Source organism: Rossellomorea sp. DA94 (genome assembly GCF_029834455.1).
GTDB classification, from domain to species: Bacteria; Bacillota; Bacilli; order Bacillales; family Bacillaceae_B; genus Rossellomorea; species Rossellomorea vietnamensis.
The window spans coordinates 510,686-741,371 of the sequence record NZ_CP122397.1 but is presented as its reverse complement, the minus strand read 5'-3'; the positions used below and the strand labels follow the sequence as shown (position 1 = coordinate 741,371).

Below are 230,686 nucleotides of genomic sequence, written 5' to 3'. Positions count from 1 at the left end.
GTTTCAGCATGGCCTGGATGCTTCCTTCGATGACCTCCAACTGCTCTCCGGCAATCAAGGCTTCAAAGAGATCCTCTTTATTTTCAAAGTATTGATACAATCCTCCTCTGCTTACACCGGCCCGCTCCATGACATGCTTCATGGTCGTGTTTTCATAGCCGTGCTCGCAGAAGACTTCCCGTGCGGCTTTCAATAAGTTAGAGCGGCGTTGCTCCTTGTGCTCCTGACTGACTTTCGGTGACATCCGTCTCCTCCTCTACTTTATGCTTTACTGCAATGGATACGAAGAATAATACGATCAATAATGAACCGGTGATGATGAAAGACGGGATGATCCCGATCACGGTGGCAAGTGCTCCCCCTGCGAGCGGTCCGATGATCGTGGCCGTCGTCGTCGTGCTGTTGACGACTCCGAATACCCTGCCCGTCATATGAACCGGTGTCTTCTCCTGGGTCGCTGCCTGGAACGGGATGAAGACGAGGCCGGCAGATGCCCCTGCCATCAAGCCCAACGCGGGAACCCACAGCATTGACAGGCTGAGGTCATAATGCGTCAGGACCCCCATCAGACCAAACCCCAACCCGATTCCGAATACCCCAACACACATATAGACGAAGGCGTTATAATCGGTCTTTTTCGACAGATAAATCCCTGTGATCAGCATTCCGACACCTGCACTTGCTACGAGATATCCCAAGAGATTCGGTGAAACATCCGTCAATTGACGAAGCAGGACAATGAATTGAGAGTCCGATAATTGAAGGATCAGTAAGCTGATCCCGAGCAAAAACAATCCATATAATAAGAAACGGCTTTTCTTAATGAATGAGAATCCGACTTTGATTTCCTCTTTGAAGGAAGGTCCGTCCCTCTTCTCCTCTTCCACTTTCACTTCTTTCACGGCTTTTGGCAAAAGGAAGATGAAGATCGCCGACAGGAAGAAGGTGGCGGAGTCCAGATAGAAGACGTTGTATGTTCCGATCAAGGACACCAGGATCCCGCTCACGAGGGGTCCGATGACCTTTGTGCCCGAATCGATGGTGGACGAAAGCGACATGGCCCCCTTGATGTTCTCATCTGCCACAAGCTCCTTCAACTTTCCATTCTTTGCCGGAATGAACACTGAGGAGAAGATCCCCGTCAGGAACAAACAGCCGTACACCATCCACACATTCGTGGCAAGCGTCAGGAGCAGAATCAGCACACCCCTCACCACATCGGAAAACACCATCAGCGTCTTCCTCTCCATCCGATCTGCAATCGTTCCCGTGATCGGTCCGAATAAAGCCATCGGCAGCGCCAGGCTCAAGATGATCAACGACATCTGCATCGGTGTTGCTTCCCATTTTAACCCAACCAGCGTAATGATCGCCACAATACTTAACCAATCACCCAAACCCGAAATCGCCTGCGCCGTCATCAACGTGATGAACCCCTTATTTTTCCGCAAAGAAGATCCCATTTCCCATCGCCCCTTTATTAAAAATGACATTAGTGTCGTTTTCTTAATCTTAGTATATCGACACGAGTGTCATTTTGCAACTGACTTTTTAATTTTTTTTCAAAAATACGCAAATAAGAAGCTCATGGTTCCCATGAACTTCTTTCTACCTCTTCTTGTTCATATGTTTTTTCCCTTCCTACATATTCGACCTTACTCCAACAACACTGCATAATAATACCCTGCATCCTGAAGAGCAGCCCGCATATCCATATAATTCATCAGTGCAAAAAATAGCCCAAGACCACCCATACAGGCAATGAGGATCGAAGCTAACCTAGGAACATGTTTTGTTTTTTTATAAACAATCATTGTCGTGATGCAGACAATGACAACATATACAGCCGATATGATCATGGTGAATCGGTGACCTGACGCTTCATTTACCGCTTTACGAAAACTCTCCAGTGACTCTTCGTTTTCACTATTTTCCTGGAACGTCTTCTTACGTTTCTCATGCCCGATTTCCCAAGTTAGCGTACGACCTTCCATGCTCATTTGATAATGGAAACCGCCCACACTTCCTTCTTGTATCACCTCGGATGTTTCGGCATTGATCTGTAGTGGAAAAAGTAAGAGCAAGAATAGTAATATCATTGCTTTTTTGAACATAAAATCCCCCTCTTCTAAAACAGAATCTTTTCCCTTGACAAAAAAACGCATTTATATAATAATGAATATCGAATTAGAATTATTACAATCTGTTAATGATTCTCAATCACAACCACTACTAGGAGGAATTTACACTATGTCATTAATCGGTTCACAAGTCGTACCATTTAAAGCAGAAGCATTCAAAGACGGTGAGTTCATCACTGTTACAGACGAAAGCCTGAAAGGTCAATGGAGCATTTTCTGCTTCTACCCTGCGGACTTCACATTTGTATGCCCGACAGAGCTTGAAGACCTTCAGAATAACTATGAAACTCTTAAAGAGCTTGGCGTAGAAGTGTACTCAGTTTCTACGGACACTCACTTTACACATAAAGGCTGGCACGACAGCTCTGAAAAAATCGGTAAAATCAAATACGCAATGATCGGTGACCCGTCACAACGTATCACTCGCGGCTTCGATGTATTGAATGAAGAAGATGGTCTTGCTGACCGCGGAACATTCATCATCGACCCGGATGGCGTCATCCAAGCAGTTGAAATCAACGCTGGCGGAATCGGCCGTGACGCAGATATCTTAGTTAGCAAAATCAAGGCTGCACAATATGTGCGCAACAACCCAGGCGAAGTTTGCCCGGCTAAATGGCAGGAAGGTTCTGAAACACTTAAGCCAAGCCTTGACCTAGTTGGTAAATTATAAGGAGTGCTAAACATGCTCGAAGCAGATATTAAAGCACAATTAGAACAGTACCTGCAGATGATGGAAGGTGACATCGTCCTGAAAGTCAGTGCAGGTGACGATGACACGTCGAAGGAGATGCTCGCTCTTGTAGAGGAGCTCTCTTCCATGTCATCCCGCATCTCAGTGGAAAAAGCAGAACTGACAAGAACACCAAGCTTCAGCGTGAATCGTCCTGGTGAGGAGACCGGTATTACTTTTGCCGGGATCCCTCTTGGACATGAATTCACTTCCCTGGTTCTTGCCCTCCTTCAAGTGAGCGGCAGAGCGCCAAAAGTGGATCAAAGCGTCATTGACCAGATCAAGAGCGTCAAAGGTGAACACCACTTCGAGACGTATGTCAGCCTAAGCTGTCACAACTGTCCTGATGTGGTGCAGGCACTGAACATCATGAGTGTCCTGAATCCGAACATCACGCACACGATGATCGATGGAGCTGCGTTTAAGGAAGAAGTGGAACGCAAGAACGTTATGGCTGTTCCAGCAGTATACTTAAATGCTGAATTCTTCAACGGCGGACGTACAACGTTAGAAGAAATTCTTTCTAAAATCGTGGAAGGTCCCGGTGCGGATGAGCTATCGGATAAAGATCCGTATGACGTCCTTGTCGTCGGTGGCGGACCTGCGGGATCCAGTGCGGCGATTTATGCGGCACGTAAAGGAATCCGTACAGGAATCGTTGCTGAACGCTTCGGCGGTCAGGTCCTTGACACGATGAGCATCGAGAACTTTATCAGCGTGAAGCAGACAGAAGGTCCGAAACTTGTGGCAAGTCTTGAAGAGCACGTGAAGGATTATGGCATCGATGTCATGAATCTTCAGCGCGCAAAACGCCTCGAGAAGAAAGATCTTGTGGAGCTTGAGCTTGAAAACGGCGCAGTCCTAAAGAGTAAGAGCCTGATCATCTCGACAGGTGCACGCTGGCGCAACATCGGCGTTCCTGGTGAAGAGAAGTTCAAGAACAAGGGAGTGGCATACTGCCCTCACTGTGACGGTCCACTCTTTGAAGGGAAAGATGTCGCTGTCATCGGCGGAGGAAACTCCGGTATCGAAGCAGCCATCGACCTTGCAGGAATCGTCAAGCATGTCACGGTCCTTGAGTTCAACGCTGAACTGAAAGCCGACGACGTGCTGCAAAAACGTCTTTACAGCCTGCCGAACGTGACAGTCATCACAAACGCTCAAACCCAGGAAATCACGGGTACAGATAAAGTGAACGGTATCACTTACAAGGACCGTGAAACTCTTGAAGAGAAGCACGTCGAACTGCAAGGTGTATTCGTCCAAATCGGTCTTGTACCAAACACAGACTGGCTTGGCGACCTTGTAGACCGTACGAAATTCGGTGAAATCATCGTAGACAAACACGGTGCCACCAACGTCCCTGGTGTATTCGCTGCAGGAGACTGTACAGACAGTGCATATAACCAAATCATCATCTCCATGGGATCAGGAGCAACCGCCGCACTTGGCGCGTTTGACTATATGATCCGGAACTAAAGAGAGATTGAGAGGTTCGTCCCTTTTTGAGGGACGGACCTCTTTTTGCCTTGAGTGGAGATTCTTTTGGACGGGTTTGGAGGTCCGTCCCTCTCCTAGGACCCTCCCCCGAAGTCCATGACGATGCCGGCTTTGTCGTCGCTTTTCTTGAATCTTGGGTAGGTGATGCATTCGGGGTCTGATTCTTCGAGGTCGATCAGGTCGGCAGCATATTTCTCGATTCCTTTTTCAAGGATACTGCACGCTGTGAATTCCCAATACGGTTCCCCCTCTGGGATTGATTCCGCCGGAAGGAATAATCCATCGGTCAAGAGGATCAGGTGGCTCAGCCCGACCTTGTTGATTTTCCCGTATTCAAAATACTTGACCGCTTCCGGTTCCCCATTCAGGACACCATATCCCCCTTCCGCATTGCTCAGCTGTCGGTTCGCAATCAGCTGCTCCTTCACATGGGGCATAATTTCATCCTTCTTTCTGAATCCTCTCCTGATGCATTCCCTCCACATTTCAATCGCCGTCTCTTCCAGATGCTCTACCTGCAGCCTCGTCAAGGGACGGACCTCCCCACTTTCATAGACGGCGAGGATCATGCAATCCCCGGTCTGGATGAACTCAATCCCGCTATCCCCAACGCGGACTGTTGCAAGGGCCGTACCCCACAGATGTTCCTTCCGATTGCCGTCAATTTGATAGTCTGTCATTTTCATATGTAAACGTTCATTGGTTCTGGTCAGTGCTTCATAGAGTGACTGATCCCCCGACTCTATGGATTCAAGCGCATCCTTCACCGTCTGGGAGGCGATGTAGCCTCCTGTCAGATGTTCTTTTGAGGTGAAGGGGACCAGGGATGATACCCCGTCCGCGACACCGAATAGGGACTGTCCCTCATTGAAGATCAACGCATCTTCGTTTAGAGGTCCGTCCCCCTTAATGGTGATGTGGTGTAGTTTCATGTGAACACTTCCTTACTAGAAATATACTTTTATGTGAAAAGGGCTCCCAGGAGTCACTTATCAGCGAAATTTTCAATATATCAGCGAAAAATTGATTTTATCAGCGGAATTCCGAATATATCAGCGAATCTAGGAATATATCAGCGATTCCTATATCCGAATCACTTCGGGACCACATCCCTATACAAAAAGCGGTCCCGGCCCGTCACCATGTCCGGCGTCACTCTCTCCTTCCCGAGCTCGTACCGGATCGGAAACTCAAAGTTCGTACCGTCAAACACAAATGTATGGAACTCTCCATTTTCCCCGCACACATCACAGTTCTCAGGATAGTCTCTTAGAAAATCCGCGTCGTATACTCTTCCGGCAAACGACCGATCCAGCTGTTCCATATCGATACAGGTGAGCACCGTCTTAAATCCACGCTCGATAAATTCACGACCCAGTTCCCCTACGTCCCGACCCCACAATGGAAAAACCGGCGTAATACCTGTCCCTTCAAGCATCTTCTCCCGATATGCCCGTACATCCGCAAGATGGATATCTCCGAAGACCATATGCGTGACCCCGTCCTCCAGCATCCCGGAAACGGCTTTCCCCATCCGATCCTGATACACTTCATTCGGACAATCCTGAGGGATCCACACCTCTCTCAGTGGAATTCCAAGAGACTTCGATTGCCGCTTCAACATCTCGTATCGCACACCATGGATCGACACCCTGTCGAACCCTTCCGTCAGCGTCACGAGGAGCGAATCCACCTCGTACTCAGGATTTTGCTGTATGTTATATAATGCCAGAGTGGAATCCTTTCCACCGCTGAATGCTATGACTGTTTTCATGTTGACCTCCCTGTTTTCATGTTGACCTCCCTGTTTTCCAATGAGTTTTTTCACTATTCATTATTCCAAACCTGGACGGGGAACTCAAATTTCTTGGCATGAAAAAAAGAGGCTGTGAAGCCCCTTTTAGTTGATGATTTTATTATTAATATAAATCTCCCCTACTCCTTCCTATACTTATCCTTCACCACACCAGAACCGAATCCCCCTCCAAGCATAAGAATCAGTGGACCGAAATTCCACAAAAATGAACCGCCATATAAAGTCGCAGCCATCGGGGTGAAATGATTCACCCCCAGGACGATCAATTTGATGACAAGTAATATGAAACCTATTAAAAACAACACATCGAACATAAATTTAACCCTCGGATAAGCGAGTTGTTTACTGTCTTGAATGACCTTCTCCTTCAACTCTTCATCACTCCTCAATAGTTCATCAATTGTCACTCCGAACAAGTCGCTCAATCGGATAATGATTTCGATACTCGGATAATTCTGACCGTTCTCCCATTTCGAAACCGATTGTCTGCTGACAAACAATTGCTCTGCCAATTCACCCTGGGACCACCCTTTATTTGTTCTCTCCCTCTTTAACTTCTCACCGAAAACCATTCCATCAGTCACCTTTCGCTGTTGATAGTTTCATTGTTGCCCATCATCTTTCAAACGTAAAGAACGGAATCGTTGCACACACCCGCAACCCCACGTTGACATGGGGAAATCCCAGTTATATCAATGATTTCGATATCATTTTTCACAGGGAAAAAGTGGCCCAGATCATCTTCATTGATGCCGGAAATCAAATTCTTCACCAGGAACATTCAGCGTTACTCCATTGATCACGACCGTATCCTTATCAGTCCACGAAATCTCGGCCGTCTCTTCCCGATAGTTCCAATAAATATTTTTCGTCTTGTTCTCTTTTTCGTTATCAACCAATTCTCCTCTAACCCCATAGGAAGTCGTTGCTCCCCCATTCGTGACATATGCCCGCAGCGTGTATTTCCCATCAGGAGATGCTTCTTCTGTCAGAAACTCACCTTCCGGCAGCCTGTTCATATCATAAAATGCCCAATAGACTGCATAAATCCCAAATCCGATCACACAAACAGCAAAGAGACCCAAAACAGTAAAGACTACTTTCTTTTCAGTTTCAACACCGCGATTTGAACCCATCTTATGTACTCCTTATAAACGATTATTCTTTCATTTATCCATTTCTCTCAGCAAAAATGCCGCCTTCAGTAAAAAAACATTGAGGGACGGACCTCAAATCTCCCCATTCCCCAACTCTCAGAGACCGCTTTTGAGGTCCGTCCCTCTAATAGAAACCCCCGTCTCAATATAACTCCTCACCAGCTTCCAACCTTCTTCTCGTTTCTTAAAAGTGTTGAAGAACATGTTTCCGGTTTCCATTGGTTTTCCGTCCAGTACGATGGTGGCGTAGAGAATGACCATCGTTTCATCCTCTTTCATTGGAATGACCGACACTTCGCGGATGTCCCATTCTGCCTGGTGTCCTTTTACGTAGGCAAATCCCTGCCTCCATCCTTCTACCGATTCCTCATATCCAAATGCCTCGATGTCTCCATCCCTGACTTCCCTCGCTTGATAGTCTACAGAAATGAATGTTTCCAATTCTATGAGCGATGAATTCTCCCATGCTCGTAAAAATGCGTCAAGAGCTGCTCTAAATGATTGATTGTCCATTGTAACCTCCTAAACTTTGTCTCTACCAATTATTTCAAATTGCAGTCATAATCTCAATCCCCTTAAAAAAGAAGCCCGACTCATTGGTCACGCTCCCCATACTCTTCATAATATTTTTCTATTTCCCATCCCTGTGCTGAGTATCGTTCATTTCCGTTTAGATGGAAGTCTTCCCCGCATGAAGAATTCGTCACTTGGAATTCATCGTACGTCATCTCACCCCCGTCGGATTGAGTCACCCTGCCGCCTCCGCTAAGATAAATGCACTCATCCTCTATCAGAACCCGGTTCCCTTCTTCATCCACATAGAAATATTGATTTTCACTCACATGATGTACTTGATCTTTTGTCGAAGTCCGATAGACTCCGTATCGTTCAATATCCGTCCTCATAAGGGTAGGCAAACTTTCAATCCCGACTGGAACGATGGAAAACCCATCCTCTTTTTCAAGTGCCGGCTGATCCACAACACCATAGAAAACAACGATTGTCCCCTCATGTCCTTCTGGGATGAGGTACTGAGACTTGATCCCTTCTTCCTTCTCCTTACCAGGTATCCAATTTTCAACCACAATCACGGCAGATAAAACAAAAACAACGCTTCCTAATTTCATGTAAAACCTCTTGTTATCCGGATCAATATTAGACCCTTGCTTCCTTTTCAACCGTTCATCAATGAAAAAAAAGATAACGGCACAAATGACCGCAAACCAGGCAAACCCGTTGATCACAAAGTATGTAAGACCGCCAAATAAAGCATGGATAAATCCTGCGGTCATCAATCGCCCTTTCCCCATCTTTTTCGTCAACCAATCAGACAGCAGGGACACAGGAATTCCATACGCAACGTTTCCGGCCAAAGCATAGATCAGAACAATCGGAAAAATCCAGAGCCCTCCGTCCATTATGCTTATGACCATCATGAACGTTGAAAGGATCAGGCTCGTATAAAGTGCCGCTTTGATTTTATTCACGGGGTAACCCTCCACAAAGATATTGTGAACTATTTCACAATAAAACTTTACCATTTAATTTGATTTCTCTCATTCGCCAACTACAGTAGCTTTTTATTCCATTTCACCATCAACAACAGTACGCATCCATGCACTAGAGAAACCAGTACAAGCGTCACGTAGGGAGACAATCCATCCCAGGTTTGTCAGAGACTGTGATGATTTGAAAGCCAATCACGACCATAAAGATGACCTGATAGAGGGCACTAGGATACATTCCACCTTTTAAAAAAACTCCTTTAAGGCGCCAGACCCTGATGAAAAGACCGTTTACAATTAAGGATAAGAAACCGGCCATTAGGAAGGTTTCCCACGAAATTGTATTACTCAAGATGTTAGTAAAATTGAATATACAAAGGCACATAAGCAGTGCACCCACCAAAGAATAAAGAACCTTCTTCAATTCGACTCACCTACTTCACACTATTTATATAGTGTAATTTTACACCGAAAGAAGAATTATTCCAATATTTTCTTAAAATGAAGCTTCAATATGTTCTTAGCTGTTTAATCTACTTCTAAAAGGGAAACACACTACTACAACCAACTAAAGGAGGAATTCATTATCGCACACGATCCAAAACAAGCAGCGGCAAATATGAATGAAGACAAAAAGGAAGACATTCTGCAGCATTTCGACTCGTTCAAGGACTATTTGGGAGATCAGGTTCATAAAGGAGAAAAACTCGGACTGAGTGAAGAGGCTCTTTCAAAAGGGGCTAAACGCGTGGCCGACTATTTGGCGGAGCATGAGGAACCGCGTAATCGGGAACAGAAGGTACTGAATGAGATGTGGCATGTAGCCAATAAGGAAGAGCGTGAGCATATGGCTCATGTGTTAGTAAAACTTGCGGATCAAACCAATTAATGAACACAGTTCCTAGCCCCCAATAGAGTGATCTTTGGGGGCTTTCCCTATGATTCATTCTGTTCTTGTAAGGTCATGCCGATTTGCGCCAGGGCTTCTTTAACGGTAGCCACCGTTGGAATCGCGGATAAATCGATCCCCACCTCGATCGCTTCAACGGCTAATTCGGGTCTTATTCCTGATATGATGGAATGCACACCGAGCAGGGATAATACGTTCGTAATCTTGAAAAGATAGTCGATGACCATGCGATCAAGCGTATAAACACCGGAAAAATCAATGATTAAGCGATTGACGTTTTGGTCCCTTACTTTCCCCGGAATTAAATCGAGGAGCGTCATCGCTTTCACTTGATTTATCTTCCCTCTTAGCGGAAGAACCGCCACATCATCGATCAACGGTACGATGGTCGCTGACAATTCATTGATTTCTTCATTCATGTCATGTTGATTCTTTTCTGTTTCTTTCCGACTCGTGATATCCCAGACGTATGTTTGGATCGCCTTCGTATCCCCGAATTTCACAGGGTGGCAATACAATTCCACCTCCACTCTCGTCCCGTCCATCCGGAAGACGGTCTCTTCAATGACATCCGCCGGCTTTCCATACGCAGATTGAATTCGCCGACTGATGGCAGCCTTTGAGCTTTCCTGGAAAATATCGAGGGGGCTCGCACCGATCATGCTCTCTTTGTTGCTCCTGAAGAACTCTTCCGCTGCATGATTTATGTACAGGACCTTATAGTCCGTATGAATGATGAGTGGATCCCGTGAATATTCCATGACTTCTTTATAATCTACTTCTGCAATTGAAACATTCACTTTATCACTCCTTTTCCTTCTACGATACAGATTGTTTTACTAGATAGCAAGGATGATGGTATTCCCTTCCAATCCCCCGATTAAAAAAAGCCAACACTAACGTTAGCTTCCCTACCCATTATGGACACGATTCAATCATCCGATTGGATCGCCTTTTCTGAAAATGTACTCCACCACTCCTCTGATCAAATAGGAAAGAACAAAATAAATCACAAATGACCACCACATCTTCCAGTGATAGGTCTTGTAAATTTGTAACCATTCAAATACCGTTTCTCCAATAAACGATGCTCCTCCCGAAAGAATGAGGGTGGCATAAAAGAACGGCTTCCCTTTAGGAAAATATCTATATACCAGCATGAAAGTGACTGGGATCAAGGCATAGTCGAATAAGTATGCTTTCGGCAGAATCGGAATCAGTTGTCCAGGGTATCCCCACATCCCAAGGTCAAATCCATATCCGTCTAAATTGGCGGCAACGATGATCCATACAAGTCCCAGGAATAGCAGTTTTGGCTTATTCGTTTCGTTTCTCGTTAAATAGACAAACACTACCCAGGTCAGGATGAAAAGAGTGAGGATGAACCACCAGCGAGGAGTTAGAAAACAATACTCGAGCCAATAATTAATATTCTCCCGGGTCACTGCCAGAGACTTTTCCCTTATCTGATCATATCGTTCTTGCATACACTATCCCCTTTTTAAAAAACGCCCTCATAGATGATCGAAGAGGACTCTGAATGCAGGTTATATTTTGACCATAGTGTTTGCCAACCAAGAGATATTATTCTTCGTGATGGTACAAATACCCTAATCTCCACTATTTTCTAAATTTTTCGTTTAATTGATGGAAATTAGAGGTAGGGTATGTATGGAAAGGCTTACCGTCCTATCTTCAGGGACGATACAGGAGAAATAAAGAAAGGGGGATTCCATGAAACGTCTTCGTTTCGCTATATTGCCGGCCGTAGTTTTCCTCACAGGCTGCAGCTCTTTTAAAGTCCTCGATCCGAAAGGAACCGTGGCCGAACTTCAATTGAACTTATTCCAAATTTCCATTGCCATCATGCTGCTGGTCTTTTTTGTCGTGTTTTCCATGTTCGTATACTTCACATGGAAGTATCGGGAAACGCCGGAGCGCCGACATGTCACACCGTCATACGTCAAAGGGAATAAGAAGCTTGAGGTGACATGGACCGTCATTCCTATTCTCTTATTGGTGATCCTCGCCGTCCCTACCGTTAAGGGAACGTTTTCCCTCGCCGAATCAGCTGAAAACAGTGATAACCCACTGAAGATTGAGGTCACGGGACACCAATATTGGTGGGAGGTCCACTACCCCGATCAGGGCATTACCCTGACGAACGAAGCATACATACCAGTGGATCGGCCTGTCGTAATCCAGTTAAATTCCGGCGATGTCATTCACTCCTTCTGGATGCCAAGGCTTGGCGGAAAAAAAGATCTCATACCAGGAAAGACGAATACACTGACGTTGAATGCCTCTAAGGAAGGCGTCTACAAAGGGCAATGTGCCGAGTTATGCGGGGCTTCCCATTCCTATATGAGATTCCAGGTCCAAGCAGTCGGAGAAAGGGAGTTCGCTCAATGGATCGACCAGGAACAGAAGAAAAAAGCACCAGATGCGGTGTCCACGGCATCTGAAAAAGGAGAGAAACTGTTTATCTCCAAGTGCTTGACCTGTCATGCCGTATCACCTTCAGAAAGAAGCAAAGGACCGAATCTTTCCGGAATGGCCGGTAAAGAGCGGATCGGGAATGTTCTACCCAACACAGACGAAAATAGGAAGAAATGGATCAGGGACCCGTCCTCATTCAAACCGGACGTCAACATGCCTCCATTTCCTGACCTCACAGAAGAAGACCTGAACGCCTTAAGCACGTATCTTTCCCAATTAGAATAGGAGGTGGAGAATATGGATATCAAGTACACCCTTTTCGGACGGGAATTCGTATTCCCCTCTGATATCGTTGCAGCAGACATCTCGATCATCCTCATGGCCGCGGCTGCCCTGTTCTTGTTGAGCCGTTATAAAAAGTGGAAGTGGGCCTGGGAATGGGCAACCTCCACTCACCATTATAAAGTCGGCATCTTATATCTTGCGGCAGGAGGAGCCTTCTTCCTTCGCGGTGGTCTCGATGCTTTGATCATAAGGCTTCAGCTCGCACTTCCTGAGAATCAATTCTGGGTCTTCCAGGGAGAAAAGTATAACCAAATGATGACCACACACGGAACGACGATGATCTTCTTCGTCGCCATGCCGTTATTGATCGGGCTGATGAATGTCGCCGTCCCCCTTCAAATCGGAGCCAGGGACTTGGCGTTCCCCCACCTCAACTTGTTGAGCTTTTGGCTGTTTCTGGTCGGAGGGGCATTGGTAAATATCAGCTTCGTTCTCGGTGGATCGCCTTCTGCAGGCTGGACGGGCTTTGCCCCCTTAAGCCTCGATGTGTATACCCCGGGACCCGGACTTGATTATTACGCCATTGGGATCCAGATCGCCGGAGCCGGGACGATCATGTCCGCCATTAACTTTTTGGTGACGATCATTCGCAAACGGGCTCCAGGGCTCACTTTTATGAGAATGCCACTATTTACGTGGTCTTCCTTTGTGACATCGATCCTGATTTTATTTGCCTTTCCCGCTTTGACCGTCGCCCTGTTACTACTGACGATGGACCGGGTGTATGGGACGGCTTTTCTCACAGGGACAGAAGGAAACCCCATCATATGGCAGCACTTATTCTGGATCTTCGGTCACCCGGAAGTTTACATTTTGATTTTGCCGGCGTTTGGCATCTTTTCCGATGTGATCACCACCTTCTCAAGACGTAATCTGTTTGCCTATCCAGCCATGGTGTTTGCCCTTGTCCTGATAGGTTTTCTCGGATTCATGGTATGGATCCATCACATGTTCACCGTGGGGCTCGGACCGATCTCCAATGCCATATTCGCACTGTCCACCATGTCCATTGCAGTTCCGACAGGCATTAAGATTTTCAACTGGCTCTTCACACTCAGAGGAGGGGTCATCAGGTTTAAGACCGCCATGTTGTTTTCACTGGCATTCATCCCCACCTTCCTCATCGGTGGGGCCACCGGTGTCATGCTTTCAGCAGCACCTGCCGATTATCAGTATCACGACAGTTATTTCGTCGTCGGTCACTTTCACTATGTGATCGTCGGAGGTACGGTTCTCGGGATCTTTGCAGGAGTCTATTACTGGTGGCCGAAAATGTTCGGCTTCCTACTCAATGAGGCTTTGGGAAAATGGCATTTCTGGCTGTTCACCATCGGCTTTCATGTTACCTTCTTCCCGATGCATCTCATGGGGTTGAACGGAATGCCCCGCCGCGTGTTTACGTATTTAAAAAGCGACGGATTAGGGACACTGAATCTCATCAGCACAATCGGAGCCTTCCTCATGGCGCTGGCCGTGATGATCTTTCTTTGGAATATTTTCTGGAGTTACCGGAATGAAAAGCGGGACCTAACCGGTGACCCGTGGGAGGGACGGACCCTTGAATGGTCGATTCCATCACCACCCCCCCTGGGCAATTTCATCAAGCGTCCACTCGTCACCACCATTGATCAGCTCTGGTATGAAAAGCAGGAAGGGAATGGAACCATTCGTACGGTAGCGGAAGAAGACGTCATTTTCGTATCGAATCCTACGGCACAACCACTGATGCTCGCAGGAGCCCTCTTTGTCTCTTCCTTTGGCTTCATCTTTGGTTTCCCACCCCTGCAATGGTTCGGTTTTATCAGTGTAATCGGAATGCTGACGCTACGATCCTTCACTGCCGGTCGCACATGGACCCCTTATACGCCTGATGAACTGCGGGCGGAAAGGAGGAAAAGGTCATAATGAATCAACATGCATTTGAAATCGAACAAGAGCAGGACAAGAAGCTTGCCATGTGGTTCTTTATTGCTGCGGAGGTCGTCATCTTCGCCTCCCTGTTCGGGGTGTATTTAACCCTTAGATCCCATCTATCCGATGGTCCATCCAGTGAAGAAATGCTGGAATTGAAGAGTGTCGTGATTTCGACGGTCCTTCTCCTCTCAAGCAGCTTCACGATTTTTGCCTGTGTCAGGTGGAGTGAAAAGGGAGAAACCAGGAAGACTTCCCTTCTATTACTCTTGACTCTTCTACTTGGCGGCATCTTTTTAGTAATGGAATCAAGGGAGTTCATCCACTACTACGAAAAAGGATTTGAACTGGACACAAGTCCATTTCTATCCTCCTTCTACCTATTGGTCGGGACCCATGGAATGCATGTCCTGGCAGGGGTTATCTGGATGGGGATCCTGCTCATACACTTTGGGGTGAAAGGGGTTTGCCGGGAAACCTCAACGAGACTTTCAGTGTTTTCCCTTTACTGGCACTTCGTCGATCTCGTATGGGTCTTGATCTTCACCCTCGTCTATCTGTTTGGAAAGGTGGGATAAGAGTGAAAAAAGCTGCGTTCATCTTCCTTTATGTCATCGTGATCGGTTCAGCCATCGGGGGGGACGCACTCGTTGAATACGGCAAGGAACAATTTGATCGTTCAACGCTTCTCCTCCTACTCCTAACCCTTGCCTTTTTATCTATCAGCCTGCAGATGACGATATTGATGAAAACGAAAGCACCCCTGACAAAGTGGAAGTGGCTCTCTTTATCGAGCGGCCTGCTTGTCGGCGGGCTGACTTTTCTATATTTATTTCTTTTAAAATAAAAAAGTGAGGGGGCAGGTGTGCTCCCTTTTTTCATTTCATCCACATTCATTCCAGCTAGTTTAACATGTATGTAAAACATGACTTTTCTCCCTTCCCCCCCACTTTATATCATGTTAAAATAATCCAAAATCAGACAAATATTCTTCCCTTTATTGAAAGGAGATGTAGATAATGTCAGAAAATAATGAGCTGTACTCTATTTTACGGACACTTGAAACCTATTCCCAATGTGACATCACCCATTCATTTTCTGAACATGATACTGACCTCTTGAAGGTTTCTTATTCCCATGAATCCAAAGTCTTTGTCGTCACACAACATGACTCCGTAGAAACCTACCAGGATCTATCGTCCGCTTTAGCCAAGTTAGAATCATTACTAGACGATTTAAAATGCTCCTCTCTGTAAAAAATAAAACTCAAAAAAAGACCCGTCGTCACTATTGATCGACAGGTCTTCTTTCATTTCCGGAACTTATCCGGTGCTAGTTTTTGCTGTTTGAATTGTTTGAGCGGCTGGAGTTGCTTGAATTACTTGAGTTGCTTGAGTTGCTTGAGTTACTGGACTGACTTCCGCCCTTCGCTCCGATTTCCTGATAAAACTTCTTATCGTGATTCTCCGACGTGGTTTCTCCGCCTTTTTCACCAATCTCCTGGTAGAATTCCTTGTCATGATTCTTCGCTGTTTGTTCCCCGCCTTTACGGCCGGCTTCTTCGTAGCTCATTTTGCTGTTGTTGTTACCATTATTGTTATTGTTATTGTTTGACATAATAAAATCCTCCTTAAAGTTAGTAAACATTCATATTTCACAAAATCATCAAGGACTCAGATTCTAGTTATTGTTGCTGTTTGAATTATTTGAGCTGTTTGAGCTGTTTGAATTACCCGAGTTGCTGTTGCTTGAATTGCTGGACTGACTTCCGCCTTTTGCTCCGATTTCCTGATAAAATTTCTTATCATGATTATCTGAAGTGGCTTCTCCACCTTTTTCACCAATCTCCTGGTAGAATTCCTTGTCATGGTTCTTCGCTGTCTGTTCCCCGCCTTTACGGCCGGCTTCTTCATAGCTCATTTTACTGTTGTTGTTACTGTTTGACATAAATAAAATCCTCCTTATGTTTGGTTAAATGGTGTTGTACGATTGTACATTGGTTATATACCTCGTGAAACGAAAGATAAACAGATTTGGGGGTTTTTAACATTTATGTAATTTAATTTATACCGGTGGAAATCCGGGAGACGTGATGTCTCCCAATAGAAGTGCCGCGTGAAGAGGTGTATCATGAAGATAAAATGATTACATAAAGGAGTCTTGCGAAATGGAATACATCATGCGGGGAACCCAGGCGTTCAAGAATGCAAACCTGGCTTTGTTTGCAGGAGGCTTCAGTACGTTCGCGATTCTGTGGGGGACGCAGCCCCTGCTTCCGGAAATCGCCCGTGAGTTCAATGTCTCTCCGGCCACATCGAGTCTCACCCAATCGTCCACCACCATCGCCCTGGCGATCAGCCTGCTGATTGCAGGATCGTTATCGGATGTGTACGGCCGGAAATCCGTGATGACCTTCTCGTTACTGGCTTCTTCCATCCTTGCCATCTGTACGGGATTTACCTCAGGCTTCCATATGCTTGTCGCTGGCCGGATCCTGCAGGGAATCACCCTTGCAGGTCTACCCGCCGTCGCCATGGCTTATCTGGGTGAAGAAATCGAAGGGAAGAGCCTGGGAATGGCCATGGGATTGTATATCAGCGGAAACTCCATCGGAGGCATGTCTGGCCGGATCATCAGCGGCGTCCTGACCGATTATTTCAGCTGGCATATTGCACTGATGGGAATCGGGGTCATCAGTCTGCTTTCAAGCATCATCTTCATGACCTTGCTTCCAAAGTCTGCCCATTTTGAGCCCCAGAGCTTTAAGCTCACGTCCCTGGCAGGTTCCTTGTTAAGCCAATTCAAGGTCCCGGGACTCACATACCTTTTCACCATCGGATTTCTCTTGATGGGCGGCTTCGTTTCCCTTTACAATTACATCGGATTCGAGCTGATCGCACCACCCTACTCACTCAGCCAGACCGTTGTCGGCTTCATCTTCATCGTCTACATTGTCGGCACCTTCAGCTCCACGTGGATGGGAATGCTCGCCGATCAATATGGAAAAAGAAAAATCCTGCCCTTGTCGCTTATCATCATGTTATCAGGCGTCGTGACAACTCTTCATCCAAATTTATTGGTGAAAATCATCGGAATCGCCGTCTTTACATACGGATTCTTCGCCGGTCACTCCATCGCCAGCAGCTGGGTCGGACGCCTCGCCGTCCACGATAAAGCCCAGGCTTCTGCCCTCTATCTGTCCGCCTATTATGCCGGCTCAAGCGTGGGCGGTACCGTGAGCGGAAGCTTCTATCACCAGTGGAACTGGCCGGGTGTGGTGTGGATGATCGTCACCCTTTCGGTTATATCGATTGGGATATCGATGCGATTGGGAAAAAGGGAAAATGTGCGATCCACATAAAAAAGAGGACGCTTCGTGAAGTCCTCTTCCACCCGTCCTTAAACTAGCCAATAAGAGATAAACGGTTTTGATTAGGTTCGAGCTCGGAAAAAGATCATCCATCCCTACTCAATGTACACCGTTTCATACGTCATCCCTAAAGATTGATACTCTATTTGCACCTGCCTGACTTTCTCATCATGAAACACGTTCACGGCATAGATCCTGTCTTCCTTTGTGGCTGTTCCGTCGTCCAAGCGATCCATTTGTTCTGCATTTGTGGGACCCGCCTTAATCCTTACGTCCCCCATATTTTCAAAGCTGATTTCTTCAGGCAGCTCATCACGGGGTCCATCGGTAATGGCATACCCTCTCAGCAGGTTGCTCACCTGCATCTTCACTTCATCTGGCGCTTCATCACCATTGACCGTGACCCCGGTCACTTTCGCATCTTTCCATCCATGATTGGTCACTTCCACGAGTACGGACGTCCCTGCCGCATTTTGAGCAACGACCCCAACTTCCATGGGAGGATGCACCCTAAGCCACATATAGCCTCCTCCAACAGCAGCCACCATCACAGATAATACAATTAACCACCAGCGATTCTTCATTCCTCTATCTCCTTAGTCTGCTCTTCATTTTCTGCCTTGTGCTTTCGGAATTCCAACGCTATCAACACGATTCCCGTCCCCCCTGAAATCACCGCCAACACCAATGGAAATGCCCCTACCTCAAGCAACGCGGTTCCGAATACACCATACTGAAAGTTCCATCCGAGTCCGTCAACTCTCATCAGCAAATCGGAATAAACGGCAGCAGCTATAAGTGTCGACCCATAAAGAATCGCACTGACCATCAAACAGGTTAACCCAATCCACAATCGTTTCATTACACACACCCTATCTTCCAAAGAACGCAGGTAGTCCAACCCCGAGATCGAATAAAGCACTTGTCACAAGAAGGATGAGCACCGGAATCACACACAGGATGAGAATCATTGTCCAGTTAGTATTGGAATATTCCTCTCTCTTATTCTTTCGGTATATTTCTTGAATCCGTTTCTGTTTTTCATTTGTAGGTTCGGCCATATTCTCCATCCCCCGTATATACATTTGTTTCCATATCCCTAAATCTATTCGCCACTAAAGTATCGTAATCCTCTTCAAGAAAAATAAAAAAACGACCCCAATCGGATCGTTCATCTACCTTCTCTTTCCAGAAAGCAAATACAACAACGGTCCAAACGAACCAATGGCAAGTGTCAGAACCGCCCAGGGCCAAAACAGTCGGTCACTGCTTTTTGCATCATGCCACATCCATACCATCACAAGGAACAAAGCAATGAATAAATCAAAAAACACCTGCATGGTAGCCGTATTGCGAAATGCTTCCGTAAAGATTCCGATCAGCCCATGATGAAAAACCGAGACCCCTGTCAAAATGGAAAACAGGATCAATACCCCCACTAGTAGCGGCGCAGGAAGATTCATACCCTTTTCTTTTGCCAACATAAACACCCTCTCTCCAAAATGTAGCACTCATTACATTTAAAGTGTAGCACTCATTACATTTTAAATCAATCCTTTCTTTTAGATGGAAAAGTAGCTTATACTACACACAAAGAGGTGAGACACTTCCCATGGAAAAAGGAGAAAAGAAGAAACGAGAAATTATAGCGAAAACCGCTGACTATATCCTGGCGAATGGCCTCCAGTCTGCCAGCTTACGAAACCTTGCGAAGGCAGCCAACACAAGTGACAGGATGCTCCTTCACTATTTCACTAATAAAGAAGAGCTATTTACCGTGGTCCTGTCATCCATTTCCCAACAGCTGATCAGCCTGCTTCAACATGCTGATATAAAAAAGCAGCCTTTTCATACCCTGGTCCCGTTTTTATATCATATGATGCAGGATCCAGAGGTCCGCCCCTACATAAAGCTATGGCTTGAACTGATCACCATGGCGTCAGATGAGCACGACTCCCTGAAGGTCGTAGCGAGAGACATTTGTGATCATTTCTATTCGTTTTATCAGGAGATCCTTCTGGTTGAAGAAGGGGAGGATGTGGAACAGATGGCCGCCCTTGCCCTTGTGACTGTCGAGGGGATTGCCCTTCTTGATGCCCTTGGTGATGATTCACGCATCGGCCTTGCCTTAAAAGCCATTGAAAAAAGAAGCAACCAGTAGAGACTGATTGCTTCTTTTCCTTTACTCATATACCACATTACGCCTTCCATTCGTACTGAATATCCGGCAGGTTTTCCTCATTTTCGTGACCTCTTCCGATCACCACAAACCCGTTCTTTTCATAAAACCTACGGGCATTCTCATTCACTTCAAAGGTATACAGGATCAAGCACCCGCTTGACTTCGCCTTTGCTTTATCCAGAAACACTTGACCGATCCCGAGTCCTTGATAATCAACGTGAATGTAAAGCTGACTGATTTCCGTTTCATTATAGGCGGCCATTCCGGCTACTTTTCCATTTATGAGTGCCAGATCAACTTGGTATTGACGAGTCAGGATGCTGGTTAAAAAATAGAGGTGATTTTCCACACTATGTTTTTCCTTTTGCCCAATGGCCCGCTCCTTACTTTCCCGCCACATGTCCACGGTTTCCTTGGCATACTTCGGGTCAAAGGGAATGATCTCTGATCTCATCCATGTTCCTCCTCAAGAATCTTTCGTGTACTGAAAGGCAAGCGTTGACAGAATGAACGACAAGGCAAGCAGTAGTGGCGCAACAATCAAAATGCCAAATAAATCGGTCCTGTAATTCCACGGCACGAATGCCTCCCATAAAATAGCCGTCCCTTTCCATAACACGACAAAAATGAACAACGTGAAGACCAGATAAATGAGCCTTTCCACCAATCGTTTCATCATGGTCCACCCCAACATTATTTTTTCTCTTTTTCAAAATCGTAAGAATCAAAAAGGAAATCAAGATAAAAAAACGATCCCCACACCATTCAGAATGTCGTAGATGTCATTTACAAGATAGGTCATGCAATTCGATTCCCTCAAGTTTCTTTTTACTAATTATTTCAAATTATAGAATTTTTCACAAGATGAAAAAGAGAGCTTACCCCCACATTGGGTAAGCTCTCTCCATTATTCTTCCGGAATGATGTGCATCTTCTCCAGCACCTCTACCGTCAGATTCTTCGCTTCTGTCCCGCTTCCATCCAAGTTGACGGCGAATACCCACTCTCCCTTATCGGTTTCCACATACCCCGTGTACCAGCCGAGTCCGAAATCCGACAGCCGGGTCCCGGTTTTGCCGTGGATGATATAGTCGTCCTGCTCGTCATTGATCATGATCCGCTTCACGGTTCTCATCTGCTGTTTGTCATAAGGCAGGCTTTCTTCCACCATACCTTCGAAAAAATCGGTCTGCTCCCGGGCCGATATTTTCAGACTGCTGTCGAGCCAAAAAGAATCGATGCCACCAGATATATCTTCGTTCCCATAATCCATCTTTTCAAGGTTTTCCTGCATCCTCTTTTCCCCGATATCACGGGCCATGGCCTGATAATACCAGATGACGGAGTATCTCATGCCGGAAGCGAGGGTATGATCCCGATTCCAGTCCGGGAACTCCCTCACTGTTCCGTCCCAGCGTTTCACTTCATATTCATCCCTGACGGCACCCGTCGACAATCCAATCAGGGCGTGGGGCACTTTATACGTTGATTCAGGGGTATATCTCCTCTCGCTTCTCTCCTTGTTGTAAACGAATTCCTTGTCTGTCTTCAGGTTGCGGATGACGATGGTCGCGTCTTTTCCATTCAACATGTCAACGATTTCCGATTGAACATTTGTCTTGGCGTCGGCATACGTTCCTCCCATGACGATCAGGACCATACTCATGACTAGTGTAGCGATTCGCTTCATTACATTCCACTCCTTATGGTTTACTAGAAAGACAGGCCTATCATTCTTGATCTTTAGTATACTGACAGAAACAGCAGGGTCCAACGCCGTTTTTCATAGACTGTACCCCTACAGATGGGAGGAAACAGAAGTGCCCCATGCCAAATTCGAAGAAATCATCCATTACATTGAAATGCTTGCCGAGTCCGGCCGCCTCAAGCCCGGGACCCGCCTGCCGTCGATCAGATCCCTTGCAGGCGAGTTCTCATGCAGCTTGAATACTGTCATCAAAGCCTACAAAGAACTAGAGTTCAGCCATAAAATTTATGCCGTGAGTAAAAGCGGCTATTACCTGGTTGAAGATTATCCTTATAAAAAACAGACCGGTTCAACAGTACCCGTCTATGACTTCCTATCCGCCGGTCCCGACAAACATGCCATGCCCTATCTCGATTACAAGCACTGCATGAACCAGGCCATCGACCGGTACAAAGAAGACATGTTCACTTATTCCGACCTTCTCGGACTACCCTCACTGCGTGAAGAACTCGCCCGGCATCTCCGGGATCTACAGGTGTTTACCGATCCTTCACGCATTGCCGTCACAACGGGATCCCAGCAGGCCCTCCATCTCTTGATCCGCCTCCCGTTCCCCAACGGCAAGCGGACCATCCTGACCGAGCAGCCCGCACATCCTAGTTTCATAGAGTCTGTGAAGGACCAGCCCTGTATGGGGATTGACATCGGGAGGGACGGACCTGACCTGGAACAGCTCGAGACCATTTTTCAAAACGAAGAGATTAAATTCTTTTATCTTGTCTCGAGATTTCATAATCCCACCGGACATAGTTACACGAACGAAGAAAGAAGGAAGATCGTTGAGCTCGCCGAACGCTATGATGTGTATATCGTGGAGGACGATTATATGGGTGATCTTGATCCCGATTTGAAGCAGGATCCCATGTTTGCCTATCAACCGAATGGAAAGGTCATCTATACAAAAAGCTTCTCTAAAACCCTATTGCCGGGTCTGCGTCTCGGCCTCGTCGTCCTTCCCACTGAGTTGATCGAAGGATTCACACGTGCCAAGTTTGCCGCTGACGTCCATACACCGGTCATCACCCAGGGGGCTCTGGAAATCTATTTGAAAAACGGAATGTTCGGGGCCCATATTGAGAAGGTCCGGAACCTGTACCGGAAAAAGGGAGAGGTGCTTTGCGGGGCGTATCGTGCTTTCATGCCGGAGGGTACGTCCTATACATGCCCTGCATCTGGCTTTTACTCTACGGTCAGGGTGCCTTCTTCATTGAAAGCGAGTGATTTCATCCAGCGGTTAAAGGATAAAAACGTGCTGATGCAAAGCACGGAATCCATGTACCTGGAGGAATTCATGAGATATGATGAGCTCCGGCTCAGTGTGTCCCATGTATGGGATCAAATGATTAGAGAAGGCGTTGCACTCATGGCAGAAACCATTCAGGAAATGATGATTGAGCGAAAAAAAGGGGTGATGTGGAGATAGTCCGTTAATCCCGCAAATTTACGATCAAAAAAGCCGGAAGACTCCCCTCTTCCGGCTTCACTCTCCATTATTTTATGATCGTGGATCCCTGCAGCAGTTCCGGTTTCGCGCCAAGGATCAATAAGAATAATTTCGAGTCGCTGATTTGTCTGTGCTTTTTCATGATGTCTTTCAGCTGAACGATATTCGGGTGTGCCTTCAGTTTCTGTACCTCGTCCTGATAGAGTGAAAGGATCGAATCCCGGACAAACTGTGGTTCATAATCCGGCAACTCTTTGTCACGGAGTAGGGACCCCATGTAGCCGTACTTCAGCTGCAGCTGTCGCGTCAGGCTGGTGACGTGGACGAGCTGCTCATTCAGTTCAGGGTAATCCTGTTTCAAGGCTTCTACATCTTTTTTTGCTTCGTGGAGTTCGTTCATTCCTGCTACCATCATGCTCATGATGCCTCCCCTCCCATATTCCAAGGTTTTTCGAGTCCGATGATGTCATTCAGGATCTTACTCTGCTTGCGGCGGACCCTTCTTCTTTCCGCACGCTCTTTTCCTGATTCGAATAAGAATCTCTCTTCTTCTGTTTCCGGTACGATTTCCGGTACCTTGACGGGATTTTTATTTTCATCAAGTGCGACAAAGGTTAGGAAAGCCGTCGCTGCCATTCGTCTTTCTCCTGTAATCATATCTTCGGCAATCACTTTGCAGAAGATTTCCATCGATTTATTCCCCACATAGGAGACGAAAGATTCAACGCAAACGGAATCACTTTGATGGATCGGATACAGGAAGTCGATGGAATCCGTTGACGCCGTGACACATTCCTTCACCCGGGCGTGACGTCTGGCGGATAGCGTCGCATTATTATCAAGCTTCTTCATCAAAACCCCACCGAACAGGGTATTGTAGTTGTTTAAATCATTGATCATAACCTGGTCCGTGCTGACGACCAGACTCTCTTTCGGATGCTTCTTGTTTGGCATGAAGAACAAGTCCCTTCTGTTTGTGTACTGGTATTTCAAACGTTTGATACACAAAGTGTACGCCCCGAAACAGGATAAGTGAAATGAATGTTCCTCATCATCACCATAGATACTGTCTATGCAACGGCTTACAATTGAATGGTATCAATACCCATTTTTCCTAAATCGGGGCAAAAAAAAGAGCATTCCTCAGTCGGAAATGCTCCCCATTAATCGTTCCTGGGTAAAGGTGAGCCACTCTTTCGTGGCATACGATAAGTATTGATTTTTCCTCCAAATGATAGCGAGGTCCCACTCGATGACGGGCTTCACGACCCGAATCGCAACCAGGTCCTCCTTCAACTGTTCATACACGCTATAAGGCAGGATCGAAATCCCAAGTTTAGCTTCAATCATCTTCCCGATAAAATCCCACTGAGAGCTTTCTGATACCACTTTCGGAAGAAACCCGGCTTCTTTACACGCCTCACGGATCCGGTCATTCAACGCGAAGTCCTTGTTAAAAAGAATGAGCTGTTCATCCTCGAGCTCCATTAACTTCACTTGCTTTCTGCCCGCCAACCGGTGCGTCTTCGGAACCACGATCCTCAATTCTTCCCTCATAAAGGAAAAATGATGAAAATCCTCTTCTGCTGCGGGAAGCACTCCGACACCGACATCCAGCTGATCGGCAAGGATATCCTCTTCAATCCGCTTCGTCCCGTTCTCGATCAGCTGGAACGTGATGCCTGGATAGAGCGCATGGAACTCACCCAGGACCTTGATGAATTGACCCGCATCCATGATCGGCGGCAAACCGATGCGGATATGTCCCCGCTGCAAACCGATCAGATCATCAAGTTCATGCTGAACATTCTCGAACGCCTTATCGATCGTCTGAGCCTGCGTCAAAATCGCCCGTCCCGCATCCGTCAGGACAAGCTGCTTCCGGGAACGGTCAAACAGCTCCACTCCGAGCTCATCCTCCAGGTTCCGGATCATCTTACTGATCGTAGGCTGGGTCACAAACAAATGATCCGCCGCACGGGTGAAACTTTTGAATTTCGTTACTTCTATAAAATATTTTAAGTGTCTGATATCCACTTGAGCACCTTCTTTTACAATGTACATTCCCTTATAATAATAACAAACTCATTTTAAAAGTTAAGGACGGGGAATGGATTGAGAACCAAACCAAAGTATCAAACGTGGATTCGAATGAATAAACTTCTTATTTTCCTGGGGATCTCCCTTCTTTTTCTGATGATCGCATTCTTCCCCATCCACATTTTTCTGCGCGCCCTATCAGGAATGCTGGCGGTACCGTTTCTTTATATCGTCTTTATCCTCTCTTACTCTATCTATCAATTCTCAGGATTCGGCGGAAATTACCAGTCGAAGATTCATGATGTGATTGTCTCAAAAGTGGATCATGATAGTGGAAAAATTCTTGATATCGGTACAGGGAGCGGCTCTCTGATCATCAAGCTCGCAAAAGTGTTTCCAGGCTCCTCGTTGACCGGCATCGACTACTGGGGAGAGAACTGGGAATATTCCAAAGCTCAATGCGAAGAAAACGCTAAAATCGAAAGGGTTGCAGATCGAATTCAGTTTTTGAAAGCAAGTGCCTCGAAACTTCCGTTCAGGGATGCGGAATTCGATGTCGTTGTCAGCTGCCTCACGTTTCATGAAGTGAAGGATTGCCATAATAAAACGGACGTTATGAGAGAAGCTTTGAGAGTGTTAAAGCCCAGTGGTACCTTTGTCTTCATGGACCTTTTCCTGGATGAGTCTGCGTTTGGTGAGCGGGCAGTGTTGGTAGCTGACCTTACTGATACAGTTGAACTGAAACAGGAGAAACTAACCGATGTTTTGGACTTACCCAAACTTCTGCTGAACAAAAAAGTACTGGGGAATGCAATGGTGTTCCATGGAAAGAAGACGAAATAAATAAGCTTCGAGGCATTTTTTAAACTGTTCTGGGTTGAGATGATATTGGGTGTAAAAAGGAGAACTCGCGTTAGTACATTTGCGAGTTTCTCTCATACTTGTGATACGTTTCATCGTAATCTAACAAATAGAAAAATGAGCCAAAGTAAATTAAGCGGAGTTTTTCCGTCTATTTATCGGCCCTGCTTGATCTCACGTACTCTTAGATGTCGGTAGTCTCGCAAACCTGCACATCGTCTATGTATAACCGCCATCTCCCCTCACCTCTCCTATTTAAACCCCAAACCCTTCTCCCCAAGCGCCTTCCGAAGCTTCGGTATCGACGACGGTCCCATCCCATGAAAAGCAAGAACCTCCTTCTCACTGAATCCAGCCAGTTCTTCAAGCGTCGTAATCCCGTTATTCTCCAACGCTCTTCTCGCAGGGCTTGAGAGCACAGATAGAAATCCTGTGTCAGGTTTCCGTTCTTTTTCACATACTGGACAGGTCGGACAATCACTCTTTTTCACATAGGTATGTCCGTTGTCACATACCTTCATGTTTTCCTTGGAAGTCATGCTGCAACTCCTTTCTTCTCTCGCATTAGTGTCAACGCATTTATTAGAATCGTGACGATGATCAGCATGGCAGAAGCGAACGCCATGGCTCCCGATGTATCCATGATTGCCGGCCAGTCCCCGATTTTGACCAGATGATGGTGATAGAAAATCTGGAAGGAAAGGGACAGGGCACACGCTCCCATGCTCATGACGGCAAGGGTCAGTTGATTTTTTCTATATGTCACGAACGGAAGTGTCCACGCCAGAAGCCCAAGCACCAGGCTGCCGACATTCAGCCAAACGATCATACCATTTCCCCCTTTTTTACCTTGTTCCTTGTTCTCCATATCCAAGAAGTTAATGAGAGAACCACCCCAATACACGTTGCAATCAGATGATACACAAGAAGATCTCCCGTCTTCATATAAACAATCGCAAGCGTCCCACCAAAAATAATCATGATGGAAACCGAGAATCGTATCAGATAGGCATTCATATTCATACCATTCCTCCTCCCCTTCATTATTCCAAAATATGTTATCCTATTCAATCCTTTCCTCATGGTAAAATAGAAAATATAACCAAAGGAGTCTGGTAATGTGAAATACATCATGATCGGGACGGCTTGTCTGATGGTCATCGGGATCATCGCAGGCACGTACTTTTTTGAAAAAGAGCCTAATGTAAGTCAACCGGAGACGCCGGAAATACGTGATCCCGGTCCCCCTCCACTTCAATCGGTGGATGAAACGGCACCTGTAGGGTATTCGCTCCAACAGGATCAGCTGCAGATCACCTACAACCATGGAGAGAAGTGGATTCAAGTACCTGTAGAAAAGGAGAATTTATTCCAAGGGGAGTATGCCGGGAGTGAGGATGAGCTGATACCGGATAGCTATATCCTGACAGAAGATCTTGCTGCCTTCTTATATGCACGTGATTATTCCGTCGATAAAAGCGTCCAATTGCTTTTTTCAAAGGACAAAGGAAAGACATGGGAAGATGCCAAGGTCACACCCGCTTCTCCGCCCATCCGTTTCAGGAAGGTCGGCTTCCTCAATGAATCCTGCGGCTATGTGATTCTTTCTGCCGACCGGACGATGTCACAGGAAATGATCACGGTCTACTTATCGAAAGACGGCGGGAAGACGTGGAAAGAGATGCCGCGTCCTGACATCACCCGGCTCATCTATGACGGGGGCTTTGTCGACGAAGACACCGGTTTCCTTTCATTCGGCATCCTTAACCCGGAAGAACCGGACCTGCATGTCACACAGGACGGGGGGAAATCGTGGAGCAAGGCAACGATTGAGATCCCGGATCAGTATAAAAGGATCTTTGTCATAGCGGAAATACCTTTCAAAGAAGAAAATCACCTGGCCGTCTACGTCAATCAAGGTCCGAACGGTGACTATGAAGGCGGAAAAGTAAAAGGGAAATTCATCTCAGATGATCAGGGGCGGACCTGGGCATTCCAGGAGGAGGTCCAGCCAGATGAAGACTAAGAAAATAACCGGACGTATACTTTTTATCTTATCTATCGCACTATTCATTTTTCAGATGGGATACCTCTTCCTCCACGCATCATATGAATTGGAATATGTCGATAACCGTTTATTCTATGCCTTCAATATACTGATTGTGGCGGGCATGGTCGTTTCTATCTTCCTCCTCTTTACCATTCCAAAAACGTGGAAGATCGTCTCATACGTGACAGCAGGTATTCTTATCCTCCTTCAAGGGGGACTCATCCTGAACCAAAGTCAGCAAACAAAGCAGATTGTAAGCTTTTCACCAGATATGAAAAATCAGTTCGTTTTAAAAGAAGACAGAAATACGGGGGAAGCCGTCTATTACAGAACCTATTACCGGATCTTTGCCCGTCCTAAAGAAGTCCTTCCCTACAAAACACAAGGGGAATTCAAGTTGAAATGGCTTGAAAATGACATTGCGGCGTTGACCTATAAGGCCTCTGATAACAGCATTCACCAGTACATCGGCACATACGGTGCAAGAGATTCGGGCATTTCCTATACCTATGTCGGTCCGACGATTCAAGGTCAGTGGGATGGAAACGGTGCAAGGGTCGACAGCAGACCAGAAGGAATCTCCGTCAACTACAACGGGAAATCCGGTCAGTATAGCTGGGACGAAGTTGTCCAATTTGGCACCATCGCCATCGTCCTCATGAATGATGGGGAAGCGGAATGGACGATCGGATTGAATGACAATTTTCAAAGTCACTCCAATGATCCGAAGCCTCCTTCAGGGGAGATTACGTTATACCCTGCGAGTAAGGGAAAAGTTGAACCCGTTAGCCTTACAATTGTGGAATAGAAAAAATCCGGGATGATAACTAGTCCCGGATTTTTTTGAAACTTGAATGTTGGTTCTCTGAGATTATTTTTCGGGAATCCCGATTATATTCCCTCATCTTCTTGTTCCATTCTTAAAAATCATTCAACCGATTTACCTTCTTAATAGCGCATTTCTCATGGCTTTCTCACAACCGCCGCCCAATCAATCAACAAATCCGCAATAACCTTCACAAGCATCCCCACCACGAATAGAGCCAGATAGGATTTTAAATAATTCCAGTCATTTAGAACATAGAAATGAAAATGAACGAAAAGCGGTACTCCTACAAAGGCAATAATGGCCATAATAATGGCATTTGCAATCAAATAAGGTTTCCATCCACTATATTTCTGGTACAGCAGTGTATGAATCACAGGAATGGTCAGGAAATCGACTGCATTCATGACCCTGAACGCCGTGATGAATTGGTGAGGATAGCTCCACCAATGATAGTAATAGCCAAGTTCATTGATGAACCCCACCAGGCTGAAACTTATAAGGAAAGCTACAATGATGTCTAAGGGACGCTTACGATCAATCAGCTTGATCAATAGAATAAGAAAGAGAATGTTTAAGATGACAATGACCCACCAGTGGATACTGAACAGGTCCTCACTCAGCCAATACTTGGTTTCCAATTTACTTGCTTCGTGATTGAGCCGTTGAATTTCTTCAAACATAAAAAAACACCTCCTTAAAGGAAGTATTTCCATGTTTAAGTCATTCATTCGAAAGAAAAATGACCCTCTGTCATCAAGAGGGTCTCATTCCCAAAGCTTATTCTACTCCCACTTTTTCAGAAGGAGTCGATTCCTTATCCTCTATATTCACCGTTGTGATGTAATACACGTCCCCTTTTTCAGATTCTTGGTCAAAGAAGCTCTTCCGTTCGTGGGCAGAAATGCTTGCGATATGCTTAAATCCTTTCGCATCCGCCGCCTTTTTATACACTCTATATCCCATAACGGTAACACTCTGTACCGAATGCCATGAAACCGACCCTGTATCCACCTGAACGGCTGTTGGAGGTTCAGGTGCCTTCACTACGTTGACGTTCGTTTCAGAGATGAGTTCCGTATACACGACCAGCCGATCCGGGTAGAGATGCTTGTCATGATTGAATGTTCCTGTGCACGTAATGACATTCAGATTGCGTTTATCCGATGATCCAAAGATCTTCTCAATCGGCGCTTCATCACTCGGATAGCTTTCCTTTGCCTTCACTTCAAAGGTTCGTTTCATCCCCTTTTCATCGGTGACGATGACCTTTTCCCCTATTTCGATGTTCTTGAGATAAAAAAAGATGGCCGGTCCTCTTTTACTGTCGACATGACCTGCAAGAACGGCATTTCCCTTGGCTCCGACCTTTACACCGCGATCGTACCAGCCGACGACATCCGTTTCTTCGGGCACTTCCATTTCCCCGTTCTCAAGAAGTCCGACGGGAATGACGTTCGTATCGATGTCCATGCTCGGGATCTGGACACGGGAAGGCGTAATTCCTTCTTCTTGAACCTTTACCTGCTCTTCAAGCTCTGTTTGCTTCTTCTTTAAAGAGTCAAGAAGAACAAATTCTTCTTCCTTATGGGCGGTACCCACCCCGCTTTTGGCTTTTTCTTTTTTCACTGTCGGTTTCTCCACTGATTGAGCGGTGCCGGTTTCTTTCTCGGGCCCATTTTTGGCAATGGCCTGAAAGCTGACGGCCCCAATCATCAGGACTGCGATCAGGATAATAAGCATTCGTTTCTTCATCGTGTTCCCTCCACTTAAGAGAAGAGAGAAGAGCAGAATCCCGCTCTTCTCATGGCTCTATGATTATTGTTGTTCCGCAAACTTCTTCTTGATGATGATTCCGCCTGCCATCATCGCTACTGCTACAAATGTGATCCAGGCAGCCATTGGCATTCCTTCTTCAGCTGCTCCACCCATTCCGGTGTTTGGCATTTGTTCAGGCATGTCACTTGAGGCAAACTTCTCAGGATTTTGCTTCACAATCGCATCTCCAAGTGCTTTCCCTACACCGAACATGAACGCATATCCTTCACGGAATGTATCGGTGCTTGCTTTGTAGTCTTCTGCTACATAGGAGTCGAACGTTTTCACGACTTGATCTTCATGTGTTTTCAGAGAAGAGATGGCCGCGTCTTTCGGAAGATTTCCTTCTGTTGCCGTTGCAAGGAATGTACCGAATTCTTCTGTGAACATACCCAGGCTGTCTTTCGCTGCCTTTACGCCTTCATCATCACCAGCTAATGTTGCGCTCACAAGGTCTGCCTGTGCATTGATGTGTTCACTTGTCCATAATTTCTTGAATTGTGCCGCACCTTCTTCACCATAAATGGATCCGATCGCTTTCGTCCAAGCTTCTGTGTTCATGTCTTCTGCCCAAGTCGCTGTATCATAATCAGGCGCTTCGTTGACACCCTTTTGCATACTCATCGCTGCCAGCGCAAAGTGTTCTGCAGCCAGATTATTGAGTGTAGAGCGTAATTCCGCTGCCGGTGCATCGACTTTCGTGTTATTGAATTTATCCGGCATCTGCGTCACGATCGCTCCGGATAATGCTTTCGAGATATCGAACATTCTGTCGTACCCTTCTTTGAAGTTCGTTTGATATCCTTTGTAATCTTCATCTACATAACTGTCAAACGCTTCGATGACATCCATTTCATGTGCTGCTAATACTTCTTTCGCTGCTGCTTCCGGAAGATTCCCTTCTGTTGCTGTTGCCAGAAAGGCCGAGAATTCATTGACGAAATCTTTCACTTCGGCTTCTGCCGCTTTTCTCATTTCTGCATCGTCTGATTTGGCTGCTTCCACGAAATCCGGTGAGTAGTCATTATGACCGGCGAAGATTTCTTCAAATTTCTGAGCGCCTTCTTTTCCGTAAATCGATTCGATGGCCGGGGTCATGTCCAGTGCATTTTGATCCAGTGCCGCATAAGCCTCTTTCTCATCCGGTGCATCTTTGTAATCCTTCACCATGGCGTTGACCGCTAATACATAGTGTTCAGATAGTAATTGATCCAGTGTGGAACGAAGGTCGGAAGCCGGCGTCACCGCAGTCGGTGTTTCTGCCGCAAAACTTGCCGTTGGAGCTAGTAGAGATAATCCTAACATCGGTGCTGCGATTTTCTTAAGTAATTTTGTTTTTTTCATTATTTGTAATCTCCTTTTTCGTTTTGTTTTTTGTATTCTGGTAAGATAACGCAGGAGATTTTGATATGGATCACTTTTGTTCAGTTTTTTTTTAAAAAAGTTAATCGGTTTCACTCTGTCTCGGATTTGTTCTATGCCGAAATGCAGAAAGACAGTACACTTTATTCGAAACGATATGATGATATAGTTCATTGATGGAGAATTAAAAAAGACTGCCCCATCGGCAGTCTTACATTATGTATAGTGTTTTCTATCTTTTTTCTTCACTCTAAAACTGGTGGAGTCTATGAGAAGAAGCACTGCCCCCACCCCATAAAGAAAAAAAGAAACTTTCCTCCCCTCCATCCAGCTCTGAGAAGTATGGATGAAAAAGAGAAGGACATTAAAAAGCCAAACACGCGTGGTACCGGAGTTATTTTCTTCCCTTTCATCCTCTTTCCATCCTCCAGATCCTCACCACTTGGTGCACCGTGAATGAACATAGCAAAGTGGCGATGATCAAGAATGATAAAGGATTGTTTAAAAACTCATGATTTCGACTTACTATAAATACGGCAATCACCCAATACATAACGATTGCCATGACTCTATTCACCTTCTCAGATTTAAACACAAATTCTCAACCCCTTTAGTGATTCCCCTTTTTCCTAAGAGAAAGCACCAATGCCACTACAAATAGAATCGCAGAAACCAGTAAAGTCATGACTGAACCGACGGGTGTCAAAAAACCAATAATGAGTAGAGTAATAGCCACAATTAACAAACCAATAATCATCCGTATCCCCTACCGTGAACCCAGATACCATTCCCCAAACTTCTTCATCCCCGAATCCTCTTTTACCCGGTTATATTCCATAAAATCACCTTCATCAAACTCAGCCATCGTTTTTTGAAAATGGCGCGGGATGAAGATATACCAAAGGTCAGACCAGCTGTTCACATTCTCGCTTCCCCGTATTTTTTCTGCGATGACGCCGGGAGATTTGCTCTCAAAGAATTTCATTTCCTCTCCATCATAGTAAGCCAGGCATGATCTAAATTCACATGTTCTATTCTTCTCATCACGCATCAGCTTTAAAATCCCCTCGATGCCGATTGTGTCCAACATATGATTCACATATGCCCTCGGGAAACCATTCAATGCCGAGATGAAAAAACCTGAATCCAGCGCAATGCATGGCTTGTTCACGATAGAGTATGCCTGCAACACTTTTTGTTTTGCGATTTCCTTGATATCATCACTTCTCGGTTCACTTAATTCCGCCTCGATCGGTAACACCTCTATGTTCGTTAACTCCTTTTGGGCAGAAGCGATTTTCCCTTTGTTGGTGGTGACGAAGATGATTTCTTTCATGGTTTTCTCTTTCGTTTCTATCACTGTGCTTCCTCCCGATCCTGAATGCTTTCATCCAGATGTGAATCACTGACTTTTTTCAATTGAAGCTGATGATACCCTAAGACAATAGCCAACACGCCCATCACAAATAAGATGCTTCCTCCCACCAAATAGGTATTGATATACCCTTTTACAATGACGTTGTAATATTCTGGACCGCCAATTCTATTATGGAACATCTGTGACTCGGCAGTGGCAGTTCCAAAATAAACATTAAAGAAAAACATGATAAACCCCGCTATTGTTGACAAAATACCCAGGATGATGACAAGAGACAAGTTATCCTTTGACATGGGCGTTTCCCCTTTCGTAAACCGCTAATGGTCAATCTGCACCTGCACCTCCACCACCGCCGCCGTCAAATCCTCCGCCTCCTCCGGAAAATCCGCCATCAGAGGAACCGGAAGACATGCTCGGAGGGGGACCGCTCCACTTCCATGAATTCGTCAAAAACTCATGAGGGTCCTGTCCCGTTAGAATAAGGGCTGTAAGGGGGGCTGCTGAAAACAATGCACTTTCTTCCATGCCTTCACTCGATATCCTCTTCAGTTTCCTCTTTCGTTCAAACAGGAGTGTCCGGATCATCCACACATCCATTTCCTCGCTCGTCCCCTTAGGGTACCCTTCTCTTTTCACCTGTTTCCGGAATCGGCGGATGCCCGCTTTTACATCAAGTGCCGCTCCCGACAACGTATGGCGAGGAACGAAGAATAAGAGAAATAAGGTTATTAAAAGGCACAAAAACAGGAGGAAGAAGGAGGTTTCGTCCTTGAGTTGAGCAATCGCAAAAAATGAAATTACACCAAAAACAAGTGCCGGCCACTTCTTTTCATTCTTCCACCATAGGAATACAAGGGACCCACAACCAATGATTCCATAAAACCACATGGCAAACATCGATTTCATGTCAAAGTGATAGGCACATAAAGTTCCAAGCACAATGGAAAGTGGTGCAAGCTTCGTAACGAAGTGGAACCAGCGATCATGGAGGAGTCCCGCTTCCTTGGCTTCTTTCAACACTTCGGCAAACCATTCTCTTTCCTGCTCTTTTAGCGTCTTGACCTTTGTATGATACTTTTTCACATGGCGGCTGAGATCTTTCTCACTCTTTGTGGCACCAGCAAGATCGGTCATGGCAAAGGATGCGGAACCATTCTTTCCTCTTCTTTTAAAAATCCATGATACCAGCTTTTCTTCCATCGCTGATAATTGACCTTCAGAGGTCAAGGTAAAGAACAAGGTTTCATCCGGTGATCGGGCATCGCTGAGAAAACGGGTCGTCGTTTTCTGTCTACGGACCGTTGCCTTCCCTCTTTCCACCAGGGAGTACAGCCCTGCCATCAAGGCTCCGTGGGTGAACTTCCCCCGCCTGTGGACCATATATAAAAGAAGGGGATCCGACTCCAGTACATCCCTCGTTCTCCCATTTCCTCTTATTCGGCCAATCATGAATCCAAGCATCATGATGAATAAAGCTCCACCAAGAATGACTGCGAGCCCACCCAACACTTCATTGTATGTTTTCATTTGAGCTTCCCTGTGAGCTGCAAGGGCCACACGGTCTTCTTCTTCCTGAATGGCCGCTTCCAACGATTTTGGAGCAGCGGTCTTTTCCTGCTCACTCATGACTGAAGACGGGAAGATCACACGGGTTTCCGTTAAGGAATACATATCGGAAACAGGCGTTGTAAAGCGCACCACCTCTGGCCCTTCTTCTTCCACCTTCCCCTTTGGACCGTGAAAGAAAGCATGATACTCCGCAGGATCGAGTTTTTCAGGAAAAACGAAATCAATCGTCACATTATGTAAATCAATATCATGATTAGTATCTGTTCCGAAAAAAGGAACCGTTACATCGCTGTATGAATCATACGATTTCACGGCATCCTTCAGTTCATACGCAAATAAAAAGGTCTTTGTAGCGTCCTCCACGGGGAATGATGAACGATACGTACCATCCTCCCGCTTCACATCAAGCTGACGCAGATCCCCATCCTCGATGAAGCCAAGCTCCGCCTCATCATTAATCAGTTCAGAGGCTTTAAACCACTGCACTCCTTCATGATTATCTTCATGGATGGCCCTTCTGATACTTTTGTACTTTCCATCAAACGTGTACGTGAATAATTCATTCACCAGCAGATTCCCATTCGGCTGGATCCACGCACGGATCTGTACTTCATCGATGCTATAGGACTTTGCATAAGCCGTCTGTCCAAAGGAGAAAAGCAGGATAAGTAGGATGGCTAATTTCTTGAACATATGCTTTACTCCTCCTTATTATAAGATCAGGACTTATGATAAAAAGAACGATCTCACTTCATTCCAATTCTCCACGCGTACGTATCCCGACTCATACCGGTTATGAGGAGCTGAAAACAATATCCCCTCTCCCATAAAGTCTTTAAAATGCCTTAGGCTGTCGTCTATTAAGTAGTCAGCATGAATGATGCTTTTGTTGCCGCAGAAGACAAATTGTAAATCTGATAGAAACGGGAAATGTTCTTTTAACCATTCGTATTTTGCCGTAAAAGAAGCAGGATGTTCCATTGCAGCAGTCGTGATGTAAATTTCATAGGATTCACTCAGCTCTTTGATCACTTCCTGACTCCCTTCCATCACTTCCAAATCCCTGAAGAAATCGGGATCATCTATATACGAAAGGATGTCATCAGCATCATGGGGACGGATTTTCCAAAGTCTTGTCCCCAGTAAGTCCTCTGGAGTCAAAATCTCGTTATATTTCTCATTAAATATTTTCAGGTGCTTTTTATGTAAATCAGCGATTACCTCATCCATATCAATGGCTATCCTTTTCACGCGCCCCCTCCCCTCATGAGAAGATACTCTTCACGCAGAAGTCCATACACCGCACAGTCCTTATACTGATCTTTCGCATTGCGGATCATATGCCGGATGACGCCTTCACGCTTCATCCCGGCTTTTTCCATGATCCTGCCTGAAGCCGGGTTATCCGTATTATGGGCTGCAGATAATTTGTGTACGTTCATGTGGATGAAGGCAAACTCCACAACGGCTTTCAACGCCTCGGTCCCATACCCCTTATTCCACCAATCATATCCAATGGAATAACTGACTTCACAATTTCCTGTAGATGAATCAAAATCATATAAATCAATCTCTCCGATCAGGCCACCGCCATCCTTGAGTTCGATTCCCCAGTGACAAAACTCTTTTGAAACGTACCCATCCACAGTCTTCTTCATCCGCTTATGTGTTTCAGCAATGGTCTTGTGCGCAGGACTGACACGATGATCGGAAATCCGTTCATCAGATAGCCAGTGATCAAAGGCTCTTTGCGTATCGTACATGCACAACTTTCTAAGATTCAGTCGATCTGTTCTTAAAACAGGGGTACCCTTATAGGAAATCATGCCGTCACTCCGCTCTAAAAATAAGTCACCATCATTACCACAAAACTAACAACCGTAAACAGAAGGACACCATAAAATACGGAGCCTACATTAGATTTCAATTCATTATCCTTCTGAATCTTCCACCCTGCCTGACTTGCTCCGAGGGTAGCGTTTTTGGATAACGCACCGCCACTGCTATTAAAAAAGAAAAGGCCCACTGTTAATCCAAGGCCGATGAAAAAGCTCCATTCCCCGAAAGAAAATGAGAACAGGAGACTCCCGATCCAAATGGCAATGGCAAGGATCACTGCCGTCACTAAAGATGTTCTTGTGAAGAATTTTTTCATTTTGATTCCCCCTCTTATTATTTATACTTACGTTCGGGGATTGTAAAAAGTTTCAAATTCCAATCAAAACGAGGTCACTGACGAGTGGATTATGTAACTTCCCAGTACTCTTCACGATTCAAATTCTCCACACACCACCGATAATGACCATCCTCACACGTCGGAGAATAAAGATTCGCTGTCATCAAACTATAGATTAGTACATAGAAATATAAATCTTTCCTTACCCCTTCTCCCAAGGTGGAAACAATGATGTCCAAGTACCTCTCCGGTAGACTTGCATTCAGCTGATTATACATATCCAGGCACACCCATCCGATCGCCACATCAAACAGATAATCCCCATACATGGTCAGCATTCCAAAATCAATCAGCCCCGTTACCTCATTTTTTTCATTGATTAAGATATTCCCAGGGTAGAAGTCTCCATGGATGATGGAATAGCCCCCTTCATATCCAGGTGCCAGTCTTTCCATTATTAGAGTTAACTTTGCTCCATAATCCCGGACATCCTTCTCAAAATAAGGTTTCAACTCAGTCTGCTTAACCTTTATCGTTTCACTTAATAGATCATACCAATTGTCCATTCTCCCTAATGATATGCGGTGATCATGAAATAGTTGGAATCCTTCCATCGTTGAGCTTCCTTTAAAGGAGTGCAGTTCCAGATTTGCCTGAAGATATGTTTTCATCATGTTTGTCTGCTCGTCACGGGTCATCCCTGCAAGCTTGCTTTGCAAATCGCTCCCCTGCATCCTCTTTTCAATCGTCACTAACGTCCCATTCTCTACTAAGATATCGTGAATATAGGGAAGCTCATAGCTCAAGTGATCCTCCTTTAGTCCAGCATAGAATTTCCTTAATCTCTCTTGTCTTGGTGCATCAGACAAATCATTATATACTTTCAACACTCTCTCATCATCTAAGGCATATACTTCGGCTTCCATACCAGAACCCAGAAAATCAGCATCAGATGTACGGAACCTGTCCAGGAGATTCGATTTCTTGGTGTCTTTATTCATTTTTGTCACCTCTCTAGTATGAACAATTTTGAAGGAAGCTCGGTAAGCTCCTCTATTGTCCATTCATTAATATCATTCATATACCACTTAATCAGGTGATAGCCTAATGAATATCCACCCCAAAAAGGGAGTTGCATCTCTTTGTTCCCGAACATATAGGAATCTGTTTTCTCCCCTCTATCATGAATGTGATGCCTGAAAGTAATGTTCCACAATTTCTGAGCTTCCTTTTCTGAGAGCACACTTTTATAAGGACCCAGGAAAGCATCACCCAATTCAATTCTTACAAAATGCTCTGCCAATCCTTCTAGAACCAATCGGTCAAGCAGCGTCTCATTTCCTTCGGTCATATTGAGTTTACTCATTCTCCAGTGATGATGGTACTCGTGATAAATCACCGACTTCAATGTTTCTCTCACATCTTCATCGGCTTACACGATAAAGCACATATGACCGTCCCATTCGGTAAAGGCAGAAATCCCGCCAAGCTTTTCTTTCACAAACTCATCATGCTGATCTAAAATAAACAACTCAAATTGGATTGGTTTACCTGAAGGATATTTTGCTTGTAATCTTGTCAATTCGGTTTGAATATAAGACTCATAATCACATAGACTTATTCTATCTAATTGTTGCTGTAAAGAATCTACATCTGAATGAAGATCAAACATTCCGAAAAATAATCTGGTATCAAGATCCTCTTTTTGAAGCTGGAACGTTTCCATGAATAACTTTTCTCTATCTCTTGTCACATCTACATTTATTTGGTCAAGGAACCGTTGCATTTGGGTCAACCTTGATATTTTTCCAACTGAACTCACTTCAAGTTCCCCTTACTCTAGGTAATATCTAACGTGGCCTAAAACTCCACAAAAAACGGATGCTGCTCCTCATCCAAACAGTACTCGATCCGCTCTCTAAAATTCGAATGCGTCACCATTTTGAGCGCCTCGTCAATCGGAAAAAATGCTACCTCCAGACTCTCAGAAGAAGTAGTCGGCACTCCTCCAACAGGCTTAGCAAGAAATAAGGTATTACAGATGGACCGTTTCACATTCTGAAATACCCCGCAAAAAGCCAACACCTCAATATCAATGCCCGTTTCCTCTTTCGTCTCCCTGATCGCCGCATCCTTTAACGACTCTCCTTCTTCCACCTGACCGCCAGGCATTTCCCAACCACGCCTTGGTCCCTTTATTAATAGAATTTCCCGGTTTTCATTCAGAACGATTGTAGCCGCTGAAACAATATGTTTCGGCGGTATGTATGTTTGTTGTGTCATCATGCTTCCCCCTTATTTTAAAAGGAGCCTACCTTCTGCGATAAACCCCCGATACTTAAAACCCTTTGTTTTATATAGCCTGATCTCTTTCAGCAGTCGTGAAAAATGCCCCTTTCACATAAATCGTATAGATCAAGACAATCACCGAAAAAACAACATTCCCTATAAAAGGTTGCTGAGGCTGGTTCGTTGCAATAACCGAACTGACCACACCAAACAGCACTGAATACGAGAGGAACAGCCAAAATCCCCATCTTTTCAACCTCATGTATCCATACACCATCAACAGAGAAAACAGTGCTAACACTATTCTCATCATCCGTTCAGGCAGGATCGATACACCAAATCGTTCCGAAATGCTGATGGCGTCAGCATCGACCTGATAAAAAATGGCGGTGAATAGTAACACCAATGCTCCAAACACATAGAAATATCCAATTAGGGATACACCCATAGGTCTCTTCAACTCTTCCACCACCCCATCGCTTAATCGTATATCTCACTAATACCAATTATGTCAAAATAAACCAGTAGACTCAATTATTATTTCATTATTAAAGAATTCTTCTCCACCCAATACCCCTCATCCGAATTCCTCACCACCACATCAAAAAGCTGACTCTTCGGATGCATAAAGACTTCATATTGAACCCTCCGCTCGTCATGGGTTTTCCTTAGATAGTCCACTTCCATCCCTCTCTCGTTTATGTCGCGGATGCCCCTTCTCCTGAGTTCTGTCTCTCCATCTGTGTAAAAGTAAATGGTCAAATCATATAAATCAGGTTTACTGAACGCGACGGACATCCCTTCTACAATCGTCAGGTTGTTTTGGGAAGAGATGAGACGACTCGGTTCATAGGGTACGTCCAACGTGTAAAAATCCATTCCCTCTCTTACCATCCTGATGTCCCGGTCAAGGGCGAATACATGATGGGCGTCCGGATGACATGCGGTCATTTTGGACTGATGCTTTTCATTTTCGTATTCATATTCTATAAAGGAATGCTTTCTGACAGCCGAACTCACGATATAAGGGTCCGTGTTGATATAATTGACGCCATCCCCAAGCAGCGAAAACAGTTTCCTCGCAAACGTCGTTTTACCAGAAGCTCCGTGACCTGAAATGCCAATGACCATTTTCCCTTCCTGCTTCGTCAATCGATCGGCTATGGTATGTAAGATTTTATCCATGGTTTTACTCCTTCTCTCAACTATTAGTCTTCTCCGCTGACATCGATTTCTGTACCGTCTTCATCCACACCGCCTGGATGCCTCATTTCATAAATCTGCCCACGCATCCTGAATTGTTTAATCATCATGGCCAGAAAGATCCCGGCCAAAGAAAGATAGAAGAGGAAATCGAGGTGAAAAAACAAAGCCACACTTAATAACAGAATCGAAGGAAGTGCTATGAGCAGTTGAAGCTTCTTCACTGCAACTCCGCCAATCTAACAAATTCCTCACTATCCTTCACGCACAGCTCCATCCCTTTTTCCCAAAAGGATTCCTTCGTAATGTCTTCCCCCAGATGCTTCATGACGAGTTCTTCTGCCGACATGCTGCCTGAATCCCGCAGTAGAGCCAAGTAATCGTCCTCGAACCCTTCTCCTGTTTCTTTCGCCCTGGAGAAAAGATGGAGGGCTAGTAAATACCCAAAGGTGTACGGAAAGTTATAGAAAGGAGACTCTGTTTTATAAAAATGGGGCGTCCATATCCACGAATGAACCGGGACCGCATCAAGTGCTCCGGCATATCCCTCTTCCATGGCTGACCCCATCAGCTCATTCAGGCGTGCGGCAGGTATAAAGCCTTTTCTCCGTTCTTCGTGAACCTGTTTCTCAAAAATGAATCTCGCATGCAGATTCATAAAGTTCATGACGCTCCTCTTCAATTTCTCATCCAGTAGGAACAGCTTCTCTTCGTCAGTCGCCGCCTGGTCCATGGCCGCTTCAAGGATGATCATCTCTGCGAAGGTCGACGCCGTTTCCGCCAAATTCATGGGATACGATTTGTTCATCCCGTTTACCTGTTTCATGGCATGATTGTGAAAGGCATGGCCCAGTTCATGTACAAGGGTCAGCACGCCTTTAAATGTACCGGGGAACGTCATAAACACCCTTGACTCTCCCGTCAACGGAAACCCGGCACAAATGGGAACCGCCGACTTACCGGGCCGGTTTTCCGCTTCGACCCATCCTTCGCGGAACGCCTTTTCAGCAAACTCCCCCATTTCTGCTCCGAACGCTCCAAACCGCTCCTCTATCAACGCTGCTGCTTCCCCGTACTCCATTCCTTTATGTTCATGGTTCATCGGGGACCAGAAGTGATAGGATTTCATTTTGGCATCGCCATTCATACCTGACTTCACATTCAGGTATTCCGTAAACGGCTCTTTATACTTCTCCATCACCGAAAGCATCGCATCCAGTGTTTCCGGCTTCATTCGGTTTTGCGCAAGAGGAATCTGAAGAACATCCTCGACGCCCATGCTTTTATACATATTCAATCTGAAGCCTGTCAGATGATTCAGGATCTGAGCGAACTGTCCCTCTTGCTCGGTCCATTTTGCCACCAACGCTTCATGAGATTCTTTTCTTATCGACTCATCGGCATGGGTTCTGAGATTAATGGCCTGTCCAACCGAAAGCTCCTCTCCTCTCACCCTTACCTTGATGCTGCTCATGAACGACTGATAGAATTGTCCCCATGCGTGGTATCCGTCTGCCGTGAGATCCAATACTTCCTTAGAAGGCTCCCGTACCGCTTCTTCCCGCCACTCGTTCAGTATGAACCGATAATCCTTAAGATTCTCTGAAGTAAGCAGACATGCCCATACCACTTCCTCTATGGAAGCTAACACTCTCTTCAAGTCACTCGTGATAGAATCATATCTTGATTGAAGGGCAGTCGTTTCCCCTCTATAAAATTGGGCACCCTGGTCATCCGGATCCACCGAAAGCAGACAGATGGCAAATGACCTCATTTGTGATATCGAAACCTTAATTTCCGTGAGCCGTTTAAGAACATTCCCCAGTTGATCCGGCTTTGGCGTCACTTTCTGCACGAGTTCTTCCAGCTCGGAAACCCTTGCTTTTGTCTGTTTCATATGGTCTTCTAATTCGGGTGATGTGCTTCCCCCGTTGAAGATGCTGTCGAGATTCCAAACCACCTTATATTCCGTATGATTCATATTCCATTCTCCCCCTAATCCCAGAGATTCGCCCTCGTAATCCCACCTGTTCGTAAGTAATCCAATAACTGACCGGCGTGAACGGATTCGTGATAAGCAATTCTCATCAGCATATCGCCCATTTCCCTCACATAACCTACATCTGAACGATCAATCTTAACTGCAGATAAAGATTCTTCGTTCAATTCCGACACATATTCCAGGAAACTCTTTCTGAACGGCCTGGCAAGCTCCAACTCGTTTTCCACTGAAATGTACGGCTTACCTGAAAAGGGTGATTCGTATTCACTTAAACTCCCTCCATTGATTAACGCCATGTGATAATAATGTTCACTTTCCAACACATGACGAACCATCTCGATACAAGACATGGCCTCACCATCTGGTTTCCAGTGTAAAAAGTCCTTTGGAATGCCAGACCAAAGCTTTACGCTTCTCCGTCTCACTTCTTCCAAATTAAGTATGATTAATTGAATTGCATTCATCTCTAATAACCCCCTAATCAAACATGCGTTCCTATTTTACCTTATTTTCTACAATCTTCCAATCATTATTTGTCCCAATTTTCTAAATCAATTATAATTTCTTTATACTGCTAAATCGGAGGAATCATCATGCCAATCACTTTATCCGTATACAACGAAATCTATGAACATCAACTTAAGGACTTCCATCTCCCGGAAGACCAGCTCCAATTCACGAGCCTCCCCTTAGATAAAATCCAAAATCCCACCATCTCGCCAGACACCCGTCATATTGTGATCCTTAGGGATGACACCCCTGTCGGTTATTTTGCATTGGAGAACGGGGATAAGCTTCGTAAATATTCAACGAATCCAAAAGCAAGACTCTTAACCTCTTTTTCTATCGATGCAAGACACCAGGGACAAGGCATTGCCAAAGAGGGGCTTAACCAGCTGCCAGGTTTCATGAGGGAGAATCTTCCCGAGACGGACGAAGTGGTCCTCGGCGTCAACAAGCGGAACCAGGCTGCCATCAGTCTCTACCTGAAGACGGGCTTCACCGACGAAGACGAAGTATATGTGGGACCTAAAGGACCTCAGCATGTTCTCCATTTGAACATATAAAAACAGGAATGCCCCCTATTTTGGGCATTCCTGTTTTCATTATCCCGTACAGATCATCACTCGATTGCCATCGGGATCCTGGATGATGAAGAAGGAAAAATCATCGAATCTTGTGATGTCAGAGACAATTTCATAGTTCAGCTGTTCTACATACGAATACGCCTCCTCTATGTTTTTAGTGAAAAAATTAAAGAGAGGGTGTTTACTCTTATCAGCCTCTTTCATCACACCACCTGGTCCTGCATCCAGGGTCAATCCGGTAAAATGATTGATGGCCAGGTTATAGACGGGATCCTCCACCTGATCGACGTCATACTCTTGGCCCAGTAACTCCGAGTACCATCGGACGGAATCCTTCAGATTGCTTACATGGACGAACACCGTATTGATTTGATTTAATATCGGACTTTTCATTGATTTCTCGCTCCCTTTTCCTTGGATTGTCTTCATATATAACAACGCAGGAAACGGTCAAAACCTTACAGGTGAATTTAAAAAATATGATAAAAACAGGTGGCGTTCAACTTCACCTGCAGCTCATCAGCGGCTTGTTTCATCAAGTCCCACGAAAAACAATAGAAAGCCCAGTGGGTGATCTCCGTTCCAACCGCCTCGATTAAATGGAGATTATTGAGGTAGAGGTCTCCGTCAAGCTTTTTCTCCATCTCGACGACGACCGGCTTGCCCCAAAGCATCTTATATTCCACCACAATTTGATGCTGGGCATCGACGACTTCCTTCCAGTCGTTGAGGGAGTTCCGTTTCGCTTCATCTCTGCCGACTTCAATCCCGGCATGGACGATATTGACTGTGACATTTTCACTCAACACTGATGCAATCAACTCGGGATCCTTATTTCTGAAACCATTCAATAATGTGTTGAGGGTCGCATTGGGGACAAGATCAAGGACGGGTGTCGATTTTATTTGCCCTCCCTTTGCTTTTCGAAGGACCGATCTTGCCCTCGTCAGATTGGTATACACAGCCCCTTCCGTCGTCGAAATCATGCCTGCAATCTCACTCGCCTTGAACCGGAAAGCCTCTGCGAGAAGGAGTGAGACATATTGATGGGGAGTGAGATGCTGGATAAGAAACTCGAGATGATCCATGAGTTCAAGATCAATGGCTGACGTGTGGTCAGGCTGAAGTTCTTCTTCCAAAACCTCTACAATATATGGATTTCTTCTATAACGATCAATCCACAGATTGGTCGCAATCTTAAATAAATACGATTTCATCTTTACAGGCTGATGCATTTTGGCAAGCATGGCCAGGGACTTAAACAATGTATCCTGCACCAGGTCCTCTGCATCCCACTGGGATCTCGTCAATCGATGGCAGTAGTGCCAGAGATCCGTTCGATAGGGCTCAATTTCCTTTTTAAACCGCTGTTCGATCCCTCTCATGTCATCGCTCAATTGTGTGGTCATCATTTCTCCTTCTTTCGTTGTTTACCATATTATTTTCATGTTAATACAGAGTGAACATTTACGATAGGAAAATTCTGAATACTTATAGGAGGGAATTCACCTCAATGTCTTGAAATAGTTAAAGATGAGATCAAAGGAGATGAGATAATGAACGTCCAGGATGTGCTCGAACAATACAAAAATGCGATTCACGAAAGAGATATCGAAAACTTCCTCTCCATCTATGATCCCGCTGTCCATATCTATGACTGCTGGGGGAAATGGGAGTGTATCGGCCTTGCTTCATGGCAGGAGAATGTGACGGAGTGGTTCATCGGATTAAAGGCTGAAGAAGAAATACTGAAAGTCGACTTTCAAGATGTGGTGATTGAGGAAAATGCCAATCTCGCTTTTGCCCATTGTGCCGTGACTTATGCTGCCCACAAAGAAGCATCGGGGGAGAAACTTCGCCAGATGACGAACCGCTTTACATTCTGCTTGGAAAAAGTAAAGGATACATGGCTCATCACCCACGAACATTCTTCATTGCCGATCAGTATGGAGGATGGGAAAGGGATGTTTGGGCTCAGGTAGAGGAGGACATCATGCACATTCAACAAATTGACCGTTCAAAGCTTTCCCAGTACGCAACCGTTTCAATTGCATACGAAGTGACAAAAGAGCTACACGTTTGTCCCATTCACAAGGGGCTTGGAGGGCTACGATTGGTCGAAGAACCGTGCGTCCCCTATGTGAAGGACTATGATCTCTTACCGGATTGTCACCCACTCTGTTGGACAAAGCAGTTTAATTTAGACGAATGGGGATTGTTCCTGGCTATCGAAAACGGCATGTACATCGGTGCCGCTGCGGTGGCTCCAGAAACAGAAGGCGCCGCAACCTTATGGGACTTGCGCGTGCAGCCCGATGCCAGGGGGAAAGGCATTGGCGGGAAACTGCTGGACACGGTCATCCATTGGGCGAAAGAACGTGAATACAAAACATTGATGGTGGAAACCCAGAACGTGAATGCCCCTGCCTGTACGTTTTATTCCAGCAAGGGATTTATTTTAGAGACGATTGATCTACATGGATACCGTGATTCTTTAGTAGAGAATGAAGTGAAATTAATATGGTCTATGGATCTAAAGCTCTCCAGCATGTAAAAGGAGGAGGATGAATGGTAGCAGGGACACCCCTATCATCGAAAGCAAACCAATGAAGATGATTCGTTTTAGGGGTAGATTCCAGATTAAACGAAAAGCTGCTCCTATCAATAAAACAACAAGAAAAGGCCAGCAACCGTCCCGATCGGCTCCGCTATCCCCCACTGCGATTGGATAAAGGAGCCATGATTTATATCATATGAAGCGAAGTTCACCGATAATAAAATAAGAATCAGCAATCCCATTCCCATTGCACCATAGCCAGTTTTTTTCTTCACTCTTATTTTATTTCCTTTAGCCACTTCAACAATTCTGGTATTCTATCCGCATAATCCTTGAGCTCCCCTATCGTCTCGATGACTTGCCTGGTCCCCAACCGTTGCTCTTCTTCATCCGTACATTCCAACCACAATGACCTTTTTAAGTTATATTCCAACCAACCCAACTTTCCAGAGAACCCGTTTGCAAGCACCGCTTCCCAGTCTGCTGTAATGGCCCCGTTTTCACCTTTGTACCCACTGATAAACGCAGAAAACCGGTCTCGATCGGTCGCACCTGACCAGTAAAGGGCTGTCTCCACCAAATCATGCATCGGATGGATAAAGCCCGCCGACTCCCAATCCATTAAGACCGCTTCCCCCTGTACCCACATCACATTCTTCGGATCTAAATCCCGATGACTCATCACCATAACACTTCCCAGACTTGACTCTGCTTCACGTGCCCCCGCATCCCACTCATACAAATTCTCAATAATATCTTCGAAGGACTTCATCCACTCTACTTTCATATCCTTACCTTCCTGTAGATAGGCATTCCAATCAATCGAGGGACGGACCTCTGTCTCTTCCGGTTCTATCCCTAGTTCTTGAAAATCTGTATGATGAATGTCTGCCAGAACTGACCCTATCTTCCTACAATGATCAATGCCGATTTCACCCTGTTTTACACTTCTGCCCTCTACCCAATCAAACACCAGAAACCATTGGTTCCCTACCTTCTGAATTGCATTCCCGTCGAACGTCTTTGCCGGAAGAGCCGGCACATTTTCGAATACGAGTCGAGCGACCTGTTCTGAACGGATGTAGTTACCAAGGGCGTCCGGTCTTTTCATGATAGAAGGGTTCAATGCTTTGACGGCATATTTTCCTTTCGTCGTTTTCACTGCATACATGGTATGTAAGAAGCCACCCGACACTTTAACGGGCTTTGTGATCCATTCGCCGAGATGGGTTTGGAGGCATAATTCTTTCAGATGGTCAATATTACTACAACTCTCTTCAATCATTATCTTCACCAATTTCTAATTGTTTTTTTATCGTTTAAAGTATTCATTACTCTGGCTTTTTATATTGTCTTCCCTTATCAAATCTCTTTTGAAAAGTAGAGAACAAAATCGTCATCGTTTCTACAAGCTTCATAGGCTGGCAGTTTATGACCCTTATACCAAACACCTGAGCCGTCAGGTATATACCCCCGTTTCACATACATTCTTTGAGCTGCTCCATACCCTTCATGCATTCCTACAGCTAAAGTAATGAGCTTCCCCTTTTCCTTGGCTACTCTTTCAGCCACTTCCATCAATTGATTTCCAATGCCCTGCTCCTGAAATTTAATCAGGACATTTAGATCCACTATTTCAGGAATGCCTTTAGATGCAAACGGTCCTTTTTCCGCCCTTGGAAACAAAGTTACATAACCTGCCACCTCGTGATTAACTTCAGCTACAAATACGATTAGCTGATTGCTTGATTGATGGGAAAAGTAGTCTTCAAACAGTTCCAAAGGCTTATCCCAATCTTGTTCAGAAAATGCATGGACAAAATGTTTTATGTCAGTTTCAATCATGGAGCGAATTACTAATGAATTCTCTTTAAAAAAAATCATATTTTAACCCCTTAATTTTTAGCCATATTTTCATGTCGAAAAGAACCCTACTCAAGTCTTAAAACCTGCTTTTCTCAAAACAAATGCCGACGAAAAATAAACAACCGGCAGCGCCACTAACCAGTACAATATATTTTTCGGCATGATCATATTAAAATAGTAAAAAAACAACGTGATCCAAGTAAGCATCAATACTATCCCAAGTGCCTTTTTCATCATTTATGTAAATACCCCTTCGTTAAAAACTCTTCACTAGCTCCATATCAGCAAAGCGATCTTCTCCATACTCAGCATCACCATAGATTCCATTAATCGTATCAAGCCCAAGCTTTGTCCAGAAACGAATGGCTCCCCAGTTCTTCAACGCGACATTGGCACGAACTTCCTTGAATTCGTGGTGTTTCACGATTTCCAGTAATTCCTCCACCATTTCCTGTCCCAACCCTTGTTTATGATAGTCAGAATCAATCGATAGATAGTTGATATAAAAGGATTCCGCTACAGGGTGACCAAGATAGCTCACAAGCAAACCAATTAAATCTTCGGACTCCTTCATACGGATTACCTGAATCCTAAAGTTTTCTTTCCTTCCCCCCGGTGGCAGGTCCCCCTCCAAAAAACAACGCTTAACAAACCCTTCATCCAACGTTCCGCCATCCCATTGATGGATGTAATTGCCCTTTTCATAGAGAGACTGAACGCTGTGAATCTCCTCATTTCTGAGATCTTCTACTATTAATCTTTTCGTTTTCCATTTAGTTGGAATTCGTTCCATGATTCGTTCCACTCTCCTACTATTCCTCTGAAGCATCCGGATACTGTTCATTAAATTCCCGTATCGATACCTTTCTTATAATCATTAATAAAATGATAGAAATAATGAAACACAATGGCGCCACTATGTCACTGAACTGAAATCGATCATCGCCCCAGGTGTCAAATCCCATAATAAATCCGTTTGCCAAAAAGAAGGTGAAAAATAGATATAACACGATGACTTCCCACGAATATTTAAAGATACTATGCATCCACCAGATAATAAAACCTCCATGCAATCGTCTGCTTAAAGATTGAACGTTACTTCAAGTCCCCTCGGCTTCTTTTTAAAAGGAGTCCCATATTCTTTGAATGTCAAGGTCATGCCGGATAGGTCTTCAGGTAACCTTGGAGTGACAATAAAGTCAAAACTCGTATGTTCCTGCGATCCGCCTCCACCCGTTACCCGGCAATCATAGCCGTTCCCTATCTCCAGGTGCCAGAAGCTGTTTCGGTGAAACCTTTCTCGTTCATAGCTTTCATCATACTCCTTGTCGATGTTCAGGTGGACCACACTGGCATTGGCATATTGCTTAATAAACGGAACGGTATATAAACATTCTTCTGTTTCAACCGCTTGTAAAATGCGTATATATTTTTGAAAATCCTCGGGTTCAATTTGTGGCTTGAAAGCCTCTTCATTTTCCAGCACACCAAAGATAGACCTTAAAAGGTCCTCATACAGATCATACTTTTCTGCCCATTTTGCAATATCTTCGAGTTTTGGATAACCCGGATTTTTATGGGATACTTGTTTTCTTTGTTGTAGCAATGAGCATAGTTCCTCATCGATAGGGAGAAGCTTATCATCATAATATTCCGTTGGTCGTTCGAACGGCATGCGTCTCATTTGATCAACCTCCATCTGTTAGAATAATGGCTCGTCATTACCGGTGACAGTCACGAACCATGGCATCACCAATAAATACCCAACGACCCACATCATGAACAAAGCCATGTAGCCAAGCATGAACGCAAGCACAAATAACACGGGTAACAGCATGGTCATGCCCATCAAAATCCTCTTGGAACGTGAAGTGAAATACAGCCTCTGACCGCAGTGAGAGCACTCCATAGCAGGTCTTTTCACGATCATTAATCTCTTGAAAATGTAAAACCAAGACAAGTTTGTTTTACAATGGATACAGCGTGCCATCAGTCACTCCCCCTCATGGTTATCTGCGGCCTTATATAAACCTGTTCAATCATACACCGCTGCCTTCCCACCATCCCTCAAAAATTCAAACATTATCTTAATCTGCGATTCTGTGTTTCTTCCAACGGACAGCTCCGGCAAATCGTTTTCATCAAAAAATCCGATTCCTTTCGTCTCGACGCCGTTTCTTGCTTCTCCTCCGGTCATACTGCATTGAATGAATATTTTGTAGTAATGGTGTGACTGCGGGGGATGGGGATGTTTGTTCAAGTCGAGCAGTGCGAGTAATTTTACAGGGGTGACATCATATCCTGACTCTTCCCTTATTTCTTTTACGACGTTTTCACTAGGGGACAGGCCGATGTCACAGAATCCGCCTGGCAATGCCCATTTGTCATCGATTTTTTCTTTGACCATCAGGATTTTATCGTCTTTGAAGACGACACCCCTCACGTCCACTTTCGGTGTCTGATAGCCCGATTCGTTCGCGAACAAATCCTCGATTTTCGTCATCTCCAAGCCCGTATGTTCCTGCATGATTTCCGTGCTGATCGCCCTTAATTCTTCATATCTTTCCCTATCATAAACGTTCTTAGAAAAGGCCAGACCCGATTGAGATAATGCCTGTATACGCTTCGCCCATTCCAGCCATTTATCGCTCATTACTGTGCACTCCTTTCGTGTTCCGATTTGTTCAGTTTATAATGAAGATACGGTTCTTCATCAATCGTTACCTGCCCTTGATAAGTAAACCCGCACTTCTCTATGACTTTTATAGATGAATCATTATCTTTGAGAGCTACGGCGTTCAGGAGGTCAACGTTGGTATGAGTAAACAAATACTCAATCAACCCAATAGAGGCTTTGGTTGCATAGCCATTTCCCTGATGTTCAATGGAAATGGCATACATGATCTCCCGGTTCGGTGCAGGCAGTTCTTCCTTTATCCCTGTACAGCACCACCCGATGAACTCCTCTGTATCCTTTCGAAATACCCCCATTTTCAAAAAATGATCCGCCACGTTCCCTGTTTTGTCAGCCGCTTCAAGAAAAGCTTTATTTGCCGGAATTTCATAATGGGTCAACCACTCGACCCTCTGTTCTACTGTTGATTTCCAGTCAGGCAGGAAGTGGAATATTTCTGGTTGGTTGGTGATTCTGTGTATATTGTCGGCATCTTCAATGGAGAATTCCTGTAGATAAATGTCTCCACAATCAATTCTGAAAGGTTTGCGCCCCTCACTGATATCCAAATAATGCGTAGCATTCGGATACCGACCGCCTTTAGTAAAACCGAAAGACGTATAGAAATGATCCGCTTTCTCGGTATCTGTATGGAGGACCAAGACATTGAAAGAGCGTCTGGCATCGAGAATGATTTTCTTTAATAGAAGAGTTCCGATCCCTTCATTCCTGTATTCTTTTTTCACGTAAAACCTTCTTACTCTACCGGTTTCAGTCGAAGATAGATCGACATTCACCCCACCCACCGCTACGAGCTCATTCTCCTCATCATAAATACCGTATAAAGCTTCACCTTGTTTGTTGAAACAATTGGTTCCTGCTCGATAGTCGTTCAGAAGTCTTTCAACAAAGCGGAAACCTTCTTCTTTACTTTCTTGTACTAACGTATTTACCTCATGCTCAAGTAGATTTGTTATCGTAACCACCCTGTATTTTCCCCTCATGATTACCCTTTCCTCCCAATCTTCACCGACAACCTCGACTCCTCTTTAAACACTCCCGACACGCTCATCTCAAGCATCGCCTCTCTCACTTCACGCTCAAATAGCGGTACATCCGACCCAAGGAAACGCTTCGACCCATATGAAGTCGAATAAAGGTTCCCGAGCAGCGACTCGATCGTCCAAGTGATTTCGTATTTAGACAGAGTATGTTTTTCAAGGTTGAACTTAGATTGTGAAATGATGTCTTCGTGAGGGGTGACGGGATGGGTGTAGGTGGAGTTCCCGGCTTTCCGCTCGTTTCCATACCATTTATGTACCAGTTCATTAAATCTTTCTTGCCATGGTTTCAATGTCTTATCGGGCTCGTAGTTGTCTATGACCGCTACCCCGCCACCTGGTGTCACGATGTGAAATAATTCATCCAACACCTTTTCCCGGTCCATCCAGTGAAAGGCTTTGGCGATCGTCACAAGGTGATATGGTTGAGGATGGTTGTATTCTTCCAACGTCCCATTGAACCACTGGATCTCTCCTACCCTCAATTCCTCGTGCAGCCGTTTCGCTTCTTCAATCATTTCCGGCTCCATATCGATCCCGACAATTCTTTTGCACCAATCTGAAAACCGAATGGTCAGATGTCCCGTCCCGCAACCCAAGTCCAGGAGGTTCTGTTCTCCGTTTAATGAGAACTCTTTTACTAGGAATCTGATTAAAGTAGATGGATAGATGGGTCTGTATTTTGCATAATAGGGTGCTGCTCCTTTAAATAATTCTGTGCCGTATGTAGTCATTCTTGTAAACCTCCATCATAAGCTTCCTACCAATTATTTCAAATGGATAGGATGAACTCAATCATTTTTCATAAAAAAAAGAAACTTATCCTGTTTAAAATAAGTTTCTTTTCATTAGCTGATCAGCAGCCAAGAAACCGTATGAACAAACCGCCACGCACCGTCACGATCTGTCGCCCGCAGGCATCGGTGATCACTTGAGGGGCAAATGCAAAGGCACCGATCGTATCAATACAATCCTCTTGGCACATGTCCGTTTTGCAAATCGTCTGGATCACTTGATTGACCGGTACGGAAACGTCGCTTGCAAGTGTACATGGAATATCGCCAATTTGAAGTCCCCCTTCAATCGGCTTCAAGTCCCCCACATTGATATGGAATCTGGCAGTTCCGATCAGACGGACGGCATCTACTTCAATAGGACAGGTCAACGTACCGCCGCATGGGTTTTCCACGGTCCCTTCTACCTCCTGCTTTTCAAGTGTACAAACCAATGCGCTCAAATCAGAACAGGCCGTGAAGCTATCGAACGTCGTGAACCGGAACGTGAATCCATCCGGTACAACAGCGGTTGTACAATAACTTATGGTACGGATACAGCTTTCCTCCTGCTCAATATCCAATTTGTCTACCATTTTTCCTTCTGAATCATAATATATAACCTTGTCTCTTAACATCATTATCCCTCCCTTCTATTCTAGGTATATGAATGTTTAATAGATTCGAAAGGGACAGGTTCCTCATAAGCAAAAAAAAAGGCAATCTCCCGTTTTAGAGATTGCCTTCACACTTAAATATAGTGTTCTGTCTCTTCCAAATACTTTTCAACCGCTTCCTTCAACGGGCGCACAGCCGCCTCCCAGAAGTCCGTCCCTAATTCTTCCTGCAGGAATTCGATGCTCAGCTCGTCCATGGAATGATTCCCCGATCGCGTAAGGAGCTGGTCGTACCGATCCGGGAATGTTTCTTTGTCCTGCTGATAGAGTGAGTAGACTCCGTTGCTGAATAGATAGCCGATCGTGTACGGCAGATTGTAAAAGGCTTTCTCCGTACTGAAGAAGTGGGGGATGGTCATCCAGTTATGAGCAAACACTTCATCCACGGAGTCATGGAACCAGTCCCTTTCTGTTTCTTCCATCAGTTGAACAATGTCTCCTGCTGAAAGCTTCCCGTTCAATCGTTTGTTGTAAAAGGCTGCTTCAAACTCGAACTTGGCCGGGATGAAGGTGGTGTATTTCAGTCCGTTGGTGATTTTCATTTCTAATAGAGATAGCCTGTCTTCCTCTGTTTCCGCCATATCAATCGCCGCATCCAGGACGAGATTTTCCGCGAAAGTCGACGCTGTTTCGGCTAGTCCCGTCCCCACCTTGTGGGAGAAACCAGGCTGTTCATGGAGCAGGGAATTGTGATAGGCATGCCCCAGTTCATGAGCGATGGTGACGACATCGTTGTAGTTGCCCGTAAAAGAAAGCATGACACGGCTTTCCTTCGCATTCGGGAATGAGGCACAGAATGCACCGTGCTGTTTGGAATCTCCAGGCTCGGCGTCAATCCAGCCTTCTTCAAAGGCGGTTTGAGCAAATTGGCCGAGTTTCTCACTGAAGCGACGGAACTGCCCGATCACAATATCTGCCGCTTCCTCATACGTCAAGGTCGTCTTGGACGTGAAGGTCGGGGCATAGATGTCATACCAGCTCAGTTTTTCCATTTGAATCAGTTTGGCTTTTCGTTCAAAAAAACGGTGAAGCAAGGATTTATGCTGATGGAGCGTATCCATCATGGTGTTCACGGACCTTTCACTGATCCGGTTTTGTTCGAACATTTCCTTCAGGGGATTCGTCCATCCTCTCAGCTGGTACAGTTCATTTCGGAAACCCGCAAAATGGTTGAAGATCGAGGCAAACCGGTCTTCGTTCTCACGGCAAACCTTAGAGATGGCTTCACCCATTTCCATCCTCGTCTCCCGGTCATTTGAGAGCATCCCGCGAATATAGGCCATATCAAAAGAAATGTATTCTGTCTTCCCATTATCTGTTACCGGCACTTTCAGGCGGGCGTATTCCTGATCATAATGATCTTCCCACCCGGCAAATCCATCAACGGAAAGGGCATGAATCAACTTCTCCATCTCGGGATCAAGTTGGTCCTTCACCTTTCTTCTCTGTTGCTTCAAGAACCGCTCACTGCCTGCCACTTCCCTGCGTCCGATGAAGGCTTCCCAGTCCTCGTCCGCCATATGGGCAAGACACTGGCTATATCCGAGGAGCAAGGTGTCCATTTTCGCCTGCAGCTGAGTGCTTCTGGCGCTTAGATCCTGCGCTTCCCCGTCCAGAACATTTACTGATAGCAGGCAGATGATATATTCATCCATGTGAAACGCTTTCGTATAAAGGTCCTGCACACGTTTCGTGACGTCAACCGCTTCATCGGGATTCATCCCATGCTTCAATACGGATTGCGTTTCCTCGATATGTAGAAGAATCTCCTGAATTTGATCTTTCACAGGCCCGCTTCCCGGTCGTACATTTCTTAGATTCCATTGTTTATCACGTACTTGGTTCACACTAATCCCCTCCTATTACTCTATTATGATGGTATAAAAAAATGGAAAATTTTACATCAGCCTGAAGTCTGAGTTCGTCTCATTCATAGGCCGTGATTTCCTCAAAGTCGCTTCCTGCTATAATTTCGGCTTCATGCATGCTGGTCCATCGTTCCATCGAGATTTCAGGATGATTCTTCCTGTAGCTTTGGACGATTTCATATCCGATTTTGTAGTTGGCCCATTGGGGAATGCCTTTAGAAGAGTTTCCTGCTCTTAGTTTCTCGTAGGCCTTCATATCATCGGAGTATCTAAGTTCCGTAATCTCAGCTACTACCTTTTCCTTTTCCTCCGGTGTCATCGGTTCTTGCCAAGGGGCCTGGATCTTTGGATAAATGGTATGAGCAAAGGCATCTGCCTTCCCTTCCACCACAACCCCGCCGAGGATGGTCCTGATCGTTCCCCGATTACTTTCTTCCGCCAAGAGATGGTGGTATTCATGAGCGACAGTGTACTTCAACATGTCTTCTTGCATGGATGGTGAAAGTTGCAACACAATGACGTCCTCTGACAAGACAAACCCTGATACACCCCCCATTTGCTCCACTATGAACGTATCCTCTGGGTTCGCTGGAAAAATAATATATTTCTTATCCTTACCCGGAAGTTCTTTAGCTGATTTCATCAATGCTTCTTTTATTATCCCGCTCGTCGTATCTTTGTCCTTTTCCAAATCCTTTATGGATTCTGCAAGCTTGTCCACTTCTGAGGACGGATCAAACGTATATCGCAAGCTGATTTCCTCCATATTGGACTTCTTTTTAAATGGCTCAAACACCTTTTCAATGAACACAGTCTCAATGCTTTTTCCCGTCTTTTCCCGTACGGTGTCTACGTACTCCCGCACTTCATCATACATATAAATGATTTCGAAATTCTGTTCCTCGTGGGAGAAGGTGATAGGCGTTTCCTGTTCCTTCTTATCCACTGGCTCTTTATTGGAGCATCCCACAAACATGAAGCATAATGCCGGTATGAGTAACGCCTTCCCAACCGTCTTCATGTGGTCCATCCCCTCCATTCATTTCCATTTGTACCTAACTATACGTTTCTCATTTGGAAATAGTTTCAAATAGATATGAACAAAAAAAGAACCACCCGATTCTAACCAGGAAGTTCTCACGATCCTCACCCGCCGGTATATACACTTGCACACGTTCCTGCCGCAGGTTCATAGTAACAATGATTTTTGAATTGTCCCGCAAACGGCTGATCATACCATGTAGGGGGACAAGGAGCATAAGGATTGAAATACCAAAGGGCATATTTCGCCGGATGCATGGCCCAATAATCCAGATTCTTTTTGGCCAATTTCTTTTCAACCGATCTTGCTCTGTTATAAAAAAGATTTCCTTTTTGGACCGCTTCAAAGGAGTAATTCCCACCCTGCACCTGAAAAATGACCTGGCGGATGCTCCTAACCTTTTTAAAATCCAAACATTCCGCCTTCGCACGGTTCACGATGACATTGCCCACGTACAGCATCCCCTGTTTCCCTTCGCCTTCCGCTTCCGCTCTCATCATCCTCGCCATCAAGGCTACATCGGCATCGGTGTATTTGACTCTTGGCATTTTACTCACCTCAGAATAGTTTATGAGGAATAACGGGTTTCATGTCAGGAATTATTCGAGAAGGTGCAGTCGGATAAGCTTTCAATGCCATCTTTCTTAAAATTGTTCAAGTTCCTTTAAAAAAAACCCAATCCGCTCTTCTATCTGCGTCTTCGTCCCGTACCGGATCACTTGCTCACGGCTCAAAGATTCCTGCTTCAGAAGCTGATCATGTTCATGGGTCATGGTGACGAGCTTCAAGTACACTTCCACATTCAGATCATTCCATTTCTGCTTCGAACCGTTCACATACCCCTCCACGAAACCTTCTGCACTGGCCTTCAATTGTGGGATCAGGAGATGGTATTGGTTCTTACCATGCCGCTTTGTGTTGTGCAGGGCATGAAACAGTGTCCGGTAGTTGAAGACGTAATTGCCCGCGAGAGAAGTTCCCGTATAGAGAATCGGGAACGGGTCGATCATCCGGACGCCGCTACTAGTGAAGATCATATTCTCAGGCGACGTATCCTGATTCGTCAGGACGATCTTTTCCCGTTCGACGGAGCGGGCGGCAACCAGTTCATCTCCTGTGCTTCTCACTTTTTCCTTATCAAACGAATAAGTGCTTTCAAGAAGTGACTCCCATTCTTCCCGGTATTCATCCGTTTCTTCCCGGATGAACGCACTCAGGTCTCCCTCGTATTGCCCTTTGATTTCTCCTTGTTCCCCGACAGTTATGTATCCGATGCCTCGAATGGGTGAATTCAGATCCTCGAGGGCCAGGAAGAACTCACCTAGTTCCCTTCCATACCGTTTCGATTGGTCCGGGGTCTGTCCGGCAAGCCCGACTGATTTTCCGACATACGTTTCAATCGTATAAGTTAATTCCTCAGAGATGTAGTATTCGTAATGTGCAGGACACATCCCTTTCCCCGTTCTGTTGGCATGCTCATAAAAGGCCTTGGTCCCGGCATAATCCGCCGTCAGCTCGTCCTTGTTGAAGACGACCTCCTTCTCATAGGCGATTCTCTTTGGGATGCGGAGGACGAGCTGTTCTGCCTCGATCAAGTAGGCGTAGTGCCAGGCACCTTCTCCTAATCTGGTGATCTCGGAATCACTTGAAATTTGTTTTATTCCTTCGTTTTTAAGAGCTTGGTTGATGAGTTCTTGTTCTGTAAGTGCTGTGGTTGTTAGAAATGGCTTTAACATTTTTTCTCCTTTTTTCATTTCATTATTTTTTTAGGTCCACCCTCATTTTCAATACTCTCAAATAAGGTTTCATAATTAAAATCAAATTGATCAATGCCAGTGCGAGTGCGATATAACTACTCACATTCGCCAGTACAGCATATTCCTCCGTATAATAAGTGGCTGAACTATGATAACTGAAGTTCATGTAAAACTGAAAAGCCGCTACCGTAGAAAATAGTGCAAATGCGGTGAGGTGAAACGCATTTGCTTTTGCCGTGAATGTTCCCACTAGAATGAGCACTACCGCAGCAACAAATGTTTTCTGCGTAAACATGGCTTCCTCCTGAGTAAAGCTTACCGGGATATCGGAGGTAATCAGAAAACGAAACAAGGAAGCACATACCCATAAGGCCACTCCAAGTGCGAATAATGAAAAACCGATGATGTTTCTACTCAAGCTTGATTCCCTCCTTTTGATGGTCTTCCGTACTCAAACTCATGAAATTCAACACCAATACATAAAAAGGAAAAGTGACAAACGCCCCGATCATCACTAAACCCGCTGCAGGATTAGGAGCATCTCCCCCATATGTTGTCGGAAAGAATGTGGCGATAATATACGTAAATAGCAGAAAATACGGAAACCAAAGAACCGCCGTCCAATAGCTCGCCCTCCGCCCTTCCATCCACTTCCCTGTTAGAAAGTAGAGGAAGACCGTTCCCATCAGAAGAATTGTGACAATCAGGAATCCACTCGCATTCATCACCGTTTTCATTTCCCAGCCCGTCAGCCTCGTCAACCGGTGACCATTCACCATCAGCTCAACCGGAACAAGGATCATCAGGGCATGAAGCAAACGACCACATTTATTTTGAAAAAATAGTTCATTTCGAATCACCTGTATCCTTATACCAATTATTCCAAATCTAAACAATATTCTCAACCTAAAAAGAGGAATGACCCTGATATGGATCATCCCTCTTTTTTCTCAAAACTCGCCCTGTTCAATCTGATACTGGTCAAGCAGCTGCATATGTTGCTCACGAACATTCCCTTTGTAGTAACTTGAGTTGTTAATACTGTTTTTCCATTTGACTTCCTTGTTATTCTCACCAAGTGGGATCCAGCCGAACCGGGAGTGTATGCCCATATTGATGTTATCCCCGAAGAGTGGGTCAGGAGCATCACTACCATCTGATAAAGTCAATGCGTCTCCCCATTCTCCCGGAACCTTCATTGCCCCATAGGAGTTGCCTGTCAAAGAGGCTTCAGTCTTCATCAAGATACCAGGAACATAATGCTGTTGGTCTCCGCTACTCGAGTAACCCCTCTCCCTCGTGAAATAATACTGCAATGTTTGAATGTCACTGCCGGGGTTGATGTTCCAGACGATATGGAAGCTAGACGGATCACTCCCATCGAGCATCCATACCTTTGGCTCCCCGTCGGTCCGGATGCTAATTACCTTCCAGCCGGTCAGATGTCTCTCCCAATAGCTAACACCATATTGCTCTTTATCTGAAATGAAAGGTGCGACCCCGTGACCATCATCGAGCTTCAGAAAATCCTGCATTTCAACCGCTTGTGCATTGTGGAGGGAGGAATTAATCTGTGACAGTATTTCTTCATTTTTCGGACGTGAATCTGTTTTCTCTACATACAGCCAATAGAAGGCAAATACCCCAAAGAAAAGGACTCCCCCAGCCAGGATGCTTCTCTTCTTCATCGTTTTGCCTCCTTCAGCACCGTTTCAGGGAAGTGGTAATAATACTGAGTCTTTCGAGTTGAGATGAGGATCCCTTTCCCGTCCTGTTCCACATAGATATCCGGCTCGAGACCGCTTCCCCACTTCGGCTTGGTGCCGACCAACTGAAACGGAAAGCGTTCGTGATTCGAATAACGGCCGCCTGCTTCATCAAACCATTGCCAACTTTCAAATTCGACCTGCTTCACCTCAGAAAGCTGCTTCTTCAGTTCCTCCTGATCCAAGGTCCGTCCCTCACCAGATGGATGGATGACATTGACGGAAGCTTCTTTGGTGCCTGATATGTAGGTGGATAGATGGTTTTCTGGATAGATAAGGGATTGGACCGGGATGGTGAGCAGGGTTCCTGCCAGGAAGATGAAGTTGGCCAGGAACCCGATCCAGGCAAACCGGCGATAGGTATCCCAGCGCTCCTCTTTTCGATTAAGAATAGCGTATAGGATCCATACACCGAGCGGCAGGATTGGAATTTTTACAAAGGTATGAAACCATTCCATGTTAATGGTAAAGGAAAACAAGCCGACAAAAATGGCAAGGATTACTTTCCACACCTTTGGCTTTGCCGAAAGCTTTTTATATGATCTAAATGCAAGATAGCCAATGAGCGCCCATTCTATGATGGACATCAAGGTGGACACGATGCTAAATGAATAATCGATATGGACGATGATCTCCCCCTCCTCTATTTCTATAAGAATCATACGCCAACCCATTTTACCATCTATACCCATATGATGGTCTACCCCATTTTACATAAAAAAAGAATGACCATCCAACGATGATCATTCCTTCCGTTTATTTATACGTTTTTAACGGCTTCTCCTATTCCAGTGCTTCCTGAAATAAGATCGAATCCTTTGTTAAACGTGCTCGCTTCCGTTAACGATGCCACGATGGTTCTCGCCACATCTTCACGCGGGATGGATCCTCTTTCAAGATTCTCAGCCGCCGATACTTTGCCTGTACCTTCTTCGTTCAGCAATCCACCCGGACGGATGATCGTATAAGTAAGTCCACTGTCCTCAAGTGCACGGTCAGCAAAATGCTTCGCTACATAATACGGCTTCAGGGAGTCGTTCCAGTTCTCACGATGATTAGCCTGCAGGGCACTCACGATGATGAAGCGTTCGATGCCTGCCTCTTTGGCAGCCTCCATCGTTTTCACCGCTCCGTCAAGATCGATGAGGAGGGTCTTGTCTGAACCCGTGCTGCCACCTGATCCTGCAGAGAATACGACGGCATCGGCTCCCTTCAATCCATTTGAGATTTGATCCACCGTACCTTCCAAATCAACCAGTGCAGCCTCCACTCCTTCTTGTTCAAACGACTGTACCTGCTCTTCTTTCCTCACAATGGCTCTCGGAGTATGTCCGTCTTCCTTCAAGAATCCGACCACTTGCTTCCCGATCTGTCCATTTGCTCCAACAACTGCTACGTTCATAACCTCATCTCCTTATTCCGATAATTTTGGTATGAATTTATCATCACATGTTTGTCAGGGTGATGACAAATCATCTGTTTGGTGTGTGCTCATATAATGTATCCGAAATGGGGAGTTTCAAAACACGGGGGAGCACCTTTGAAAGTGAAGCTTAAAAGATCCATCCTTGGGTATGTATACATCAAAAGGAAGTGGTACTGTGATTACAGCTTATTTTTTAATCGTCATAATCGCCGTCTCATTAATTGTGTTGCCTTCTTTGCCGTTTTCAGAATGGCCCATCTTCACAGTCTTGTTCTCTGTTTTTGTTTTTGGCATGAGGTATCTGACCAAAGTGAAGAATCTACTGATTTCCACCTTTATCGCGTTCATCTTTGCCATCGCTACAGTTTATTGTTTGAACAGATTCACTTCTATTGAAATCCCCTACTTTTTTATCTTCTTTATAGGGATAGTCAACATCATATATGCAGCTATCATAAGAAAAAAATGAATAGAAGAGTGATCTATCCGAAGCGGAGGTATTAATACGTATAAGACCTGGTATCGAATGGGAAGATTTGTTCAAATTAGAGAGTATCATAGACTTTTGAGGAGTGGATATATGTTTAGAAAGGCGTCGGTGGACTGGAATTGCGTCGTTTTTTTATTAATTGCGTCATTTTCAGATTTATTGCGTCGTTTTCGCAATAATTGCGTCATTATTTTGTTTTATGCGCCATTTACCAAAATTAACCACAAAAGACCACCAAGGTCCGTCCCTCAATGGTCTCCATCCTTAAATAATCTTATATAATTCTTCCACACTCGTCACGACGTAATCAGCGTGGGGATTCTCTACCATCTCATCTGCAAAGTAGCAGGAACTGATTCCGGCATTTTTCCCCGATTCGAGATCCAGATCCCGGTCGCCGATCATGATCGCTTCTGATGGATCGATATCATGGGTGCGGATCAGATGCTGAATGGCATTCGGACTCGGCTTTCTTTCAAATCCGTGTTCGGAGGTGATGAAATCAGAGAAGTAGCCCGTCAGCCCGTAGCTCTCCAGCATCGTGATGGAAGATTCACCTCTGTGGGTGTACAGGTAATTCCTTCGCCCCGATTCATGAATATACTTACATATTTCAGCGATTCCTTCAAAGGGCTTGGACAAATCGAACTCGACTTCTTTTCTGCGGACATTGTAGGCTGAGATAAACTCGTCCCCGATCCCATATTTTTCACCATAGTGTTTGAAAGTGTGAGTCATCGATACCTTCATTTGTTTTATGATGTCCTCTAACTGTTCCTCGATTCCCTGGCTGTCCAACGTGTCTTTGAAGGCTCCCGCCATCACAGGGTATGTATCAAAAAGAGTGCCGTCAAAGTCCCAAATGATATGCTTGTACATGTCCTAACCCCTCTCCTATGTAAACTATCTTCATCGTACCACAATGAAAAATGAACAGATACAAAACAGGAAAATTATGTTAAAATATTTTCAACGATTGCCCTAGGAGGACTATATGAACCGCTCACCGCATACCCTTTTCCTGATAAGCTCTTCCGCCCTGTTTTTCTCAGGGATCATCCTTCTGTCGTATCGGGCATACGGATGGGGACTGTTGCCGATGCTCGGGCTTTTCATCCTCTATTTATCTACCAAAAACAACCGTTCCATCGCTTCCTTATTCCTATTCTTCCTTGTCGGGTTCCTGACCTCTCAATGTGCAACAGGCTGGATCAACGGCTGGGATATATCAAAAGAAACCAACATCCTTTTGAACAGAAGTTTTCTTATATTCATCCTTGTGGCCTTAGCCGTCTCACAATGGATAGCAAAGAAAAAGGTCCGATTCTACATGAGATTACCGGATTGGAGTAAGCGCATCTCTATGTCTTCACACACCATTCCATTGCCTCTTTTTTTATTGATCGGACTTGCGGGATCAAGCACCATCTTCATTCCCCTTATCTGGTCGGAGGGAATCAGTGAGGTGAAATCATTATTCCTATACGCAATAGGATTCACGATCCTGAACGCTACGCTGGAAGAACTCATATGGAGAGGCGTCATACTGTCGTCATTGCTCCGAGATACCTCTGTCATTTACGCCGTCACGGTGACAAGTATTGGATTCGGACTCCTACATCTCTCCATCGGGATCCCGCTCCTCCTCAGTCTTCTATTCTCTTTCGGAGGACTTTTTTACAGCATCGTAGTCTTGAAGACAGATAGCATCTATCCTTCAATCGCCTTTCATATGGTGATGAATATGGGGATGGTGTTGAATGGGTGGATCAACTAAATGGCAAGGAGTCTAATAAAATGAATGATATTGAATACTGGGATCTTACCAGCGATCCAACAGGTGATACGTACCGAGCTCTTATTGAATCACTGTGCACCCATTCCGATAGCTTTTACTTTATCACCCGGCAGGAACTTCCTTATAATCAAGAGATCTTAAAGGAGTTCGATCCATGGATCTTCAAAAGATACAAAACAAAAAATTGGGCAAATACCGCGACTTTGGGACCCCCGGCCACGGTTTATCAGATGGAGGCAAATAAACAGACCTGTTTGTTATTGCAACAAAGTGCACAGAGCTTATACGACTGGATATCTCCAGTGTTACCTGAAGATTTGACCTTCATTAAGAATGGCTTCACCTGGTTTTCTTCGACCACTCATGAAGAAATGGCTGAGTTTGTCATTCGTTCTGAGTGTTATCGAAATATCATAAAGTCCATTCCTGGATTACAAGTTAAGCGAACAGAGTAAAATAAGATTGGATGTCACTGAATGCTATGACAAAGCTTCTATGCGGTTTAATCCTCTTCGTGACCCTGACAGGTTGCATCGCAGAAGATTATGACTTCACTCCCCCCACTGTCACCCTTATGGAAACAGACAGCGTCGACTCCGTTGAATTAACCGAAACCAATATTGATTGGCGTGGAGAAAACGGTAAACCATTGGAAAAAGAAACGAAAGAAGTAGTAGACTTCGCACGGAAACAGAAGGAACTCACCTTTCCATCCGGTCAGCAGGTAGACGTCCTTTTTGACAGTGAAGACTTTGCCGTCGAGGAGTTACGTGCATTCTTATGGCTGGGTAATGAAAAGTGGCAGCTGGATATCGGGGAGGACCGTTCCTTCACACTCCCTAGAGGAAAAGGGTCCTACGTGTTGGAGGTCGACCTTCAAACGGATAGAGGCAGTGCGCAGTATGTTGGGAATATTGTTATCGAGTAAATAGGGAGGTGAAGATATGGAAATTCCATTGATCATACTGGGGGCACTCTTCGGCATACTTTTTTTCTACATGATCATTGAAAGGGCCGTACGGGATGGGATCAACAACTCGGTCATCGGTCAATATTTGGATAAAAAGCATGGAATCAAAGAGCCACAGGGGGATGAAGATTTGTACGACGATACGTTCAAGGGGGAATGATGGTTGTTTGGGATGACAGTGGAAGAAAGAAGGATGTAACCTCCCTCCCCTTTCTCTCGACTAATTCATTGAGGTGAATTCAATGAAATTGCAAGGCTTATGGATTCTACTAGTCGCGACCCTGCTTCTAGGATGCGAAGACAAGGAACCGATATATGACAACATGTCCGACAATAAAATACTGCACGGGAAAGTTCTTGAAAAACGCAGCAAGGGAATGACTCTCGCTTTAACCGAGGAATCAAGGGATAGATACTCTGAAACGATTCGTGTATCTGTTACGGACGAAGAAATGATCAAGCTTGTAGAGGAAGGACAGAGTCTAACTGTTTGGTATGACTTCGTTCGGGAGTCCGATCCTCCCCAGACTAAAGCACTAAAAGTAGCAATCATAAAGAAATAGATGGAGACCACCACCACTACTCTCTGAAAATATGATACTCTTAATTAACAATAATTGGAATGAAGAGGGCGTTCACGATGAAATACCTTAAATCCTTTTTAGCTTTTGAATGGATCACCATTATAGGAGCATCCATAGCTCTATACACACGCTGGGACTTTCCACTTAATATGTGTATCGGAATCGTGGTTCTTGGCATGATCCTTACCCTATATTTTACGAAAAAGTATGAATCAAGTGATGATAATGTAGAAGATATGTAATAAATGGGGATCTAACTGAACTATCCCCCCGAGATCCCCTCCTCCTTCTACAAATTAATTCCCCTATTCTTTATCAGGCTAAAGATGATCCCACCAATCCAAATAACGGCAACAAGAATATAGGCTCCCATGGAAATATCACCGCTGACACCTCCAGCTTTCAATAACGTATTGAGGTTGGTAAGGACTATAAACCCACCCACCAGGACCCCAAGAAGATAGGAAGGCATGATTCTAACCAGCCACGCTGCTAGCGGTGCAGCCAGAACGCCTCCAATAACAAATGCCAGCACCCAGAACCAGTTGAACTGTTCCCACCCCAGAAACAGAACAAACCCCGCGGTTGCTGCAATCGTAACGATAAATTCACTTGTATCAACCGTCCCTACTACTTCACGGGGGGAAGTGTGTTTGTTTGCCATCAGGATGGGGGTGTTAATTGGTCCCCAACCTCCTCCACCTATCGCGTCAAAGAAACCCGCAATTGCTCCAAGGGGGAAAAGAAACCGTTTCTTTAACAGTTTACCGCCACTACTCGAAGTCACTTCATTCACCTGTCTCCTGGAAGTGAGCAGGAATCGGAAGAATATATACGCTCCCAACAGCAGGAGGAATGAGGAAATATAAGGTTTGATTAAACCTCCGGGAATATTGCTCAGGAATGCTGCCCCTACGAAAGCACTGATGGCCCCTGGTATCGCCAGTAAGAGGGCCATACGTTTGTTGACATTCCCGAATTTATAATGGGAGAAACCGGATGCTGCAGTCGTAGCAATCTCTGACATATGAATAGATGCAGAAGCAACGGCGGGAGCCACTCCATACGCCAACAATAAGGACGATGACGTCAATCCAAAAGCCATCCCCAGCGAACCATCCACTAACTGTGCGAAGAAGCCGACTATAGCAAAGATCAATAATTTTCTCATCTCAAATCCTCTTTTCTTCAAAATGAAATTTAATATTTATTATTTATATAAGATTACTCGGAATTATGTGCAAAAAATAAAATCAATAGTAAAAGGCTCTGAATCATTAAGATTCAGAGCCTTGGTTTTCTCATCAACTATTCTTTAAATCATTGGGCAGGAAGTGTAGCCATCTTAAGGGATGACCAATCACAACTTCCCATCAACCTCAGACGTATCCACCCCTTCACCAAACCAGTCAGCGAGCTTCGCCTTGGCCTTCGCTTTCACTTCATCATCGATATACATGGATACCTGCAATAACGCGAGACCCAGGGCCCCAAGGTCATCTGTAAACCCTATCCCCACTGCCATGTCCGGAATGAAATCTGTCGGGAGGATGAAATATCCCAGTGCCCCGATGATGACCATCTTCGACTTCTTTGGAACATCCGGCTTTTGCAGGACAAAATAAAGGAGCAGCGCCGTATATACGACGGAATGTCCAGCCTTCACACCATACCTTTTTAACTTATCCCAAAATTTCTCTTCAGAAAAATGTTTCTCCGTGTTGTCCATTTCCTCTCCACCTTCGATTAATGATAGGTCCTTCACTTTTGTTTCTTTTATTGTAGAAGGTTTTGAAGAAATAGACAAATGGTTGCAGACGGGAGTTCTAACCAACTGGCTAATAATGTAGGTTATAATTCAAGTACGCAAATTTATGTAGGGAGTAATTCATATGATTAATGCCATCATTTTATTCACCCTTGCCGGAATCGCGGAAATCGGCGGAGGCTACCTTATCTGGCTTTGGCTCAGGGAAGGAAAACCTGCCTATTGGGGAGTCGCCGGTGGGATAGCCCTCGCACTCTACGGCGTCATCGCCACCTTCCAGTCCTTCCCTTCATTCGGCCGTGTCTACGCGGCTTACGGCGGGGTCTTCATTGTCCTGTCCGTCCTGTGGGGATGGGGAATCGATAAGAAGACACCTGATCTGTATGATTGGGTCGGTGCCGGGATATGTATCGTTGGGGTTGGTGTGATGCTGCTTGGCCCTAGGCAGTAGACAAACAGGAACACTCGTTCAAAAATGGATATAAATGGAATTTGAGGAGCTGGTACATTGAGACCCACCTTAAACAGGGACACACCAATTGAAATATTTGAAGAGTACTATTGGTTAAAAGAAGAACTTCAATCCTTCTGCCGCGCTAACGGAATCAGCACTTCCGGTTCAAAGATAGAGCTATCAGATCGAATTTGCACTTTCCTGGAAACAGGCGAAATCAAAAAGCCCGTCAGAAAATCAAAAGGGATTCGAAACACAAACCATAATGAAGTGTTAAGTCTAGATACCGTCATTACGGACCATCATCGTTGCAGTCAAAACGTCAGAACCTTCTTTAAGTCTGTCATTCCCGGTTTTCATTTCTCTACCTATATCCAAAACTATTTTAAAGATAATGCAGGGAAGACGTATCGTGGTGCAATCGAAGCTTGGTATGAAGAAGACAAACGGAAGAAAGACCCGACATACGAGAAGAAAATCGCACCTCAATTCGAATACAATCAATTCACACGTGACTTCTTTGCCGACCCGGCCAATAAAGGGAAAAAGAGAGAAGATGCCATTAAAGCCTGGAATGAAATCAAGAAGCTTCCGGGGAGTAATAAGTATGTTGGGGGTCCTTGATGCGAAGAAGGTCCGTCCCTAATGTTTTATCCCGTACAGTAAAAAAGCCCACGGTCCTCTACAGGTTCCGTGGGCTTTCCATATTTATCTTAAAGCTGCGTCAACGTATTCGTCACCGTCATGATCGTAATGATGAACGCATTGATGAACCCTGCAAGATAAGGATTTCCCGTCACTTTGTAAATCTTACGGGAAACAACGGCTGCTACCATCAGGATTACGATGATCGGGAACAACCAAATTCCGATGATGTGAGACAGATCATTGTAATATACTTCCCCTGTCACAAAGAAGGCAATATACTGGATGGCCACCAGGATGATGATGGCAAGTGAATTGAACAGGGTCAATACGGCCGTGTTCATCCATTCCTTCTGCCCTAGTTTAATAAAGTTAAAGCTATTGATAGCAATGGAGTTCGCTACATAGAATACAAGGAAGAAAGGTAGATATTTCAACGCGATCAATAGTTTATCAGGGGTGAATGCTTTTACCGTCAGCACCCATAAACGAAAATCTGTTTTAAAGAAATAATCCGCTATGAACACGAGGCTGTACGACAATACTGTGACACAAAGGGCAAGCCCGATCGTTTTCACCAGTGTCCGGAAGCTGATGACCACCCCAGACACCCTCAGGTCCATTCCGTTCTTCTTGGCATAGAAGAAATAGCATGCCCCCACAACCATTAACGTAAAGAGACCAGTGACCAAACACCACATACCGATATAAAAAGGTGGGAACTGTGGAAAGAACGGTGTAATATGTTCCACGGTCCAGGTGGATAACTTCAAATAACTGAAATAAGACACGAGCGCACCCGCAATGAGGCCACCCCAGAACCAAAGCTTCCCTCGTCCATTACGGAATGTCACTGGCTCAGCTTCTTTTTCAGCTCGTAGTGAAGCAAATGTTTCAGTGAAAAGAAGCCACTTGGTGATGCTCACGATGAAAATCACAAATCCGACCAAGCCTACAGCATTAAAGAACACTTTGTACTGCCAAACCTGGTTGTCAGCTGCGATCGGATGAGGTGCCCCAAGAGAATCTTCGAAAAACTCAAGGGTACTCGTCACGACATCCTTAGAAATATGGTTCCACGGATGGATCTGCGCAGGATTATAAATGACCCTCGCTGCTTCTTGACCGTCTACCTCCTGCTTATAAATCTCGTAGCTCTTCCGCTTCTCCCCTCCGGATGGATCGATTCCGAAATTGAGGAATGATTGTGCAGGTTCCGTATCAATAAAATCCCTCGGAACAGTGGCAGTACCGTCTTCTTTCAAACTTCTGAAGAAAAATTCATCGTACTGTGCGGCCACGATTCCGACATCCCTGGATCCATATACATTCAAATACTCACGATCCTTCGGCTGCATCGACCAATACAATGGCTCTGCCGGATCACTCGTATACATGGCATCATTGGCAATTAACAGCACAGACGAAATCAAGGGTTCATCCCTCTTATTATCTTCATTGATGGACCAGTTGGCGGCACGAGCTCCATTGGAATGGCCAGTCACCCCAATCTTACTTTTATCTACATAAGGAAGATCCGCCAGTAGCTCTACGGCATCATACATGCCCGTCCCCCGGTTCATCCATTCCTCCGGTTTCACAGCATCCGAATTCCCGTGACCGTACATATCAATCGAAATGACGACGTACCCGCGTCTTGCAAGCTCCACGTAATTCAGATCCTGCATCTCCCTCGTATTGTACCAGCCGTGACTTGTCACAATCCCTGGCACCGGATTGTCCTTCGACACATCATCCGGAACATAGAGGAGCGCACTCATCATATGACCCGAGGGAGTTTCCCACCGCAGATCTTTTACGGTCACCTTCCCACCTGACGTTTGTACAAACGAGGCACCTATCGCACTGATTAAACACAAGACCAAAGCAATGACAACCCAACGGAACGACTTCCTTTTGCTCATCTCTAAACCCCCTGTAGCTCGTTCTTATAGGTTTGTGGTGTAGATAACCCTACAGTATAAGGATATTGGGGTTGTCAGAAAAAAAGACCTGGGGCTGATAGATTGATTGTCTACATGCAAGAAGGTCCGTCCCTCATTCTCGAGGGACGGACCTTCTTCCTTACTCAGTCATCCGATTCCAAAAACCGGTCTGTGATTTCGTCGTGTTTTTCTAAAAATGTGTCTGTATTGATGTCACTTAGTTCCAGGAACTTCTCTCTTGATTCGTCTCCAATGTTTAGATAGTTGTGTCTGTAAAGATCGATACTATCTAAATAAACACGAACATCCCAAATCTCTTGGTCATGGAGGTAATTGACCGCTGTCTGAAGATTACTGTATTCCCGCTGGTTATTATCTCTTTGTACTTCATTCCATACATTTAATTGATCCCTGATGGTCTCATGCAAATCATTCAACGCCTTCACCGAATCCTCATGCCACTGTGACCAAACCTTCGCCATATCTGCTGTCTGTTTGAATTCCGTCACCAGATCATCATGACTTCTCGCATTGATGTAATTTCCCCCTGAAGCATCGGCCATTTCTTTCAACTGTGCTAATCCCTCATTGTCTACCTGATACCCGATAATATTCAGGACCGGGCTGATATTGGAATCTGCCAGGGATTTGGCTGCTTTCACAGGGTCACCGTTACAGGTCTCCACTCCATCACTGACTACGTAAATAATATTAGTATTTTGCTTGCCATCATATTGTTGGAAATCTGCTTTGACCTCATCGATGGCTTTAGCCATGGGCGTCCATCCAGCGGGCTCAAACTGATTCAGCGCTTCCGAGAATTTTCCTTCATCATAATTCCCGAATGGGTAGACCTCTTCAATTTTAGAACAGGAAGACTTTTTGTCCTTATCACTTCCTGTACCGACATGTCCGTAAACCCTGAGTGAAACATTGGCATTCTCAGGCAGGTCCTTCACAAACTGCTGGATGGCATCCTTCGCAAGTTCCATCCGTGTCTTTCCATTTTCCACCTTCCCCATACTGCCGCTTGAATCCAACAGAATGGCAACATTGTAGTTCTCTTTTAATTGAAGCTCACCCTCTTTGCCGTTCGGATCTTCAAACTGCATGGACTTCCACTGATCGATTGGAACATCCACTTTCGTCAAATCCTCTTTAAAAAGGGAATACACATACCGCTGCATCTTTTCGATATCCTCTTTAGAAGACTCCTCCGTTAACGTTGGCAGGCTATCAAGCTTCTTTTTTATGTCTTCCTCACCCGTAAACCCTTTTTCATACTCATTACCCGAAAACTCCCCAATCGTTGGATACTCGGCTGATTCCGAGAATGTTGTCGGCACCGGTGGATAGTCTTTGTCTATTTCTTCCGTTTTCTTATTCGCCTCTTTATCCTTTTTTACCTTTTCTTCTTTTTTCGGTTCTTTCTCTTCAGATTGTGATGTTGTGGATTCTTTGGAATTGCAGGCAGCTAATGTCACAAGCAACACCATCACAATCAACGTGTATACTACTTTTTTCATGAAGTTCTCCTTTCCATTATCAGATGGTTTATGTATGTTCATAAAATGACCCATCTATCATTATTTTCCAAAGTACCCATGTGGTTCAATAGGAAAACATATCCATTATCTTTTATTCAGTCCAACCTTAAAAACGAGTAAAATAAAAGAAGCACGAAAGGAGGAATAACATGATTCGACTTCAACAAAATTCTAGTACGCTAGTGATAATAATCCACGAAATCTATGGAATCAACCAACACATTCAAGACTTCTGCGCATTCATCTCATCTCAAGGAAAGGACGTCATCTGCCCGGATCTTTTAGAAAAAGGGTCGGCTTTTGATTATTCTCAGGAAGAAATGGCTTACCGTTCTTTCGTCAAGGACATAGGCTTTGAAGAGGCGGTTGTCAAAATAAAGAGCATTCTCTCAATCTATCGACAAAAATACAAGCGAATTGTGATCATAGGGTTCAGTGCAGGGGCGACGGTTGCCTGGTTATGCAGCGATGATGAAAGGGTAGATGGTGTCATCGGCTACTACGGTTCACGGATACGAAACTATTTAGAGGTCAAACCACTGTGTCCAACTATATTGTTTTTCCCAGAAGAAGAACCCTCTTTCCAAGTGGATGAAGTGATTGCGATATTAAGACGAAAGAACATCGACATTGAAAAATATAACGGTACACATGGATTCAGTGACCCCTATTCGTCAAATTTCCATAAAGAATCCGCACAAAAAACGAAAAATAGAATCATCGATTTTCTGGATGAAGGTTGAAAGGATATCTCTGTCTTGATTGTTTCTTACATTCAGAGCGCGGAAACACTCTCTCTCGCGCCCGCTACACGCACGTTGTTGGTGTTGTTTTCTCTCTTCTTTCTCTAAAGATCTACAGTCTGTTTTCACTTGGATTCCATGGGTGATTCACATCGTTTGGGGCAAAGGAAAATAGGGGGGTCACCATGTTCATCAAGACCCTTGAATGATGTTATTGTTCTATCTTACATATGTATTGCCCCCCATTCACCCTCGACCTTAATATACTGACTTGATTTAAAACTGGATACCGTTTGTTTCAAGTTTTCCGATTCAATTAATTATCAGAAAATTAACTTTATTTTTTACCAACCCCATCATACAATAAAGGTATCGAAATTAAAGGAGGCTGTTTTCATGAGAAACATTGCGATGGTAACCGTACGAACATATAAGGGTGGAACGCCTTTTTAACGTGACGGTCTTCCCCCTTATATGTGTTTTGTGAACTAACGCATAAAGGGGTATGTTATGACTTTTCCTGTGAAAAAATTTCTTTCGTATTACAAACCGTATCGTTCCATTTTTTTGATTGTGCTGTTCAGTGCTTTGATCACGTCTTCCCTTACTCTCGTTTTTCCACTCCTTGTCCGTTATGTGACGAAGGATGTTCTGGCCGGAAGTCTTTCTACGGCTTTTGAGGATGTCCTTTGGGTTGGCGTTGCGATGGTGGTTCTTGTTGTTGCTCAAAACGTTGGGAATTACATCGTGGATTACAAGGGGCATGAGATCGGGGCACGAATGGAAACCGATATGAGAGGTGAGTTATTCGCTCATCTGCAGAAGCTGTCTTTCCGTTTTTATGATAAAGAGAAGACGGGCCGGCTGATGAGCCGGGTGACGAATGATCTGTTGATGGTCTCGGAGCTTTATCATCACGGACCTGAAGATTATGTGAAATACCTGGTTCGTTTTCTTGGGGCGTTTGTGATTTTGTTTTGGATCAACGCTCCTCTTACCCTGACTGTTTTTTGTTTCTTTCCGGTCCTCGGGTTCTTCTCCCTTTACTTCAATAAAAAGTTGAACCGGGCATTGACGGATAATAAAGAGCGGATCGGAGACATCAATGCCCAGGTGGAGGATTCCCTTTCAGGCATCCGGGTCGTTCAGTCGTTTGCCAATGAATCTCTTGAAATCAGGAAATTCAATGTGGAAAATGAACGTTTTTTGGAAAGCCGAAAAGGAACCTATCGTGCAGAGGCGTACTTCTATAATGGGACGGAAGCATTCATTCAGCTGATTACGGTCACGATTGTCATCTTCGGGTCCATCCAGATCGTAAATGCGTCCCTTGACCTGGCCGACTTGATTACGTTTCTTCTGTATATCGGCTTTATGATCGAGCCCATCCAGCGGCTCACTCATATGAGTACTCAATTTCAAGAAGGTGTGACAGGGTTTCAGCGATTCATGGAGATCATAAATCTCAAGCCTGACATCGAGAATGTCACAAATGCAAAGACTCTTTCAAACGTTGAGGGACATATTTCATTGAAGAACCTATCATTTCATTATGATTCTGCCCTAGGGCCTGTATTCAAGGATTTAACTCTTGAAGTCCTTCCAGGGGAATACGTAGCGATCGTCGGACCATCGGGAGTGGGAAAAACGACTCTCAGCTCCCTGATATCCCGTTTTTATGATGTTTCTGAAGGTGGGATTTTTGTAGATGGGGAAAATGTGAAAGACCTGGACTTGAATTCTCTCCGAAGTAACATCGGAATTGTACAGCAGGATGTGTACCTTTTTTCCGGCACCGTCATGGAGAATATCCGCTATGGTCAACCTGAAGCAACCGACGAAGAGGTGATGAAGGCGGCAAAGCAAGCGAACGCCGATGAATTCATTACCCGTTTGCCACAAGGGTATCATTCCGAAATCGGTCAGCGCGGCGTCCGATTATCAGGCGGTCAGAAGCAGAGGCTCAGTATCGCCCGTGTATTTTTGAAGAATCCGCCCATCTTCATTCTTGATGAGGCGACGAGTGCCCTTGATAATGAAAGCGAAAGCATCGTCAAGGAATCCCTGGAGTTACTGGCAAAGGGCAGGACGACGCTCGTCATCGCCCATCGTTTATCGACGATTCGGAACGCAGGAAGAATCGTGGTGTTGACAGATGGGAGGATTGTCGAGGAAGGGACACATGAAGCGCTACTCGAGCAGAATGGTCATTATTCCAGACTATATTCGAAGCAGTTTGAGGTTCAGGTATAAAAGGGAAGGATCTCATACCGTTTTGGTGTGAGATCCTTTTGAATTCCCATAAGGTACACTTATTGATTTTCATAAAATAATAATCATTACCTTATTAGATGAATTCAGTTAGCATAGAACTTATCAAAAGGCTTTTACGATTAGGAGGATTCACTTGGAGAGAGAATTGCAGTTTAGAGAAGCTACTGAAAAAGACGTAGATCGTATCGTGAAAATGCTTGCTGATGACGTACTCGGAAGTAAACGGGAACGTTATGAGCATCCCCTTCCTGAAAGCTACATCCAAGCATTTAACGCCATTGATACTGACCCCAACAATGAATTGGTCGTCGCTTGTCAAGGGGAGGAAGTAGTCGGGGTGCAGCAGATCACGTTCACTCCATACCTCACCCATCAAGGCGGATGGAGAGCGACGATTGAAGGCGTCAGGACTTCTGCTTCTGTAAGAGGGGCAGGCGTGGGGACGAAGATGATCCAGTGGGCCATCGCCCGTGCTGAAGAACGCGGATGCCACCTCATTCAATTGACAACGGATAAGCAAAGACCGGATGCATTGAGATTTTATGAGAGATTGGGTTTTAAAGCCACCCATGAAGGGCTGAAGCTTAAGCTGTGAGATATGACAAAACGCTTGGAGATCCAAGCGTTTTCTGGTTCACTTCACTTCCACCGAAAACACATAACTCCCGTCCCCCTGTTTCCAGTGGGCGACCAGATGATAGACATAGACCCCTTTCTCGTCAGGAACCACGATCATATGATTCTTCATGTTCACACTTTCCACCTGCTCTTCCCCGACCCACTTCTCTGCACCGATCTTTTGAGGTTTCTTTTTAAATGTCACTGTGATTTCCTCACCTGGTGACACGGAGGTTGGATGATCTTCCCCTGCCATCGCCACTACACTTGAATAGGCTTTATCCACACATCCCCCTGAAAGGAGTCCGTCCCAGCAATAGGAACCTTCTGTTGTCGGGATACTGACTTCTCCTGCTGTTACATTTGGTGTCGGAGGCGCTGTACGGAAAGGTTGAATAATAAATAGAATAATCGCGATCACAGCAATGATATTACTTATTGCCAATGCCTTTCTCATGTTCATCTCCCCTTTTAACGTTAGACGTATCCCATAGGAAAAGGGTTACCCTTCAACCCTCTCCCTCCTTACAAGCATCCCCATGGGAACATACGTCATAAAAAATACGACAAGTGCCGCAATTTCGAGATTTATATAATATATGATCCCCGATCCAAAAAAGGACAAGATCGTTTTCGATTCTGTCGGATTGGCCAGGTAGAAGAAGTTCGTATCAAGAAGGATGTTCAGGAAAAAGATCGGCACGGCGAGAAGATTGACCATAAGGAAGCCGGTCCATATGGCTTTCCTTGGGACGCGGTAGCCCTCATACACGATGAAATAAAGGACGGACCACGCAATGGCTGCATGATGGAGGAAGTATTTTAAAAAGCGGTAATGAGGAAATTGATAAGTCATTTCAGGTGTGACCATGCTTAAGATTGGAGGAAGAAATCCGATAAAGAACAGGAGATAAAAGGCCTTCTGATTCTGTTTCAAGAATAAATAAATGGCGATGAACGTACTGACGGAACAGAGCTGCAGAGGCAGATCCCCTAACTCCCACTGTCCCGTTGACACGAGCCAGATATGCCAGGACACCTCACTCAGCACGAGCATCGAAAAAAGCGTCCATTTTAAGACAGTCTGATACCTCTTCAGGAAATGTCTGAAATACACCAGCCAAAACGATAACGCCACAAACATCAACAGCACCGAGATATGGGGAACAGAAAACAACTCGAACGTCTGCATTTCTGTCACAGAAAACATCATGCCACCCCTATTCCGTTTGAAAAGTGGTTATCATGGATAGTGTATTCGGTATAGGGGTTGACTAAGTCTGCATTCCAATAAAAAAGCCCCCTTCGAGAGGGGACATCCATTCTATAACGTAAACGGCGGAATATACCGACCATCCACATCCGTAAAATCATATTCTTTCGCAAGGTCACCTGCCCTCAACGCACGTCCAGTCTTCTCCATCACCTTTGAGTCCATCGCGAGTGCTGTGATGGCACGACCCACATAATGAGGGGTTTCAGATACCTTCAAGTCTTCGGATTCCTGCCAGTTATCCTCGTTGACTCCCATATGTTCAAGTACGAGCTCTGTCCTCATGAATCCTGGAGATACGGCCATGACGGCGATCCCGTCTTCTTTCAGCTCTTCTGAAAGCCCGTACGCCATGCGGACGAGCGCGTTTTTCGCCAAATCGTAATAGAACTGTCCAGTGTACTTCCCTTCATCCCAGAACGTCGTATGAACGATCAGGGCTTCTTTATTTTCCCGAAGCAGAGGGATGGCAAAGTGATTGGTCGCAAGCTGCGCCCTCACACCTGCCGTGAACATCGTATCCCAGTTTTCAAGCGACTGTTCCCAGAATGCTCCTGGATTCACGCCGATATCATGAGCTCCCCATACGTTATTGATGAGAATATCAAGCTTCCCTTGCTCTTCACGAATTTGCTCGATGACTGCTTTCGTTTCGGCATCGACCGTATGATCACAGCGGACCGCAATCCCTGTTCCACCGGCTTCATCAATCTGGGCGGCCGTGTCATCAATCGTGCCCGGAAAGCTCTGTGTTGAATTCCCTTTCGTACTGCGACCGGTGACATAAACCCTGGCTCCTGCTTTTCCAAGTTCAATGGCGATTGCACGCCCAGCCCCCCGACTTGCTCCTGTAACAAGTGCTACTTTTCCTTCGAGTGATTTCATCCAACCATTCCTTTCAACATCTAAGATAACCCCATTATACGATTCCATTCTTGACATCCTTTGTCATATTTCATTAAATAATAGAAAAACGAAGAAAAAGGTGACCTATATGAGAGGCGATCGATTGGTATCCATTCTGCTACTACTACAAACACACGGCCGAATGACCGCGAAGGAACTGGCGGAGAAATTGGAGGTGTCTGAAAGGACCATCCACCGGGACATGGAAGCCCTGAGCGGTACCGGGATTCCCGTTGTGGCGGAACGTGGCCAAAACGGGGGCTGGTCGCTCCTTGAAGATTACCGGACGGATCTGACCGGGTTGAAGGAATCGGAAATCCGTGCACTATTCGTGTCTCCTTCCTTTCATCTCCTGGACGATCTCGGGCTGACCCGCACGACGGAAGAAGCGCGGAACAAGCTTATTGCCTCCCTCCCATCGATTTACCGGGAAAAGGCGAAAGACGTGTGGAACCGGATCCACATCGACACGAGCTCCTGGCGAAAGCAGAAAGATAAGACTGCCTCCCTTGAAATGATCAAAGAGGCGATCTTCCAGGAAATCAAATTAGTCATCACCTATGAACGTGCAGACGGAGAAACCGATGACCGCTTGGTGGAACCACTGGGGCTCGTGGCGAAAGGGGATCTTTGGTACCTCGTCGCAGCCAAGGAAAACGGGGATATTCGTAACTACCGGGTTTCCCGGATTCATCATACCGAAAGAGTGAACGAGACATTCCAGAGACCCGAAGGCTTTGACCTGGCACATTACTGGTCATCCTCCACAACATCCTTTATCAAGACTCTTTCCTCTTTTAAAGTGAAAGTCGAGGTGGCACCACAAGTGTTATCCAGGCTCACCTTCACGGGACGGTTTGCCCGGGTCCTTGAAGTCGGGGAACGGAGAGGCGCGGAATGGATACCTGTGACGCTTTCTTTCGATACGGAAGAAGAGGCAAAAGGCTATCTGATCGGGTTCGCCGATCAAGTAAACATCATCGAACCGGCTGATCTCAAGGAAAAGGTCCTGGAAATGGCTGAGGCTACGGTTTCATTTTATCGACGAATGGAATAATTTTTCCTTTTCTCCGATATGTTTTAAAAAAAACGCTAGCCGAGGAGAATCCCCATGAAAAATATTCTTTTATTTGCCGATCCGGGTATAGATGATTCAGTGGCCATCATGTACGCCCTCTTGAATCCGGACATTAACATACTCGGCATCGTATCCAGTTACGGAAATGTCGAAAAGAAGCAGGCCACCGATAACATCGCCTATCTTCTCAAGCTTGCCGGGAGGACGGATATTCCGATCATCGGGGGTTCCAACAGCCCATCATCGGGGAAAATACCCACCTACTATCCCGAAATCCATGGTAGTGATGGGCTGGGTCCGATCCGCCCTCCCGAAAATTTCTCCGGTGAACTCACCAACTTTTCTAAACTCTACACCATCATAAAAGAAAATAAAGACGTCACCGTCGTGGACGTTGGGAGGAACACATCACTCGCCACCCTTTTTATCCTGGGAGAAAATATTGCCAACGACGTTAAAGAGTTTTATATCATGGGAGGGGCCTTTTTCGTACCAGGAAACGTCACACCGTCAGCAGAAGCCAACTTCTACGGAGATCCGATTGCTTCAGAGCTGTTGGTCAAGAATCTCGACAATCTGTACATCGCCCCTTTAAACGTTACGAACAAAGCAATCATCACCCTTGAACAGGTCAAAACCATCCAGGAGATGAACGGGAATCCACTCATCGAGATCCTCGATGACGTCATGACTTACTATATCAATGCCTATAAGAAACTCATCCCCGGCATAAACGGCGCCCCGCTCCACGATGTCGTCACCCTCTCACTCATGGTAAACCCCGACATGGGGAAAACGATCAGAAGGGACGTGGAAGTACTGACTACAGGGCTCGGCCAAGGTACCTCCATCGCTGATTTCAGGGTCAGCTCCAAACCGGCTGAAAAGAATATCAACATCTATCTGGAAATGGATTATCAAATGTTCATCGAAGATTTCATCAACGTTATGACAAGAAAAAAGGGATGAGGCAATCGATGCTTCATCCCTTTTTTATATACTTGATTTATAGATCATGAGTTGAATAAAGACAAATAACATGAAGATCGATACGGCAAACAGCAGATAGCTTCTATACGACTTCCGATTCTTTTGAAATTCTTCCAATCCCATTATCACCATTAGAACTCCCAACCCCGCCATTGTAAATGGAAGCAAACCATTATTACCCGACGCAAGTCCATAGATGGCTATTGCCAGTACAATCAGGCTGATCGTTTTTCTCATTTTTCCCAGCATAGTTATTTCCTCATTTCGTTTTCTTTCACATCCTTATTTTACCATACAATCATTGATCTTTTGAGTAACAAAAAAATGCCTGACCCCCGATTCAGGTCAGACATCCCAACACTACTTCGCGTCCTTATCCGGCTGATGAATCCCGAACACATTGCCTTCCGTGTCTATGTAATATCCTTGCCACGCCATTCCCGGCAAAGCATACTTCGGCATGGCGACCTTGCCGCCGTGCTCAAGAATCAGTTTCTCGGTTTCATCATAATTCCCGACGCCCATCGTACACGAATACCCGTTCATCGGCTGATTCGGCTGAGGTGGAGGACTTTGACGCTGCATCAGTGCCCCATTGATCCCCATCTCATTCTCATCCCCTGTCACAGCCCCGACATAAGGCATTCCGGCGTATTCACTCCAGTCCTCAAACTTCCACCCGAATACTTCCCCGTAAAACGTTTTTGCCCGTTCCATATCATCCACATGCACCTCAAAATGTACCATTCTCCCCATTGTTCATACCTCCCATATAGTGTCTTTCATTAGTATGATTTCGTTATTAAGAGGAGAAAACCTTCTTTTATATTTATTAATTACGGTTCATTCTAGTAGACTTGCTTTCTGACACGTAAAATCACAAAAGACTAACAAAAACAAACAGAAATAAAAGGGCAAATAGGAAGGATTTTATGATCCAATCCGTCTACCATTACGTATTCTCCATATATGACATTTGTGAGGAAATTCAAAAGTTTCTTTGTCATTTATGTTACATATCCACATTTATTCACTTTTTTTCACACAAATATTATTGAACAAAGGTTGAAGCTTATCTATTATGAATCTAGTAAACAAAGAAGAAAGGATGATCACATGCTTCCGATCGATCGACAACAACAGATTTTAACCTGGATAAAAGAAGAAGGAACACTGCGTGTATCAGACATAAGCTCCCGTCTAGAGGTGTCGGAAATGACGGTCTACCGGGACCTGAAGCCATTGATGGAAGCGAACAAAGTCCACAAGACTTCAAACGGCATTTCTGCCATGGAACCCGAGGGTATCCCATCTGACTCCTGTGTATATTGCCTGAAACCGACCACTTCAAGAAGATCGGTTCAACTCATCAAGAAGGATCACACCATCGAACAAACCTGCTGTCCCCACTGTGGATTACTTCGTTATGAAGACATCAAGGAGGATGTGATGCAGATCCTCTCTCGTGACTTCCTGACGGATATGACGATCAGCGGAAAAACCGCCACATACCTGATTGATGCGGATCTGAACCTGAACTGCTGTCAGCCACAGGTCATTTCCTTTGAGTCGAGGAAGCAGGCGGAACAATTCCAGACCGGATTCGGGGGTAAAATTTGCACGCTTCCACAAGCCATCACGGCGATTTCAAATGACATGCAAGGATCGGGCTGCTGCCACGACTAGGAAAAGAGGAAAATACGATGGATAAAAAATCATATCAAACGATTTGGAGATGGCATTTCTATGCGGGCCTCATCATTGCCCCGTTTCTGCTGATCCTCGCTGTGACGGGGTCGATTTACCTGTTCAAGCCCCAGATCGAACAGAATCTCTATCAAAAGTATTACGAAGTCAATCCAGAAGGGGAGAAGCTTCAAGCCACTGAACTCATCGATAAAGTGAAAACGCTTCACCCCGATGCACAGATCACAAGCTTCCGTCCCGGGGAGTTCGCCGACCGCTCAAGTGAAATCGGCATCAGTACAGAAGACGGCTCTGCTACTGTCTTCTTGAACCCCTACACTGGAAAGTCACTGGGTGAATCGAAGCCTGAAGACCGGATCATGAATAAAGTCGAAGAAATTCACGGGGAACTGATGGCGGGTACCCTCGGCGACCGCATTGTCGAACTTGTTGCCTGCTGGGCCATTGTCCTGATTGTCACGGGATTATTCCTATGGTTTCCCCGTAAAAAAGACAAGCTCTCAGGCGTGTTCCTTCCCCGCTTCACTAAAGGGAAGAAGATCTTCAGAAGGGATCTTCACGCTGTCCCTGCGTTCTGGGTCACAGCAGGAATGCTGTTTCTGATCATGACGGGACTTCCCTGGTCCGGATTCTGGGGAACCAACTTTCAGAATCTCATGACCAACGCAGGTGCCGGTTATCCTCCATCCATCTGGACAGGGGAAGCACCTCAATCCGTCGTGAAAACAAAGGAAATCGCCGACGTCCCCTGGGCCGCTGAGAATTTGGAAGTTCCCGTATCAGCCCTTGAAGGGTACACGCCATTATCCATGAATGATGTTGTATCGATTGCCAAACGAGAAGGTATCGATCCAAGTTACACCGTCTACATCCCTCAGGATGAAAACGGCGTCTATACTCTATCCGCCTTTCCGGCCAAAGCCCAAAATGAAGTCACGATGCACCTTGATCAGTACACAGGAGCGGTCCTTGCTGATTACCGTTTCGATAACTACGGGATCGGTGGGAAAATCGTCGCCATGGGGATCACCCTTCACACAGGCACACAGTTCGGATTCATTAATCAGCTGGTCAGCCTCCTCATCTGCCTCGGCATCATGCTTGTCGCCCTTAGCGGATTCTATCTATGGCTAAAACGGAAACCGAAAAAAGAAATGGGGGCACCGAAATCACCGGGCATCCTGAAAATGAAGTACTTCCTTCTTGTGATGATTGCACTCGGGATCCTGTTCCCACTTGTCGGGGCTTCCCTGATTGTCATCCTGCTTCTTGACCGGTTATTGATCAAAAAAATCCCTGCCACGAAAAAATTCTTTGGTGCGGCATAAGAAAGGACGATGGGACATGAAAACAACCTTAAAATATGTGAGTATCCTTTTCCTTTGCACGCTTCTTGGTGCCTGCACCCCGAAAGAAGATGCAGCGGAATTGTACATTCAGGAGTCTCCCCTTCAGGCTGATATTACGATGCCGGACGAATTTTCAGGAAGCGGTGACCCGATTAAGATCGAGCTCACACAAGACGGAAAAACAGTGGATGATGCCGACTTTGTTCATGTGGAAATCTGGAAAGGCGACGGTTCCTTCCATGATGGAATGGAAGGAGCCGAGAATGCAGGAGAAGGCATGTACACATTCAATAAGAACCTGACGGAAGACGGACTTTATTACATCAAAGTCCACGCAGGAAACAACGGATCCACCATCATGCCGACTCTGCCATTTGCCGTTGGTGAACTCTCCAAAGCAGACGTCGAAGCCTTAAATGATCATGCTCCTGCTGAGAGTGGAGATCACAGTCAGCACCATTAACATCCAAAGATCGAAAGCCCATGCCGCTTTCGATCTTTTTTGACAAAAAAAAGAGATGTCTAGTTTGCTATAATGGTCATAAAAAGGGGATGTTGATTCTATGATTATCCGAGAAATCGACGATTCTTTCATCATGATCAAACAGCACGACCACGCCTATGTATCCGGCGAAACGATCAAGCATATCAATCGCAATCTATTAAAATCCAATCAGTTTTTCGATGACTTCGTATACGCATCCCACCAGCATGACCGGAGCTGGATCGGCCTTGACGACACACCGGTCTGGAACGACGGGAAGCAGATTCCCTTTACCTTCTCAGATTATCCCCTTCTCCCAAAGCTTGCATTCTATCAAATCGGGCTGAATGAAATCGAGGAGGCCAACCTCTATGCGACGCTCCTATGCAGCCTTCATTTCTGTTCATTCTTTGCCAAATCGAAGGACCCTCACTGTTTGAAGTTTTTACAGGATGAAGCAACAAGGCAGGAGAACATCCGGAAGGAGCTGCCGAAACTCGATGAAGCACTGCTCACCCAGCACTTTCAGCTCCTTCAACTTTCAGATAATCTATCACTCTATTTTTGCCTGAACGAGCCGGGGGTGGAGAAAGAAAACGAGCACCCGTGGTTCAAGGACGGATTTAAGAATACGGAAGGTATCCATTCCGGGAAGCAAAAGCTTAAAGCCAGGTGGGTAAATGAGCATGAGGTGACGTTGGATGACTATCCTTTTGAATCGGATTTTTCAGTAACGCTGCCTTATAAAAAAGTGGACAAGTCGGCGATCCGGAAGATTGGCATCGCAGAGGCTTATGGAGAGAGTCAGTTGGAGAAACATACGATTTTCATCAGAAAGTAAAGAAGACCCTGGGACCAGGGTCTTCACTCGTTATCTCAAGAAGAAATCGATGCCTTCACTTCGACTTCCGGCACTTCCAATGTTTTCATGATCAGATGATACATGACCGTCCCCGTCATCCCGAGGATAAAAAGGATCCCGCCCATCATCAAAGGACTCACCCATTCCCCTACAATGATAAGCAGGGATGCAATGATCATGGCGCCATAAAAGGTCAGGCTGTAAAAGGCCATATACGTGCTGCGGGCGTTGGACGGAGCCAGGTCCCCGATCATCGCCTGCTTGATCGGCACATACATAAGCTCCCCGAACGTCCCGACAAAGCCCAAGATAAAGAGGAATAAAATGTTATTCGTAAAAGCAAACGCGCTGAAACAAAGGGTAAAGATGAACATCCCCATCACAAGCGTCCAGCGGTCCCTCCACTTTTTGAACAGAATGAGGACGACCGCGGATAAGAGTACGACAATCAACGTATTTTCCGTCCGCAGGAATCCGAGCATCCTCGTCCCGTCAAGCGTGAAGTCAAAGCCTAAGAGAGAAGTTTGCTGCTCGGGGATATCCCTCTCAAGGCGAATTCCCACGTAATTGGTCAGGGATTGCTCCAAGGTGAGAATGAAAACAGCCCCGAGGATATACATCATGAATAGTTTATCTTTCAAAACGGTTGAATAGCTTTGAACCATCCTGTTGGATGAAGAAGTGGTTTCATTGGTGGCGGGTTCAGGTGTGTAGGTTTCTGAGATGAAGAAAATGGTGATCAGTACGGACAGGAGTGTGATTCCTGTGATCCCAAGGAATAATTCAAACAGATAGGCTTTAAATAGAAACGCTCCGATGATGCCTCCGATGGCCGTCGCGAGATTTCCGAGCCAGTAGCTGACAGTGAAAACAAGCTTCCGTGAATCCGAATCCGTCACATCGATGATCATCGCCTGTGCGGCAGGCTGGAACATCCCGCCGGCAAACATATTGAGAACGAAGAACGCCGCTGTTACATACGGCAAATCGAACCACGGTGAATTGCACAGGGCAATGAAGAAGTACGTCACCATGATTCCGATTTCGGCCAAAATCATAATCTTCCTGCGTCCGATCTTATCGGAAATATGCCCGCCAATAAAGCCGCCGATGATTCCGCTGATGACAATCAGGACCAAGATGATCCCGGTTTGGGTCGCGCCGATCTTCTGGGCGAAATAAATAGCCATGAACGGAATGACGGCCATGGACACAAGTCCCCCGAGGAACTGCATGGCAAGCCGTAATTTCAGGTTCGGATGAATATCGCGTATCCTCATCAAGACTCCCACCCTTCCGTCACAGGGCCGAATAACCGCAGTGCCTGTATCTTCATATTGCTCCAGATCAGATTCGTATGGTCATCGATGAAGGTCAATCTCAGCCCATTCAATAAAGAAATATACGATTGAGCCATCAGCACCGGCGACCCTTCATAGAAGCATCCCTCCTTCTGTCCCCTTTCAATGACAGGATAAATGCGTTCTGCAAACACATCGACAAAGGCACTCAATTCTGCGAACAAGACGGGATACCGGTCCGGTCTCGCCAATACCTGCTGGGAAAGGCGAAGGAAATCCTTATTCCTCGCAAACACATCCAGCTGACAGTCGATCATGTTCCTGACCATCTCCATCGGATTCCCACTGTACCGTTCCTCTATTTCACTGAAATAGGGCTTAATCTCCTCCAGAGGCTCAAGGATCGCCGCTTCAAAGAGCACTTCCTTTGTAGCAAAGTATGTGAACACGGATCCGAAGCTGACCCCCGCCTCCCTCGCAATGGCCGAAATGGTCGTTTCGGCAAATCCGTTTTCGCTGTATGTTTTCACGGCTGCTCCCAGGATCGCCGCTCTCTTTTTCATCATCTTTTCCTCTCGTGACATGTTGTTCTCCCTTCTTTACTCAAAAATGATTGATTGATCAATTTTTATTTTACTGTTAGATATTTCCAAGGTCAACGATTATTTTTCGACAAAAAAATCCGCCTTCCGATGTGTGAAAACAACAGAAAGCGGACCTATTTTATTCGTCAAACGCACCGTTCATCCTAACCAGCAGTTCCCCGAACATTTTCTTCTCCTCTTCGGACCAGCCTTCAAGCAGGCCCTCATACCATTCGAGTCTCATGCGGCTGTCGAGGGCAAGCTTTTTCTTCCCCGACTCAGTGAGGTCAAATAGGCTTACGCGTCCGTCACCAGGGTCTGAAAAGCGCTGGATGAGCCCCTTCGATTCAAGGGCAGCCGCCTGTCTGGACAAAGTCGAAATATCAAGCTGGAACGCTTCGGCAAGCTCTTTCAACCGTGACGGACCTTGTTCATCAAGTTGCCTCATCATAAGGTATGCCGCCCTCTCCAATATCCCGATTTTCCGCTCGGACTGATCCCGGAAGACCGCTTTTCGGATCAGGCTGGTCAATTCATATTCTATCCTTTCAACTGCGTTCTCTTTGGACATAGGTATCCCTCCTTTTTTCGTCAATCAATCTGACAGATTCATTGACAACACTGCAGGTACTTGTATAATACAAGTATATAGTTGTATCGTACAAGTAATCCCAGGAAAAGTAAAGCGTTTTCATTGAAAGGTGGGAAAGAAGGCTTCCTATCAAGAGGAGCTGTGTTATGAAAATCATTCGAATCATCATCCAAATCGGCATTCTCTATGCCTTTTCATTTATAGGGGGAGCCCTCGAGGAACTCCTCCACCTTCCCATACCCGGAAGCATCATCGGCCTGATCCTGCTTCTTGCATGCCTGTCGTTGAAAATGGTCCCCGTGATCATCGTGGAGGACGGAGCAAGCTTTTTACTCGCTATCCTGCCATTATTATTCATACCGGCCATGACCGGGGTCATGAATTACCCCGCTCTTTTATCAGGAACCGGTGCCATGCTCTTTCTCATTGTCGTTGTAAGCACGGTTGTGACCATGGCCGTATCCGGTTTTGCCAGTCAGCACTTAGAAAAACGATCTGAAAGAAGGGAACAAGCATGCAGCAAGCACTGATCGCCATCCTGATCATCGCCCTCACCGCCGTCCTTTATTTTGCCATGGTGAAGGTGTATCAGCGTTTCTCCTATCCCGTATTGATCCCGGTCCTCACGACCACGATCGTGATCGTCGGACTGCTGATCTCTATGCATATTCCGTATGAGGAGTACATGATCGGCGGGAAATGGATCCACTCCCTGCTTGGTCCCGCCGTCGTCGCCCTTGCATATCCCCTGTATAAGCAGCGGAAGATCCTGATGAAGTATCGCTTCCCAATCATCGGAGGTGTCTTCGCAGGACTCCTGACCGGAATGATGAGCGGACTCCTGTTTGCAAGGGTTCTCGGCATCGATCATGAGTTGATCCTGTCCATCGTGCCGAAATCGATCACGACACCCGTTGCTATCCAGATTGCATCCGGTCTTGGTGGCGTCCCGGCCATGACCGTCGTCTTCGTCATGATCGCCGGATTCTCAGGCGTCATCCTCGGTCCAATGATCCTGAAAATCGTCCGCATCCACAGCTCACTCGGACGCGGGATCGCCTTAGGCAGCGCCTCCCACGCCCTCGGTACGTCGAAAGCGATGGAATATGGGGAATTAACCGTATCCATGAGTTCCGTATCCATGACACTGAGTGCCCTGTTGGGTTCGGTGTTTGGGCCGATTGTGGTGTGGGTGTTTCAGGTGTAATGGTAATGGTGTGTAGGCCGCAAAGATGTTTCGACAAATTGAATTAAATAATCGTAGAAAGACCCGTTCATACCGGGTCTTTTTCTATTTTTCCGTTTACGGCCCACGAGATACGAACAGAATGATACCAAGTATCCAACATTGAAAGGAACAAATGATATGTCGAAAAATAAGATTGGTTATTCCCTTTTAATCGTCATGATCCTTGTATTCATTCTATCCTATTTCGCCATTAACCCGATCGGGGGCAAAAATCGAGAGGGTGACGCCGGTTCCCTGATCTCAGATATGACCCTTGATGAAAAAATCGGTCAGATGCTCGTAGCCGGCGTCAATGGAACCCAAATGGATGAGCCCACGAAGAATCTGATCCAGAAGCACAAGGTCGGAGGGTTCATCTTCTTCTCGGACCATTTGAAAGGACCGGAGCAAACCGTCCAATTTCTGAATCAACTAAAAGAAGCAAACGCCGATAACCCACTTCCCCTCTTATTGAGCGTAGATGAGGAAGGCGGGAATGTGACGCGACTCCCCGGAAGACTCGAGCACTTCCCTACCAATCAAAAAATCGGGAACGCGAACGACCCCGACGTTTCCTATGAGGTCGGCACCACTCTCGGCAAAGGATTGAAGGAATTCGGGTTCAATTTGGACTTCGCACCTGTCCTTGACGTGAACAGCAATCCAAATAATCCGATCATCGGCGACCGCTCCTTCAGCCCGGACCCTGATATCGTGAGCGAACTGGGGATCCAGACGATGAAAGGGATTCAATCCCAGAATATCCTGTCATCGATCAAACACTTCCCTGGCCACGGAGACACATCCGTCGATTCACATCTGGCACTTCCCGTAGTCAACAAGAGCCTGCAAGAACTCGAGTCTCTGGAACTGATCCCCTTCAAGCGAGCCATCGATGACGGAGCCGACCTTGTCATGGTTGCACATATCCTGCTTCCCGAACTCGATGACACCTATCCCTCATCACTATCGGAGGCCATCGTGACGGATCTTTTACGAAAGAAACTGAACTTCAAGGGTGTCGTCATCACCGATGATATGACCATGAAAGCCGTGGCGGACAACTACGGAATGGGAGAAGCTGCGGTGCTATCCGTCAAAGCCGGCAGCGACCTGATCCTCATCGCCCACGATGCTCAAAAGGCAGTGACAGCCATGGAAGCACTGAAATCGGCCGTTAAAAATGGAGAAATCTCAGAGGAGCGAATCGATGAAAGCGTAAAAAGAATCATCAACCTGAAACAAAAATACCACCTGAAAGATACCCAATCAGGAGAAGTCGATCTGACGGAACTAAATCAAGCGATCAAATCCATTAATTCGAAAATTTCACCCTAATCAAAAGCGGATTTCTCTTAGTGAGAAATCCGCTTTTGTTAAGACAACGGTCTTTCAAAAATGATTTCATAATCCGTCGGTTTCCCGTGGCCGTTGTACTTTAGCGGAAGCACCTGAACGAGCCGCCATCCATCAGCGGCATACTCCTCGATGATTTCCCTATGTTTCGGCTCGGTGAAAAATCCGCCCAGACTGGTTTGGACGTATGTGTATTCGTACATGGTTGCACCTCCGTGGGGTTTTCTTACTTTACGTATTCATGGCAGAGATGGTTTCAACTTTTTCATCGGAATGAAGTTCTATCAGCTTTTCAACCGCCTTTATCACCACCTGTGGTTCATCCCTTTGAATATAATGAGCGCTATTCTTGGCAAGTACACATTCACCCTTAGAAGAAATCAACGTCAATTCCCTCTGCATGATATTCCACAATTCCTGGGATGCTTCTGAATAATGATCTTTTTTACCAGCGGAAAGTACTAGAACCGGCATACTTAAAGTCTCCTCATATTTTTTTAACTGCCCCAGGCTTTCCATAAATTCTTCGTAGTTGCCTTCTCGTACAAATTGCTTGCGATATGCTTCCTGAAAATCACTCGTCATCGTAGGAAGGAAGCGTTCCCTATAATCAACCGGAGTTGAATCAACCAGCACCAAGCCCGCGACTTCTTCAGGATATTCATGAGCATATACACTCACATTCACTCCACCGAAAGAGTGCCCGACCAATATGTATGGAGGTTTGATATTCAAACCAAACAACATTTCCTTCAGCTCTTTTACCATCTCGCGGCTCGTCCTCCGACTCGGACTCTTCCCGCTCTTCCCAAGCCCGGCACGGTCGTATACCAGCACTTCTGTTATTTCTGATAGCTCCCCAATCACTGAATCCCAGGCTTTTGAATAATCCCCGTAACCGGCATCCATCACCACCGTCGGTTTATTGTTTTTCTTACCTGTTAGTTTGGCGTATAGTTTAAAGTTCTTGATCGGTACCAACATTTCTCTATTCATGTACGGAAGTCCCCTTTTTGCATTTTGCAACTAGTCCATATAATCACTAGGAGAAACCACGTCCACCAACCCGCTCTCCTCCAAAAACTGAGTCACTAAGTGAACATGCCCCGCCCCGATGATCAACAGTGTCCGGTCATCAGGTGAAGAGGTAATCTCAGCGAGGTTCGAGTATATGATTAAATTCCGTTGGTACCACCATCTCACCCAATCGATCCCAACATAATTCGTCTCCTTGCCAATACGGGCGATTGCCATATACATTTCGTGGTCGAGCTTGATCCTCGATTCTGAATTGAATTTCTTGACCATTTCATAAATATCGGGGGGATCGATGTTTAAGTGAAGTTTCGGACGGTATGTTTCATTAATGTACTCATACATTTCCGGCTGCTCTTCCTTCGCCCACTCCATGACCTGTCCCAATCCCATGTTGCCGACACTCTCCATCCAGTCGATGGCATATAGTCGCTCATGTCCCAATTCAGATGCGGTTCTAAACCCAAACTGATGAATCTCATCTACCTCTAACGACAAATGATCGTTCAAATACTTTTGATACTCTTCATTAAGAGATTCATCCTTCTCCTTCTCAACTTCCAATGCTATTTTGGTAGGCTTGAATTCTTTCAAACTGTTGACGACTTCCCTGATTTCCTTTTGTCTATCATTCATCAATACATCATCGAGCTCCACCCTTTGAAGATCTGGTGTATAGCGCATATGGAATGTTCCGAGCACCATTACTTTTGGCTTTTTATTCATATCCTTCCATTCAATCCCTTCATCTCTAACTCTTTTCTTACCCGTTCAATCTCCCCAATCTTCCACTCTATGATTTCGCGAATCTTCTTTTCGGACAGATGCCCCTGAAAAAACTTCTCCACTTCCCAAGCAAGCATCATCGTCAAATGGTCTATGTATAGATAGCTCAGATCACTCCTAAAATCGTCATTAACCCAAGTGATCCCACCTTCCCTCATGCATTGCAGGTAGTATTCAGGGACATAGGCAATCAGATCCTCGTCATATATATTCTGCATCAAGATCGTCACGTCCCTTAAGGGAGACCCGATGGCTGCCCATTCCCAATCGATGAACCAGACCTCATTATCCTTATAAAAAACATTTTCGAGGTGAGGGTCCCCGTGGGTTATGACGGATGGACATTTCGATTGATAATGTGGGATATCCAGTCGCTCATATGCTTCCTGGATTGTTCTCTCCCATCGTGGACTGGCCCACGATTTTCTTGAGCATAACTTGCCCAGCTGATCTAAGCACCAATTCTTCCATTCTGAGCTTAATTGGTGGTCAGGAAGCTTGGTTTGAACGGGTTCCACACAATGAAGAGAAGTTAATCTTGTGACAATATGACCCATTGTTCTCTTTTTTTCCTCTAAAGACAATACATCAAATCCTTCTTTTATCGGAGACCCCAAATCCCACATCAGCATCGCTTGTGGCGGATCACCCCATACGCGAACGACCTTACTGAAGGAATCGACAGTGTCTGTTATGTTTCTATGAATCTCTACTTCCTGATTTCGTTCATCCGCAAATTCTTTGTAGATGTATTGGACTCTTTCATCTTCACTTAAAGCATCGATTCTAAAAATATTCCCCGCGTGGGCACCGCTGATTTCCTTCATGCCCAGAAATTCCACATTCATCCCCCTCAACCTGTCGACGATATGATTCATATCCATCCATCCCTCCTTTAACGACCTTATAATGTAATTATTTCAAATTAATGGTAAGAACACAAATAAAGACAGCCCCCATTCGAGCCGCCTACTGTCCTTCATTGTTCTATTTATCTAACTTACTATTAATCTCATGCAATAGGTACAACCCTCTCACCAGACAACCCGTGATGATCCCAAAACCAATAACAAGCCCAAATACGTGCAATGGAATCAAAAAGAATCCGATGATGGAGGCTGTCACAATTAAGAATAATAAGAACAAACCTTTCCCTCCAGCTACTTGATCGCTTCCTTCATTTTTTCATAATAAAGATCCCAGTCCTTTTCTCCATTCTCAATAAGCATATGCATAACCGGCAACCCCTCAAGAATCCGCAACTCCAAATCCCTGCGCATCTCAAGAAACTCCACAAGCCCTCGATATCCCTTCAACCGATTCTCTTTTCCATACCCTTGATTCACATGATAATCCGTGAAGAACTCACGCCACTCCTGACTGCGCTCTTCATATACATGATGGAAGGATTGATCCAGGTTTTCCTGATAAAAATAAATCAGCAGAGGATTCAATGGTGAGATCAACGAACTGATTTTCTTTAAATGGTTCTCAAGCCTCTCTGGTTCCGCATTATGCATGGCGATGAACTTGGTAAACGGATTTTGCAGGAAACAGCATTCAAATATGTACACGTCATCGCCGAATGCCGTTTCTTCCACGAATTCCTTCCAATAATGATAGGAGACGTCTTCGAACGTATCCAAATCCAACTCGTAGACATCATTAGAAGCCAGGTATTCCACAAGAGCAGGATCCGTATCTAGAAAATGACGGTACGAAATAAAATAGTGATCGCCTTTCTTCTGGGCATCCCCTTTGATACTCTCCTCATGTTCAGGAAATTTTTCAAGAATGGTATTAAACTGCCCCTCATCTAAACAGGCGGTCGATTCATAATCAGCAGGATGACTGGTGTCTCCTTCTTGGAAGAGCTTGACCTTGACCCCTTCTTTCTCCAAATGCTCTTTAATATAATGGGCCGTGGTCGACTTGCCTGACCCTGGTATTCCCTCGACGATAATAAGATTCGATTTCAAGATTGCACCCCTTTTCCTTTTCTACATGTTCTTTTCCTTCATTTCCTCCAACAACTCAACAACCCGTTCATTTGATTTATTCATTCTCCTCACCTGTAGTTCAATGGAGAAAAGGGTGATGAGTGCTAGAATTCCAATTACGATCATGATGCATTTCTCCCTAAAACATTATTTCTATATATGGTTTGACAAGTCCTATCACCATAAGCAGAACTACTGTCAGAAGAGCAAATCCCAACTTTCGGTCGCGCTCTTTTTCTCTTATCCCTTCTACCCCTATTAGCAAAAACATCAACGCTAAACATGATAGGATACTAGTACTAGAGAAATCGAGATGATCAATAAAAAAGTGATAGAAACAAGCCCCCATCCCCATAAAAGCAAGGATGATGTTTACCTTTTTCAACAAAGACTACCGCCTCCAAACACCCTTATTTTACCACTAATAGACAATTTATTGGGACGTCTCCCGGAATTTACGCCATAAAAAAACACCCTGCGAACATCCACAGGGCATTCCATTCATTCACTTAACTATACGCAACCTCTTTATCCCTCAAACCCAACGCCTTCGCAGTTGACGTATGGATTTCCCTGAAGAGCTCAGGATTTTCACCCAATGCCACTCCATAGGAAGGAATCATTTCCTTGATCTTCGGCTCCCACTCTTTCATGTGCTGCGGGAAGCATTTGTCCAATACCTCCAGCATGACGTGAACGGCTGTGGAAGCACCCGGAGACGCACCAAGCAGGGCTGCGACTGAGCCATCAGCGGAGCTGACCACTTCCGTACCGAACTGAAGGGTTCCTTTGCCTGCTTCGGTGTCCTTGATGACCTGCACACGCTGGCCGGCTACGACGATATCCCAGTCTTCGCTCTTGGCGTTCGGGATGAATTCGCGCAATTCTTCCATGCGTTTTTCATTGGACAGGAGAACCTGCTGGATCAAGTATTTGGTCAATCCCATTTCCTTTACGCCTGCAGCAAGCATGGTGAAAAGGTTATTCGGTTTGACCGATGTGATCAAATCCATATTCGAACCCGTCTTCAGGAACTTCGGTGAGAATCCTGCAAATGGTCCGAACAGAAGGGATTTCTTGTTATCGATGTATCGGGTGTCAAGATGCGGAACCGACATCGGAGGAGCTCCGACCTTGGCTTTCCCGTACACTTTCCCGTGATGCTTTTCGATGACCTCAGGGTTATTACACACCATGAAGAGTCCTGATACCGGGAATCCACCGATCTGCTTCGACTCAGGGATACCTGTTTTCTGGAGTAACGGAAGACTTCCGCCACCGCCGCCGATGAAGACGAACTTCGCCGTATGATATTCCATTTTGATGCCGTCGATATCATGGACCTTTACTTCCCATGACCCGTCGGATTTGCGTTTGATATCTTCCACACTATGGTTGTAGTTGATCTCGACGCCTTTATTACTCAAATAGTCGAACATTTTGCGGGTCAGCGCCCCGAAGTTGACGTCCGTCCCTGAATCGATCTTTGTCGCTGCGATCGGTTCATCCGATTCGCGGCCATCCATGATCAGAGGAATCCATTCCTTCAATTTTTCCGGATTATCAGAGAATTCCATGCCTTCGAAGAGTGGACTCGCTGACAGCGCTTCCAAACGTTTTTTCAGAAACCCCACATTTTCTTCACCTTGAACCATGCTCATATGCGGGATCGGCATAATGAATTCCTGTGGTTGACCAATGAGATTGCGGTTGACGAGATAAGACCAGAATTGTCTTGAAAGTTGGAACTGTTCATTGACTTTGATTGCTTTCGTAATGTCTATAGATCCATCAGGCTTTTCGGATGTATAGTTGAGCTCGCATAGTGCAGAATGTCCGGTTCCGGCATTATTCCATTCGTTCGAGCTTTCTTCCCCAGGCTTCGCGAGCTTTTCAAACACTGTGATTTCCCATTCCGGCGCCAACTCTTTCAGGATCACTCCTAAAGTCGCACTCATGACACCAGCACCAATTAAGATAACATCTGTTTTCTTCTGTAAGCTGCTCATTATAACCTTCCTCATCCACTATATTTGCAGGCGCTTTCAATCCAGCACCTTCATGTGTCTAAAAAAAACCATACCATCTTCTATTATAATGATTCATAGGGTAAAATATCTAGTATTATCTGATTATTATAAACTATTTTGTGAAAAAACAAAAGTGAAAATAGTGTCATGAATGCTTGGTGATAAAGGTTTGGAAGTACCTCCACACCCTCTGAACCCTTATATGTCAAAGGGAAACCCGACAACATCAGTAGAGATTCTGATTAGTTTTCCAGAAAAATATTTTTTCCTATTAATCGAACTAAAATTCAGAGTATTTCGCCTGTTTTTTTTACCAAAACTAGTCTTTTACTCAAAAGACAGCCCGTTCACTAATAGAACGGGCTGCTCTCCATCTACTTTTCCTTCTTCGGTCGGAACGGCCACCACACTCCATTACCGAAGGACACGGTCATCGCTGGTATCAATAGTGGCAGGACGATCAGTCCATACAGAAGCAGTCCGGTTATGACGATTGTCGCGATCTGCACGAGACTGAGTACCCCTGACGGCACCATGGCCCCAAATGTACCTGCGAGGATGATGGCCGCGGTGATGATGACGGTTCCCATCTTCGCCATCGATGCTTTGATGGCATCGGTCACCGCCATGCCTCCTGCCGACTGTTCACGGAAACGATCCATGAGGAAGATCGAATAGTCGACCCCGAGGGCCACGAGCATAACGAATCCGAAGAACGGAACGGCCCAGCTGATGCCGTCATATCCAAGTCCCTCTACGAAGATCCACTCAGCTACGGCAACAGACGTGAAGTACGTCAGTAGCAGGGATCCGATCATGTAAAGCGGCATGATGAAGGATCGGAACAGGATTGCCAGGACCACAAACAAACTGATGAGCATGATCGTCACCGTCTGGGTGAAGTCACTCGTCGAGATATCACTCAGATCCCGGTTGATGCTTGAGACTCCTCCGATGGCGACCTCGGTATCTTCAAGAGGCGTATCCTTGATGACCCGTTCCGTCGTTTCATTGATGCGGTCCACGGTGTCGATGGCTTCCGGTGAATACGGATTATCGGACAGGGTGACTTCAAGCTTCAACCCTTTTTCTTCTCCAAAAGAATACCGGTCGATCACTTGGGCAAATTCTTTATTTTCCAATGTACCCGGTGGTAAGTATAACCCGGTATCGCGGATAGTCTCGCTGTCACTCATCCCCTGAAGCTGATCTCCAGCCTGATTTAATCCGCCTGTGATCTGGTTCAGACCGTCCAGTGGATTCGGAGCTTCCGGTTGAGGTGCCTGACCCTGACCTGCTAAGGCTGCCTGCTGGCTGAGCCCTTTCACGGCCTGATCGAGACCATCAGCCGCTCCGTTCACCCCTTCAGCAATCTTTCCAAGCTGGTAGTCCGCATTGAATTCTTCTATCGCATCCCCGGCAGGACGTGTGATGGAACGTACACTCTTCACCCCGTCGACTTTTGCAAGCTCTCGGCTCAATTTTTCTACATAAGGGACGGCATCCTCGGTCACAAGCTTCTCCTCGCTTGAAAGCAGAACCTGGACAGGAAGGGAATCCCCTTGACCGAATCCATCTTCAATCGCCTGTAGACCTTTTACTGAATCATAGCTGTCCCCGATTTCATCCACCGTATTGAAGGACAGGGCATCGTCGTATGTGAATAAAAGTGGAACGGTGATAACCGCCACCACTGCCATGGACAACAGTGGACGATTGACGGAAAGCTTGCCCATCCATGCCCATAACTTACTGTCATTGTGAGAAACGGATTTCTTCGAAGGCCAGAACAATTTTTCCTTTAAGGTCGCCATAAAGAACGGCATGACGGTGCTTAACACCAATAACAGAACCGCGATCCCCACCGCCACGGCTACAGCTGATTTAAAGATTGGGAAATCGGCAAACCCGATGGCGAAGAACCCGATGAACACGGCGAGACCGCTTATGTAAAGCGTACGTCCCGCGGTCTTATACGTGCGGATGATCGCCTCATTGATGGGCTGACCTGCACCCAGCTCTTCCTTGAACCGGCTCAGTAACAGGATGCAATAATCCGTCCCGATCCCGAACAGAATGGCCACAAGGAAGATCTGCGTGTAGTTTGATACGGGAAAGCCGAACCAATCGATGAAAAATGCGACGATTGATTGACTGAGTAAATAGGTGATCCCAACGGCCACTAACGGAATCAATGGGGTGACAATCGAACGGAATACGGCTAATAACAGGGCAAAGATCAGCACGACCGTAATGATTTCCGTCCGTTTCAATCCTTCCTGCGCGCTTAGGTTGACATCATTATTGATGATGGCTTCCCCCGTCAGGTAAACGGATGACTCGCCTTTCAGGATGTCTGATTTAATGGAATCAGCAAGCTCCACCACTTCCTCCTGTGTTCCGTCAACGGTGATCGGAACAAGGACGGTCTTTTTGTCTTTTGAGACAAGCTGGGCTTCCAGCTCCTTGCTTTCAAACGGATCGAGGACGGAACTGACCGGGTCCCCAAGCTCTTTCAGTTCATCTACATTTGACGCAATGTCTTTCTTCGCTGAATCCGTCAATTTTTCGTCCAGTGAATACACAAGGGATATCGTTTCCTCCCCTGCCCCGGCGTCATTCAGCATTTCCATCGCTTTCTTTGACGCGGCATCTTCAGGGAGTTGGAATGTCCCCGCATCTTCTGCCTGCTTCGACAGGTTGGGCGAAATCATAAACAATAAAACCGTTATAATAAGAAGGCCGATGGTAACCGGCCACTTGAATTTGATGATGGATTTCATCCTTTTTCACCCTCCAATTTCAAAATCGATCTGATTTTCCTGAACATCGTCAGGAATTGATCCAGCTCCTCGTCCTTCACGTGATCGGCGAATAAGTCTTCGATATAAGCATAGACCGCTTGATCGGACTCGGTTACGACCCTCTGCCCATCCTCCGTGAGGCATACAAGCTTGCTTCGCTGATCTCCTTCCGCCTTTACGATTTCGATGAGCCCTTTCTCTTCAAGCCTCTTCAACCGGTTCGAAATCGCACTCTTATGAACCCCCTGGAGCTCGGCGATCACACCCCCTGCAAGCGGACCATTCTTATTGACAAGCTTCAGCACCTGAATCTGTTCAGGTGAATATTCCTGCCACACATCAGCCTTTACATTCTTCAGCACCCGATCTGTTCCGAATACCATGACATCCTCGAACAGCTCGACTGCTTCAATTAACCGCTTATCCAACTAGTTGACCCCCTAAACTAATTATTCTAATTTATAGTTTAGGGGGTCAACTAGTTGGAGTCAAGAAATAAGGTGTTGAAAATTAATTTTAAATTTCAGAATTTATTGACAAATACATCTACTAAAATCATATAATGGTATTACCATAATAAAAATTGGTCTTACCAATCAGGAGGTACCTACATGAAAGAACGTTCTTCGGATCTCATCGCTCGGGACATTACACGATCCATTTTGGCAGGATCTCTTGAGGTGCAGGCACCTCTTCAATCTGAGAGGGAATTGGCTGCTCAATACAAAGTCGGCCGCCCCACCATCCGCGAAGCCCTGCAGCGACTGGAAAGGGACGGTTGGATCACCGGACGCAAGGGGATGCCTGCTATCGTGAATGATTACTGGGAGCAGGGGAACTTGATGACGATTGTCACCATCCTGCAGCACGAGGAGGAGATTCCGGATGAATTCATCGTCCATATGCTACAGCTGCGGGTCTCGATAACACCTGCTTATTTCAAGGATGCCTTGGAGAACAGCAGGCTGAAAGTTGTTTCCCTCTTTGCCTCGTTCGAGGATATCCCGGACGAAGCCAATGCCTATGCGGAATTCGACTGGCAGATCCAGCACGGGGCCGCCATGCTGTCGCCGAACCCCATTTATCTCTTGATCCTGAACAGCTTTAAGGATATTTATATCAGGATGGCAGAGAAATACTTCTCAGAATCCGAACACAGGACCGCTTCACGTGACTATTACAACAGACTTCTGGAATGGATATTGGCCGGGGACATCCAACAAGCCGGGCAAACCATCCGGGACATGATGGAAACAAGCATTACGCTTTGGAAACAAAAAATGAATGGAGGGACGGAGAAATGAAGGAGAATCGATTGTATCGGGATTTCTTTTTACACTTTGATATTTTAGTCATGGCGGGCATTTTTCTCGTGGTACTCGGATTTTTGTTCACTTTGGAGCTTTCCCTATTCAGCTTGCTATTTTTTGCCGTCGGGATCGTCACCTACATGTTCAGCGAATACCTCACCCACCGCTTCCTCTTTCATATCAAGGCACCGAAGAATCCTTTTCTACTGTATTTAATCAAGCGCCTGCACTATGATCACCATAAGAAGCCGAATGACTTGAAGCTCCTCTTTCTGCCGATCTGGTACAGCGCACCCAACCTCTTTGTCCTGTGCCTGTTGTTTTACTTCATAACCGGATCCATGTCATTTACCCTTGCTTTCACTACTGGGATCCTGTTCATGTTCTTTGTGTACGAATGGAAGCACTACGTCGCTCACCGGCCGATGAAACCTAAGACGCGCTTTGGCCGCTGGCTTAAAAAGACGCATGTCCTTCATCATTATAAGAATGAGAACTATTGGTACGGGGTCTCCACCCCATTTGTCGATGTGTTGTTCGGAACCTATAAAGAAGGAAGCGACGTGGAGATGAGTGAGACGGCGAAGGATTTGGAGAAAAGGGCATGAAAAAAGTCCAATCGGGTTGGTCCGATTGGACTTTTTTTCTATTCCCACTTAAACACATAACTGGCTAAAGCAAACCCACCAACGAGCCACGCTCCAAGGATCAGCGTCTCCGTCCCAAGCTCCAGGAACGGTGTCCCGAGATTCATCGTCTCCCGCAGTGCGGAACTGAGGTGAGCGATCGGCAAGACCTTCACGATAGGCTGGATGATGTCCGGCATATCGTTGATCGGGAAGAACACCCCGCCTAGAAACAGCATAGGGAACGTCACGAAGCCCGCAATCGGCCCCGCACTTTCCGGATTCTTTGCCATCCCCGCAATGATGAAGCCGAGGGACATAAACGCCAGGGTCCCGAGGATGATGAAGAAAATCATTGCAAACCACGAGCCGGCCACGTTGATGTCAAAAATAAGATCGGCAATCAATACGACCAGGAGTGCCTGCGTCCCGTTCAGCATCAGGCGGGCCGTGATCTGAGCCGCGATGAAGGTAGAGGCCTTCAGTCTCGTCCCCTGCATACGGCGGAGGATTCCACGCTCCCGCCACGCTGAGATCTGACCGGCCACCCCGTTCATATTGTTGCTCATGATCATCATGGCGACAATCCCGGGAACAAGGAAGTCGACATAGCGAATGTTCAATGCTTCGATCCCGACTTTTTCCACCGTCACGACAGGCTTGTAATCGACAAGGTCCTTACTGTATTGATCGATGATCCCATTCACAACTGTAAGTCCAAGCTCAGCGGTCGCCAGGTTCTTTTCGTTATAGTAAACGGGAATCGAAAATGGTTCTTCCCTTGCCGTCACGTTTTCACCGTATCCTTTCGGGATTGTGATCAGAAGCTGGATATCGCCATTTTTCACGGCTTTTTTCCCCGTTTTGATGTCATCAAATTTTGCTGTTTCGATTCCATCATTTTTTAAGAATAAGTCCTTTAAATCCTTTGAGGAATCGGTTTGATCATTGTCGACCATCCCTACCGAGAGCGAAACCGAGTCCCCTCCCCCTGCGAATGAACCGAGGGCAACCATCAGGATGACCGGGAAAAGCAGGGTAAAGAATAATACTTGCTTGTTTCGTGCAAAAATCCGTAATTGTGCCAGTGTCAGCTGCCAATACGCTCTCATGATTCCCTCAGCCTCCTTCCTGTCATATGAATGAAGACATCCTCGAGCGTCGCCTGACGCGTCTGGAGGTCCTCGATCTTCAAATCATGCTCTGTCGACAAGGTAATCAGGGAAGTCAACGCCCTTTGCAGCTCATCGGTGTAAAGCTGGACGAATGTATCCTTGATGGCGACATCTTCCACTCCATCCATCTTCATGAACCAAACTTGCTCAGGAGGATTCTCCAGATGGAATTCGATCGTACTCGTTGACTGCAACGTTTTCACAAGATTCGTCGGCGTATCGAGGGCGATCAGCTCCCCCTGGTCCATGATGCCGATACGGTCGCAGAGAACATGGGCTTCATCCATATAGTGAGTCGATAGGATCACCGTCTTTCCCCGCTCCTTGAGTCGAAGCACAATATCCCAAAGCGTCCTCCTTGCCTGAGGATCCAATCCCGTTGTCGGTTCATCGAGGAACACAATATTTGGGTCATGAATCAGGGCCAGGGCAATCGCCAGACGCTGCTTCTGGCCACCTGACAGTCCCTTGATCCGGTCCTTCCGCTTCTCCGTCAGCAGCATGTCCTCAATCAATTGATTGATGTCCACATTCTTCGGATAAAAGCTCGCATATAAATGGAGGATCTCCTCCACCTTGAGCAGTTCAAACAGCGAGGTGGACTGAAGCTGGACCCCGATCACTTCCTTCACTTTATTCACATCTTTTTTCACGTCAAATCCGGCTAAGCTTGCCGTCCCCGCGTCCGGCTTCCGGAGTCCCACGAGCATCTCGATCGTCGTCGTCTTCCCGGCCCCGTTCGGCCCGAGCAATCCGAAGATTTCCCCCTTCTCCACCTGAAAGCGGACTCCCTTCACCGCCGTAAAGGAACCATATCTTTTCACTAACTCTTTCACATCCACCATGATTTCGTTCGGCATAACGAGCCTCCTTCTAAAAAAACGTAACCGCCCATGAATGAGCGGTCCAATCCTTGTTGTTTATACGCGATGATGATCTGCACGCCAGTTCTGCACAGCTTTTTTAATCTCATTGGGTGTTAAGTTTTCCGCCAGTGTCCGTTCGACCAGCACCGGAAATTCTTCATCCGGAGCAAACCTGAGTGCGATGATCTGCTTCAGGGATAGTCGACCGTCAAGGTCTTTACTTGTTAACCGATAATAACGGAATTGCTCTTCCGTACGGATAACACGATCCTGCACCTGAAGGGCATACGTCCGGAGCCTCACCCCGACCAGGATCAATGTGATCACGACTAGGAGAACGATAAAGCTAAGCAATGTCTCCGTGCCCACATTCTTCACGAAAAATATAATCGTCAAAATAAGGGTGACAAGGGCTGACAGGGCGATCCCTACATGAAACACCGGATCGACCTTGCTGTGATTTTCATAGTTTTGCTGTTTCATATGTACCTCCTGAGGGTGATAGATTCATTATATACCAGATGGCCTACGGATAGGACCGTCCTGTTAAAAATCATATTCGGAAATATCTTGAGGTATGCGGAGGACAAAAGGAATGCCTTACCCAGAATGATCATCTATATTTTTCCATATCATATATGGTACGATAGTAATAGATATGACAAGAGTTGGAAGTTCACCTGCTTTTCCTATTAAAAAAGGAGGTTGTGCTGATGGTTTGGTTATTTGTTTTGATTCCCTTTTCGTTCATGGTTGGAGTCGTCATCGTGGGCAGCATTAAGGAGAGATACTTTTCACAAGGGTACTTAACAGGGGATTGCTATGATACCCATAAAAACGAAGGGTATGAGGCGTATTGTCGTGGGCAGTCCAATCATTTGAAGTTTTGGACGGGGGGACGTTAGTGATAAAATGGTTACTTTTGGGCTGTGATCAGGCCCTTTTTTTGGTTCATTCTTCGCGACGCCTCAATCCCCACTTTCGTGCACCGAACGCATAAATAATGATCATCAATAACCCTGCCACCATGGCCATGAGTAAGCCCACGAACCCGATCAGACCAGCCCATCCAACCGTCGTCACTTGAAATAAAAAGGCATACCATACCCCACCCACTATCATCGCAAGTGGAACATTAAAAGGAAACAGCTTCTTCCATCCGAGAATAAGGAGAAGGGTAATGCACCCCAGAATCAAAGCGAAGATGGTCTCTGGCTGTTCCCACTGAACTCGAAATCTCGATTGTCCCTCTGTTTCTTGTTCCGGTGTTAAGTTTTTTAATTTGGTGAGGGTGCTCCCGGCAGAAACGAGACCAGCTAATGTCATCACTCCAAACAGGGTCCAGTTTATCGTCTGTACTTCTTTTCTTGCATTCATCAGATCCCCTCCTATTTATGATGTCGGAATGGAACCTCCCGTAGACACAACTCCCTCTACCTTACAAGCTCCATCTGTGATTCAGACATTCTCTCCAGTTCTTCATCTTCCATCAATTGAGACACCATCCTTGCTTTTTCAAAATAGCCTTTGGAAAGTTCATTCTCTGATTGATCCCTATACACCCTCCCCATTTGAAAATATAACTCTCCCATACCGTAGAGGATTCTATTTTCACGGCACTCCCTGATTCCGTTTTGAGCAAATAGAAGTGATTCCTCCAACTCTCCATTCAAATACAAGGAACGGGAATAGTTGTAATACACCTTGATCAATAATTCCTTATCCCGGATGACAGGCAGCCGATTGATATAAGTCAGGATGTCTTTATACATGGAGTGTGCTTTATTCAGATCCTTTCGTTCAGTATGTATATTCGCCTTCGTTAAATAGATTTCGATTTCCTTCTCGGAGTGACTCTTTAAAGTGGTATGCCTCATGGAGAGTGCCTCATCCAGAAGCATTAAGGCCCGATGGAAGTCATCGTGAATTTTATAAAAATAGATCGCTTCATACCAAAGCAGCTGCTGCCTGTTCCCACCATGTACAAAAAGAGGGTTGCCCCGCTCATGATTGACCAATTCTTTAATCTGCTCATAGTTCTTCTTCTTTAAGGACTCGCTTAATTGCAGGAGAACCTCCTGTACATAGTCTATGCGGGGAATATAGACGCTTTCAAGGAAATAATTCATATCCACCCCAAGCCTCATGGATAATCGATACAATAGGCCCGCCGACGGAGAAAGATCGCCGCTTTCAATCCTGCTTATAAACGATTGACTGCAAATATTCTTGCAGAGCTCCTGCTGGGATATCCCGAAATGATTTCGCAGTTCCTTGATCTGCACCCCAATCCTGCCTTCCTGCACCTGCCTTCACCTCCAAACCGATGACTCTCTTCTTCATTCGGCTATCAATATAGAAATCCCTTCCAAATACGCAAAAAAAGCATCCGGTTCTGGATGCTTTTGTTCATTCTTTCATCGAAGCCTTGGCCTTATTTATTTTATATTCCGAGACCTGAACGAGCCCGATGGAATCCTCTTCTCCGTCACACCCTTTCAAAGAGATGAACCCGCTCCTTTCTTCGATTCCGTCGCAAACCGCACTCCTCTTTTCTTCCCCGGCCCCGGTCTTCAATACATAATTCACTTTACTTCCATCGTACGCTATTTCATTCACACTTATCTGGTTGTTGAAAAAGTTGGATACCGTCACTTCAGATTCTTTTTTCTCCTCTACCCCGTCTACGAAACGCAATAATTTGTCCAGATTGGTTACTTCCCCTTCTTCATCCACGATCGTGTCACCATTGTCAGTCGCTTCCTTCACGGTGTATGCATCAGCTTGTTCTGTATTCGAACACCCTGCAAAGAGTAAAGAGCCCGTTAGGAACATAAAAGTCATTCTTCGCACGATTTCCCCATCTCCCATCACATTCATTTATTTGAGTATAGTTGATTTGGAAAATAGGTGTAAATCTGTTTCATGAGTTTCCTTCCAATTTTCCTTGACATGAGCTTCTATTTCCAAGTGGTTTCGTCGCAAATTATGAAGATAGTAATAAAATACAAGCACCCGGCCACTGCCGGATGCCTCCTCTTACTTCAGCTCATTCATCCGCTTAGTCAATTCGATAAACTTCCTGTCGAGTTCTGCATATCCCTCATCTCCCGGCACCATAAAACTGAGGCGCCCCAGCACTTCCTGCCTCTCCGTCTCGAGTTTCATCCGCTGTTCTTCTTTGTCATCCCGCTCAGATGCCGGCTCATCCAACTCCTTCTTGATCGTCCCGTTATCAATCACAAGCTTGATGTCCGTCGTTTTCTCCAGAAAATAGCGGTCATGGGTGACGATGATCAGAGTTCCGTTGTACTCTGAAAGAGTTTCCTCCAGCTGTTCACGTGAAGCGAGATCCAAGTGATTCGTCGGTTCATCCAGTATTAAGACATCCTTTTCCTCCAGAATATATTTCATCAGCTTGATCTTCACCCGTTCTCCCATGCTCATATTTCGGATCGGTTCCTTCCAATGAGACGTCTGGAATCCAAGATGCTTCATTAACGTCTGGACTTTCCCTCTTTCCGCGAAAGTTTCTTTATGAAAAAGCTCTCCCGGTGGCTCGTCAAGGGGCAGATCGAACACTTCCTGGGTCAGGTATCCGATCGTGGCAGACGGCGACATCCATACATCCCCTTCTGCCGCTTCCGCTCCCAGGATGATCTTCAGCAGTGTCGTTTTCCCGCATCCGTTCTGTCCTGTGACCGCAACCTTTTCCCCATGCTGGATGGTAAAATGGACGTTCTTGAATAAGGTCCGTCCCTCAAAGGATTTTTTTAGATTCTTCACTTCAAGGAACCGTTTCCCTGTTTTGTGTGTGGGTTGGATGCTGAAGCGGACGTTATGTTCTTCTTCTACCTCTGTCACCTTTGCTTTCTCTAGTTCCTTCTCCAGGCGTTTTTGCTTGGATTTGACCTGGGTGTCCATGCGTTTTGCTTTGACGCGGTAATGTTCTTTATACCCTTCCTGTTTCGTGGACTCCGCGTGGGCTTTTTTCGACCAAGAGGTGAGTTCTTTCATCTGACTCTCGATCCGCTCTACCATTTTCTGCTGTTTTTCATACTCCCGCTGCTGAGTCAGCCTCCGCTGTTTCCGTGCCTCCATATAACTGGAATAATTCCCGTTATGTTCAATGAGCTTCTTACCTTCGATGGACCAGATCTTCGTCACAGCCTCATCCAGGAAATAGCGGTCATGGGAAACGAGAAGGATGGTCCCTTTGTAGTCCCTGATCTGTGTGGTCAGGAATTTCAGGCTTTCTTGATCTAGATGATTCGTCGGCTCATCCAATAACAGGAGGTCACCCTTTTGAGAGAACCCGTTGGCGAGTCTCGCCTTCAGCTTCTCTCCCCCGCTCAACTGCTGAAATTCATGCGTCGGCACCTGCCATTTCTCCCGCAGCTTACTTTCAGAAGGGGTCAGTCCTTCCGAAGAATAGGTCTCCGTTTCCTGCTCCACCATGGTGATGGTTGCATCCCGAAGCCATTGAATCTGCCCCTCCGTTGGGGTCCGTTCACCTGCGATCAGTTGCAGCAGCGTCGACTTTCCGGCACCGTTATGTCCGATGATCCCGATGACCTCCCCTTCCTGCACGCCGGCATTCACCCCTTCAAAAATCTTCCCGTCCATCACTTCATAGCTTATATTCAATAGTTTCATCAATTCTCTCATACCATCTTCCCCTCTCTTCAAAAAAGGGAGAACAAAAAAATCCTCCCAATGGTTCTGGAAGGATTAGCACTGCGCACAAAGAAAGCCATGAATGATCAATAGCTAAAAAACATGTATAAAAAATGGGCAGACTAATCCTATTTAGGTTAATTTGAAATATGGAATTTCAAACGTCTCGAAAATAAGATTAGTTCTTCATCGTCCACCCATCACTCCTGTCATAATTAGTAAATTTACTATAACACGAAAACCTCCTATCGTGCAAAACCATTTTAGATTCGTATTAGATGGAAAATAAGTGGTAAGATAAGCTAAAGAGTACTTTTAGGCTAGCATTTTTGATGGGAGCGATACACTTGGAATCAATTTGGTTAGAATATGGATGGACTTTATTAATCTTAATCGGCCTCGAGGGCTTATTGTCAGCAGATAACGCCCTCGTGCTCGCAGTCATCGCGAAGCATTTACCAGAAGATGAAAAGAAACGAGCGATAAAATACGGGATTTTCCTGGCGTTTGCCTTCAGGTTTGTGGCCCTTTTTGCCATTTCCTTCATCGCAAATGTCTGGCAGATCCAGGCGATCGGTGCAGCTTACCTGCTGTATCTGGGGCTCAAACATGTCATCAAAGCAAAGTTCGGGAAAGATAATGAGAAGAATCAGGAAGAAACGGAAGAAGAAGCAGCCGGCAAAGGATTCTGGCCGACGGTTGGAAAAATCGCCCTGGCAGACCTTGCTTTTGCCATTGATTCCATCCTTGCCGCTGTCGCCCTTGCCCTTGGCCTGCCCGACTCTCCCCTTGGAGATTTCGGCGGCATGGACGGCGGACAATTCATTGTGGTCGTCCTTGGCGGGATTGCAGGATTGATCCTCATCAAATATGCAGCCACCTGGTTCGTTCAGCTTCTGGAAAAGCGCCCTGCTCTGGAAACGACAGCTTATGCCATTGTTGCCTGGGTCGGAGTGAAGCTTGCCGTCATCACCCTAGCCCATGAGGATATCGGGTTGCTGGATCATGATTTTCCGCATAGTACCGTATGGACCTTGATTTTCTATGGAGTCCTTGTGGGGATTGCCTTGTTGGGCTGGTTTGCTCCCGGTAATAAGGGTTCTGAGCAAAATGTGGGATAAAAAGCAATGAAAGAGAAAATGGCGTGGTCATAGGACCACGCCATTTTTTCGAAAAGCTATTTCTTTTTTCTTCTTAAAATAATGACTACGGTCAATACAATAATGAGTAAAAACATACCCTTGGCCATTTTTACCTCCACCTCTCTTCATGAATACTTTCACATGACTATAAGGAATACCATCTGATTCACTTACATTTCTTTCGTGATACGTCGAAACATCAATGGAGCGAAGAGGGATAAGAGCAGGGTCCCCAATGAGATCCACCACCCGGTCGATTTGAAGATATCCTCTGGGATGATAAATGTGTATCCTAAATACGATAAAAACAAAACACTTTGAAGTAACTTCAGGGCTTTCGAATCAGCTTCATTTTTCTCTGCTACCAATCGTTCATCCGTCTCGGAAACCATCACATTTGGATCCTTTTTTATTTTCAATAGTTTTAGGAAAGAAGCCAGGGCTGCGCTAGAAGAAATGAGGGATAGGGCTAAGAGGGATTTGTTGGCGAACGGAATATCCGATATTTCGAAAATGAACCACGTGACTAAAAGGGCCATGCTGACAAGCAACGATACAAGAATGGTCAATTTGATTTCTTTCACCATTTTTTCTGCATTCATTCTTCATTCCTCCCAGAATAAATCATTTAACGTCTTATTCAGTGCTTTGCTAATGTCAATACATAGTTTCAGACTAGGGTTGTATTTACCTGCTTCGATTAAATTAATGGTTTGCCTGGTCACTCCGACAATCCTTGCCAATTGTTCTTGAGATACATCAGATTCAACGCGGGCTATCTTCATCCGTTTGTTTTTCAAGGAAATTCATCTCCTTCCATATATATACTATTAAATAGATTACAAAATGTCAATTATAAATGACATTTTGTAATCTATTTTGTGCGGATTTTATTAAGTTACCATCCGTTCAATAAAAAAAGAAAATGACGTGTCAGATGGCACGCCACTTTCTTTCAAAAGATATGCTTGATCGAAATCTTATACTCCAGGGAACCAGCCAGGAGTATTCACAATCGCATTCCATAACGGATCAGGAACGACCAATTCTTCCTGCTTTCCTTTGTCGATCTCCGTCACAATCTCATCTTCTTTTCCTTCTTTTATTTTCTTCAGCCAATCAGGATCGATGATGAGTTCGCGGCCGAGAGCCAGTAACGGCACGCCTGAACCGAACGCTTTATGGGCATCGTCTGCAGAGTAGATCGAACCTACCCCGATCAATGGCGTGCGGTCACCGATCGTTTCCAGCAGATAGTCCATTCTTGTTTTCTCGAGATCCTCCACGCCTTTTCTTGGCTTCGAGAAGAAATCGAACAGGGAAACATGAAGGTAATCAAGGTCCTTATCTGCCAGTGCATCCACGAGAGTAAGGGTATCCCCCATCGTGAACCCATTGTCTTCAGGCTCTTCTGGTGAGAAACGGTATCCAACGAGGAAAGATGGATCCGCATGCTCCGCGACCACACTCTTCACTTTATCCACAATGGCCAGTGGGAACGTCATGCGATTTTCAAGGCTGCCGCCAAAACGGTCTTGTCTCTGATTGGTCATCGGTGAAAAGAACTGATGAATCAGGTACCCGTTCGCTCCGTGAATCTCGACGCCATCATAGCCTGCTTCAATCGCGCGGCGGGTCGTCTCACCGAAGGCTTCGATGATATTCTCGACTTCTGCTTCCGATAAACCTCTCGCTTTCTTCTCTCCATTTTCACCCATTACGTCACTGGCACTGACAACATCCCCATCAGGAACCAGGTCAGGCGGACATTGTACACCTCCGTGGAAGATCTGTAGGACTGCTTTTGCACCCTGACCTTTGATCCCCTTCGCCAATCGTTCAAGGCTTGGGATCATTTCATCCGTATCCCCTCCGAATTCACCCGGGAATCCCTTTCCATCAGACGTTACGTATGTGCAGGCCGTAATCACCATGCTGACATCTTGAGAACGTCTTTCATAATAGGCAACTTCCGCATCCGAGACATTGCCCTTCTCATCCGATGAAAAGTTCGTCATCGGTGCCATGACGATCCGGTTTTTTAATTCGACTCCGTTTTTAAATGTATAGGGTGTTAATAACTCTTTATATTTGCTGTTCATGATTTTGCCTCCTTGTGGTTGTTCAAAGGAAATCTTAATAGATGTTAAGCTATTTGAACAGACATCTGCTTGAAGGATGTGCCGGTATAATCAAAAATGGGCATCCCTCGATGATGGAGGGATGCCCTAGTATTTGCTTTAAAGTGTGATCGTAACCAGTAAAATAGAGAGTGTTTACAGTGAATCCACTTTTTACTTAAGAACCAGCTTCGCGACAACCTCCACATGCGCTGTTTGCGGGAACATATCCACCGGCTGCAAATAGTCCACCCGGTACTGTTTCTTCAAATAGTCGATGTCCTTCGCAAGGGTCGACGGGTTGCACGATACATACACGAACGTCTTCGGCTTCACTTCTTTCAGCGTATCGAGAAGCTTGTTGTCACAGCCGGTCCTCGGCGGATCGACCACGACGACATCTGGACGCCAACCTTCGTTTTTCCATTTTGGCATGAGGGTTTCGGCACCGCCGACAAAGTATTCGGCATGCTCGACTCCGAATTTCTTCGCGTTTTTCTTCGCATCATCGATTCCTTCCTTGATGACGTCCATTCCGCGGATTTCTTTCGCTCCGTCTGCCAGCCATAATCCGATCGTCCCTACTCCACAGTAGGCATCGACGACTTTTTCTTCACCAGTAAGGGCTGCTGCTTTCTTTGCTTCGTTATATAGTTTGCTTGTCTGGATCGGGTTCAGCTGGAAGAAGGCACGTGCGGACAGTTCATAGGTGAACTCTTCCAGACGTTCTTCGATGCTTTCTTTTCCAGACAGATGGATCGTTTCGTCCCCGAAGACGAGGGCCGTTTTCTGCGGATTGATGTTTTGGGCAATGGAAACGACTTCAGGAAGACGTTTCTGGATTTCCGAAATCAGCAATTCCTTGCGGGGGATTTTTTTCTCGGACGTCACAAGGACGACCTGCACTTCCCCTGTTTCAAATCCGACACGCGTTACGATCGTTTTTAGGATCGGCTTTTTCTTTTTCTCATCAAAAACAGGGATGTTGAAGTCGTTGATGATCCGTTTGATTTCGTTTGTCACTTTGTTCGTGAGCGGGTGCTGCACGATGCACTCATCGATGTCGATCAGCTTGTTGGAATTCATGCTGTACAAGCCTGCAATGGCCTTGCCGTTTTGCGTCCCGACCTGGAACTGGCTTTTGTTCCGGTAGTGCCACGGGTTATCCATGCCGATGGTCGGACGGATATCCATGTCTTCAAGCTTCAGCTTCGTGTGGCGCTCAAGGGATTGAAGAAGGATGTCGCGTTTGGCATCTAGCTGCCCTTCGTAAGACAGATGCTGAAGCTGGCAGCCTCCGCATAGCTCATAGACCGGGCATGGCGCTTTCACACGCTGTGGTGACTTTTTCCGGATCTTCTTGATACGGGCTTCGGTGAATTTCGGGTGGACCTTCGTCACTTCTACGACCACTTCTTCACCGGCAAGTGCTCCCGGTACGAAGACGATTTTACGCTTGAAGAAACCGACTCCTTCCCCGTTGATACCGATCTTTTTTATAGTCAGAGGAAACTGCTGTTTCAGCTCGATTTTCACTTCATTGTGTTGTGGTTTTTTTGCGTATTGCTTTTTCATTGGTTCACGTCCGTTCTATTCGATACTTCTCCATAAATACAGTGATGCATAGCTTAAATAAGGATGCCAGGCCGCGCTGAATTCATCCAGCTCGTCCATGGTCGGCTTCTGTTCCATTTGGAATAATTGTTTGATGGCGTTTTGGATGCCGATGTCCGCTTTCGGGAAAAGGTTCGGCCTTCCGAGCCCGAATAAGAGGAAGCTCTGTGCCGTCCATGGTCCGATGCCGCGGATTTTTGTGAGCTCCTTGATGACCTCTTCGTCTGTTTGTTCCGCCAGTTGATTCAGGTCGAGTTCGCCGGTTGATACCTTCTGTCCAATTCCGATCACATACTCCGCTTTCCGCTGACTGAATTGGAGCTCCCTGAGTTCTTCCACTGTGAGTCCCGCTACTTTCTCAGGTGACGGGTAGAACCAGACGCCATCCTTTTCCCAGCCGTACGTGGTGACGAATCGATGAGTCAGGGTGAAGGCGAACTTTAGATTCAGCTGCTGATGGATGATGCTTTTAACGATGGTTGCGAAGGGATCGAACTCAAGGACGAGCGGTGTTCCGACATGCTCTTCAAAGATCGGCTTCAGGTCGGTTTCCAGGAAATGCGCGTGCATGTCGTGGAGACCGGTTTGCCATTGGAAAATATCTGAGATGCGGTTTTGTTTCGCTTCCAGATTATCTCCATTTTCAAACGTGATCATGAATTCCGGCTCATCCGTTGTTCCCGTTGCCTGAATCTCGATCACCTCACCATTTTCCCCGTCCAGATAATACGGGACCTTCACGCTCCGATTCTCCTGATCCACGGCATTCAACGGATCCAGCGCCAGCCTGTCCAGCACCCGGTCAAAATCATACGGACCTTCAACCTTTACATTCCTACCTGCCATTGTCCTCACCCTTCCGCTCAAAACTTGTATGTGTATTATAGCATAAACAGAAGAGGGACGGACCTTCATTCCTAGGACCAAGTCCTAGGAATGAAGGTCCGTCCCTCTTATTCAGCTTCTTATTTCATCATTGGATGCTCATCGAGGCTTTTGAATGTGTAGCCACGTTTTTTGAGGTCCTGGATCGCTTTTTCGAGTGCGTCTGCATTGTCTTTGGATACGGAATGCAGAAGGATGATCGCCCCTGGGTGCGCCTGGGCCATGATGTTGTCATAGGAGTATTTCCATCCTCTTTGCTGGTCGGTCTTCCAATCGATGAAGGCAAGTGACCAAAAGACGTGTGTGTAGCCTTCTTCTTTTGCGATTTGAAGCGTACGTTCAGAGAAGACGCCCCTTGGCGGACGCAGATACTTCATTTCTTTCTGCCCGGTCAATTCTTTCGTTTTCACTTTCACCTTCTCGAGCTCTTCCCTGATCTTTTGATCGGAGCTTGCCGTGAAGTCCGGGTGATGCCACGAATGGTTCCCGATGATATGCCCCTCTTTCGCCATGCGCTTCACGAGGTCTTCTGCACTGAGCAGATAGTGACCTGTCACGAAGAAGGTGGCTGGGACTTTCTCCTGCTTCAGTACATTGAGAATCTTTTCTGTATAGCCGTTTTCGTACCCGTTGTCGAATGTGACGTAGAGCACTTTTTTATCCGGTGAGCCTTTATAGAAGGCATCGTATTTATCGAGGAGCTGATCATAAGCAGCACCTGCTTCCGGCTGCTCTTCATTTTGACTCTTTTTGAAACCCCAGCCAATCGGATTATTGGATACTGCATAAGCCTCGGCGGGTATGAGCAATACTAAGATTGCCGCTATGATCAACACTTTTAGTGATTTTCGCAACATTGAACCCTTCTTTCCCTTGCATTTCCCTTAGTTTTTGAGAAGTGGAAGGATTCATGTGTACTAATAGTATCCAGAAATGGGTGTTCATGTGATGACTTTGGTTTGGGACCGGAATACGGGTTTGTTTGGGTTGCCATTTCTTATCCAAACCCCAAGGTCCGTCCCTCTACTCAAAAAAAGTCTGATACTTCGTTGCCATTTCGGTCAGTTTGCCTTCGTGTTCTTTGATGAAGGTAGAGACGGTTTTATTGTCCCAGATGTCGTCGCCTTTCGGGAAGTCGCTGAATTCTTTGGATAACCCTGCGACCATTTTATCCCTGGAGACCGATACCATGGATTCATCGACGGTGAAGTGATATTCTTTCGCATTCGGTACAAGAAGCGTCAGATAAATGGCGTTGTAATAAAAGTTTTTCCGGTTGACGTTGCTGCCGTCAAACCAGAACTCATTCACATCGCTTTCAGATAGCTTCCCTTCTTTTTCATAGCTGTATGTCACCTTCACCATTTCACCGGAAAGATCGATTTCTTTGATGGTTTCCCCACCGGGCAGCTCTTGCAGGATCGCCTGTACTTTCGAGTTATCTCCTACATAGGTTCCGCTATTTTCTTTTAACATATCCACATTCACATCCTCAATGGACGTGATATCCGCTTCTTTTTCAGGATTGGCCGCACATCCTGTTAAGAAAATCATCAAGGTAAGAATCAACATGCCAAATAATTTATTAAAAATCATACTCGCCCTCCAACTCCTGTTTGTATGACATACGAATGAACGCTCGTTAAAGTTTCATCCTGATTTTAACATAAATAACCAATAAAAAAACCACCCCGCACGTACGGGATGGTACCAATTTCTTATTTAAACACCTTTTCCTTGAACTGAGCCAGCTTTTCCAAAGAAGATTTGTCGACTTCCGCGTGCAAACTGTTTCCGTGTGAATCCATTGTCACAACGGCTGTGAAACCTTCTACATTCAAATGCCACATCGCTTCCGGAATCCCGAACTGCATCAGGTCGACGCCGTCTACGCCTTTGATGCAGTCTGCGTAGTACTGAGCCGCTCCACCGATGGCATTCAAGTACACTCCGCCATGATCCTTCAGGGCGGCAAGGGTTTTCGGACCCATTCCGCCTTTACCGATGACGGCACGGATACCGAAGCGCTTCATGATATCGCCTTGGTAAGGCTCCTCGCGGATGGACGTTGTCGGTCCGGCTGCTTTCACGTGCCAGTTCCCTTCATCATCCTTCAGCATGACCGGTCCACAGTGATAAATGATCTGTCCGTCAAGATCAACCGGTGCATCGTTTTCGCTCAGATGCTTGTGGATCGCGTCACGGCCCGTGTACATGCGGCCGTTGATGTGAACGACGTCTCCCACTTTCAGCTCACGGATTTTTTCTTCCGTGATAGGAGCTTCCAGAACCACCACATTCGGTTGTTCGTCTGTTGAAGCCGCTGCCGTTTCAAGCTCGGCAACTGACCCTTCTGTCAGGTCGATCTTATCGCCTTCCTGATAGAACCACTCATCGACTCCACCTGTTGCCGGATCAAGCTTCACACCCAGACGACGGAACGCCCAGCAGTTATACGCAACGGATACGAAGAAGCTTGCCGGAATCCGGTTCATGACGCCCACTTTACAACCAAGAAGCGTCGTTTCCCCGCCGAATCCCATCGTGCCGATTCCAAGCTCGTTGGCATGGTCCATCACATACTCTTCCAGCTTACGAAGATCTTCATGCGGATTCACGTCATCGACGGAACGGAATAATTGTTCTTTGGCCAGATCATAACCGGAAGAACGGTCCCCACCGATTCCGACTCCGATAAACCCGGCACTGCAGCCTTGTCCCTGCGCCTGATACACCGAATGCATCACACATTTACGGATTCCGTCAAGGTCACGTCCTGCACGGCCCAGACCTTCAAGCTCACAAGGAAGGCTGTACTGGATGTTTTTATTTTCACAACCGCCGCCCTTCAAGATCAGGCGCGCATCGATATAATCCTTTTCCCACTGTTCGAACTTGATGACAGGCGTCCCAAGACCAAGATTGTCCCCTGAGTTGGCACCTGTCAAGGAATCTACAGAGTTTGGACGGAGCTTTCCGTCCTTTGTCGCTTGTACCATGGCCGCATAGATCGCTTCCTTTATCTGGAGCTGATTCACGCCGACCGGTGTTTTTATTTTAAAAGTAGGAAGACCTGTATCCTGGCAAATCGGGGATACATTGTCATCCGCCATCTTTACGTTATTTGAAATTGTGTCCAGGCTCATCGCTGCACGCGTGCCTGCGTTCTCACGGGCTTTTGCCGAGCGGATCGCACGGCGCACATCCTTTGGCAGGTTCGTGGACGTTTCCACAATCAAATCGTACATACTTTGCTGTAATGTCTCTTTATTCATCGTTCTCCCCCTCTAAAGATCTCAATAACAGTCGTAATTTTCATACATCATTATACTCCTATAAGAATAAGATTGAAAGGGATTTCACAATGGAATTTCCTTCTCGAAATAACAAGAAACCTCGTCTTCTTCCATATAGATGAACCCATTGTTTTGATAAAATTGGATGGCATCCGCCCACTGTTTATTTGTTTCGAGGATAAGTCGTTGGGCACCGAGGGAGTGTGCTTTTCCTTCCAGATGTTGAAGCATGATGCGGCCAAGTCCACGTTTTCTGTATGGGGACAGCACCGACATCCGGACAATCTGATAGGTGTTCTCTGATTCTTTCCGGATCGCGCCGGTACAGATGATGTTCTCATTATCTTTCCCTACAAAAAAATGATGCTGCGTGCCGTCATACTCTGTGGAAATATCATGAATATCGGGGTTCAGCGTGTGATCGATGAATCCGAACCGCTCAAGGAATCCGGAGAGGATCACGTTTTTTGCCTGCTCGCTTTGGTGTACTTGGATGGGTGTGATGATCATAGGGTGTCGCTCCTTTAATAGATGGTTTTGTATTAAAGTTTGACGTTTCCGCGGGGAATTCCTGCTTGTGGATTCGGAGGGCATGTGATGGGATGGGGAAATAGACTGTTCTACAAAACACGACAAATTCCGCACTCAGCAACCAGCAACCGTCAGCCCCAAGGTCCGTCCCTCAAAAAAATAAGAGCCCTACAAAGGACTCCTACTCGCTTTTCTTAAATTGTTCGCATTTCACTTCTATGTCATCGATCATGGCGATCAGGCGATCGATATCGTCAATGTCCGCTTGTTCCGGGTCGATTGAATCCAGTACGTCGACGAACAGGTTCAGGCGTTGTTTCAAATAGCTTACTTGTGAGTCTTTATCATTGATAGCTTTACCCAAGAGTTCTCTCTCCTTTCAATACGTTTACTATGGTAACCAATAACTTTGCGATTGACAAGGGCTGGCCCTTTCTCAATAATGGATAGATGACCGAATCATAAAGGAGCTTGTACAAAATGAAAACTGACACTCTCTCCAAGAAAATGTCGATTGACCATGATCCTTGGGAGGCTTATTTAGATGTGGATGAGCATGGTGACATTACGCTTTCCAATATCGAATTCACGACCACGACCCTCTGCAATATGAGATGCGAGCACTGCGCCGTCGGATATACATTGTCACCGAAGGACCCGAGTGCCCTGCCCATTGAACTAATCCTGGGGAAACTCGACGATATCAAAACGCTCCGTTCCCTTAGTATTACCGGCGGAGAGCCCATGATGTCCAAGAAATCCGTAGAACATTATGTACTTCCATTACTCAAGTATGCACATTCCAGGGGCGTACATACCCAAATCAACTCGAACCTGACCCTGGACCTTGACCGCTACTTGATGATCGCCCCGTACCTCGATGTCCTGCACATCTCCCATAACTGGGGAACGATCGATGAATTCATCGATGTCGGCTTTGCCAATATGGAGCGCAAACCAACAAGGGATCAGCGCAGAAAACTGTTTGATCGTATGATTGAAAACAGCCGTGCCCTATCTGAACACGGAGTGCTCGTATCGGCAGAAACCATGTTAAATAAAAACACCCTGCCGTACCTGGAAAAGATCCATCGCCAGGTTGTCGATGAAATGAAATGCGGACGTCACGAAATTCATCCGATGTATCCTTCCGACTTTGCATCAAGCCTTGAGACTCTATCTTTGGAAGAAACACGTGAAGCGATCCGGGATATCCTTAGGTTCCGCGACGAGAATGTGTGGATGCTATTCGGCACTCTGCCATTTTATCCATGCAGCTCTTCACAGGAAGACTTGGATTTCCTGAAGGAACTTTATTCAGCCAAAAATGTGAGTGTTCGAAATGACCCGGACGGCCGTTCCCGTCTGAACGTTAACATCTTTACTGGAGACGTCATCGTCACCGACTTTGGTGACACTCCGCCACTCGGGAATATCATGAACGATACGCTTCCTGATATTTTTGAAAAGTGGAAAGAGCAGCCACTCGCAAAAGAACTGAACTGTCACTGTCCCATGGCCCGCTGCCTCGGCCCGAACGTACTCGTGAAGTCGATGTACTATAAAGATGTAGACTTTTCGAAGCGTGAAGCGAAGATTTCCAGATAAAATGAATTGAAAGCTCAAATCTGTGATGGATTTGGGCTTTTTTAGATGAATTCAGTGCCAGGAGCGTGGAGTTCCGTATTCATACTTTGACATTCCAAATAATGAAGAACCGCCATTGAAGGTCCGTCCCTCCAACCCACAAAAAAAACACAACGGATATTCATCCGATGTGCTTTTTATCCTATGGGTTTGCGGTCGTCGTTGGTTTGGACGATTTTGTCGATTGCCGGATCTATGACGTTGTATTTTTGTTTTTTGATTTCTGCATAGATCTTGGCTCTTCTTGCTCCGAACCACACGCGTAATGTGATGAAAGCGACTAATAGACCGCCAAAGATTAATAGGTACTCCATGTTACCCCTCCTTCAATTCAGAATATTCTAATTATTATAACATATCACAGAAAATAATAAAAGAGTGAAATAAGGTTTTACCCGATTTCACTCTTTGATAAACATTTATCTTGGTGTTTCACTTGCCATAAAGCCGAAATGGACGTGATCCTGAACCGGAATCCAGGCACCGACTCCTTGAGACGTTACGTTTTTGACAACGATGGAGCGTTTGGTTCCTTTCATGACAAGGTAGACTTCACCATACGTCACCTTTCCTTTTTCATTGATGGCAGGAGCATAGGCATAAAGGTAACCGAGACGCTTAGGTGAAATATTGTACACCTGATCCTTCTTCGTCCCTGCTCCTACGATGGTCTGGAAGGCAAGAGGCAGCTTGGACTTATCCATGGCTTTGATGAGCATCATTTTTTCCACATCATCAGCATGGGGAACCTTTGCGGTGAGACCACCTTTCACGACCTTCTGTGCTTCCTGGACGTAGTGAATTTGGTAATTGTTTTTCCCTCCGCGGTTATCGAAGTAATTCGTATTCACCTTTTGGTACTCCCAATTCGGGGACGTTTCCGTTGATGCATAGTTAAGGGGCCATTCCCCAAGATAAATGGTGGCACGAAGTCCGATTGTCGGTGCTTTATTGACCGTTGACTCGTTCAACATCCGGATCAGGTTCGGATTTTCGATTCTCACATTGGAGGTTTCAATTAATTCCTGAGACCATTCGCTCGGTTGAAGATACGGCTGATCCTGTGTGGAGTTCGGATACGTATTTTCCTTGGCGATATTCAATACTGAGTTTGGGACCTTTATAGAAGTATCCTCGACTGACTGTGGAGTTTTCTCCGTTTTTGGTTTACTTTCTTTTTTGGGATTATTTGCAGCGTGAATCCCTGTAGTTGCAACGAAAAATGCGAGTATGACCATAAGAGCAGTGCGCATTAGTTTCATGTATTTGACTCCTTTCAAGCATATAAGGGTTTGCCGTTAGTTTTTCCTAGAAGGTGAAGCTTATCCAAAAAACTTCATTAGAAAGAATATTTACAAAATTCTCATTTTATTTTATACTATCTTTATTGAAGCGGGAACGTCCGAGCTTCTCCTACAAAGCAAATCGGCGTTTCCGATCATTCCTGCATTCCCTAAAAAAAGCCATGGAATCTCCTAAGATTCCATGGCTTTTTTAATCGTCATCCTTATTTTTAGAAGAACATGCCAGAATCGTGCAACCCGGATGGGAAACGATCCTCTTTCCCTTCCAAAAGATGAAGGCCCGGATCGTGATGCACTCGGTCATACCGTGTTTTGGGATGATGTCTGCTGAGTAATTCCCGTCTTCATCGGGGATCGCAGGATTCGGTTTGATGGTATGTTTCAAATGTTCTTCCAATACTTCGAAGTATACCTCGATCTGTTTCATGTCTTCGCACTGAACTTTCCCTGTGAGGCTGCCTCCCTTGCAGCTTACAATCACCGGAACTTTCAGGGACACATTCGGCTTCACGTGTTCCTTGGATTCAACTGAAATGCTTTCCGTTTCTGCAGGAATACTTTCATCTTCTGCCTTTGAAGTCACTGTGAAGTCATTTAAACAGCTTGCATCATCCGCTCCTTTTTCAGGAAGGTGCGGGTGCAATTCACCTTTACCGTCTTCCCGGGCACCGCTGTCACACTCTCCATCCCCGCTACCTTCTTCACAGCAGTCGATCGGTTCCATTTCATCCACCACATCGTTCTCAGGATGCGGACATGTGCAATGAATCTTGATCGTTTTCTTCTCAACGATTATTTCCTTTCCCTCGATCAAGGCAGTTGCCTGAATCATCACTTCTTTGGATACATGTGAATCCGGGGTAAGCACCACTTCATATTCCCCTTTTGCATTCGTGTTGATCTTATCAGGCGTAATGGTTGCAACTTCCGGGGTGACGTTCAGCTTGATCTCCACATTGGCGACCGGCCTTCCATTGCAGGTGAATTTCCCGGTAACCGCTGCTCCTTCGCATTCTACACACTCAGGTATACATAAGGTCAGCTTAGGCTTATCGCATAAGAGGCACCCGGCATAGACGAATACCATTTCCGATACCGCTTTTCCACCTACTACAGCCGTCGCCGTGAATGGGACCTCCCGGAATGGGGTATTCGGGGGAACAAAGGCAAGGGTTGAAAATTCCCCGTTCTCATCAGTAGCGACAACCGGTGGCTTAAAGGTTAACAATGGACTTGAAAACGAGACTTCTTTATTTACCAGTGGAAATCCTTCACAGGAAAGACAGCCTGAAATGATCCCCTTACAATTCAGCTTTTTGTTCTCTTTTATATGAATCTTTGGATGCTTGCATCGACAATCGATGGTGACTTCCCGGGACGCGACGACCTGCTCCCCTTCCACGGTGGCAGACGCTTTGATGATGATCGTTTCATGGACTCCGAGTCGTGGGCAGAGCTCCGTGACATATCTGCCTTCTTCATCCGTAAACGCCGGATTCGGATTGACCTCCGCTGCATCGGGCTCCGAGGCCGTGACCGTAAACGAAATCCTGGCATGCTTAACAGGCGCCCCGTCGCATGTCAGCCTTCCCGTCAATTTCGTTCCTTCGCAGGTGACGGTCTCACATGGGACTTCAAGGGTCAACTTAGGCTTACGGCATTTTTTGCATCCTGCTATGACGGTATCCATGGCACTGATGGTCTTCCCATCGATCACGGCTGTCGCTGTATAGGAAGCGGTCTGAAACGGTGTCCCTTTTTTCACGGTGACAAGGGAAGAAAATCTTCCGTTCCCATCCGTGACAGGATTCGGTGTCTGAAACATCAGGATGGATGAACCTGATAATGTAACCGGCACATTCGCCTGCGGAACACCATCACATGTGACTTTCCCTGAAATGGTTGAGCGGCAATCGATTTTCTTCAAATTGTTCAGCTTAATGGCCGGATTCTTACATTTCACACATCGCACAGCCACTTCCCTCGTTTTCGAAACGACCTTTAATCCCCCGATTTTTGTCACGGCTGTGATGCGGATCGTTTCATCCACATCGGGAAAAGGAACCAGTGTCGCCGTGTATCTCCCGTCACTCTGTGTAATCGCGGGATTAGGGGTGATAACGACGCGGTTGGATACGGATTCGATGATAAATGATATGGCTGCATTCCCGATTGCCTGGCCGTCGCAAACGAGTCTGCCCCTGATCTGTGTGCCTTTACAGCCGACAGGACAAGGAATCGGCTCGAGTGTAAGCACTGGCTTTTTACAAAGGATACAATCCACCCTGACAAAAATCGTATCACTGATGGTCTTTCCGATCACGACCGCCGTTGCTGTGATTGTGACATTCGGTGTAATCGGAGTCCCGGGAGGCACGGTCACCCTCGTGGAAAACCGGCCCGTACTGTCGGTTACAGGTGTCATATCCTCAAAGATGAGACCCGGAAACGAGGATTTTAGCGTAACCGTCACACCCTGAAGGGGCTGATAATCGCACAGGACCCTTCCACTGATGATGCCTTCGCAGCTGATGATGCCGATATCATCCAATTGGATGGTTGGATTCGTGCATCCTTCAAAAGGAAAAATCCCTGGACATCCTCTCGGAGGTAAATCGATTTTACAATCAATGACTTTACCGTTCGTCGGTTTTTTCTTTTTTCTCACGCTACTCATTCCTTTGCACAAAAACTCTCCTGTTATCTTATTCAAGAATGAGTAGGCGGTTCTCACGGAATTGATTTTCCCACAAAAAGACCCGGCAGACATCCTGCCGGGTCTTATCTTGACACCTATAGTAAATAAAACCCGATCCCCATGATGAAGTAAGCGGCCAGAAGGGTCAGTCCTTCAAACCAATTCGTTTCCCCATCATTGGAGATGATCACTGTGAGGAGGACCGCTGAGACCATTGCCACAAGTTCAGGTAATGTAAACACGAGTGACATGCTCTTTTCAAACAATAATGAAACCAGCACGAGCACTGGTGCCACGAACATGGCGACCTGCAGGGTGGAACCGACGGCGATTTCAACGGCAACATCCATCTTGTTCTTATACGCCATGATCACTGCTGAAGCGTGTTCCGCCGCATTTCCTACGATGGCGACGATAATGACCCCGATGAAGAGCTCGCTCCAACCGAACGCTTCCCCCACTTCTTCAAACGTATGGACAAGGCGTTCCGATACATAGGCGACGGCAAGAGTCGAGAGAAAGAGGATAAGTAACGCTTTCCCCTTGGTCCATTCCGGTTCCTCATCATGACCGTGAGCTGCTTCGCTGTTTTCACTCTGATACACACCGCGGTGCGTCACGAGTTTGAAGAACAGGGCGAAGAGATAAAGGAGGATCAAAATGATCGATATCCCGATGGAAAGGCTCATCGTCCTCCCTTCATTCATATCCATGGAGAACACTTCCGGAATCACGAATGCAACGATGATGGCGAACATGAGGAGCCCTGAATTGTGGCGTGCATCGAACACATTGAACTTTTGCCGTTTGAACTTCACTCCTCCGACAAAGAAGGACAATCCTGCCACCAGGAGAAGATTCCCGAGGACGGAACCGGTCAGAGAAGCCAGTACCACCCCGATCAAACCGGCCTTCAGCGCAAAAATGGATATGATCAGTTCCACGGCGTTCCCGAATGTGGCATTGAGGAGTCCGCCGATACGGGGGCCCGACACAACCGCCAGGCTTTCCGTCGCCCTACCCATAAACGCCGCAAGGGCAATGATCGTGACGCAATAAATGACGAACATAATGACACTCGGCCAATGAAGCAGAGAACCGATCATCGAAATCGGGACCCCTGCAAATACAAGCAGCGTAAATACTTTATTCACGTTTACGATCCATCCTTTATAATAAATTTGATTAAAAAAGGCCTGTTTAGACACATTATAGATAGAACCCAATTAGGAGGGATATCCATGGCACAAACCTTAAAAGATAAAATAACAGAGCTGTTTTCCCATCATAAAATCGGCACTCTTGCCACCATCCGTGACAACAAACCGTACTCACGGTTTATGATGTTCGATCACGACGATCTTACTCTGTATACGGCAACCAACGAACATGCCCATAAGGCGGAAGACATTGCACAGAATCCTCATGTGCACATCCTCCTCGGCTATGACCGCGATTCCGATCATGAACATTATGTAGAAATCGAAGCTGAGGCGTCCGTCGAAGACTCACCGGACCTGAAGGCGAAATTCTGGAAAGAGGAGCTCAAACACTGGATCGCAAGCCCCGATGATCCCGAATACCTGCTCCTCAAACTGACTCCCAAAACCATCCTCTACTACTCAAAACCCGGCAGCGAGCCCCAGGAGCTGTAGGGACTTCTTGAGGGACGGACCTTCAAGTGGTCAGACGCATGCACGGCGTTCTTTCCATTTAGAGGCCCGTCCCTCTTCTCTTCACGCACTTCACTTATAGGGACGGACCTCAACCAGAGCAAAAATTTCTGAGGTCCGTCCCTCACCGTTCTTTATCCCACCAACTCGAACGTTTCTTCAATCTTGATGCTGTCCTGCACCGATTGCACCATGGAGCAGTTTTTACGTGTGAGCTTCATGGCTTTCTCGATCTTGGCTTCATCAAGGTCCGTCCCTCGAATCGTAAAGTGGAGGGAAATGGCTTCCACGCGGTTGGCTTCGTCTTCGTTGCGGGTGACGTCGGCTTTGATGTGGATGTCATCGAACGGGATGCGCATTTTTTCCAGTACTTTGCGTAGTACGCCACCGCTGCATACGGCAACTGATGACACTAATAATTGAAATGGTCGGAAACCATACTCTTCGTTACCCGATACCTCCAGCTTCCCAAACCCTAAATCACTGTAAAATCCGCCTTCTTGCATTTTATATTCCATTTCTTCATCATTCCTTCCTTAATATGCTAGTAGATGTTTTGATTTTACTCTATTCCCACCGTATTGCCAAACATTGAAATTGAGGGTACCATCAAAGAAGATATTTACTACGATTGGGAGTTTTGACAAAATGAATCAAACATTAGCTTTCCGTTTCAGGGTGTTGGTCGGGATCGTCGCCATTTCCGGTTTCTCACAGGGAATGCTCCTTCCCCTCATCGCCATCATTTTCGAACAGGATGGACTGTCCTCTTCCCTGAACGGGTTGAACGCAACGGCCCTCTATATCGGAATCCTGCTCGCCTCGCCATTAATGGAAAGACCACTGCAGAAAGTCGGCTATAAACCGATGATCATCATCGGCGGGATCATCGTCGCCGTCTCGCTCTTACTATTCCCGGTCTGGAAGTCCTTCTGGTTCTGGTTCGCCCTTCGCCTTCTCATCGGGATCGGCGACCACATGCTCCACTTCGCGACCCAGACGTGGATCACGTCGTTTTCACCGAAAGAACGCAGGGGACGGAACATCTCCATTTACGGGGTATCCTTTGGGATCGGATTCGCCGTGGGCCCGATGATGACGCAGCTCATCACGATCCATCAAGCCTTACCGTTCATCATTTCTTCCTTATTGAGCCTGACAGTATGGATGTTCGTGTTTCGCTTGCAAAATGAATTTCCCGAACAGCAGAACATCGGTAGCGCCTCTTTCCTCGGATCATTCCACCGTTTCGGAAAGGTCCTTCAATATGCCTGGGTCGCCTTGCTGCCGCCTCTCGGATATGGCTTCCTGGAAGCTTCATTAAATGGGAACTTCCCTGTATTCGCCCTGCGAAACGGTCTTTCCATTGAAGCCGTGGCCATCCTCCTCCCTGCGTTTGCAGTGGGGAGCATCATCTCACAGGTCCCTCTTGGCATCCTGAGCGATAAATACGGTAGACAGAATGTTCTCCTCATCGTCATGATGATCGGCTTCCTCTGTTTCTCGGCTGCCGGAATCGTTTCTGAGTCCACGGTCGGACTGTTCATTTGCTTCACACTGGCCGGTATGGCCGTCGGATCGACGTTTTCACTCGGCATCAGCTATATGACGGACCTCCTGCCAAAGGTATTACTCCCTGCCGGAAACATCATGTGCGGGATCTTCTTCAGCTTCGGCAGTATGATCGGTCCATTCATCGGCGGTATCACCATCGACTGGTTTAAAGGATCAAGCTTCTTCTATTTGATCGCCTGCATGATGCTGATGATATTTGTCAGTCTCCTTGTCTTTTCCCTGCAAAATAGGCGTGGAGAAATAACCCAGAATAACTAGCACAAAATCCTTCCCATCCTCATATACATGTGGTAGGATTAGATTATAATCATTACAAATTACAAACTTCATATATTTTCAGCTAAGAGCACGTGCCGTTTTGCTGTCACCTTTCACTGGTGGCAGCTTTCGTCGTTTTATAGGGGTAATGACGTTGATTATTATTCTCAATGAGAATCCCCCATTTTCATTTACTAAAAGGAGGAATACCTATGAGCTCACAATCCAAAGCACTATCCATGGGGTCACCGAAAAACACCATGCACTTCCTTGAAAAAATAAAACCTCATGCCGAATTGATCGCTGCCCTTATCAGCGGTGTGTTCATATTACTCGGATGGTTGACATCTGATGATGACTCAAGCATGAGCATCATCTTCTACCTCCTTGCCTTTGCCATAGGCGGTTTTGCGAAAGCGAAAGAAGGAATCGAAGAAACCATCGAAAACAAAGAACTGAATGTCGAAATGCTGATGATCTTTGCCGCTGTCGGATCCGCCATCATCGGGTACTGGACGGAAGGGGCGATCCTAATCTTCATCTTCGCTGTCAGCGGAGCCCTTGAAACCTATACGATGAACAAAAGCCAGAAGGAAATCTCCGCCCTCATGCAGCTACAGCCGGAAGAAGCATGGCTTGTCACAGGTTCAGGCGAAAAGAAAGTCAATGTTTCAAGCCTCGAAATCGGCGATCACATCCTGATCAAACCGGGTGAACGGGTACCGACGGACGGTGTGGTCGTAAAAGGAACAACGTCCATCGATGAAGCAGCGATTTCCGGTGAAGCCGTCCCTGTCACAAAAGGGCAAAGAGATGAAGTGTTCGCGGGAACGGTCAACATCAACGGTGCCATCACGGTGGAAATGACCAAACCGAGCAGCGAAACCCTTTTCCAAAAAATCATTGACCTGGTTCAATCGGCGCAAAGCGAAAAATCGCCTTCACAGCAGTTCATCGAACGCTTCGAAGGGACCTATGTAAAAATCGTCCTCGCCGTCGTGTTCCTGATGATGTTTCTCCCTCACTTCATCCTCGGATGGAGCTGGACGGAAACATTCTACCGTGCCATGGTCCTCCTGGTGGTCGCATCCCCGTGTGCCCTGGTCGCAGCCATCATGCCGGCCAGTCTTTCGGCCATCTCAAACGGTGCCCGCCACGGGATCCTTTTCAAAGGCGGCGCCCACTTGGAGAATTTGAGTAATATCAAAGCGATTGCCTTTGATAAAACAGGAACGTTGACGAAAGGAAAACCCGTAGTGACGGATATCCTGATTGCAGATACGATGAATGAACGTGACGTAATAAGCGCAGTTGCTTCCATAGAGAATCAGTCGAACCATCCACTCGCACAGGCCATCGTCGGTCACGCAACCCGCGAGTTCGACGTACAACTATTCCAGCCAGATTCCCTGGAGGATGTATCCGGATGGGGAGTCAAAGCCCTTGTGGACGGGTCCGAATGGAAAATCGGGAAAGCCGACTTTGTGAATAAACGTTTGGCAGAAACGTTTATGAATGGAGCATACGGAAGAATCGCCTCTGAAGGAAAGACGACCGTTTTTGTGGCAAAAGAAAATGAAATCGTCGCACTGATCGCCCTGAAGGACGTCGTCCGGAATGAAACCATCGAAGCACTGAAGCTTCTGGAAAAAGAAGGCGTCCAGACGATCATGCTGACAGGCGACAATGAAAAAACGGCCCGTGCCATCGCAGAAGAAGCGGGCGTCGCTTCCTTCATTGCCGAATGCCTGCCGGAAACGAAAGTTGAAGAACTGAAAACGTTGAAGGATCAATTCGGAACGGTCGGTATGGTCGGAGACGGCATCAATGACGCACCGGCCCTCGCAACGGCCAACGTCGGAATCGCCATGGGAGAAGGAACCGACGTCGCCTTGGAGACAGCCGATGTCGTCTTGATGAAAAACGATCTGACACGTATCGCTGAAGCCATCAAACTATCGAAAAAGATGAAGCGCATCGTCCAGCAAAACGTCGTTTTCTCCATTGCGGTCATCATGCTGTTGATTGCCTCCAACTTCCTGCAGATCCTCGACCTCCCTTATGGAGTCATCGGACATGAAGGAAGTACGATATTGGTTATTTTAAATGGTTTACGGTTACTGAAATAATGATGAAGAGCATCCGGCCGGGTGCTCTTTTTGCATAGGAATAACCTCTTTTATCCACATGTGAATAACTTTCGAAACCTTCAAATACTATCCACAACCTCTCACCCACTACTAAACAACTACCTCTCACTTCCCCGTCCCCACCGCCAGCCCTCCTACTACCAAGGTCCGTCCCTCACACCACTAATATTTTACTAAAATAATATTTTGTTATTGCTTTCTTGAAAGGGATATCATAAAATGTGTTTAGCTAGTGCAAACGGTTGCATCTATTATGCATCTATTTTCACTTACATAGCACCATACCATGAAGACACAGCGACAAGCATTTCACTTTAAACTGAAATGTAAACGCACACATGTCATCCAATGTAAGAAATATAGTCCAATAGATTGATATCAAAGGAGGAAACGGGTTTATGAAGAATGTATTGTCATTTGATTTTTGGCAGAAGTTCGGGAAAGCATTGCTTGTAGTCGTGGCCGTCATGCCAGCTGCAGGGATCATGATTTCCCTCGGTAAGTTGATTGCCATGATGGGTGGAGACATCACATTAGTGCAAACGATTGCAAGAGTAATGGAGGATATTGGTTGGGGAGTCATCACGAATCTTCACATCCTCTTCGCCGTAGCCATCGGGGGCTCTTGGGCGAAAGAACGTGCAGGCGGAGCCTTCGCTGCCCTGATCGCCTTCATCCTGATCAACCGTATTACAGGAGCGATCTTCGGAGTGAGCGGGGATATGCTTTCTGATCCGGAAGCAACGGTCTCTTCCCTGTTCGGCCAAACGCTGGTCGTCTCAGATTATTTCACTTCGGTCCTTGGTGCGCCTGCCCTTAACATGGGGGTATTCGTCGGAATCATTTCCGGTTTCCTTGGAGCGAATCTTTTCAACAAGTATTACAACTACAGCAAATTGCCTGATGCCCTTTCCTTCTTTAATGGAAAACGTTTCGTACCATTCGTCGTGATCGTCGGCTCTGTCATTATCGCCGTCATCATGTCAATTGTATGGCCGTTCATTCAAGGGTTACTGAATGACTTCGGTCAATGGATCGCCACATCACGTAATACGGCGCCCATCATCGCTCCATTCGTATTCGGTGCATTGGAGCGTCTGTTACTGCCATTCGGTCTGCATCATATGCTGACGGTTCCGATCAACTACACAGAACTTGGCGGAACATATACAATCCTGACAGGTTCAAGCGCAGGATCGACGGTTGCGGGACAAGATCCATTATGGCTTGCCTGGATCGCCGACTTAAACAACTTCCTGGCTGCAGGAGACACGGCAAGCTACAAACAATTGTTAAACGATGTGACACCGGCACGTTTCAAAGTCGGTCAAATGATTTTATCCACAGCTGCCCTGATCGGTATCGCTTATGCCATGTACCGCAATGTGGATAAAGATAAGAAGAAAAAATATAAATCCATGTTCTTCTCAGCTGGTTTAGCTGTATTCCTGACAGGTGTTACCGAGCCGATCGAATTCATGTTCATGTTCGCTGCCCCGCTTCTATATGTTGTGTATGCGATCATGACGGGACTTGCTTTTGCGATTGTGGATATCGTTCACATCCGCGTTCACTCTTTCGGATCCATCGAGCTTCTTACCCGTGTACCGATGATCATCAAAGCAGGTCTGTGGTTAGATCTTGTAAACTTTGTCATTGCCTGCCTCGTATTCTTTGGTCTGAACTTTGCCGTTGCCAACTTCCTGATCAAGAAGTTCAACTTCCCGACACCGGGTCGTAATGGAAACTATATTGAAGATGAAGCTTCAACAGGCGGAGGGTCGGTCAGTGCCGATTCCATCGCTCCGAAAGTCGTTGCCATGCTTGGCGGGAAAGAAAACATCGTAGACGTGGATGCCTGCATGACCCGTCTTCGTGTAACGGTAAAAGACACAAGCCTTGTCGGCACGGAACAGGAATGGAAGAAAAACGGGGCACTCGGCCTCATCCTGAAAGATAAAGGCGTCCAGGCCATATACGGTCCGAAAGCAGACGTCATCAAGTCGGACATTCAAGATCTGCTGGGAGCGTAAGACATGAAATTACTGACGCTTAATTGTCACTCCTGGCAGGAAGACAACCAGCTAGGGAAAATCTCGATTTTAGCCGATGACATTGCGGAGAAATCCTACGATGTCATCGCCCTTCAGGAAGTCAGTCAGCTGATCGAAAGCGAAATCGTCCATGGCTTGGTCAAAAAAGACAATTTCGCCCTTGTCCTCCTTGGGGAACTTGAGAACCGAGGCGTGACAGATTACACACTGGTCTGGGACTTCGCTCATATCGGCTACGATGTCTACGAAGAAGGCGTCGCCATTTTGATGAAGCACCCCGTCGTGGAGGAACATCGCTTCTTCATCTCGAAAAGCCATGATCAATCCTATTGGAAAACCCGAAAAATCGTTGGGGCCACCATTTCTTATCATGGTAAGCCCCTTACCTTCTACTCCTGCCACCTCGGCTGGTGGACGGACGAGGAAGAACCATTCAAGTACCAGGTAGACTCCTTAATGGAACAGGTCACCCCGGAATCCCCTTTCTTCCTTATGGGCGATTTCAATAACAATGCCCTGGTTCGTGATGAAGGGTACGATTATCTCCTTTCCAAAGGACTCACAGATACATTCGGGGAAGCCCTTGAACGGGACAGCGGCATCACCGTCCGTGGAAACATTGCCGGTTGGGATGAGAATACAGTCGATTTACGGCTCGATCTTATCCTCTCCAGTACAAAAATAGATGTCACTTCATCCCGGGTCATCTTTAACGATGGTAATAAACCTGTCGTATCGGATCATTTCGGAGTGGAAGTGGTGTTAGCAGAAAGCAACTGATCGTGGATCGGTTGCTTTTTTTTGCGTTCGGAAAGATCTCGCGGGAGGATATCGACCTTTCTACATCTCTAGACAATTTCCGCAACCACCCTCTCCCCTCACGTTTAATAAAACCCCATCAGTGGTAAAAAATCACTATACACTAAAAGGAGGTTCAACTATGGGACATAAACTCGCAGGGCAGGCAGCTGCCGACATCATGGAACAATGGAAGATCAAGCATGTATTCGGTCTTCCAGGAGATTCCATCAATCACTTTGTCGACGTACTGCGAAGTGAAAAAGAGGAAATTGAGTTCATCCAGGTCAGACATGAGGAAGTCGGAGCACTCGCCGCCTCGTCATATGCGAAACTCACGGGAAACATCGGGGTATGTTTATCCATTGGGGGACCCGGTGCCATTCACCTGTTAAATGGCTTGTATGACGCAAAGGCCGACGGAGCACCCGTATTGGTTTTGGCCGGACAAGTCGCGACGGAAGAGCTTGGAATGGATTCCTTCCAGGAAGTTCATCTGGACCGGGTGTTTGCTGACGTTTCCGTCTACTGTGAACGGGTATCATCACCTGAATCACTTCCCGATCTCATGAATCAGGCCATCAGGACCGCTTATGCAAAAAAAGGGGTATCCGTTTTGATCATCCCCGACGACATCCCCGGGCAAAAAATCAAGAACACCATAAAAGACACGTCCAGTATCCCGGCTGCGACCATCGCCGCTCCCCTTGAACAAGATATGAAGACCGGAATGGAATATGTACATAAAGCACAGCGTCCGGTCATCCTTGCAGGTACGGGATCCAGGCATGCCGCCCGTGAACTTGAGGCTTTCGCCAAAAAAATCGCGGCTCCGGTCATCTTTACGCTTCCGGCTAAAGGTATATTCCCTGACAAGCATCCCCATAATCTCGGACAGCTCGGTCAAATCGGGACGAAACCTGCATATGAAGCCATGGAGGAAGGTGATCTTCTCATCATGATCGGTACGTCGTTCCCGTATCGTGATTTCCTTCCCGATGATACGCCCGCCGTTCAGATCGATGCGAATCCGGCACAAATCGGAAAGAGATACCCCGTTAGCGTCGGGATCGTCGGAGATTCGAACCTTGTGTTGAAACGATGGAATCAACAGCTTCCCGTCAAAGAGAACCGATCCTTTTTGGAAGAATGCCAGAACAATATGAAAAACTGGTGGAAACATGTTGAAAAAGACGAAGTTGAAGCGACGATGCCCATGAAGGCTCCTCAAGTCATTGCGGCCCTCCAGAAGATTGCAGACGACGATGCGGTCCTGTCCGTCGATGTCGGCAATGTGACCGTCTGGACCGCCAGACACTTCAAGATGACCAACCAGAAAATGATTATTTCCAGCTGGATGGCGACCATGGGATGCGGTCTCCCCGGGGCGATCGCAAGCGGCCTGGCAGAGCCTGAGCGCCAGTCGATCGCCGTATGCGGAGACGGCGGGTTCACCATGGTGATGCAGGATTTCGTCACGGCGGTCAAATACAAGCTGCCGATCATCGTCGTCATCATGAACAACCGCAAGATCGGCATGATCAAGTATGAACAGGAATCCATCGGCCACCTGGAATATGAAACGGATCTTCAGGACATCGATTTCGCCCAGTTCGCCAAAGCATGTGGAGGGGAAGGCTATCGTGTCGTCAAACATGAGGATCTTCAGCCTGCCTTTGAAATGGCAGCGAAATCCAATAAGCCGGTCATCATCGATTGTGTCATTGAAGATCAGCCACCGCTACCCGGTAAGATCAACTTCGAACAGGCAGCCGGTTATTCAAAGCATGTCATGAAGAAATTCTTCAAGAAGCATGAAGCCGAGATGCCACCGTTACGCAAGGCCATGAAACGACTATTTTAACAAAGAAGTGAGCCTGTAAAAGGGCTCCTTTTCCCTATTGGAGGAATGAAAATGAACAGCATATCCATTATTCAGTGGATTCTCCTTATCATCATCGTACTCGCACTGCTTATCCCTGCTGCCCTTATTCTTTATTTATGGATGACCGATGAAAAACAAAAGGAGCATGCGGTGTTGAGGAACTTTCCGGTTCTCGGAAAAATGAGGTACATCCTCGAGAAAATCGGTCCTGAACTGAGACAATACCTCTTTCATAATGACAACGAAGGAAAGCCCTTCTCGAGACTTGAATACACGAATACCGTCATGGCGGGTAAATACAAATCCCGGATGCTCGGCTTTGGTTCCGAGCGGGACTTCGAAAAGGAAGGCTACTACATACGAAACACCCTTTTTCCTGTCCAACGGGACGAACTCCGCATCGACAACTCACAAAAAGTAAACACCAAAATCTACAAAATCGATAAAGATAATCTGCTCAGCCGCAGGGAACACCGTGAAGAAACTGAAGCAGATCCCTTTCTCCTGAAAGACGAAGATGCCCCTGTCATCGGTGAACATACGTGCAGGCATCCCTTTACAGTGAAAGGACTCGTCGGTCAGTCCGCCATGAGCTACGGCTCCCTCGGTGAGCAGGCCATCACCGCTCTGTCGACCGGGTTGAACCTTGCTTCCGGGTCATGGATGAACACCGGTGAAGGCGGATTATCCAAGCATCACCTGAAAGGCGGAGTCGACATCATCTGCCAGATCGGACCGGGCTTATTTGGCGTCAGAACGAAGGACGGCCATTTTTCATGGGAAGAATTCAAGAAAAAGAGTGATCTCAAAGAGGTGAAAGCCTTCGAATTGAAACTTGCCCAGGGCGCAAAGACGCGCGGCGGTCACGTTGACGGAAAAAAAGTGACACAAGAGATTGCCAACATCCGTAACGTCGAGCCATGGAAATCCATCGACAGCCCCAACCGCTTCAAAGAGTTCAGCAACAACGAACAGATGTTGGATTTCATCGAACAGCTCAGGGAAGTCGGCGGCAAACCCGTCGGGATCAAACTGGTCGTCGGGAACACGAATGATATTGAAAGCCTCGCTTCCTACATGGCCACTTCCGGAAAACACCCCGACTTCATCACCGTGGACGGTGGAGAAGGAGGGACAGGTGCATCGTATCAGGAACTGGCGGCTTCTGCAGGGGTCCCAATCAAATCCGCCCTTCCCTTCCTTCACGACACCCTTGTGAAATACGGCGTACGGGACAAAGTGAAGATCTTTGCTTCCGGAAAATTGTTAACACCCGATAAGATTGCCTTTGCACTCGCCCTCGGTGCCGACTTTGTCAACATCGCCAGGGGACTGATGTTCTCCGTAGGCTGCATCCAGGCTCAAGTATGCCACACGAACAACTGTCCCGTCGGGGTTGCCACCACCGATAAGAAGTTGCAGCGGGCACTGATCGTCGAAGAAAAATCATTTCGCGTCTGCAACTACATCATCTCCCTTCGTGAAGGCCTGTACAATATGGCTGCAGCTGCGGGGATCGATACACCGACAAAATTCGGGCGTGAGCACATCGTATTCCGGGATGAAGACGGACGATTGCATCCGATCAAGCCGGAAAAAGCGATGTCCTAAGGGAAAGAAGCAGCCGAGCCGGCTGCTTCTTTTTTTGGAGGTGAAGGGAGTGGATCTTGACCGTTCTCCATTGCCGACAAAACCCGCCCCGCCCCGTCCAGACCGAGCGCTCAGTCAAGTTTATCCACAAAAAAACACAGCGCCCCCAAAACAAGACGCCGTGCCCCCACTCCTACTTCAATTCCACATTATCAATCACTACATCATGAGCACCAATCGGCGACCCACTACTCTTCCCAATCAGGAATTTAAGACTCGTGTCCTCGCCCACCGGTGGCGTAAATGTATACTCATAATGCGTCATCTCTCCACCCAGCTGAGCGACTTCTGATAAATAGCGCGTATACGCAGCATTTTCAATCGTCACTTCCATCGTCCGGTCGACTGACGAACTCACATCGAAGGAAAGGGTGTATTCCACTCCCGGCTTAAGCTTCAGTCCTTCCTGGAATAGCTGAACACCCCATATTTCGTTTCCTTCGTTTCCAATCGAGATTTTTGCCTGTCCGTCTTCAGAAGAAATACCTGCAGAAGCATCGTAATGGATGTAATTTGCCCAGAATTCTAAATCGGAATCAAACGATCCGTTCTGGATGACGTTTGCACCAGGAGGTCCCGCTTTCTTCTTTAACGAGAGGTTATCGATCTTCGCTTCATCCGTACTGCCACCCAGATCAATCACCAGCTGTGACTCCATATCCGTCACATCCGGCATCGTGAACGTCATGGCATGCTTCTCCCAATCAGCGGTGAGAGGGATCGTTTCCGTTGCGTACACCTTTTCCCCATCCTTGCTTCTCATCTCGACCTGAATATCACGACCACTTTCTGCCACTCCGTCAAACATCAATTCATATTCATTCAATTCCTTAAGCTGGATGCCTTTTTGCACCAGCCCGGCCTCTTCCGTTTCGCTGGAAGGCTTTGCTGAGAATACCCGCTCGTCAGGATCCACTCCCAAGGTTTTCCCGGAACCTGCCAGATGCCAATAAAGAAGGCGGTCAGGGAATCCCTGGTCGAACGTCCCATTATAAATAAGGTTCCCCGTCGGCAGTTCAGGTTTGGAAGCATCCGGATCCACTTCGACAGGCGGGATCTCTTCCACCCGGATATTTCCGAGCCACACAGGTAGCTTGGACAATCCGAGATTAAATTCCACACGGGCTTCCAAATCATTTTCCTCGGTCATCTGGAACACCATTTCATAGGATTCCACCCCATCTTTCAGTGAAAAAGATTCACTGTTTGAATAGGCACTGTATCCCCTCTTTTCACCCCCGCCGACTTTCACATTGACCTTCCGTGATCCGCTCGATTTTGCATCGAAGGATACCCGGTAGTAACGGCCCTTTCCGAGTGATACGTCCTGGATGAGCTGAACGGAATAAGGCTGGCTTCCCGGTTCTTCCACATCCACTTTGGCAAAATTTCTTCCCTCGATCTGATCAAGGGCTACATTGGCCTTCCCTCCAAAATCAGGGACGGTCAAGAAATACCAATAATCCGTATTTTCCACTCCCGGAATCCCGTCAACGTCTTCCCATTCCTGATCAAACCCGGTATTGTACATGAGGTTTCCGTCTTCGAGTGGCTGCTTCGCATCGTCAGGCAGTGGAGCTTGTTCAAATTCCGGCAGTTCCGGCGTTTGATACGGTCTTCCCGTCAAATCATACACACGTACATAATCCACATCCATGGATTGAGGGAACATCGTCTCTTCCGTCGGTTCACCATCGAAATTCCCGCCTATCGCAAGATTCAACAGCATATGGAAGGATTGATCAAACGGCGCAGGGTACGTGAAGTTGGCAGCGTTTCCGGTCCCTTTGCTGTACCAATTGTTCTGGGTCTGGCGGAGTTTTCCGTCCACATACCAGCGGATTTCCCCCGGCTCCCATTCAACGGAGTACACATGCTCGTCGGCAATCGTCGATCCATCTTCAAAGCTATAGTGATCACCGGTGTATTTATTATTCGGCCACGATTCCCCATAATGAAGCGTCCCGATTGCTTCACCCGGATTGCTGCCCTGGGCTTCTAAAATATCAATCTCACCGGATGCAGCCCATCCGCCATACCGGTCATCTTCCGGAAGCATCCAGAACGCCGGCCAATATCCCTTTCCAACCGGAAGGGAGGCTTTCATCTCAAATTTTCCATACGTCTTGGAAAACAGGCCCTTCGTCTTCAAACGGGAGGACGTATAGCCGTATCCTTGATAGTTTTCTTTTTTAGCCGTAATCAGAAGCTTCCCGTCTTCAGTCCGCGCATTTTCAGGACGGTCCGTGTAGTATTGCTTTTCATTATTCCCCCATCCTGAAATGAAGGTACCATTCGCATCGGTATATCCGTTTCCGATATCGAACGTCCACTTGTCGCGATCGATCTCATCCTTATTGAATTCATCATTCCACACAAGGGTCCATGGCGTGACAACAGAAGTCGCTTCACTTGTTTCTTTTCCATTCCATACGATGACGCCATCCAGCGTGGCTTTTTCGATGGAACCTTCTCCATCGATGGCCGATCCCTCCCCTGCTTTTGATACGAGGAGTTCCTTCACCACCCCATCAGGCGTAAGGGAGACATTTGAAAGCGCGTTCAATTCTAACCGCTCGGCAATACCGTCAAGCTCCACCTGAGCTTCTCCCTTTTTCCCTGTCGTGGCAATCGTATCAAATTCACCTTTCAATTCGGCATTTTTCGTTTTTACATTTGAAGCCGAGACCGTAACGTCTTGAAATCCTTCGGACGTAATTTCGTTTTCTTCCAATAACACATTTCCTTCGAGGAAGGTTTGTTCAACGACCGAATCTCCGGAAACCGTGATCGTCGACAAATGACCAGGTCCTTCAACTGAAAGACTCTTCAACTCGGAATCTGTCAATTGCACGGTATCGGGTGCCTCTCCCTTGATCAACGTCTTTCCTTGTACCGTCACGTTTTCAAGGGTAATGTCCTTTCCGGCAGCCGGTGTGATCACGAGGTCGCCTTCTATCGTTCTATCTTTTAAGGTTGAATCTTTGAGGTGAAAAGGTTTGTCTTTTTGTGGGGCCGCTTTTCCTATATTCGCGGGTGGCAGAGTCATGATGAGACATGCAGCGGTAAACGAAGTGACTGCTTTTTTTAACATGTGAACTCCTCCTGTTTTCATTTATGTCTCACGTGGGACATTTGTATATAACTATAAAACCACCACGATCGTTTGACAACATTTTTCTACCATAATGATTTCTCATACACTAAAACAAGCCCGTCCCAAAGGGGATCAGGCTTGTTTTTCTGAACAGGAATTCCTCTTGACCAAAGAAGCTTGAAAAGGACTCATCGTTTCATATGGCTCCCCTTCCACCCTGTGTATCAGCTCCTCCACTAACGCAACCGCCATCTCCACTCTCGGAACGTTCATGGTCGAAAGTGCAGGCGATGTGTATTCTGTCAGCAAAATATTATCAAAACCGATGAGTGAAACGTCCCCTGGTACATCCCGTCCCGCTTCCTTCAATGCCTTGAGGGCCCCGAAGGCGATATGATCATTGGAACAGAGGATGGCGGAAGGAAGTTCCCCCTGCCGGAGCCAATGATGAATGGCATCTTTTCCCGACTCTTCCACGAACCTGCCCGTATAGATGTACTCCGGCTTCACGCTGATCCCTGCTGCTTTCATCGCCTTTTGGTAACCATTAAGGCGCTCCACCGCTGCAGGATTGTCCTGGTCACCTGTAATGATGCCGATTTCTTCATGCCCCAGCTGAAGGAGGTGACGGGTCGCTTCCATGGCACTCACTTCATTTTCCAATACAGGCATGGGGATGGAAGGAGTACGACGGGTCACATTGTTCTGATCGAAAACCCCGACCAAAAAGTTGGCGGAAAGGATTTCATCGACGATCGACTGGACATTACTCCAGCTGATGATGATGCCTGCATCGATGCTTTTTTCCCTGTAAAGCTTCAACACGGGAGACGGATCATCCACTTCCGCCATCGTCACGAGCACCTTATACCCCCGAAGAGAGCAGGCATTGATCACCGCCCCGATCACCACGCTGTAAAAAAGATCATCGGAATAGATCCGATCCTTCCCAGGGTCCTGAATGATGAACAGCCCGATCGTATGGGTCTTTTTCTTCACCAGCCTCCGTGCTGAAACATTCGGCTGATACTGATGCTCCTCCATGATCTTCAAGATCCGCTCCCGGGTCTCGGTCCGTACCTGGGGCGAATCATTCAACACCCGCTGCACCGTCTTCCGCGACACCCCGGCTAGCTTCGCTATATCAAATATATCCATACTTTCCTCCTGAGTGGTTACTTCTTCCTATTATAACGGATGATGAGTGGGTTTGGTATGCGGTAAAAAACAATTGAAACCTCCCCGCCCCCTCATCCGTATATACACTATAAACAGAATCACAACCTTGAAAGGGGAACACTATGGGAAACATCTTACTATTTTCATTGATTGTCGGATTGGTCATGGCCTTATTGCTCGTACCGATGGCCGTCATGAAAAAACAAAATAAAAAAGAGGGATATCCTTCCTTCCCGGCACTATTTGGAGCCACCTTACTCATCACGACTGTTGTAGTATTCGTCTTCTATTATCTTTCGAATCTCGATCAGAACTTCACGAGCATATGGATCCTCCTGATCATCGCCTCCGGATTCGGGGCCGCATTTGCCACGGGGAAAGAGCGGATGGTAAAAGGGATTCTGTTCCTGGCGAGCATCTTTGTCGGTGCTTACTTCCTGACCGCGTTCGTCTTCAATGCCGATGAGAAATTCGAATCGGCGAAAATGGATGTCAAAACAGAGATCCAGGCTTTTGATGAAAAGGAAACGCCTGCAAGCGTCCCTCCTCAATTCGCCCGTAACAAAATGAAGAAAGCATTCGGCCAGGTTCCGAATACAAGCTATTATGAGCTCGGCAACCTGCAGATCCAGAAGGTGGACGGTGAGTATGTCTACATCGCACCTGTAGAATTCTCCGGTTTCTTCAAATGGTTCAAAGGGGATTCGACACCCGGGTACTTCAAACTGAGTGCCACGGATTCAAACGCCAACCCTAAATTCATCAAAGAAGAAATGGTGTACACACCTTCTTCGTACTTCAATAAAAAAGTGGAACGTCATATCCGCTTGAACTATCCGAAGGAAATCTTTAACGGGGACGTCCAGCTTGAAATCGACGATGACGGGAAACCATTCTATATCCAAACGTACGGAAACTTCATCTCAGCCCGTAACGGTTTCGATGTAAAAGGAATCGTCATGGTCGACCCTCAGACAGGTAAAACGAAGTCCTATGCCATCAAAGATGTACCGGCGTTCATCGACGGCGCGGTTTCTCCTGAAACGGTCAGCCTTCAGAATAGCTATTTCGGTAACTATGTGAAAGGTTTCTGGAACAGCCGCTTCGGTAAATCGGACGTGAAACTGCCATCTGATGAAGGAACAGAAGCAAACGTGAGCCCTATTTTTGACGAAAATGGTGACATGTACTACTTCACCGATTTCACATCGCCAAAAGAAGGCGTCGATTCCATGCTCGGCTACTCCCTGACGAACTCAAGGACGGGTAAAGCGACATTCTACACAGGAAATCTGGAAGAATCGTACATGGATTCACAGGGCGCCCTGCAAATCATCCAGAAGAAATTCATCGAGAAGAAATGGGACGGCGAAATGCCTGTGCTCTATAACTTCTACGGTGAAGCAAGCTGGCTGACACCGGTGCTTGACGCGAATGGTTTCTTACAGAACTACTTCATCGTCTCAGCCGCCAACCCGGAAATCTCAGCGTATGCGAACACGCCGAATCAGGCATTGAAAGCTTACAAAACCGCTCTTCAGCGCGGAGGCGGAAGCGTCGACGGCAGCTCGAAAGCCGAGGAGAAACAAGCAAACGGTACAGTCGTCCGGGTCTACAAAGAAAAATCCGGTGACTACACCGTCGTGTCCTTCCTCTTGGATAACGGAAAAAATTATATCGTTTCTTCCGAAAACAGCTTACTTGCCATCTACTTGAAGGAAAATGATAAGGTCAACGTCACGTATATGGATACAGGAGAAGCCTTCCTCCCTGTAAAAGAGATGACGATCGAAGGATTACAACAATAATCGAAAGGCCGGAATCAAAGATGATTCCGGCCTTTTTCTATTCCCCCGCATTCACATAATACACCAGATTATCCGTCCACTCTCCAAATTCATAAATGAACCCTTTTCGTGTACATTCATACTCCATGCCCACGGCTTCCGCAAGTCGGATTGAAGGCGTATTGTCCAGATTGATATGGGCTTCGATGCGGTGAAAATTCAATTTCACGAATGCTAGCTGCAGGGCTGCCTTCATCGCTTCCTTCCCGTAACCACGATTCCAATAACGATTATGTATCGTGTAGCCCGCCCTGCCCCAGTTGAAGTTGTACCTCATGAGCGTCGAGAAATCGATCGTACCGATGTTGGCGCCATTTTCTTTCAGGAAGATCCCGAGGATATACACCTGATCCCCCTCGATCATTTCGTCATGTTTCTCAAGCATCTCCCTGAACCAGAACTCCGTGCACTCACTCATATCCTGATAGCCGACATCATATTTATGCTGTGACGGGAGCCTGTTCAGATGTTCCCTCAACCAGTTTTCATAATCCTGATTCACGAAGGGCCTGATCACCAACCGTGGTGTTTCAATGGTTAAGTCCTTATGCTTCATCCTCTGCGCCCTCCTTTATATGTATTACGTTAATAGTACCAACCACCTAAGAAGATTGGTAGTTCTTTTCTCAAAATTGTTGTTTACTTACATAGGAACTCCAAGGCTCTGTCTATGTGTGAGTGCGATAGATGGTGATGGGAACGGCTTCGCTTTCCGGCGGACGAACGGCCAAGCCTCCTCAGCTTTCGCTTCCTGGGTCTCGGCACGCCCGTTTTTCCGCAGGAGTCTACGCCGTTCCCATCACCATCTTGAAGAGATACCGTGACAGAGCTGAGTAGAGAATAATGAATGAATTTGCATCTTACTATTAGCTACAATTGGCCACTCCACACTGTGAAAAGGTGTTTTCTCGAAGTGTATGCTAGTAGATTAGTCCTTAATCCCCGTAAAGTTGATCCTCGCTGCAGGTGCTCGACTCCGACGGGAATAGCGGGAAAGTTGAGACCCCACAGGGCAAAGCCCGAGGAGGCTCAACTCACGCCCCGCGGAAAGCGAGCACCTGCAGTGGAAATCAACCACCACTCGCTTCCTTAGCAACAAAGTATGCGAAAAGAGCCTTTTCATAAAAACGGAAGGCGCCTCTCTACGGAGAAACGCCTTCATCGTTATTTCTCATTATTCCACTCTTCCTCTAATTCCTTCTCGATTTCCTCATCGGATAAATACTCCTCATCCAGCTGCTGAACATGCTCGGTGATCCGGTTGAGCTTGGAATGCACGATCCATAGGCTGATTACCACGAATACCATGAAAAAAATGACGATGAGTCCCACATCCATATTAATCGACGCCTCCTTTACCTATATTTATTAAGTAAACATAGAAAAAAGAAGACTTTAGTCAGAAAAAGTCCGGAAAGGTCCGAAAGTCCCCTGCTTATCCGGAACTGACGTAATACCAGTGTTTATCGAGCTTCTCAAGCTCAATAAAATCTCCCCCAAAGTCACCTGACAAAGGTTTATTCCCTGAAGTAGAATAGACAAATCCGGAGAAGCTGTCCAGTATGCCACGAAAGGTGAAAAAGAGAACCAGCATTTCATCATTCCTCTTCTCTACCAATATATCTCCGCCACCCCTTGATAACGTTTCATATTCTTCCGGGAGGTGTATAACCGAATCATTGTATGGAACGTTGGGTGTAATGGCACCTTCCTGCACTTTCTTTACCACTGTCTCCCGATCGGCACGGTTATTCTCATAGTCCATATTCAGAACGACCTTGGTAAACGGGAAAAAGAAAAGAAAAATCACAGTCAAAGATTGGAGGATTAATGCTTTCCATTCCCTTCTCTTAAAAACGGCAATGATGGAAAACACGATTGTGACAAGGAAAAAACCTCCTGCCATCAACCAAAGAAAAGGCATCAAAAACGGTGTCAGGATGTGGATGAGGTGCCACTGAAAAAAAGCCAGTGCCACCAACATCACACTGCTGACTAGGGACAAAAGGAAAATGATACTCCCCTTCCTCAATACGCCTTCGCCCAGTAGACCAACTGTTTCGCATCCTTCTCACAGCACACGCACGTATCGGACACCTGCTCCTGTTCAAACGGCATGCATCGTGATGTGGCACTCGTTTCTTCCTTGATTTTATCTTCACAGGCACGGTCTCCGCACCACATCGCTTTGATGAAACCGCCTTTTTCATTCACCGTCGTTTTGAACTCATTAAACGTTTTGGCGACCGTCGTTTTTTCTTCGCGGTGTTCTCTCGCTTTTTCCAATAGATTGCGTTGGATGTCTTCGAGGAGCGCTGCCACTTTCCCTTCCAGCTCTTCCATCGTGACCGTGATTTTTTCCCCGGTATCACGTCTCGCCAGAATCACCTGCCCGTTCTCGATATCCCGCGGACCGACTTCCAGGCGGAGTGGAATCCCCTTCATTTCATATTCATTGAATTTCCAACCCGGCTTTTTGTCACTGGCATCGATCCCGACGCGGGCAACACCTGCAAGCTGTGTCTTCAGGTTATAGGCAAAATCAAGGACACCTTCTTTATGCTGGGCGATCGGCACGATCATCAGCTGGGTCGGAGCAATTCGTGGCGGCACGACAAGTCCGCGATCGTCCCCGTGCACCATGATCATGGCCCCGATGATGCGGGTGGTGAGTCCCCATGATGTTTGCTGAACATATTGAAGCTTGCCGTCACGGTCCGTGAACTGGATGCCGAATGATTTCGCAAATCCGTCCCCGAGATGATGAGACGTTCCTGATTGCAACGCTTTCCCGTCATGCATTAAACTTTCGATCGTGTACGTATATTTCGCACCGGCAAATTTCTCTTTCTCTGTTTTCTGACCTTTGATGACTGGAATCGCCAGCATCTCTTCACAAAGCTCTGCGTATACTTCGAGCATCTGAACCGTTTCCTCATGAGCATCCTGATCGGTCTCGTGACATGTATGGCCTTCCTGCCACAGGAACTCAAGCGTTCGGAGGAACGGACGGGTCGTCTTTTCCCAGCGAACCACATTCGCCCACTGGTTGTAGAGCTTCGGCAGGTCCCGGTAGGAATGGATGATGTTTTTATAATGCTCACCGAATAACACTTCGGACGTCGGACGCACGCATAGCCGTTCCGCTAACTCCTCATCACCGCCATGGGTCACCCATGCGACTTCCGGAGCGAATCCTTCGATATGATCCTTCTCTTTTTGCAGCAGGCTTTCCGGTATAAAAAGGGGCATATACACATTTTCATGCCCGGTTTCCTTGATTTTCGCATCAAGGGCATCCTTGATGTTTTCCCAGATTGCGTATCCGTAAGGTCTGATGATCATCGAGCCCCGGACGCTCGAGTAGTCGATCAGCTCCGCCTTCGTCACGACATCGGTGTACCACTGGGCAAAGTCTTCATCCATGCCCGTTACATCTTTTACAAATTCTTTAGCCATTTGAGAGCACCTCGTTTTTTGGTTGGATTGGTTTTATCAGCGGAATTTTCGATTTATCGGCGAAATCACGGATATATCAGCGGAATTTACATTTTATCAGCGAAATCCCACATATATCAGCGAACCGCCCGACGGTAACAAAAAAAGCCCTGCTTCTCATCAGGGACCATTTCTGGCGGTACCACCCTGATTCAAAGCAAAGCTTTACACTCATTCCATGATAACGGTTTCGGACCGCTGATATCTTCATTCGATACAGAACTAGGAGGCAGGTTCAAAGGTTCATCCATGGGAGCTTCTCACCAAACCGCTCCCTCTCTGAAAAGACAAGATCCCTTTACTGATCCTCTTCATTGTTTCAGTTATTTTAGATGATTATATAGAGATTCCATGAGGGTGTCAATATCTGTTAGAGGGAATAAAACCGTTCCATTTCCCGTTCAAAGAAATCATTCCCATTCCTTTCATCGAAATCCCCCGCAATTTCCTCGGCCACTTCACTCATCACATCCACGGCGAAGCCCGGGCGATGCCCCGCTTCCAGGAGCTTCCGGTGGAGGACGATGGCACTCATATAAAAATAGAACATCCCATACGGATCTTTCCCGCTGTCGGCATACTCGATGTGGCGCTCCAATACTTTGATGCCCCTAAGAGGTTCCGTTAAAGCAAGAAACCGGATATGCTCAGATGCCTCAATGAGAAAGTGAGGTTTATCGTAAATGAAAAAGTATCCCTCGGATTGGTAACGTACGGCTTCCTCCAACCGGCCGTCCTCATAATAAGGAAGGAGCAGCTTGCTGTACGTAAGATGAGGAATCTCCCCGCAGCACACTTCTTTGGATAATAACAGCTTCTCGATGGGAGCCGCCTTCTCCTTTTCCCCGGTAAAATAGAAATACTCAAGCTGTGTCTGATATTCACACGCTTCACAATCCGCCAGGGCATCCCGTTCTGCGGCGAGCCATTCATGATAATAATCGTGGGCGTCCTCCACTTCGCCTGTCTTCAAAGCCCGTTTATGCTGATGCTGATAATAAGGGCGCAGACTGTATCCGTAGTGGTCATACGCTTCCTGAAAGTCATTGAAAAAAGCATCCAGGAGTTCCATTTCAATGCCCGGCATCTTCACCAGATGCTCCGCCATCCATTTATAGATCCAGAGGAAGCTTTCCACCCAATCCTCCAAGTTCTCTTCATTATCTAAAAAAAACCCGTTGCACCATTCGAAGTGATCGAATAGTTCCTCATACTCCCCAAGATAGTTGACGGTCCTCATGATTCCAAACCGACAGCAGAATTCCTTATAGAGATCCCCTTCTTTTTGGGCGATGAACAACAGATCCTCCAACCCATCCCACTTCTCAAAGCTCGCTTCTTCCCGACTCATCAGCTCTTCCCATTTATCCCAATATTGATCCACCGTCATCTTCATCCGCGAACCTCCTTCATGAGTGCGTTTTTATTTATTATAACATTCTGAATTATATTTTAACTGTTTTTTCCAAGAATTCTTCCTCATTGCTCCCCATAAAACCATGGTGACCCCAAGCATGACGATCGAACCTCCAGCGACGGCAGCCCGAATCGACACCACCTCTGCCACCAGTCCGATCAGAACCGTCAGCAAGATGACAAGGACGCCTTCAAGCAATCCATACAGACTCCCTACCCGCCCCATGATTTCAACGGGGATATGTTCTTGATAAAAAGTCTCGAAGCCTGTTGTCGCAAAGGCCAGGGCAAAGGATAAAAGAGCGAATCCAACCGCAGCCGTCAAGAAGCCGTGTGAACATGCATATATGATATACCCGACGGAGACGATGACAGAGCCGACACCCATGAGGTGCATATGATGAAGTTTTTGAGACAACGCCGCATTCAGGAAAGATCCCAGTACAAATCCTCCCCCTGCAATGCTCACGAGATATCCGTAGGTGCTATTGGAGAGATGCAGCACATCTTTAGAAAAAGCGGCTTCAAGGGAATCGATGGCGGCCGTCATCACGAGCATGCACGTGAACAATACGTACAGGATCATCACGTAAGCCGATCTCTTGCTGAAACCCCATACCACCCGCCAATCATCCTTAATGATTTCCCAGTGGAAGGTACTTGTTCCATTCGATGAACCCCCCTCAAGTTTAGGCAAAAACAAGGTGATCACCCCTGATAATAAAAGGGCAAGAGCGTTCATATAAAGGGCAAAATCCGGTGTTCCCATCAGGAATAAGATCCCCGCCACTCCGGGCCCGATCAGAAATGCCCCCGACCCCACGAGTCCCCGAAGAGCATTGAACCGCTGCCTGTTCCCCTTCGGAATCAACGTTGTGATATAAGCCATCGACGCCGGATAAAAGACAGCACTCCCCATATTGATGAAAAGCACGACGACATACATCCACCAATCCGTCGCAAGGAATGGCAACGCCGCAATCAACACGGCCCTGAAAAAGTCCAGTGCCGCCATCAGATTCCGCTTATTGACCCGGTCAATCAAACTCCCGGCCCAACCGTTCGTGATAAGCGCCGCAACTGGCTTCAACACGTATAACATCACCACCGCCACAGGTGACCCCCACTCATCCAATACAATCAAATTAAGGGCAATCAGATAAATCCATCCGCCGATACTCGAAATTCCGATACCCGATAAAAGCAACATAGGATCCTTCCACTTTTTCATCCACTATTCCTCCCCGCGATTTGTGTACAACAGAAAAATCCCACCCCCAAGACGTTGGTCTTGGGGGCGAGATTCTATATCGCGGTGCCACCCCAGTTCACCAGTATGTCACCATACCGGCCTTTTCGGGTACGGCCCATCGGCGTATACCCTAGCTCCGTAACGGGAGCCCCCGTCACACCATCCCCGCTGCCGGTTCCGATGCGCTGCTCAGAGTCTTGGTTCAACATCGTCCTTCCTGCCCCTTTTCAGCTGCCAGGGCTCTCTTTAAAGAATTCAGGATATCTACTCTTCTCTTCATGGCATTTTTTTGAAATTTTTATTATGGTAGCATGGCTGGGGTGGAAAGTAAATGAAAATTACATGATCAGCTTCAAAAAAAGAGCACTCTCCTAACGAGTGCTCCTCTCCCCAATTAGCTACCCATCTTCCGGCGGGTATTGCTTGGCTTCTTCGTTTGCTGACTTTGCATACGTTGGTTGGATGCAAGACCGCCTGTTGCCTGCTTGCCTCCTGCCTGCGCTTCTTTCTTCTTCGCAAGCTGTTGCTTCATCGCTTCTTGAAGGCTGATCTTTTTCTTTTCTGGCTGTATTTGTTGATCATTAGTATTCGACATAATGGGATCTCCTTTTTGAGACTACTAAATTTTTGAAACTACCTCCATTATAATACAACCTACGGAATAAAGACATCTGCCTGAAAAAGAAAATAAGCCAACCCCGTAAAGGATTGGCGAAAAATATTTCTAGTGATATCCATTCTGTCCGTTTGCAGAACCGGATGTTTTGTGTTTCGGCTTTGCGTTTTGATTTTGCTTTGTACCGCCGTCTTTTTTCGTTTTCTTTGTCATGCTGAATCACTCCTAAGACATAGTTTGTGAATCCTTATTATTTTGTACAAAAAAAGAAAAGAGTTTCCCGGTAATAACCGGAAAACTCTGCATTTACGCTGCTGGCTGCGGCACGTCTTCGTCGACCTGTATGACGCTTCCATCGTTTAAGCGCTTTCTTAATGTGTAGATAAAGGCAAGGATTGACACAATCGTTATGACTGTAGCTCCCATATAGGCTGTGCCCATGGAAAGCCCGAATCCGATCGGAGCGTTCAGGATATACGTGAACGTAACCATCGTCATAAAGATGGCAGGGATCGTTGCGACCCAGTGTGGTTTCTTTTGCAGGGCCAGGTACATGGCGCCTACCCAAAGGGCAATCATCGCCGTCGATTGGTTTGCCCATGAGAAGTATCTCCATAAGAGATTGAAGTCCATACGTGTCAATACGACTGAAATCACGAACAGTGGAACGGCAATCCAAAGGCGGCTGGACATTTTCACCTGTCCGACTTTGATGTAATCGGCAATGATCATACGTGCACTTCTGAATGATGTATCACCGGAAGTGATTGGAAGAACGATGACTCCAAGGATGGCAAGCGTTCCGCCGATGGAACCAAGCATCAGAACAGACACTTCGCTCACGACTGCTGCAGGTCCTCCGTCTTTCAATATCGCATTCAGTTCACCAGGCTCGAACAGGCTCATGGCTGCTGCTGCCCAGATCATCGCAATAATCGCTTCTAAAATCATCATACCGTAGAAAATCTTGCGTCCGTTCTTCTCGTTTTGAGTCGTTCTTGAGATGATCGGTGACTGTGTGGCGTGGAAGCCTGAAAGGGCCCCACACGAAATCGTCAAGAATAATAAAGGAAAAATAGCGACAGAATCAGGATGCATATTCGTCAGGGATACTTCAGGAATATCCGCTCCCGTAATCACCAATCCTGCTCCGATTCCTACTGCACTGATTAAAAGCAGTGCTCCGAACAGCGGATACACTTTACCGATGATTTTATCGATCGGAAGTAATGTTGCGACAATATAGTAAATGAAGATCGCTGCAATGATGACACCTAGTGAAATCCATGCCGGAGTCATATTCGCAATCAGTGCTGCAGGAGCGGTAACGAACACTGTCCCTACCAATACAAGTAACAGGATCGAGAATGCGTTCACCACATGCTTCATCGTTTTGCCAAGGAAACGCCCTGCAAGCTCCGGTAAATGAGCCCCTCCGTTACGGATTGAAATCATCCCTGTCAAGTAATCATGGACCGCTCCGGCAAAAATCGCCCCGATTACGATCCAAAGGAAAGCGACCGGTCCGTATAATGCTCCCATGATCGGGCCGAAGATCGGGCCGACACCAGCGATATTCAACAGCTGGATCATGGAGTTACGCTTCGTGTCCATTGGGACGTAGTCGACTCCGTCTGCCTTTGCATAAGCAGGGGTCGAACGTGTTTCATTAATACCAAAAATCTTTTCAATCAATTTTCCATATGTGAAGTAACCAATAATTAAGACAACAATCGAGACCAGGAATGTGACCATGTATATGATCCCCTTTCGTTCAGTTATGAATACGCTTTCATTATAGCAAGCATATTCACATTTTCGTCACATTCTGTTTAAGATGTCGAAAATTGGGGTTGAGATGTTCTGGGAGGGGATTATTGTGCATGGTGGAATTGATGGGTGCCTGGCACCAAAAGCCAGAATTGTACCAGGCACTCATCAACCATTTTGTACCTGGCACAAAAATCAAAAAATGTACCAGGTACAAATCCCACCGATTGTACCAGGTACATCCATACTACACACTAACGACAACTACAACTCCAACCGCTCCCGCAACTCCTTCACATAATTCCGGCTCACCGGAATCGCCTCATCGGCCCCATGAACCTTCAGCTGGTATACGCCGCTCCCCCATGGAATCAGCTCTTCCACAAAGGGCAGCTGAACGAGAAAGCTTTTGTGGACGCGGAAGAATGGATAGGTGCTCAGTTTGGATTCCAATTCCTTGATTGGCAGCCTGCACGTGTATTTCTTTTTTTCCGTACAGATGTACGTTTCCCGCTCTTCCCTGAAAATGTAGAGAATATCCTCCGGCTTGACGAATACAATCTTGTCCTCATCATGGACGGCCAGTTTTCCGAGGGATGGATTTTCACGAGGTTCGACCTTCACTAAAGACTTCAGTCTCTCCATCGTTTGGGCAAGCTGATCCTCTTCAAAAGGTTTCAGCAGGTAATCGACAGCCTCGACCCGGAATGCTTTAAGGGCATAGTCAGGGTACGCCGTGGCGAAGACGATTTCCGGCTTATGCTTCATGTTTTGAAGGGCCTCGGCGAGATCCACTCCGCTCATGCCGGGCATCTCGATGTCCAGGAACAGGACGTCAGGCTCTTTCGTCAGTATGATTTCGAGGCCCTTTTCGGCTGAGCTTGCTTCCCCGACCACCTCTGCCCAGGTATAACTGCCGAGGAGATGCTTCATTTCCTCACGGCTGTATGGTTCATCATCGATGATTGCGATTTTCATTCCTTTTCACTCCTTAACGTAAAGGCAACGGTGGTCCCGCTTTCCTTTGTCGATGAGATCTTCAGCCCTGCTTCTTTTCCCATCATCATTTCCAGGCGTTTGTTCACATTGTATAGGCCGATCCCTGTGCCTGCCTCTGATTCAACGGGCTCCGATAATAGCTTACTCAATCTGTCTTCAGCGATGCCACATCCATTATCCGTCACGCTGACGGTCACTTTCTCTCCTTCTTTCCTTATGGAGATCGTTAACACAAACCCTTCTTCTACATGTTTCATCCCATGCTTGATCGCATTTTCCACCAGGGGCTGAAGGGTGATGGATGGGACTTTCGCCTGTAAAGCCTCTTCATCGATGTGATACTCAACTTTCAGCCGGTCAAAGAATCGTGCTTCTTCAATGGCCAGGTATGCTTTGACATGCTGTCCTTCTTCTTTGAGAGTGGACGTTGATTTCGTGCTCCCCGTCAGATTCTGGCGGACGAATTGGGAAAGGGAAATGAGCAGTGTCCTGGCCTTATCGGGATTGATCCGGGTCAATGACACAATGACATTGATCGTATTGAACAGAAAATGAGGGTTGATCTGAGCCTGGAGTGCCTTTACTTCGGACTCCTTCGCCAGCTCCTTATGGGTATCGATTTCAGCAAGCTCCAGCTGATGGCTGAGAAGTGTCGCAATCCCCTTGGTTAACTCCATCAATATCGGTGAAATTTCCTTTTCGGAATGAAAATAGAATTTAAGGGTCCCGACGATTTCATCCCCTTTTAAAAGCGGGGCCATGATGGCCGCTCCTAGTGGACACCCGCTCCGATCACACTGGATATCCTCCCGCCCCACCTTCATGAGCTCACCGGTTTCGATGACCCGCTTCGTAGCTTCCGTTTGGATCGGCCGCCCTTCATGGTGATGATCAGATGCAAGCCCGACATGAGCGAGGATGTGGGATGTATTCGTGATGGAAACGGCCAGGGCATTGACATCCCTCATGAGGATTTCACATGTCGCCCGGGCTGACGATGCATTCAATCCTTTTCGCATGTATTGCACTGTACTGTCTGCCAGGCGCAGTGCTTTCTGTGACTGAGCAGCCCCCATCCGTTCCTCTTCTTGAAATACACTCTTGATGATAAGCAGGAAAATCCCGGTCCCGACGCCATTGGCGAGAATCATCGGCCAACCGATGTCAGACACGAGCAAGTAAGCATCGTCAAATGGCTTCGACAATAACAGGATGAGAAGCATCTGCATCCCCTCTGCAATAAAGCCGACAAGGAACGCCTTTTGCGGAGAAACGAGCCTGTTTTTCTTTTCACGCTTGCCGATCCATCCTGCCAACAGACCTGCAAGCACCGTCGAGATCCCGCATGAGAACGCCGTGAATCCACCAAGGAAATACCGGTGGACACCCGCCACCAGTCCGGCCCCGATCCCGATCCAGGGACCACCCAGAAGTCCTGCCACCACAACACCGATTACGCGCGAGTTCGCAATCGCTTCATTCTGTTGAAGATGCCACTGCCATTTCGTATATTCTTCCTGAAACGGATTCACGATCAATCCTGTATATGTACCAACGATCCCGAAGAACCCAAACAGCAGGATCAGGAGGAGCGTCTGGGATTTCTTCACGTGGGTGCGTTTTTCAATCAGATGCCGAAAGAAGCTGATCCTCGTCATCACAAAGGCAATCGTCACGATGATGCCGAGCCGTTCGACCATTGCGGCAATTAACATATTCCCCACCTCGCTTTCTCTATCACATAAAAAAAGAAGACCCCTTAAACACGAATGTTTAATAGAATCTTCCCCTACTTCAACCTTTCCTATGTCCAGGGGATGATTTCCCCTATTTTAACACGAATCCTTGTCTTTAATCGTAACGAGTGCATTGATTTCTCCACCGATCATGATGATGATTCCCGTTAAGTAGAACCAGATCATGAGTACGATGATTCCACCAATGCTGCCGTATGTGGCGGAATAATTCCCATAGCTTCCCACATAATACGAAAAGGCCAAGGACGCAAGTACCCATCCAAGCGTTGCAAAGATTGCTCCCGGAAACGCACTTAAACATTTGATCCGTTTACTTGGAGCGAAATAATACAATCCGACAAATATGATAAAGAGGATGATGGGAGTGATCGCCCAGCGTATCCCGTTCCATATCGTTAAGAATTGATCTGAAAATCCAAATTGAGAAAAGAGGAATAGACCAATCTGTTTTCCGAATACCGGAAGCAGGAGAGCGATGACAAATACCAGGATCATGGCGAATGTCAACAGAATGGACATCAGGCGCGTGGCAATGAATGATCTGGTTTCCTCGACATCATATGCCCGGTTCAAACTCTTCACTATGGCATTCATCCCATTGGATGCCGACCAGATCGTGGCAATGATACTGACGGACAGTAAACCGGAATTGCGGTTGGACATGACGTCCTGCAGTGTTTCCTCGATCATCGACATCGTTTCACCCGGCGCAAAGTCCCTTACCAATCCAAGGATATCCCCCTGTTCAAAGGGAAGATACGGGAGAAGGGTGACAATAAATATCAGCAGTGGGAAGAGCGATAAAAGAAAGTAATAGGCAATTTGCGCAGCAAGGCCCGTTACGTCATTCGCACTGATATTGGCGAAAAGACTTTTCGAAAATCCTTTCCATTCTCCTTTGACCGTCTCATCCGACATGCTTTCACCTCATTTCGTTAATACCCCTTAAATGAAGAAGCAATCGGCTGGCTCTCTTCATCCTGAGCAGTTAGTTCATTCGATGGTTCATGACCTGAAAATGTATCTTTATATGCTTCTGATGAGTCTTCAAACGTTTCTTTCGTCTCCTCGATGATCTCTTTCACCTGAGGGGTCATCCCTTTGATTTCATCTACCTTTTCACTGATGAAGTGAATGTCCCTCGAGACCTGATCTGCCGTCATGCGAAGTTTCTCATACACTTCCTTCGATGTCTCAAGCAATCTCTGAGGATTTCTTGAGTAGGTAGAGATGTACTGTCCACTGTTCTTTAAAGTGGAGCCCACTTCCTGACGTGTCGATCTGTCCAGTAGAGACAGAATCCCCCCTGCAACAGCACCAAGCATGACCCCTTTGTAAAACTTATTTCTTCCCATATGTATTACCCTCCTTCAAATGATTGTCTTTTTTTATTCAGCAATCGGCTGCAGCCGAATTCCACTGGATCATGTACTTTCTGGCAGCATTCTCACGTATTAGCTTATCTACTCCATTCCCATTCCTTTATAGTGTAAAACATTCTCTGAAAAAAATCCTCTTCTATCCATGCCTTATTGACAGGATGAAGGAATCATGGAAAGATAAATGTACTACACTGCACGTCAGAAAGGACGATTCGGAGATGGATTTATCACAGAACACAGCAGAAAACATCGAATACATGGTCACAGCGATTAAGGAAAAATTGAGAATGGTCAATGCAGGTGCCGTCAAGCCTGAAGATTTCAATGAAGAAATGTACGAGGATCTCCACGACCTTTATGTCATGGTGAATCGCAAGGATCATTTCAGCCCGAGCGAGATGAACGCCATCATTGAAGAAATGGGTAACCTTAGAAGAAAAGCGTGAACCGTCACTTAAAAAAGGGGACATTCCCTCAAAGGTACAAAATACCTTGGGGAATGTCCCCTTTCATTTACTTGTCTTATTTAGAAAGAAGCGCCAATGATTCACGGTTGAACGCCGGGATATCATCTGGTGTCCTGCTGGTTACAAGCTGATTGCCACACACGACGACTTCTTTATCTTCGTATGTCACACCTGCATATTCCATATCCACTTTGATGGACTTGAAGCCCGTTGCTTTTCGTCCTTCCAGTGCTTTTGCCGTAATGAGTAATTGTGGTCCGTGGCAAATCGCGAATACCGGCTTTTTCTCATCCATGAAATGCTTGGTGAATGTCACGAAACGGTCATCTGCTCGGAGCTGATCCGGAGAAAATCCGCCTGGTAATAGTAAGGCATCAAAGTCTGCAGGATTGACGTCATCGATGCTTTCATCGATCTTCACCGTTGCATCACCCTGTTTGCCTTTGACTGATTTTCCTTTTTCCTTCTCAATCGTCACGACCTCGTGGCCTGCTTCTTTAAACGCTTTTTCAGGATCTGTAAATTCTACGTCTTCAAACATGTCTGTAATTAAGGTTGCGATCTTAGCCATAAAATATAACACTCCTATTATTGTTTGATTTCTTATCACACTTATACTTTACCCGGCACACATAGATTAAAACCCATCATTACCCATCGTGAATTGGGAGAAGATCGTATTCCTTTGTACTTCATACACTTCTTTCCCCATGATGTCGTTGATGATATGGATATTCCGGTCGACGGCCAATCCAAGATTCGTCGCCCCGGCCCCGTGGGAGTGCTCCAGATTCGTCACGGTGTAAAAATGATGTTCGCGATCCGGCTTTTCTTTAAATTGAAGCTGATAGTTCCGGGAGACTTTGAATTTCTTATCATCTTCCCACACGATTTTGTCTTCGAACTCCTCAAAAAACCATTCAGGAATATTTGGCTTGTACCCTGTCGCTAAAATCACTTTATCGCTTTGATACGTGAATTCGCGATTTTCCTGCCATTGGCGGCAGCTCAAGACGTAACCATCCCCTTCATCCCGGACCTCGTTCACTTCCGTCAGGGGCTGGATGGTCGTGCGGGTTGACTGGTCTCTGACTGAGTGGTTATAGAGAATGTTATAAATATTGTTGAGGGTGTCCGGATCGATCCCGTTTCTGAGCTGATCGAGGGTTTTCAGGGCTTCCATCCGTTTTTCATATGAGAGTCCATGGAAATAATCCACATAGTCAGGTGCGAAGAATTCCTGCCCGAGCTTTGACGATTCAAGTTGCAGGATCCCTTCGGAACGGGTCAGCCACGAGAGCTGATACGAATGATTTTCCTGCTCCTTCAATAAATCAAAGAATACCTCGGCTGCACTTTGACCGGATCCCACTATCGTGATGGAGGCCCCTTCCATCGTCGTTTTTTTATGGAACAGATACTTACTCGTGTGATGGACGTCCTCATCCGGCAACCCTTCCATTCCTTTTAGAATAAGAGGCTTGCTTCCCGTTCCCATCACAATATGCTTCGCATAATAAACCTCACGCTCATCTTCCAGCCGGTTATCGACCACCACTTTATAACAGTCGCCAACATCCGTCACCCCGATCACTTCACTGTGAAATTGACATGAGCTCAGCTGACCCGAGACCCAGCGGGCGTACTCATTGTATTCCTGACGAGGCATTTCAAACTTTTGAAAAAAGAAAAATTTATATAAACGATTATGGGTATGTAAATAATTCAAATAACTGTACCGGCTCTGTGGATTCGCAAACGTCACCAGGTCCGCGATGAACGGCACCTGCAAATCTGTCAGGTTAATCAGCATTCCCGGATGCCATTGAAACTCCGGGGTCTGATCGAAGAACTTCACCTTCAGATCGGTCCTTTCCTCCATCAAGGCAGCCAAACTTAAATTGTACGGCCCGATCCCGATTCCGATACAGTCGAATCTTTCATGTTTACTCAATCGGCTCTCCTCCACATTCATGATCTACTTTTCTATTTTTACCCTAAAAGGACGGGTGATTACCCTGTTTCTTGAAAATAATTATGGGGAATGTGTGACGATGGGGGTTCAGCTGCTGAATTTCTTTAGAATTTTGACAGGTGAAGCTCGAGCGTTATTCAGCTGCTGATTTTCATCCATTATTCAGCAACTGAATGAAAGCAGAACCCAAACAAAAAACGGATCCCTTCTCACAAGGATCCGTCTTTCCTGAAAGTCATCGCGTACCATCCGCCTTCTTTCACGATCGGTTCGACGGACTCGACTTTAAAATGAGTTTTACCGGCCAGTGTCTCCATTTCCTTCTGTGAAGGAATCGGGTACAGGTTCTGGAACGTCATGAAGAAGCTGTTGAAGGCACTGGAGAATTGCTTTCCGTGCTTGGATTTCTGCATCGGTGTCAGGACGAAGAACAAGCCTTCGGACCCGAGCCACGCAGATGCTTTTTCAAAGAATTGAAGACGTTCGGATGGGTCGATATAGTGAAAAAGATTATTGGCCATGATCATATCGAAGGGCTGTTCGGGCTCATATTCATGCAGGTCCCCACAGTGGATATCGATATTTTCAAAGTCTTGCAGAGATTGTTCCGCTGCTTTGGCGACGGCTTCATGGATCTCGATCCCTACCATTTTCTTATCGGGATAACGCTCCCCTATCCTCTTTACATATCCTCCTTCACCGCATCCCAAGTCCAGAATGGAGTCCACATTGTATTTTTTAATCGCCTTCTGTACCTTTGGAAAAGCGAATCGCTCCAGTAGAATCGACGTTTTCGCTACGGTGGAGCCGTGGACATCCGAATTGAAGTGCTGTTTCGTCTGATTCCGAAGTAGTTGGGGATACGACAACAGCGCCGGGATATGCAGTTCCATCATTTCTTTCAGCAGGATCCCTGATGAGTGGGGATCTTTTTTTGAAGTCGGCAGCTTCCATCTGTTTCTTGTCGTGACCTTCTCATCCTCCACCCGTTTCAGATGCTTGATGGTGATTCCCACCTCCACCCATTGTTCAAGGAGATCCATTTCGATATTTTGAGAGAGCGCCACTTCCTGAATGGAAGCAGGCTTTGTAAATTGATCGAAAAGGTCCATTTCATAGCCCACATAGGCATGCCAGCTGTATAGGAAAGGGACATTCTTTTTCATCCAGGTACGTGCCCGCCATACCTTCACCATTTCTCCAATCATTGTAGTGCCTCCTTTCCTTTCCAGGGATAGTCCTGATTTTCTGTAAATGCAGTCGTTGATTTTTCTTCGTCTGTTAATGAATCATGCCTGATCGGGAGCATACCCCCCTGGATCATCCGGTCATAAAGGGTTTCCCTCCACATGCCGAGGCCTGAGATGTTCAGCATCTGTTTGTAATGGGAAATCGAATCCCTTTCCATCCTCTGCAGGCTTTTATTCCGGAGCCAGCCGACGGGTCGGTATGGATAGGAATAGACGAGGGCCGATAAGTGACTGAGGTGCATTTGGTGGGCTACCCTCTTTTTTCTCACCTTTGGATACCATTCCAAATTGGCTGGATCCAATTTCCCCTCTTTATACATGTCACATAATAGCTCCCCGAGGATGCTGCCATCCTGGATCGCCATATTCATCCCTTCCCCCGCCATGGGATGGACCGTATGGACGGCGTCTCCGATAAGGGCAAAATGATCCTTCACATAGGTCTCTGCATGATATTTCAATGGGACCATGAGCTGGATTTTCTTCCAATCCTCTATCTGGTTCACATACCCGTCAAGATCCGGGCACATTTCGATATAGAGTTTATGAAACTCTGAAATCGGCTTTTTCCGTAGTGTTTTGTATTCACCTGCCGGGATAAGATAAACCGACCTCACTTCATTGTCCGGAAGTGGAAATAAGCCTAAAAATGATTGATATGTAGAAATGATGCGCCCCTTCACCATTTCCTTGGGCCTTGGGAATGTGACCGTGAGGAAATGATGATTATACTTTTTCTCCTTCACATCTACTTCCATATAGTCACGAGTGACTGAGCTCCTCCCCTCTGCACCGATGATGAAATCACTATGAATCTCCGTTTCTGCCTTCGTCTCCCGATCCTCGACGGTCACGGTATGACCATTTATCTTTTTACAGACGGTATTCGCACGATAATGGAAGGATGGATACTCTTCCCCTTTTTGTCTCAGGATGTCCTTTAGGGTTTCATGATGGATCATGAGGGAAAATGGATACGGGGTCGGAAGGATGGAATAGCTCATGGTAGAATGATCGGCCTTCGATTTCGCCCGTTTCAATTCAATCAGTTCCAGATCGGAAATGCTGTGCCCGTTTTGGAAGACATCATCTATGACTCCCAGGGAATCGAATATTTCCAGGCTCTTCGGTTGGAGTAACTCACCCTTGTAGACGGCACCGGGCCCAGGCAACCGCTCTACGACGGTGACATCGATGTTACACCGGGCGAGTTTCAACCCGAGTGTCAGGCCGCCAATGCCTCCACCGCTTATAAAGACGTTCGTCTTCATCTCTCTTCACCTCTTTCCATTCATTTATCCTATTTCCAGGATGTTGAAACTTGCCGGTGTGCTCTCGCCATGAGATGACAAGTTCCTTGCAGGAAAACCACCTTGAAGAAATTTGTAGAAGACGCTATTTCCCGGGAAAATATAAGTGTTATCACCCCCTCCCATCCAGCGTCTTGTTCACTATTTGTCGGATTATTTCCGTTTGAAAAATCGACAATACCCGTGTAAACAAAAAATACTCCACGACAAGATTCTTCTCTTATCGTGGAGTATTTTTCTAATGATTGTCGGCAATCGGCAGAAGGATTGTGACGGTGGTCCCTTCGCTGACGTTGCTTTGAATCGATAGTGAACCGTGATGCTCCTTGATGATCTTTTGACAAATCATCAGTCCGAGCCCGGTCCCTTTTTCTTTCGTGCTGTAAAATGGTTCCCCAAGATGTTTCATTCGCTCAGGAGGGATCCCGCTCCCGTTATCTTGAATCGAGATCTTCCCATGGCCATCCACCTTTTCCAGTTGAACATTGAGGAGTCCGCCTGCGGGCATGGCTTCCAGGGCATTTTTCATCACATTCAAGATGACTTGTTTCATTTGATGGGAATCACAGTAGATTTCGGCCTCTTCGACAGAGAACCTCACATCGACCCCCTGCTTCAGGCATTCCATCTTGATGAATTCAACGGAACTTGTGAGAAGAGTTGTCAGGGAGGTGAGGGAAAACTTGACGGCCCTCGGTTTAGCCAGTGCCAGAAACTCATTGGTGATGATTTCGATCCGGTCCAGTTCCCCCTGGATGACACCAAGATAAAAGTCATCCTCGGCATTTTCCTTCATGAGCTGGAGGAATCCTTTCAGGGTCGTCAGGGGATTCCTGATTTCGTGAGCCACCCCCGCTGCAAGCTGACCGATCATTGCGAGCTGCTCTGACTTCTTCAGCAGGTCTTCGTTAAGCTTCTTCTCGGATAAGTCACGTATGATGGCAGAAATACCGATCAAACGCCCTCCATCATTCAAGATCGGATTCATATTAAATGCAATCTCGACCGGTGAGCCGTCTTTCCGGTACCGGACGGTTTCATAATCTTTGATCCGTTTCCCGGCCATCACCGTGGCCAGGTTTTGTTTGAACTGAACGACCTGATCGTCCTGATGGAGGAAGGTGATTTTCCTTCCTGTGATTTCATCCTTCGTCCACCCGAACATCGATTCGAACTGTTGATTCACTTTTAAGACCTTTCCTTCCGGATCCAGAAGGGCGATCCCGTCCCCTGCATGCTCGAAATAAGCTTCAAGCAGCTCTTTCGCTTCTTTCAGTTCTTCTTCCATCTGCAGTTTTTCCGTGATGTCCTGCCCAAATCCGTAGATCCCGATCACCTTATTCTTAACTCGGATCGGGATATTGGTGACGGCCACATGGCTTTTGCCACCTTCTCCATTTTCGAAGGTGGTCACGAATCTTGACGCTTCTCCTTTAAGGGCGACTTCAAATTTCTTGATGGCCGTTTCCTTGCTTCCCTCTGCTATGAACTCACTAAAGTGGCTTCCGATCATATGGGGGGAGATGTGGTCCCACTGGGTTTTCACCGCTGGATTCACTTCTTGTATGATGCCGTTAGTATCGACCATATAAATATTGTCGGGGCTGTATTTTACGATTGATTTATATTTCTGTTCGCTTTCGATCAGTTTTCTCTGGATGTCCTTGATCAGGGAAATATCTGATATGGACACGATGATTTCCACTACGGCACCTTTTTGAACGACCGGGACGATGGAAGCCAAATACTCCAATGTTTTGTATTCGTCTTCATAGGTCAGCTCTTCTCCCGTTTCCCATATCCGCTTTAACTTTGGTTGGATCTTCCCCAGATGATGGGAATCGAACACTTCCTGAATCGTTTTCCCGATCACTTTCGAAGGAGTCAGGTTCAGCTTATTCAATAGCTCCCCCGCTGCCATTTCAATGACAAAATCCTGATCGCTTTTCTTTATCTTGTACGTGATCGTCTTTTGAAGGCGGAGGGTATTTTCAAGTTCCACCTTTAAGGACATCAATTCATTTTCATACTTTTTCTTTTCCGTGATGTCATGGAGGATGATCCCCACACTATCCACCGTTCCGTCACTCTTATAATTGGCTGGGGAAATGGTGATATTACAGGTGATCTGAAGGTGCGTACCCATCTGGAAAGTCACTTCTTCCCCTGTCGTATTCAAGCCTTTCAAACCATCTTTCACAATGGCATGGAAGGCTCCATTCTGCAGTGGCGGCTGCTGACAGAGGGGCTCCCCGAGAATGGCATCCGAAATTTGAAACAGCTCCTGGAAAGACTGATTCATTTCCATCACGTTTCCATTTTTATCTATGATACAAACACATGTAGGCGTATTGTGGATAAGGGCTTCATAAATCGCCGAATGGGAATGATGGTCATCATCGCGTGAAACGCCGGACTCAACAGGGATCATCATGACCAATTCTTTGGACTCATCCATCCGTTTCCTCTTAAATCCGTAGTATTGATGATGCAAGCGAATGGAATAATCGTCATCCTCCAGAATTTTCAGGAGGAGATTTTCTTCCTTGAGGGTGATCCCCCTCCATTCTTCATTTTGCTCTATAAAAGATGGTTGTGTCACATCGATTATTGCTGCCGGGGCTGGAATTGAATCTACATTCAATGCATGGTTAGAGTGCATTTGAGCCATAGTACCTTCCTTTATCGTAACGTTATTACCCCCATTTTACCCTACCTTTCCCAACATATAAACGACGAATGTCAATTCACACCAAAAACCCGGGCATTACCTTTCTGCCCGGGTTCCTTCCTGTCATCTAAAATTAAACGGCTTCAATTTGGACAAGTTCGGCATACCGGACGGCAATGTCCGCCCCGATTTGAGCATTATGCTTCACGAGGGCGATATTCGCCGTCAGACTCCTGCCATCCGTCAGCTCCTTCACCTTCCCAAGCAGGAAGGGAGTGGCTTCCTTGCCTTTGATCCCTTCTGAATCTGCTTCTTTTAACGCTGTTTCAATAATATGATCCATCTCCTGCTCATCCATGGCATCCGCTTCCGGAATCGGATTGGCCACTACCACTCCGCCCTTCAGACCAAGTTCCCATTTCGCTTTCAATATGCCGGCGGTCTCCTCTGGTGTTTCCACCTTATAATTCACGGAATAAGGGCTGCTTCTTGTATAAAACGCCGGCAGTGAGTCGGTTCTGTATCCTAAAACGGGTACTCCCTTTGTTTCCAGGTATTCAAGGGTCAGGCCGATATCCAATATGGACTTGGCTCCGGCACATACGACAGCCACGTTCGATACGGCGAGTTCCTCAAGATCCGCCGAAATATCCAACGTCACTTCCGCGTTCCTGTGCACCCCACCGATCCCACCCGTCACAAATACCGGGATATGGGCAAGCTCTGCACAAATCATCGTTGCCGCTACCGTCGTCGCCCCGTCTTTACCGGAGGCGAGGATATAAGGGATATCACGCCGGCTCGCCTTGATCACGTCTGTTGCCTGCCCTAAATATTCAAGCTCCTCCTGGGATAATCCGATTTTTATCCTTCCATTCAAAATCGCGATTGTGGCCGGTACCGCGCCTTTGGATCGAATGATATCTTCAACTTCCCTTGCCGTCTTCACATTTTGCGGATATGGCATGCCGTGAGAGATGATCGTTGACTCCAATGCGACGATCGCCATGCCCTTTCTTTTTGCTTCTTTGACTTCCTCTGAGTATTCTACATATGAATGGATATTCACAACCATTTCCCCCTTAATAATAGAGACTGAATTCCTGTTGAAGCTTGCTTTCGTTAAGCGTCGGTGCCACCGTATGCCTCGACTGAAGGGTGATCGACGAACAAATCACACCGATCCTGCACGCCCCGTCCGTATCAGATCCCTTTAAAAAGCCAAATAATATGCCGGCTACGAGGGCATCCCCCGCCCCGGTCACATCCTGCACCTCAACCTTTGGAGGCAGGATGGCCGTTGCCTCCTTGTATGTAGTGTAATAAATAAGCCCCTGATCCCCACGGGTAATGACAGCACGCTCGGCTCCTCTCATTGTCAGATCCTTCGCCGCTTTAAAATAATCCCCCTCGGTTTCAATCTTCATATCCAGATACATCTCTGCTTCGCCTTTATTGCAAATGAACCATGACACCCCTTCCAATGAAGGAGGGAGTTTCTTCACCTTTGGAGCCGAGACAGGAATCACCGCCAAGGGAACCCCTTCGGATTGACACCTTCTGATGATGTACTTCAACACCTCTTCCGGAAAATTGGTATCGAGCAGTACCATTTCCGAAGAGGCAATCAAGCCCCAACGCCTTTCTATAAAACCAATGTCAACGCTTTCATAAATGTTCATATCAGCCAAGGCAAATAACAGTTCACCCTTTTCATCCAATACGGCAGAATAAGCTCCTGTGCTTTCATTTACAAGCCTTTGGGACCCGGACACATCAGCGAAGGTTTTCGTCTGGTCCATGAGCCAGCTGCCTTCTGTGTCTTCCCCCACTACGGTAATAAGATTCGTAGACTTCCCGAGTCTCCCAAGATTCTCAGCAACATTTCTAGCGACACCCCCGCTCGTCTGTTCCGTTGTCGCAGGATTGGATGTCTCAGGGATCATCTCACCCAGCAGCTGCATCTTCCGGTCGATATTGGCTCCCCCTATGCAGGTGATCCCGTTCCTCTTTGGGATCACATACGCACGACCTAAAATCTTCCCCTGTCTGACCAGATTGGAAATATAACCGGCAACAGCCGATCGCGAAATCCCACTTCGCTCAGATAATTCCTGCTGCGTCATAAACGGATTTTCTTCTATGAATGACAATAAAAGCTTTTCTTTCTCGTTCACTTTCTCCCACCCCTATAAAGAAAAGTAACTTTTGTTAATATTCTAAACTTTTGTTTTATTTTACACAAGTTGGAAGTTCGTAAATTAGAAAAACTTTTTGCGTAACCTTTGTTGCTATTTATGGTAGCGAGTGGTGGTTGATTTCCGCTGCAGGTGCTCGCTTTCCGCGGGGCGTGAGTTGAGCCTCCTCGGGCTTTGCCCTGTGGGGTCTCAACTTTCCCGCTATTCCCGTCGGAGTCGAGCACCTTCCGCTACAATCAACTTTATAGGTTAACAACAACCTTTGCGAAAAGAGCTTATATAAAAAAAATAGACTTGCTCTTCCCTCCGGAAAAACAAGTCTATCAGTTTAAGATATTTTCTTTTCTTTTACTTTACCAGTGTCCTTTAAATAGTACTCTTCGGAAGTAAAGAACTCGTTCGTGAGTCTTTTAACCTCTTTACTTAGTAGAAGGACCGCGATGATATTCGGAATCAGGATGGCTGCCAATGCTAAATCAAGGAACTGCCAGATGACCTTGGCCGCTCCGACGGATCCTAGGACGATGGCAACGGTATAAACCACTTTGATCCCCTGAGCCGCCTTCCAGCCGAACAGGAATTCAGCCTGCTTGGCACCATAAAAGACGATGACGATGATCGTAGATAAGACGAAGAAAATCAACGAAATCGTGACGAGGATTCCGCCAAACTCTCCGAAGTAGTTCGTAAATGCCTCTGTCGTGAGGGCTGAAGGATCATCCAGGGCATTTTCGGCAGTCCATACCCCTGATGATAAGACGACAAATGCAGTGGCGGTACAGACGATGATCGTATCGATCACGATCCCCACAATCGCCCAAAGCCCTTGCCTGACAGGGTGATCCGTCTGGGCCGCTGCATGAGCAATCGGCGCCGTCCCGAGCCCTGCCTCATTGGAGTATAATCCCCGGGCAAATCCCCAGCGGATCGTCTCTGCGATGGCTACCCCGGCAAACCCTCCCATTGCAGACATGGGTTGAAAGGCATGTGACAGAATCAAGCTGAAAAATTCAGGTACTGCTTCCATATTCATAAACAAAATCACCAAGGCGCTCCCGACATAAATCAGGGCCATGAACGGCACGAAGATCTCCGTCACCTTACCGATCCGTTTAATGCCGCCAAATACAATCAGCACGACGATAAGCGCAACGATGATACCCGTGATCAATCCATCTACATTAAACGTTTCTTCCACTGTAGAAGCCACGGCATTCCCTTGTACCATGACGCTCGGGATCAGCTCGATCATAAGGGCAAAGGCGAACCAGACGCCAAGCCATCTCATGTTCAACCCTTTCGTCATATAGTACATGGGGCCGCCGACATATTCCCCTTTTTCATTCTTCTCACGATAGCGGACCGCAAGCACACTCTCCGAAAACTTAAGCGCCATCCCGATAAGGGCAATGACCCACATCCAGAAAACGGCCCCAGGACCACCGAACATGATCGCAGCCGGGACACCGACGATATTCGCAGCACCGATCGTGGACGACAGGGCCGATGTCAGCGCCTGGAGGGGAGTGACGGTCCCTTCTCCCTTCGGCTTCTTAAATACACTTCCAACCGTTTGCTTAAAAATGTAAAGAGGATACCGAAATTGTATAAATTTCAATAATACGGTTAAGTACAAACCTGTTGCACCCAGGACGATGATCAAGGGTGGACCCCATAACCACGCCGAAACTTTACCTATGATGTCAAAAAACGTATCCAATCGTGCTCCTCCTTTGATAGAGGCAGTGGCTAACGTTTGGAATAAAACGCGGGGGAATTGTTGTTTTCTTACGTATGTATAAAGCCTATCATTTTTCTATCACAGACGACCCCGAATCCTGAAAAATTAGCCACTACTTCTACATGCTTTTCCAGACTTTTCCCTAAAATGGGTGCTATAAAACATTTTGAGGAGAATTCTTACGAAATGGATTCAGGAGCTTAATGTGGGAGGCCATCACCATGATCGTTCAACCCTTCTGTGAATGAGGGCAGTCTTCCGTTCTTCGACAAGATCCCTCCATTTCCCCGGAAATACGTCAAAAAACCTGCAGCCGATTCATCAGCTGCAGGTCCTTTCTTTTATTCTGTCACCCTTGGTAATATCAACACTTCCACCCGGCGGTTCTGTCCCCGCCCCTCTGCTGTTCCGTTGTCTGCGATCGGTTCGAATTCACCGAACCCTTTCGCACTGAACCATTGGGGATCAAGTGCCGGATTGGCCAAAATGATTTTCATGAAATTGACGGCCCGCATAACGCTTAGCTCCCAGTTGGAGTCAAATTCCGCGTTTCGGATGGGCACATTATCTGTATGACCGCTGATGATGATGTTTCGCGGCGGATTCATTTCGAGAAGGCCCGATAATTCCTCGGCAACATTCTGGTCACTGCCCTGGACCGTGGCAGACCCAGAGTCGAATAATACATTGTCGCGAATCGTGAGGAGGAGCCCTTCATCCGTCAGCTTGGTGACGAATTGAAGCTCCAGATTATTCGTTTTGATATATTCGTTTATTTTTTTCTGGATTTCCTTCAGTTCTTCCTGATCCTTCAAAAAGGCCTGCTTCGCCAGCTCATCTTTACTTAATTCCTTTTCTTTTTCCTTATCGATTCCTGCTGATGCAGCCTGCTTCTGTTCTTGATCGCTGGACTGCTGGGGGGCGACCGGGCTTGGATACTCCATCATCCCCGTGCCTCCGGTGAAGATTTCACTGAATACCTGTGAGAGTTCCTTGAACTTCTGGGCGTCCACCGAGCTTGATGCGTACAAGACGATAAACAGGGCCAGCAACAGGGTGAGCAAGTCAGCATACGGAATGAGCCATGACTCATCCATATGTTCGTCGTCATGTTTCTTCTTACGCCGCCTCATCCTCTTCCCCCTTTAATAACAAGATCCGCTCACTTGCCGGTAAATAAGATGCCAGCTTCTGTTCGATCACCCGGGGAGATTCTCCCTCAATGATGGAAAGTATGCCTTCCACCATCATCATTTTCATTTGAACTTCACGCTTGGATTTCCGTTTAAGCTTGTTGGCGAAGGGATGCCACAACACGTAACCCGTAAAGATCCCAAGTAATGTCGCAACGAAGGCCGCAGAAATCGCATAGCCGAGCTCATCGGTATTATCCATGTGGCTGAGGGCCGCGATCAACCCAATGACGGCCCCGAGGACCCCAAGGGTCGGCGCATACGTCCCTGCCTGTGTGAAGATGAGGGCACCTGCACTGTGACGCTCTTCCATGGCATCGATTTCCTCATGGAGCACATCCCTTATGTAATCGGCACTCTGTCCATCCACCGCCAATGAAAGTCCGTCCCGGAGGAATGGATCATCCACTTCCTGGGTTTTGGCCTCCAGTGCAAGCAGCCCTTCTTTCCGGGCAAGATCCGCCACTTGCGAGAAGAATTGAATCGTTTGTTTCGGGTCCTGCAATTTTTGTTCTTTAAACAATATGCCGAAGAGCTTCGGTACTTTTTTGATTTCGTGTGTCGGGAACGCAATGGTCACTGCGGCCACCGTCCCCAGTAAAATAATCAAAATGGCTGCAGGGTTCAATAAGGCAACCGGGCTCACCCCTTTGAATACCATCCCTACTCCCACCGCTATCAATCCTAAAATGACTCCTATTAAAGACGTCTTATCCATCTGATCGCTCCACCTTACTCATCGTAGTCTATTACTAATATCGGATAGAACACCTGATTATTGAGTGGAAATTCTATTCTAAATTTTGTAAAAATTACTGTAAAACGTTATAAACACACACTCTATTTTTGTCGATATATGGAATATACGGGATTTTATTAAAAGGAGAGAAATGTCATGACCCCCAAGCAATTGAAAGAAATCGATAGTAAAAGGAAGAATCTTCTGCTGCTGATCACGTACGGAATTAGCCTTGCAGCTGCGCTCACGTATTCCATCCTTCATGAATCAGGCACCATCACGGTAACGGTATTCGCATTACAGATCCTGTTTCTTGCGGGATACTTTGTTGTGCTTCAATTCATCCTGAAAAAACCGAATCTTTATGTCTATTTCGCCATCCCTACTTCCTATATCATAATGGGAATCTGGCTTTTTCTGGAAGGGTCGAACCCTCCCGATTTAGTCATCCTTCTCTTTTTAGCTGTTATCAGCGCCATTCACTTTAATCCTGTCATCTTCGGAATTGGTTTCACATCCGGTCTTGCCATGCTTTTACTGAATGGATTGCTAGCCCCAAAGGGTGATCCCATATTCACTGAATTATTCATCCCTTCCCTGTTGAGTTATGTGTTGTTAGGCATTGTCCTGGCCGTCGTCATCCAACTGAATCGAACGCAATTCAGGCAGCTCCAGGAATTTATCCACACAACGGAAAACGAAAGCAGGAAAAAAGAAGAACAGCGAAACTTCTTACAAAAAGAACTGGCGACCATCTCAGGAAGCATCCAACAAATCAACGAACAGATCCAGACCCATCTCGTCTCCCATGATGAAATGAAAACGGCAGTGAATGAAATTTCAGCGGGAAGTGTCACCCAAAGTGATCAGATCAATAACATCGCCCTCGTCACAGAAACGACAATGGGTAAAATGGAAGAAGTCGCAAAGCTGTCCGATGACCTTACCGCCCATTCAACCGATGCGAATGCGATTGCCGTGTCGGGAAGCGAACGTGTCATGGATCTTCAGGAAAACATGATTGAATTGAAAAACATCATTGAAGGCCTTCACCAGACCTTTAAAGAGCTCACAAGCAAAATTGAAGAAACCAACAGCTTTATCGGCAGCATTCAGGACATCACCGATCAAACCAATCTGCTCGCTTTGAATGCATCCATCGAAGCGGCACGGGCAGGAGAAGCAGGACGCGGCTTCAGTATCGTAGCCGATGAAATACGGAAATTGGCCGAAATCACACGGAATACGGCGACACGCATCAATGACAATCTGGCATCTGTCAATGCGGTGAACTCCTCTGCCGTTGAAATCATGAATCTAAGTTCTGAGAAGCTTAATGAGAATGTGGGGGCTACCGGTGAGGTCACGGCGTATTTCAAATCATTGCGAGAGAAGCTTGACGCCTTGTCAAATGAATTCCAGCACCTCACCACCACCGCTTCTGACGTAAGGGGGCAGACCGAGGAAGCCGAGCTGTCGACGAAGGAACTCGCGGCTGTCATCCAACAGACTTCTGCGGGCCTGGAGGAAATCAGCGCCACCATTGAAACTCTTCACGGTGACAACCGGACGATTGCGCAATATGTTCAAGATACTGCCACAAGTGCAGCCCGTATTCAGAACAGTGTCAAAGCATAATCTGTGGTAAACTGAGAAGAGAAGCTTTAAAGGATGTGGCACTGTTGAAAAAACGTTTCACCATGATCATTCCCATCATGATACTCGTAGCCGTTGCATGTTATTGGATGCTCGGCAAATATTATTCCGAGATCGAATCTGGTTCTAAATTCATGCTGATCATTGGAGGCACCCTCCTATCCGGCGTGATCTCCTTCTTCCTATTTAAAGAAGACGAAGAACCGAAATAAAGAAAACACCACGTTCCGTGACGAACGTGGTGTTTTCTTCATTTCAGCAGTTTGCCTTCCAGCTTTTGCTCATAATTTTTGAACAAGGAACTATTTGTTTTGATTCTCTTCTTCGAAAGCATGCTGTTGTATTTCAGCATTTTCTCATTCAGACTCTGTTTTAATTCCCGCTCTTCCTCTTCATTCTCACAGGCTCTGATCAAGTCTTCGATCCTCATCATTTCCTTTTTCACATTCATTTCATCCGTTGTGAATCCTGCATTCTTCATGATTCTATGGGCCATCTTTAATTCTTGGGGAACCCCTCTGTCATCGTCGAGATTCAGCGGTTTTCCATAGCCGGGAAGATTCTCGAACTCCCCGTCCTCATACGCCTTCTTAATTCGTTGTTCCGAAACAATTGATGAAAAATCCAACGCTATCACCCCTCAGGAATTTGATTGATTCTAAAGAAGCATTTCCTCACCCGTTACTACCAGTATATCCAAATGGACGGGTCACTGCACATGGGAGATGCGTCCGTTTTCTGACAATTCATTTTCACATATTTTCGTCCCCCCTGGAAAAACTACCTGTATCTCGAACGAAAAGGAGTGGCTCATATGGCACGAGGTAAATCATTCGAATCAAAGAAAAAAGGACACCCGGGGAACTTCCCTCAAAATAGTACATCAAGCAAACATTCCGAGGATGCAGTCGGCGATGAAGAATTGATCGTGACGCAGGAAGCGTTTAAAAATCGTGAAGATAACGATGAACACCGCTACTAAAGTCGAAAAACGCTAGGAATCCTAGCGTTTTTCTGTTTTCCTTCATCGAAATGAACTGAATCTGGATGATTATTTTCAAATCAGAAGGATGTATTTCCATTGTTACAACTATATTTTCAAAGTGTTAAACCGTCACACTTTCCTGCTTACTTAAATCCATTGCCGGACCGAAGAATTCGAAACGTACCTTTGAAACACCCATTTCCTTCAATGTACCGATGACGGCTTTCATGAATGGTGCGGGTCCACACACATAGCATTCGGTTCCAGCGTCCACATACTGCTTCAGGATCTCTTCATTCACATATCCTGTGAAGTGGGATGAAGATTCTTCCCTTGGATTTTCATAAACAAAGCACGCTTCCCCGTCCTCAAGTTCCGTCATAAGCTTTTCGACGTCCCCTTTAAAGGCATGCACGCCTTCATGTCTGCTCGCATGGATAAATGCTGTCTTACGTTCCGGTGTGGATCTGGTCACTTGTTCGAGCATGCTCATCATAGGTGTGATCCCAACGCCTCCGCTTATAAACGCCACAGGTGAGTCCCCGTCCTCTAAATAGAAATCACCGGCAGGCGCGCTCACTTCAATCTCGCTTCCTGCGACTGCTTGATCATGTAAGAAGTTGGACACCTTCCCTTGTGGATCGCACTCTGCTTCTCTTTTAACAGAAATTCTGAATTGATGGTCCATTGGCGCACTTGATAGACTGTACTGACGAATATGGGTGAATTCTTCCCCAGGGATCGTCACTCTGACTGATAAATATTGACCCGGCATGTAGGTTGGGACACTGCCGCCTTCTTTCGGTTGAAGATAAAACGAAGTGATGACGTCACTTTCCACTACTTTTTCAGCAATGATGAACGGTTTAAAGTCTCTGTAGCCGGCATCCTTGTTTTCAGTTTCTTTATACATTTCTTCTTCTACATCGATGAATACTCCGGCGATGACACCGTATGCGTCTCCCCATGCTTCGATGATCTCATCTGTCGCTGCATCTCCAAGAACCTGCTTGATCGCTTGAAGCAGATGCTCGCCAACGATTGGATAATGCTCAGGCTTAACGCCTAAACTTCTATGCTTGTGAGCGATTTGCTTTACAACAGGGAGGATCATCTCCAGCTTATCGATATTTTGAGCGGCAGCATACACGGTATTGGCAAGGGCGGTTTGTTGTCTGCCCTTTTTCTGATTGGCATAATTGAAAATATTTAGTAATTCCGGATGGTTGGTAAACAAATTTTTATAAAAAACAGATGTAATTTCCGTTCCTTTGACTTCTAATACAGGAGCAGTGGATTTCACGATTTCAATGGTTTTTTGAGAGAGCATATTGGTCACCTCTAAAGATATATTTTGAATACACCTTTAGCCTACTCCTGCTCATCGATTAAAGCAATATATAAAATACATCTTTAACAAAACAGTCACATTTAGACACAAACTTACTTCCTTTTGTATAATGGGGATAATGGAACGGAAAGGTGAGATACATGAGACTAACTTTATACACTGACTACTCACTGAGGGTCCTGATTTTCCTGGCTTCAAAACCAAAGGACGAACTCTCTAATATAAAAGAAATCGCTGATGCCTATAGCATCTCAAAGAATCACCTGATGAAAGTGACATATGAACTCGGAAAGATGGGGATGATCGAAACAATCCGCGGCAGAAACGGCGGGATCAGGCTTGCACAGTCACCTGAAGACATCAATATAGGCAAACTTGTCCGTGCGACGGAAGAGGATTTCCATCTTGTCGAATGCTTCGATGCCGAAAACAACTCATGCATCATCACACCGGTATGCGGTTTGAAGCATGTCCTTGGTAAAGCATTGAACGCCTATCTCTCTGTCCTCGATGATTACACCCTGTCTGACCTCATCCAGAATCCCATGGACTACCGATTCCTCTTTCAAGAGAAGGAACGGGATGAAACGTCGACTTGAAGAATGCTTCTCACCGATTTGCGGTGGGAAGTTTTTTTGTTCAGCTGCTGAAAATAAGTCATTATTCAGCTGCTGACTATTCTTCCATAATCAGCAGCTGAACCATTGACCGCCACAAAAAGCCTGCCTCCCTACCGGAACCGGCCTTACTTCTTACTCTCGCTATACTTAAATGTCATCAATAGAAACAGGAAAAAGCTCAGTAACAGTGTACTTCCCCCGACAATATAAAAGACGGTGGTAAAGCCTGCCGGCAGATTGAATGGATTTAAATTGTACATCCACATCCCGACTGTCAATCCAATCGAACCGATGATCGCCGTCCACACATGGGCAAATGCCAGTTTAGAAGATTTCGGTACCTGGTAGGATCGATAATAGGAAGAGTAGGCAAATAAGCTCAACCACCCGACCACCAGGATATGGGCATGGATCGGCTTGAATGCATACGATCCGGCACCGGCCATATGAGACCCGAGAAATGCTCCGATAAACCCATAAATGGCGGACATTCGTAATAATAGGACATTCCAAGGCATGTGTCTTCCCCCTTTTTTTATAAACACGCTTCCATCATTATAGTATAGTTGTCCGAATCCAGGTATGAATCTTGAGTCGTTGCCATACAACGTTCAAATTTAGCGTGCATAAATACTTTTTCCTTCTTTAACATACGATACAAAGATAGGTGTAAACACTTGCAAACGGTGTGGGCCCTGATACAATAAGAATGTAATAGAACATTCTGAAAAAAGGAGAATACATATGACTAATTTCCAACAAAATTTAGAGAAATACGCAAATCTTGCAGTCGAAGTCGGAGTGAATGTTCAAAAGGGCCAGACCCTCGTCATCAACACGTCCATCGACTCTGCAGAATTCGTCCGCTTAGTAGTAAAGAAAGCCTATGAAGTAGGAGCTAAGCACGTATATGTAAACTGGAGCGATGATACCGTCAACCGTACGAAATACGATCTTGCCCCGGATGAAGCATTCCAGGAGTTTCCTGAGTGGAAGGCACGTGAAGTTGAAACGCTAGCTGAAGGCGGAGCTGCCTTCATGAGCATCGTCTCTTCAAGCCCTGACCTGTTAAAAGGCGTCAATCCGGATCGCATCTCGAACTTCCAGAAGGTTGCCGGTAAAGCGATGTCCAAATACCGTCAGTTCATCCAATCCGACAAAGTCAGCTGGTGTGTGCTGGCCGCTCCTTCGAAAGACTGGGCTGCCAAGGTATTCCCGGATGCTTCTGAGGAAGAACAAGTGGACCTATTATGGGACGCGATCTTCAAAGCCGTACGCGCTGACCAGGCAGATCCTGTCCAGGCATGGAAGGATCACGACGCAAACCTTCACGAAAAAGTCGAATACCTGAACGAAAAGAACTACCAGAAGCTTCATTACACTGCACCAGGGACGGACCTTACCATCGAACTTCCGAAAGGTCACCTTTGGGTAGGGGCAGGAAGCGTGAACGAAGAAGGAACGACTTTCATGGCGAACATGCCGACGGAAGAAGTATTCACGGTTCCACTTAAAACCGGTGTAAACGGTACAGTATCAAGCACGAAACCACTTAGTTACGGTGGTAACGTAATCGACAACTTCACGATCACATTCGAAAACGGACGCATCGTAGATGTAAAGGCTGAAGAAGGCGAAGAAATTCTGAAGCGTCTTGTCGATACGGATGAGGGTTCTCATTACCTTGGGGAAATTGCCCTTGTGCCTCATCAATCCCCAATCTCTCAATCGAATGTGTTATTCTACAACACATTATTCGATGAAAACGCATCAAATCACCTTGCGATCGGTAATGCTTATGCATTCTGTATTGAAGGCGGAAAGAAAATGAGCGAAGAAGAGCTTGAGAAAAATGGCTTGAACAACAGTATCACCCACGTTGACTTCATGATTGGTTCTGACAAAATGAACATCGATGGAGTAAAAGAAGACGGCTCGACTGAAGCCGTCTTCCGCGATGGCGGTTGGGCGTTTTAAGTTCAGCATGTAGTATGAATCCCTGAGAGGCGGCTTGGCTGTCTTTTGGGGGTTTTTTGTTTTTGGATGGGATGGTGGTTGGTAGACTGGCATTTTGACTGAGCGCTCGCTCGAATGGATACAATTGTTAAAAAACGCAATCAAACCAAATTTTGACGCAATTCCTGCGAAAATGACGCAATAAATTTTATTTTGACGCAATCATCAATAATTTTGACGCAATTCCTTCTACCTGACTAAGTTTGAATCTTAATAACCCCTTGCCAAATCACCAACTATCCAGTTATTAAGGAAAACCATACTCTCCCGGTCCAAAAATCTTCCCTATCCATACTGTTTCGTCAATGCAATCGCAGCGATCGTCGCCCCTGCTGCCTGGGCGTAGCTTCCGAAAGCGGTGATCTGCATTCCGATATCCTTTTTTCCTTTCAGAATGAACAGTTCTCCCACTCCTTCCAGTGCCGCTCCAAGTGATTGTATCGTATTTCCTGCTGCGAGAAGATTAGAGAATGCCCGGCTACTCAAGGTCGCCCCGTATGCTTCGAGTCCTGCCCCGATGGACTGCACGGTGTCCCCGAATATATCAAGTTTCAACCCCTCCAGCTCACGTCCATAAAATTGAAGTTCTGCCCCAAACACATTCGTCACATTTCCAGAGGCTTGGATCCAGTCACCTGCCACCCGGTAGGTTTCCCCAACTGAACCATCCGATAGTTTTTCGGCTCCCACCCCCTGCAGCGAATTTCCGACAGCCTCGAAGCCATTCCCGAGGGAGACCACTCGAAACCCGAGAGGCTCCAGATCCAGACGTTCTTCTTGGATCAGCATGGTTTCACCGATGGCCGCAATTACCGTACCGAAGACCTGGATCCACACTCCTGTAAGGAGAATTTCACTATCAACCATCTCCGACCACCGTCCCTTTCCACTCAGTACTTTTAATCTATTCAGAATAAGGAAAATGGTATCTCAAGCCTTCATACCGGAATGAGTAAATCATTTGTAAATACCAGTAAATCAGTCTTGTTTATTTTGTCCTGTCGGGCTATGATAATCTAGTTCATCTAGAGTTTCATAAGGGGAGGGATTTAGATGAGAATACGGGATTGGGACCGCAATTTAAAGGTCCGGCTGTTTGGGGAAGCAGCGATTAACATCACCTTCTGGATGTTCTTTCCGTTTTTGACGATCTATTTCACAGAGTCGTTTGGAAAGCAGACAGCGGGATTATTATTGGTTCTTTCACAAGTATTCGCCGTACTCGCGAATCTGATGGGAGGCTACTGCGCGGACCGTTTTGGCCGCAAGAGGATGATGGTGATATCGGCATTTGGACAAGGCTTTGCTTTTCTGATCTTTGGACTGGCCAGTTCGCCTTGGCTTGATTCTGCCATGATCGGGTTTATCTGTTTCAGTTTGGTCGGGGTATTCGGTTCCTTTTATTGGCCGGCAAGTCAGGCCATGGTTGCCGATGTGGTGGACGAGAAAGATCGGAGCCATGTATTTGCCGTCTTTTATACATCCATCAATATTGCCGTCGTCGTAGGGCCGATACTAGGGGGCATTTTCTACGTCCACTATCGCTTTCAATTATTGATTGCAGCGGCATTAATATGTATGTTTTTAGCCCTTCTGCTCTATAAAATGACGAGGGAAACAGCACCGGCTGATAAAAATAAGCTTCTCGTTACAGAGGGAAAAAAGAAAGCTTGGCACAGTGTGTTGTCTGATCAATTCAAAGACTATAGCGTCATTTTCAAAGACAAAACGTTTTTATTGTTTATTTTAGCCGGAGTCCTGGTAGGTCAAACGTTCATGCAATTGGACCTCCTGATTCCTGTATATATAAAAGATGTGATGGATAAAGCCACTCTGTTCAGCTTCGGGGACTGGTCATTGACCCTTGTGAGTGAGCAGGTATTCGGTTTGATCCTTTCCGAAAATGGATTCCTGGTGGCCCTTCTTACAGTGGTCATTACGAGATGGATCACGAAATTCCGCGAACGGAATGTGTTCATCCTGTCTTCTGTCATCTATGCAGTCTCGATCTTTATGTTTGGACAGACCAGTTCTGTCTGGATGTTTGTCATCAGCATGGCGGTGTTCACATTCGCGGAATTGATGACGGCCGGTATCCAGCAAAGCTTCGTATCAAAGCTTGCACCGGATCATATGCGCGGGCAGTATTTTGCCGCAGCCAGCCTGCGCTTCACGATTGCAAGGACCATTGCACCTCTGTCCATCACCCTGTCTCTTTATGTAGGATACGATTGGACGTTCATCATCCTTTCGATTCTTGCTCTTGTAAGTGCTGGACTCTTCTTCATCATGTTCGATCGTTTTGAGAAGGAAGAATTGGAACTGAAGAAAGCTGCTCATTAAAAAAAGGAATGATCCGCATTGGATCATTCCTTTTCCTTTTCTATTACAGTCCTAGATCAAATCCTTCATCATCAGACTCTAGCATTGTATTTAGACCAAGATCTGTTGAAAGACCAAGGTTGAACTCTGAATCTGAAGACTCTTCATTTCCCCATTGTGTGTAGCTTGCATCTGCATTCACACCTAGGTTTGATAGAAGAGAAGATTCGTTGTCCTCACTAGAAGATAAGAATCCAAGAGCTGTATCCGTACCTGCATTCAATCCGGCACTTCTATACTCTTCTTCTTCAGAATCCATTGATTCAGCCCATAGTCCCGCATTCACTGCGTTCATGACAGTCGCTGCAGATTCATTGTCTTCATCGTTTGTCATTGCACCAAGCATCAGGTTATTCGCTGCATTCGCTTCGAACTTGGAATAGTCGTCGCTGTTTTCAACTGTTGTCATAACAGAAGTATCGTTCATCGCTTCTACCTGTGAAGAATCACCATCTTCTTTGTCCATTGTTCCAAGTACTAGACCATTTTCAGATTCAGTACCGATTGACGTTTTAGAAGAATCGTTTTCTTCACTGCCTTCTGTCATCACCCATACATCGGAATCGGTCATCGCATCAGCCATTACTTCATTCTCTTCATCAGATGCAGAAGCATTAAGACCAGAAGTAAGGTTCCCGGAAGTAGTAGAAGCAAAAGAATCATCTTCTTCATTGTACATGGTTTCATTCATGATTCCAGCATCGGTCATAGCGTCTACTGTTGCTGAACCGTCTTCTCCTTCAACTGCTGCATTTACATCCTGAGATGCTCCTGCTTCTGTCATGGATGTGAAAGAATCATCCTCTTGGCTGTACGTTGTTTCATTCATGACACCAGCTTCCGTATCAGCGTTCACTTCTGCGGATCCGTCCTCTCCTTCAACTGTGGCGTTTACATCCTGGGATGCTCCTGCTTCTGTTTTGGAAGTTGCTGAATCTTCGTCTACCATTGTTTCGTTCATGACAGCTGCGTCTGTATCAGCATTCACTTCCGCTGATTCGTCTTCTCCTTCAACTGCTGCGTTTACATCCTGGGATGCTCCTGCTTCTGTTTTGGAAGTTGCTGAATCTTCGTCTACCATTGTTTCGTTCATGACAGCTGCGTCTGTATCAGCATTCACTTCCGCTGATTCGTCTTCTCCTTCAACTGCTGCGTTTACATCTGAAGTTGCTTCTGCACCGTTGCTGGTCGTAACAGAATCATTTTCTTCGTCTACAACCGTCTCGTTGACGATGTTTGCATCCGCATCAGCATTTGCACCCGTATTTGATTCTTCGTTGTCTGATCCACCGATGTTCAATCCATTCAATAAACCGTCTTCCGAATCAAGGATGTTGACGTTTTCCAATAACCCATTATTGCTGTTCAGCAGTGAATCATTCCCTGCCGCTAAGCTTGTGTGACCTCCGATTGCAAGACTTGCTGCTAATCCACCTGTCATAACCAATGTTCTAAATACGCTTTTTCTCATTTTATTTTTCTCTCCTTTTAAAAGTTTTTAAGTTTATATACTTTTGAAAAGAAGAGAATCTTGAGGTGGTTGGGACGGTGGTGCGTTTAACCACTGATCATAGTAGAGATTCTTTTTCTCGTACATATTGGCTTTTTGAAAGTTGACGGCCGTTGCATATTGCTCCGACACAACCCATAAAGAAGATGCCCCTGTTACCTGAGCGCTCGTTCCACTTGTACTGGATGACTGACTTGTTGAATTCATTGTAGTCGTCGTCAGGACCGGTTCCATCTTTTTACGTGGCGGAAAAGGTTGTTGTTCATTCTGACTTTTAGGTTCTTCCATCGTAACTGAACCCTTTTCCTCTACTTCAACCGGTTTTGTAAGTATGGTTTCACTTAGTCTTTTGGCTTTGCTTATTTTAGTGGAGCTCATCTCTGGTTCGAGGGGAACGTCTTGTTTGACCGGTTCCTTTCGAACATTTTCTTTCTCCACTTCGACGTCACGATCTTTATCCTCTATGTCGATCACAGGCTCGTCGGGTACTTCTGTTTCAACGTCCACTTTCACAGCTGGTTCCTTTGAAACATAGGCGTCGACTACTCCGGTATCCACTTTCACCTGTGGATCTTTGGATACTTCCACATCGGCGACCCCTGTATTCACTTTCACTTCGGGTTCATCCGACAGATCCACTTCCAACAGAGGTTCATCGTCTGACAATGATTCCGTCACAGGCTTCGTTGTTTCTTCCACAGTGCTCGTGACCGTCTTCGTCGTCGAATCCACCGTTCCGGTTACAGATTTCGTTGTTTTTTCAACGGTTTTGGTAACGGCCTTGGTGGTGTTGTTCACCGTTTTCGTTACAGGAGCCGCTGAGTCCCCTACGATATCTGTAACTGGTTTTGTCGCTTGTTCAACGGTTTTGTCCGCTGTGTTCCCGACGGTCTTCGTTACAACGTTTACCGTACCTGTTACCGATTCTGTCGTCTCATCGACCGTGTCTGTCACCGAATCAACCGTATTTGAAAGAATATTTCCTTTCGACTGCTGATCATCCGTAGAAGGTTTGTCCTTCTCCTCGTCAGGAGCGGACACGGCTTCAATCACGGTCGTTGTCGCGCTGTCCGTGACAGTGTTGACTTCATCCGTCACGTTGGAGAGAAGTCCGCCCTCTGCTGAAGCAAAGGTTGGAATACTGATGACTCCAAGAAAAAGCAAAGCCTGAATGAGGCGTTTTTGCACTGCGTCTTGTCACCTCCTTCCGATTCAAATAGCGGACACTGAATTGTTTTTTTGGATAGTGCTGTATCTGTTGTACCTGGTATAAATAGCATTCATTGTACCAGGTACAATTTGCGATCATCACAATAAAAAACCCTACTGTATCCGATTTTCACTAAGCTAACGAAGTCGGTTCATATTTAGATCACTTTTTTTTAAAAAAAACTATTTTTTCTCCTGAAAAATTTTCAGAAAAGGATGAATCCGAAAAATTCCATCTACCCCCTTTTTTCATCAAAAATGAGATGTTACAATGTACAACCGTAAGCAATCTTAACGTAGCTCCTTAAAGAGCTGGTCGGAGATTCCAATCAATACTACGCAAAGAAAGGATGTTGATTTCAATGCATATCGGAAGCAAAGGCTGGTACGTAGAAGAACTAAAAAAAGCGGGGGTACGCCGCTACGAAGAACGCAAAGTAGAATCTTATAAAAAGCACGTTCTTGCAAACCTATTAGAACGTACAAAATAAAAATAAGAGGGACGGACCTCGATTCCTATGACCAGGTCATAGGAATGAAGGTCCGTCCCTTTTTTCATTTCAGCAATTTAGTTGAGTAGATTGGGTTCAGGTTTGGTTGAATGGAGTATTTTTTTGTCCGATTCAGTTTGTATGTTTTGTTTTTGAGTAAATAGTTTCTGTATTTTTGGTTCCAGCTTTTCAGCGACCAGACGATGAGTCCTGCTGTCAGGAGGAACAGTCCTCCGGTGGCGGGCCAGAAATAAGGTGAAATGACCGCTGATTCATATGCAAGACCGATCGGTGAAAAGATGAAATACGTCAATACGACCGAGGCCATCAGGACGATTGATAACGGTAGGCTGTATTTCCATGGCATCATGTCCACTTTCGGATTATAACGGTATTCGTACGGCTTCTTCATTGGTTTCCACCAGCCGATCACAAGCATCAGGGCCACTTCTCCTACAAAGAGAATCCCATAGATGTGAATGAAGTTGATATCAATGGTGAAGCCGAATAGATGTCCCGTACCCCACACGAGCATATAATACGTGATGACATGAAGGATGATGACCGTTTTCGCAGCCAATGCCGGGATCCGTTTTGAAAATACACCGACAAGTAAAACCACGATGATCGGGATATTAAAGAATCCCGTGAATCGTCTGATCAAGTCCCATAATCCGTCTGTCGCATTGATCAATAGCGGGGACACACACATGGATACTACGGCCAGCAGCGCTCCGAACCATTTACTGATCGTGATCAATTTCTGATCGTTCACATCCGGATTGAACTGAGGCTTATAAATATCAAGGGCAAAAAGCGTCGCTGCACTGTTCAGCAATGAATTAAAGGAGCTTAACACGGCTCCAAGCAACACAGCCAGGAAGAACCCTGTTAAATAAGATGGCAGTACGGCATTTATCAATGCTGGGTATGCCAAGTCGACACTTTTCAAAGAGTCACCATACAGATGGAATGCAATGACTCCTGGAAGCATCATCATAAAGGGAACGAGTAGTTTATAGAAACCTGAAATGATGACACCCTTCTGTCCTTCCGCTAAGTTTTTCGCTCCAAGCGTACGCTGAATGACATACTGATTGGAAGCCCAATAGAAGAGATTTGCAAAAAGCAGACCGGTAAAGATGGTTGAAAACGGAACGGAATCCGATGCGGAACCGATCGAATTCAGTTTCTCAGGGTTCTTGGTCGCAATTTCCTTCACTCCTGAAAGGATGTTTCCTTCCCCCAGGGCATAGAATCCTAGTATCGGGACGAGGATCCCGATGATCAGCAACCCTACACCATTCAACGTATCAGAGATGGCCACAGCCTTCAGTCCACCGAAAATGGCATAGATACTTCCGATGATCCCAATCGTCCACACAATCACCCAAATCGATTGAGTATAGGATATTCCAAGAAGTTCGGGGACATCGAATAACTTCAAGACAGCAAGTGCCCCTGAATAGAGCATCGAAGGAATCGTCACAAACACATAGCCAAGCATAAAGAGAATGGTCGTGTATTGGCGAACGCCCTTATCATATCGTTGGTTCAGGAACTCAGGTAATGTGGTGAAGCTCCTACCCAAATATTTCGGTAGCAAATACAGGGCCATGATGATGATGGCAAATGCGGCAGTCACTTCCCACGCCATGTTCGACAGGTTTGCACGGAACGCCTGCCCGTTCAAACCCACCAATTGTTCTGCCGATAAATTGGTGAGTAAGAGCGACCCGGCAATGAAGGTTCCTGTCAGCCCCCTCCCTGCCAAAAAATAACCCGTGGAATCATTCAGGGACCCCCTCGTTTTTATGTATGAAACCCACGCAACCAATCCCATAAAAAAGACACAGGATAAGATTGTAAAAAGCAAACCATTCTCAAACATCGATCCTCTTCCCTTCAAATTTATTACATGTGTTTGAGAAAGTTCCCCAAAAGTTATACTAGTAAACTATTATTTTTTGATTTTTGTTAAAAATAGTCATAAGGAACCACCACGTTTTTCCATTGTATTCTTTTAAAAAAACGGTTGTGGAGGGCTTTCATCCTGTGATAAAGTAAAGGACATATTTTAAAAATAACTTCATACGAATTCCTTATATATCTATGGTGATATGGACCATAAGTCTCTACCTGGCAGCCGTAAAGTGCCGGACTATAAGGAAAGTCTATTCTATATGCTGTCTATAAGTGTGTGGAGGCTTTCCCTATTTTAGTAGAGAAAGTCTTCATGCACTTTTTTATTTGTTCTTTTTAAGAAGTCTGACATCATACGACATCAGCATTCGATGAAGAAACTATTTGGAGGATTGATATTGTGAGTTTAGTATATGGCATCTTATCGTTACTTGGCGTTTTATTTCTGGCGTGGCTCCTGAGCAGCAACCGCTCAGCCATCCAATGGCGGACGATCATCATCGGCATCTGCCTTGAATTTTTGCTTGTTCTTTTTGTTTTAAAGGTCCCATTTGGACAAACTGTTTTGAAGAAAGCCGCCCTCGGTGTTCAGAAGGTCATCGATTACAGCAATGAAGGAATCATGTTTGTGTTCGGAGGATTCTTTGAAAAAGGGACGAACATCTCCTTCGTGTTCGCTATCAATGTGTTAGGTGCCATCATCTTTATTTCAGCCCTGATTTCAGCTCTATATTACTTACGGATCATCCCGTTTTTCGTAAAATATATCGGAATTGGACTTGGGAAAATACTCGGGACGACGAAGGTAGAATCCTTTAATGCAATCGGGAATTCGTTTCTCGGATTAGCGGAAGCTCCCTTACTCATCAAGCCTTACTTAGTGAAGTTGACACGCTCCGAGCTTTTTGCCGTCATGGTCGGGGGAACGGCTTCAGCAAGCGGGGCCATCCTGATAGGATACTCACTCATGGGGATTGACATGAAATTTCTTCTTCTGTCTGTATTCAGTGTTCCTATCGTATCCCTTGTCATCTCGAAGATCATCGAGCCGGAAACGGAAGAATCACAAACAAATGGAGACATTTCATTAGGGAAGACCACTCATACGAATGTATTTGAAGCAATCTCCGAAGGCGCACTGAGCGGAACTCAATTAGCGATTAACATTGGTGGGTTACTGATTGCTTTCATCGGGATCCTTGCCGCCGTGAATGGATTATTGGGACTTGTCGATACGAGCCTTTCAACGGTATTCGGGTACGTATTCTATCCATTGGCACTTCTCGTCGGCATCCCGATGGATGAAGCATTCCGTGCCGCGTCCATCATCGGAACGAAGCTTTCTGTGAACGAATTTGTGGCATACAAGGAACTTTCAGGAATGATGAGCGAGCTTTCACCCAAGACCATTGCAATCCTTTCAGTCGCTCTTTGTAATTTCGCCAACCTGTCTTCCATCGGGCAGCTGATCGTTGGACTTGGTTCTTTAGAGCCTACTCAACGACCGATGGTATCCAAGTTAAGCTTGAAAGCCATCCTTGCAGGGACCCTGGCCAGCTTTATCACAGCCATCATCATTAGTATATTTCTATAATTTTTTGCGTTATTTATGTTTCTCCCGACACCATTTAGTGAATAGTATAAGGTAGTAATCTTTTTTCACATTGACAACGGAAGGTGAAACCATTGAGAGAAAAAAAGACCATGAAAGAAACGAAAACAAGTAAAACGACCCACGTTCTTCCACCTGACACGAACCATCACGGTACGCTGTTCGGTGGAAAACTGATGGCCTATATAGACGATGTGGCTTCCATTGCCGCCACCCGTCACGCCCGCAAGCCCGTCGTAACGGCTTCCACGGATTCCGTCGACTTCCTTCAGCCCATTAAAGTCGGCGACGCTGTAACACTTGAAGCGATGGTAACGTATACGGGGCGCAGTTCCATGGAAATTTGTGTGAAGGTGACTTCAGAAGTCCTTCTCACAGGAGAAACCAATGTGGCCGCCATTTCCTTCTTGACGTTTGTAGCCTTGGAAGGAAATAAGCCGGCGATCATTCCTGAAGTCGTGCCGGAAACAGAAGAAGAGAAATGGCTGAACGAAACAGCCCAAAATCGTGCTGAACACCGTAAAGCACGCAAGAAACATAGTGAAGAGCTGGCGGAATTTTTCCGTAAAGCGTATTAGATGGATGGAGATGCTTGTTATAGAGCATCTCTTTTTTTTTATGTGGCAAAGACAGCGTTCTCCGTTTTCCCTTCCCGCAAGCTCCACCCCACCGATTCTTGTACGGAGACAACTCCAAACCCTTCTTTCTTTTCCCGCTCACAATCACATAAACCCCATTCCAGATCCTCCCCATATTTTTTACCCATCCCCCTTCAAAATAGGTCCGGCCCTCCGATAATACAGAGGTACGGACATGTTGGATGTCTTATTATCACCATATTTGGAGGTTACGGTTTGAAGAATATGATTAGTATGTTTCTTCTTGTCATACTTACAGTGGCAGGGTGTTCTACGCCTATGACGGAAGAAACCAGCACAGAGAAACAGCATAGTATCGGAATCCTGCTCTCGGACACAGGTCTTGGAGATGGATCATTTAATGATTCTGCCTTCAGGGGTCTTGAACGTGCCCGTGACGAATTAGGCATTTTATTCGATTATAGAGAAGCTCCGGACGGGAATTTTGAAGGAGCTCTCAAAGAACTGGTTAAACAGGATCATGAACTTGTGATCGGTCTTGGTTTTTCGATTCAGGATGCCCTTGAAAAGGTGGCAGCAGAAAATCCCGATCAACAATTCCTATTGATTGACGGTTTTTCAGAAATGGATAATATAACGTCGATTACGTTTAAGGAACATGAAGGAAGTTTCCTTCTCGGTATGGTTGCCGCCATGAAAACCAAGACAGGAACGATCGGATTTATCAGCGGAGCCGATGTACCGGTCATCGCGCGCTTTGAACAAGGCTACATACAAGGAGCGAAATATATCAATCCTTCTATTAAAGTGCTAAAAGACAATGCCAATAACTTCGGTGACGCAGAACTGGGCAGGCAGATTGCTGAGAAACAAATGAAACAGGGTGCGGACTTTATTTACCCAGCTGCCGGATTTACAGGGGTCGGGGCCATCCAGGCTGCTCAAAAAGCAGGGAAATTATCTGGAGGTGTCGATTCAGATCAATATTTCATTGCAGAAAAATCGGTTGTCACTTCCATGGTCAAAAAAGTCGACAATGCTGTTTTTAATATTACAAAGGGGCTTATCACAGACGGGAAGATCTCTCAGCACGCTTATGAACTTGGTCTTAAAGAAGACGGTGTCGGCCTTGCTCCGATTCGTGTCACCAGTCTGTCTCCGGAGGAAACAAAAAAACTGGAAGACGCTAAAAACAAAATCATCTCGGGAGATATCTCGGTCAAGTTGCCATAAATTCATCTAAGGAGAAAAGTCATGCCACTAAAAAAACGTTTACTGATCTTGGGGCTGATTCCCCTTATCCTTTCGACCATCATTATCGGCTACATCGTTTCCCAATTGATTTCACTCCAGAATTCTGCAAAGGAAGATGTGCAGGTACTGCTCGAAACGGAAACATTACGAGGGGATCTCATCGTTACGAAACAAGCCCTATCGAACTACTCGGTCAATTCGACGGAAGAAAATAAGCAAATGGTCGAAAGTTTATTGAAAGAAACCACGACTCAAATCACTGAGTTGAAGAAACTCATTTCCGTAAAAGATCAAAAGGAGACCCTGTCTTCCATAGAGTCCAAATTCACTGAACTGAAGTCGGCTTCGGATTCCGCTCTCAGTGAAATGAACAAAGCAGAGATCAAACGGCAGTCGATACGTATTTCCGGCGTTCTGAACGATATGCATCTACTGAATAAACAAACAAATGATTGGTACCAGGGTCTATTAAAAGAAAACAAAAATGAAATCCAATTCATCGTCTGGGCTTCCGTCATCGGTTTCATCGTGACGATCTTCCTCTCTCTTTTAGCATCGAACCTGCTTACCAAGAGAATTGTCAAGCCATTGAACCGGATGGTAGAAAACGCTGAAAAATTGGCCGATGGGGATTTAACCATCACCATCGACGCAGTTAAAGAGAAGAACAGCAGATTCGAAGTCGATAAGCTGCAAACGGTATTTCACCTTATGGTCATAAATTTGCGGAGTACGGTCCAATCTGTCCATGACATCGGATCCAATGTAGAGAGATTCACTCAGGATGTCCGCTCGCAAATGTCGAGTCTGACGGAAAGCAGCAACCAGGTGGCACTTTCCACAGAAGAGCTCGCCAAAGGGAGCCAATCGATTTCTGAGGATATTCAATCCACCGCTTCCCTTATGGCTGTGATGGGGGAAGACTTTGCCCGAAATGTCGAACAGAGTGCAGAGTCTTCCGAGAGCAGTAAAGTCGCCATGACCTCGGTCGGAAACGGTCGAACTTCCTTAAATAAGCAACAGGGATTTGCTGAGATGATTGCTGAATCTTCGTCCTCGATCATGAACTCGGTTGAATCCTTCGCACAATATACGGGGGAAATCGAGAATGCCGCCCAGGCGGTCAGGGAAATTGCCGATCAAACGAACCTCCTTGCGTTGAATGCAGCGATTGAAGCTGCCCGTGCAGGAGACGCCGGGAAAGGTTTCGCCGTTGTGGCCCAGGAAGTGCGGAAGCTTGCGGAAGACTCTTCCGTTGCAACAGAGCGGATCGGCAGCATGGTCGGGAACATTAAACAGGGCATTCAGTCCATCATGGATGCTTCCCATAAAGGGAAAAACCTTTCCACCCAGCAAGTTGATTCCATGACTGTGACGGAACAGGCTTTTGAAGAGATTTCAGGAAATGTTTCTACTATATTCGATAATCTCGCCAAGCTCGAGAGGGGGATGATTGCTTCTTCCGAGCGAACCAGTCAGGTCATTGCCGCCGTTGAAAACATTTCAGCCATCACGGAAGAAACCGCTGCCGGTACAGAAGAAATTTCTTCCTCAACGGAGGAACAGCTTCGATATTTCGAACGCATGAATGAGCAAGTTGGCGAATTGAACAAAATGACGGTAGACATGAAGAAAGAGTTGGAACGGTTTACCCTTTAGAAGATTGAGAGGATGCCTTTTAAATTGGGCATTCTCTTTTTGTTGATTAGAAAAGCTGCGGTGTTTGGACGTTTTTCTGATACGAAATGTCCCGGTGCCCCTCATAGACCACGAATCTTCCACATTCCGACAATAACCTCACACCATTCCCCTACGTCCACACTCACCCACCCTAAAATACTAGTTAAAATCACCCCTCTATTTATTACAGAACGTTTAAATTTTTTTAACGAACAAAAAAGGAAGGTCCGTCCCTATATACATATAAGGGTATTCAAAAAGGCTCTGTAGAAACGTTTTATTTTTTGAATAGCGCTTTCATATCTGTCATACTTTGTAACAATTTGTCGGTGGTAAATATCTCCACCTTCATAACCCCCGAAAATCTCCTATACTGTATAGAAGGTTATAGTGTGTAGAATTCTTATAGTTGGAGGAATATTGATGTTATCAAACTCTGAAATTGGGATCGATTTAGGAACTGCAAATATACTTGTTTATAGTAAAAATAAAGGAATTATACTTAATGAGCCATCTGTTGTGGCGATTGACACCGAAAACAAAACGGTATTGGCCGTTGGTACAGAAGCGAAAAGCATGATTGGGAAAACACCTGGAAAGATCGTGGCTGTGCGCCCTCTTAAAGATGGTGTGATTGCCGACTTTGATGTGACCACTGAGATGCTGAAGCAAGTGATGAAAAAAGCGAGTAAAAAACTTGGATTCTCCATCCGTAAACCGACCGTGGTCGTATGTACGCCTTCAGGTGCGACAAGTGTTGAAAGAAGAGCGATTCAGGATGCTGTGAGAGGAAGCGGTGCGAAATCCGTTACCCTTATCGAAGAACCTGTAGCTGCTGCGATCGGAGCAGACTTACCGGTTGGAGAGCCTGTTGCCAACGTCATCGTGGACATCGGTGGCGGAACGACGGAAGTGGCGATCATTTCTTACGGTGGTGTTGTTTCTTGTAACACGATCCGTATCGGTGGAGACCAAATGGATGAAGATATCGTCCAGTACGTTCGTAAACGTTATAATCTCCTAATCGGTGAAAGAACGGCTGAATTAGTGAAAATTGAAGTCGGGCAGGCATTGATCGATCATGAAGAAAGAACGATGGATATCCGTGGACGTGATCTTGTTACTGGTCTTCCAAAAACGATTGAACTATCATCGAACGAAATTCAGGATGCATTGAAAGAATCCCTCCTTCACATCCTGGAGACGATCCGTGCAACATTGGAAAACTGTCCTCCTGAACTGAGTGGGGATATCGTCGACCGCGGTGTGATTCTGACTGGTGGTGGAGCCCTATTGAACGGACTTCAAGATTGGTTGAGCCAGGAAATCGTTGTACCGGTTCACTTAGCTCCCAACCCGCTTGAATCAGTGGCCATCGGAACAGGACGTTCCCTATCCGTGATCCACAAACTGCAAAAAGTAAAATAAGTAAGAAGACATCCCCCATTCGTTGGGGGATTTTTTTGTACCCAAACTCATCTATATACCCCACTAACATTTTTTTCAAACATTTGTGATCCAAATTCTTATTTCCCTCGTTAGCTTATTAAAATTGAGTTCCGCCCCGTTGTTTAGTATCCTTATTTTATATGTCAAAGATAAGGAGCGTACTATGCCCAATGACCGTCAGGATATAGAACTATATCAACAAGTTTTGGCAAAAGATTCGACTGCATTACGACAGCTTTATCAGCAATATGAAAAATTGATCTATTCCTTCTCATATAAAATGACAGGAGACCGTGAGATCGCGGAGGAAGTGATCCAGGAGGTTTTCATGAAGCTCTGGAAGAAGCATTCTCCATATGACCATAGCAAAGGGAAATTTTCATCATGGTTGTTGACGATGACGCGGAACACCTGTCTCGATGCCATACGCAAACGAAAGAAGCATGAGTCTGTTGAATATATAGAAAAAGACTCCCTTCAGGTCACCAACGAAACGCCCGCCGATCAACTGGAGTGGAAAGAAAAAGGGAATGCGATCAGGGACTGCATACAAACCCTGAAAGAGGATCAGCAAAAAATCGTGCAACTATTCTACTTTAAAGGCTTAACTCAAGCATCCATCGCTGAATCAACAGACACTCCACTCGGGACGGTTAAAGGAAGGATCCGTTTAGCTCTTAAACATTTACACACGTGTCTAAAAGGGAAAGGAGGTACATTCGAATGACCATCCCACAATGCGATCATTTACTGGATTACTACAACGGACATTTATCAGAACTCGAGAAAGCTCAATTTGAGAAACATCTGAAGAGCTGCCCGCAGTGTCAGGAGGAACTTCATGAACTGGAGCAGTTAATGGACTATATGCCTTTCGCATCTGATGTTGTCGAACCTCCCAAGGACCTGGAAGACCGTGTGATGGCCGGCATTCTCGGAGAAGAGAAACGAACCTCAATTGTCGAGCCTCCATCTAAAAAGAAAAAGAAAACATGGTTCCTCCCTTCTGTCGCTGCCGCTTTATTCCTTTCCCTCATTGGGAATGCCTACTTATTCTCACAGCTTGAAGATCAGGATGAAGTCGTGGAACAGGCAACGATCGATCAGGTTGTTCAATACGTCGATCTCGCTGCTGTTAACGGAAGCGCTAAAGGAACTGCCAGTATCATTAAACAAGGTACTCAAACGAGCATGGTCGTCCAGGCTTCTGAATTGCAGGAACTCTCAAATGAACAAGTATATCAGGTATGGCTCATTAAAGATGATAAGCCTGAGCGCGCCGGTACATTCGTCACGAGCAAGGATGGAAAAGGTTCGGTCGTCTTCAAATTCAATGAAGAGTTCACGAAGAAGGATTGGGATACGGTCGCCATCACCCTTGAACCGGATGCCAATAGCCAGCTTCCTCAAGGAAACATCGTGTTAGCTTCCGAAATATAAAAAAAGTTTCATAAATCGTATTTCGCCCGGCAGCCCTTCACTGCCGGGCTTTTTTTTATGGCTTAACAATCATGATTTCATCTTTTTCGTATATCGAAATGTTTGAGAGATTCGAACTAGGGAATTAAGTCCTATGTAACAGGAGTTATACAATTACTAAACAAATGTTTTACTTATCTTCATTCTACTTTTTTTAAAAGGATTACATAGTAAAAGAGGCTAGATTCATTCTATATCTATCACCCTACTTTTTAACCTAATTAAAAAGAATAGAAAAAAGTTTCAAAAAAAGTGATCCATGTTTCAACTTCTGTCGTTAGCTTTATGAAAATATAAAAAACCAAAAGGAGAGATACCATTATGAAAATGAAAAAAAGTTATTTAGCCGTCCCTTTAAGTATGACATTATTGATTCCAACTGCAGGTGCCGTATCAGCACATAACGGTGAAGATCATCCCATGACGAAAGTCGATACGCCGGCAGGGGAATTAAGAACTTCTTTGGACCGCTTACTTACAGAGCATGCATACTTAGCCGTTGAAGCCATGAGACGCGGAGCTGAAGGCGCTGAAGATTTCGATGCGGCTGCCGGTGCTTTAAATGATAACGCAGCCGATTTAAAAGGCGCGATTGCCTCCGTTTATGGTGAAGAAGCAGGAAATCAGTTCAACACGATCTGGACCAATCATATCGGATACTTCGTTGATTATGTCAAAGCAACGGGTGCCAATGATCAGGCTGCCAAAGATGAAGCCCTTAAGAATCTATCAGGATATAAAGACGAATTCTCTAAATTCCTTGAAACAGCCACTGGTGAACGATTGAAATCGGATAGTTTGGCAGAAGGACTTCAAATGCATATTAATCAACTCATCGGTGCATTTGACAGTTATGTAGCAGGAGATTATGAAAAGGCTTACGAATATGAACGTGAAGCGATCGGACATATGGCCATGGTTTCAAAAGGATTATCCAGCGCGATCACGGACCAATATCCCGACAAATTCGAAAACACGATGGCGGTAACACCGGCAACGGATTTACGCTCTATGCTTAACCATCTTTTAACAGAGCATGCTGCCCTTGCGACAATGGCGATGCAAAACGGGATCGACGGTTCTAAAGATTTTGACGCTTCCGTCAATGCACTGAATGCCAACACGGAAGATCTTTCAGCAGCCATCGCATCAGTATACGGTGAAGATGCCGGAAACCAATTCAAAGACATGTGGTCAAAACACATCGGATTCTTTGTGGACTATGTAAAGGCGACCGGTGCTGAAGATGAAGCCGCAAAAGAAGAAGCAATCAAGAATCTTGATGGCTACCGTGCTGAATTCTCTAAATTCCTGGAAACAGCTACAGACGGACGTTTAGAATCAGACGCTCTTGCAGATGGCCTTCAAATGCACGTTGAACAATTGATTGGTGCTTTTGACAGCTACGTGGCAGGCGACTATGAAAAGGCCTGGGATGGAATCCGTATGGCGTATGAGCATATGCTGAACCCTGCAAAAGGATTATCAGGAGCTTTCGCGGATCAATTCCCTGACAAGTTCAAAGCCAACATGCCTTCTGAAATGCCTAATACCGGGATGGGTGGAACGGCTGACAACAACGAATTCCCATTCGAATACCTTCTTGCAGCCCTACTGATCATCGCGGGTGGTACAACCCTTGGAATGAAAAAATACGCTTCACATAAACAATAATCTTTAACATGAGAGGGACGGACCTATAATAGGTCCGTCCCCCAGTGTGAAGATGAAAGGAGTGGCTTCACATAATGTATACTATGAGGGTTGTACTGCTTGTGCTTGTACTATTGCCCATTTCTGCATGTTCTGCCGGGATTAGTTCAAATCCCACTGAAGAAAAGGCGAAAACCTCAGAGGTTCAGGAAAAGCCGACAACTCAGATGGCCAGCACTACCACTTCGCCTTCTCAATTTGCAGATACGATCATCAAGGATGAAAGAAGCGGAATCGTACCGGCTACCATCGAAATCCCTGCCATTGATGTTTCCACAAGCATCGAAGCGGTTGGATTGAAGGAAAATGGCGAAATGGCCGTAACGGAAAGCTTTGAGACGACTGCATGGTACCAGGGTGGTTACAAGCCCGGTGAACCCGGTAATGCTGTGATTGGTGGTCATGTGGACAGCCGAAATGGTCCAGCTGTTTTTTATAAGCTCAACAAGCTTTCAAAAGGTGACGAAATCATCGTCAAAGATAAGGCTGGAGAAAAGAGAACGTTTATTGTCATGGATAAGAAAGAATATCCTTGGGACGACGCCCCTTTGAAATCAATCTTTGGGTATTCCGCTGCAAGCTCTCTCAATCTCATCACCTGTACAGGTGACTTTGACCATTCTGCAAGAAATTACAGCAAGCGGCTTGTCGTCTACACCGAATTGAAATCCTGATGAAAACAGCACGGAATCCCTCCGATGCTGTTTTTTTATGGATATTTTTAGAAGGAATAGAAATCCTAACAGTAAGGAAGGTGATACCATGAACGAGGAGCAGTTGGAAGATCTGTTCGGCTTCTATGGATATGAGGATTTATACAAGAGATTCAAGACTCCCCTTTATGTGACCGGCATCATGGACGATGCCGACGCCGATTTACTCGAGGATTTCTTTGAGAATTTCAAGTTCGATTGTACTGTTTTGTTCGACGAGTTCAGGTTCTGGTTCCAATATTACGAGGTTTCGAAGCGTCCACCTTTTACTTTATAGTCCTCAAAAAAAGCTGTTCTCTGCACATTCACAGAAAACAGCTTTTCTTCAATATGGTTTCTCCTGATAGAAGTAATTGGTCGAATTCCACTTATTCTCGTATTCTTTATGAAAGATATGGGTCGTCGCCGGCGAAACAGGTGGGATCAACCACGTCCAGTCCCCGGTTACATCTCGGTCAGCTTGTTTCTCATTTTCTTCAAACAGGCGGAACTGCTGAGCAGCCGTATGATGATCGACAATGCTTATCCCATCTTCTTTAAAAGAATGAAGCACGGCGATATTCAATTCGATCAGTGCCTTATCCTTCCATAATGTAGCCGCTCTTGATGTATCAAGTCCCATGCAGCTTGCGACTTTAGGGATCAAATTGTAGCGGTTCTCATCGGCAAGATTCCGTGCACCGATTTCCGTTTCCATATACCAGCCGTTAAACGGGGCAGCCTTGTATGAGATCCCGCCGATTTTCAACTCCATGTCAGAAATGATCGGGACGCCGTACCACTTCAATCCGAGATCCCGAAACCAGTCAAATTCAGGGTGACGAAGAGGGGCTTCCAGTGTAAGATGGGGCTCAATGTCTTTCATTCGCGGGGGCTCGTCCCCGATTTGCACGACGAAAGGCAGAACATCAAAGTCCGTCCCCTGCCCCTCCCATCCAAGCTCCAGGCATTTATTCGTGAACTCGATGGAATGGGGATCCCCTCTGTATTGACCATCACCCTCATAACCCGCATACCGGATCAATTGGTGATTCCATAATCGGATGTCAGGCTTATTGGGATGGGACGGTCTGAATACCGTGATCGTCGGGCGGATTCTTCCACGGTTGGACGCAAATTCCAAGTGGCGCTCTAACGCCTGGAATACCTCATCCTCGGTTGTAGCTTCCCTTTCGTCAAATACGTTCAACGAATTCCAGAACAATCGGCCGATGCATCGATTGCTGTTCCTCCAGGCCATTTTGGCGCCATGTACAAGCTCTTCGTTTGTATGGGTATAAGTTCCTTCTGTAGCAATTTCATTTTCTATTTGTTGTAATCGAAACGCGATGTCTGCTTCGCTTTTATTCAGTTCCATAAACACTTGTTCAATGAAGGCTTTCGCCTCATCCATAATCGGTGTCAATATAATCGCTTCCCTACTATCTTATTCAGCGCATACTGTACCTTTAAGTATACCATTTTTCCCATACCTATTTCCTTGGTACATTTGAACAACCCTTGAATTCTAGAGAGTCACGGCTTTCTCATAGCATCGGTATTCCTGATGTCCTTCAGGTTTAGAGGTGAAATAAACAGAGCCCCTATACTCATACCCCATTTTTTCATAGAGAGTGTTGGCTCCTGTGTTTCTGTAGTATGCATCCAGCCGGATACTTCTGTAGCCTTTTTCTCCGGCAAGTTCCTCACATTTTTCCATGAACGTCTTGCCAAGTCCCTTCCCCTGTTGAAGGGGATCAAGAAACAGGGCGTGAATCACCCATTCGTCATCAAGCTGCCAAGGGATTTCCGACCATTCAGGGGATTGCCATTCATTCAGAGTGGCGGATCCTGCCACCTCTTCGTCCACCATCAGCACATAGAGGTTCCCGTTTTCCATCACTTCTTCAAAGTACTCCCTGCTTGGGTACTCATCGTTCCATTGAAGAAGGCCTTTCTCATCCAGATCCTTTTTGCACCTGATATAAACGTCCATTATGGTGTCGAGCTGTTCACGGGTTGCTTTGATTAATTGTGAATTCATTTTCTATCTCCTGCTTATCGATTGATTTATGTAACTCTTTGTAGTGTTTGTCCTGAATGGGGACGTTATGCGGGCGGATCAGATTCACTATCCCTTGCAGGCAACCCTTTCCCCTGCTGAAATCCCAGATAAATAAGCACTCTCAAAGCGTGTCCTTCCGGCTTCATCATCTACACGGAGGAACGCATCCCCACAGATGATGATCCTTTTACTTGTCCCAACTTCTACAAACGGGCTGCGCATCACCGTCTCTGCTTCAGCATATCTCCAACGCTTCAACTCTGCTGTTGCAATCTCACTTCCCTCTGTAAGATAATGTTCTGCCACCCTTTGGATTTCAGTCAGTATCCCGTCGTCCTCGAGCATTTCATTCTTCTTCGCCCACTCCCCCGTCATATATACACTGACAGTGACCGACTGGGAGATACCTTTCTTATGATGATCCACCACCCTCTCAACCCCGTCAGGCAGATTCTCATCCGTATGTCCCGGTGAGGGGATGCAGCTTGATCCATTGAATGTGAACATACCAACAAAGCAAGGGGCAAATGAAATAGTGGAAACCTGTGGTTCTGTCATCCCCGGCAACAGCGATAATGCCTGGGGTACGGGAGCCGTTACGATACAATGATTCGTGAGGATTGTTTCTCCGCTTTCGAGTTCTATTTCAAGAAGTCCGTCCCTCCCGTCGCGAATGGCAGATACCTTTGTGTTCAGTTTGACCGGGATGGTTTCCGCCAGTTGTTTGGCAAGGTCATTCATTCCGCCCGTGGATGTGTAACGGGGATAGGGATTTCCAAACCATCGTTTCACCCACCTTGCCTCGAGCCATTTATCTACATCCTGTTGGAGCTCCCCGGACCGGACGGTGAAGAACTGGGCACCGTGGTCGGCCTTTCCTTCTCCTATCCGCCTTGTGGCTAGCCTCCCTCCGACACTTCTACTCTTCTCTACTATGAGGACATCTTCTACCCCGTTTTCGAACAGTGTCCTCGCCGCCATGATTCCCGACAGGCCGCCTCCGATAATGATCACTTCTTTGGTTGTCATTATTCTCATCCTCTCTTTGCTTTCATTATACGAATTTCATCTGGAAAAATGAAAGGGAGATGACTCCTGTCGCCATCTCCCTTTCATTACGCCAAAAATCCTTCTAAATCTTGATACATCCGGTTTCGTTCATGTTCTTTCTGTTCTTTTTCCTTGTACAGTTCTTGAAGGACGTCCAGATCTTCCACGGAGAGAAGCCTCTCATCGATGGCGAAGATTTCCTCTTCCACCCGTTCAAGATCAGCTTCAATTTCTTCCATCTTTCGGGATGGTTTCTGTTTCTCTTGAACTACTTTAGGTTCCGCTTCCTTGACTGCTTTCATTTCAGGCTCTTCAGGTACAATTTCAGGAAGCTTCTCTTTCGCCCAGCTGTATGGCCCGTCAAAGAAATAAAGCTCACCCTGGTGGATCCAATAGGTTTTCTTAAACAGCTTATTCAAAAAGTACCGGTCATGGGAGACAGCGAGAATCGTGCCTTTGAAATCCTCCAGGGCATCCTCCAATACTTCTCTTGAATCAATGTCCAGATGATTCGTCGGCTCATCGAGGACAAGGAAGTTGATGTCCTGATGCATAAGCTGGGCAAGCCGGAGCCTCATCTTCTCCCCGCCGCTCAGCTGACCGACCTTCCGGAACACATTCGGTCCATAAAACAGGAACTTCGCGAGGATATGCCGGGCATCCCCTTCCGTCACCGCCACTTCTTCCCTGAACGCATCAATCAACCTGACCGACGGATCGGCGACAGTAAAGTGCTGGGACAGGTAGCCGAGTTTCACATTGCTTCCGAGTTTCACCACGCCATGATCCGCTGACTCCTCCCCGAGGAGCATCTTGATGATCGTTGATTTCCCTGTACCATTTTGACCGACGATCGCTGTGCGGTCCTTAAAATGGACATGGAGGCCGACTTTTTCGAATAAGGTCTTTTCCCCATAGGCTTTCGTCACTTCTTCCATGGAATAGACGATTTTCCCGCTCCGGTCGGTTTCGTCGAATTCCAGCCCCATCTTCTTCCGGTCCAGGATCGGCCGCTTGATCTTCTCCATCCGTTCCAGTGCACGCTCCATATTCCGTGCCCGCTTGTGCAGGGCTTCATTCGGAGGGTTCGCCTGGTTCGCCCATTCCCTCAGCCTTTTGATGGCCTCCTTCATCTTCTTGATTTTTTTCTGCTGCTCCTGATACGCCTGGAACTCGATCATCAGGCGCTCTTCCTTTTCCTTTACAAATCCGGAGTAGTTCGTATGGTAAATCGTCAGCTCCCCGTCCTCCAGGTCATAAACCTTTGTAATGACGTGATCGAGGAAATAGCGGTCATGGGAAATACAGACCACGGTTCCATCATATTCTTTCAAAAAATCCTCAAGCCACTCCACCGCCCCGATATCCAGATGATTCGTCGGTTCGTCAAGCAGCAGCAGGTCCGGCTTCTGAAGGAGAATCAAACCGAGACAAAGTTTTGTCTGCTCCCCGCCGCTACACGCATTGAAATCTTTCTCGACCAGTTCCCCAATGGCTAGGCCATTCACGATCTTCGCTATATCGGACTCGATCTCATATCCTCCAGAGAGGGTGTATTGATCCTGAAGCTTCCCGTATTCTTCTAGTAGTCGGTTGAGAGTATCCGGGTTTCGTTCATTCCCCATTTTGGTTTCCAGCTCTTTTAATCGGAGACCAATCTGGATCAGTTCCGAAAACGCGGAACGCAATACATCGATTCCCTTCGTACCTTCCTTATACTGTGGAATCTGAGCCAGGTACCCTACCTTTGCTCCTTTTTTCAGATGAATGAGCCCCTTATCCGGAGCTTCCACCCCTGACAATAATTTAAAGATGGTCGTCTTCCCGGTCCCATTCCGCCCAACAAGGCCAATCCGGGCCATCTCAGGTATTTCGAAGCTCAAATCCTCAAATATCAAGTGACCACCAAACATTTTACTGATTTCCTGTGCGCTGCAAATAATCATTTTCCTCTTCCTTTCGGGTATCTATTTAGAGGTAAGAGGTTCATAAAAAAAGCCATGGGGGAGCAGAAGGCTCGCCCATGGCTCTACGGAAGTGCGGGACTTTACTGCACCGCACTTCCCCTTTCATAAAAGAAGGGACAAAAAAAGAGAGCGAAAACGCCCCCATTTTTTCCGATTCTTAATAAAAAAGTGATTGGAATTGAGACCTCTTACCGTTCAGTATTCATATTCATTTGCTGAAAAAGGGCATACGTGTCCCCTTGAACGCAAATGCATGAAAAATTGCACGGCAAATGTAAATATAGTCTAAATACTTCCCACGCAATCCTACAGAACGATTCATCTCAATTCCACCTCCTTTTTCATTACACGAATATTGATACCACCATTATATAATTATTCTGAAAGCTTTTGCAACGTGTTTATTCTTTTTTATAAAGAATCCTTGATAGCACAAGGCCGATCACACCGATTGGAATCAGGATCATGGCACGGATCGTGAAATCGAGGAACACGAGATCGGCAAGGAAAAACTTAAACAGAGCCAGTGCAAGGAAGATGATTCCCACCCACCGGTAGAACATGTCCTTCCTGCTTTCCCCATAGATGAGATACCCGATGGACAGGGCGGCAATCGCCACGGTGTAGGCAGTCGTCCGCGGGGTGTAATCCCAACCGATCACGATGAACTCGGTCAACCTCAGGATGAAGAACATCACGAGACCTGTCAGCACGACTTTCATTGTCGTCGTTGAGACGTTCAGGAAGGAGGATTCCTGCTGATTGAAATGGGCAAACAAATAGACATAGGCAAATGCCAGGATAAAAATCGGCAGTTCAATCGCAATGAAATCGCCTTGTGATCCCGTCACCATTCCAAGGAATGAGAGCAGCATCAACAAGAGTGAACCTGCAAGGCTGACATAGCTTTCTCTTCTCCCCGCCAGCCACAGAAGGGCATTCGCTTGTATGGCAATCAGCACGAAGCGCCAATCATATTCAAACAGATCAAAGAGGAAAAGAAGCATATGCAGGAATCCGAGGACGAGCAAAGTATCCTTCGTTCTCTTCATTTCCTTCGGTTCAATAAAGGCAGCCCCGATATAAACAGCTGCAAAGATGGCATAGTAGACAAGAGGAATCTGTGAATAAACATCATTCAACAGCCCCAGAAGGATGAAACTGCCCGTCACGAGGGCCGGTATCATCTCAGCGTTCACCCGTTCATCCCGGTTAAGGATGATCAGGAGCAGGATATACGCATGCTGAATGGCAAATGGGATGAGGACGGTCAATGTCATTTCCCCGACACCAAATGCCGCAAAGAAAAACAGTGAAAAATACAGTAAATAATAATGAATATTCCAGGCTATCCGGTACCTTTTCAACGTACTGAACGTCATCAATACAAAGAACAGCACAAGCTCATAGCCATAAAACAGCCATTCATTCCGCTCATCCCCTGCGAAAATGAATGGAAACAGGTATGCCCCTGCGCCTATCAAACAAAGAATCAGTTGGGAACCATGCTTATGGGATGCCCACAGCCCAACAGAAATGATTAGGATCAATAAGAGATTCGTGATGAGTCCTCCTATATACCCGTATAGGATATTAGCTGAAAACAGCGTAATGATGGAGAGGACGATGCTTCCAGAAAGAAGCGTGATGGACAATTTACGCTGATCCCGGCTGAACCTTTCACCAAGTGCGTACATCACGATACTGATGACGCCACCCGTCAACACCCGGAGCCCCGGTGAGACCCAGCCGTTTTGGGAAGCCGCCATGAATCCCCAAATGCTTCCTATTAATAGAACGAACAAGAATACTTTCGGGAGCCAGCGTTCGACTGAGAAATCAAATGGCTCCTTTTCCATGATGGGCTGTACTGATTCAGCAGGAATTGGTTTTTGAGGTTCTGTGTAGACCTCTGCTTTTTGGATGACGGGTGATTCGTTTTCATTCTTTGCCTGAATCAGCTGCCGCTTCACGAGATAAAGCTCTTTTTCCAGAAAATTGATTTTTTGCTCCAACCTCTTCAGTTCTTCCTTTTCCATACTTCCACCCCCCTACTTCTATTTATACAGGAAGAATGGAATATTTCCCTATATTTTTTTGAAGTCACAATAAAAAAACCCCACCCTATAAGCAGGTGGAGTTTCGTTTCTATGCTAATCGTTTAAAGTTTTGTCCAAGGATTTCATTCATCGTGTGAACCGTGATGAATGCACGTTTATCAATTTGGGTGATGAAGCCTTTCAGCCTGGAGAAGTCCTTGCGTCCAAGGATGGTCGTGATGACTTCCTTTTCATCGGACGTGAACGCTCCCGTTGCCGTATGGATCGTCGCCCCTTTTCCAAGCTCGTGGACGATGTACGACTTGATTTCATCACTGTAACGGCTGATGATCACAATTTCTTTATTTGAATTGAACTGCTGCAGTGCATAATCGATGACCAGTCCGTTCAGGATGACCCCGAAGAATGCATACATTCCGACTTGCGGTCCAAATAATACGGCTGAGGACATAGCGATGGATAAATCCGCCAGCAGCACGCCTCTGCCTACATCTATATTGAAATATTTATTAAAGATCAGGGCCACGATATCCGTTCCACCCGTTGATGCCTGCTGGTTGAACACAATCGCCATACCGGTTGCGGCAATGCATTGACCGATGATCAATTGAATCAAGATATCATCACTGAGTGGCGCGCTCATCGGAGCAACTGTCTCGAGTAACCAGACATAGAATGAAAGGGCGAAACTCGCGTAAATCGTTTTCGCTCCGAAATTAAACCCAAGAAATATCACACCGACGATAAACAGAATCACATTGATGATAATCATGAACAGCCCAAGGGACATTCCCGGGAACAGATCGTTCATGATGATCGACAATCCACTGACTCCCCCTGTCGCTAAATTATTAGGCGATAAGAAAAAATGGACATTCACCGAAACAAGAAATGCCCCGAGATTCATCATTAAGAAGGAAAATATTCTTTGTCGCATCACCGCAACCTCCTTTTTCTTTAAAATTTATTGGTTTTCCGTAAATAGTTGAACAACGGGATTATAAAGCCCATCGAGACCCTTTGTAAAGGGAATCCGGTCAAAAAAATAAGGTTTAATAATTGTGAAAATTGGAAGGGTTTGCAGATGTGATGAGGACAAGGATCTGGTTTAGCGATTCATTTTCAGGGTATGCGATGAATTTTAGCTTCTATTAAAAAAACGATCCCATTAAGGAATCGTTTTTACACTTTATCGATTATCAATTTTCTCCGGATACAAATCATGGTTCATCAAACGGTGATCTGCCATCGTCTCATATTTCGTACCTGGCTTTCCGTAGTTGCAGTATGGATCGATGCTGATCCCTCCACGCGGGGTGAATTTTCCCCATACTTCAATATAACGGGGATCCATCAATGTGATGAGATCGTTCATGATGATGTTCATGCAGTCTTCATGGAAATCACCGTGATTACGGAAGCTGAACAGATATAGCTTGAGCGATTTACTTTCCACCATCTTTTCACCAGGGATGTAGCTGATATAGATGGTAGCAAAATCCGGCTGACCTGTTTTCGGGCAGAGACTGGTGAATTCAGGACAGTTGAATTTCACAAAATAATCCCGGTTCGGATGCTTATTGTCGAATGCTTCCAAAATGTGTGGAGCATACTCGAACAAGTAATTTGTCCCTTGATTCCCTAATAATGATAAATCTGTTAAATCTTCGTCTTTTCTTCCTGACATGTAAAAAATCCTCCCCTTCAGAGTGCCTCGAATGAAGGAGGACATAGCATTAGCCTAAGAATCGACATAACAGGCGGGTGAATTGAAAAAATTGTTATATCCTGTTATGCTTGAAGGATAACATGTTTAAGAAAACCCCATGGTAGATTCATAGAACCATAGTTTTTTATAGAGGGTTAATGCTATGAACCTCTCTCAGGTACGTGAGCGTAATAGGTGTTACAGAGGTTATATTAAATAAGAATTTTGGGAAAGTCAATCCAATTATAGGTTGAAATTTGCAGCAGGAATTTCGATTCTATCTATGGAATATAGTAATTGGTATTTTTGCTGGGAGTGATGATATATGAATCAGCTGGTCAAGGCTTTCACCAAGTCTATTCTCGCTGGAGACGTGCCTGCATTACTGGAACTGCATTCGTCTTCCATTGATTCAAAAATAGATAACTTTACTTTTTACGAAAAAATCATTAAACCATCTATGTATAGAATTGGTGAACTTTGGGAGAAAAATCAAATTACCGTTGCAGATGAACATTTAGCTACTGCAACCCTTAAATATTTACTTGCTACTATTTTTACCCATCAAGAGGCTTTAGAAAACCAACCTAAAGCTCTTTTATTTTGTATCGAGGGTGAACATCACAGTTTGGGACTGGAGCTTGCGAACGAAGTATTCAAAGAAAAGCAATGGAATACCCGTTACTTGGGAGCCAACGTCCCTGTCAAAGATGCATTAACCTTCATTAGCGTCTGGAAACCCCATGCCATTGGAATATCCATTGGTATGACCACGGAACTGACCCGATTAAAAGAGTGCATCCAAGAAATCAGAGCGCATCATAAGGAGATTGATATTCTCGTCGGAGGCAGACTCGTCTCCCACTATTCTCTTGATTTCTTGGAAAAATCAAAAGTGACAAGCTTTTATGACTTGTTGGAACTCAATGAGTATCTCGACGATATGTCCAACGGGCTTGTTTCCTTGAAGGGCTAACTCCTTAATCACATGCAGCCGACAATAAAAGGTTCCGGTATTCGTACCAATCATCTTGATTTACGAGACGCAAGAGTGACGTCCGGAACCTTTCTCTAAGGAGTGATCATGTGGAAAATTTACACTTATGCCCTATCCCGTATCTTTTACTCGATAGGCAGTTTAACTTAATAGATGCTTCAAATACCGGCTATGATTTTTTGATGCCCGGCGAAAACTTCATGTCTATTGTAGAAGAAGAAAGTTCACCAAAGTTCGCCCGGATCATTCACAAACAGCCAAAAGGCGAAATGGAACTGAATCTAAAGAAAAACGATTCCTTCGAACTATTCGACATCTTCTTCCAGTTTTCAGATGTTCAGCAGTATTTCCATGTTGCCCTTATTGCCAAGGATCATCAATACAAAAAAGTATCCGAGCAAATGAACGGTTTATTCGATTTGATGGGTAATCCCGCTTATTCGAGAAAAGAACCGAACCTGACAGAAGTACTTGCAAAAATTTCTTCATTATATTTAAAGCTTTCCAATACATCTGATTGGAATCGGCAAGAAATTATGGATAAAATAAAAGAGATTGAATTTCACATTCAACGAAATGTGAAATAATTTTATTTTATAGGAGAGACGATATGACTTTATTAACGAACATACTTGATTACAACCAGCAATTTGTAGAAGAACAATCGTATGAAGAATACCGGACCACCAAATTCCCGGACAAACGCTTAGTGATTCTTACCTGTATGGACACTCGTTTAGTAGAGCTGCTCCCTAAATCCATGAACATGAAAAACGGAGATGTCAAAGTCGTCAAAAATGCAGGCGCTATCGTAAGCCACCCATTCGGAAGCATCATGCGCAGCCTGCTTGTGGCAGTCTACGAACTGCAGGCAGATGAAGTGATTGTCATCGGTCATCACGACTGCGGTATGAGCGCCATCAACAGCGACAGTATCCTTGACAAAATGAAGGAACGCGGCATTACGGAAGAAACACTCGATACCGTCAACTACTCCGGAATCGACCTTCACGACTGGCTGAAAGGCTTCAGCTCCGTACAGGAAAGCGTCGCCCACAGCGTCGACATGATCAAAAACCATCCATTGATGGACAAAAAGATCCCTGTTCACGGACTTGTGATCAGTCCTGAAACCGGGAAACTTGATTTGGTAGTTGAGGGGTACTAAGAAAAGCGGAGGCGGCTTGGGCAGAGGCGACAAGCATAAGATGAATGGTCCGAGAAGGCGGCTTTTGGCCTTCTTGGACCATTTAGCTTATGACCTCGAGCCCCAAGCCCCTGGAGCTGGACATGTAGAAGAGCGGAGGCGGCTTGGTCAGTTCGGACAAGCATAGCTTCTAAAAAACCATGAAGGCGAATTTCGCCTTCATGGTTTTTTCATATCCCTTGTGTAGGGACGGACCTCGAAATTCGGCAACATTGAGACGAGAAACGCTGTCATATCAAGATTTTCAACATCAATTCAGAGGTCCGTCCCTCTTCTAAATCCCTTCAATTCTTTGAGGATCGGCATGCTTTCCATTTCGTCTTCGGTTACGTGTTCCCATTGGATGCCATCTGGTTTTGGATAGGGGGTGTTGGTTTCGGTGATTCCTTCTTCTGTGATGATCCAGTCGACTGCAAGGTCATAGGAATCTCTTGGAATGTCGTCCCCTACCAGCTGTTCACTGTTTATCGTCGTGATGACCGGCACCGGTTTGTTTCCGATTTCCCGCAGGATGGCATATTCCCGGTCGGCGTACCCCGCCCCTTTTCCAAGCCTTCTTCCATCGGGGTGAATGGCAACGGAACCAACTACGATGAGATCAATACCTGGAATACCCGTCAAAGGCACCACTTTCCCGTATGTATTCATATGCTTGATGCTCGCTGCTTTCCTTTCCTCTCCCGCTGGAACAGAATCAGGCTTGATCATGACAAACCCATCCTTCAACCTTGGTGTCGGAATGAGGAGCGTTTTGCCATCCTTTAGAATCGCTGCCCGTAGAGGAAGCTGCGGGGCATCGGGATTTACTTTCACCACACTCGCCGTCTTATAGATGTCCATACTCTGCACAAATGATGCAGCTTTCTCCGCCCCTTTGAAATTCGGGATCCTTCCCACTAATGGAAAAGGAAACCGGCCCAATTTCTTTTCTGTCAGCGCATTCCATACTTTATGTCTGATTTCATCTTTCACACTCATACTTTTTTCTCCCCTTTTTTCAAAAAAAAAACTGGAAACAGGTACTATTTTACTATAAAATGAAACCTGTTCAAAATTACCTAATATGGAGGTGAATAACATGTCATTTTACGAATTATTGGTTCTTGTCCATGTGATTGCAGCGGTCGCCGGCCTTGGCGCAAGCTTCTCGATGCCTGTCGTGATGAGAACACCTGAAACATCACATCAGGCGAAATTCTCTTTAGATCTCAGTAAAAAAATTGAGACCTTTGCAAAAGTGGGCAGTATCGTACTCCTCATTACCGGTCTGATTATGGGCATCATCAACCCGTATCTATTCAAAACCGGCTGGTACATTGCTTCCATCGTGATTTACATCGGTGTCCAGTTCATCGTTGCCGGTATCATGCCGAAAAAAGTAAAGCAGATGGCCGAAATCATCCACAGACACGAAGGTGAAGATGTCCCTGAATCTTACGGAAAAATCAACTCGGAATTAAAACCTTACAACATCATTATACATAGTGCCGCTATTATTCTTATTATCTTAATGTCTATCAAACCGTTTTAATCTGAGTCTCCGGCCTGCTATTATTGCAGGCTGGTTTTTTTATGTAAAGTCGCCGAATCTAATTTTACCATTATTTGTATTTTAACGCATATACACTCATAAATGACGCAATTCTTTGGAAAATGACGCAATAAATTCTAAAATGACGCAATTATCCAAAAAATGACGCAAAAACTATAAAAAGTCGCATATATCCTTACTTTCTTTCACCTGACCGGATGCCCCAATCCAGTCTTTTTTTCGTTTTAAACTCCTCTAATCAACACTCCTGACCACTTCATATTAAACCTCACCGTCATGTTCTTCCCCACCGTTCATAAAATAGTGTATGGAAGGAGGAATTGGATGAAGGTATTTCGTGCTCGCCTTTCAGACCTGGAAGGCCTTGTGGAACTTTTTAATGCTTATCGCATCTTTTATCATCAGAAGTCGGATCCCGTTGGAGCGAGGCAGTATCTTGAAAAACGTCTATCACATGATGAATCAGTGATCTTTGTCGCCATTCACGAGGATGAATATGCAGGGTTCACCCAGTTGTATCCATCTTTCTCCTCGGTTTATATGGAACGGATTTGGAAGCTGAATGACCTTTATGTTTCCAAAAAGGTTCGCAGACTGGGTGCCGGCCAGCTTTTACTGGATGCTGCGAAGGAACATGCGGTGCAAACCAGTGCAAAGTCGCTTATTCTGGAAACGGACCGGGACAATATACAGGCTCAGGCATTATATGAGAAGAATGGATATGTAATGGAAGAAACGGTTTACCATTATACCCTGAAACTAAAATAATTTCTTCAAACCAAAAGAAGGTCCAATGAGGGACGGACCTTCTTTCACGTTAGATCCAAGACCCCCTGCACCGGTCCCTCCCACATCGATTCCCCTGGCACTTCACCTTCGTCTGCAGCTGCATGTATTGATAGAAGAGGAAAGCATGTCGCCCTTTTCGTGTATGCGGGTCGATTTCACCCTCCAATTTCTTCATGAACATCCGATCACACTCACATGTCGGACCATACCGGTCATAACAAAGGTCATGGGCTTTGCAAGCGGCGTCCACCGAATTAACGGGTGCCCCCGGTCCACTGCATCCCGGCCCGCACCACTTGTATTCAGGGAAAATACATAGTTTCGGTCTGTTGTTATTTCTCATCGTTTTCTTCCTCTCCATTCATGATCTGCACATTTGTACGTTTTATTTCTCTCCAAAAGGGAAATACACCTTATGAAAGAAAATTACATTACTATACTGTATGTGATGGCAAGAGGTCGGGTTTGTCCTAACGCCTATTTGACAAATAAGAAAACACTTAGGAGGAATGAATAATGGCTTTTCAATTAAAAGATAAGGTACCAAATTTCACGCTCCCCGCAGTTTCTGGTGAAACATTCTCGTTTGAGGATCATCAGAAGGAACATCAAAGCTGGCATCTCATTGTGTTCTTCCGCGGATCATGGTGTCCGGTATGTCAGGAAGAGTTAAGGGAGCTTCAAGCGAACAAAGAATACTTCGAGAAACATAATGTGCACTTATTGACGATTTCGAGTGATAAGATGGCCGATTTACAGGAGTTCGCCAATAAAGAAGACCTGACCTTCCCTGTATTAGCCGACGAAAAATTAGAGGCGATCAAAGCCTATGATGTCTTCTATCATGGCGAGGATGCCCCTTATGAAGATCATGGCCAGCATGGAGAACCGGCTTATTTCCTAGTGAACGAAAAGGGACAAGCCATGTACCAACAAAGACAAACGAGTCCTTTCGGCCGTCCCCATGCCAATGAACTTCGTAAAATCGTGAAATATATCCAAAAGAATGTAAAGTAAGAAGCAAAGCCGGGTTGACGGAGGAGTCAACCCGGCTTTTTCATGTCAGGGCAAGCTCCAGACTGTTCCGGGCTTCCATCACTGTATGAGGCTGCCTTTCATGGTAGCCGTAAAGAAGTAACACCACGTTCGTATAAACCGCTTTGAATCGGGCATAGTCCAATTCTTCCTCCCCGACCTCTCCATATTCTTTTAAAAATTGTGTCCTTCCTTTAGGAGTAAGAAAGCTGTAGATCAGGTTTAAATCAATGGCACGGTGACCAAGATGGACATCTCCCCAATCAAGGACCCCTGACAGGATGCCCTCTTTGTCCACCACAATGTTTTTAAAGTGAAGGTCGCCATGTACCAGTGTGGTTTCTTCAGACAAAGCCTTACTTGGCAGGTTATGGAGATACGTCTCTAATTTATCCATTTGGTGGAATAGATTGAGATCTTTGATTTCATCTTTGTTTTTTTCCAATACGGGTTGCCGCTTTTCAACATCCAACCGAGACAGCTCATCATAAGGAACCCCTTGTTTTTCTGCTGCCTCCACACTCGTTCCGTGAAGTTTTTTAAGGAACCGCGCCAATGCAACGGCAGACTCGCCTTCTCTCACCACAAAGGCTGCCCGGGACGGGATGGTCCCATCCACAAAGCGATAACCGAGAAATGGCCACTTGTATTGAGACGAAGGCTTGCCGTAATAAGCCGGAACCGGTATATGAAGGACCCCACCGCTATCTTCAAGTAGTGGCAAGAGCTTTCCTTCCGTTTCCAAAAGCCTTACAGCGATCTCCCTTCTTGGGAACCGGAAAACCCAATCGTTGTTTACGTTCATGACCGTATTGTCAAAACCATAATCCATAATCTTGATGTCAGCAGGAATCAAATCCGGGAACTGGGACTCGATCAATTTTTTAGCCTGACAAGTAGTGACAGCTACTTCTGCGTCCCATACATGCGCCATATTACCCCACCTTTCTCAAGTGTTATTCTTTGTAGAATCTAAACTGATTGTGATAAGTTTCAATTAATCGGAAAAAATGAATAGAGTCAAATTCTAAGGAGGAATTGTTATGTTACCTGAAAAACAGCAGCAAATTCAATTAGTCTCCCGTCCAGAAGGAATGCCTGTAAAAGAAGATTTCCTTCATAAAGAAATCGATGTGCCCCAGCCTTCAAATGGGGAAGTGCTTGTCAAAACGATTTACCTTTCTGTGGACCCTTATATGCGCGGGAGAATGTCTGATGCCAAATCGTATGTTGAACCTTTCAAGCTAAACGAGGCATTGGCCGGCGGAGTGGTAGGAGAGATCGTGGAATCAAAATCTGCACACTTCCAAAAAGGGGACTTCGTAGTCGGCATGCTTCCTTGGCAGGAGTATTCCGTTGCGAAAGAGAAAGAGGTCCGCACCATCGATCCGGATGTCGCACCGATTTCCACATACTTAAGTATCCTTGGAATGACAGGACTTACTGCGTATTTCGGACTCATGGACATCGGTCAGCCGAAAGAAGGAGAAACCGTCGTCGTGTCCGGTGCTGCAGGTGCAGTCGGCTCAGTCGTAGGGCAAATTGCGAAGATCCAAGGTGCCCGTGTCGTCGGGATTGCAGGATCTGATGAAAAAGTCAGCTACCTGACGGATACTCTCGGATTTGACGAAGGCATCAACTATAAAACAACAGACAACATCTATAAAACGTTAAAAGAAGCATGTCCGGATGGTATCGACGTATACTTTGAAAACGTCGGTGGTGAAATCGGAGACGCTGCCCTTAGTTTACTAAATAAACATGCACGTATACCAGTGTGTGGGGCTATTTCGTCTTATAATAAAACAGATCGTGACCTTGGACCACGTGTTCAATCAAGACTGATCAAATCAAGCGCACTCATGAAAGGCTTTGTCGTCAATGACTACAACGACCGCTTCAAAGAAGGCGCAACAAAGCTTGGGGAATGGCTGTCCCAAGGAAAACTCCAATACGAAGAAACCATCACAGAGGGCCTCGACAACGTAACCGACGCCTTCCTAGGACTCTTCCAAGGCAAAAACATCGGCAAACAGCTCGTTAAAATCGCCGAACCATCTAAATAAGCCCTTTTGAGGGACGGACCTCCATATTCACACCCAAAACCCTGATACATCAACATTCAGGTAGGTGAGAGTGGTGTCCGTCCCTCTTCTTTTGCACATCCCTATGTTTACACCTCCCCATCGGACGGGAAAAGAAAGAGATATGTGAGAAATCAGTTCTTGAAGGAGGAAATAAAGTGGAGAAGTACCAGATGTATGTGAATGGTGAGTTTGTTGATAGTATGTCGAAAGAGACGTGGGATGTGATTAATCCGGCGAATGAGGAGACGATTTCTTCTATTCCGCTTGGTACGGAAGACGATGTCAACCACGCCGTGGATGTTGCCCATACGGCATTCCTTTCGTGGAGCAAGGTTCCTTCCAAGGAACGGGCTTCATATTTATATAAAATTGCTGATAAGCTGGAGGAACGCCGGGATCAATTCGTTCAGATGCTGACAGATGAAAACGGGAAGACCCTTGCAGCTTCCGAAGGAGAAGTCGACCTTGCCATCGAGTATTTCCGCTACATGGCGGGCTGGGCGCTCCGCTACGAAGGAGAGATCCTTGAGAGTGAGCGTTCGAACGAGAACATCCTCGTCTATAAGAAGCCGATCGGAGTCGTTGCGGGAATCGTTCCATGGAACTTCCCGATGTTCATCCTTGCCAGGAAAGTGGCACCTGCACTCGTGACAGGATGTACAATCGTTCTGAAGCCAAGCCAGTATACTCCGAACACTGCCTGTGAATTTGCCAAAATCATAGATGAAGTGAAACTGCCTAAAGGAGTATTCAATCTGGTGACCGGAAAAGGCTCTGATATCGGAAATCCAATGTCCAGTCATCCTAAAGTACGCATGGTTTCCATGACGGGAAGCTACCCGGCAGGCTCTAAAGTGATGGAGGCAGCATCCAAGTCCATCACGAAAGTGAACCTGGAGCTGGGAGGTAAAGCCCCGGCCATCGTCACCAAGCATGCCAATCTCGACCTTGCCGTCGAAAAAATCAAAACGTCCAGGATCACAAACTCCGGCCAGGCGTGTACGAACGCGGAACGCGTCTATGTGCATGAGGATGTGGCTGAAGAATTCATCCAAAAGATGACTGAAGCGATGAAAAACACAACGGTGGGGGATCCGACAAATCGTGATAATGAGATCGGGCCTCTCGTCAATAAAGACCGCCTTGAAACCGTGACGGAAATGGTCAACACCGCCGTCGAAAACGGAGCCAGAGTCCTTACGGGTGGGAAACCGGTTAACGTGGAAAAAGGCTTCTACTATGAACCTACCATCCTTGTCGATGTAAAGCAGGAGATGGACATCATCCAGGAAGAAATCTTCGGACCGGTATTGCCGATCATGACGTACAAGGATTTCGATGAAGTGATCGAGCTTGCCAACGATACGGAGTATGGTCTTTCGTCTTCGATTTTCAGCGAGAACCTGCATGAGATCATGAGAGCCGCTAACGAGCTTCGATACGGGGAAACCTTCGTCAACCGTGAAAACTTCGAAGCCATCAATGGATTCCATGCCGGCCGTGGGCAATCTGGAATCGGTGGAGCTGACGGGAAACACGGACTGAATGAATACCTTGAAACACATGTTGTTTATCTCGAGTACGATGAAAACTACAAGGGTTAACAGAACGAAAAGCCTGGCCTCGGGTCAGGCTTTTTTATTATGATACATTTTCCCAACAAAAAAAGCCCTGCAATTCAGGACTTTTTAATAAACGGTATATGAGACACTTAAGAGATGATAAAGAAATTCGCCAACGCAATTAATAATAGAATGATTGCAACACCGGAACTCATCCATAGAATATCATTAAAATCCATTTTCAAATCAGCCATTTTATCTTTATTTAGCAACGTACTTCACTCCCTTGAAGATTTTCAATGAAACCGATGACTTTAAAGAGGGACAAGTCCAGTTTAGGATTGGTCGATGTAGAACAATTCGAACACTCTATCTGATTTACATTCATTGTCGAACGGAACTCATTCGAACAACGCGTACACTCCAGTATATGTAAATCCTTTGTCTTCCCTTTCCGATCAAATTGAATGCGCTCTCTTCCCTGGTTAATATAGCTCATGTTTTTTCTCTCCCGTCGAATGTTATTTAGTACATATTTACCCGGTGTAAAGAACATAAAACATGATTTATCTGATTTCTTGGAGAAAAGATGGACAGAGGAACATTGCAGATGTTTACCCTTTGCCCAGATGAGATTCCCTTTTTTTACAAAAAGATGTTTAAACACCTCCTCCACCGTTTATATGAAAAGTAACGATTCGATAAGGAGGAGTTCCATGTCTTTAAAGAAGACCATCAGTGTGTTGGAAAACTTATACTTACAGAAGCCGGACAAGTTATTGACAATCTATTTAAATACCGACCGCAGCGATCCTGATCAGCAGGGTGGGGAGTGGAAGATCGCCCTCAAGAATGGGTTCAATCGACTCGTAGAATATCTTGAAAGCGCACCGGAAGAAAAAGAAAGACTCCAAACCATCCGCCCGAAAGTGGAGAACCACGTGCATAGCCTTGAACGCGAGCTGCCCAGGAGTTTCATCATTTTCGCTTCTGCGGATAGCGGGATCTGGGAAACATTTGAACTTCAGGTGCCTGTGGAAACGAATTTCTACTGGGAGGAGAATCCTCATCTTGACCAATTGAAGGCTCTCCATAAAGAGCATCCTTATACGGGGCTCGTGCTTCTTCAACAAAATCAAATCAAAATCATCACTTCTGTGTTCGGAGAAATTCAGTCCAGCGAGTTCATGGAATTCGATCTGGAAACCGATGACTGGCGTAAGCACGAAGGCCCGCATCATGCTGATGTCAGCATGGGAAGCGGCGGCGGAAAAGCCAATCAGCAGGAGGAGTACGAAAACCGCTTGAAAGCCAATCAACAACGTTGGTGGAAAAGTCTCGGCAGCATCCTCGACAAAAAAGCAGCCGATGAAAAATGGGAACGAATCATCCTGGTCGGGGATAAAGAGGAAGCCGCTGTACTGGAAGAAAGCATGAATAAAGAAGTCCATGAAACCATCGGAAAAAACTTATTGAATGAAAATGAACATAAAGTCGTGGAGAAAATACTGGCATAACCTTAGCGTCCACCGTCCTTTATCCGGACGGTGGATTTTTGTTGGATAATCCTCCACTCAAACAGGCACACGTCCCCCCTTCGTTCATACACTGAGATAAGGAGGTGTGTGTCCGTGCTTTCACGAATAAAATGGCTGTCCTTTTCAATTGAATTATTTCTCGCTGTCCCCATCTTTGGTAATATCGCCGGAGAATCGATTCCTTTTCTCCTCTGTTTAATAGCTCTGTGGCATGCGAGCGTATTGTACATTTCCAGGTCGGAAGATCAGCCGATCCTTGGCAGTCTCCTTGGAATTCTTGCTTCCTTCCTGAACTTCTTCCCGATTATCCGATTGATTGCCCATGCAATCACTGCAATTGTCCTTATCTTTGAAATTCAGAAGGCCCCCGGGATGGAATGACCAAGTAAAAAGGATGGTTCTCGAAATGAGAACCATCCTTTTTTCATATTTATTGAAGCACTCCGCCTGCATTCGCGTATCTTGCATTGAACTCCTGCAGGAATTGATTCGTGATGTTTTCATCATGGATGATAAGCATATTTTCATCATTCACATTATTACCGTTTTCGCTCCAGTTGGTCGACCCCACAATGACCGTTGGATCGCTGTTCGTGTCCGCGTCGATGAGCATCGTTTTGGCATGAAGCTTCCGACTTTCATTGGCTGCGTAGACAGGTGCAGGATTCGCCCACCGTGTATTCGGGTTATTCGTACTCGTTTGGGTGGCCGTTCTCCCCGTCATTTCGATGCTTGCCGACCACCATTGGTTCCAGAAGCTTGGATCGAATACGCCTTTTACGTCAAAGCCAGTCCGAGTCCCCTGATTATCCACATAGCTTCCTTCCCATTTGTTCTTCAATTCGTCCACCAATGCCTGATCGCTCCAGGCGAAAATGGTGAAGTACGCATTTTCGTCCGCTTCCGTTTTCACAAGATCCCTCATGCGCCCAACAGCGTCATCCCCCGAAGAGAAATAAATTTCAACTTTATCGCCACCGATGGTCAGGGTATGAGGCGTATTATCGATTTTGCGGGTACTGAAATTGGAAACCGTATTATCCGGCGTCGTCGTCCCGCTTCCCCACATTTCTTCAAATTCTGTTTTATAGATAGAAGCAAGCTCAGGTGAATGGACCTCTACGACATGCTGCTGATTTCCGTCAAGGATTCCTTGCTCCATGTTTTCTTCCGTTCCATAGAGTCCTGTAACGGTAAAGTTCCAGCTGCCGGTGAAGACCCATTGCCCATCAATCACAGCAAATTTATTATGCATCTGATTACCGGGAGAATAGTAGCTGTCCGTGTCTTTCAGTTCTCCTTCGACAAACATATAGCCTGTAGTCGCCGTACTTCCGACTGTCACATTACGCTTTGGAAAGTCATTGAAGCTTGCTGGTAAACCATAAGCCCCACGCTTCGTTGCATCTTCTACGACAAACATGGGAGAATCCGATAAAATATGGGCATCGTCCCCAGTTCCGACTACTCCATCCTTTCCTCGGACAAGCTTTTCCAAGTTTAGACGCATCGTCTCATAACGTTCTGCATAGTGAGGATCACTTCCGTCCTTCGCGTCTGCCAGAATTCGTACGTCCACTCCTTGAGCGGCTTTTTCCATTAGCGCATCCACCACCCGCGGCAGATTGATTTCATATGTGGCGAAATCGATTGACGTTGTCGCTGCATTCAATCGCTTTAATAATCGATCTTCGAGATTGACATTATAGTTTGCTTCATTACCCGGCATGGCGTATTGAGTAGAGGCACTTTTATTGAAATAGACATTGATGGCCCCCAGTTCCTCGCTCACATTCGTAAGGGATTCACTCCCATCACCCGCCGGAGCTTCGGCATTAGCCGCTTTAGGTGTCCCGAATCCACCTTCGTATGAAGTGGTTGCCGTACTCCAATTCGTTGAGACGGTCCCACTGACAGACGGATCGATCCTCGACATCGTCGCTTTCGTCGTATTGTCCCCGGCATACCATCCGTTTACTTCATCGATGATGGTACCCGATGCATCTTTCAAATACAGGGTTTCATTGGAATTCCCAAGGCTTCCTGTATATACTTGATCAGCTGTAACAGTTGAGATCGTGCTGTCGCTCGTTCTTTCCAGCAAAAAATAATCCTGTGCCGCAACCGTCCCGCTTAAGGCAATGCTTGGTGAACCGTCCCCGGCTTCAAGTGTCCAACCATCAAGGACAAGATCCGTTGAAGTCGGATTGTGGAGTTCCATCCATTCATTATTGTAGGAACCTGTCGTTCCCATCCATGCCACTTCATTGATGACGGCTGTCTGAGTGGCCGCTTTCACGCTCTTATTTCCATCCTGTGGTTGAATGAATCCTCCCGTCAGCAAAAACAGGATACTGATGATCGATAATGATACCTTTTTTGTCTTCATGCCCTTCCCCTTTCAGAATGCAAAGATATTAAAATGATTACAGTTCAAGTATATTTTGTCGCATTTTGTAATGTAAGGGGAGAATGGACATGATTTTTCTAACCATTTTGTAAATTTTGTAGATTCAGTGTAAATCGTCATCACTATATTCCTACTAGTTTTACTTTATTTACTAATAGATTTGGTCTATTAAGAAACAAACGTTTACGTTAAAGGAACAACCCCATCCAGGTACAAAGACCCGATAAAAAACGGCAAAGTCCTCTTCAGACTCTGCCGTTTTACCATTCGATTTCCCATTCTTCCCTCAATGCCAAATAGAGAAGGAGAAGCGTGTTTTCAAGTTCTTCATACGTCTTGCCCTCCATATCCATTCCCAGTTTCGGAAACAGGATATCGGCCAATTTTTTGCTTAATTGATTTCGCTCTGAAAGGGGCAGCTGCAGGAAGCGATTGGCGTACGTCCTGACCAGGTTCCATTCTTTCGTACCGAGCTGCTTCAGTGTCCATTCTTCGACTGACAGGTCTTCCTGCCTGAGCCCTCGCTGCCGGATTTCTTTTTCGATGGCTTTCTCTTTTCTCTTCCCTTTGACCCGTCGTTCATGCACGACGATGGTTCCTGCGACGATGTCACCCAGCCGTTTATGTTTGGAGTGAAGGAAGATCATGATCATCCCTAGAAAATAGGAAACCGGGAGCATGTCTATGATTCTCATCAGATTACGGATGAAGCAGGATAAGAGTGTGACACTGTGTCCATTCTCCTGTATCACGCGGATGCCCAACATCCGTTTTCCCACTGTTTTCCCTCCCCAGAAGTACTCCAGTGCAAAGAAATATCCCCAGTTAATGACAAAGATGGTGATCAAGAAGAACCCCAGGAGAACTGAGTTGAAATCGAACATATTTAGTTTCAGGTTATCGTCTGCGAGGACGAAAAACAGGAGCACCACAATCAAAATGTTCACAATGGTCAAGATGATTTGATCGATCATAAGGGCCGCGGCACGGCTTCCAAGTCCCGCAGGCTGAAATTTCAGGGATACATATTCGGGCGTCCGGATATCAACCTGTTCTTCATGCATATCCATCCCCTCCTTTTGGTTGAATTTACCTTTAATAGTTTCTATTTTTTTCTAAACTTACTATAATAAGAGATAAGAAATCCAATGAACGAGTAGGTGTCACAATGAAAGTGAAGCAATTTGTCAAACAGCACCGGGATGATTGGAAGTCTCTTGAGGATCTCCTCGGAACGTTGCGAAAAAGAAAGAATATGACGGGGACGTCCATCGATCAGTTCAATCGCCTCTATCAAAAGGCTGCCCAGAATTTATCGTACAGCCAGACCTATTTCCCCGAAGAAGAAGTGACGGATTATCTAAACGGACTCGTGTCAAAATCTCACAATCTTTTTTATAAAGATCAGATCACGAGCGGAAAGCAAATCCGTCATTTTTTCTCCACGACGTTTATCGGTCTCCTTCTCGACCAATGGAAATTCGTTGTCCTGGCAATGGTCTTGTTTACGATCGGTGCACTGGGTGCCTTTCTTTCCATCGTGAATGATCCCCTGCATCTTTATTCCATCCTCCCCCCTGAAATGTCTCAGGGAGTGGATCCCGGTAATCTGGGAAAAAGTGACGGGGAAGTGAATTCTTCCATCATGTCCGCTGCCATCATGACCAATAATATCAAAGTGGCCTTCCTTGCTTTTGCAGGCGGTGTCACGTTCGGCTTATTGACGATGTATATGCTCGTATACAACGGCATCATTGTCGGTGCCCTCGCTGCCGTCTTCTGGCATCAGGGAATGAGCTACGAATTCTGGGCATATATCGTCCCCCACGGCATGATTGAGCTTACGGCCATTTTCATAGCCGGTGGTGCGGGATTATTGATGGGTTATAAGCTTTTCGTACCCGGACGCTTCACGCGGAGATATCAACTGAAGGAGCAGGCTAAGCGATCCGTCCAGCTCCTCCTCGGTACGATCCCGCTATTTGTCATCGCCGGGCTCATCGAAGGCTTCATCACACCGGCCGCGATTTCACTTCCTGCGAAGTACATGGTCGCTCTGTTGACGGTTGCCGGACTGATTCTCTATGTGGCCATCGGTAAGCTCCGACTCAGCAGGCTACACTAATCCGCGATTCATCAGATCTATATAGTACGAAACGGCGGTCGTTGCCAGTTTCTCTTCACGGGCCTCCACCATCAGGAGGCCCTGTTTTTCCCACTTGGATTTCTCCCTCTTTTTAACGAGCATCTGTTTCTGGGCCATACTCTTCATCATCGCCTGGATCTCGTCAATCGGCTCCGATTTGATCCTTTTCACCAACATGTCATCTTCGATCCCGATCATTAAAAAGAGATGCTGCCTGCGCAGTCGTTGCAGATAATAGAGAGCATTATCTTCATGGAGGAATGTGTGGATATCGCTGAATAATAACAGCAGACTCCGTTTCTTCTGGACCGTCTGGACGTAATGGAGGACAGCGGCATAATTGGATTCCGCCGCGTCCACCTCGAGATTATAAATGCGGTGGAGGATGGTCTGAAGATGCGCCATCCCTTTGGCAGGCGGGATGTAGACCTTCACATTCTTACTGAAAGCGAGGACCGAAACATAGTCCCCGTTCTGAAGGGCAGCCGCCGTGACGGTCATGGCGGCTTCAAGGGACCTCTCCAGCCGGTTCCCTTTCTCAAGCTCCGCCCCCATCATCCGTCCGCAATCAATGAGAATCGTGATATACTTTCCATGCTCAGGTTCATATTCATTCGTCATCACTTCTCTGAGCTTTGCCGTTTGACGCCAGTTGATCTTTCTTGGATCATCCCCCACGACGTAATTCCTGATTTTCGAAAACTCCCCTGCGCCACTCTGCATCTTCCGGATTTTCACCCCTTCATACAGTAAAAACCGCTGGGCATCTTCGAGTACCTTTCTCGTCTCAGTGAGATCGGGGATGACTTTCACCTTCTCCACCGTTTCCACGGTTTTTTGTTTCTCCCATAGTCCCAGTGAGCTCCGGTAGCGGAAATAGAGCCGGGTTAACTCATAGTCCCCCCGTACAGGGGTCACCACATGGTAAGAGGGCTTAGCAGTCGAATGTCCGGATAGCTTCCCTTTAAGTGGGAACGTGGCTTGAAAGCTTTGCGGTGTCCCGTCCAAGAGACGATACGACATATCCCGATCCGATGTGTTATGGATCGTTAATTCGACCGTATAATCAAGTCCCCTTTCCATTTGATCAGGGATGCTCCTCTTTACTTCAATATTTTTCTTTGAAGGAGAGAACGTTAAATCGATGAGACTCAAAGCGAGAAACAAAGCATTCAATACAAAGATCCATGTCCACGACAGCCCAACCAGCGTGCCTGCAAAAAGGATACCTGAAAAGCATGCGTACACAATCAGCAGACGCCCAGTCGGCAGGATCCCCTTATCTTGGAACAGTAATCGACCCAATAAGCTCCTGGATGACTTGGTCAATGGTCAGTCCCTCCAATTCTACGTGCGGGGATAGCTGGATGCGATGTCTGAGGGCCGGTCTTGCCACCATTTTGATATCATCAGGGGTGACATAGTCCCGCCCTGACAGATAGGCCCACGACCTGCCTGCCTTCCCGATGGAAATGGCCGCCCGTGTACTTGCACCGAAGCGGATCGTCTCCGTTTCCCGGGTTTTCCTGACGATTTGCATGATATAATCCAATACCGCGTCGCTCAGGGTGACCTCCTCGATTTCTTTCCTGATGGATAAGAAGGTTTCAATGTCGAGGACCGCCCCCACTTCACTCCGGTCCACATGATTCTCGATCACCTGTTTTAAAACCGATTTCTCTTCTTCAAATGAAGGGAAATCAATATCGAGCTTGAACAGGAATCGGTCTTGCTGAGCTTCGGGAAGCGGGTAGGTACCTTCGAATTCAATCGGGTTCTGGGTTGCCACCACAAAGAATACCTCTTCAAGGGGGTACGTCGATCCTTGGATCGTTACCTGCTTTTCTTCCATGGCTTCAAGGAGTGCCGCCTGGGTCTTCGCCGGTGTCCGGTTGATTTCATCGGCTAATAGGACGTTGGTGAAAATCGGTCCCTTAATCGTTTGGAAACGGTTGTCCTTCATGTTATAAATCGTACTTCCCGTTATGTCACTCGGCAGCAGGTCCGGGGTGAATTGAATCCGGTTAAAGCTTCCTCCAAGCAAACGGGACAATGTTTTGACCATTTGAGTCTTCCCGGTGCCCGGTACCCCTTCGATCAATACATGTCCTCCTGCGAGAATCGAAGACAGCAAGAGTTTAAGATTCGTCCCCTGTCCTACGATGCGCTCTTCAAATATCTCCATTAAGGATGTGATTTCTGGTTTCAACGATCCTCCACCTCTTTCCTGAATAATTCTAATCTTTTCGACCACATGATGTATTCCTGTTTACTGATTCTTTCTTTATTCAGCACACCCTTTATCCCCATTAAAAAGGAGGCGATTTCCTTTTCGGAGAGGGTTTGCAGTCTCCGTTCCAACGGTTCTTTCAAGTCCCCCCACTCTTTACTCGTCGGGATCCCCCACCGCTCCTGGAACAGGAGTCTTACATAATCAGACTGGATCAGAAGGGAAGCCTTGTACTGTTTCCCTTTCAAGTACCACGCTGATAGGGCCTTGATTCGCTCATCGCTGAACCGGACCGTTTCCTCCCGGGGGGTGAGGATGCCCCCGAACCGTTTCCCCTGCATCCATAGCCCGAGTAAGGTGAAGATGGCCGATTGAAGAAGCAGAAGCAATAGCCATTGCGGGTATAGAGTCGCAATGGATGCCCCGCTTTCTCCTCCGTGGAGGAATTCATCAAACAGGATGGTCCCCTCTTCGGCACCACCCTCTTTTAATAAAAGAAGGATCAGAGAAAGATGATCCTTCTCAAGGATACTGCCGTTCGTCATCCAGGCAGGAGTGGTGGAAACAATGAGTGACCCCTGACCTACGTCCGTTTTGTAGGCGATTGTTCCATCCACATCATCCAGGAGGACCTTATCTCCCGTCTCTTCCTCAAGGCGGACGCCTGATAAAGTATCGGTTTTATATGTATTTCCTTTCCCGTCCCGTACAAGGGGAAGAATGGGGCTGTCTATCATTTCCGTCTTGATATCGAACATCCCTTTTGGATTATCCTTCAGAAGGAGGATGGTATTTCCCCGCCTCATGAAATCCTCGTATTCTTCCATTTCTTCCTGATCCGGGACTGTAAAGGGCTCCGCCATGATCAAAAGCTGGCCGGTTTCTTTTTTGGACAACCGGTCAGGTGAAAGGGACCATCTAGAAATGGCATCCCCTTCGTTTTCCAAATAGGTGTAAAGGGCCTTTATCCCTGTTGGCGAGGGGGATTCTGATACGTAGGCCGGATACTCCTTCAGCTTTTCCGGAGAAAGAAAGACCCCGATCACGATGAATACACCAAGAAGACCCACCAGGGGAATCCACCTTTTTATAATTAACTTCAATGCCCGATCCTACCTCCTTTCCCTTACACTGTCCATCTATGAATCTCCATTTTCCAACCAGCTGCGGGCTTCCTGTTTATAGTGATGATACTCCTCTTCCTCCACTTCTCGTTCACCATATGCAACCTCGTCAAATAAAAGGGCAAGCCGGTAGAATCGATCCGCCCATCTTTGATTCACTTTACGAAGCTCGTCGTAATACTCCCAATTCGTCTTCCACACGCGCGCCTCCAGATACTCCCTTTCGTGAAAGTACAGAAGCAATGCAAGGAACATATGACGGGTGGCTTTCGAATAATCACCCAGGTCCTCATGCTTACGGGCTTCCTCAAGATGCCTTGTATAAGACCATTCCATTTCGTTCATGGATTGAAGGGGCTTGTTCGAACGGAACTTGCGCCTTCTCACCCCGTTTCGCACCGCATTGAATGCGATGAGGAGAAGGATGCCCACAACGATGACAATGAGTGTGATCAGGATCCCCGATGCCGCCCCGCCTGTCGGCTCAAGAGAAGGGTCAATGTTTCCGAGCAGATCCCTGATCCATTCCTTTGCCTTTTCCCACAAGCCCGACAGCAGGCCCTCATGATCCTGAATGTAGGCTTTGTATTCTTCCCTTTCCAGAATTTCTTCGAGTTGATCCCGTGCTCTGTTTTCATTCAACACTTTCTTCACCTGGCTTTCAGATCAAAAGCCCGGAACCCCGGGCCAGACTGTATACTTCCTTGGTTAAATCGTACGGTAGTCATCAATCATTTCATTTAAATCATCCGCATCATGCCTTGTTTTCAGGTCAAAGAACATCACTCCCAAACCAACAGCGAACAACATGGTCGTAAATAATGTCACCACATTGAGGATCATCCCGTATAAAACACTATTCCCCAATGCCAGGCCGAACGTGAATTCAAATGCGGTATTGACGATCCCGATGATCAGCCCGAACACAATATACAATCCAATGATGGTGAATGTGCGCTTCTTCGTCAGTCTCCAGCTTCTTCCAAGTCCAGGTGCGTCATGCTCAATGGCCGCCGCTCCCAGATAGAAGCTCCATCGTGTCAACAAATAAGCGACTACAGCCGCAATGAGGAGGAATAAGACGATGATCGTAATGATTACCCCGACCCCTGTATCAAATAAGGCAGCACTGAATACCCCTGCGATCCCGATTGTGAAAATAGGGACAAAGATGAATCCAAACACAATCAATCCAAATAGGATACTGCTTCCGATGATCGGCCAAAAACGGGAGAATCCTTCTTTGATGACCAGCTTGACCGAGTAGTCTTCATTTTTCCTCATATGATTCAGGGTGAACAATATCGCCGCCTGGGCGATCGGTGACAGAATCATTGTGATAAGACCAATCAGTGCCGCGCCGAGTTCCGCTCCCACATTCACAGCCGGCCCTTCCTCAGGTGAAAACTCTCCTGAAAAGCTGTTGACAATTCCTTCGAACCAGGTTTCCCCTGACCCTGTCGTTCTAAAGAAACTGACTCCCGACGCAAGATCAATGAGAGCCTGCAACAAATAGACAGGTCCCAATAATACAAGGACAATCAGGAAAAAATCTTTGAAATGATTCTTACTTAGTCGAAATGTATGATCCAGTATTTCACCGAATCGCTTTGGTTTACTGAATTGTGCGTTCATATTCTGACCCTCCGCTATTTTTCAAATTTTTACAATATATCGCTTATTTTAACATTATTCCTCCTTCAGTTGATGAAATATTTGTCATTTTCCTGCACTAATTTACTATCAGCATCCTATGCCTGTTCATATGGTCCCATTTGCATTTGATGCTCTCTGCCTTCTTCTTTCTATACGAAAAAGTGACCCAAAAGTTTTCATTTTGGGTCACTTTTCTTATATTATTTAGCGAGATCATGTTTAAAGGCATAGATGACGGCCTGGGTCCGGTCCTGAACTCCGAGCTTCGACAGGATGTTGCTCACGTGGGTTTTCACTGTTTTCAGGGCGATGAATAATTCATCGGCGATTTCCTGATTCGTTTTCCCCTGCGTCATGAGAAGGAGGATTTCAAGCTCCCGGTTCGTCAATTCCTCATGGGGATGGGAAACGGTCTTCTGCCTCATCCGTGTCATCATCTTCCCCGTCACTTCGGGCTCGAGTATCGACTGACCGTTATGGGTTTTGCGAACCGCTTCTGCGATTTCACTGGCCTTCGATGTTTTCAGCATATAGCTGACGGCACCCGCTTCAAGGGCAGGATACACCTTATCATCATCGAGAAAGCTTGTCACAATGATGATTTTCGCATCCGGCCACTCCCGGATGATTTCTTTCGTCGCCTGAATCCCATCCACTTCCTTCATCACAAGATCCATCAGGATGATATCCGGACGCAGTTCAAGGGCCAGCTGCACACCTTCTTTCCCATCTGACGCTTCCCCGACGACATCGATATCCGCCTGGGCCGACAAATAAGATGATACACCAATCCTCACCATTTCATGATCATCCACAAATACTACTTTAATCATTCTTTTCACCTTCATTCTCTACAACGGGAACCTTCACTTCCAATCGCGTCCCCTTATTTGGCACACTAATGACTTTAAACGTCCCACCGATTTCAATGGCCCGTTCCCTCATATTTTGAAGCCCATACGAGCTCGTCACCTTCGACTCATTCACATCAAACCCGAGGCCATCGTCCACCACCCTCAAGATGATGATCGACTCCCTCTTAATGAGGCGGATGTCGAGGGAAGTCGCTTTGGCATGGCGAAGTGTGTTCGAAACCGACTCCTGCAGAATCCGGAACAAATGATCTTCAATTCCCTTATCCAGGCTCATGTCCTCTATTTTCCATTCGATCTCAAGGGGGACCTTCTGAGCTAATTCGACCAACAGCTCCTTCATTCCTTCTTGAAGATTCTTTCCTTTTAACGCCACGGGACGAAGATGGAGGAGGAGCGCCCTCATTTCAAGCTGCGACTGATGAATCATCTGTTCGACCATTCCCAGCTGCTTCTCTTCATGGGGGGTCCTGTGGGGGGAGGGTGTCTCCGTGATCGCCGACATGAGCATCGATGCAGCAAACAGTTGCTGACTGACCGAGTCATGCAATTCCCTCGCCAATCGATTCCGCTCCTGAGATACGATTTCCTGTATCCTCTTTTCCTGCTCCTCGGCTTTTTCATTGGCAAGTTTCTGGGAGTACCGGGCTTGATCGGTGAGATGCTTCCCAAGGGCGTCGACCTTTTTCCACACCTGCTGCACCTCGGAGGTTGCCGTTTCAGGGATGGTGATCGTGCGCCCCTGCTCCACGTGATGGAGGGCATCTTCCATTTCCCGCAGCTGCCGCTTATCCTTCAAGCCGCTCCCGATGCCGAAAACAATCCCGATCACAATACTGAACACGAGAATAAACCCGGCTCCAGGTATATCCATGATTTCCACTTCCCATAAAAGGGACCAATCCTGTAACGGATATAAATAAAAGAAGGAAAGAGATAAAAACAGCACCATGACAAGGGAAAAGAGGATACCTGCAACGACCTGCTTACTGACCGTACTCATATTCTCTTCACCTCAAGATCCCCGATCCACATGGAGGTGATGATCTTTACCCGCTGGACCGCATCATCGTATCCCGGTGTTTGATAATAGAGGGACTGATTGATCGCCTTCGGTTCCACTTCATCAAAAATCTCGATGGATCCCGCCAGGACCGAATGATGCACACTCACTTCCACGTCAAATGGGATCAGAATTTCGATATTCCCCAGTATATTCCGGATGGATACAACGGAAGTACCTTTTGGAAGTACCGTATTCCCGATGTCGATGACCGAGTCCCCGATGACGCCCTGGATGTTGATATCATTCCATTCGTACACATCATCCGGCGTCCGCTTGGGACCGAACCACTCATTCTGAAGAGCCGCTCTTTTCATCATGAGCGGTTCATGGCTTTGGGTAAACGTTTCCTTGATGGACGGCGTGATATGCTTCGGATGTTTCTTTGAATCGGCGAAACGTACAATGATAAAGAGAAGAATGCCAAATAACAGGAATTTAAATGCGACCGTATTGAAAATATTGATCGCTAAGCTGATGATCCCGAACCACAGCAGGATCTTCCCCGACGTCCTCGGCAGTTTTTTGCGTCCGATATAAATGCAGAATGCCGCTATCGATAGAAAGACAAGAACCCCCCCATCATAAAAGGAGACTTCCAGCAGTATAAGTAATGTCCCGATTAAGATGATCCAACTGATCCCGTCAGAGCGTAAGCGATTGAACAAGGGGGTCCCTCCTTTCCGGTTATGTATGTAACGGCTCAAATCCTAAGATAAAACGGGGTGAACCCATCATGGGCTCCCCCTTTTTTACGTTATCATGTTTTTCTTCATTTAGAATACCATGTTTCAGGACGGAATGGCTTCTGTTTCCTCATTTTTCATTTCTTTTTCCAATTTGGCGATTTTCGCGTCAATTGTGTTCCGGTAATAGGAAGAATTCACACCGTGCTCCAGTTGATCTAAGTATGTTTCAATTTCATCAAACTTAGAAAATGCCTGATTATTATACCCTGAAGATGATTCCAGGACAGAGTTCATTTTGTTATGAGCGCGGGCAATATTTTCCCTGCCCATCAGCTCCATGCGCTTGATGTACATATCCTTTAGCTTGTGCTTCATTTCTTCATATTTACGCTCAAGCTCTTCAAGCTCTTTTGTTGCTTGCAGTTTGGATTCCTGGATGCGGACGGCACGTTCTTCATAGTATTTTTGTTCCTGGAGGGCAAATTCATACAGGCCATCTTCATTTGCCTTTGACGCTACCTCTGCCTGGTACTTCCGTTTGTCAGCAAGAACCGAAGCCTGCTGGTACTCTTTTTGAAACTCTTCTTTCAAGAGATACTGTCTTTCGACAAGCTTTCTTACCTTTTCCACTTCCTGCTCACACTGCCTTAAGTAATGATTCAGGACGGCAATCGGGTTTTTCTTTTCCTTTTTATCGATTGCTTCGTGAAGGTCTGACATGACGGTATTCTTCAATCTTTGAAATAAATTTACCATTATTAAATCTCTCCTTTAGTTTTTTAATTGAGACCATTCTCTTTCAAAGTTCGTGAAGGGATCAGATGATGACTCTTCCACGATGACTTCTTCTTTCTTCCAGTTCTTATAGATGACATACAGGACATACAGAGCAACGAGCCCGATGATCGCCGGGAAGTTCGATACAGTTGCACTGAATGCGGCAAGACCGATCAGTGCCCATAGGATTTTCTTCCCTGTGGAGTCTGTCTTGACGAAACCTTTAAAGCTGTAATACATGATCACTAACGAGATCGCAAGCCCCACAATCGGTCCTAAATTGGCAAGCAGCACAATCGCTGCAATCCCTCCAGCTAAAAGCAATCCGAATTTCTTCATATGTTGTTGCCTCCTTTCTTCTTCATGTCTCTATCCTACCTATTTTCCGGATTTCCCATAACGAGCCGGAGCTTTATTTTCGAATCAGACTTGAGGCTTAGGAGGGGTGGGACTATAGGAATTTTGAAGGGAGGATTGATGGTGATGGATGGGAGTGGGTTAAAAACAAAGGTCCGTCCCTCAATACAAGGGACGGACCTCAAAACGTTTATTTAGTTCGTCAGTTCAAGGAATTCTTCTACATCGGCGATGCATAAGTTGATTCCTTTTTGCCAGAAGGCTTCTTTGGTGATGTCCTCACCGAGGTGCTTCATGGCAAGGTCTTCCACGTTCATGACGGCTGTGTCACGGAGCAGGGCCATGTATTTCTCTTCATAGCTTTCGCCGGACTCCAGTGCCTTCGCGTAAATGCTCAGCGAGAACAGGTAGCCGAATGTATACGGGAAGTTATAGAACGGCACTCCTGTGATATAGAAATGGAGCTTCGATGCCCAGAAACGCGGGTGGACCTCTCCCAGTGAATCGGCGAAGGCTTCCTTCTGGGCTTCCACCATCAGGTCGTTCAACGTATCGACAGACACGACCCCTTTTTTGCGTGCTTCATAGAAACGGGTTTCAAATAAGAAGCGGGCATGGATATTCATGAAGAACGCGACGCTCCTCTGAAGTTTATCTTCGACAAGGGCAATCTTTTCTTCCTTCGTTTCCGCTTCCTTCACGGCTGCATCCGCCACAATCATTTCGGCAAAAGTCGAGGCGGTTTCTGCGACATTCATGGCGTAATTGCGATTCAACGTATGCATTGGCTTTAACGCATAGGAATGGAATGCATGGCCCAATTCATGGGCGAGTGTCGAAACATTCGACATCGAGCCTGAGTACGTCATGAAGATCCGTGATTGATCGCTTAACGGGAATGATGTACAGAAGCCGCCGGGACGTTTTCCTGAACGGTCCTCTGCTTCGATCCACTCATCCTCAAAGGCTTTTTCTGCGAACTGTGCCATTTCACTTCCGAAACGGGCGAACTGTTTCAGGATGAATTTCGCTCCTTCATCGTATGACATCGTGCTCGTCGATTCCGCCACCGGAGCGTCCAGGTCATACCAGTCCAGTTTGTCCTTGCCGATCAATTTCGCTTTCCGGTCCAGATACTGGACGAAAGGCTTTTTGTTTTTGCTGATGGCCCCCCACATGGCGTCCAGGGTTTCCTGCTTCATTCGGTTGTACTCAAGGGGCTCCTTCATCAATTCGTCCCAGCCCCGCTTTTTATACACATTCAAGCGGAAGCCGCCAAGATGATTAAGGGTACGGGCAAAGAGCTCTTCATTCTGTTCCCATGCGTTCTCCAGTTTATCAAAAACCTCTTTACGTGTTTTCGCATCGGGGCTTGATAGTAGATTATTGGCCTGTCCCACCGAGAGGCTTTTTCCGTCGTGAGTAATGTCCATCGCACCGACGATCGTGTCGTACATCTGTCCCCAGCCGTGATATCCGTCGACGGCCAATGCCTGGATCAAGGATTCCTCACTGCTTGAAAGTTTGTCCTTCGCTTTTTGTCTCCACTCATTCAGCACAAACGTGATTTCACTCAGGCGATCATGCTTCAGCAATTCTTCCCACACTTCTTCCCTGCAATCTGAAAGTTGCTGCTGGAATTTCGTGAAAGTTGATGAGAAATCGGCACTCAGGGTTGTCACTTCGCTTCTGAGAGCATCCGCCTTCCGGTCATGCATGTTCTGAGCTTCCAGACAGCTGACAAAAGCACCGGCCTGGCGCAAATACAACATCACGTCCTTCGCTTCATCAATGAGCTTCCACACCAGCTCAGCATCGTTCGCCGATTGAGGCGGGTGAAAGGCAAGCGCATTCTCTGCGAAATCATTTTTCTTCTTTTCCAATGTATCGAGATGATTCCTGAATTCCTGTGATTCACTTCCTCCTTGGAAAAAAACATCTAAATTCCAAACCGTTGAATATGTATGAGTTGTATGGTCCATAATGTCCCCCTAATGTAATATGTAAATTGTCCCTATCCTATTTTTAATTCTCGATAAAACCTCTAAATCCTTCATGATCTTTTACAATTCCTTTTACCTAAACTCTCTTCATTTGGTTTTTAAACGGATAAAAGTGGAATAGTATATAGCAAACAACAGGTCTCGAAAGGGATCCTTTCCGGCATCACCATTATTTTTCAAGGGGGATACATTATGAAGTTGATTTTAAATATTCTAGCCTTCGCATTGGTGATTGTCATGAATACGCTGGCTGTCACACTGCCTTTAAACAATCAATCCACGAGCGAAATCAGTGACCGGCTGGATATCATGATCACTCCTGCAGGCTATGTTTTTTCCATTTGGAGCCTCATTTACCTTCTGCTCGCCATCTGGATCATCCGCCAATTCCCTAAAGCAAGACGGGAGCTCCCGCTTTATCAGGAAACGAGCGGTCTATTTGTCCTCAGCTGCCTTTTGAATTCAGGATGGATCCTGGTATGGCACTATAATTATTTTCTCGTTTCCGTGTTTGTTATGCTCGGACTTTTATTAACCCTCATTGCCCTGTATAGACGGGTGAAGAGCACAGGTCCGTCCCTCTTGGATTCGGCCCCTTTCTCGATTTATCTAGGATGGATTTCGATTGCGACGATTGTGAATATCACCTATTATTTAACGGATATCGGCTGGAACGGATTCGGGTTTTCCGAGCTTATCTGGGCATACCTGGGATTGATTGTCGCGACTGTCCTTGCCTTCTGGTTCCGTATCACCCAGCATGATCTCCTATACCCACTCGTATTTGTATGGGCCTTTATCGGTATCGGCGTCAAGAATATGGCAGATCACTCCACCTATTCATATACCGCCTATGCCCTTGCCGTCATCATCCTGATCTTTGACCTTGTCTACAAGCGCACACGCAGATAATATGGAAGGTCCGTCCCCATGGTTGAGGGACGGACCTTTCTTCCTGCATAGAATCGTCCCCTGTGACTGACATTAAGGAATAGGGGGTGTTTGGATGGATCAGCAGAAGAGGAATGTTTCGAAAGCAGGTACGGACATTGACGAGGTGAAACGTCAGAACGCACAATCCGGCCTGACGTACAATCAAGTGAAGCAGCTGTTAGGTGAGCAATATACAGGTAAAAAGTAAAAGAAAGCGCCGACTCAGTCGGCGCTTTCTTTCTGTTGTTCTTCTTTAGCTTTTGTTTCCCTTTGAACAGTAAGCTTCTCCTGAATCTTATTGAGTTCCTTACAAGGCTGTGTCAGGCTGACAATCACATCTCCCTGCTCAATCTTCGGTGATGAGCCTTCCGTAAAGAATTCGATTCTTCCCGTCGGTTTATGGGCAAACATCAGCAGGGTATTTTCATCCCGCTCGTGTAAATACTCTTCGAAGGTGTATTTTTCCGTGATATTCGTTTTCCTGAATACGTCTCCGCGCTCGACACGTTTATTCAACTCTTCCCACGTGACATGGTTTTGGAAGAGAATGCGTCCACCAATTGTATGGACCATATCTTCCAGGTCATCATCACGCTTGCTCCTGAGGCTCAGCTGGAAGAGGTTGTTCCGCCCGATTTCAGGTACGAATGTCGTACAGACGAGGGCGTTATAGGAGTCGAGTTCTGTTGCTGCAATCATATATTCATAAGGAGTCATATCCAGATAATACTCGGTCTGCTCGGATAAAATCTCTCCCCTGTAAAATGGGATCCCGGCTTTTCTGACCGAAAACAATCGCTGCCAGGAGGAATCCGTGATAAGGACCGGTATCTTCATATTCTGAAGGGTTTTGGCAAATTCGGTACTGAACTTGCTTCCTCCGACAATCATGACACCCGGCTGCTCGCTGATGGCCAGATCCAGTTTCTTAGCCAGCCATTTAATCGAGAATCCATGCGCGCATACGGTTGAGAATACAAGGGCGAATGTGAGGGATGTCAAAATCTTTGCATCCTCGAACCCCTTCTCCAACAATACCGATGCAAAGTAGCTTGATACGGTCAAGGCTACGATTCCCCTCGGTGCGATCCATCCCACAAGGATCTTCTCCCTGACGGAGAGGTCCGTCCCTATCGTGGAAAGCCAGATGGACACCGGCCGTACGATGAATAGCATGAGCAGGACGAATGCGATGATATTCCAATTGAAGATCTGGAATAGGGTCTCGACGGTTAAGGAAGCCGTCAGCATCACGAATATGGTCGATATGAGCAGCACCGATATATTTTCCTTAAAGTGACGCATGTCGTCGATGGATGAAATATGCATATTCGCTAACGTCATCCCCATGGCCGTTACAGCAAGGAGGCCGGTTTCATGTGTAATATGATCCGAAATCGTGAAACAGGCAAGGACAAGTGCGAACACGACAGGTGACTTAAGGAATTCCGGAACATGTCCATTTTCAAAGATAAAGCCTGTGAATTTCCCGAGCGCCCATCCAAATACGACGGCAAACAGGGATGCGGCAAAGAATAACAGTAATGATAATCCCGTTACATCGTCACTGATCAAAAAGTTGATGATTTCAAAGGCAAATACCGCGATCAATGCGCCGAATGGGTCGACGACGATCCCTTCCCACTTCAGGATTGCTGCAGGTCTCGGCTTAAGCTTCGCCTGCCTGAGTAGCGGAAGGATGACCGTTGGACCCGTTACGATGAATAATCCTCCGATCACGAAGGCCACTGCCCACGATAATCCTGCAACATAATGGGCTCCAAGGGAACCGAGGATCCAGGCAAGGAGGGCTCCGAACGTCACGATCCTGAATACCGGTTTCCCGAGTCCCCTCACTTCGCGGAAATCAAGATTCAAGCTTCCCTCAAAGAGGATGATGGCAACAGCCATCGAAATGATGGGTTTAAACACTTCCCCAAAATCGTCCTTAGGATTGATGAGGCCGAAGATCGGACCTACGAGCAGTCCGACAATCGACATGACGACGATGGCCGGCAGCCTGAATCTCCAGGCAAGCCATTGGGAAGCGATCCCGAGTACTCCGACTAACATGATGTTGAATAAAATAGAATCGATCATATATTTCTCCTTTAAAGGTTATGAAATCAGCCATCATAACAAAAGAATGGTATGTAGGTGTTACAGATTACAAATAGAATAAAAGGTCCGTCCCTCCTATTGCAAAACAAATGCCTCACGCTCGCACATTTGTTTTGTATAGTTTACATTTTTATGGCTGATTTTAACCAAAGAGTCGTTTCCAATTCCCTGCAGATGGTCACATAGTGGAGCATGGTGATCAAGACGGCTCCTGCATTCATGCCCAGGATGACACCTTCCATTCCAAAACGGGAACCAAGCAGGTAAATGAGTGAAAACGAAAAGACACTCGACCAGATGGTATGAAGGAGAGCATCCTTCACCAGTCCAAGGCCGATCAAAAAAGCCTGAAGGGGAAACACCAGAAAATGAAACAGGAAGTACGGCCAAAGCAGCTTTAAATAATAGGCGGAGGAAACAGAGTGAAAAAACGTCCCTGTTATGTAGTCTCCGAGCGTATAGTAAATGATCACGGCCGGTACACCGTAGCCCAATGTGAGCCACATCACTTGCTTAAGATGGGTCAGGATCCCATCAAAATCCTTGGACGATACTTTTTCCGATACGGTCGGGATCAACACGATCAACATCGAAAATGCAATGAACGAAGGAAAGAACCCGATGGTGAGGGCAATTCCCGCCAGCATCCCGAAATGTTCATTCGCATCGACCGCTCCCATCCCCGAAAGGACGAGAGCCCATTTGATCAAAAAAGGCTGTATGGCATGGGTCAGTGCATGGAAGATGCGAAGGACCGTGGTCGGGATCGAAACAGATAGCACTGACTTTCTCATTTCACTTGTTGATAGTGTAGAATGGCTGTTCTTTCTTTTACCCTTAATTTCAAGAACGTAAGCATGAATCAAATAGACAAAAACCACCACTTCACTGGCAATTAACGTCCCAAGGGCAATGAAGATGGATGTATCGATGCCAAAGGATAAAAATTGATAGATGGACACCAATAAAAATAACTGGATTCCTTTACGAAGAAAATTCGCCGCTGCGATTTTCCCCATCTTCTGTATCCCCATGAAATACCCTCTTGTTATGGAAGTGAAGGCTACAATCGGGATCACGATCAGGACGAGCCAACGAATCCCGGAGTGATATCCTTGGAATAAAGGAGTCCAGGCGTAAACCATCACCATGATCAATAAAAGAATGCATGTCGTGATGATCGCAAACCTGAAAGCATAGTGCAGCATCCCCCTGTGGTAGCTTTCCTCCTTTTCTGCAAAGAATTTAGAAAGGCTGATCGGCAGTTCCATGCTCGACAAAATGACGATCAGGAATACCGTCGGGAGAATCGACATGTATGTGCCAAGCCCTGCTTCCCCAAGCTCCCGGGCAAGGATCATATTAATGATAAATTCCAGGCATTCCCCTAAGAATGCCGTCACCACCAACACCAATGTACCTCTTAAAAACAGACTCATATGCTTGTACCCTGCCTTTATGTAAGATGGTCTATTCTATGATGGTTGTCCGGGGAATATGAGACGTGGGTGCAGGCCGGAGAAAGTACGGTGGTAGAAGTGTTGCGTCGGATTCGGGGAACTTAGTGAAAAATCATAATACCCACTCTCAATCAAAATAAAAAGCAGCCCCCAAAAGGACTGCTTTCCAACTAACGGATCATAAAAGTGGCAATCGAATGCAATGGAAGAGTCGTATTGAAACTCCCCTCACCTATGGCAAGCGAGATCTGTTCCTCACGGTCATTCGCATTCATCACAATGACGACGATCTCCCCGTCTGGATTTTCAAAGGAAGCAGCCGATACAGCGTCATTGGAAATCTGACATCCGATACGTCTTGCTCCGACTTTGATGTATTTGCTGAAATGCCCGATGTAATAGTACGAGCTATTGTACCGGACCTCGTCATTCACAGTGTCGACAATCACCGGTGCATCGCAGTAATTCCCGACATGGTTCGGTCCGCCTTCTTCGTTCAATACGATGTTCCAGTCGATCCACGCTTCAAGGTAATTGTTCAAATCACCCATTATATTCCGGCCATAGCGTTCACCCGTATTCCATGCGCCGGGTCTGACCCCGCCTTCGATGCATCCTTCTGTAAAGATCAAATGCTTATCAGGAAAGTCGTGATGCACTTTAGAAAGGTTTTCAAACTCCTCTGATACATACCAGTGGACACCTGTTCCCCACACATACTTGGCCGCTTCGGGATCAGACAGGACCGCCTTCGCACGTTCATG

At 46.1% G+C, this 230,686-nt stretch carries 252 protein-coding genes, 2 pseudogenes, 1 riboswitch and 2 other annotated features (2 of these 257 cut by a window edge); of the genes and pseudogenes, 81 read left to right on the top strand and 173 right to left on the bottom strand.

The genetic code is table 11. The features are described from left to right. From P8596_RS03900 to P8596_RS03890, 3 genes are all read right to left on the bottom strand, one after another. Window positions 1-244, bottom strand: partial view of a TetR/AcrR family transcriptional regulator gene (locus tag P8596_RS03900; protein ID WP_224521254.1) — the beginning only. 377 nt of this gene lie to the left of the window's left edge; the window shows 244 of its 621 coding nt (coding positions 1-244); its start codon is at window positions 242-244; its stop codon lies beyond the left edge, outside the window. Next, window positions 198-1,463: an MFS transporter gene (locus P8596_RS03895; RefSeq protein WP_279725972.1), complete on the bottom strand. Its 1,266-nt coding sequence runs from the start codon at window positions 1,461-1,463 to the stop codon at window positions 198-200. The genes P8596_RS03900 and P8596_RS03895 overlap by 47 nt, the downstream gene beginning before the upstream one ends. Window positions 1,464-1,655: 192 nt before the next feature. Continuing rightward, the gene (locus tag P8596_RS03890) at window positions 1,656-2,114 is read right to left on the bottom strand and encodes a geobacillin-26 family protein (protein ID WP_254653095.1); all 459 of its coding nucleotides are present in this window, start codon (window positions 2,112-2,114) and stop codon (window positions 1,656-1,658) included. A gap of 136 nt (window positions 2,115-2,250) precedes the next feature. Here P8596_RS03890 and ahpC point away from each other — a divergent pair, with 136 nt between their 5' ends. Beyond that, window positions 2,251-2,814, top strand: coding sequence for an alkyl hydroperoxide reductase subunit C (gene ahpC, locus P8596_RS03885; RefSeq protein ID WP_034761584.1), 564 nt, complete (start codon window positions 2,251-2,253; stop codon window positions 2,812-2,814). 12 nt (window positions 2,815-2,826) lie between these two features. Continuing rightward, window positions 2,827-4,353, top strand: coding sequence for an alkyl hydroperoxide reductase subunit F (gene ahpF / locus P8596_RS03880; protein WP_279725971.1), 1,527 nt, complete (start codon window positions 2,827-2,829; stop codon window positions 4,351-4,353). Window positions 4,354-4,448: 95 nt separating this feature from the next. Here the strand turns inward: ahpF and P8596_RS03875 are convergent, their stop codons facing one another. From P8596_RS03875 to P8596_RS03850, 6 genes are all read right to left on the bottom strand, one after another. Next, window positions 4,449-5,306 (bottom strand): protein phosphatase 2C domain-containing protein, encoded by an 858-nt coding sequence (locus tag P8596_RS03875; RefSeq protein ID WP_279725969.1) that lies wholly within the window; start codon window positions 5,304-5,306, stop codon window positions 4,449-4,451. A gap of 161 nt (window positions 5,307-5,467) precedes the next feature. Beyond that, the gene (locus tag P8596_RS03870) at window positions 5,468-6,148 is read right to left on the bottom strand and encodes an adenine nucleotide alpha hydrolase (RefSeq protein ID WP_224521259.1); all 681 of its coding nucleotides are present in this window, start codon (window positions 6,146-6,148) and stop codon (window positions 5,468-5,470) included. 161 nt (window positions 6,149-6,309) lie between these two features. Further along, complete coding sequence (locus P8596_RS03865) at window positions 6,310-6,762, bottom strand: helix-turn-helix domain-containing protein (protein WP_224521260.1); 453 nt, start codon at window positions 6,760-6,762, stop codon at window positions 6,310-6,312. Window positions 6,763-6,933: 171 nt separating this feature from the next. After that, window positions 6,934-7,326 carry a DUF5412 domain-containing protein gene (locus P8596_RS03860; RefSeq protein WP_279725967.1) on the bottom strand — a complete coding sequence of 131 codons (393 nt, stop codon included), beginning with the start codon at window positions 7,324-7,326 and terminating at the stop codon, window positions 6,934-6,936. A 117-nt stretch (window positions 7,327-7,443) separates the two neighbouring features. Then, complete coding sequence (locus tag P8596_RS03855) at window positions 7,444-7,860, bottom strand: nuclear transport factor 2 family protein (protein ID WP_279725966.1); 417 nt, start codon at window positions 7,858-7,860, stop codon at window positions 7,444-7,446. Window positions 7,861-7,940: 80 nt separating this feature from the next. Continuing rightward, complete coding sequence (locus tag P8596_RS03850) at window positions 7,941-8,834, bottom strand: DUF6843 domain-containing protein (protein WP_279725965.1); 894 nt, start codon at window positions 8,832-8,834, stop codon at window positions 7,941-7,943. 637 nt (window positions 8,835-9,471) lie between these two features. Here P8596_RS03850 and P8596_RS03845 point away from each other — a divergent pair. Continuing rightward, window positions 9,472-9,741, top strand: a complete 270-nt coding sequence (locus tag P8596_RS03845; protein ID WP_254653087.1) for a DUF3243 domain-containing protein — start codon at window positions 9,472-9,474, stop codon at window positions 9,739-9,741. 47 nt (window positions 9,742-9,788) lie between these two features. Here the strand turns inward: P8596_RS03845 and P8596_RS03840 are convergent, their stop codons facing one another. Both P8596_RS03840 and P8596_RS03835 read right to left on the bottom strand, forming a co-directional pair. Next, window positions 9,789-10,562, bottom strand: a complete 774-nt coding sequence (locus P8596_RS03840) for a PAS domain S-box protein (RefSeq protein ID WP_279725964.1) — start codon at window positions 10,560-10,562, stop codon at window positions 9,789-9,791. 135 nt (window positions 10,563-10,697) lie between these two features. Beyond that, on the bottom strand, window positions 10,698-11,249 hold the full coding sequence (locus P8596_RS03835) for a CBO0543 family protein (RefSeq protein ID WP_224521267.1): 552 nt from the start codon (window positions 11,247-11,249) through the stop codon (window positions 10,698-10,700). Window positions 11,250-11,496: 247 nt separating this feature from the next. Here P8596_RS03835 and coxB point away from each other — a divergent pair, with 247 nt between their 5' ends. The 5 genes from coxB (at window position 11,497) to P8596_RS03810 (ending at window position 15,713) form a co-directional block, all read left to right on the top strand. After that, the gene (gene coxB, locus P8596_RS03830) at window positions 11,497-12,486 is read left to right on the top strand and encodes a cytochrome c oxidase subunit II (RefSeq protein ID WP_279725963.1); all 990 of its coding nucleotides are present in this window, start codon (window positions 11,497-11,499) and stop codon (window positions 12,484-12,486) included. Between the two features lie 93 nt (window positions 12,487-12,579). Beyond that, window positions 12,580-14,451, top strand: a complete 1,872-nt coding sequence (locus P8596_RS03825; protein ID WP_279726957.1) for a cytochrome c oxidase subunit I — start codon at window positions 12,580-12,582, stop codon at window positions 14,449-14,451. Further along, entirely contained in the window at window positions 14,451-15,035 is a 585-nt protein-coding gene (locus P8596_RS03820) for a cytochrome c oxidase subunit 3 (RefSeq protein ID WP_279725962.1), read from the top strand. The genes P8596_RS03825 and P8596_RS03820 overlap by 1 nt, the downstream gene beginning before the upstream one ends. A gap of 2 nt (window positions 15,036-15,037) precedes the next feature. After that, window positions 15,038-15,304 (top strand): hypothetical protein, encoded by a 267-nt coding sequence (locus P8596_RS03815; RefSeq protein ID WP_279725960.1) that lies wholly within the window; start codon window positions 15,038-15,040, stop codon window positions 15,302-15,304. A gap of 172 nt (window positions 15,305-15,476) precedes the next feature. After that, window positions 15,477-15,713, top strand: a complete 237-nt coding sequence (locus P8596_RS03810; RefSeq protein WP_279725958.1) for a hypothetical protein — start codon at window positions 15,477-15,479, stop codon at window positions 15,711-15,713. A gap of 145 nt (window positions 15,714-15,858) precedes the next feature. Here P8596_RS03810 and P8596_RS03805 read toward each other — a convergent pair. Both P8596_RS03805 and P8596_RS03800 read right to left on the bottom strand, forming a co-directional pair. Continuing rightward, window positions 15,859-16,074: pseudogene (locus tag P8596_RS03805) on the bottom strand (KGG domain-containing protein); the annotation flags it as partial. 63 nt (window positions 16,075-16,137) lie between these two features. Then, entirely contained in the window at window positions 16,138-16,404 is a 267-nt protein-coding gene (locus P8596_RS03800; RefSeq protein WP_481900317.1) for a KGG domain-containing protein, read from the bottom strand. Window positions 16,405-16,624: 220 nt separating this feature from the next. Here P8596_RS03800 and P8596_RS03795 point away from each other — a divergent pair, with 220 nt between their 5' ends. Then, on the top strand, window positions 16,625-17,818 hold the full coding sequence (locus P8596_RS03795) for an MFS transporter (protein ID WP_224521273.1): 1,194 nt from the start codon (window positions 16,625-16,627) through the stop codon (window positions 17,816-17,818). A gap of 104 nt (window positions 17,819-17,922) precedes the next feature. Here P8596_RS03795 and P8596_RS03790 read toward each other — a convergent pair whose 3' ends face one another. The 4 genes from P8596_RS03790 to P8596_RS03775 all read right to left on the bottom strand — a co-directional run bounded on the left by P8596_RS03790 (window position 17,923) and on the right by P8596_RS03775 (window position 19,311). Next, complete coding sequence (locus P8596_RS03790; RefSeq protein WP_279725955.1) at window positions 17,923-18,411, bottom strand: hypothetical protein; 489 nt, start codon at window positions 18,409-18,411, stop codon at window positions 17,923-17,925. After that, complete coding sequence (locus P8596_RS03785) at window positions 18,408-18,689, bottom strand: phosphatase (RefSeq protein WP_279725954.1); 282 nt, start codon at window positions 18,687-18,689, stop codon at window positions 18,408-18,410. The genes P8596_RS03790 and P8596_RS03785 overlap by 4 nt, the downstream gene beginning before the upstream one ends. A 10-nt stretch (window positions 18,690-18,699) precedes the next feature. Then, a complete protein-coding gene (locus tag P8596_RS03780) occupies window positions 18,700-18,888 on the bottom strand; it encodes a hypothetical protein (RefSeq protein ID WP_254653079.1) in 189 nt (62 codons plus the stop codon). A gap of 114 nt (window positions 18,889-19,002) precedes the next feature. Then, window positions 19,003-19,311 (bottom strand): DUF2834 domain-containing protein, encoded by a 309-nt coding sequence (locus tag P8596_RS03775; RefSeq protein ID WP_279725952.1) that lies wholly within the window; start codon window positions 19,309-19,311, stop codon window positions 19,003-19,005. A gap of 128 nt (window positions 19,312-19,439) precedes the next feature. Here P8596_RS03775 and P8596_RS03770 point away from each other — a divergent pair, with 128 nt between their 5' ends. Continuing rightward, on the top strand, window positions 19,440-19,988 hold the full coding sequence (locus P8596_RS03770) for a TetR/AcrR family transcriptional regulator (protein WP_279725951.1): 549 nt from the start codon (window positions 19,440-19,442) through the stop codon (window positions 19,986-19,988). A 37-nt stretch (window positions 19,989-20,025) separates the two neighbouring features. On the opposite strand, the gene P8596_RS03765 is transcribed toward P8596_RS03770, so the two are convergent. The 3 genes from P8596_RS03765 to blaOXA all read right to left on the bottom strand — a co-directional run bounded on the left by P8596_RS03765 (window position 20,026) and on the right by blaOXA (window position 21,699). Then, a complete protein-coding gene (locus P8596_RS03765; protein WP_279725950.1) occupies window positions 20,026-20,463 on the bottom strand; it encodes a GNAT family N-acetyltransferase in 438 nt (145 codons plus the stop codon). Between the two features lie 12 nt (window positions 20,464-20,475). Beyond that, window positions 20,476-20,688: a hypothetical protein gene (locus P8596_RS03760; RefSeq protein WP_224521280.1), complete on the bottom strand. Its 213-nt coding sequence runs from the start codon at window positions 20,686-20,688 to the stop codon at window positions 20,476-20,478. A gap of 228 nt (window positions 20,689-20,916) precedes the next feature. Beyond that, window positions 20,917-21,699 carry a class D beta-lactamase gene (gene blaOXA, locus P8596_RS03755; protein WP_279725948.1) on the bottom strand — a complete coding sequence of 261 codons (783 nt, stop codon included), beginning with the start codon at window positions 21,697-21,699 and terminating at the stop codon, window positions 20,917-20,919. Window positions 21,700-21,829: 130 nt separating this feature from the next. Here blaOXA and P8596_RS03750 point away from each other — a divergent pair, with 130 nt between their 5' ends. Further along, window positions 21,830-23,200, top strand: a complete 1,371-nt coding sequence (locus P8596_RS03750; protein ID WP_279725947.1) for an aminotransferase-like domain-containing protein — start codon at window positions 21,830-21,832, stop codon at window positions 23,198-23,200. A 67-nt stretch (window positions 23,201-23,267) separates the two neighbouring features. Here P8596_RS03750 and P8596_RS03745 read toward each other — a convergent pair whose 3' ends face one another. The 3 genes from P8596_RS03745 to cidR form a co-directional block, all read right to left on the bottom strand. Then, on the bottom strand, window positions 23,268-23,642 hold the full coding sequence (locus tag P8596_RS03745; RefSeq protein WP_034761534.1) for a hypothetical protein: 375 nt from the start codon (window positions 23,640-23,642) through the stop codon (window positions 23,268-23,270). Beyond that, window positions 23,639-24,175, bottom strand: a complete 537-nt coding sequence (locus tag P8596_RS03740; protein WP_034761531.1) for an acyl-CoA thioesterase — start codon at window positions 24,173-24,175, stop codon at window positions 23,639-23,641. Before P8596_RS03740 ends, P8596_RS03745 begins: the two co-directional genes overlap by 4 nt. 189 nt (window positions 24,176-24,364) lie before the next feature. After that, window positions 24,365-25,258 carry a cidABC operon transcriptional activator CidR gene (gene cidR / locus P8596_RS03735; RefSeq protein ID WP_254653075.1) on the bottom strand — a complete coding sequence of 298 codons (894 nt, stop codon included), beginning with the start codon at window positions 25,256-25,258 and terminating at the stop codon, window positions 24,365-24,367. Between the two features lie 114 nt (window positions 25,259-25,372). On the opposite strand from cidR, the gene P8596_RS03730 reads away from it, so the two are divergent. Next, window positions 25,373-26,104 (top strand): class I SAM-dependent methyltransferase, encoded by a 732-nt coding sequence (locus P8596_RS03730; RefSeq protein WP_254653693.1) that lies wholly within the window; start codon window positions 25,373-25,375, stop codon window positions 26,102-26,104. 269 nt (window positions 26,105-26,373) lie between these two features. On the opposite strand, the gene P8596_RS03725 is transcribed toward P8596_RS03730, so the two are convergent. From P8596_RS03725 to P8596_RS03715, 3 genes are read right to left on the bottom strand one after another with little or no spacing between them, the layout of a single operon-like run. After that, on the bottom strand, window positions 26,374-26,661 hold the full coding sequence (locus tag P8596_RS03725) for an RNA polymerase alpha subunit C-terminal domain-containing protein (RefSeq protein WP_254653074.1): 288 nt from the start codon (window positions 26,659-26,661) through the stop codon (window positions 26,374-26,376). After that, window positions 26,658-26,951: a hypothetical protein gene (locus P8596_RS03720; protein ID WP_254653073.1), complete on the bottom strand. Its 294-nt coding sequence runs from the start codon at window positions 26,949-26,951 to the stop codon at window positions 26,658-26,660. Before P8596_RS03720 ends, P8596_RS03725 begins: the two co-directional genes overlap by 4 nt. After that, complete coding sequence (locus P8596_RS03715; protein ID WP_254653072.1) at window positions 26,948-27,145, bottom strand: hypothetical protein; 198 nt, start codon at window positions 27,143-27,145, stop codon at window positions 26,948-26,950. Before P8596_RS03715 ends, P8596_RS03720 begins: the two co-directional genes overlap by 4 nt. A 97-nt stretch (window positions 27,146-27,242) precedes the next feature. Here P8596_RS03715 and P8596_RS03710 point away from each other — a divergent pair, with 97 nt between their 5' ends. Both P8596_RS03710 and P8596_RS03705 read left to right on the top strand, forming a co-directional pair. After that, window positions 27,243-28,148, top strand: a complete 906-nt coding sequence (locus tag P8596_RS03710) for a WD40/YVTN/BNR-like repeat-containing protein (protein WP_279725946.1) — start codon at window positions 27,243-27,245, stop codon at window positions 28,146-28,148. Next, window positions 28,138-28,980: a hypothetical protein gene (locus tag P8596_RS03705; RefSeq protein ID WP_279725944.1), complete on the top strand. Its 843-nt coding sequence runs from the start codon at window positions 28,138-28,140 to the stop codon at window positions 28,978-28,980. Before P8596_RS03710 ends, P8596_RS03705 begins: the two co-directional genes overlap by 11 nt. A 155-nt stretch (window positions 28,981-29,135) precedes the next feature. Here the strand turns inward: P8596_RS03705 and P8596_RS03700 are convergent, their stop codons facing one another. The 19 genes from P8596_RS03700 to P8596_RS03610 form a co-directional block, all read right to left on the bottom strand. Next, window positions 29,136-29,681, bottom strand: a complete 546-nt coding sequence (locus P8596_RS03700) for a CBO0543 family protein (protein ID WP_279725942.1) — start codon at window positions 29,679-29,681, stop codon at window positions 29,136-29,138. Window positions 29,682-29,778: 97 nt separating this feature from the next. Further along, window positions 29,779-30,753, bottom strand: coding sequence for a class F sortase (locus P8596_RS03695; protein ID WP_279725941.1), 975 nt, complete (start codon window positions 30,751-30,753; stop codon window positions 29,779-29,781). A gap of 63 nt (window positions 30,754-30,816) precedes the next feature. Next, window positions 30,817-32,160: a copper amine oxidase gene (locus tag P8596_RS03690; RefSeq protein WP_279725940.1), complete on the bottom strand. Its 1,344-nt coding sequence runs from the start codon at window positions 32,158-32,160 to the stop codon at window positions 30,817-30,819. A gap of 427 nt (window positions 32,161-32,587) precedes the next feature. Continuing rightward, a complete protein-coding gene (locus P8596_RS03685; RefSeq protein ID WP_279725939.1) occupies window positions 32,588-32,743 on the bottom strand; it encodes a hypothetical protein in 156 nt (51 codons plus the stop codon). A 201-nt stretch (window positions 32,744-32,944) separates the two neighbouring features. Beyond that, on the bottom strand, window positions 32,945-33,538 hold the full coding sequence (locus tag P8596_RS03680) for a non-canonical purine NTP pyrophosphatase (protein WP_279725938.1): 594 nt from the start codon (window positions 33,536-33,538) through the stop codon (window positions 32,945-32,947). Next, entirely contained in the window at window positions 33,535-33,849 is a 315-nt protein-coding gene (locus P8596_RS03675; RefSeq protein ID WP_254653064.1) for a hypothetical protein, read from the bottom strand. Before P8596_RS03675 ends, P8596_RS03680 begins: the two co-directional genes overlap by 4 nt. 31 nt (window positions 33,850-33,880) lie before the next feature. Next, window positions 33,881-35,818 carry a DUF2207 domain-containing protein gene (locus tag P8596_RS03670; protein ID WP_279725937.1) on the bottom strand — a complete coding sequence of 646 codons (1,938 nt, stop codon included), beginning with the start codon at window positions 35,816-35,818 and terminating at the stop codon, window positions 33,881-33,883. A 33-nt stretch (window positions 35,819-35,851) separates the two neighbouring features. After that, a complete protein-coding gene (locus tag P8596_RS03665) occupies window positions 35,852-36,376 on the bottom strand; it encodes a 5' nucleotidase, NT5C type (RefSeq protein ID WP_279725936.1) in 525 nt (174 codons plus the stop codon). Then, window positions 36,373-36,951, bottom strand: coding sequence for a GNAT family N-acetyltransferase (locus P8596_RS03660; RefSeq protein WP_279725935.1), 579 nt, complete (start codon window positions 36,949-36,951; stop codon window positions 36,373-36,375). The genes P8596_RS03665 and P8596_RS03660 overlap by 4 nt, the downstream gene beginning before the upstream one ends. 14 nt (window positions 36,952-36,965) lie before the next feature. After that, complete coding sequence (locus tag P8596_RS03655) at window positions 36,966-37,280, bottom strand: hypothetical protein (protein WP_254653061.1); 315 nt, start codon at window positions 37,278-37,280, stop codon at window positions 36,966-36,968. An 89-nt stretch (window positions 37,281-37,369) separates the two neighbouring features. Next, window positions 37,370-38,302, bottom strand: a complete 933-nt coding sequence (locus tag P8596_RS03650; RefSeq protein WP_279725934.1) for an aminoglycoside phosphotransferase family protein — start codon at window positions 38,300-38,302, stop codon at window positions 37,370-37,372. 5 nt (window positions 38,303-38,307) lie between these two features. Further along, a complete protein-coding gene (locus tag P8596_RS03645; RefSeq protein WP_279725933.1) occupies window positions 38,308-38,721 on the bottom strand; it encodes a DUF2268 domain-containing putative Zn-dependent protease in 414 nt (137 codons plus the stop codon). Between the two features lie 12 nt (window positions 38,722-38,733). Beyond that, window positions 38,734-39,123 carry a hypothetical protein gene (locus P8596_RS03640; RefSeq protein ID WP_279725932.1) on the bottom strand — a complete coding sequence of 130 codons (390 nt, stop codon included), beginning with the start codon at window positions 39,121-39,123 and terminating at the stop codon, window positions 38,734-38,736. Between the two features lie 38 nt (window positions 39,124-39,161). After that, on the bottom strand, window positions 39,162-39,587 hold the full coding sequence (locus tag P8596_RS03635; RefSeq protein ID WP_279725931.1) for an NUDIX hydrolase: 426 nt from the start codon (window positions 39,585-39,587) through the stop codon (window positions 39,162-39,164). Between the two features lie 67 nt (window positions 39,588-39,654). Continuing rightward, window positions 39,655-40,050, bottom strand: a complete 396-nt coding sequence (locus P8596_RS03630) for a hypothetical protein (RefSeq protein WP_279725930.1) — start codon at window positions 40,048-40,050, stop codon at window positions 39,655-39,657. A gap of 77 nt (window positions 40,051-40,127) precedes the next feature. Then, on the bottom strand, window positions 40,128-40,775 hold the full coding sequence (locus P8596_RS03625; RefSeq protein ID WP_279725929.1) for a uridine kinase family protein: 648 nt from the start codon (window positions 40,773-40,775) through the stop codon (window positions 40,128-40,130). 23 nt (window positions 40,776-40,798) lie between these two features. Then, a complete protein-coding gene (locus tag P8596_RS03620) occupies window positions 40,799-41,017 on the bottom strand; it encodes a hypothetical protein (protein WP_224521307.1) in 219 nt (72 codons plus the stop codon). Beyond that, window positions 41,014-42,774 carry a M3 family oligoendopeptidase gene (locus tag P8596_RS03615; protein ID WP_279725928.1) on the bottom strand — a complete coding sequence of 587 codons (1,761 nt, stop codon included), beginning with the start codon at window positions 42,772-42,774 and terminating at the stop codon, window positions 41,014-41,016. Before P8596_RS03615 ends, P8596_RS03620 begins: the two co-directional genes overlap by 4 nt. Before the next feature lie 14 nt (window positions 42,775-42,788). Beyond that, complete coding sequence (locus P8596_RS03610; RefSeq protein WP_279725927.1) at window positions 42,789-43,259, bottom strand: DinB family protein; 471 nt, start codon at window positions 43,257-43,259, stop codon at window positions 42,789-42,791. 129 nt (window positions 43,260-43,388) lie between these two features. On the opposite strand from P8596_RS03610, the gene P8596_RS03605 reads away from it, so the two are divergent. Continuing rightward, window positions 43,389-43,862 carry a GNAT family N-acetyltransferase gene (locus P8596_RS03605; protein ID WP_279725926.1) on the top strand — a complete coding sequence of 158 codons (474 nt, stop codon included), beginning with the start codon at window positions 43,389-43,391 and terminating at the stop codon, window positions 43,860-43,862. Between the two features lie 39 nt (window positions 43,863-43,901). Here P8596_RS03605 and P8596_RS03600 read toward each other — a convergent pair whose 3' ends face one another. Next, a complete protein-coding gene (locus P8596_RS03600) occupies window positions 43,902-44,276 on the bottom strand; it encodes a VOC family protein (RefSeq protein WP_279725925.1) in 375 nt (124 codons plus the stop codon). Window positions 44,277-44,353: 77 nt separating this feature from the next. Next, on the bottom strand, window positions 44,354-45,295 hold the full coding sequence (locus tag P8596_RS03595; protein ID WP_279725924.1) for an RNA polymerase sigma factor: 942 nt from the start codon (window positions 45,293-45,295) through the stop codon (window positions 44,354-44,356). Window positions 45,296-45,439: 144 nt separating this feature from the next. Here P8596_RS03595 and P8596_RS03590 point away from each other — a divergent pair, with 144 nt between their 5' ends. Continuing rightward, a complete protein-coding gene (locus tag P8596_RS03590) occupies window positions 45,440-45,865 on the top strand; it encodes a YybH family protein (RefSeq protein WP_279725923.1) in 426 nt (141 codons plus the stop codon). Between the two features lie 11 nt (window positions 45,866-45,876). Beyond that, on the top strand, window positions 45,877-46,437 hold the full coding sequence (locus P8596_RS03585) for a GNAT family N-acetyltransferase (protein WP_279725922.1): 561 nt from the start codon (window positions 45,877-45,879) through the stop codon (window positions 46,435-46,437). Window positions 46,438-46,544: 107 nt separating this feature from the next. Here the strand turns inward: P8596_RS03585 and P8596_RS03580 are convergent, their stop codons facing one another. The 22 genes and pseudogenes from P8596_RS03580 to P8596_RS03475 form a co-directional block, all read right to left on the bottom strand. Beyond that, window positions 46,545-46,715, bottom strand: coding sequence for a hypothetical protein (locus P8596_RS03580; RefSeq protein WP_279725920.1), 171 nt, complete (start codon window positions 46,713-46,715; stop codon window positions 46,545-46,547). 2 nt (window positions 46,716-46,717) lie between these two features. Beyond that, entirely contained in the window at window positions 46,718-47,725 is a 1,008-nt protein-coding gene (locus P8596_RS03575) for a phosphotransferase (protein WP_279725919.1), read from the bottom strand. 77 nt (window positions 47,726-47,802) lie between these two features. Continuing rightward, window positions 47,803-48,324, bottom strand: a complete 522-nt coding sequence (locus tag P8596_RS03570) for a GNAT family N-acetyltransferase (protein WP_279725918.1) — start codon at window positions 48,322-48,324, stop codon at window positions 47,803-47,805. 51 nt (window positions 48,325-48,375) lie between these two features. Next, a complete protein-coding gene (locus P8596_RS03565; protein WP_279725917.1) occupies window positions 48,376-48,543 on the bottom strand; it encodes a hypothetical protein in 168 nt (55 codons plus the stop codon). Between the two features lie 19 nt (window positions 48,544-48,562). Then, complete coding sequence (locus tag P8596_RS03560; RefSeq protein WP_279725915.1) at window positions 48,563-49,099, bottom strand: GNAT family N-acetyltransferase; 537 nt, start codon at window positions 49,097-49,099, stop codon at window positions 48,563-48,565. A gap of 288 nt (window positions 49,100-49,387) precedes the next feature. Continuing rightward, window positions 49,388-49,990, bottom strand: coding sequence for a hypothetical protein (locus tag P8596_RS03555; protein ID WP_279725913.1), 603 nt, complete (start codon window positions 49,988-49,990; stop codon window positions 49,388-49,390). 18 nt (window positions 49,991-50,008) lie between these two features. Further along, complete coding sequence (locus P8596_RS03550) at window positions 50,009-50,296, bottom strand: TIGR04104 family putative zinc finger protein (protein ID WP_279725911.1); 288 nt, start codon at window positions 50,294-50,296, stop codon at window positions 50,009-50,011. Window positions 50,297-50,341: 45 nt separating this feature from the next. Beyond that, the gene (locus P8596_RS03545; RefSeq protein WP_279725910.1) at window positions 50,342-50,959 is read right to left on the bottom strand and encodes an NUDIX hydrolase; all 618 of its coding nucleotides are present in this window, start codon (window positions 50,957-50,959) and stop codon (window positions 50,342-50,344) included. Further along, complete coding sequence (locus tag P8596_RS03540) at window positions 50,959-51,549, bottom strand: GNAT family N-acetyltransferase (RefSeq protein ID WP_279726956.1); 591 nt, start codon at window positions 51,547-51,549, stop codon at window positions 50,959-50,961. The genes P8596_RS03545 and P8596_RS03540 overlap by 1 nt, the downstream gene beginning before the upstream one ends. A gap of 42 nt (window positions 51,550-51,591) precedes the next feature. Then, window positions 51,592-51,984 (bottom strand): annotated as a pseudogene (locus P8596_RS03535) (GNAT family N-acetyltransferase); the annotation flags it as partial. A 2-nt stretch (window positions 51,985-51,986) separates the two neighbouring features. Next, window positions 51,987-52,775, bottom strand: coding sequence for a class I SAM-dependent methyltransferase (locus P8596_RS03530; protein ID WP_279725909.1), 789 nt, complete (start codon window positions 52,773-52,775; stop codon window positions 51,987-51,989). Between the two features lie 122 nt (window positions 52,776-52,897). Continuing rightward, entirely contained in the window at window positions 52,898-53,455 is a 558-nt protein-coding gene (locus tag P8596_RS03525; protein ID WP_279725907.1) for a hypothetical protein, read from the bottom strand. Window positions 53,456-53,565: 110 nt separating this feature from the next. Then, window positions 53,566-55,338 carry a M3 family oligoendopeptidase gene (locus P8596_RS03520; RefSeq protein ID WP_279725905.1) on the bottom strand — a complete coding sequence of 591 codons (1,773 nt, stop codon included), beginning with the start codon at window positions 55,336-55,338 and terminating at the stop codon, window positions 53,566-53,568. Between the two features lie 79 nt (window positions 55,339-55,417). Further along, complete coding sequence (locus P8596_RS03515; protein ID WP_279725903.1) at window positions 55,418-56,380, bottom strand: DUF2268 domain-containing putative Zn-dependent protease; 963 nt, start codon at window positions 56,378-56,380, stop codon at window positions 55,418-55,420. A gap of 125 nt (window positions 56,381-56,505) precedes the next feature. Beyond that, window positions 56,506-56,949 (bottom strand): cell wall hydrolase, encoded by a 444-nt coding sequence (locus P8596_RS03510; protein ID WP_224521324.1) that lies wholly within the window; start codon window positions 56,947-56,949, stop codon window positions 56,506-56,508. A gap of 96 nt (window positions 56,950-57,045) precedes the next feature. After that, window positions 57,046-58,137: a hypothetical protein gene (locus P8596_RS03505; RefSeq protein WP_279725902.1), complete on the bottom strand. Its 1,092-nt coding sequence runs from the start codon at window positions 58,135-58,137 to the stop codon at window positions 57,046-57,048. Window positions 58,138-58,159: 22 nt separating this feature from the next. Beyond that, window positions 58,160-58,576 carry a hypothetical protein gene (locus tag P8596_RS03500; protein ID WP_279725900.1) on the bottom strand — a complete coding sequence of 139 codons (417 nt, stop codon included), beginning with the start codon at window positions 58,574-58,576 and terminating at the stop codon, window positions 58,160-58,162. Beyond that, entirely contained in the window at window positions 58,569-59,018 is a 450-nt protein-coding gene (locus P8596_RS03495; RefSeq protein WP_279725899.1) for a hypothetical protein, read from the bottom strand. The genes P8596_RS03500 and P8596_RS03495 overlap by 8 nt, the downstream gene beginning before the upstream one ends. 90 nt (window positions 59,019-59,108) lie before the next feature. Further along, complete coding sequence (locus P8596_RS03490) at window positions 59,109-59,846, bottom strand: hypothetical protein (protein WP_279725898.1); 738 nt, start codon at window positions 59,844-59,846, stop codon at window positions 59,109-59,111. Next, a complete protein-coding gene (locus tag P8596_RS03485; protein WP_279725896.1) occupies window positions 59,843-60,586 on the bottom strand; it encodes a hypothetical protein in 744 nt (247 codons plus the stop codon). Before P8596_RS03485 ends, P8596_RS03490 begins: the two co-directional genes overlap by 4 nt. A 98-nt stretch (window positions 60,587-60,684) precedes the next feature. Then, window positions 60,685-61,326, bottom strand: coding sequence for an SDR family oxidoreductase (locus P8596_RS03480; RefSeq protein ID WP_279725895.1), 642 nt, complete (start codon window positions 61,324-61,326; stop codon window positions 60,685-60,687). A 778-nt stretch (window positions 61,327-62,104) separates the two neighbouring features. Further along, complete coding sequence (locus P8596_RS03475) at window positions 62,105-62,719, bottom strand: HAD-IA family hydrolase (protein WP_224521332.1); 615 nt, start codon at window positions 62,717-62,719, stop codon at window positions 62,105-62,107. Between the two features lie 115 nt (window positions 62,720-62,834). On the opposite strand from P8596_RS03475, the gene P8596_RS03470 reads away from it, so the two are divergent. From P8596_RS03470 to P8596_RS03445, 6 genes are all read left to right on the top strand, one after another. Then, window positions 62,835-63,617: a CPBP family intramembrane glutamic endopeptidase gene (locus P8596_RS03470; protein WP_224521333.1), complete on the top strand. Its 783-nt coding sequence runs from the start codon at window positions 62,835-62,837 to the stop codon at window positions 63,615-63,617. A 20-nt stretch (window positions 63,618-63,637) separates the two neighbouring features. Continuing rightward, complete coding sequence (locus P8596_RS03465; RefSeq protein WP_224521334.1) at window positions 63,638-64,093, top strand: hypothetical protein; 456 nt, start codon at window positions 63,638-63,640, stop codon at window positions 64,091-64,093. Window positions 64,094-64,119: 26 nt separating this feature from the next. Then, window positions 64,120-64,566 (top strand): hypothetical protein, encoded by a 447-nt coding sequence (locus tag P8596_RS03460; RefSeq protein WP_224521335.1) that lies wholly within the window; start codon window positions 64,120-64,122, stop codon window positions 64,564-64,566. 16 nt (window positions 64,567-64,582) lie between these two features. Beyond that, a complete protein-coding gene (locus P8596_RS03455) occupies window positions 64,583-64,768 on the top strand; it encodes a hypothetical protein (RefSeq protein ID WP_224521336.1) in 186 nt (61 codons plus the stop codon). 82 nt (window positions 64,769-64,850) lie between these two features. Beyond that, window positions 64,851-65,171, top strand: coding sequence for a DUF3221 domain-containing protein (locus tag P8596_RS03450; RefSeq protein WP_224521337.1), 321 nt, complete (start codon window positions 64,851-64,853; stop codon window positions 65,169-65,171). A gap of 77 nt (window positions 65,172-65,248) precedes the next feature. Beyond that, on the top strand, window positions 65,249-65,434 hold the full coding sequence (locus P8596_RS03445) for a hypothetical protein (protein WP_224521338.1): 186 nt from the start codon (window positions 65,249-65,251) through the stop codon (window positions 65,432-65,434). Between the two features lie 47 nt (window positions 65,435-65,481). Here P8596_RS03445 and P8596_RS03440 read toward each other — a convergent pair whose 3' ends face one another. Continuing rightward, entirely contained in the window at window positions 65,482-66,363 is an 882-nt protein-coding gene (locus P8596_RS03440; protein WP_224521339.1) for a sulfite exporter TauE/SafE family protein, read from the bottom strand. 189 nt (window positions 66,364-66,552) lie between these two features. Further along, window positions 66,553-66,921 carry a YkvA family protein gene (locus P8596_RS03435; protein ID WP_279725894.1) on the bottom strand — a complete coding sequence of 123 codons (369 nt, stop codon included), beginning with the start codon at window positions 66,919-66,921 and terminating at the stop codon, window positions 66,553-66,555. 163 nt (window positions 66,922-67,084) lie between these two features. Between P8596_RS03435 and P8596_RS03430 the strand changes: the two genes are divergently transcribed. Continuing rightward, window positions 67,085-67,411: a YnfA family protein gene (locus tag P8596_RS03430; RefSeq protein WP_279725893.1), complete on the top strand. Its 327-nt coding sequence runs from the start codon at window positions 67,085-67,087 to the stop codon at window positions 67,409-67,411. 57 nt (window positions 67,412-67,468) lie between these two features. Continuing rightward, a complete protein-coding gene (locus tag P8596_RS03425) occupies window positions 67,469-68,038 on the top strand; it encodes a DUF6434 domain-containing protein (protein WP_279725892.1) in 570 nt (189 codons plus the stop codon). Between the two features lie 89 nt (window positions 68,039-68,127). Here the strand turns inward: P8596_RS03425 and P8596_RS03420 are convergent, their stop codons facing one another. Together P8596_RS03420 and P8596_RS03415 are read right to left on the bottom strand one after the other, a co-directional pair. Continuing rightward, entirely contained in the window at window positions 68,128-69,984 is a 1,857-nt protein-coding gene (locus P8596_RS03420; RefSeq protein ID WP_279725890.1) for a dienelactone hydrolase family protein, read from the bottom strand. Window positions 69,985-70,148: 164 nt separating this feature from the next. Beyond that, window positions 70,149-71,531, bottom strand: coding sequence for a vWA domain-containing protein (locus P8596_RS03415; protein WP_279725889.1), 1,383 nt, complete (start codon window positions 71,529-71,531; stop codon window positions 70,149-70,151). A 170-nt stretch (window positions 71,532-71,701) separates the two neighbouring features. Here P8596_RS03415 and P8596_RS03410 point away from each other — a divergent pair, with 170 nt between their 5' ends. The 3 genes from P8596_RS03410 (at window position 71,702) to P8596_RS03400 (ending at window position 75,164) form a co-directional block, all read left to right on the top strand. Further along, complete coding sequence (locus tag P8596_RS03410; RefSeq protein ID WP_279725888.1) at window positions 71,702-72,295, top strand: dienelactone hydrolase family protein; 594 nt, start codon at window positions 71,702-71,704, stop codon at window positions 72,293-72,295. A 510-nt stretch (window positions 72,296-72,805) separates the two neighbouring features. Then, a complete protein-coding gene (locus P8596_RS03405; protein WP_279725887.1) occupies window positions 72,806-74,548 on the top strand; it encodes an ABC transporter ATP-binding protein in 1,743 nt (580 codons plus the stop codon). A 154-nt stretch (window positions 74,549-74,702) separates the two neighbouring features. After that, complete coding sequence (locus tag P8596_RS03400; RefSeq protein WP_279725885.1) at window positions 74,703-75,164, top strand: GNAT family N-acetyltransferase; 462 nt, start codon at window positions 74,703-74,705, stop codon at window positions 75,162-75,164. A 39-nt stretch (window positions 75,165-75,203) separates the two neighbouring features. On the opposite strand, the gene P8596_RS03395 is transcribed toward P8596_RS03400, so the two are convergent. The 3 genes from P8596_RS03395 to P8596_RS03385 all read right to left on the bottom strand — a co-directional run bounded on the left by P8596_RS03395 (window position 75,204) and on the right by P8596_RS03385 (window position 77,345). Continuing rightward, window positions 75,204-75,644, bottom strand: a complete 441-nt coding sequence (locus P8596_RS03395) for a hypothetical protein (protein ID WP_279725884.1) — start codon at window positions 75,642-75,644, stop codon at window positions 75,204-75,206. 45 nt (window positions 75,645-75,689) lie between these two features. After that, a complete protein-coding gene (locus P8596_RS03390) occupies window positions 75,690-76,400 on the bottom strand; it encodes a YwaF family protein (protein WP_279725882.1) in 711 nt (236 codons plus the stop codon). 111 nt (window positions 76,401-76,511) lie between these two features. Then, window positions 76,512-77,345: an SDR family NAD(P)-dependent oxidoreductase gene (locus tag P8596_RS03385; protein WP_347815212.1), complete on the bottom strand. Its 834-nt coding sequence runs from the start codon at window positions 77,343-77,345 to the stop codon at window positions 76,512-76,514. Window positions 77,346-77,454: 109 nt separating this feature from the next. On the opposite strand from P8596_RS03385, the gene P8596_RS03380 reads away from it, so the two are divergent. Next, entirely contained in the window at window positions 77,455-78,423 is a 969-nt protein-coding gene (locus P8596_RS03380; protein ID WP_279725878.1) for a helix-turn-helix transcriptional regulator, read from the top strand. Between the two features lie 54 nt (window positions 78,424-78,477). Further along, window positions 78,478-79,413 (top strand): nucleoside hydrolase, encoded by a 936-nt coding sequence (locus P8596_RS03375; RefSeq protein ID WP_279725877.1) that lies wholly within the window; start codon window positions 78,478-78,480, stop codon window positions 79,411-79,413. A gap of 24 nt (window positions 79,414-79,437) precedes the next feature. Here the strand turns inward: P8596_RS03375 and P8596_RS03370 are convergent, their stop codons facing one another. Further along, window positions 79,438-79,683 (bottom strand): DUF3953 domain-containing protein, encoded by a 246-nt coding sequence (locus P8596_RS03370; RefSeq protein ID WP_279725876.1) that lies wholly within the window; start codon window positions 79,681-79,683, stop codon window positions 79,438-79,440. Between the two features lie 111 nt (window positions 79,684-79,794). Further along, complete coding sequence (locus P8596_RS03365) at window positions 79,795-80,190, bottom strand: VOC family protein (protein ID WP_060673648.1); 396 nt, start codon at window positions 80,188-80,190, stop codon at window positions 79,795-79,797. Window positions 80,191-80,550: 360 nt separating this feature from the next. Here P8596_RS03365 and P8596_RS03360 point away from each other — a divergent pair, with 360 nt between their 5' ends. The 4 genes from P8596_RS03360 (at window position 80,551) to P8596_RS03345 (ending at window position 83,815) form a co-directional block, all read left to right on the top strand. Next, window positions 80,551-81,120: a DeoR family transcriptional regulator gene (locus P8596_RS03360; RefSeq protein WP_279725875.1), complete on the top strand. Its 570-nt coding sequence runs from the start codon at window positions 80,551-80,553 to the stop codon at window positions 81,118-81,120. A 17-nt stretch (window positions 81,121-81,137) separates the two neighbouring features. Beyond that, window positions 81,138-82,469 (top strand): PepSY-associated TM helix domain-containing protein, encoded by a 1,332-nt coding sequence (locus tag P8596_RS03355; protein WP_279725874.1) that lies wholly within the window; start codon window positions 81,138-81,140, stop codon window positions 82,467-82,469. Window positions 82,470-82,485: 16 nt separating this feature from the next. Then, window positions 82,486-82,953 (top strand): FixH family protein, encoded by a 468-nt coding sequence (locus P8596_RS03350; protein WP_254653013.1) that lies wholly within the window; start codon window positions 82,486-82,488, stop codon window positions 82,951-82,953. Between the two features lie 100 nt (window positions 82,954-83,053). Then, window positions 83,054-83,815 (top strand): DUF3891 family protein, encoded by a 762-nt coding sequence (locus tag P8596_RS03345; RefSeq protein ID WP_279725872.1) that lies wholly within the window; start codon window positions 83,054-83,056, stop codon window positions 83,813-83,815. A gap of 35 nt (window positions 83,816-83,850) precedes the next feature. On the opposite strand, the gene P8596_RS03340 is transcribed toward P8596_RS03345, so the two are convergent. The 3 genes from P8596_RS03340 to P8596_RS03330 form a co-directional block, all read right to left on the bottom strand. Continuing rightward, window positions 83,851-85,116 (bottom strand): MFS transporter, encoded by a 1,266-nt coding sequence (locus P8596_RS03340; RefSeq protein WP_279725871.1) that lies wholly within the window; start codon window positions 85,114-85,116, stop codon window positions 83,851-83,853. Beyond that, complete coding sequence (locus P8596_RS03335) at window positions 85,116-85,721, bottom strand: TetR/AcrR family transcriptional regulator (protein ID WP_279725869.1); 606 nt, start codon at window positions 85,719-85,721, stop codon at window positions 85,116-85,118. The genes P8596_RS03340 and P8596_RS03335 overlap by 1 nt, the downstream gene beginning before the upstream one ends. Before the next feature lie 139 nt (window positions 85,722-85,860). Beyond that, entirely contained in the window at window positions 85,861-86,292 is a 432-nt protein-coding gene (locus P8596_RS03330) for a MarR family winged helix-turn-helix transcriptional regulator (protein ID WP_279725867.1), read from the bottom strand. 167 nt (window positions 86,293-86,459) lie between these two features. Between P8596_RS03330 and P8596_RS03325 the strand changes: the two genes are divergently transcribed. The 3 genes from P8596_RS03325 to nagZ all read left to right on the top strand — a co-directional run bounded on the left by P8596_RS03325 (window position 86,460) and on the right by nagZ (window position 88,879). Next, entirely contained in the window at window positions 86,460-86,843 is a 384-nt protein-coding gene (locus tag P8596_RS03325) for a CidA/LrgA family protein (protein ID WP_279725865.1), read from the top strand. After that, on the top strand, window positions 86,828-87,520 hold the full coding sequence (locus P8596_RS03320) for an LrgB family protein (protein ID WP_279725863.1): 693 nt from the start codon (window positions 86,828-86,830) through the stop codon (window positions 87,518-87,520). The genes P8596_RS03325 and P8596_RS03320 overlap by 16 nt, the downstream gene beginning before the upstream one ends. Window positions 87,521-87,679: 159 nt before the next feature. Continuing rightward, window positions 87,680-88,879 (top strand): beta-N-acetylhexosaminidase, encoded by a 1,200-nt coding sequence (gene nagZ, locus P8596_RS03315; protein WP_347815201.1) that lies wholly within the window; start codon window positions 87,680-87,682, stop codon window positions 88,877-88,879. Window positions 88,880-88,917: 38 nt separating this feature from the next. Here nagZ and P8596_RS03310 read toward each other — a convergent pair whose 3' ends face one another. The 10 genes from P8596_RS03310 to P8596_RS03265 all read right to left on the bottom strand — a co-directional run bounded on the left by P8596_RS03310 (window position 88,918) and on the right by P8596_RS03265 (window position 97,980). Next, entirely contained in the window at window positions 88,918-89,100 is a 183-nt protein-coding gene (locus P8596_RS03310) for a DUF4177 domain-containing protein (RefSeq protein ID WP_034761370.1), read from the bottom strand. A gap of 28 nt (window positions 89,101-89,128) precedes the next feature. Beyond that, window positions 89,129-89,893 carry an alpha/beta fold hydrolase gene (locus tag P8596_RS03305; protein ID WP_279725862.1) on the bottom strand — a complete coding sequence of 255 codons (765 nt, stop codon included), beginning with the start codon at window positions 89,891-89,893 and terminating at the stop codon, window positions 89,129-89,131. A 30-nt stretch (window positions 89,894-89,923) separates the two neighbouring features. Then, window positions 89,924-90,658, bottom strand: a complete 735-nt coding sequence (locus P8596_RS03300; RefSeq protein ID WP_279725861.1) for a DUF5694 domain-containing protein — start codon at window positions 90,656-90,658, stop codon at window positions 89,924-89,926. Then, window positions 90,655-91,602 carry a phosphotransferase family protein gene (locus tag P8596_RS03295; RefSeq protein WP_279725860.1) on the bottom strand — a complete coding sequence of 316 codons (948 nt, stop codon included), beginning with the start codon at window positions 91,600-91,602 and terminating at the stop codon, window positions 90,655-90,657. Before P8596_RS03295 ends, P8596_RS03300 begins: the two co-directional genes overlap by 4 nt. A gap of 276 nt (window positions 91,603-91,878) precedes the next feature. Then, window positions 91,879-92,697: a P-loop NTPase family protein gene (locus P8596_RS03290; protein ID WP_279725859.1), complete on the bottom strand. Its 819-nt coding sequence runs from the start codon at window positions 92,695-92,697 to the stop codon at window positions 91,879-91,881. A 21-nt stretch (window positions 92,698-92,718) separates the two neighbouring features. After that, window positions 92,719-92,844 carry a hypothetical protein gene (locus P8596_RS03285; RefSeq protein ID WP_256503986.1) on the bottom strand — a complete coding sequence of 42 codons (126 nt, stop codon included), beginning with the start codon at window positions 92,842-92,844 and terminating at the stop codon, window positions 92,719-92,721. A gap of 13 nt (window positions 92,845-92,857) precedes the next feature. Beyond that, the gene (locus P8596_RS03280) at window positions 92,858-93,106 is read right to left on the bottom strand and encodes a hypothetical protein (protein WP_279725858.1); all 249 of its coding nucleotides are present in this window, start codon (window positions 93,104-93,106) and stop codon (window positions 92,858-92,860) included. Between the two features lie 121 nt (window positions 93,107-93,227). After that, window positions 93,228-94,727, bottom strand: a complete 1,500-nt coding sequence (locus P8596_RS03275; RefSeq protein ID WP_279725857.1) for a malate:quinone oxidoreductase — start codon at window positions 94,725-94,727, stop codon at window positions 93,228-93,230. Window positions 94,728-95,122: 395 nt separating this feature from the next. After that, window positions 95,123-97,531, bottom strand: coding sequence for an MMPL family transporter (locus tag P8596_RS03270; protein ID WP_279725855.1), 2,409 nt, complete (start codon window positions 97,529-97,531; stop codon window positions 95,123-95,125). Next, the gene (locus P8596_RS03265; protein ID WP_060671363.1) at window positions 97,528-97,980 is read right to left on the bottom strand and encodes a MarR family winged helix-turn-helix transcriptional regulator; all 453 of its coding nucleotides are present in this window, start codon (window positions 97,978-97,980) and stop codon (window positions 97,528-97,530) included. Before P8596_RS03265 ends, P8596_RS03270 begins: the two co-directional genes overlap by 4 nt. A gap of 183 nt (window positions 97,981-98,163) precedes the next feature. Between P8596_RS03265 and P8596_RS03260 the strand changes: the two genes are divergently transcribed. Together P8596_RS03260 and P8596_RS03255 are read left to right on the top strand one after the other, a co-directional pair. Then, complete coding sequence (locus P8596_RS03260) at window positions 98,164-98,856, top strand: GntR family transcriptional regulator (RefSeq protein ID WP_279725854.1); 693 nt, start codon at window positions 98,164-98,166, stop codon at window positions 98,854-98,856. After that, window positions 98,853-99,470 (top strand): sterol desaturase family protein, encoded by a 618-nt coding sequence (locus P8596_RS03255; protein ID WP_279725853.1) that lies wholly within the window; start codon window positions 98,853-98,855, stop codon window positions 99,468-99,470. The genes P8596_RS03260 and P8596_RS03255 overlap by 4 nt, the downstream gene beginning before the upstream one ends. A 38-nt stretch (window positions 99,471-99,508) precedes the next feature. On the opposite strand, the gene P8596_RS03250 is transcribed toward P8596_RS03255, so the two are convergent. The 3 genes from P8596_RS03250 to P8596_RS03240 are packed head-to-tail and all read right to left on the bottom strand — an operon-like array spanning window position 99,509 to window position 102,012. After that, on the bottom strand, window positions 99,509-100,600 hold the full coding sequence (locus P8596_RS03250; RefSeq protein WP_254652998.1) for an ABC transporter permease: 1,092 nt from the start codon (window positions 100,598-100,600) through the stop codon (window positions 99,509-99,511). Then, a complete protein-coding gene (locus P8596_RS03245) occupies window positions 100,597-101,523 on the bottom strand; it encodes an ABC transporter ATP-binding protein (protein ID WP_254652997.1) in 927 nt (308 codons plus the stop codon). Before P8596_RS03245 ends, P8596_RS03250 begins: the two co-directional genes overlap by 4 nt. Before the next feature lie 60 nt (window positions 101,524-101,583). Further along, window positions 101,584-102,012, bottom strand: coding sequence for a DUF6526 family protein (locus P8596_RS03240; protein WP_254652996.1), 429 nt, complete (start codon window positions 102,010-102,012; stop codon window positions 101,584-101,586). 230 nt (window positions 102,013-102,242) lie between these two features. On the opposite strand from P8596_RS03240, the gene P8596_RS03235 reads away from it, so the two are divergent. Then, window positions 102,243-102,434, top strand: coding sequence for a hypothetical protein (locus P8596_RS03235; RefSeq protein WP_279725851.1), 192 nt, complete (start codon window positions 102,243-102,245; stop codon window positions 102,432-102,434). 46 nt (window positions 102,435-102,480) lie between these two features. Here P8596_RS03235 and P8596_RS03230 read toward each other — a convergent pair whose 3' ends face one another. The 4 genes from P8596_RS03230 to abc-f (P8596_RS03215) all read right to left on the bottom strand — a co-directional run bounded on the left by P8596_RS03230 (window position 102,481) and on the right by abc-f (P8596_RS03215) (window position 106,197). After that, window positions 102,481-102,906, bottom strand: coding sequence for an RND transporter (locus P8596_RS03230; RefSeq protein ID WP_279725850.1), 426 nt, complete (start codon window positions 102,904-102,906; stop codon window positions 102,481-102,483). Window positions 102,907-102,962: 56 nt separating this feature from the next. Then, on the bottom strand, window positions 102,963-103,835 hold the full coding sequence (locus tag P8596_RS03225) for a helix-turn-helix domain-containing protein (RefSeq protein WP_279725849.1): 873 nt from the start codon (window positions 103,833-103,835) through the stop codon (window positions 102,963-102,965). A 103-nt stretch (window positions 103,836-103,938) separates the two neighbouring features. Next, window positions 103,939-104,382, bottom strand: coding sequence for a hypothetical protein (locus P8596_RS03220; protein ID WP_279725848.1), 444 nt, complete (start codon window positions 104,380-104,382; stop codon window positions 103,939-103,941). A gap of 186 nt (window positions 104,383-104,568) precedes the next feature. Beyond that, on the bottom strand, window positions 104,569-106,197 hold the full coding sequence (gene abc-f, locus P8596_RS03215; RefSeq protein WP_279725847.1) for a ribosomal protection-like ABC-F family protein: 1,629 nt from the start codon (window positions 106,195-106,197) through the stop codon (window positions 104,569-104,571). A 356-nt stretch (window positions 106,198-106,553) separates the two neighbouring features. Between abc-f (P8596_RS03215) and P8596_RS03210 the strand changes: the two genes are divergently transcribed. Further along, complete coding sequence (locus tag P8596_RS03210) at window positions 106,554-107,327, top strand: TerC family protein (RefSeq protein ID WP_279725845.1); 774 nt, start codon at window positions 106,554-106,556, stop codon at window positions 107,325-107,327. A 191-nt stretch (window positions 107,328-107,518) separates the two neighbouring features. Here P8596_RS03210 and P8596_RS03205 read toward each other — a convergent pair whose 3' ends face one another. The 10 genes from P8596_RS03205 to P8596_RS03160 all read right to left on the bottom strand — a co-directional run bounded on the left by P8596_RS03205 (window position 107,519) and on the right by P8596_RS03160 (window position 116,158). Next, complete coding sequence (locus P8596_RS03205; RefSeq protein ID WP_279725843.1) at window positions 107,519-107,950, bottom strand: hypothetical protein; 432 nt, start codon at window positions 107,948-107,950, stop codon at window positions 107,519-107,521. Window positions 107,951-107,953: 3 nt separating this feature from the next. Further along, window positions 107,954-108,148: a helix-turn-helix transcriptional regulator gene (locus P8596_RS03200; RefSeq protein ID WP_219167645.1), complete on the bottom strand. Its 195-nt coding sequence runs from the start codon at window positions 108,146-108,148 to the stop codon at window positions 107,954-107,956. Window positions 108,149-108,328: 180 nt separating this feature from the next. After that, on the bottom strand, window positions 108,329-109,450 hold the full coding sequence (locus P8596_RS03195; protein ID WP_279725841.1) for an NADH-dependent flavin oxidoreductase: 1,122 nt from the start codon (window positions 109,448-109,450) through the stop codon (window positions 108,329-108,331). Between the two features lie 192 nt (window positions 109,451-109,642). Next, on the bottom strand, window positions 109,643-111,043 hold the full coding sequence (rlmD, locus tag P8596_RS03190) for a 23S rRNA (uracil(1939)-C(5))-methyltransferase RlmD (protein ID WP_279725839.1): 1,401 nt from the start codon (window positions 111,041-111,043) through the stop codon (window positions 109,643-109,645). 15 nt (window positions 111,044-111,058) lie between these two features. Next, window positions 111,059-111,928 (bottom strand): DNA-3-methyladenine glycosylase family protein, encoded by an 870-nt coding sequence (locus P8596_RS03185; protein WP_254652987.1) that lies wholly within the window; start codon window positions 111,926-111,928, stop codon window positions 111,059-111,061. A 119-nt stretch (window positions 111,929-112,047) separates the two neighbouring features. Next, complete coding sequence (gene pdaA, locus P8596_RS03180; protein ID WP_279725837.1) at window positions 112,048-112,824, bottom strand: delta-lactam-biosynthetic de-N-acetylase; 777 nt, start codon at window positions 112,822-112,824, stop codon at window positions 112,048-112,050. A gap of 166 nt (window positions 112,825-112,990) precedes the next feature. Continuing rightward, the gene (locus P8596_RS03175) at window positions 112,991-113,563 is read right to left on the bottom strand and encodes a DUF4825 domain-containing protein (RefSeq protein WP_224521383.1); all 573 of its coding nucleotides are present in this window, start codon (window positions 113,561-113,563) and stop codon (window positions 112,991-112,993) included. A 122-nt stretch (window positions 113,564-113,685) separates the two neighbouring features. Beyond that, window positions 113,686-115,242 (bottom strand): fumarate hydratase, encoded by a 1,557-nt coding sequence (locus tag P8596_RS03170; RefSeq protein ID WP_279725836.1) that lies wholly within the window; start codon window positions 115,240-115,242, stop codon window positions 113,686-113,688. Window positions 115,243-115,326: 84 nt separating this feature from the next. After that, window positions 115,327-115,773: a GNAT family N-acetyltransferase gene (locus P8596_RS03165; protein WP_279725834.1), complete on the bottom strand. Its 447-nt coding sequence runs from the start codon at window positions 115,771-115,773 to the stop codon at window positions 115,327-115,329. A 202-nt stretch (window positions 115,774-115,975) separates the two neighbouring features. After that, window positions 115,976-116,158 (bottom strand): SE1561 family protein, encoded by a 183-nt coding sequence (locus P8596_RS03160; protein WP_034761313.1) that lies wholly within the window; start codon window positions 116,156-116,158, stop codon window positions 115,976-115,978. Between the two features lie 116 nt (window positions 116,159-116,274). Here P8596_RS03160 and yfkAB point away from each other — a divergent pair, with 116 nt between their 5' ends. After that, window positions 116,275-117,402 carry a radical SAM/CxCxxxxC motif protein YfkAB gene (gene yfkAB, locus P8596_RS03155; RefSeq protein WP_254652983.1) on the top strand — a complete coding sequence of 376 codons (1,128 nt, stop codon included), beginning with the start codon at window positions 116,275-116,277 and terminating at the stop codon, window positions 117,400-117,402. 176 nt (window positions 117,403-117,578) lie between these two features. On the opposite strand, the gene P8596_RS03150 is transcribed toward yfkAB, so the two are convergent. The 4 genes from P8596_RS03150 to cax form a co-directional block, all read right to left on the bottom strand. Further along, window positions 117,579-117,755, bottom strand: coding sequence for a hypothetical protein (locus P8596_RS03150; protein ID WP_224521387.1), 177 nt, complete (start codon window positions 117,753-117,755; stop codon window positions 117,579-117,581). Window positions 117,756-117,860: 105 nt separating this feature from the next. Next, window positions 117,861-118,703 (bottom strand): YfkD famly protein, encoded by an 843-nt coding sequence (locus tag P8596_RS03145; RefSeq protein WP_224521388.1) that lies wholly within the window; start codon window positions 118,701-118,703, stop codon window positions 117,861-117,863. A gap of 232 nt (window positions 118,704-118,935) precedes the next feature. Next, a complete protein-coding gene (locus P8596_RS03140) occupies window positions 118,936-121,413 on the bottom strand; it encodes a transthyretin-like family protein (protein ID WP_279725833.1) in 2,478 nt (825 codons plus the stop codon). A 125-nt stretch (window positions 121,414-121,538) separates the two neighbouring features. Further along, window positions 121,539-122,597, bottom strand: coding sequence for a calcium/proton exchanger (gene cax / locus P8596_RS03135; RefSeq protein WP_279725832.1), 1,059 nt, complete (start codon window positions 122,595-122,597; stop codon window positions 121,539-121,541). 87 nt (window positions 122,598-122,684) lie between these two features. Here cax and P8596_RS03130 point away from each other — a divergent pair, with 87 nt between their 5' ends. Beyond that, on the top strand, window positions 122,685-123,098 hold the full coding sequence (locus P8596_RS03130; protein WP_034761300.1) for a pyridoxamine 5'-phosphate oxidase family protein: 414 nt from the start codon (window positions 122,685-122,687) through the stop codon (window positions 123,096-123,098). Window positions 123,099-123,250: 152 nt separating this feature from the next. Here the strand turns inward: P8596_RS03130 and P8596_RS03125 are convergent, their stop codons facing one another. Next, the gene (locus tag P8596_RS03125) at window positions 123,251-123,634 is read right to left on the bottom strand and encodes an OsmC family protein (RefSeq protein WP_279725831.1); all 384 of its coding nucleotides are present in this window, start codon (window positions 123,632-123,634) and stop codon (window positions 123,251-123,253) included. A 130-nt stretch (window positions 123,635-123,764) separates the two neighbouring features. On the opposite strand from P8596_RS03125, the gene P8596_RS03120 reads away from it, so the two are divergent. From P8596_RS03120 to P8596_RS03095, 6 genes are all read left to right on the top strand, one after another. Further along, a complete protein-coding gene (locus tag P8596_RS03120) occupies window positions 123,765-124,949 on the top strand; it encodes an MFS transporter (protein ID WP_279725829.1) in 1,185 nt (394 codons plus the stop codon). A 212-nt stretch (window positions 124,950-125,161) separates the two neighbouring features. Further along, window positions 125,162-127,078, top strand: a complete 1,917-nt coding sequence (locus tag P8596_RS03115; protein ID WP_279725827.1) for a heavy metal translocating P-type ATPase — start codon at window positions 125,162-125,164, stop codon at window positions 127,076-127,078. 419 nt (window positions 127,079-127,497) lie between these two features. After that, the gene (locus tag P8596_RS03110; RefSeq protein ID WP_279725825.1) at window positions 127,498-129,132 is read left to right on the top strand and encodes a PTS transporter subunit IIBC; all 1,635 of its coding nucleotides are present in this window, start codon (window positions 127,498-127,500) and stop codon (window positions 129,130-129,132) included. Window positions 129,133-129,135: 3 nt separating this feature from the next. After that, window positions 129,136-129,933, top strand: a complete 798-nt coding sequence (locus tag P8596_RS03105; RefSeq protein ID WP_279725824.1) for an endonuclease/exonuclease/phosphatase family protein — start codon at window positions 129,136-129,138, stop codon at window positions 129,931-129,933. A gap of 160 nt (window positions 129,934-130,093) precedes the next feature. Then, window positions 130,094-131,815, top strand: a complete 1,722-nt coding sequence (locus P8596_RS03100; RefSeq protein WP_279725823.1) for a pyruvate oxidase — start codon at window positions 130,094-130,096, stop codon at window positions 131,813-131,815. A 51-nt stretch (window positions 131,816-131,866) separates the two neighbouring features. Next, window positions 131,867-133,447: an FMN-binding glutamate synthase family protein gene (locus tag P8596_RS03095; protein ID WP_279725822.1), complete on the top strand. Its 1,581-nt coding sequence runs from the start codon at window positions 131,867-131,869 to the stop codon at window positions 133,445-133,447. A gap of 172 nt (window positions 133,448-133,619) precedes the next feature. Here the strand turns inward: P8596_RS03095 and P8596_RS03090 are convergent, their stop codons facing one another. Then, window positions 133,620-136,580, bottom strand: a complete 2,961-nt coding sequence (locus P8596_RS03090) for a carbohydrate binding domain-containing protein (protein WP_279725821.1) — start codon at window positions 136,578-136,580, stop codon at window positions 133,620-133,622. A 135-nt stretch (window positions 136,581-136,715) separates the two neighbouring features. After that, window positions 136,716-137,741: a LacI family DNA-binding transcriptional regulator gene (locus P8596_RS03085; protein WP_254652975.1), complete on the bottom strand. Its 1,026-nt coding sequence runs from the start codon at window positions 137,739-137,741 to the stop codon at window positions 136,716-136,718. A 143-nt stretch (window positions 137,742-137,884) separates the two neighbouring features. On the opposite strand from P8596_RS03085, the gene P8596_RS03080 reads away from it, so the two are divergent. Then, a complete protein-coding gene (locus P8596_RS03080; RefSeq protein WP_279725820.1) occupies window positions 137,885-139,570 on the top strand; it encodes a DUF3159 domain-containing protein in 1,686 nt (561 codons plus the stop codon). Between the two features lie 37 nt (window positions 139,571-139,607). Here P8596_RS03080 and P8596_RS03075 read toward each other — a convergent pair whose 3' ends face one another. From P8596_RS03075 to P8596_RS03020, 12 genes are all read right to left on the bottom strand, one after another. Then, complete coding sequence (locus tag P8596_RS03075) at window positions 139,608-140,165, bottom strand: GNAT family N-acetyltransferase (protein ID WP_254652973.1); 558 nt, start codon at window positions 140,163-140,165, stop codon at window positions 139,608-139,610. 608 nt (window positions 140,166-140,773) lie between these two features. Further along, complete coding sequence (locus tag P8596_RS03070; protein ID WP_156030071.1) at window positions 140,774-140,947, bottom strand: hypothetical protein; 174 nt, start codon at window positions 140,945-140,947, stop codon at window positions 140,774-140,776. 97 nt (window positions 140,948-141,044) lie between these two features. Beyond that, on the bottom strand, window positions 141,045-141,614 hold the full coding sequence (locus tag P8596_RS03065) for a hypothetical protein (protein WP_279725819.1): 570 nt from the start codon (window positions 141,612-141,614) through the stop codon (window positions 141,045-141,047). A 23-nt stretch (window positions 141,615-141,637) separates the two neighbouring features. Next, a complete protein-coding gene (gene proS, locus P8596_RS03060) occupies window positions 141,638-143,068 on the bottom strand; it encodes a proline--tRNA ligase (RefSeq protein WP_279725817.1) in 1,431 nt (476 codons plus the stop codon). A gap of 158 nt (window positions 143,069-143,226) precedes the next feature. Further along, window positions 143,227-143,431 (bottom strand) — a binding site (T-box leader). 46 nt (window positions 143,432-143,477) lie between these two features. Further along, window positions 143,478-144,503: a hypothetical protein gene (locus P8596_RS03055; RefSeq protein WP_279725815.1), complete on the bottom strand. Its 1,026-nt coding sequence runs from the start codon at window positions 144,501-144,503 to the stop codon at window positions 143,478-143,480. 27 nt (window positions 144,504-144,530) lie between these two features. Next, window positions 144,531-145,754 (bottom strand): MFS transporter, encoded by a 1,224-nt coding sequence (locus tag P8596_RS03050; RefSeq protein ID WP_279725813.1) that lies wholly within the window; start codon window positions 145,752-145,754, stop codon window positions 144,531-144,533. A 59-nt stretch (window positions 145,755-145,813) separates the two neighbouring features. Further along, window positions 145,814-146,064: a binding site (T-box leader), on the bottom strand. Window positions 146,065-146,169: 105 nt separating this feature from the next. Further along, on the bottom strand, window positions 146,170-146,370 hold the full coding sequence (locus P8596_RS03045) for a hypothetical protein (protein WP_034761269.1): 201 nt from the start codon (window positions 146,368-146,370) through the stop codon (window positions 146,170-146,172). Between the two features lie 327 nt (window positions 146,371-146,697). Continuing rightward, window positions 146,698-148,146, bottom strand: a complete 1,449-nt coding sequence (locus P8596_RS03040; RefSeq protein WP_279725812.1) for a carbon starvation CstA family protein — start codon at window positions 148,144-148,146, stop codon at window positions 146,698-146,700. A 279-nt stretch (window positions 148,147-148,425) separates the two neighbouring features. After that, the gene (locus P8596_RS03035) at window positions 148,426-149,139 is read right to left on the bottom strand and encodes a LytR/AlgR family response regulator transcription factor (RefSeq protein WP_279725811.1); all 714 of its coding nucleotides are present in this window, start codon (window positions 149,137-149,139) and stop codon (window positions 148,426-148,428) included. Further along, window positions 149,136-150,875 (bottom strand): LytS/YhcK type 5TM receptor domain-containing protein, encoded by a 1,740-nt coding sequence (locus P8596_RS03030; protein WP_279725810.1) that lies wholly within the window; start codon window positions 150,873-150,875, stop codon window positions 149,136-149,138. The genes P8596_RS03035 and P8596_RS03030 overlap by 4 nt, the downstream gene beginning before the upstream one ends. A 117-nt stretch (window positions 150,876-150,992) precedes the next feature. Beyond that, window positions 150,993-151,835: a YihY/virulence factor BrkB family protein gene (locus P8596_RS03025; protein ID WP_034761258.1), complete on the bottom strand. Its 843-nt coding sequence runs from the start codon at window positions 151,833-151,835 to the stop codon at window positions 150,993-150,995. A gap of 17 nt (window positions 151,836-151,852) precedes the next feature. Continuing rightward, window positions 151,853-152,272 carry a hypothetical protein gene (locus P8596_RS03020; protein WP_051758354.1) on the bottom strand — a complete coding sequence of 140 codons (420 nt, stop codon included), beginning with the start codon at window positions 152,270-152,272 and terminating at the stop codon, window positions 151,853-151,855. A 245-nt stretch (window positions 152,273-152,517) separates the two neighbouring features. Here P8596_RS03020 and P8596_RS03015 point away from each other — a divergent pair, with 245 nt between their 5' ends. Then, window positions 152,518-152,745: a DUF1128 domain-containing protein gene (locus tag P8596_RS03015; RefSeq protein ID WP_034761256.1), complete on the top strand. Its 228-nt coding sequence runs from the start codon at window positions 152,518-152,520 to the stop codon at window positions 152,743-152,745. Window positions 152,746-152,821: 76 nt separating this feature from the next. On the opposite strand, the gene P8596_RS03010 is transcribed toward P8596_RS03015, so the two are convergent. From P8596_RS03010 to motA, 10 genes are all read right to left on the bottom strand, one after another. Further along, complete coding sequence (locus P8596_RS03010) at window positions 152,822-153,337, bottom strand: type 1 glutamine amidotransferase domain-containing protein (RefSeq protein WP_079530796.1); 516 nt, start codon at window positions 153,335-153,337, stop codon at window positions 152,822-152,824. Window positions 153,338-153,403: 66 nt separating this feature from the next. Next, window positions 153,404-154,720, bottom strand: a complete 1,317-nt coding sequence (locus P8596_RS03005; RefSeq protein WP_279725808.1) for a lysine N(6)-hydroxylase/L-ornithine N(5)-oxygenase family protein — start codon at window positions 154,718-154,720, stop codon at window positions 153,404-153,406. 230 nt (window positions 154,721-154,950) lie between these two features. After that, a complete protein-coding gene (locus P8596_RS03000) occupies window positions 154,951-155,949 on the bottom strand; it encodes a class I SAM-dependent methyltransferase (protein WP_034761249.1) in 999 nt (332 codons plus the stop codon). After that, window positions 155,946-157,262, bottom strand: a complete 1,317-nt coding sequence (locus P8596_RS02995) for an FAD-dependent oxidoreductase (RefSeq protein WP_279725806.1) — start codon at window positions 157,260-157,262, stop codon at window positions 155,946-155,948. The genes P8596_RS03000 and P8596_RS02995 overlap by 4 nt, the downstream gene beginning before the upstream one ends. A 277-nt stretch (window positions 157,263-157,539) precedes the next feature. Further along, entirely contained in the window at window positions 157,540-159,972 is a 2,433-nt protein-coding gene (locus tag P8596_RS02990; protein ID WP_279725804.1) for a PAS domain-containing protein, read from the bottom strand. A 133-nt stretch (window positions 159,973-160,105) separates the two neighbouring features. Beyond that, window positions 160,106-161,035 (bottom strand): pseudouridine-5'-phosphate glycosidase, encoded by a 930-nt coding sequence (locus P8596_RS02985; protein WP_279726955.1) that lies wholly within the window; start codon window positions 161,033-161,035, stop codon window positions 160,106-160,108. Between the two features lie 19 nt (window positions 161,036-161,054). Continuing rightward, on the bottom strand, window positions 161,055-162,149 hold the full coding sequence (locus P8596_RS02980; protein WP_279725803.1) for a carbohydrate kinase: 1,095 nt from the start codon (window positions 162,147-162,149) through the stop codon (window positions 161,055-161,057). 349 nt (window positions 162,150-162,498) lie between these two features. After that, complete coding sequence (locus P8596_RS02975; protein WP_279725802.1) at window positions 162,499-163,890, bottom strand: alanine/glycine:cation symporter family protein; 1,392 nt, start codon at window positions 163,888-163,890, stop codon at window positions 162,499-162,501. Between the two features lie 362 nt (window positions 163,891-164,252). Beyond that, a complete protein-coding gene (gene motB, locus P8596_RS02970) occupies window positions 164,253-165,044 on the bottom strand; it encodes a flagellar motor protein MotB (protein WP_279725800.1) in 792 nt (263 codons plus the stop codon). Continuing rightward, the gene (gene motA / locus P8596_RS02965; protein ID WP_034761239.1) at window positions 165,031-165,822 is read right to left on the bottom strand and encodes a flagellar motor stator protein MotA; all 792 of its coding nucleotides are present in this window, start codon (window positions 165,820-165,822) and stop codon (window positions 165,031-165,033) included. The genes motB and motA overlap by 14 nt, the downstream gene beginning before the upstream one ends. 177 nt (window positions 165,823-165,999) lie before the next feature. On the opposite strand from motA, the gene P8596_RS02960 reads away from it, so the two are divergent. After that, window positions 166,000-167,481, top strand: coding sequence for a methyl-accepting chemotaxis protein (locus tag P8596_RS02960; RefSeq protein ID WP_279725799.1), 1,482 nt, complete (start codon window positions 166,000-166,002; stop codon window positions 167,479-167,481). Window positions 167,482-167,525: 44 nt separating this feature from the next. Continuing rightward, window positions 167,526-167,711 (top strand): histidine kinase, encoded by a 186-nt coding sequence (locus P8596_RS02955; protein ID WP_279725798.1) that lies wholly within the window; start codon window positions 167,526-167,528, stop codon window positions 167,709-167,711. A gap of 38 nt (window positions 167,712-167,749) precedes the next feature. Here P8596_RS02955 and P8596_RS02950 read toward each other — a convergent pair whose 3' ends face one another. After that, complete coding sequence (locus P8596_RS02950; RefSeq protein ID WP_279725796.1) at window positions 167,750-168,127, bottom strand: DnaJ family domain-containing protein; 378 nt, start codon at window positions 168,125-168,127, stop codon at window positions 167,750-167,752. A 186-nt stretch (window positions 168,128-168,313) separates the two neighbouring features. Between P8596_RS02950 and P8596_RS02945 the strand changes: the two genes are divergently transcribed. Further along, window positions 168,314-168,481 carry a hypothetical protein gene (locus P8596_RS02945; RefSeq protein ID WP_167562132.1) on the top strand — a complete coding sequence of 56 codons (168 nt, stop codon included), beginning with the start codon at window positions 168,314-168,316 and terminating at the stop codon, window positions 168,479-168,481. 124 nt (window positions 168,482-168,605) lie between these two features. On the opposite strand, the gene hmpA is transcribed toward P8596_RS02945, so the two are convergent. Further along, entirely contained in the window at window positions 168,606-169,814 is a 1,209-nt protein-coding gene (gene hmpA, locus P8596_RS02940; RefSeq protein ID WP_279725794.1) for an NO-inducible flavohemoprotein, read from the bottom strand. A 161-nt stretch (window positions 169,815-169,975) separates the two neighbouring features. Here hmpA and P8596_RS02935 point away from each other — a divergent pair, with 161 nt between their 5' ends. After that, complete coding sequence (locus P8596_RS02935) at window positions 169,976-170,434, top strand: RrF2 family transcriptional regulator (RefSeq protein ID WP_079530791.1); 459 nt, start codon at window positions 169,976-169,978, stop codon at window positions 170,432-170,434. A gap of 146 nt (window positions 170,435-170,580) precedes the next feature. Here P8596_RS02935 and P8596_RS02930 read toward each other — a convergent pair whose 3' ends face one another. Continuing rightward, window positions 170,581-170,973, bottom strand: coding sequence for a hypothetical protein (locus P8596_RS02930; RefSeq protein WP_034761232.1), 393 nt, complete (start codon window positions 170,971-170,973; stop codon window positions 170,581-170,583). A 226-nt stretch (window positions 170,974-171,199) separates the two neighbouring features. Here P8596_RS02930 and P8596_RS02925 point away from each other — a divergent pair, with 226 nt between their 5' ends. Then, a complete protein-coding gene (locus tag P8596_RS02925; RefSeq protein ID WP_098352590.1) occupies window positions 171,200-172,432 on the top strand; it encodes an aminopeptidase in 1,233 nt (410 codons plus the stop codon). Window positions 172,433-172,756: 324 nt separating this feature from the next. Here P8596_RS02925 and P8596_RS02920 read toward each other — a convergent pair whose 3' ends face one another. Next, window positions 172,757-173,338, bottom strand: coding sequence for a DUF6944 family repetitive protein (locus P8596_RS02920; RefSeq protein ID WP_224521426.1), 582 nt, complete (start codon window positions 173,336-173,338; stop codon window positions 172,757-172,759). Between the two features lie 186 nt (window positions 173,339-173,524). Between P8596_RS02920 and P8596_RS02915 the strand changes: the two genes are divergently transcribed. Next, entirely contained in the window at window positions 173,525-174,814 is a 1,290-nt protein-coding gene (locus P8596_RS02915; protein ID WP_279725792.1) for an MDR family MFS transporter, read from the top strand. Between the two features lie 43 nt (window positions 174,815-174,857). Here the strand turns inward: P8596_RS02915 and P8596_RS02910 are convergent, their stop codons facing one another. Both P8596_RS02910 and P8596_RS02905 read right to left on the bottom strand, forming a co-directional pair. Then, entirely contained in the window at window positions 174,858-176,324 is a 1,467-nt protein-coding gene (locus P8596_RS02910) for a hypothetical protein (protein ID WP_279725791.1), read from the bottom strand. A 33-nt stretch (window positions 176,325-176,357) separates the two neighbouring features. Then, a complete protein-coding gene (locus P8596_RS02905) occupies window positions 176,358-177,551 on the bottom strand; it encodes a hypothetical protein (RefSeq protein ID WP_279725789.1) in 1,194 nt (397 codons plus the stop codon). Window positions 177,552-177,934: 383 nt separating this feature from the next. Between P8596_RS02905 and P8596_RS02900 the strand changes: the two genes are divergently transcribed. After that, window positions 177,935-178,063 (top strand): YflJ family protein, encoded by a 129-nt coding sequence (locus P8596_RS02900; RefSeq protein ID WP_079530789.1) that lies wholly within the window; start codon window positions 177,935-177,937, stop codon window positions 178,061-178,063. Window positions 178,064-178,127: 64 nt separating this feature from the next. Here P8596_RS02900 and P8596_RS02895 read toward each other — a convergent pair whose 3' ends face one another. Beyond that, complete coding sequence (locus P8596_RS02895) at window positions 178,128-179,954, bottom strand: solute:sodium symporter family transporter (protein ID WP_279725787.1); 1,827 nt, start codon at window positions 179,952-179,954, stop codon at window positions 178,128-178,130. Window positions 179,955-180,145: 191 nt separating this feature from the next. Continuing rightward, window positions 180,146-180,247: riboswitch (purine riboswitch) on the top strand. Window positions 180,248-180,386: 139 nt separating this feature from the next. Between P8596_RS02895 and P8596_RS02890 the strand changes: the two genes are divergently transcribed. Next, window positions 180,387-181,580, top strand: coding sequence for a NupC/NupG family nucleoside CNT transporter (locus P8596_RS02890; RefSeq protein WP_034761224.1), 1,194 nt, complete (start codon window positions 180,387-180,389; stop codon window positions 181,578-181,580). Between the two features lie 92 nt (window positions 181,581-181,672). Then, window positions 181,673-182,176, top strand: a complete 504-nt coding sequence (locus P8596_RS02885) for an acyl-CoA thioesterase (protein WP_034761222.1) — start codon at window positions 181,673-181,675, stop codon at window positions 182,174-182,176. 38 nt (window positions 182,177-182,214) lie between these two features. Here the strand turns inward: P8596_RS02885 and P8596_RS02880 are convergent, their stop codons facing one another. Next, window positions 182,215-182,364: a hypothetical protein gene (locus P8596_RS02880; protein WP_279725786.1), complete on the bottom strand. Its 150-nt coding sequence runs from the start codon at window positions 182,362-182,364 to the stop codon at window positions 182,215-182,217. 88 nt (window positions 182,365-182,452) lie between these two features. Here P8596_RS02880 and P8596_RS02875 point away from each other — a divergent pair, with 88 nt between their 5' ends. The 8 genes from P8596_RS02875 (at window position 182,453) to P8596_RS02840 (ending at window position 190,762) form a co-directional block, all read left to right on the top strand. Beyond that, complete coding sequence (locus P8596_RS02875; RefSeq protein ID WP_279725784.1) at window positions 182,453-183,430, top strand: BMP family lipoprotein; 978 nt, start codon at window positions 182,453-182,455, stop codon at window positions 183,428-183,430. A gap of 21 nt (window positions 183,431-183,451) precedes the next feature. Further along, window positions 183,452-185,110: a methyl-accepting chemotaxis protein gene (locus P8596_RS02870; protein ID WP_279725783.1), complete on the top strand. Its 1,659-nt coding sequence runs from the start codon at window positions 183,452-183,454 to the stop codon at window positions 185,108-185,110. Window positions 185,111-185,554: 444 nt separating this feature from the next. Further along, window positions 185,555-186,559 (top strand): rod-share determining protein MreBH, encoded by a 1,005-nt coding sequence (gene mreBH / locus P8596_RS02865; protein WP_034761217.1) that lies wholly within the window; start codon window positions 185,555-185,557, stop codon window positions 186,557-186,559. A 184-nt stretch (window positions 186,560-186,743) separates the two neighbouring features. After that, on the top strand, window positions 186,744-187,307 hold the full coding sequence (locus tag P8596_RS02860; protein WP_224521435.1) for an RNA polymerase sigma factor: 564 nt from the start codon (window positions 186,744-186,746) through the stop codon (window positions 187,305-187,307). Further along, on the top strand, window positions 187,304-188,020 hold the full coding sequence (locus P8596_RS02855; RefSeq protein ID WP_279725782.1) for an anti-sigma factor: 717 nt from the start codon (window positions 187,304-187,306) through the stop codon (window positions 188,018-188,020). The genes P8596_RS02860 and P8596_RS02855 overlap by 4 nt, the downstream gene beginning before the upstream one ends. Before the next feature lie 360 nt (window positions 188,021-188,380). After that, window positions 188,381-189,733, top strand: coding sequence for a copper amine oxidase (locus P8596_RS02850; RefSeq protein ID WP_279725781.1), 1,353 nt, complete (start codon window positions 188,381-188,383; stop codon window positions 189,731-189,733). 74 nt (window positions 189,734-189,807) lie between these two features. After that, a complete protein-coding gene (locus tag P8596_RS02845; protein WP_254652946.1) occupies window positions 189,808-190,446 on the top strand; it encodes a class F sortase in 639 nt (212 codons plus the stop codon). Between the two features lie 88 nt (window positions 190,447-190,534). Continuing rightward, window positions 190,535-190,762: a hypothetical protein gene (locus tag P8596_RS02840; protein WP_159361179.1), complete on the top strand. Its 228-nt coding sequence runs from the start codon at window positions 190,535-190,537 to the stop codon at window positions 190,760-190,762. A gap of 48 nt (window positions 190,763-190,810) precedes the next feature. Here P8596_RS02840 and P8596_RS02835 read toward each other — a convergent pair whose 3' ends face one another. The 8 genes from P8596_RS02835 to queF form a co-directional block, all read right to left on the bottom strand. Next, complete coding sequence (locus P8596_RS02835; RefSeq protein WP_481900332.1) at window positions 190,811-191,878, bottom strand: nitric oxide synthase oxygenase; 1,068 nt, start codon at window positions 191,876-191,878, stop codon at window positions 190,811-190,813. A 114-nt stretch (window positions 191,879-191,992) separates the two neighbouring features. Further along, entirely contained in the window at window positions 191,993-192,508 is a 516-nt protein-coding gene (locus P8596_RS02830; protein WP_254652945.1) for a GNAT family N-acetyltransferase, read from the bottom strand. 87 nt (window positions 192,509-192,595) lie between these two features. Continuing rightward, window positions 192,596-193,558 carry an NAD(P)/FAD-dependent oxidoreductase gene (locus P8596_RS02825; RefSeq protein ID WP_279725780.1) on the bottom strand — a complete coding sequence of 321 codons (963 nt, stop codon included), beginning with the start codon at window positions 193,556-193,558 and terminating at the stop codon, window positions 192,596-192,598. An 86-nt stretch (window positions 193,559-193,644) separates the two neighbouring features. Next, window positions 193,645-195,525, bottom strand: coding sequence for a ribosomal protection-like ABC-F family protein (gene abc-f / locus P8596_RS02820; protein ID WP_279725779.1), 1,881 nt, complete (start codon window positions 195,523-195,525; stop codon window positions 193,645-193,647). Window positions 195,526-195,754: 229 nt separating this feature from the next. Continuing rightward, window positions 195,755-195,868, bottom strand: a complete 114-nt coding sequence (locus P8596_RS02815; RefSeq protein WP_098351140.1) for an RAxF-45 family protein — start codon at window positions 195,866-195,868, stop codon at window positions 195,755-195,757. Between the two features lie 79 nt (window positions 195,869-195,947). Further along, window positions 195,948-197,585, bottom strand: coding sequence for a DUF2339 domain-containing protein (locus tag P8596_RS02810; RefSeq protein ID WP_279725778.1), 1,638 nt, complete (start codon window positions 197,583-197,585; stop codon window positions 195,948-195,950). A gap of 109 nt (window positions 197,586-197,694) precedes the next feature. Continuing rightward, window positions 197,695-198,543 carry a YitT family protein gene (locus P8596_RS02805; RefSeq protein ID WP_279725776.1) on the bottom strand — a complete coding sequence of 283 codons (849 nt, stop codon included), beginning with the start codon at window positions 198,541-198,543 and terminating at the stop codon, window positions 197,695-197,697. Between the two features lie 252 nt (window positions 198,544-198,795). Then, complete coding sequence (gene queF / locus P8596_RS02800) at window positions 198,796-199,293, bottom strand: preQ(1) synthase (RefSeq protein WP_224521443.1); 498 nt, start codon at window positions 199,291-199,293, stop codon at window positions 198,796-198,798. A 346-nt stretch (window positions 199,294-199,639) separates the two neighbouring features. Here queF and P8596_RS02795 point away from each other — a divergent pair, with 346 nt between their 5' ends. The 3 genes from P8596_RS02795 to P8596_RS02785 all read left to right on the top strand — a co-directional run bounded on the left by P8596_RS02795 (window position 199,640) and on the right by P8596_RS02785 (window position 201,479). After that, window positions 199,640-200,290, top strand: a complete 651-nt coding sequence (locus P8596_RS02795) for a cobalamin B12-binding domain-containing protein (protein WP_224521444.1) — start codon at window positions 199,640-199,642, stop codon at window positions 200,288-200,290. A gap of 110 nt (window positions 200,291-200,400) precedes the next feature. Then, the gene (locus P8596_RS02790) at window positions 200,401-200,898 is read left to right on the top strand and encodes a hypothetical protein (RefSeq protein WP_224521445.1); all 498 of its coding nucleotides are present in this window, start codon (window positions 200,401-200,403) and stop codon (window positions 200,896-200,898) included. A 23-nt stretch (window positions 200,899-200,921) separates the two neighbouring features. After that, a complete protein-coding gene (locus P8596_RS02785; protein WP_224521446.1) occupies window positions 200,922-201,479 on the top strand; it encodes a beta-class carbonic anhydrase in 558 nt (185 codons plus the stop codon). Between the two features lie 294 nt (window positions 201,480-201,773). On the opposite strand, the gene P8596_RS02780 is transcribed toward P8596_RS02785, so the two are convergent. After that, window positions 201,774-202,496, bottom strand: a complete 723-nt coding sequence (locus tag P8596_RS02780) for a 5-formyltetrahydrofolate cyclo-ligase (protein WP_279725775.1) — start codon at window positions 202,494-202,496, stop codon at window positions 201,774-201,776. A 100-nt stretch (window positions 202,497-202,596) separates the two neighbouring features. Here P8596_RS02780 and P8596_RS02775 point away from each other — a divergent pair, with 100 nt between their 5' ends. Beyond that, entirely contained in the window at window positions 202,597-203,049 is a 453-nt protein-coding gene (locus P8596_RS02775) for a DUF2269 family protein (RefSeq protein ID WP_224521448.1), read from the top strand. 345 nt (window positions 203,050-203,394) lie between these two features. Then, window positions 203,395-203,838 (top strand): GNAT family N-acetyltransferase, encoded by a 444-nt coding sequence (locus tag P8596_RS02770; RefSeq protein WP_279725773.1) that lies wholly within the window; start codon window positions 203,395-203,397, stop codon window positions 203,836-203,838. A 49-nt stretch (window positions 203,839-203,887) separates the two neighbouring features. Here P8596_RS02770 and P8596_RS02765 read toward each other — a convergent pair whose 3' ends face one another. After that, entirely contained in the window at window positions 203,888-204,202 is a 315-nt protein-coding gene (locus tag P8596_RS02765; RefSeq protein WP_279725771.1) for a phospholipase, read from the bottom strand. Window positions 204,203-204,372: 170 nt separating this feature from the next. Here P8596_RS02765 and P8596_RS02760 point away from each other — a divergent pair, with 170 nt between their 5' ends. Then, window positions 204,373-204,876: a peroxiredoxin family protein gene (locus P8596_RS02760; RefSeq protein WP_034761180.1), complete on the top strand. Its 504-nt coding sequence runs from the start codon at window positions 204,373-204,375 to the stop codon at window positions 204,874-204,876. 40 nt (window positions 204,877-204,916) lie between these two features. On the opposite strand, the gene P8596_RS02755 is transcribed toward P8596_RS02760, so the two are convergent. Beyond that, window positions 204,917-205,828 carry a phosphotransferase gene (locus tag P8596_RS02755; protein ID WP_279725769.1) on the bottom strand — a complete coding sequence of 304 codons (912 nt, stop codon included), beginning with the start codon at window positions 205,826-205,828 and terminating at the stop codon, window positions 204,917-204,919. A gap of 109 nt (window positions 205,829-205,937) precedes the next feature. On the opposite strand from P8596_RS02755, the gene P8596_RS02750 reads away from it, so the two are divergent. Both P8596_RS02750 and aldA read left to right on the top strand, forming a co-directional pair. Further along, the gene (locus tag P8596_RS02750) at window positions 205,938-206,960 is read left to right on the top strand and encodes an NADP-dependent oxidoreductase (protein ID WP_279725768.1); all 1,023 of its coding nucleotides are present in this window, start codon (window positions 205,938-205,940) and stop codon (window positions 206,958-206,960) included. Window positions 206,961-207,136: 176 nt separating this feature from the next. Continuing rightward, the gene (gene aldA / locus P8596_RS02745) at window positions 207,137-208,585 is read left to right on the top strand and encodes an aldehyde dehydrogenase (RefSeq protein WP_279725766.1); all 1,449 of its coding nucleotides are present in this window, start codon (window positions 207,137-207,139) and stop codon (window positions 208,583-208,585) included. A gap of 223 nt (window positions 208,586-208,808) precedes the next feature. On the opposite strand, the gene P8596_RS02740 is transcribed toward aldA, so the two are convergent. Next, entirely contained in the window at window positions 208,809-209,042 is a 234-nt protein-coding gene (locus P8596_RS02740; protein ID WP_034761169.1) for a hypothetical protein, read from the bottom strand. Between the two features lie 217 nt (window positions 209,043-209,259). Between P8596_RS02740 and P8596_RS02735 the strand changes: the two genes are divergently transcribed. Beyond that, complete coding sequence (locus tag P8596_RS02735; protein WP_279725764.1) at window positions 209,260-210,060, top strand: VLRF1 family aeRF1-type release factor; 801 nt, start codon at window positions 209,260-209,262, stop codon at window positions 210,058-210,060. A 114-nt stretch (window positions 210,061-210,174) separates the two neighbouring features. Beyond that, entirely contained in the window at window positions 210,175-210,462 is a 288-nt protein-coding gene (locus P8596_RS02730; RefSeq protein WP_079530780.1) for a hypothetical protein, read from the top strand. A gap of 49 nt (window positions 210,463-210,511) precedes the next feature. Here P8596_RS02730 and P8596_RS02725 read toward each other — a convergent pair whose 3' ends face one another. Continuing rightward, window positions 210,512-212,470 carry a phospholipase D-like domain-containing protein gene (locus P8596_RS02725; RefSeq protein WP_279725763.1) on the bottom strand — a complete coding sequence of 653 codons (1,959 nt, stop codon included), beginning with the start codon at window positions 212,468-212,470 and terminating at the stop codon, window positions 210,512-210,514. 281 nt (window positions 212,471-212,751) lie between these two features. After that, entirely contained in the window at window positions 212,752-213,555 is an 804-nt protein-coding gene (locus tag P8596_RS02720; protein WP_224521456.1) for an RDD family protein, read from the bottom strand. 104 nt (window positions 213,556-213,659) lie between these two features. Here P8596_RS02720 and P8596_RS02715 point away from each other — a divergent pair, with 104 nt between their 5' ends. Next, window positions 213,660-214,616: a stage II sporulation protein M gene (locus P8596_RS02715; RefSeq protein ID WP_279725762.1), complete on the top strand. Its 957-nt coding sequence runs from the start codon at window positions 213,660-213,662 to the stop codon at window positions 214,614-214,616. Here P8596_RS02715 and P8596_RS02710 read toward each other — a convergent pair. The 11 genes from P8596_RS02710 to P8596_RS02660 form a co-directional block, all read right to left on the bottom strand. Further along, window positions 214,608-215,966, bottom strand: coding sequence for a DUF58 domain-containing protein (locus P8596_RS02710; RefSeq protein WP_279725761.1), 1,359 nt, complete (start codon window positions 215,964-215,966; stop codon window positions 214,608-214,610). The genes P8596_RS02715 and P8596_RS02710 overlap by 9 nt on opposite strands. Further along, window positions 215,917-216,846 carry an AAA family ATPase gene (locus P8596_RS02705; RefSeq protein WP_061810314.1) on the bottom strand — a complete coding sequence of 310 codons (930 nt, stop codon included), beginning with the start codon at window positions 216,844-216,846 and terminating at the stop codon, window positions 215,917-215,919. Before P8596_RS02705 ends, P8596_RS02710 begins: the two co-directional genes overlap by 50 nt. Continuing rightward, on the bottom strand, window positions 216,843-217,970 hold the full coding sequence (locus tag P8596_RS02700; RefSeq protein WP_279725760.1) for a DUF4350 domain-containing protein: 1,128 nt from the start codon (window positions 217,968-217,970) through the stop codon (window positions 216,843-216,845). Before P8596_RS02700 ends, P8596_RS02705 begins: the two co-directional genes overlap by 4 nt. 36 nt (window positions 217,971-218,006) lie before the next feature. Then, on the bottom strand, window positions 218,007-218,636 hold the full coding sequence (locus P8596_RS02695; RefSeq protein WP_224521459.1) for a DUF4129 domain-containing protein: 630 nt from the start codon (window positions 218,634-218,636) through the stop codon (window positions 218,007-218,009). A 63-nt stretch (window positions 218,637-218,699) separates the two neighbouring features. Beyond that, complete coding sequence (locus P8596_RS02690) at window positions 218,700-219,626, bottom strand: hypothetical protein (RefSeq protein ID WP_279725758.1); 927 nt, start codon at window positions 219,624-219,626, stop codon at window positions 218,700-218,702. Window positions 219,627-219,847: 221 nt separating this feature from the next. Then, the gene (locus P8596_RS02685; protein ID WP_279725756.1) at window positions 219,848-220,480 is read right to left on the bottom strand and encodes a response regulator transcription factor; all 633 of its coding nucleotides are present in this window, start codon (window positions 220,478-220,480) and stop codon (window positions 219,848-219,850) included. Beyond that, window positions 220,473-221,522: a sensor histidine kinase gene (locus P8596_RS02680; protein ID WP_224521461.1), complete on the bottom strand. Its 1,050-nt coding sequence runs from the start codon at window positions 221,520-221,522 to the stop codon at window positions 220,473-220,475. Before P8596_RS02680 ends, P8596_RS02685 begins: the two co-directional genes overlap by 8 nt. Beyond that, complete coding sequence (liaF, locus tag P8596_RS02675) at window positions 221,519-222,250, bottom strand: cell wall-active antibiotics response protein LiaF (protein WP_279725755.1); 732 nt, start codon at window positions 222,248-222,250, stop codon at window positions 221,519-221,521. Before liaF ends, P8596_RS02680 begins: the two co-directional genes overlap by 4 nt. Window positions 222,251-222,373: 123 nt before the next feature. After that, a complete protein-coding gene (locus P8596_RS02670) occupies window positions 222,374-223,027 on the bottom strand; it encodes a PspA/IM30 family protein (RefSeq protein WP_279725754.1) in 654 nt (217 codons plus the stop codon). A 15-nt stretch (window positions 223,028-223,042) separates the two neighbouring features. Next, window positions 223,043-223,387: a lmo0954 family membrane protein gene (locus P8596_RS02665; RefSeq protein WP_224521464.1), complete on the bottom strand. Its 345-nt coding sequence runs from the start codon at window positions 223,385-223,387 to the stop codon at window positions 223,043-223,045. Window positions 223,388-223,599: 212 nt separating this feature from the next. Further along, window positions 223,600-225,387 carry a M3 family oligoendopeptidase gene (locus P8596_RS02660; RefSeq protein WP_279725753.1) on the bottom strand — a complete coding sequence of 596 codons (1,788 nt, stop codon included), beginning with the start codon at window positions 225,385-225,387 and terminating at the stop codon, window positions 223,600-223,602. Between the two features lie 213 nt (window positions 225,388-225,600). On the opposite strand from P8596_RS02660, the gene P8596_RS02655 reads away from it, so the two are divergent. Together P8596_RS02655 and P8596_RS02650 are read left to right on the top strand one after the other, a co-directional pair. Further along, window positions 225,601-226,320, top strand: a complete 720-nt coding sequence (locus P8596_RS02655; protein WP_263497692.1) for a tryptophan-rich sensory protein — start codon at window positions 225,601-225,603, stop codon at window positions 226,318-226,320. Window positions 226,321-226,414: 94 nt separating this feature from the next. Next, a complete protein-coding gene (locus tag P8596_RS02650; RefSeq protein ID WP_256503964.1) occupies window positions 226,415-226,549 on the top strand; it encodes a hypothetical protein in 135 nt (44 codons plus the stop codon). A 14-nt stretch (window positions 226,550-226,563) separates the two neighbouring features. Here the strand turns inward: P8596_RS02650 and P8596_RS02645 are convergent, their stop codons facing one another. The 3 genes from P8596_RS02645 to P8596_RS02635 all read right to left on the bottom strand — a co-directional run. Next, window positions 226,564-228,441, bottom strand: a complete 1,878-nt coding sequence (locus tag P8596_RS02645) for a cation:proton antiporter (RefSeq protein ID WP_279725752.1) — start codon at window positions 228,439-228,441, stop codon at window positions 226,564-226,566. Window positions 228,442-228,584: 143 nt separating this feature from the next. After that, window positions 228,585-229,901: an oligosaccharide flippase family protein gene (locus P8596_RS02640; protein ID WP_279725750.1), complete on the bottom strand. Its 1,317-nt coding sequence runs from the start codon at window positions 229,899-229,901 to the stop codon at window positions 228,585-228,587. Between the two features lie 191 nt (window positions 229,902-230,092). Beyond that, window positions 230,093-230,686, bottom strand: partial view of a glycoside hydrolase family 30 protein gene (locus tag P8596_RS02635; protein WP_279725749.1) — the 3' end only. Its footprint extends 735 nt past the window's final position; only the last 594 of its 1,329 coding nucleotides appear in the window; its start codon lies beyond the right edge, outside the window — the gene reads right to left on this strand; the stop codon is at window positions 230,093-230,095.

Coding starts and splice junctions, on each gene's coding strand:
- P8596_RS03895 (WP_279725972.1), bottom strand. CDS start 1,463: ATGGGATCTTCTTTGCGGAAAAATAAGGGGTTCATCACGTTGATGACG.
- P8596_RS03890 (WP_254653095.1), bottom strand. CDS start 2,114: ATGTTCAAAAAAGCAATGATATTACTATTCTTGCTCTTACTTTTTCCA.
- ahpC (WP_034761584.1), top strand. CDS start 2,251: ATGTCATTAATCGGTTCACAAGTCGTACCATTTAAAGCAGAAGCATTC.
- ahpF (WP_279725971.1), top strand. CDS start 2,827: ATGCTCGAAGCAGATATTAAAGCACAATTAGAACAGTACCTGCAGATG.
- P8596_RS03875 (WP_279725969.1), bottom strand. CDS start 5,306: ATGAAACTACACCACATCACCATTAAGGGGGACGGACCTCTAAACGAA.
- P8596_RS03870 (WP_224521259.1), bottom strand. CDS start 6,148: ATGAAAACAGTCATAGCATTCAGCGGTGGAAAGGATTCCACTCTGGCA.
- P8596_RS03865 (WP_224521260.1), bottom strand. CDS start 6,762: ATGGTTTTCGGTGAGAAGTTAAAGAGGGAGAGAACAAATAAAGGGTGG.
- P8596_RS03860 (WP_279725967.1), bottom strand. CDS start 7,326: ATGGGTTCAAATCGCGGTGTTGAAACTGAAAAGAAAGTAGTCTTTACT.
- P8596_RS03855 (WP_279725966.1), bottom strand. CDS start 7,860: ATGGACAATCAATCATTTAGAGCAGCTCTTGACGCATTTTTACGAGCA.
- P8596_RS03845 (WP_254653087.1), top strand. CDS start 9,472: ATGAATGAAGACAAAAAGGAAGACATTCTGCAGCATTTCGACTCGTTC.
- P8596_RS03835 (WP_224521267.1), bottom strand. CDS start 11,249: ATGCAAGAACGATATGATCAGATAAGGGAAAAGTCTCTGGCAGTGACC.
- coxB (WP_279725963.1), top strand. CDS start 11,497: ATGAAACGTCTTCGTTTCGCTATATTGCCGGCCGTAGTTTTCCTCACA.
- P8596_RS03825 (WP_279726957.1), top strand. CDS start 12,580: ATGGCCGCGGCTGCCCTGTTCTTGTTGAGCCGTTATAAAAAGTGGAAG.
- P8596_RS03820 (WP_279725962.1), top strand. CDS start 14,451: ATGAATCAACATGCATTTGAAATCGAACAAGAGCAGGACAAGAAGCTT.
- P8596_RS03810 (WP_279725958.1), top strand. CDS start 15,477: ATGTCAGAAAATAATGAGCTGTACTCTATTTTACGGACACTTGAAACC.
- P8596_RS03800 (WP_481900317.1), bottom strand. CDS start 16,404: ATGTCAAACAGTAACAACAACAGTAAAATGAGCTATGAAGAAGCCGGC.
- P8596_RS03795 (WP_224521273.1), top strand. CDS start 16,625: ATGGAATACATCATGCGGGGAACCCAGGCGTTCAAGAATGCAAACCTG.
- P8596_RS03790 (WP_279725955.1), bottom strand. CDS start 18,411: ATGAAGAATCGCTGGTGGTTAATTGTATTATCTGTGATGGTGGCTGCT.
- P8596_RS03785 (WP_279725954.1), bottom strand. CDS start 18,689: ATGAAACGATTGTGGATTGGGTTAACCTGTTTGATGGTCAGTGCGATT.
- P8596_RS03780 (WP_254653079.1), bottom strand. CDS start 18,888: ATGGCCGAACCTACAAATGAAAAACAGAAACGGATTCAAGAAATATAC.
- P8596_RS03775 (WP_279725952.1), bottom strand. CDS start 19,311: ATGTTGGCAAAAGAAAAGGGTATGAATCTTCCTGCGCCGCTACTAGTG.
- P8596_RS03770 (WP_279725951.1), top strand. CDS start 19,440: ATGGAAAAAGGAGAAAAGAAGAAACGAGAAATTATAGCGAAAACCGCT.
- P8596_RS03765 (WP_279725950.1), bottom strand. CDS start 20,463: ATGAGATCAGAGATCATTCCCTTTGACCCGAAGTATGCCAAGGAAACC.
- P8596_RS03760 (WP_224521280.1), bottom strand. CDS start 20,688: ATGATGAAACGATTGGTGGAAAGGCTCATTTATCTGGTCTTCACGTTG.
- blaOXA (WP_279725948.1), bottom strand. CDS start 21,699: ATGAAGCGAATCGCTACACTAGTCATGAGTATGGTCCTGATCGTCATG.
- P8596_RS03745 (WP_034761534.1), bottom strand. CDS start 23,642: ATGAGCATGATGGTAGCAGGAATGAACGAACTCCACGAAGCAAAAAAA.
- P8596_RS03740 (WP_034761531.1), bottom strand. CDS start 24,175: ATGCCAAACAAGAAGCATCCGAAAGAGAGTCTGGTCGTCAGCACGGAC.
- P8596_RS03730 (WP_254653693.1), top strand. CDS start 25,373: ATGAATAAACTTCTTATTTTCCTGGGGATCTCCCTTCTTTTTCTGATG.
- P8596_RS03725 (WP_254653074.1), bottom strand. CDS start 26,661: ATGACTTCCAAGGAAAACATGAAGGTATGTGACAACGGACATACCTAT.
- P8596_RS03720 (WP_254653073.1), bottom strand. CDS start 26,951: ATGATCGTTTGGCTGAATGTCGGCAGCCTGGTGCTTGGGCTTCTGGCG.
- P8596_RS03715 (WP_254653072.1), bottom strand. CDS start 27,145: ATGAATATGAATGCCTATCTGATACGATTCTCGGTTTCCATCATGATT.
- P8596_RS03705 (WP_279725944.1), top strand. CDS start 28,138: ATGAAGACTAAGAAAATAACCGGACGTATACTTTTTATCTTATCTATC.
- P8596_RS03700 (WP_279725942.1), bottom strand. CDS start 29,681: ATGTTTGAAGAAATTCAACGGCTCAATCACGAAGCAAGTAAATTGGAA.
- P8596_RS03695 (WP_279725941.1), bottom strand. CDS start 30,753: ATGAAGAAACGAATGCTTATTATCCTGATCGCAGTCCTGATGATTGGG.
- P8596_RS03690 (WP_279725940.1), bottom strand. CDS start 32,160: ATGAAAAAAACAAAATTACTTAAGAAAATCGCAGCACCGATGTTAGGA.
- P8596_RS03685 (WP_279725939.1), bottom strand. CDS start 32,743: ATGGCAATCGTTATGTATTGGGTGATTGCCGTATTTATAGTAAGTCGA.
- P8596_RS03675 (WP_254653064.1), bottom strand. CDS start 33,849: ATGTCAAAGGATAACTTGTCTCTTGTCATCATCCTGGGTATTTTGTCA.
- P8596_RS03670 (WP_279725937.1), bottom strand. CDS start 35,818: ATGTTCAAGAAATTAGCCATCCTACTTATCCTGCTTTTCTCCTTTGGA.
- P8596_RS03660 (WP_279725935.1), bottom strand. CDS start 36,951: ATGATTTCCTATAAGGGTACCCCTGTTTTAAGAACAGATCGACTGAAT.
- P8596_RS03655 (WP_254653061.1), bottom strand. CDS start 37,280: ATGAAAAAATTCTTCACAAGAACATCTTTAGTGACGGCAGTGATCCTT.
- P8596_RS03650 (WP_279725934.1), bottom strand. CDS start 38,302: ATGAATAAAGACACCAAGAAATCGAATCTCCTGGACAGGTTCCGTACA.
- P8596_RS03635 (WP_279725931.1), bottom strand. CDS start 39,587: ATGATGACACAACAAACATACATACCGCCGAAACATATTGTTTCAGCG.
- P8596_RS03625 (WP_279725929.1), bottom strand. CDS start 40,775: ATGGATAAAATCTTACATACCATAGCCGATCGATTGACGAAGCAGGAA.
- P8596_RS03615 (WP_279725928.1), bottom strand. CDS start 42,774: ATGAATCATACGGAATATAAGGTGGTTTGGAATCTCGACAGCATCTTC.
- P8596_RS03610 (WP_279725927.1), bottom strand. CDS start 43,259: ATGAATGCAATTCAATTAATCATACTTAATTTGGAAGAAGTGAGACGG.
- P8596_RS03605 (WP_279725926.1), top strand. CDS start 43,389: ATGCCAATCACTTTATCCGTATACAACGAAATCTATGAACATCAACTT.
- P8596_RS03600 (WP_279725925.1), bottom strand. CDS start 44,276: ATGAAAAGTCCGATATTAAATCAAATCAATACGGTGTTCGTCCATGTA.
- P8596_RS03595 (WP_279725924.1), bottom strand. CDS start 45,295: ATGATGACCACACAATTGAGCGATGACATGAGAGGGATCGAACAGCGG.
- P8596_RS03590 (WP_279725923.1), top strand. CDS start 45,440: ATGAACGTCCAGGATGTGCTCGAACAATACAAAAATGCGATTCACGAA.
- P8596_RS03585 (WP_279725922.1), top strand. CDS start 45,877: ATGCACATTCAACAAATTGACCGTTCAAAGCTTTCCCAGTACGCAACC.
- P8596_RS03575 (WP_279725919.1), bottom strand. CDS start 47,725: ATGATTGAAGAGAGTTGTAGTAATATTGACCATCTGAAAGAATTATGC.
- P8596_RS03570 (WP_279725918.1), bottom strand. CDS start 48,324: ATGATTTTTTTTAAAGAGAATTCATTAGTAATTCGCTCCATGATTGAA.
- P8596_RS03565 (WP_279725917.1), bottom strand. CDS start 48,543: ATGATGAAAAAGGCACTTGGGATAGTATTGATGCTTACTTGGATCACG.
- P8596_RS03560 (WP_279725915.1), bottom strand. CDS start 49,099: ATGGAACGAATTCCAACTAAATGGAAAACGAAAAGATTAATAGTAGAA.
- P8596_RS03555 (WP_279725913.1), bottom strand. CDS start 49,990: ATGAGACGCATGCCGTTCGAACGACCAACGGAATATTATGATGATAAG.
- P8596_RS03550 (WP_279725911.1), bottom strand. CDS start 50,296: ATGGCACGCTGTATCCATTGTAAAACAAACTTGTCTTGGTTTTACATT.
- P8596_RS03545 (WP_279725910.1), bottom strand. CDS start 50,959: ATGAGCGATAAATGGCTGGAATGGGCGAAGCGTATACAGGCATTATCT.
- P8596_RS03530 (WP_279725909.1), bottom strand. CDS start 52,775: ATGACTACATACGGCACAGAATTATTTAAAGGAGCAGCACCCTATTAT.
- P8596_RS03525 (WP_279725907.1), bottom strand. CDS start 53,455: ATGATGTTAAGAGACAAGGTTATATATTATGATTCAGAAGGAAAAATG.
- P8596_RS03515 (WP_279725903.1), bottom strand. CDS start 56,380: ATGAAGACGGTTGGGAAGGCGTTACTCATACCGGCATTATGCTTCATG.
- P8596_RS03510 (WP_224521324.1), bottom strand. CDS start 56,949: ATGCCAAGAGTCAAATACACCGATGCCGATGTAGCCTTGATGGCGAGG.
- P8596_RS03505 (WP_279725902.1), bottom strand. CDS start 58,137: ATGTTAAAGCCATTTCTAACAACCACAGCACTTACAGAACAAGAACTC.
- P8596_RS03490 (WP_279725898.1), bottom strand. CDS start 59,846: ATGAAGAAGAGAAGCATCCTGGCTGGGGGAGTCCTTTTCTTTGGGGTA.
- P8596_RS03485 (WP_279725896.1), bottom strand. CDS start 60,586: ATGATTCTTATAGAAATAGAGGAGGGGGAGATCATCGTCCATATCGAT.
- P8596_RS03480 (WP_279725895.1), bottom strand. CDS start 61,326: ATGAACGTAGCAGTTGTTGGAGCAAATGGACAGATCGGGAAGCAAGTG.
- P8596_RS03475 (WP_224521332.1), bottom strand. CDS start 62,719: ATGTACAAGCATATCATTTGGGACTTTGACGGCACTCTTTTTGATACA.
- P8596_RS03470 (WP_224521333.1), top strand. CDS start 62,835: ATGAACCGCTCACCGCATACCCTTTTCCTGATAAGCTCTTCCGCCCTG.
- P8596_RS03465 (WP_224521334.1), top strand. CDS start 63,638: ATGAATGATATTGAATACTGGGATCTTACCAGCGATCCAACAGGTGAT.
- P8596_RS03460 (WP_224521335.1), top strand. CDS start 64,120: ATGACAAAGCTTCTATGCGGTTTAATCCTCTTCGTGACCCTGACAGGT.
- P8596_RS03455 (WP_224521336.1), top strand. CDS start 64,583: ATGGAAATTCCATTGATCATACTGGGGGCACTCTTCGGCATACTTTTT.
- P8596_RS03450 (WP_224521337.1), top strand. CDS start 64,851: ATGAAATTGCAAGGCTTATGGATTCTACTAGTCGCGACCCTGCTTCTA.
- P8596_RS03445 (WP_224521338.1), top strand. CDS start 65,249: ATGAAATACCTTAAATCCTTTTTAGCTTTTGAATGGATCACCATTATA.
- P8596_RS03440 (WP_224521339.1), bottom strand. CDS start 66,363: ATGAGAAAATTATTGATCTTTGCTATAGTCGGCTTCTTCGCACAGTTA.
- P8596_RS03435 (WP_279725894.1), bottom strand. CDS start 66,921: ATGGACAACACGGAGAAACATTTTTCTGAAGAGAAATTTTGGGATAAG.
- P8596_RS03430 (WP_279725893.1), top strand. CDS start 67,085: ATGATTAATGCCATCATTTTATTCACCCTTGCCGGAATCGCGGAAATC.
- P8596_RS03420 (WP_279725890.1), bottom strand. CDS start 69,984: ATGAGCAAAAGGAAGTCGTTCCGTTGGGTTGTCATTGCTTTGGTCTTG.
- P8596_RS03415 (WP_279725889.1), bottom strand. CDS start 71,531: ATGAAAAAAGTAGTATACACGTTGATTGTGATGGTGTTGCTTGTGACA.
- P8596_RS03410 (WP_279725888.1), top strand. CDS start 71,702: ATGATTCGACTTCAACAAAATTCTAGTACGCTAGTGATAATAATCCAC.
- P8596_RS03405 (WP_279725887.1), top strand. CDS start 72,806: ATGACTTTTCCTGTGAAAAAATTTCTTTCGTATTACAAACCGTATCGT.
- P8596_RS03395 (WP_279725884.1), bottom strand. CDS start 75,644: ATGAGAAAGGCATTGGCAATAAGTAATATCATTGCTGTGATCGCGATT.
- P8596_RS03390 (WP_279725882.1), bottom strand. CDS start 76,400: ATGATGTTTTCTGTGACAGAAATGCAGACGTTCGAGTTGTTTTCTGTT.
- P8596_RS03385 (WP_347815212.1), bottom strand. CDS start 77,345: ATGAAATCACTCGAAGGAAAAGTAGCACTTGTTACAGGAGCAAGTCGG.
- P8596_RS03380 (WP_279725878.1), top strand. CDS start 77,455: ATGAGAGGCGATCGATTGGTATCCATTCTGCTACTACTACAAACACAC.
- P8596_RS03375 (WP_279725877.1), top strand. CDS start 78,478: ATGAAAAATATTCTTTTATTTGCCGATCCGGGTATAGATGATTCAGTG.
- P8596_RS03370 (WP_279725876.1), bottom strand. CDS start 79,683: ATGCTGGGAAAAATGAGAAAAACGATCAGCCTGATTGTACTGGCAATA.
- P8596_RS03365 (WP_060673648.1), bottom strand. CDS start 80,190: ATGGGGAGAATGGTACATTTTGAGGTGCATGTGGATGATATGGAACGG.
- P8596_RS03360 (WP_279725875.1), top strand. CDS start 80,551: ATGCTTCCGATCGATCGACAACAACAGATTTTAACCTGGATAAAAGAA.
- P8596_RS03355 (WP_279725874.1), top strand. CDS start 81,138: ATGGATAAAAAATCATATCAAACGATTTGGAGATGGCATTTCTATGCG.
- P8596_RS03350 (WP_254653013.1), top strand. CDS start 82,486: ATGAAAACAACCTTAAAATATGTGAGTATCCTTTTCCTTTGCACGCTT.
- P8596_RS03345 (WP_279725872.1), top strand. CDS start 83,054: ATGATTATCCGAGAAATCGACGATTCTTTCATCATGATCAAACAGCAC.
- P8596_RS03340 (WP_279725871.1), bottom strand. CDS start 85,116: ATGAGGATACGCGATATTCATCCGAACCTGAAATTACGGCTTGCCATG.
- P8596_RS03335 (WP_279725869.1), bottom strand. CDS start 85,721: ATGTCACGAGAGGAAAAGATGATGAAAAAGAGAGCGGCGATCCTGGGA.
- P8596_RS03330 (WP_279725867.1), bottom strand. CDS start 86,292: ATGTCCAAAGAGAACGCAGTTGAAAGGATAGAATATGAATTGACCAGC.
- P8596_RS03325 (WP_279725865.1), top strand. CDS start 86,460: ATGAAAATCATTCGAATCATCATCCAAATCGGCATTCTCTATGCCTTT.
- P8596_RS03320 (WP_279725863.1), top strand. CDS start 86,828: ATGCAGCAAGCACTGATCGCCATCCTGATCATCGCCCTCACCGCCGTC.
- nagZ (WP_347815201.1), top strand. CDS start 87,680: ATGTCGAAAAATAAGATTGGTTATTCCCTTTTAATCGTCATGATCCTT.
- P8596_RS03310 (WP_034761370.1), bottom strand. CDS start 89,100: ATGTACGAATACACATACGTCCAAACCAGTCTGGGCGGATTTTTCACC.
- P8596_RS03305 (WP_279725862.1), bottom strand. CDS start 89,893: ATGAATAGAGAAATGTTGGTACCGATCAAGAACTTTAAACTATACGCC.
- P8596_RS03300 (WP_279725861.1), bottom strand. CDS start 90,658: ATGAATAAAAAGCCAAAAGTAATGGTGCTCGGAACATTCCATATGCGC.
- P8596_RS03295 (WP_279725860.1), bottom strand. CDS start 91,602: ATGGATATGAATCATATCGTCGACAGGTTGAGGGGGATGAATGTGGAA.
- P8596_RS03285 (WP_256503986.1), bottom strand. CDS start 92,844: ATGATCGTAATTGGAATTCTAGCACTCATCACCCTTTTCTCCATTGAA.
- P8596_RS03275 (WP_279725857.1), bottom strand. CDS start 94,727: ATGAGCAGCTTACAGAAGAAAACAGATGTTATCTTAATTGGTGCTGGT.
- P8596_RS03270 (WP_279725855.1), bottom strand. CDS start 97,531: ATGAAATCCATCATCAAATTCAAGTGGCCGGTTACCATCGGCCTTCTT.
- P8596_RS03260 (WP_279725854.1), top strand. CDS start 98,164: ATGAAAGAACGTTCTTCGGATCTCATCGCTCGGGACATTACACGATCC.
- P8596_RS03255 (WP_279725853.1), top strand. CDS start 98,853: ATGAAGGAGAATCGATTGTATCGGGATTTCTTTTTACACTTTGATATT.
- P8596_RS03250 (WP_254652998.1), bottom strand. CDS start 100,600: ATGAGAGCGTATTGGCAGCTGACACTGGCACAATTACGGATTTTTGCA.
- P8596_RS03245 (WP_254652997.1), bottom strand. CDS start 101,523: ATGCCGAACGAAATCATGGTGGATGTGAAAGAGTTAGTGAAAAGATAT.
- P8596_RS03240 (WP_254652996.1), bottom strand. CDS start 102,012: ATGAAACAGCAAAACTATGAAAATCACAGCAAGGTCGATCCGGTGTTT.
- P8596_RS03235 (WP_279725851.1), top strand. CDS start 102,243: ATGGTTTGGTTATTTGTTTTGATTCCCTTTTCGTTCATGGTTGGAGTC.
- P8596_RS03230 (WP_279725850.1), bottom strand. CDS start 102,906: ATGAATGCAAGAAAAGAAGTACAGACGATAAACTGGACCCTGTTTGGA.
- abc-f (WP_279725847.1), bottom strand. CDS start 106,197: ATGAGAGAATTGATGAAACTATTGAATATAAGCTATGAAGTGATGGAC.
- P8596_RS03205 (WP_279725843.1), bottom strand. CDS start 107,950: ATGAATGCAGAAAAAATGGTGAAAGAAATCAAATTGACCATTCTTGTA.
- P8596_RS03195 (WP_279725841.1), bottom strand. CDS start 109,450: ATGAACAGCAAATATAAAGAGTTATTAACACCCTATACATTTAAAAAC.
- rlmD (WP_279725839.1), bottom strand. CDS start 111,043: ATGAAAAAGCAATACGCAAAAAAACCACAACACAATGAAGTGAAAATC.
- P8596_RS03185 (WP_254652987.1), bottom strand. CDS start 111,928: ATGGCAGGTAGGAATGTAAAGGTTGAAGGTCCGTATGATTTTGACCGG.
- pdaA (WP_279725837.1), bottom strand. CDS start 112,824: ATGTTGCGAAAATCACTAAAAGTGTTGATCATAGCGGCAATCTTAGTA.
- P8596_RS03175 (WP_224521383.1), bottom strand. CDS start 113,563: ATGATTTTTAATAAATTATTTGGCATGTTGATTCTTACCTTGATGATT.
- P8596_RS03170 (WP_279725836.1), bottom strand. CDS start 115,242: ATGAATAAAGAGACATTACAGCAAAGTATGTACGATTTGATTGTGGAA.
- P8596_RS03165 (WP_279725834.1), bottom strand. CDS start 115,773: ATGATCATCACACCCATCCAAGTACACCAAAGCGAGCAGGCAAAAAAC.
- yfkAB (WP_254652983.1), top strand. CDS start 116,275: ATGAAAACTGACACTCTCTCCAAGAAAATGTCGATTGACCATGATCCT.
- P8596_RS03150 (WP_224521387.1), bottom strand. CDS start 117,755: ATGGAGTACCTATTAATCTTTGGCGGTCTATTAGTCGCTTTCATCACA.
- P8596_RS03145 (WP_224521388.1), bottom strand. CDS start 118,703: ATGAAACTAATGCGCACTGCTCTTATGGTCATACTCGCATTTTTCGTT.
- P8596_RS03130 (WP_034761300.1), top strand. CDS start 122,685: ATGGCACAAACCTTAAAAGATAAAATAACAGAGCTGTTTTCCCATCAT.
- P8596_RS03125 (WP_279725831.1), bottom strand. CDS start 123,634: ATGGAATATAAAATGCAAGAAGGCGGATTTTACAGTGATTTAGGGTTT.
- P8596_RS03120 (WP_279725829.1), top strand. CDS start 123,765: ATGAATCAAACATTAGCTTTCCGTTTCAGGGTGTTGGTCGGGATCGTC.
- P8596_RS03115 (WP_279725827.1), top strand. CDS start 125,162: ATGAGCTCACAATCCAAAGCACTATCCATGGGGTCACCGAAAAACACC.
- P8596_RS03110 (WP_279725825.1), top strand. CDS start 127,498: ATGAAGAATGTATTGTCATTTGATTTTTGGCAGAAGTTCGGGAAAGCA.
- P8596_RS03105 (WP_279725824.1), top strand. CDS start 129,136: ATGAAATTACTGACGCTTAATTGTCACTCCTGGCAGGAAGACAACCAG.
- P8596_RS03100 (WP_279725823.1), top strand. CDS start 130,094: ATGGGACATAAACTCGCAGGGCAGGCAGCTGCCGACATCATGGAACAA.
- P8596_RS03095 (WP_279725822.1), top strand. CDS start 131,867: ATGAACAGCATATCCATTATTCAGTGGATTCTCCTTATCATCATCGTA.
- P8596_RS03090 (WP_279725821.1), bottom strand. CDS start 136,580: ATGTTAAAAAAAGCAGTCACTTCGTTTACCGCTGCATGTCTCATCATG.
- P8596_RS03085 (WP_254652975.1), bottom strand. CDS start 137,741: ATGGATATATTTGATATAGCGAAGCTAGCCGGGGTGTCGCGGAAGACG.
- P8596_RS03080 (WP_279725820.1), top strand. CDS start 137,885: ATGGGAAACATCTTACTATTTTCATTGATTGTCGGATTGGTCATGGCC.
- P8596_RS03075 (WP_254652973.1), bottom strand. CDS start 140,165: ATGAAGCATAAGGACTTAACCATTGAAACACCACGGTTGGTGATCAGG.
- P8596_RS03070 (WP_156030071.1), bottom strand. CDS start 140,947: ATGGATGTGGGACTCATCGTCATTTTTTTCATGGTATTCGTGGTAATC.
- proS (WP_279725817.1), bottom strand. CDS start 143,068: ATGGCTAAAGAATTTGTAAAAGATGTAACGGGCATGGATGAAGACTTT.
- P8596_RS03055 (WP_279725815.1), bottom strand. CDS start 144,503: ATGAAGATGACGGTGGATCAATATTGGGATAAATGGGAAGAGCTGATG.
- P8596_RS03050 (WP_279725813.1), bottom strand. CDS start 145,754: ATGAAAAAGTGGAAGGATCCTATGTTGCTTTTATCGGGTATCGGAATT.
- P8596_RS03045 (WP_034761269.1), bottom strand. CDS start 146,370: ATGTCGAATACTAATGATCAACAAATACAGCCAGAAAAGAAAAAGATC.
- P8596_RS03040 (WP_279725812.1), bottom strand. CDS start 148,146: ATGGTCACATTCCTGGTCTCGATTGTTGTCTTAATTATTGGTTACTTC.
- P8596_RS03035 (WP_279725811.1), bottom strand. CDS start 149,139: ATGAAAATCGCAATCATCGATGATGAACCATACAGCCGTGAGGAAATG.
- P8596_RS03030 (WP_279725810.1), bottom strand. CDS start 150,875: ATGTTAATTGCCGCAATGGTCGAACGGCTCGGCATCATCGTGACGATT.
- P8596_RS03025 (WP_034761258.1), bottom strand. CDS start 151,835: ATGTCGGATGAGACGGTCAAAGGAGAATGGAAAGGATTTTCGAAAAGT.
- P8596_RS03020 (WP_051758354.1), bottom strand. CDS start 152,272: ATGGGAAGAAATAAGTTTTACAAAGGGGTCATGCTTGGTGCTGTTGCA.
- P8596_RS03015 (WP_034761256.1), top strand. CDS start 152,518: ATGGATTTATCACAGAACACAGCAGAAAACATCGAATACATGGTCACA.
- P8596_RS03010 (WP_079530796.1), bottom strand. CDS start 153,337: ATGGCTAAGATCGCAACCTTAATTACAGACATGTTTGAAGACGTAGAA.
- P8596_RS03000 (WP_034761249.1), bottom strand. CDS start 155,949: ATGATTGGAGAAATGGTGAAGGTATGGCGGGCACGTACCTGGATGAAA.
- P8596_RS02995 (WP_279725806.1), bottom strand. CDS start 157,262: ATGAAGACGAACGTCTTTATAAGCGGTGGAGGCATTGGCGGCCTGACA.
- P8596_RS02990 (WP_279725804.1), bottom strand. CDS start 159,972: ATGGCTCAAATGCACTCTAACCATGCATTGAATGTAGATTCAATTCCA.
- motB (WP_279725800.1), bottom strand. CDS start 165,044: ATGAGGCGGCGTAAGAAGAAACATGACGACGAACATATGGATGAGTCA.
- motA (WP_034761239.1), bottom strand. CDS start 165,822: ATGGATAAGACGTCTTTAATAGGAGTCATTTTAGGATTGATAGCGGTG.
- P8596_RS02960 (WP_279725799.1), top strand. CDS start 166,000: ATGACCCCCAAGCAATTGAAAGAAATCGATAGTAAAAGGAAGAATCTT.
- P8596_RS02945 (WP_167562132.1), top strand. CDS start 168,314: ATGGCACGAGGTAAATCATTCGAATCAAAGAAAAAAGGACACCCGGGG.
- hmpA (WP_279725794.1), bottom strand. CDS start 169,814: ATGCTCTCTCAAAAAACCATTGAAATCGTGAAATCCACTGCTCCTGTA.
- P8596_RS02935 (WP_079530791.1), top strand. CDS start 169,976: ATGAGACTAACTTTATACACTGACTACTCACTGAGGGTCCTGATTTTC.
- P8596_RS02930 (WP_034761232.1), bottom strand. CDS start 170,973: ATGCCTTGGAATGTCCTATTATTACGAATGTCCGCCATTTATGGGTTT.
- P8596_RS02925 (WP_098352590.1), top strand. CDS start 171,200: ATGACTAATTTCCAACAAAATTTAGAGAAATACGCAAATCTTGCAGTC.
- P8596_RS02920 (WP_224521426.1), bottom strand. CDS start 173,338: ATGGTTGATAGTGAAATTCTCCTTACAGGAGTGTGGATCCAGGTCTTC.
- P8596_RS02915 (WP_279725792.1), top strand. CDS start 173,525: ATGAGAATACGGGATTGGGACCGCAATTTAAAGGTCCGGCTGTTTGGG.
- P8596_RS02910 (WP_279725791.1), bottom strand. CDS start 176,324: ATGAGAAAAAGCGTATTTAGAACATTGGTTATGACAGGTGGATTAGCA.
- P8596_RS02900 (WP_079530789.1), top strand. CDS start 177,935: ATGCATATCGGAAGCAAAGGCTGGTACGTAGAAGAACTAAAAAAAGCG.
- P8596_RS02895 (WP_279725787.1), bottom strand. CDS start 179,954: ATGTTTGAGAATGGTTTGCTTTTTACAATCTTATCCTGTGTCTTTTTT.
- P8596_RS02880 (WP_279725786.1), bottom strand. CDS start 182,364: ATGGGTAAAAAATATGGGGAGGATCTGGAATGGGGTTTATGTGATTGT.
- P8596_RS02870 (WP_279725783.1), top strand. CDS start 183,452: ATGCCACTAAAAAAACGTTTACTGATCTTGGGGCTGATTCCCCTTATC.
- mreBH (WP_034761217.1), top strand. CDS start 185,555: ATGTTATCAAACTCTGAAATTGGGATCGATTTAGGAACTGCAAATATA.
- P8596_RS02860 (WP_224521435.1), top strand. CDS start 186,744: ATGCCCAATGACCGTCAGGATATAGAACTATATCAACAAGTTTTGGCA.
- P8596_RS02855 (WP_279725782.1), top strand. CDS start 187,304: ATGACCATCCCACAATGCGATCATTTACTGGATTACTACAACGGACAT.
- P8596_RS02850 (WP_279725781.1), top strand. CDS start 188,381: ATGAAAATGAAAAAAAGTTATTTAGCCGTCCCTTTAAGTATGACATTA.
- P8596_RS02845 (WP_254652946.1), top strand. CDS start 189,808: ATGTATACTATGAGGGTTGTACTGCTTGTGCTTGTACTATTGCCCATT.
- P8596_RS02840 (WP_159361179.1), top strand. CDS start 190,535: ATGAACGAGGAGCAGTTGGAAGATCTGTTCGGCTTCTATGGATATGAG.
- P8596_RS02835 (WP_481900332.1), bottom strand. CDS start 191,878: ATGGATGAGGCGAAAGCCTTCATTGAACAAGTGTTTATGGAACTGAAT.
- P8596_RS02830 (WP_254652945.1), bottom strand. CDS start 192,508: ATGAATTCACAATTAATCAAAGCAACCCGTGAACAGCTCGACACCATA.
- P8596_RS02825 (WP_279725780.1), bottom strand. CDS start 193,558: ATGACAACCAAAGAAGTGATCATTATCGGAGGCGGCCTGTCGGGAATC.
- abc-f (WP_279725779.1), bottom strand. CDS start 195,525: ATGATTATTTGCAGCGCACAGGAAATCAGTAAAATGTTTGGTGGTCAC.
- P8596_RS02815 (WP_098351140.1), bottom strand. CDS start 195,868: ATGAATCGTTCTGTAGGATTGCGTGGGAAGTATTTAGACTATATTTAC.
- P8596_RS02810 (WP_279725778.1), bottom strand. CDS start 197,585: ATGGAAAAGGAAGAACTGAAGAGGTTGGAGCAAAAAATCAATTTTCTG.
- P8596_RS02805 (WP_279725776.1), bottom strand. CDS start 198,543: ATGCGACAAAGAATATTTTCCTTCTTAATGATGAATCTCGGGGCATTT.
- queF (WP_224521443.1), bottom strand. CDS start 199,293: ATGTCAGGAAGAAAAGACGAAGATTTAACAGATTTATCATTATTAGGG.
- P8596_RS02795 (WP_224521444.1), top strand. CDS start 199,640: ATGAATCAGCTGGTCAAGGCTTTCACCAAGTCTATTCTCGCTGGAGAC.
- P8596_RS02785 (WP_224521446.1), top strand. CDS start 200,922: ATGACTTTATTAACGAACATACTTGATTACAACCAGCAATTTGTAGAA.
- P8596_RS02780 (WP_279725775.1), bottom strand. CDS start 202,496: ATGAGTGTGAAAGATGAAATCAGACATAAAGTATGGAATGCGCTGACA.
- P8596_RS02775 (WP_224521448.1), top strand. CDS start 202,597: ATGTCATTTTACGAATTATTGGTTCTTGTCCATGTGATTGCAGCGGTC.
- P8596_RS02770 (WP_279725773.1), top strand. CDS start 203,395: ATGAAGGTATTTCGTGCTCGCCTTTCAGACCTGGAAGGCCTTGTGGAA.
- P8596_RS02765 (WP_279725771.1), bottom strand. CDS start 204,202: ATGAGAAATAACAACAGACCGAAACTATGTATTTTCCCTGAATACAAG.
- P8596_RS02755 (WP_279725769.1), bottom strand. CDS start 205,828: ATGGCGCATGTATGGGACGCAGAAGTAGCTGTCACTACTTGTCAGGCT.
- P8596_RS02750 (WP_279725768.1), top strand. CDS start 205,938: ATGTTACCTGAAAAACAGCAGCAAATTCAATTAGTCTCCCGTCCAGAA.
- P8596_RS02740 (WP_034761169.1), bottom strand. CDS start 209,042: ATGAGCTATATTAACCAGGGAAGAGAGCGCATTCAATTTGATCGGAAA.
- P8596_RS02735 (WP_279725764.1), top strand. CDS start 209,260: ATGTCTTTAAAGAAGACCATCAGTGTGTTGGAAAACTTATACTTACAG.
- P8596_RS02725 (WP_279725763.1), bottom strand. CDS start 212,470: ATGAAGACAAAAAAGGTATCATTATCGATCATCAGTATCCTGTTTTTG.
- P8596_RS02720 (WP_224521456.1), bottom strand. CDS start 213,555: ATGCATGAAGAACAGGTTGATATCCGGACGCCCGAATATGTATCCCTG.
- P8596_RS02715 (WP_279725762.1), top strand. CDS start 213,660: ATGAAAGTGAAGCAATTTGTCAAACAGCACCGGGATGATTGGAAGTCT.
- P8596_RS02690 (WP_279725758.1), bottom strand. CDS start 219,626: ATGAACGCACAATTCAGTAAACCAAAGCGATTCGGTGAAATACTGGAT.
- P8596_RS02685 (WP_279725756.1), bottom strand. CDS start 220,480: ATGATTAAAGTAGTATTTGTGGATGATCATGAAATGGTGAGGATTGGT.
- P8596_RS02680 (WP_224521461.1), bottom strand. CDS start 221,522: ATGAGTACGGTCAGTAAGCAGGTCGTTGCAGGTATCCTCTTTTCCCTT.
- P8596_RS02670 (WP_279725754.1), bottom strand. CDS start 223,027: ATGGTAAATTTATTTCAAAGATTGAAGAATACCGTCATGTCAGACCTT.
- P8596_RS02665 (WP_224521464.1), bottom strand. CDS start 223,387: ATGAAGAAATTCGGATTGCTTTTAGCTGGAGGGATTGCAGCGATTGTG.
- P8596_RS02660 (WP_279725753.1), bottom strand. CDS start 225,387: ATGGACCATACAACTCATACATATTCAACGGTTTGGAATTTAGATGTT.
- P8596_RS02655 (WP_263497692.1), top strand. CDS start 225,601: ATGAAGTTGATTTTAAATATTCTAGCCTTCGCATTGGTGATTGTCATG.
- P8596_RS02650 (WP_256503964.1), top strand. CDS start 226,415: ATGGATCAGCAGAAGAGGAATGTTTCGAAAGCAGGTACGGACATTGAC.
- P8596_RS02645 (WP_279725752.1), bottom strand. CDS start 228,441: ATGATCGATTCTATTTTATTCAACATCATGTTAGTCGGAGTACTCGGG.
- P8596_RS02640 (WP_279725750.1), bottom strand. CDS start 229,901: ATGAGTCTGTTTTTAAGAGGTACATTGGTGTTGGTGGTGACGGCATTC.